The organism is Paenibacillus sp. PAMC21692 (genome assembly GCF_014303795.1).
Classification (GTDB): Bacteria; Bacillota; Bacilli; order Paenibacillales; family Paenibacillaceae; genus Pristimantibacillus; species Pristimantibacillus agaridevorans.
Window position 1 is genome coordinate 5,406,575 of record NZ_CP060293.1, and the last position, 230,686, is coordinate 5,637,260.

Genomic DNA, 230,686 nt, shown 5'->3' on the forward strand with positions numbered 1-230,686 from the left:
ATACAATCCGTCATCCGCCTGCGCCACAATATACGTGCCATGATGCTGCCCGATCCAGTGCAGCTCCGGGAAATTCAGCGCGCCTTGGGATCGGCGGTTATCATCGTTTGATGCCACTGTCAATCCGGACTCCCTTTCGGAAGGGGATTCGACAGCTGCAGCTGCTTCTCTCAGAGCGGACGTTTCTGCTAACGAGTCTTGTGATGCTTGAGGAAGCGCGCTTGCCATTGCTGTTGATCCATGCATTTCGTTTGACACGGTCGCCTCCGCATCGTTTCTATCTGTAACATCGTCAGACTCTTGCGCTGGAGCGCTGCCAAGTCGCCCTTCGCGTACTGCGAAAGTCTCCATGGCACTCTCCGGCCTCGCGTAGAGCCTCTCCGCGGCGTCTCTGGGCACATACGCCGACTCGCGATCGTTCCAACTGCGCTCCTTCTGACCTCGACCGTCAGAACCTGCTTGCGAATAGGCAGAGCGGCCGGAGCCGCCCCAGGTTCTCTGCTCGGGTGACCACTCGCTCCTCCCCTTTGAACTGCCGGGTTTCTCTTCCGAACGGCCAATGGATGGCGATTCATAACCAGTTGACGAAGATGATGTCGATGGTCGGTCCTCTTGGGAGCCATTCGATGGCGATTCAATACCAGTTAAAGATGATGGCGATTGTTGCCTGTCTTGAGATTCAGTCGATGACAACACCTCAGCGCTTCCTGAGAGCTCTCTGACATCTTCCGCCGATAAACTCCCGCTATTGCGAGCAGGCCCTTCAGCAGGAGGCTCTGGCAGCGGAGCTTTCGCAGGATCGCCCTCCTCCAACCGATCTCCAATATGGAAGGAGATCGTATCCTGCACATATAGCGGACCTGTTCGGTCGCGCTTGCCTACAGAGGCAGGTCCGGGAATATGCCGCAAACCGTCCAATACAGACTTGACGGAGCGTTCTATTAACGAACGCAGCTCGGCTTCCTTGCTGAAGCGAACCTCCATCTTCGAAGGATGAACGTTGACATCCAGCAGACCAGGATGCATGCCAAGCTCAACAACGACGAGCGGGAATCTGTTAATCGGCAGCAGCGTATGATAAGCCTGGATCAACGATTGATTGACCGCATGGCTGCGAATATATCTCCCGTTAACGATCACTGTGATGCTTCCGCGGTTGGCGCGAGTTAACTCTGGCTTGGAGATGTAGCCGTTCAGCTCATAATCGGCATCCGACGCGGCCACCGGAAGCATCGCCTTGGCCGTGCTGGTTCCGTAAACAGCGGCGATAACCTGCAGCCGGTCACCTGTCCCGAGCGTGCGCAGCAACACGCTGCCGTTATGCTTGAGCGTTATGGCGATGCCCGGATGTCCCAGCGCGATGCGGTTCACATAATCGGAGATATGTCCCAGCTCCGTCTGGATCGACTTCATATATTTCAGCCTTGCAGGCGTATTGTAGAATAAATCCCGTACCGACATATCGGTGCCTTGAGGCGCATTTGCAGCCTCGAATGCAGTCGTCGTTCCGCCTTCGATAACAAGTCTCCTTGCAAGTCCCGATCCATCTGTCGCGGAGATGCAAGTCATCCTGGAGACGGCCGCGATACTGGGTAGCGCTTCTCCGCGGAATCCGAGACTGGCAATGCGGAACAGATCGCTTCCCGTATATATTTTGCTCGTAGCATGGCGCTGGAAAGCGGCAGGCAGATCATCTCCTTCAATGCCGCTTCCGTTGTCGCTCACTCGAACCAGCGACAAGCCGCCTTCTTCAATCGTAACATCGATGACCGTTGCCCCGGCGTCTACCGCGTTTTCCACCAACTCTTTGACGACGGAAGAAGGACGCTCTACCACTTCCCCTGCCGCTATCTGGTTCGCCAGCTGCTCGTCAAGCACTTTGATTCTGGCCATGCTCAATCCCTCCCCTCTTCTCCTGGTATTCCAAGCTCAGCTTGTCCTTTAATCTCTCAGCTTGCCCTTCATATCGTTAAGCCATTGCATCGCTTGCATCGGCGTCATATTAAACAGATCCAGCTTGCGCAGCTCGTCGGCAAGCTGCTCCGCTTTCGGAGAAGCTTTGCGTTTGCCGGTGTCAAGCGCAGGCGTCGCGTCTTCGAACATAGACAACTGGACGACAGGGCCTTGCGCTTTCTCTGCATGAGGGGGCGCTTCAACCTTCGAAGTGCTTCTGGACACGACTCCCGCACTCGACTCATGCAGCAGCACGGATTCCACAGCGGCAGCCGATTCCTGGTATCCTTGTGCAGCCTGTCCGCGCACATCCGATCGCACGCTATCCATTGCCGTGATTGGGGCCGGATGCGCGGATTGCTTCGTTTGGCCGATGTCGGATCCCGCTTTGGCAGCCGATGTTCCTCCACCTGCTGCACGTTCGGAACTATCATCCGTATCGGCAAGCAATTCATAGGCTCGCCCGATAATGGATTGAGGCAATCCCGCCAGTTGGGCGCAATAAATGCCATAACTCGTGCTTGCCGCTCCTGCAATGAGCTTACGAAGAAAGGTGACATCGTCGCCGCTCTCCTCGACGGCCATCCGAGCATTGCCAAGCGAGGGCAGAGACTCCTCCAGATGGGCCAGCTCGTGAAAGTGCGTAGATACAAGCGCCTTGCTGCCGATATGATGATGGACGTATTCGATAACGGCCTGAGCGATTGCCATCCCCTCTGCCGTCGAAGTACCTCGGCCCAGTTCGTCGATAATGACCAGACTGCTCGCAGTAGCTTTCTCCGTCATGACTTGAATATCTTTCATCTCTACCATAAAGGTGCTCTGGCCGCCGATCAGGTCGTCCGCGGCGCCGATCCGCGTAAAGATGCGGTCGATCAGCGGAATTCCGGCCGCTTTGGCGGGGACGAAGCAGCCGATCTGCGCCATAATGCAAATAAGGGCAGCCTGGCGCATGTAGGTGCTTTTGCCCGCCATGTTGGGTCCCGTAATCAGCATGATCCAATCCTCGTCACGGCGCAAATGCGTATCATTGCTGATGAACGGAGTGCCATCCATCATCGCCTCCACTACGGGATGGCGACCGTCCACGATGTCCAGATCGTAACCTTCCGATACGGTCGGACGAGTGTATCTACGCTCCGCGCTTACTGTCGCCAGGGACTGGTACACATCCAGCTCCGCAATCATCTCGGCAGCCCTCTGAAGCCGATGCAGATGAAGCGCCAGATGATCCCTGAGCTCGATAAAGCGGGCATATTCGAGATCGACCATTTTGTCCTCGGCCTCGAGGATCAGACGTTCCTTCTCCTTTAGCTCCGGCGTCACAAACCGTTCGGCATTCGCAAGCGTCTGCTTGCGCTCGTAGCGGCCTTCCGGCAGCGACGTCAGATTGGCTTTGGATACTTCCAAGAAGTAGCCGAACACCTTGTTGTAGCCAATCTTGAGCGACTTGATGCCTGTTGCCTCGCGTTCTTGACGCTCCAGCTCGGCCAACCAGCGTTTGCCATTTGTGCTCGCTTCGCGCAAGCTGTCCAAATAATCATCGTAACCCGCCCGAATAAGTCCGCCTTCGCGAATGGATACTGGCGGCTCGTCCACCAGCACCGTCTCGATCATATCGGCGAGATCCGCGCAATCATCCGCTCCCGCGACTAGCTCCTCCAGCACCGGCGAACCGGAAGCCAGGCAGAGCGAAGTCAAATTCGGTATGCGGCGCAAGGAAGACTTAAGCGCTATAAGATCGCGGCCGCCTGCATTGCCGTAAGCGACCCGGCCCACAAGCCGCTCGAGGTCGTAGATCGGCTGGAGCTCCGAGCGGATGTCCTCGCGCAAAATAAGATTGCGATACAGCGTCTCCACCGCGTCGAGCCTCTTGCCAATCGCCGAGCTGCTCAGCAGCGGCTTGTCGATCCACCTGCGAAGCAATCGGGCCCCCATCGACGTGCCTGTGCGGTCGAGCAGCCAGAGCAACGAGCCGCGTTTGCTGCGGTCGCGCACCGTCTCTGTCAGCTCCAGATTGCGGCGGGTATAATGGTCCAAAATCATATATTGATTCGGCTCGTAAGAGCGGATATGTCTGACGTGGGATAAAGAACGCTTCTGCGTCTCGCCCAAGTACCCCGTCATTATGCCAAGCGCCGCCATACGAGCCGCAGAGCTCGACAATGCAGCGACCTCTGCTTCGCCGAATTGCTCGTTTAACTGCTTCACGCCGATGGGATCCCGATCGGTAAGCGGCACCTTCCTGCTCCAGGCTGGAGAGCCGTCCAACTGTTGGAGAAGGATGCCGTCTCCAACGACCTCTGCCGGAACGTACACGTTAAGCTCGTCCACGAGCGCTTCCAGATTGGCCGGGAAGGATGTGACGTACAGTTCGCCCGTAGACAAGTCGCACGCCGCAAGGCCAATAACGCCTCCCGCGTTCGCAACCGCGGCTATGAAGTTGTTGGTGGAGCCGTCAAGCTGCTTGGACTCCATTACCGTGCCGGGCGTCACGATCCTGACGATCTCGCGGCGCACGACGCCTTTGGCGGCCGCCGGGTCTTCCACTTGCTCGCAGATGGCGACTTTATACCCTTTTTCGATAAGCCTGTTAATATAGTTATCCGCGGAATGGTAGGGCACGCCGCACATCGGAATTTTCGCCGCGCCTCCGCCCTCCCGGCCTGTTAATGTAATCTCGAGCTCGCGCGATGCATTGATGGCGTCGTCGAAAAACATCTCGTAGAAATCGCCCAGACGGAAAAAAAGGAACGCGTCCTTCGCTTCCTCCTTGACCGACAAATATTGCTGTATCATCGGCGTATAACCGGACACCGTCTTCGCCCCCTGCTATGTATTAGATAAACGCGCCGCGTTTCTGCGGCTCATTCTCGTACAAATCGTCAAACACCAGAACTCTATTATACCAATGTGAGCTGTGGAGTGCTATAACCCAATGAAGAGACTTGAGATCCCCTGCAGACACGTTCGGAGGTTACGGGACGGGACATTTACGGAGGTGCATGTCACTTAATGCAACGGAACGCGCCACTTCTCGCGGATATCGGTGCTTTCGTCCCATGTCCGGCCGCGGCGCGCAGCGTCGAACAACGGCTCGATAAAACGAGCCAGTCCGGCGTAGCTTTCCGTCGCGGCGATTACGTCCGCGACCTCGTCGAGGCAAGCCGCCAGTTCGCTGCGGTCGCCGGAGTAATACGCCTCCGCGTAGCGCTCGCCGGATGCGGGCACGCGGGACATCGCCATCGCCTCGCGAGCGCATAACAGCGCAAGCGCGAAGGCGGCTTTGGCCGCTGCGGGCGATACGAGCCAGCTCGGCAGCGTGCGATATTCGAACCCGCCATGCTGCTGCAGCCGGAAGTCCCCGAGTACGCCGTATCGGGGACGCCGGCCGCGCCCGGCGGGGTCCTCCACCAGCGCGAGCGGATACGCCGCGCAGCTGTCGAGCAAGCGGAGCAAGCGGCTGGTCAGCGCCGCTCCGCTAATATGGATGTGCCCGCCGAGCGCGAGCCCCGGCACGGGCATGGCCCCCGCGACCCAGCGCAGCTCGGGGTCGCCGACCTTGACAGCGGCGCGCGCGAGCAGGCGCCGCACATTCGCGGCAAGCGCGGCCGGGCTCTCAGCCGGCGCGGGCCGCAGTTCGGCGACGGGGTACAGCAGCCGTCGCCCCACAAGCATGGCGTCGGCGCCTGCTGCGCCCCCGACGCCGAAGCCAAAATACCGCGATGCCTGCGCGACCTTGCCGCTCGGCATCAACAGCACATACTCCGGATCGGCGCCAAGCAAGATGCGCCGATCCGGAGCGCTCGCGTTCGCCGCGTGCCATGCTGCGAACCGCGCCAAAGCTTCCGCTTGCCGGCGCTTGTCGCGCAGCAGCGGATACACCGCTCTAACGGCGAGCCTGCCGTTCGAGCCAAGAGCGATTTCCGCCTCGCCTATATCGAGGCGTAGTGCATACAGCGCACGCGTCGCAGCGCGAACGACCGCGCGCAGCGGCGACTCTGTGGGCCAGCGTAATGGAGCAAGCGGCCCGTCATCTCCCGGCGGCTTAAGCCTGCTACCGGCCAGTTCCTCGCCGCGAGCGTTCAGCCGGACGATGCCAATCGCCGTCAAATGAAACAGCTCAACGCGATAGATTCGTTCGTCAGGCAATGCAAACGCCACGCTTAAGCCAGCACGGCTTAGCCGCCGATTCCGATCTTCAGCGTCCAGCCGATTCATCGATCCCGCTCCGTTGTTCAACAGCCAGGCTCCTCCAACTTCGGATTGTTCCGCTGATAGTCCTTCTGACATCAAGAATACGGCGTCTCCCGGCCGAGGGCCCGTCTTCGAAGCCTGTCCTTTTGGCGGCTTGGCCGATGTCGCGGGCGCACTCTTAATGCCTGCCGCCTCCGAATCCAACCCTTCTGCCGACTTCTCCTTTGCTGGCAACCATTTATTCTGATGGATTGAACGCTTTACGGGATCGTGCAAGCGCGGGAATGCATCCCCTTTTTCCCATATCCAAGTATCCGCCATTCTCGCACCGCCCTTATCCATAGCGTTATTAACCTTCCTTATATTATCTAAGCTCTTTTCAACTGCCCTTCCTTGCCTGACTCCGCCTCATTCCAGAACCGCCCAAAAAAAATACGAGGGCTCTCGCCCTCGAATTTGCCGAATATCCGGCATATAATGCCTTATCCGCGTCGGAAGCGGATTAAACCTTAAAGCTCGTCGTCCAGTAAATCGGGATCCAGATCCTCGAAGTCGCCATCATCGTCTCCGAGGCTAAAGTCCAGATCCTTGTCGTCATCGTCGCTGCAGCCGCCAGGTACAACCGCTACGCATACTTTCGTCTCGGCAATCATCTCCACCGCGAATTCGCGTTCCACGCGAACGGTAACGCTGGAGCCGTTAGACGAAATATTCGCTTCGATGCAATTAGGCTCTTGCAGCACCTCCGCCGATACTTCCTCCGTCGCGACCCTGTGTTTAGGGTCTACATAAGAAAGAGGCACGTTTTCGACGAATTGTACGGATTCCTTGGCTACGTCAGTTTGCGAGTTTTTGTTATACGAATACCAAATGTTGATATCGTAAGTACCGATGACCTCAATACCGTCGCCCGAACGAACCGCTTCATACTGATGGTTGATGATCCATGCTCCCAGAATGCTGGTCGGATGGTGAGGCGGTGTAACGGTATGGGTTACAGTGGAAAACTTACGACCTTTGCCGCAGACAGCTTTTGTAATGATTTCTCTGCACTGAAGCTGTTTATCTGCAATAGTCATTCAATTAACCTCCTCCATACAATCATTCAATTAAAGTGTATGCAGTTCATAGGCGTTTGTTGATTAAACGAGTCTTAACAGACGAATTTATTTTGTCTGTCTCCCGCCAGGCGCCAATCCCCGCAGGAAACGAGATTAGCCGACCTTCAACCTTTTGTTTGGTTCAAATATATTCGGGGTGCCATGCAATTATGCTTGGCTGCTTTGACAAAGTCATCTGAACAGCCGGCGCTCGCATGCATGGACATAACTAATCGCACGTACATAGATTGATAATCAAAGATTTAAGAATCAAGCATAAGAGTCGATAATGCGGCAAGCCAAAGAAGTAGCATTGAACCATACTTTATGCCTCATTCACTTGCTAAGGCTCCGCTCGACTCTTTTAAGCTTACTTTTATGCTTCATTTACTCGAGCAGCCCCTGCAAACCCAGCCCTCTATACTAAAATAGCACGTCGGTGCCATAACAAAAAAAGCCGCCGGGCCTTTAAGCGGCCCGCAGCCAACCGTATCCAAGCCGTACATCAACGTCTCGGCTTTTTTTGTACTTCTCTCATGCGTTCCACGCAAAACCGCGCAGCTCTGCACACCGCAACTCGCTGCTTATACCGTCTCCAGCTTCGACTCTTCCGCCTCCGCCTTTTTTTTCTTCAGCCGCTTCGCGATAATCAAGTAACGATCCACCTCATGCAGCAGCTTCAGCAAAGATGCGCGGATCTCGAACTCCTCGCGCGTTCGCGGGAGATCCATCTGACGGAACGAGACCGTTAATTCGAAAACGCGCTGCTCCGACTTGCCGAGGTACACTTCCGCCTTTACATACTCGCTGAGTCCTTCCAGAAGCTCTGCAATATGCTCTCCCTGTGGCCACTTCTCATAGATTAGCGCCAGCTCCACCAGCATCTGCTGTATCGTATCGAGCTGCTGCCTTCGCATTTCGAAGTAAGTCGACCAATACGGCGCGTTGGCAATCATCAGACGATTCTCACGATGGCGCACCGCCAACGCTTCGCCGGCTTCGATAGCGCGCTGTGCAGTCAACAGTTGACTGCCATCCCATACATGAGATGGGTTTCTTAAGGTGAGCGACATTTCCCGAAAGATGGCGCTGAAGTTCTCTTCTACCTCGGCGCGCTTCGCGTACAGCTCTTCTTCTTCTTTGGGCATATAGATAAGATTAATAAACGTCGCCCAGCCCAGACCTACAAGCAGCAGCATAATTTCATTGCCGATAATATGGACGTCGACACCTTTGTGATCAAAGAGGTGAAATACGATAACAGAGCTTGTCAGCACGCCTTCCTTCAATTGTACGCGCGCAAGCACGGGAAATGTCGTCAGAATAAAAATCGCGAGCACCCAGTAATGGAAGCCCAGCACCGTGAAGATGAGCGAAGCGAAAAAAAGACCCAGCACCGAAGCCAGAAAACGGTTGAAAGCGCTCCGCAGCCCTTTCTTCCGCGTCACTTCGACGCCGAGTATGGCGAGAATGCCAGCCGACAACGGAGGCTGCAATCCCAAATAATAAGCTGTATAAATAGCCGCGATTGCCGCGACGGCAGTTTTGACAACGCGTATGCCCATGTGAGGTCCCTCAGATCCGATAAGTATGGTCATGTTCCATCACCATCCTACCGTTCCCGCCAGCCCTCAGTCAACCTCCGCTCGAGCGCAGCCACCAACTGGTACATTATAGTCGCGACTACGCCTATGACAACCAGACTCGATAAAACGAGCGTAAAGTTAAACACCTGGAAACCGTAAATAATCTGATAGCCTAGTCCGATCTTGGCAACAAGAAATTCGCCGACAATAACGCCAATCCATGCAAGCCCCACGTTTACCTTCAACGTCGCGATCATAACCGGGAAGGATCCCGGCAAAATGACCATTCGGAATAGCTGAGCTCGCGATGCGCCGAACAATCGGACTACTTTAATATATCCGCTGTCTATCTCCCGGAACCGGTTATAGATGTTAATCGTCGTTATTATGACCGTCACCATTAATGTAATGGCGACTATTGACAGGAGACCTGGCCCTAATGCAACGATAAAGATCGGACCCAAGGCGACCTTGGGCATACTGTTCAGGACGACAAGATAAGGATCCAATACGCGGGATACAAACGGGAACCACCAGAGCAAAGCGGCTAAAGCCGTTCCGAACAAGGTTCCGAGCAGGAAACCTGCTATAGTCTCTCCTACTGTCGCTCCGACATGGGGCCAGAGACTGCCGTCGCTCGCCATCGAGTAGATCAGCTCCATTATTTTGGACGGATAGCTAAATAACAGGGGATCGATCCACTTGCTCCGGCCGGCTATCTCCCACAAACCAAGGGACAACACCAAGATGGCAAGCTGCGTCAATGCAGCAAGACCCCTTACTCGCCGCGTCTTCGCCTTATATCGGCCATATAGACCGTCCATCAGAGCTTGCCGTTCCTCCTGCACCCCCGATATTGCAGCTACTTCACGTGATTCGGTGTCACGAGAGGGATGGAGCTCGCTTAATACACTGTCAGATTTCGACCATTTCTCCGCACCCGGGCTGCGATTATCCATGCTGATCGCCTCCCTTGCCGTCCCCGTCGTTGAACTCCGCCCATAATTGATCGAAGACGCTTTGGAACTGCGCCATTCTGCGTGCTTCTGTCGGCGGAGCCTGCCGTATCGGTTCCGCGATGCTCACTTCCCTCCGGATATGGCCGGGCCCCTTGCCAAGCACGATGACGCGATCGCTCATCGCCGCAGCCTCCGCCAAATCATGCGTCACCAAAACGGCCGTCTTGCCCAGCCTGGCCAGCGTATGCTGCACAAGGTCCTCGAGCTGCAGCTTGATATGGAGGTCTAGAGCCGAAAACGGTTCGTCAAGCAGGAGCACGTCGGGCTCGGTAACCAGCGTGCGGGCAAGAGCAACCCTCTGGCGCATGCCGCCGGACAGTTCATGGGGATACCGCCCTCCGTTTCCTTCCAATCCAAGCTCGCCCAGCCAGTGGTCCACGGCTGCCATCGTCTTTTCGTTTCGCCTTCCGGCGATCTCGAGTCCGATTGCCGCATTATCCCGTATCGTCCGCCACGGGAACAGGAAATCTTGTTGAAGCATGTAACCCACGGCGGGGGACGGTCCTTGTACGGACCTTCCGCCTACCGTGACGCTGCCGAGTGTAGGCGGGAACAATCCCGCCAGCAGGCTCAGCAGAGTCGTTTTCCCGCAGCCGCTAGGACCGACAAGACTGACAAATTCACCCGGGGCGATGTCCAGATGGATATTTTCCAATGCGAGCGAAGCGCCTTTATCGTTGACATACACATGTGACACATCTTTCAGCGACATAACAGGCTCGTTTATGGTCTTCGCCTCCTTCGCTTTAGAATCCGGACAGATCGCTTACTTTCCTCCGGCAACGGCAGTTTCGGCAAAGCTGGTATTGACTAGCGTCCCGTGCTCCGTTCGCTGCTGCAGCTCCCCGGCCGACGTAATAACGTCCAGCAAGTTGTTCCACTCCGCTTCATCCACAATGGGATCGACGGAGAAGGAGCCCTGCACCTTGTAACGTTCGATCGAACTGGTCAAAATATCCAGCTCTACGTTCTCGAAGTACGGTTTCACCGTCTCGGCAATTGTTGCCGCGTCGTTGTCCTGTACCCACTGCTGCGCCTTATAGACAGCGTTGGTGAAAGCCTGCACATGAGCTTTGTTTTTGTCGATAAAGCTGTTTTTCGCCATAAAGACCGTATAAGGCAATTCGCCGCTCTCGGTGCCGAAGGAAGCGACGACGTAACCCTGTCCCTCCTTCTCAAAGATCGATGCGGTAGGTTCGAACAGCTGGACATAGTCACCCGTTCCCGATGCGAAGGCAGGCGCGATGTTTGCAAAATCGACGTTCTGGATCATCTCCATGTCCGCATGGGGATCGATGCCATGTTTTTTCATTGCGAATTCGCCGGCCATCTGAGGCATTCCGCCTTTTCTTTGCCCAAGGAAAGTTGTTCCCTTTAGTACACTCCAATCAAAGTTTTCGACTTTTTCCCTGCCTACGAGAAACGTACCGTCCGTCTGTGTAAGCTGAGCGAAGTTAATAACGGGATCATCTGCGCCTTGCTGATAGACGTAGATTGAGGTTTCCGATCCCACCAGCGCGACATCAATGACGCCCGATAGCAGGGCAGTCATCGTTTTGTCGCCGCCCGGCGTCGTGGTCAATTCGATCTCAAGCCCTTCTTCGGCAAAAAAACCTTTTTCGATTGCCACATATTGCGGCGCATAAAACAATGAGCGCGTAACTTCTCCGATGCGGACCAGCTTCTTGCCCTCCGATTCCTTCCCGCAGCCCGCCAGCGCCGTTGCCGCCACGAGCACCGCAACGAGAAACACGGATGCGAGCCTTCCTTTCTTCATGCTACATTCCTCCCGCCTATAGGCATAATGTGATGTACACCAGCCTATGCGTTTCCCGCCCAGACGGTGATTAACGCAAGAAAAGGCTCTAGGCTTGCTGCCTAAAACCTTGCATTTGACCAAAAAAATGGCGGCTCCGGGAGTAAACTCCTGGCGCTGCCATTTCGTTTTTTTGACGATGTATTTTTTCATCCGTTGAGCTGTATTTTAAAGTGAGTAACCTGCTTGTGAATCAGCCTCTTTGGTTCTTCGGACGCCAAGCTTTACAGCTTGTAAATATCGGTATATTTTTTCATCAAGTATTGGACGAGATATTGCGGATTTAGCGATTCGCCGGTCACGTTTTTAATCAGCTCCGATGGCGTGCGGAGCTTGCCGTATTGATAGATTCTCTCCGTAAGCCAGTCCTTGATGGGATGCAACTCTCCAGCCCCGACTTTGGTCCACATTTCCGGTATCTCGCGCTCCATCGCAACCGCGAATTGGGCCGCATACATGTTGCCAAGCGAATAAGAAGGAAAGTATCCGAACGCGCCGCCGGACCAATGGACGTCCTGCATGACTCCATCCGCGTAAGAGGCAGGCTCTACGCCGAGATATTCCTTGTACTTCGCGTTCCACAGCTCCGGCAGTTCCGCCGCCTTCGCGCCTTCATTAAAAATCAGCTTCTCCATCTCGTAACGAATGATGATATGAAGATTGTAAGTCAGCTCATCGGCCTCGATCCGGATCAGGGATGGAGCTACGGTATTGTTGCCCCGGTAAAATCCATCGACGGATACGTCGAGCTGACCGGGAAAACGTGCTTGAAGCTCGCCGAAGTACCGATCCCAGAACGGGCGGCTCCGGCCGATGACATTTTCCCAGAAGCGGGATTGCGACTCGTGGATGCCCATCGATGTACCTGTGCACAGTGGCGTTCCGACGAGAGAACGGCTAATGTTCTGCTCGTAGAGCGCATGCCCGCCCTCGTGGATCGTCCCGAATAGAGCGCTAGTGACGTCATCCTCCAGATAACGAGTCGTGATGCGAACATCTCCGGGGTTTAGGCCGGTAGCAAATGGATGTGCGCTTTCATCCAATCGGCCTGCGTCGAAATCGTAGCCCATTTGCTTCAGAATGTAGAGGCTGAAATCCTTCTGCGCAGCCTTATCGTACTTCTGCCTAAGGAACGATGTATCCGGCTGATGGGGCGACGCCGCTATATTTGCCGATAAAGAGACCAACTCGGAACGCAAGCCGCCGAATACGCCATCCAGCTCTTTAACCGTCATCCCCGGCTCGTATTGATCGAGCAATGTATCATAGCGGGTCTCCTTGGCCCCCCATAAATCGATAAATTGATTCGTATATTGAATAACTTTCTCCAAATAAGGCTGAAAGCCGGCATAATCATTTTCCGCCTTTGCTTCCTCCCACTTCGACTCCGACTGCGAAGCCAGAACGACGTACTCCTCGTAGAGCTTGGGCGGAATCTTGACGCTGCGATCGTATTCCTTGCGCGTCTCGTCGACGAGCTTGCGGTCAATTTCGGACAACGACTCGTATGCGTCGACTTCCTCCAGCCGGGACAACCATTCGCCGAGCTCGGGCGATGTCGACAGTTTAAACATGTCGCCGGACAGTGCGCCGATGGCCTCGGACCGGGTATCCATTCCTTTGCGCGGCGCGCCTGTGCGCAGATCCCAGTAGAGTACGCCAAGCGCTTCGTTGTAGCTGGAAATCTTATGTAGGGTTTCTCTGAACTTGCCAAGTGTATCCTTTTGTTGATCGCTCATCGCGGATAACCGCCTTCCTTAGTCTTGTCATTGGAGTTTGATCTCCTTATAATCATCTTAAACCTGCAAGACCGGTGACCGCAACATCCAGAACCGACGGAAGGAGCAATATCATTATGTTTATTACATTCTCGGCTTCCGCCGCAAGAAAGCTGGAGCCCTATCTTGCGGACGGTTCCGCCAAGCTAAAGCTGCTGCACGATACGGACCGCGGCTGCGGAATGAGCGGAGTTCCCACCTTGCGCCTGATTGGCGAGCCGACCGGCAACGATCGTCAAGCTTCGGGAGACCCTTTCCCGTTCTATTACGAGCCGTGGCAAGAGGTGTTTTACGAGGACAATCTCAGAGTCGATTACAACGAAACCGAAGGCAGCTTCAGCCTTCGCGGCGACAGCCAAATCTATACATCGCATCTCCGGTTTATCGACCGGGATATGTAGTCTTAATTCCAATTTTGGGGGGCATTATTTTTGAGCAGAATCGACGATATTATGGACTTTAATTCCGCCTTCGTAACGACCAAGCAATATGAGCAATACGCGACCAGCAAATTTCCCGACAAGCGGATGGTCATTTTGACTTGCATGGATACACGGCTGACGGAGCTGCTGCCCAAATCCATGAACTTGAAAAACGGCGACGCCAAAATCATCAAGACGGCCGGAGGCATCATCACGCAGCCGTTCGGCAGCATCATGAGAAGCGTACTCGTTGCGTTATACGAGCTTCAAGCGGACGAGGTATTCGTCGTCGGTCATCATAACTGCGGGATGACGGGCCTTAATCCGGAACTCATCGTCGAACATATGATAGAACGAGGCGTACCGGAAGCAACGATCGAAATTCTGAAAAATTCCGGCGTCAATCTGATGCGCTGGCTGACGGGCTTCGATAATGTGCGGGACAGCGTTGTGAACAGCGTAAACATTATCCGCAATCATCCTTTGCTCCCTGCCGACATTCTCGTACATGGGCTCATTATCGATCCCGATACGGGCGAGCTGGAGCTCGTGGCCAAAGCCGGCGAGGCATAGTCTCACTCTTTCCGTGCACGAAGAGCTTCGCGCCTTGCGGCTATGACACCGCTTCGGTCCCGAAGCTTATGCCGATGGATAATGCTTTCATCTACCATGGTACTTTCCGTACCCCAGATTACGCCGAGTCTCGCGCATTCCTCTAGGCATAACGATTTCAATTTCTCATCTTGGACAACCAGGTTGATATCGCGGTAACCCTCTGCGTTCTCCGCTCCCGCAGCATCGGCTCGTTCCTCAAGCTTGCGGAGCAAGTCCGCCCGTGCCAGTCCGGCAGCTTCCACATCGACGCGCTCCAGCTTGCTAAGCGATTTTCTGTACAAGCTGCCCGCTCCGCGGAAGTTGCCTCTTCGTTCGTGATATTGGCCGACTGCCAATTGGATAAGTCCTACCCACAAGTCGGCTAGGCCGTCTCCCGGATGTTCCTTCCAATACTCTTCCAGCAGCTCATGGCATTCGAAATAATCCCTTGTTGCATGAAAATGGACCAAGTAGGCAATATAAGATACAGGATAAGGACGCACGTTCGCGAACCTCCCTTCGAAATGTACAAAAATATTAAAAAAAATTGAAACCCTCGTCCATCGTAACCGTATTCCATGATGATATCAATCTATGCGATGCAGAAAGGACAGAAAGACACATGAAAAAGGGATTTATCGTTATGATCGCTTTTACCTTGATTTTCGCGTTCGGTTTTGGACAAGTTGCCGATGCGAAACGAGGCGGATTCAAATCTCCAAAACAAAGCGTCACTCAGCCTAAGGACAGCGCAACTCAATCGAATCCGGGAACAAAAACCGGCGCGGCTGCAGGTACGGCCGGCACAGCCGCTAAGGGCGGATTGTTCGGCGGCAGCGGCTTGATGAAAGGTTTGATGATCGGCGGTTTGGCCGGCATGCTGTTCGGCGGAATGTTCGGAAGCATGGGTGCTTTCGGCGAAATCTTCGGATTGTTGATCAATCTGCTCGCGATCTTCGCGATCATCATGTTGATCCGCGTCGCATTTGTTTATCTTAAGAGCAAGAAAAAGAATGACCCGGATCCGCGGAGACCTTACTAATCGTGAGAATCTTGACAAACGAGATTATTAACGCGGTTTGTTATCATACTGCTCAGCGTCGCGGCTTGCAGCCTACCGACGTAGAAGTGCAGTTGTCGTGGGATGAGGAATACGGTTATACGGCAGAGATGTGGGTACAAGGCCGCAGCCAATATTTGATTGAAGCCAACCTGCTTGAAGCTATTGAACAATATGTATATTCGCAATACAATATTCGCGCATTCCGCTCCGACATCCAGCTTGGGCTGGACGAAGAGGCTGGCGAATTTTTCGCGGATATAGCCAGCTAATCCGAATTCATATTAGCTGTTGCAACCGGAAACGGCCTCCTCGGAGGCCGTTTTTCTCGTCTTCCTGTCACGCTCCTCCTTTTTCGCGATGCGAGCATTTCGCTCTTCCACAATTTTCAATCCAATTGCCGTGCAACTCCTCTCCCCCCCTTGCGTCTAATCTAGTAGATTGCAATGAGGAGAGTGATAGAATCTGTGGAAGAAACTTAGTCTGCTCGCAGTAACGCTGATGGCTGCCTCGACATTCCTGTCTCCCGCAGCGCCGACAGCCGATGCAGCGACGGCAAGCAAGACAACCATGTACCGCGTATATCAGAATGACAAGGCGCTCAAGGAATTCGCGACGGAAGCGCAAGCGCTTTATTATGCGAAGCATTACAGCTACAGTCACGTTGAGAAAATCGCGGATCGCAAATGGATCTGGGACAACTTCCCGCATTATAAGGTGTACCAAAACGGCAATTCCACGTCCAAGATGGAATTCCAGACGTACAACGAAGCGCTCGCCTATGCCAAGACGCTTAGCAACGCAAGCATACGCGATCTGGAGAACGTTGGCTGGATGTACGACTCCTATCCAAACTATCGGCTGTATCAAGGAGACAACACTTTGCCAGCCTGGAGCTTCCGCACATTGGAGGACGCCAAAAAAGAAGCCGCCAAATGGGGAAACGCCCATATTATCGATCTTGAAAACGGCAAGTGGGTTTGGGATAACTTAACTGCGGCGCAAGTCGAAGCTCAGAGCGCTGCTCCTGCATCTTACGAGATCGTCGTCGACGACCAGGCAGTCACGGGAGAGAAACGTTATTCGTTCCTTAAGAACGCAATCGTTGCAGCAGAGAAACATCCAGGCAGCAAGATCGTTAATGCCGCTGCCGGTAAAACCGTCCAATCGAACGAACTTACATACGAGCTCAGGCAAAGCGGACGCCTCGTTAAGACGTATTTGGGACTCAGAGATGCTGTCAAAGCCGGTACATGGCTGGCCAACGCCGAAGTGATCCGAGACGGCTCCGTTCTATGGTCCAGCAAACCTTATCTCGAGGTCTATCAAGGCGACAAGAAGATTAACGCTTACCATAAGCTGAGCTCGGCGCTTTATTACGCCAAACATTACGCGAACAGCTCCATCCGGACATTGGATGGACGCGTCCTGTGGAGCAACGTCAAAAATCTTCAAGTACTCGGCTGGAACGGCAGCAGCGCCGTCTCGACGATTATGAGCCATGTCTCGAACACGCAAGGATTGGACTTCGATTCTCCGACCTGGTTCGAGCTTGCCTCGGCGGACGGAACGATGTCGGATGCTTCCGATGCTTCCGTCGTGAAGACGCTCAAGGATCGCGGCATCAAGGTGACGCCTCTCGTACACAACGGCTTTAACCGCAAGCTGACATCCGAGTTTCTGAAAAGCAGCTCAGCTCAATCCAAATTCATCACTTCGCTCGTAAATCGGTTGTCCGCGCTTGGCGTATACGGCGTTAATCTCGATTTCGAAGAGGTGGCGGGGGCCGATCGCGCGTTGTACACGGCATTCGTCAAGAAGCTGACCGATGCCGCCCATGCCAAAAGTTTGAAGGTATCGATCGATCTCCCGCGAGGAGACGTGAGTTGGAATCACTTAACGGCATACGATCATGCCGCGCTTGCCGGCATCGTCGATATGATTATGATCATGGCCTACGACGAACACTGGAAGGGCAGCACGGAGCCGGGCTCCGTCGCAGGACTCAAGTGGGTGGAAGATGGCGTCAAGCAGTTCCTCGATTACGGCGTGCCAAGAAGCAAGCTGATGTTAGGCATTCCGTTCTACGTTCGCGAATGGCGGGTTGACGGAACCGGCAAGCTCGTCGATAATCGCGCCATCTTTATGAAGGAGCTGCCGAAGCTGATTGCCGAGACAAAAGCGACCGGCGTCTTCGATGCCAAGTCGGGACAAAACAAATATACGTACACTAAAGACGGCTACACGCATGTATTTTGGGCGGAGACGCATGATACCGTTTTAAAGCGCATCGAGATCGCCAAAAAATACGATTTGGCCGGCGTAGCCGCTTGGAGACTCGGCTACGAAGACGCCGAGCTGTGGACGAAAATCCTGCAATCGAAATAATAATCATATTTATACAACGACAAGGGCAGAACCGGCATTTCATGCGGGTTCTGCCCTTACCTTTTTCACTTAATCACTTAAAAACTGCCTGTCCTGCTGCTTCTTCTTCACGGGTATCCATATTTCGCTTCTGTACGTCTCGGACGACGTATCCTTCCCTTCATTCCAGAGCATCTCGGGACCGGGCGCGACCTCATAATCCGATGACGGAAACCATTCCGAATAAATTCGTCCCCAGATTTTCTGCAACGTCTCCGGGAAAGGACCCACGGACTCGAATACGGCCCAATGGGATGGTCCAACCTCTAGAACGGCAAGCTCTCCCGTCACCGGCTCCTTTGTAGCCGCTCCGATATAATGGTCCAGCTCCCCCTGTTCTTGCATGCGTCCTTCGTCAAAGTTGACGGAAGCGCTGATGATGCCTCGCGGCTCCATATTCGATAATCCTTTGATCGTTCCGATCAACTCCGGCGTCAGCTGCTTCCACATCTCGGCAATTTCCGGATTGACCCCGTTAAATACAATTGGCACTCGCTTGCGCAATCCTGCGATACGAAATGCTTCTTTCTCCACCAAACGGTATTGCATGGCATCTCCTCCTTGAATGGTCAGTTGAAACGACATTCGCGGGAAAGCTTTGAGCGTTGGGCTCCCGGCTCTTACATCCGAAGGATTTAAGCCATGAAGCTGCTGGAACGCTCTGGTAAACGCATCCGGTGATTGATACCCGTACTTGATGGCAACATCGATAATTCGCGTCGCCCCGGCGCTTAGCTCCTGTGCAGCCAGCGTTAAACGTCTTCGACGGATATATTCCGCGAGCGTGGTTCCCGACAAGAGAGAGAACATACGCATAAAGTGGTATTCGGAGCACCTGGCCCGTTTAGCCGCTTCCTTCATATCGATCTCATCCGTAAGCCTCTCTTCCAAGTACTGGATCGCATCATTCCATGGACCCAATCCGTTCATCCTCATCCCTCCCGCACATTTAGATTAACAGACCAGGAGAATCGACTTCCGACTTTGCTTGCCCGATGGTGTCGGATCAGCTCTTAGTAACCCATCTCCTTTAAAATTCGGGACAATGTGCGCAGCCGCTCGCCATACAATTCGCCATCGTCGCTCAGCGCCTGGCTAAACAACATGATATCCTCATTAATTCTCTCGTTGTCCGTGCAAACGGAGACCGTCATGGCATCTCCCTGCAATCCCACACGATCGATTACCGGGTTTTCCGTATCGTATAGCTCCTTATACCGGTACGCTTCGCGGAAGTGAACCATGCCGGTGCAAACAAGAATGGCCAGATCCAGCACGCGATGCAGCGGGAGCTCCTCGGATTGTCTGGACCACTTTCCTCCCGTATGTCTCCATACTTTAGCGGATATATCGACCTTTCCCCTGTCATTCCATTGCGCCAGCCCTAGCGACAAACCTTTGGCGTCCGAGTCGCTGGCATATCGGCCATCCACCTGATCGTAATTTTCCGAAACAATGACGGGTTTATGTTTTAACGTTGTTGGAATCTGCATAGTGGAATTCTCCTTTACCGTAAGGGATTTATTTTAGTAATTTACTAATTTACTGTACATGACATTAATCATACTCTACGAATTCAAGATCGTCAAAATTATTTTAAATATTCCTTGACGAGAATATTCTCGATCTGGTATATTCGAAATGTAACAACGGCAGGTCACTGAAAAGCGAAAGGATGGCGGCATATGGATATCGCAACCTTAAGCGCGCTCGCTGAGCCGAACCGGTTGCGCATCGTAGAGCTGCTTGCTTATGGGCCTCTGACCGTGGGAGAGATCGCGGAGCGGCTCCGGATTCGCCAACCGCAGGTTTCCAAACATCTTCGCGTATTGCTTGAGGCCGGACTCGTCGACGTTCAACCCGATGCGAACCGACGCCACTACAGGCTGCGATTCGACCCGCTCCAGCAGATGGATCATTGGCTGGGCCACTATCGCAAGTTGTGGAGCGAGCGTTATGACAACCTAGACGAATACTTAAAGAAGTTGCAAGACCATTAACTATTAGGAGGAATTATCAATGACGCAAGCTATGATGGTAAAAGCAGAAGGCAACGTATTAACTTTGGAGCGCGTATTTAACGCCCCTCCCTCCCTGGTTTTTCAGGCATTTTCGCAAGCCGAGCATCTGAAGCACTGGTGGGGCCCGCGCGGCTGGGCCATTACTCATTGCACTGTCGATTTCCGTCCAGGCGGCTCATGGCATTATTGCATGACTTGCCAGGACAAGGAACAAGGAGATTTCTACGGTATGGAATCGTGGGGAAAAAGCCTTTATAAAGAAATCGTGGAAAATGAGAAGATTGTGTACACCGATTACTTCTCCGACAAAGACGGCAATCTATCCGAAGAGATGCCGGCTACGGATGCGACGCTTCTATTCGAAAGTTATGAAGGCAAAACGAAACTAATTAACATTAGTATTTATGATACGGCGGAATCGCTGAAAACGGTTCTGGACATGGGCATGGAGCAAGGCGTCACGGAAACTTGGGATCGTCTGGACGAGCGGTTGGCAGAAATCCAAAAATAAATCGTTGCAATTACAATAGAGCCGGACAAGAAATCTTGTCCGGCTCTATTGCTGATTCAACATTCAAAGTGAACTAAAACTTTAAAATTCGTTCATGCCGAGGTTAAACTGCCATTGTACGCCGAACTTGTCCGTAAGACTGCCATAAAGCGGAGCCCAAAACGTTTCTTGCAGCTCCATTATGACGTTGCCGCCTTCTTGCAGCCGATTAAACGCGGATTGAAGCACTTCCCGATCCTCCGTAACGACAGAAAGCGAGAAGTTGTTGCCCATCGTAAACGGCATGCCGGGAAATACATCCGAAAACATGACAATGCTCCCCAGTATTTCCAACCGGGAATGCATGACCATGTTTTTCGCTACTTCTGGAAGCGGATGGTTCGGGTCGGCAGGCACTTCGCCGAAGGTCATGATTTTGGGAACTGCTTGTCCAAAGACCTCTGCGTAGAATTCGATGGCTTCGCGCGTGTTGCCATTGAAGTTCAAATAAACATTAATCGGCATCGTCGTCTCTCCTTTTTTGTCCTGATTCGAGACCAGTATAGCATGTTCGAGCAAATGAATGCCAGAACGTGTATGATAAGAAAAAGCAGCTAAATTGGACTTTTTGAACAACATCTTTAAGGAGGAGATATCATGACAACCGCAACCGGACAAGCTTTGCGACAATACATGGATCATTACATGGCCAAATGGCCGTTCAGCGGCACGATCCTCGTGGCGCGGAAAGGTGAAATATTGTTTCGCGAGGCCTATGGGCACGCTAACCTGGAGCACTACGTACCTAATCGGACGGATACGAAGTTCGGCGTCTGGTCCGTAACGAAATCTTTCACCGCGCTCGCAACGGCTATGCTTGCCGAAGAAGGACGGCTACATTTCGATGACTTGCTAAGTCGATTTGTTCCGGAGATGCAAGCCGCTCCTCCGATTACAATTCGTCAAGCTATAAACCACGTCTCCGGACTTCCTAATTTCACAGGTATTCCGGCATACAATGAAGGGCTTAACAAAAAACATGTTTCCCGAGAAGAGACATTGCGCCTGTTGCTGAGCCAGCCTATGGAATTTGCGCCTGGAGAGCGGTTTGCTTACAACAATTCGGGCTACTATTTACTTGGGCTCGTTATCGAAGCCGCTAGCGGAATGACGTTCGGCCAATTTATCTCGACCCGTATCTTGCAGCCGCTTGGACTCGGGAATTCGGGAGTAAATGATGGCAGAAGGCTCATACCAGGTCTTGCCTCCCCCTACCACGCTTCCGGCAATGGACCCATACCTGCGGAATTCGTGGAGATGGGGACGGTCTTCTCTGCGGGCGGGATGTATTCTACGATTGACGATTTGTACGCATGGGCGCAATCCTTCGACTCTGCGAAACTCGTGAGTCGATCTACACTGGAGCAAGCCTTTTATAGGGAAGGAGCAGTATACGGGCTCGGCTGGTTTATTGACGAGAAACATGATCGAAAACGAATTTACCACGGAGGAGCCTACCGCGGCTTCCGCTCCGAGCTTCACCGCTTTCCGGATGACGAAACGACCGTTATCGTGCTCACGAATTACGATTATGTACCGGCGACTAAGCTTGCAGATGCCTTGTCCTCGCTTGTTTTCGGCAAGGAAACAATCGTTCCCGAATTCCCCGCGCCTTACGCGTTGACGCAGGAACAATTCTCAGCTTATATCGGCGTCTACGAGGGTTTCGGCTGCAAATCGGTTGTTGGTCGGGATGAGGACGGTATGTTCTTTCAATGGAACGACAGAGAAATTCACCGCATATACCCGATATCCGAGGAGCGGTTTCATCATAACTGGATCCAGTGGGAATATGTTTTCAAACGCAATGACACGGGGGAGCTGTCTTTCCTGGGCATGAAACGAAAGTAACGCGCGGTCCTCTATTCGCGCTTGCCAATAAGCTTGAGCCGGTCTTTACATGGAATAAAAGCCGCTATGGATTATAATTGGGTTTACTTGTACATGCAATTGGAAATCATGTTATAATTATGTTTGCATTGTCTAGGAGAATACTACCATAATAGAAGGACAAGATATCGAAGATGAGTCTTGAGGGGGAGATGCCATGTTTGGTCAACGACTGAAGCAGCTGAGGAAAAAAAGGAAATTGACCATGCAGGAAGTCGCGGATTATGTAGGTGTCGCCAAAAGCACCTATGCGGGATACGAGTCCGGTTATAGACAACCCACAATTGAGTCCATCCAAACGATATCCCGGAAACTGCGCACATCGGCCGACTATTTGTTAGGCCTTACGGATTACGCGGAGCTGCCTGCAGAGATTAATCACAATGCCAAGGAATATTTGAATATTGGCAAGCTCCATTGGGACGGGGTTCCCTTGGAGAAGGGCGATCTGGAGCTGATCCGCAGCTTGATGGAGCGGGTTCTTCGCGATCGGTCCCTCCCCGAGGAAGATTGACTTACATGCCGAGCATCTGCTGCAGCTTCAATTCTGCTTCTGCCCGCAGTTGTTCCATAACTTCATCGTATGTTTTCCCCCACTCGGCTATTTTTTCGGCAGACACGCCGTCTTGGCCAGCCTTTGCCGCAACCTCGTTAAATTGCGTTTCGCAAACTACGCTTGCCGCTTCCAGACTAGCGGCTGCTTCGGCTCCAATGCGCTGAAGCGCCACTAGATCTGTCGCTTCCACGTTCTCTACTTGAGTCTCCGTCTCCTTAAGCACCGACTTCACATCCATAATGCAGCCTGCCTGAAGACCTAGCAATTCCAGCTCATATTGGTGTTCCAGCCCGTTATCGGATTCTTCGGGCGTAGGTGCAGTGGTAGGAGACGGCACTGGCGAGGCGGCCGGTTTCTCCGTAGACGCGGGAGTCGAACTCGGCTTGTCCGTAACGATCGGTCCGAGTCCAGGTTTTTGTGTCGGCTTGGTTGGCGGAGCAGGAGTGGGTGTTACAGTCGGCTTCGCCGTTGTACCGCCGGAATGTTGCTCCGCATCATCGTCGCTGCCATTCGTGGTCGGCTCCGTTCCCGTAGTCGGCAGCGAAACATCGTCATCGTTGCCTTCTGCCTCTTGCTCGGAACTTGGAAGGTTCGGCCAGCCTTCCTCCAAGCCAAGAAGTCCTCCCGGGGAATTCTTCAATTCCTCTAGCAGACCTCCAGCCTCTCCGCCCCCTCCTTTTCCTTCCTGATCCTCCGGCACTGCGCCTTGCTCTCCTTCTTGCGGCTGCTCCTGACCTGCGTCCAAGTCCAACATGATAACAGGCAGATCATTTTCATTGTTCCCTTGCGCGACTGCCGTGCCGCCCGATTGATCCTGCCAATACAGTGCGCCCCAAGCGAGCAATAAAATGACCGTCAGCGTGGCAAGCGCCATAACGGCAATATTGGGCTTACGGATTCGTCTTATTCTTTTTCCGAACCTGTTCCTCTTTAACATCGCTTGCATTCACCGCCTTCGGAAATCCATAAAGAATGACGTTCCGGCGAAGCCGCTTGCAGCGGTTCGCCGGTCATCCAGCTTCTAAAATTCTAGAAGCGACTTTATGATTTTTGTTATCGTGGCATTGACCTTGGTTTTGATTTGAGCCAATGCTTCTTCCTTCTGCTGCGCACCCGCATTCAGCTTAAGAAGTTCTCTTGCGGCATGATTGCCTTCGCGTGCCGTATCCAGCAACAAGCTCACTTTCTGAATATCGGTCTTGGAAGATGCAAGCCTTCCTTCGATCTTGGCCAACTTTCCATCCAACTCTTGAATCAATGCCGCGATTTTCTGAGCCGTCTCGTCCTCCTCTTGTTCGTTGACCAGCGTCACTTCCTGCTGGAATACGACCTTGCCTCCTTTGCCGCTCGGATTCGAAACAGCGGCTTGAATGAGCGCCGTCGCAGATGCCGTCCCCTTCGGAATCGTCACTCTGCCGTTTGAGCCCACCGACACCTCTTTGTCACCCGATACCTTGCTCCACTGCAACGCATTATCCGGAAGCTCGATGCCTTGGAAAGACAACGAATACTGATGCTGTCTGCCGTAATCCGTCACCTTGACGGCCGCCTCGGCCTCCGAGCGGATATACGCAATCGCCATGGCCAGCGCCGCTTCATCGTCATGCTTGAATTTGGATTGGAAGCTCTTGGCCGTTTGCCGCATATCGACAGGTCGGACGCCAAGATCGGCAAGAGCCTCGGCTAGCGGATACTCCTCTGCTTCTTCCATTATTCCTGCAAGCGAGTCCGCGACAAGCGCGCTCAGCTTATTCTTATTGCGCAGTAAAAGGGCAAGCTCGGATGGTTTCATTTTGGATACATGCTCCAGTATTTCGCCTTCCAATCCGCCGCGTTCTTCCCCATCGCCGAACAACAGGATAAGGAAGTCGTCCATCGTTACGTTCGGAACGCCTCCCGCCGCCGCGAGAGTCTTTAAGGCTGCGCGGAATTCTGGATTGCTGCGGATTTCCTCAAGATCGGAAGCTTTGGGATCGTAACGGAACGAACCGACGGCGACAAGAATATCGAACAGATCCCTTTTTAGCTTCGCTTCGTCAACCGTATTCGGCAAATTCGGTTTTACCCTTTTCCATAGCGAATCCAGTAGCTTGCCGTCTTTTGAGAAAGTAAGCTTTGTCCATTCATCCCTGAAGCTGCGAACCGCGTTTACGTCAGCGGGATCACCTGCAAGCAGGGCATCTCTGAGCTTATTCATCCGTTCAAGGAAAGCCTCGACCGGGAACGCTTCGCCTTCCTCGCCATCGTCGACTGCCTTCAAGGTGACCTCCTGTTCGAATATAACTTTCGGGGATCCGCCATACGGGTTCTGAAGACTTGCCCGAATGACAGCCGAAGCTTTTTCGGCACTGGACGGAATCGTCACCACGCCTTTAGAGCTGACGGTGACAATAGAATCGCCGGATACTTTCGACCATACGAGCGCAATTTGCGGTACGGTTACACCTGCGACATGCAGCGTATACCGATGTTCACGCCCATCGGCGCTCACTGCCGCTACAGCCTCGGAAGCCGTTTGGAGGTAAGCAACCGTCATCGCGCGAATGGCCGGAACGTCTTTCTGAAGCTTGACCTGGAAGTTCAGCACAAGCGATCTAATATCTTTAGCCGTAACGCCGAGTCCTTTCAGTATGTCGACAAACGCATAGTCACCCTTCTTGGCAAGCAGCTTATCCGTTGCTTGCAGCAGTACATTGGTAATCCCTTCGTCGCTTCCGAGCAAACCGAGCAATTCCATGGATGACATCCCCGCAAGCTCCGATGCGATCGTTCCTTCTACGCCCTTTCTTCCCGCACCGTCACCGAATAGGAAGACCAAGAAATCGTCCATCACAATATCGGGATTTCCTCCGGCCGCCGCAATCGTCTTTAAGGCCGCCCGGAATTCCGGATTCGTGCGGATTTCCTCCAAATCCGACGCTTCAGGGTCGTAGCGGAAGGAACCGACGGCTTTTACAATTCGGAACAGCGTACGTTTTAGCTCCGATTCGTCGACGTGATCCGGAAGCTTCGTCGATATTTTGTTCCAAACGGGATCCAGCAGCTTGAGATTGGCATCCACATCCAGAGCGGCTATCTCGTCTCGCAGATTTCTGACATCCTGCACATCGACGGGATCTCCTGCGGCGAGCGCCTTATGAAGCTCGTTCATTCTCTCCAGAAACACTCGAGATGGGAGCTTTGCCCCCGAATCGCCTGCGGCGCTCGCGTACTCGGGGCCGCCAGACAGCCCTCCCATGCCAGACGGCAATCCGGTTAAAGACGTACCCAACAAGGCTGCCGCAAGCATGGAAGCCGTCAAACTTTTTTTCATCCTCATCATCCGTTCTCCTCTCCATGTGTATGATTATTTAAAATTGCAGCGCGGGCATAGGCTGCTTCACGCCCTTGTTTAAGCTCGGACGGCCGACCGAATAATAAACGAAACCGGTGCCGAGCAATTCCTTCTCCTGAAACACGTTGCGTCCATCAATTAGGACGGGCCGGGCCATTGCGGCTTGAAGACGGCTTAAGTCGACTCCGGCAAATTCGGGCCAATCGGTAAGCAGACATAACGCGTCCGTCCCCTGCGCAGCTTCCATGGCGTCTCCGCACCAGGTTACGCCTTCTCTGCCCAGCAACGTTCGGAAGTTGTCCAAGGCGACGGGGTCATAGGCCCGCACCTTCGCGCCCGCATCCAGAAGACGCCCAATGATCTCTAGCGCCGGCGTATCCCTTACGTCATCGGTATTGGGCTTAAACGCAAGCCCCCATACCGCAACGTTCAACCCTTCAAGCTCTCCGCCGAAGATGGCGTTAAGCTTGCGAATGACGCTGAATCGCTGATCCTGGTTCACCTCGACGACGGATCGAAGCAGCTTGAATTCGTAATTCACATGCCCGGCAATTTGTATGAGAGCGTTCGTATCCTTCGGAAAGCAGGAACCTCCGTAGCCGATGCCCGCTTGCAGAAACGAGGGGCCGATCCTTCTGTCGCAGCCCATCCCCTCCGCCACCTGGGAAACATCTGCGCCAACCTTCTCGCAAATATTAGCAATTTCGTTAATAAACGAAATTTTTGTTGCCAGAAAGGCATTGGAGGCATATTTGATCATCTCCGCGCTTCGTATGTCCGTCACGATGATTCGATCGGTAAGCGGCTTGTGCAGCCCGATCATCTTGCTCGCCGCCTCATCGGAATCCGCGCCAATGATGATACGATCCGGATGAAGCGTATCGTGGATCGCGGACCCTTCTCGCAGAAATTCGGGCAAGGAAATGCTGTCGAAAGCAACTGCCGACCGGGATCGCATCAAACTTGCCAGCCGTTCATTCGTGCCGACGGGTACGGTGCTTTTGACCGCTATGATTTTGCGGTCGTTCATTGCCTCCGCTACTTCCAACGCCGCATGATCGATATAAGCCAGGTTGGCTTCGCCGCTTGGCAAAGGCGGCGTGCCCACGGCCAGAATAATCAGCTCCGACCGACGGACGGCATCCGGCAAATCCGTGCCGAACGATAATGATCCCGCCTGACGCACCTCGGCTATCAGCTCCCTCAGACCTGGCTCGTAAATGGGGACGCCTCCCTCGTTAAGAATCCGGATCTTGCCAGGATCCTTGTCGACGCACATCACGTCATGTCCCAGCTTCGCGTAGCATACGCCCGATACGAGACCTACATATCCGGTACCGACTACCGTGATTCTCATTCGTATATCCCCTTTCAGTGAGGAGTGCGAGCTCCGCATATGGTAACGATCTCTTCCCAGTCATACGCCAATCTGACAATGTCTTCCTCCACCAGCTCGCTGCCCGTCTGGACTTCGATGATCTCCATTTCCGTCCGCGCGCGAAGACTGTGTCTGCAGCCCTGCTTGATCGTCAGCACATCGCCCGAGCGTACCTGAAAAACTTGCCCGTTCATCGCCATATCGCCTTCGCCGGCGATCACTGTCCACACCTCGCTGCGAAGCTCATGATATTGGTAGCTTAAATTATGATCCGGCGATATGCAGAGCCGTTTGGTCAGCACCTCGCTGCCGTCCGGATATTTTAAATAATCGAGCACTCTGTAGCGCCCCCATCTCCGTTCTTCGTACATGGGCCGTTGAGTAGAATGTTTCATAATCTCTTTGATCATCGGGCTTGAAGGTTTATCCGATACGAGAATGCCGTCCGGGCTCGCGGCCACCACGACGTTGGACAAACCCAGCAGCGTAATGGGAATGTCCAGCTCGTTGATGACATGCGTGCCGCTGGAATTGCCCGCTATAATGCCTTTTCCGATGATAGAAGCATTCATCTCCTCCGTAAGCGTGTTCCATGTCCCGAGATCCTTCCACTCGCCGTCGTACGGGAGCGCGACGATATGATTCGAACGCTCCACAATCTCGTAATCGAAGCTGATCTTGGGCAGCTTGCCGTATTGCTTCTGCATCTCGTCGTATTGGATGGGGTAGCCGCACGCGATGAGCACATTAATGAGATAATCCAGCTTAAATGCGAACACTCCGCAGTTCCAAAGCGCATCTCTGCCGATTAGCTCGGCCGCTTCCGATTCCGTCGGTTTTTCTTTAAAGCTGCCGACATGGATATAGCCTCCGGCGTCCGGTTCTCGGCCAGGCCCGGCTGGTACGATATAGCCGTATTTTTCGGAAGGATAGGTTGGTTTGACGCCCATCAGCGCCAGATTGGCTCCGGACTCGTTCAACACTTTCTCAAGCTCCTTGCTAACTTCGAAGAAAGACTCCTCCACATACGGATCGACCGGCATGACCACGATCGTCTCGTCCATACTGACTCCTTGCACCGAATAGAGATACGTAGCGGCAAGCGCGATGGCGGGGAAAGTATCTCTTCGCTCGGGCTCGACAACCAGCTCGATCTCGCTGCCCAATTGACTCTGAATCATTTCCACCTGGGATTTGCTGGTTGCGATATAAGCATGCTCCCGCATGCCGGCGCGTTCGATCTGCCCCCATACCCGCTTCACCATGGATTCCAACATACCGTCAGCGCCTGGGAGTACCTTTAGAAATTGTTTGGATCTGGAATCATTAGACAAAGGCCAAAGCCGTTTGCCGGAACCACCGGACAATAATAAAATTTTCATTCTGGCCACGCTCCCTTTTGCTGGATTCGATCATGCTTGTCCATGCAGTCGAGCCGTCTGCACGGCGCTTGTCCATGTGTGAAAATAACCCGAATTTTTGCCGTAAGAATTATCCAGCAGCGTGTTGGGCTTGTCCATCAGGCACGATAGTATATGGCCGTGTAGCCGGGAGGTCTGGACGGAACGGTATTCGCTAAACCTGCGTATAGCCTTGTCTACCAGGTAATCGCTGTATTTGTTCCATATCGTGCCCATCGGGAGGATGCCGCTTCGCCGCCGCATCGCGCTTCCGATCATGCTGATCGACTTCCGCTCGACGCGGTTGTAGAGCGAATTCCAGTCCAGATAATCACCATCGCGCGCGGACTCCAGCTGTTCCTGCCCGCTCGCCTTCTCGATGTCCGTGCGCAGAAACCGGAGAAGCTCCTTGGCCGGAGTTGCCTTGGAGGCAATCGGCCATAGCTGATGCGCCATATCCGGCGCCAACTGAACGGAGCAGCGCACGAACTTCTTTGACGCAGCATCATGGGACTGCGGGTCGCGGACGAAGAGATGCAAATCGGGATGCCGATTAAAGATCTCCGCCGTACGGTCGAACTCGGACTCGTTCCGGTAGTAAACCGTCTGAGGCAGGATCACCACTCGATTGCCGGTGTACTCCGATACGATCCTCTCGCGGAGCTGCTGATGCACGGGGTACAAATCCCCGAAGTTGCCGCCGCCTTGAAGGACGATAATATGTTCCGGCGGCATGCTCAGCCGATCAGGGAAATCCAGGACGCTGTACCGGGCGTAAACACGAATGCCATAGTCCTTAAAGAAAGCCTCAGTCCCTTTCATGATGAGCAGATCGCCGCCGTTGTTGTACACCGGGTAATCCACGTATTGAACCGTAGAACCCGGCGGTATGACTTTCAGGATCGGTTTGAGCCGACGTTTGAGCTCGTCCATGGGATGGGTGGCATGAACCGTCAACATGATCTTCATTCACTCCTTACGTTTCATTTTTGCCGTAATGGCTTCCGTGAGAAAACGGAAATCTTCCCGTTGGAAGAGTAAAGCTCCAAGCTTGACGCGAAAAACGAGCCGCATCGACAGGAGCGTTACCGCAAGCCTGACCCAGGCGCCGATCAGCAAGGCGGCTGCGATGCCGTTAAGCCCAAATGTCGGGACAAGCGCGAAAAACAGTCCGACCGTCACAGCCAGCGCGATCATTTGCCGGATGAGCACAAGTCCCGGTCTGCCCATCGCGTTAAAGGCGGACGCCAATATCCATGCTCCGCCGCCAACGATGCACTCCGCGGATAAAATATAGAAGGCCGTGCTTGCATCCAGAAACGGCTCTCCGAACAACATACCCATCAGCGTTCGGCCGATTAGCATGCAGGGCACGGCGACAAGCGTCATCAACAGCATGGTCAGCCTGAAAGCGCGTCCGACGGTTGAAATAATGATCCCGTTGTCCTGCCCCGTAACCTTGGGGAACACGACGCTTGTAATTGCGGTCTGCACAACGTTGAACACGCGGGACAACGCGTATACGACAGTGTAGAGCCCAAGCTCTCTGGCCGACAGCATCGACAGAATAACCAGCTTGTCGAATTGGGCGTACACGGTTCCCAGCAGCTCCACCCCAAACACCTTGCTGCCGTAACCCAGCAACGCTTTGGCCGCCATTCGGTCCCGCAGTCCCCTCAGCCAGCCGACCACAAGATTTTCGCGGAGCTTGTAAGCGGCCGCCGCTGCAACGGCTACCGTCGTTAATAGGAATACGGCGGCCGCGGATGTCAACGACAGGTTGCCCGCAGCCCAGAGAGCGAGCAGTCCGGCGAGATTGAGGAGCGGCACGTATAGCCGCACGCCGTTGTACACTTGAAATCGCCCCATGCTCTGGGCAAGCGCGGAGAGCAGGTTGATGGCGAGCAGAACGGGCAGCATGCCGGCGGCGTACCATCTGGCGGCAGCCACCACCGGCTCGGGATATCCGGCAAGCCAGGCCGGCATAAAGATCCACGCGATGCCGCCAGTCACCGCCGCGACGGGCAGCTGAAACAGGAATCCCGTTCGGATCAGCTGCGATTCCTTCCCGGGATGCCGCTTGACGTTGTAGATAAGCGAAGTCGGGAGACCGAAGGACACGATGCCCGCGAGCAGCGTCGGCCATAACAGGATGGCCGAAAACTCTCCTTTGCCGACGACTCCGAACATGCGAGCCGTTGCGATTGATGTCAGCGTGCTAAGCGCCATCACGAGAAGATTCGTCGCGCTTGTGCGAAAGATCGTTCCGGCAAGCCCGCTTCCTTTCCAAACTTTACGAATGGCCAATTGCGAAATCGTCATTGTCAGCTCCTGCCGCCGCCGTAGCGAAGGATGCCGATCAGCGATCCGTTGCGGTAACAAATATGGACCAGCTGCCTGATAAACGCTTTGGGGCGGAAGACGGCCGGCAGCATGGAAACGACGGCCTGCAGCAGTCTGACGATGTGTTTCGCGACGGCGAATACGCTCCTGTCCTCTCGCCTGACGGCATCGCTTACGCCTTGCCAGAACATGCGCTTTAGGAACCACTTCCTGGTGGCGCGTTCCTTAGAGATTTTATGCCGGACGCCGCCATCCGGCGTATAATAAACTTTGTGGCTCCGCCTCAGCCGTCCAATAAGCTCGCTCTCTTCGCTGGATAACAGCTTGCCGCCTCTTCTGCCGAGATCTTCCCGGAAATGGCCGATATCGAGAAAAAGCTCCCGCCGGAACGCGACATTCGCGCCATAGGGAATCGAAGGAGCCTCCATCTCCGTGACCGTTGAAGCGAAATCCAGAATGGTGAATACCGAACGATGTTCCTCCGGTATCCAATCGGGTTCGGCGCTTTCCCAGACGGGGTCAATCCGCCCCCCGACGCAGCCGATGGCGGCATCGCTCTCGAATACGTCCACAATCGCCTCCATCCATCCCGGCATGGCCAACGCGTCGTCATCCAGAAAGAGGATGTATTTTCCCTTAGCCTCCCGAATGGCCCGATTGCGCGCAACCGATAGTCCAAGCTCCCCTTCGAATACATACCTCAGCCTCTCGCCGTATCGTTCTTGCAGAGCTTTCATGACAGCAGCCGTATCGTCGGTCGACCGATTGTCCACGACGATCACTTCATAATCGTCAGGATCCGCCAAGCCGGACATGACGCTCTCCACCGCTTCCCTGGTATCTTTGGATCTGTTATGCGTACAGATCGCGACCGTTGCCTTCATCGTTCATCCCCTCCCCGCGTACACGAGCTCCGTCTTGCGCGCGATGACATCCCAATCCAGCTCCCGAAGCGCTTCTTCGTAATCGGGAGCTTTGCGCTGCCTCTTCAGCATCCTTGCTTCTTCCAGAGCGCTTGCCAAACCGCCTGCGAAGCTCGGATCGTATCGAATAGCCATATGCTCCTGGAAATAATCATCGATAAACTCGTTATCCGGCATGACGACAAGCTTCTTAAAGGTCAGACCGAGAATCGCGGAACCCGATGTCGTAATTTCTTTATATGGCAGAACCAGGGCGTCCGCGGCGTTAAGCAAATCCGCGACCTCTTCGTTCGGGATGAACCCGGGCATCAGGATAACGCCCTCTTCCCGCCTAAGCCCCTGCAAATAGAGCTCCAGCTCCGCATCCGCTTTGCCGGCAATTATGAGATGCGTTCGTTCCGTCCTGACCATGCGGAACGCTTCGACCAAATCATCAACGCCCTTATAAGGCTTAATGGTGCCCATAAACAGGAACACGTCGTCGTCGTCGCCGATGCCGTACAGCTCTCGAACTCGCAGTCCTTGAGGTTTATAGACATCCAGATAATGGCCGTGCTTTACCACATGGAGCTTGCGCTCCGGAACGCCGAATTCCTCCTTGACCTTACGTTTAATCGACTCCGAGGCTACAATCAGTCCCGTACTGAACCGGCAGATCAGCCTTCTCATCAAGCGCTCGGCCCCGCCGCGTCCGGAGTCATGGGGGTACAAATTATGGATCGTCCAGACGAGATTGATCCCCCGCAAGCGCATATAAGTCAAGGTAAGGATCAGGATGGTCGACTTTAGCGCGGAAACGACAGGATTCCTGTGCCAATAGGCATGGTGGAACCAGTGGACATGTACGACATCCCCTCTTCTCGCCTTGCCGATCTTGAGCATCAACTTGCCATGGCTCAGATCCCTGACGTCTAGACCGGCGTCCATGAGCGCCTCCGTCAACAAATTATTGTATACGTTTAGTCCGCTTGTTCTCGGCCACATCCATACTCTCTTCGGCCTTCTCTCCCCGGCGTCGGCCATTCGCACATCATTCATTCCTTCCCTGTCAGTTGTATCTGCGAATCCAATCCGGCGGCACCTCGATCTCCTTCAACGTTTTGGCGGGCGTCCCCCCGGACAGTACGGCGGATGGGATGTCTCTCGTTACGACACTGCCCGCCGCTATGACCGAACCGCTTCCGATATGGACGCCAGGCAAAATGATGGCGCCTCTGCCGATCCATACATTGTCGCCGATGACGATCGGCTTCGCGGCCGAACGGTCCTGCGCGTCGACAGGATGAAAGTTCGAATCGATCATGTTGACCATAGGTCCGATTATCGAATGGCGGCCGATCGTGATGGACGAGGTGCAGCCAATATCAAGTCCGTAATTAAAAAACACGTTGTCGCCAATCGTCAAGCGAGCACCCTTGCCAACCGTGACGGACGAGGGGAACGGCTTGGCGTGGAAGGAGACGTTGCGGCCAATAATGAGCTCGCCCTTGTTCTTGAGAAAAAGCTTGCCCGCAATACGGGATAATCTGCCCGCAGAACTTGCCTTGAACGGCAGCACCGCCGCACCTTTCAGCACGGCCAGCGCCTTCTCGAAACTAAATGCCGCACGGGATACGCTCATATCTCCGTCACCCCGCCGTTCCCGGCAGCCGTATCGCGGCAGGTTCGAGCATGCCTTGATAAACATGCTCCACCTTCCGCGCGATAGCGCTCATATGAAATGCGTCCATCACGCCGTCGTATCCTCTGACGGCCAGCTCCTCGTAGTTAACCTCTCCGTCGTAGAAGCCCCGAATCGCTTCGAACAACGCCTCGGAGTCGCCGTCGCGAACGACGAGCCCCCCTTTTGTCTGTTCGATGATCTCCGGCGCTCCCCCCGAATCCGCCACAATAGGCGGAGTGCCGACCAGCATGGATTCGATAATGACGCGGCCGAACGGTTCGTTAAGAGAGAAGTTAACAGTCAGATCGCACTCTTGCATCATGTCCAGCGGCTTGCTTGTATGTCCGCAAAACTCGACATGGCGCTCTAGACCGTATTCGATCACCTTGCGGATCAACACGTCATAGTAACGGTCCGAGCCGTCGATGGAAGCATCCCCGACAATGAGCAGCTTCCAGTCGTGGCGGCCGCTTGCAGGCAATTTGGCGACCGCGTCGATAACCAGATCGTACCGTTTCCACTCCACGATTCGCCCAAAGGTCCCGATAACCAATTGCCCGTCGTCCATAAAGCCCCTTCTTCTGCGGCCAATCGACAGTCTGGGGTCCACGCCGTTGTAGATTACATTTTTGTTGCTCCCTTCAATGGAGCCTGCCACGAATTTCGAGATACAGATCACTTGATCGAAGAAGCGCGGCAGCACGCGATTGAACATCCGAAGATGCGTATGATCGCGGTGATGCCATACCCGCTTGCATGGCGACATAAACTTTAGCGGACCAATGTACCAAGGCGCCCTCCAGCCATTGGCATGGACGATATCAATCCCAAGCTTCTTGACGAGCGACCGGATTCGGAGCACGGTCTCCGCGTATCCGAAGCCGAGCCTTTTTTTGATGCTGCCCAGACTGAGCGGGATGTGGGTGAAACTTGCAGTGATCTCTCCCAAATATGACGCATTGCCGGGACAGATCAAATAGATGCGGTACAGGGAAGTATCGATGTAGTTGATCAGATGGACCAAGCTCTGCTCGGCCCCTCCCTTCTTATCCGCGTGCGTCACGAACAGAATGTTGATGAGCGGACTTGACATCAGAGATCCCCCTTTCCGGACTGTATGTGCGTTCAAGATATCGAAAATACGTTTTGAGTGTTTCCTTATGGTTATAACGTTCTCGGATAAATTGCTGAGACGCTTGAAGCAGCGAGTCTGCCGCGGCAGGCTCCGACAACAGTTCTCTCACAGCACGGCAGAATGCGGCCGGTTCATCCTCCACCCGAATATGCAAGCCGTTCCTTAGCCCCGTGCCTTCGCTGCCTACCGTAGTCGAGACAACCGGCAATCCGTTCTGGATCGCTTCGATCGTCTTCAGCTTAACGCCCGCGCCATTGCGCATCGGATTGACAAATAGATAACCTTTCGCGTATATCTCGTCCAAATTCGCAGGTGTATCGTGTACATACACCCCTTCCAGACGTTGGCTATTTAACCACTCCACTCCCATTCCCCTGCTGTTGCCCGCGATGACGAACCGATAACCCGGTATATCCAGCAGTTTGGGATGAACTTGATCGAGATACCAGCGAATGGCCTCCCTGTTGTTAGGCATAAACAACGAGCCGATAAATACAACATGTTTGGTGTCAAAACGGCTCCTGGCGAAGGACTCCCTCGTAAGCGGCGGGGGCAGGAACAGGCTCTCGGCTTGCGGATGTCGCGTGACGAAGCTATCGTACTCCTTGCTGGAGATAAACAAATATTTGGTCACCCGCTTTTGCAGCTTTTTCTGCAATCCGGCGAACTTTAAACTTTCCATCGCATAATACAGCTTGTGCAGGATTTGGCCCGTGCTTCTGGCCAGCGACTTAAAATAAGCGGACTCGTCGTTATGAACCCGCAAAATCGCCTGCTCCGCCCGTATGCCCGGATTATCAAGAACGGGGTAAACGTAATCACCTTCCAGCAGCACGTAGTCGTAATCGCCGTCGATCGGAACGGTCCGGAGCGCGTTTCTGGAGCGGACTTGCAGCGGCTCCGGCATCAAAATGTCGAGCGGCGAGCTTTTTCGGTCGCAGAGCTTGATATCGTTTACCCATGCCCGCGCCGCCCGGAGGTCCGACCCGGCAGGCTCGTGTTTGCCGCAGACGAGCAGGTCGATCCCCCAGCCCAGCCCCGCAAGCGCCCGAATTCGTCCCCACGTATCTACTCTTCCGCCATGGTCGGCCGGATACGGGAAATCGCTGCATACTACGAGAATATTCATTTCAGCGCCTCCGGTTTGTTGTAAAATGCACTTCGTTGCTCATCCTTGCCTGGCAGCAAGCCGATAAACGCGAACAACAGCCAGATTTCGTATTTGATCTCCAGCGATACGAGCAGCAGGGAGAGCAAAGTGAATACGAGCGCAAGGAACAGGATCGAGCTTGTTTTTACCTTCAAGAGCATATGGCGTCCCACCAAATAAAAAAACGCGACCGAAAGCAGACCGCCGAACATAAACCACTGGAAAAAACCCGATTTAACGCCAAGGTTTTTGGTGCTGACCGAATATTGAATCAGCTCGCTTACATTGATCTGACTGACGCCGAACCATTTGTAATACACGCTTGACATCAGATTGACGGATTGCTCCAGATAATGGTTGAAGTAGACGGGATATGCCCCCGTGCCAACGCCAAAGGGATGGTTAAGCACCGTAAGCAAAGCGATTACGATCGTCCCCATCCGCGTATAGGACGACGTATAATTCTCGATATCGTTTTGGAAGGACTGGATAATGCCTACCGAGAAATTCGCAATAAACAGATACATGATCAGCAAGGCCGCAACAAGAAGCACGAAATTCCTTTTTTTGCGAAAATCAAGAAATTTCACCATGGTAACGGCAGCCGTGAGCAACACAATGATCATAAATCCCTTCGAGCCCGTCACGAACAAATAGAACAGAAAGAAGCTTGTTGCATAAACGATCGTCAATGTTCGGGCAAGCTTGTTCCAATATCGGCTCAGGTAAGCCAATATCGCGACATACACCACAACGATTGTGCCGGTCGTGCTGCTCTCCGAAGTAAGCAGCCGGACGCGCCAATACGGTGCGTCGCCGGAATGCAGAAACGTCAACGCGTTCGGCATGCTCGCCAGCTCCACAGACATTATGAGCAGAAGCGACGTTACGGCGGCTAGAAAGCATCCGCATACGGTCCCGAGCTTTCCGATCTTGGCGACGACAAGCTGAATATGGCGAACATACAGCAGGATGAGCAGAAAGTAGATGAGCACCTTGACGCCTTTGCCCAGCAAATTTTCCGAACCGAAGCTATACGCTCCACCCATATACTGAATCAGAATATAGACCAGGCTCACCATTGCCAAATACAGAATGAAACCGAACATATACGTATGAAACCTCGTCCAGTTCGTTATCCGCTTATGCTTTGCCAGCATCGCGATCTCGCACAACAGGAATACGGGAAACAGCAGCACGATCGGAGTCCTTCCGATTTCTCCGATGATTTTGACAAGCGGAAAGTCCTGATAGACGGTCAATAGCAGCAGCACGAAGAGATAGCCCGCTAGAAAAGCATGCCTGAGTCCATCCCTGCGGCTGTCCAGACTAGACATATTCCCTCACGGCGGGCGAGTCCCGCCGCCTTCCGTCTCCCTCGACGAACGCTTCGTACAGCATCTGGATTTGGATATTCATCTCATCGGAATGAAATCGGCTTCTGTAAATGCGCTCCCCGGCCTCCCCCATCTCCTTAAGCCTCGCTTTATCAAGGCCGCGAATAATGGTTGCAAGCTCTTCCTTGTCGTCGAAATTAAAGATATAACCATTGATGCCATGCGCAACGATTTCCGGAAGCGCCCCGCGGTTGCTTGCAATGACGGGTTTCCTGCCGCGAAGCGCTTCAATCGCGACGATGCCGAAGCCTTCCCACCTGGAAGGAACGATAACGGCGTCACAAACCTCTATGTAGCTGGCAATCTCGTTATTATCGATCCACCCGAGCTTGACGGCATCCGCTGGAATGTCGAAATGCCGGTCTTGGAGCACGGTCCCTCCCGCGAGATAAAGCGTGACATTGCGGAACCGTCCTTCCGAAAACGTCTCCAGCAGAAGATCAAAACCCTTCTGCGGGTCGAAGCGTCCGATAAACAGCAGATTGATCCGATCCGGATCCGGCTCGAACGGCGGATCCGTCGATACTTGGACATCGGAGACGCCGTTGTACACGATGACCGACTTCTCTTTGGGAAGTCCGTAGCGCACTGCCATGTCGTGTTCGTGCCGGGAAATATGAATAATGACATCCGTGCGAACAGCCAGCAGCTTCTCGATTCCCGCGTACAGCCTCTTCTTCCAAGGGGACGTGTCCATCAGGAACGACCATCCATGGGCGCAGTAGATGATGGCGGGCCGCCGTCTCTTGAGCAGCAACGCGGATCTAAGAAACAGCCCGGCGAAGGTACCATGGATATGGACGATATCCGGCTCGAGCTCCTTAACCGCGCGTGCCATCGTTCGAATCGCCTTTAGCATAAAAAGCGGCTTTCTCTTATAGGGATACAAGTGCAATCGGCCTGCGCCGATGTTTAGCGAATCCCGATTGGAATTTTGCTCCGACACAAGGAGATGGACGTCATGCAAAGCCAGCTGGTATCGAAGAATTTCATTTAAATACGTCTCGATGCCGCCTTTCGTAAATTCCGAAACGTGAAGAATTTTAGCCATGCTGCAGACCTCCTTCCGGCTGCTAAAAAGCATCCTGAGGGGCAATGATCGCTTTCACCGTTCTCAGCATGATCTTGATGTCCAGCCAAATGCATTTTTTTTGAATGTACTTGATGTCCAGCTCCACCATCTCATGAAAGCTGAGACTGTTCCTGCCGCTTACTTGCCATAGCCCTGTACAACCGGGCGTTACCATCAAACGCTGCTTATCATAGTCGGAATATTCCGTCACTTCACGCTCCAAAGGGGGTCTTGGGCCGACAAGCGACATATTTCCTTTCAGCACGTTCAGCAATTGCGGCAGCTCGTCAATGCTGGTCTTGCGGATGAACTTGCCGACTTTCGTAATTCGCGGGTCGTCCTTCATCTTGAACATAGCCCCGTTAATTTCGTTCTTATCCAAAAGTTCCTTCAGCTTCTCTTCCGCGTTGACCGACATGGACCGGAGCTTGTACATCCGAAAAGGCTTTCCGTCCTTGCCGATTCGTGTCTGCTGGAAGAAGACGGGTCCCTTCGGATCCTCCAGCTTGATCAACAAGGCGACCATCGTAATCAATGGGCTGAGCGCAAGCAGCCCGGCCAGCGAACCGCCGATATCCATGGTCCGCTTCATGACGCCGTAAGCCGTAAAGCTCCTTTTCTCCTTTGCGGGAGCGAACCCTCTATAAGGGGAGGAAGCACTGCTCCAGACCGCTTCGTCTCTTAATGGCGACGGATTCATCGTTACTCGCTCCTTCCTGTAATGAGATGGTTACGCAGTTCTCTCTCCATCAGTCCTTCAAGTTCTGTCATAAGCGGATAGCGGAGCTCCCGATTTCTAAGCGCAAAGTCGATGGTGGTCAATATAAATCCGAGCTGCTCCCCGACGTCATACCGAACGCCTTGAAAATCGAATGCGTATACGCCCTGCGACATGTTCAGCTCCTGTATCGCGTCCGTCAATTGGATTTCGCCTCCGGCGCCGATCCGCTGCTCGCCCAGGAAGTCGAATATTTCCGGAGTCAACACGTATCTGCCCATAATGGCCAGGTTAGACGGCGCTTGTCCTTGAGGCGGCTTCTCGACGAACCGGCTCACCTCGTACAGGTTGTCAACGCGATTGCCGGGATCGACAATACCATAGCGGTGCGTCTGATCGACGCCAACCATCTGTACGCCGATGACGGACCGTCCCGTACGCTCGTATTGTTCGATCAATTGTCTCGTGCAAGGCGTTTGAGATTCCACAATGTCGTCGCCGAGCAAGACCGCGAACGGTTCGTTGCCGATGAAGTTTCGGGCGCACCATACGGCATGTCCGAGACCTTTTGCTTCCTTCTGGCGAATATAATGCAAGTTGACATTGGACGACTTCCGCACCTTCTCCAAAATATCCAGCTTGCCTCTCATCTCAAGCGTATGCTCCAGCTCGAACGCGATGTCGAAGTGATCCTCGATCGCCCGCTTGCCCTTGCCGGTAACGACAATAATGTCTTCAACTCCGGACTCGATAGCCTCCTCGACAATGTATTGAATGGTTGGCTTGTCGACGATCGGGAGCATCTCTTTCGGCATTGCCTTAGTCGCAGGCAGGAAACGCGTACCAAGTCCGGCAGCGGGAATAATGGCTTTTGTCACTTTTTTCATGAAATCACACCCCGTTCTCGATTATTTTCAATACACGTTGCAATATATCAGGGCATTTAACCCCCCCTCACTCCACACCAGCGACGATTAACGTCTAAGGAATATTTCCCACAGCATGGTCGAGTGCCTCCAGTGATAAAGGTTCAGGAGACATTACCTTCCTACCTTGCGTCCTCGTCTTGCAAGCACAATCGCTTTGCGGGCTAACCTTCGGATTCGCCGTAGTAGTAGGAATAAGAATCTGCATGAGAGCTGTTGACATTATTTAAGACGACTCCGAGCAGCTTGGCTTTGACATGATCGAGCAAAGACTTCGCCTTTAGAACATGTTCCTTGCTGACTTGCCCGGATTGAACAATAAGCACGACACCGTCGCTCATAACGGCTACGACCTGAGCGTCCGTCACCGTAACGATCGGCGGCGTATCCAGCACGATGACGTCATAGCTTTTCCTCGCTTCGTCCAGTAACTCCGCCATCTGAGGCGAAGACAACAGCTCGGAAGGATTGGGCGGCGTTGGGCCTGCATGCACGATGAACAAATTGTCAACGGCCGTATGCTGGACGATTTCCTTAAGCGGCTTTTGATTGAACAGCGCCGTCGTCAGGCCGTTTCGATTGGACGTGCCGAACAAGTAATGCTGCGTGGGCTTGCGCAGATCGGCGTCGATGAGCAACACCCGCTTGTTCGCTTGCGCAAAGGCGACCGCCATATTCGCGCATGTCGTGCTTTTGCCCTCACCCGGCTTGGAGGAGGTGACCATAATTATCTGCAGCTTCTGGTTTATGGTGGAATGGTCGATGTTCGTTCGAAGAGTCCGGTAGCTCTCCGATATAGGCGACTTCGGATTAAGATGGGTAATCAAATTCCATTTAGGCGTCAAGCGTAGCATTGTTTCCCCTCCCTGCTTTAAGAGCTGTCTCCGGCTTATCTCCGCGCTCCTTCGAATCCTTTTCCCTGAATGTAGGAATGGCGCTTAACACCGGAACTTGCAGAAGCATGTCGATGTCCTCCTCCGACTTGACGGTATCGTCCAAATACTCCAGCAAGAATGCAATGCCTACGCCCAGCATCAACGCCAGAAGAAAGGCAACGGTCACATTCAGCTTGATGTTAGGCGATACCGCCCCCCGATTTTCGAGCGGGTTGGCTTGATCCAGGATCGAGACGTTATCGACTTTCATAAGTTCGGGGACCGACTGTTGAAATACGATCGCGATTGCGTTTGCCATATTCGCCGCTTCCTGGTACGAGCTTCCTTTGACGGTAATCGACATGACCTGCGTCTCGTTGACCGAACTCACGCTTACTCTCCCGATCAGCTCGCTATGCGTGACGCCCAGCTCCGGGTACTGCTGAACGACCTTTTTCATCATGCGCGGCGTCTTTATAATTTCTTTGTAGGTTTTGATTAGACCGATTGTGCTATTGATGGCCCCTACGTCGATGCTGGGCAGCAGCGAACCGCTGTCCTTGTACTGATTGACGATCAGCTTGGCGGATGCCTGGTATTGAGGCTGAAGAAAATAACCGGAATACAAGCCGATCCCCAAGCAGCTTACGGTAACCAAAAGCAGAATCATGACTAACCTTTTTTTCAAAATGAGACCATATTGTTTTAATTCCAAACTGCCTCCTCCTTCGACGATAACGAGAGTCTATTATAGGATTCGTAACGACTTTTCATTTTTGTTATTCAATTAGAATTTTTAATTATATCAGTTATTCAAAACGCGACCTTTTGCTTCAAAAAAGAACCACATTCAATCATTTACGATAGCATGAGGTTCACGATTTGCATTCATTTGTTAAAAAAAATCCTTCGATCGATCCGCCGTTTAATACATGCTCGACCATTTGTTCGGAGCAACCTTCCAACCCTTGCGTACGAAGCAGTAATGTCACCAGTCTCGCCATATCGATAGCTTCCCCATTGGGGTTGTATCCGGCGAACAACAGAAGTTCGGACAGCGAGTGGGTCGGTTTGACCGCTCCCCTGCCTACGTCCTTGTCTTCCGACAGCCGTTGCAGAAATTGTTTGAATCTGGCTTGTTTATCATTTTTGCATGGAACACTCATCTTCATAATCCTCCGTCCATTCCTTGCCGGACAGTTGCCGGCAAGATTAGATTGCCATCCTTCAACAACGAATCCAGATCTGTTGAGGAGGTTCCAAACTTACGGATTGACTAATCGATTTTTGCATTATGTACGCCTGACTTACACTTCGCTTCTAAGTATGCCATAGATTTCCTAAATCCATGAGGGATTAAAGACATGTGTGGATTAGTCATTCCCGCTCATTTTCAACTCGGTCTATATGAGCAATGAAGACTAAATTTTATAATTTCAGGCAAAAATGATACCGTTTTCATGACGTGAGTAACCCCCAATGTCAAATCGAAGCGTTTTGTGTCGGTCTGCATATATCCCCCTCTTGGGAACCATATCATTTTTTTCCTGGTCGGCAGTTTTTCTCGCTGTATAAAGCGTTGCTCGGTAATCTATCAGAAATAGCCGGACCAGGATGGCCTGCTATTTATGCATACGCCATCCTAGAAAGAAACGGGACTATTGTCTGAAAGAGGAACATCCCGCCTATTCCGATGCTAAATGTTCGGATTGAAAACGTTTTTTCGATCCCTTTGAACCATAAAAAAAGGTTTTTTTGATCCGCATAACTGGATAATGGAATATTAAAAAACCAATATATGGTCCGAAAATGACATGCCTTTGTATAAGCGACATTTTGTAACCCTTGATTATGCACAACAGTGTCAGAGGCTACCTATTGATAAATAGGATAAATTAACCAGAGACCTGCTACCTGGTTATGGAATTAATCTGCGTAAAAACCTGCTAAATGAAGTGCTTTTCACATGAGCCTCCCCCCTCATAAGTTCCAGAGGCGAGTCGGATACTATTCGGCTGGCATTGGATTGATAATAGTCGACATAGGATTCGCCAAGCCGTTTGCCTACAACTTGATAAGCTTCTTTTAGCCTGAATCCCCTTCGATTCGTATCATGGGCGTCGGACGATACCATATGGATCAAACCGCTTCTGCATAACGTCCAAGCCGTCCTCTCCACGCTTCTGCCGAACCCTCCGAGCAAAGAATGAGACGTAACTTGCGCGAAGGCTCCTCGCATCACCATCTCTTCGAGGAGCCGTGGATCACGCGCGATTGCCGAATTGCGCTCCGGATGCGCGATGATCGGAACCAGCCCAAGCACCGCAAGCTCATGCATTAGTTCGCCCATGCTCTTTGGAATATGTGAAGATGGAAGCTCGATCAGCATATATCTGGATCCGGACAACGAAAGCAGTTCTCCGCGTTCCCACGCTTCCGGAAGGCCGTCGTGAATCCGAATTTCTTGTCCGTGCAGTACGCGCAGCGGAATGCCCTCTTCGTTAAGCCGCTTGTCCACGCGCTCCGCAAGCTGCTTGACTTCATGGGCGGCATTTATATATTTGCCGTTGGCATGATGAGGCGTGGCTATAATTGCCGTAATGCCGTCTTTTACAGCCGCGTTCGCCAGTCGCAATGTTTCCTCCCAATCCGATGCGCCATCATCAATCCCGGGCAATATGTGTGTATGAATATCTATCATAGTAGAGAGCACCTCCCGTCTTGGCCTAAATCGTTTACCCGATTTATTGTAACATGGCAGGATGGTTGCTTGCAGGTCCGCACAAGGCGAGCCGATTTTCTCCACTAAGCGTTGGTTGTGATTTCAAGGATAAAAGAAGGCTCCCTCCAATTATACGATTGGAAAGGAGCCTATTGCGTTGCGGTGTTATGATCCGATCTCGTCCAGCCGAACAGGCCGGTTTTCTTCTATGGAGCGGTATGAAGCAAAGAGCATCTGCAGCGTCAGCAGGTTGTCCTGAACGCTGTTCTCCGCCTCACGCCCCTCTTCGATCGCGCGCATGAGCTCACCCATCGTACCGAGAAACGCATGCGGAAACCATCGTCCTTCGAGCTTCGGAGAAAACCAATAGCCTGGATCGATCCTCTGCGACAGAAATTGGAGTGTATCTTCCCGTCCATCGGGATAATTGTAAAGCGCTCCGTTTGTGCCTTTAATGATCCCCTCTGTTCCTTCGAATCGAAAGGTGGCATACCAGTCGTCCTGCCCCGCAATATTGTTATGATTATCATGAATAAGACCCCTGCATTCGCCGGGAAACTTCATGAAGATCATGGACCTTGTTTCCCCCCTGGAGACTTGACCGGGGAATTTCGAGCCGTCCGCATAAATATATTCCGGCGTGCCGAAAACCGAACGAATAGAGTCCATGTAATGGATGCTGTGATACATCAGCTCCAGCCGCTCGATCTGCGTAATCCATGGCCACTGCGACCAATCGGTAAAAATATTGACCTGGATCGAAGCCTGGGTCGGCATGCCAATCCAGCCGCGCTCCGTTATCGTACGACTCGCCCGAATACCCGGCGACCAACGCATCTGTTGATTGACAGCGCCCTTGACGCGAAATCGCTCGCAGGACTTAACGATATGCAGAGCATCCTCGTACGACTCGCCAAGCGGCTTCTGACACAGCACGTTCTTGCCCGCGGCTGCCGCCTTCTCGACAATCGACGGTTGAAATTTAGCGGGGATGGCAATATCGATAATCGTTATATCAGGATGCTCCAGCATTCGCTCCACCGTATCGAAGACATGGGGGATGCCGAACTGTCGGGCAATCGCTTCCGCTTTGTCCCGATCCACATCGTAAATTCCGATTATATTTAACCCGCCCATCCGATAAGCAGGCAAATGGCATGCCTGGACGATGGCCCCTGCGCCTACGATGCCGATCCCGCAGGACAAATCTTTGGGCAGCTTTGGCTTATAGTCCAGGTCCAACCATCCGGCCTGATTGTTTACATCCATTGCGGCTCCTCCTGCCCCGTTTATCCTGATTGCTTAACCTCCATATCCTAATCGGACTTTTTCTTAACCAGCAGTAAATGCTCGCAGACGAGCACAAGCTGATTATGTTGATTGTACACTTCCACCTGTTCGGCTACGATGCCGTATTCTGCACGCTTCGGATACTCCCGCTTCTCCTTGATCGTAATTTGCACGCGGATGGTATCCCCAATGAACACCGGCTTTACGAACCGAAGCTTATCATAGCCGTAGGAGAAGGCCTCTGGATTGATAGCCCCCGCAGACATGCCGACTCCGATGCTAAAGATGAGTGTTCCATGCGCGATCCGCTGCTTAAATTCCTGCGTTTTGCACCATTCCGCATCCATATGATGGGGATAAAAGTCCCCGGTTTGTCCGGCATGCATAACGATATCCGTTTCCGTAATGGTCCGCCCTAATGTTTCGCGAGACGCTCCCAGCACGTAATCCTCAAAATACATCGAACGAAACATGCTCTTCTCCTCCATTCGTTAATTTCCTATCTTCGAATTATAACTTATAAAATGAAATTGCCGTTCCGCCAAGCACCGCGTCCAGCTCCGCCTGAGTTCGACCTTCCATCGCTTTCTTTGTTTCTGTCCAAACCTTGGCGTAATCTCCTGCCAAATTCGACACCGGCCAATCGCTCCCAAACATCATCCGATCCGCGCCGAAAACGTCAAACGCGAAATCGATATACGGCTTAATGTCCGCTGCAGTCCAGCTATCCCAATCCGCCGCGGTGTTAAGTCCCGACACTTTGACATGCACTTGCGGATATGCGGCTGCCAACTTCATTTGCTCCGTCCATCGCCCCATTTCTCTATCCTTGATTGGAGGTTTTGCCAAATGGTCGACCACAAGCTTTAGCCCCGGAATTGTTTCTGCGATTGTCGGAACATGCTTCAGGTGGTTCGGATATACGGCGACAACGTCGAAAGCAAGATCGAAGGAAGCCAGTACTTTCAACCCTTCGAGTACTTCGTCGCGAACGACCCAATCCGGATCCTGCTCTTCGTGAATGAGATGGCGAATGCCTTTGAAGTACTTATTTTTCGAATACAACTCCAGCTTCTTAGCGGCTTCTTCCGGTCTGTCCAGCGGAACCCAGCCGACAACCCCTGCGATCCACTCGTATTGCGCTGCCGTCTCCAGCATGTAGTCGGTATCCTCGTACGAATTCATCGCCTGCACGATAACCGTCTTGTCGATCCCGGCTGCTTTTATCAGCGGTCCAAGCTCCTGTGCCTCAATCGTCCGATAGATTGGGCCATAGGAAGGCACAAGCCAAGGGTAGCTCACCTTCTCCAAATTCCAAAAATGCTGGTGCGAGTCCACCTTCATAAGAATCGCCCTTCTTTCAAAATAGTTTCATTGTCCTCACCTATTTTCGGAGCGCCTTTGGCAGATGCAAGCAGCTCGCCGTCAATACGAATCGGACACCGTGTCGTAACCAGGCTGATTCCGCTGCCTCTGGTGACCGTTTGGGTCATATTCAACGCTTTGAAACCATCATGCTCAAGCAGCTGCTCCCATGTCAATACCTCCGAACAACAGTATTCGGCGGGTTCGAGCAGAGCCAGCCATCGCCCGGTCGTATCCGTAAGCAGATGACCGGCTATAAGCCGCTTGATTTCATCACGCTGCGTCATCCAAACCTGCGGATCCGTAAACCCCGTTAGCGACTGGCAGCCCAACAACTCGCCTAAACGCACGACAGAGCCCATCCCCAAGGCGATGTATCCGTCCAATGTTTGATAAATCCCGCTGGGAGCCCCAAAATAAACGTTGACGTTATTTATATTGCTTCTCGATGGCGGCAATCCTCCATCATTCAAATACGTCGTCAGAACCTCAAACTGAATATCCAGCGTTGCTTCCAAAAGACTTGTCTGGACATAGGCTCCTTCGCCTGTCATTCCCCTCCTCACGAGACAAGCGAGAATGCCTTGAGCTAGCTGCGCTCCTGCCGCCATGTCGGCGATTGCCAGTCCAAACGGCATTGGCGGCTGGTCCGCGTTCCCGTTGAGCCAGGCAAGTCCGGATAGCGACTGAACGAGCAAATCCTGTCCCGGCTTGCCGCGCCAAGGTCCAATTTGTCCATATCCCGTTATTTCGCCATAGACGATTGCCGGATTCAGCTTTTTAACAACATCATAGTTTAATCCCAGTCGTTGCATCACGCCTGGCCGAAAATTTTCAATCATAACGTCGGCGTTCGCAATCAACTTTCGAACGATATGCAGATCATGAGCATCCTTGAGATCGACGGCGAAGCTTTCCTTGTTGCGGTTGATCGAATGAAACAGCGTGCTGTCCCCATCGAGCTCCATGTTGGAGATATACAACGTCCGGCAAATGTCCCCCGTGCCGGACCGTTCGATCTTAATGACTCTTGCTCCCAGATCCGCAAGTCTGAGCGCCGCCGAAGGCCCGGATAGAAACTGGCTGAATTCCAGCACGACGATCCCCTCGAGCGGCCGATCAAGCGGAGGCTTCTCGGAGGCCACGTTCGATCGCATGTCCATAGCAGTTCCCTCCCGATGCCCGAAATTACGTCACGTCAATTTCTCGAGCAGCTTAAATTCCGTGTCCAGTTGCTCGTTGTTTTCTCCGAGCCTCGGCGCTCCTTTATCGCTCTTAAGCATCTCGCCGTTAAGTCGAATCGGACAGCGCGTCGTCATGACGTCAGCTCCCGTTCGCGAAACCGATTGCACCATATCGAGCGCCTGGAACGCCTCATGCGCGAACAGCCGTTTCCAATCGTAAACATCCGCGCACCAATAATCCGCAGGTTCAAGGGCATCCAACCATTGCTGCGTCGTACGGCCTCGGAGATGATGGGCCAAAATGCGTTTTATTTCGTCACGACTGGTAAACCAGGTTTTCGAATCCCCGAAACTCCCCAATTTCCCGCATTCCAGCAGTTCTCCCAATCGCGTCACGGAGCCCATCGCCAGCGCAATGTAGCCGTCTTTCGTCGCGTATATGCCATAAGGCGCTCCAAGATAAGCATGCGCATTGTTGACGGAACTGCGAAGCGGCGCTTGACCGCCATCGTTTAAGTACGTTGACAATACCTCGAACTGAAAATCGAGCGTCGACTCCAGCAAGCTAGCTTCGACAAGCCCGCCTTCCCCCGTTCGTCCGCGACGTACGAGACATGCGAGGATGCCTTGCACGAGATGCGCGCCTGTCATCATATCCGCAATGGCCAGCGCAAACGGCATCGGCGGCTGCTCTGCGTTACCGTTTAACCAGGCAAGTCCTGATAACGATTGTACAAGCAAATCCTGTCCCGGCTTGTCGCGCCAAGGCCCTTCCTTGCCATAACCGGTAATGCTGCCGTACACGATGCGCTTATTGATTTGCTTGACGCGCTCATAATCCAGCCCCAGCTTCTCCATCGTCCCTGGACGGAAGTTTTCGATCATAACGTCTGCTGACGCAATCAGTTTTTTTACTTTAGCCAGATCGCCGGCATCCTTTAAATTAGCCGCATAACTTTCCTTATTCCGATTGATCGTATGGAATAATACGCTGTCGCCGTCAAGCTCCAGATTGTTTAATTGCAACTGACGGCAAGCATCTCCGACACTCGGCCTTTCGATCTTGATAACCCGCGCGCCTAAATCAGCAAGCCGCAGCGCAGCCGACGGTCCAGACAGAAACTGCGAGAAATCAAGCACAAGCAATCCTTCCAATGGCTTCATTTGCGTTCCTCCAACGATTCCCGATATAGACGATCCAATTGCTGCAATACCTGCAACGGGTTTCCGCCATGCATGATGTAGTCGCGTACGACATCGCCGGCACGATCCTGGAAGTGGAAATATCCGCTGTACCTGGGGCGCATGTAAGCACGATCCAATGCGGGAAGCGTATTTATAAAATACTGATTCGTTCGACGATTTACTTCTTCGTCCAGCCATGCTGCCCGATGTCCTGGCTGGCCTCCGCTTTCGACGTAAATGGTTTTTTGAACCTCCGGACTCGCTGTAAATTTCGCATATTCGAGCGCGATATCCAAATGCTTGGACTTCGACGAAACCGCAATCCCGGTCCCGCCTAAAGTGGAGCGTAATGGACCATGTTCGCCAATCGAGACCATATCGGTCGATAACAGCAAACGGGCAGCGTATCCTTTGCGGGTATAATTGGAATATCCATAGGCGAACGGACAGTAATACAGGCTATCGCGAGTACACATCTCCTCGTATACGCGGATGGGATTCCACCCGAACATTTCTTTTGTGCAGTAACCGGAGAGCTCGCGTAGCTGCTCCAGCACGTGCAGACCCATATTTTCACTCGCGACCTGCTCCGTCCCGGCAAACGGTTCTTCGCCTTGCGTGGCGCATAACATATAAAATTGCATAAGCAAATCGATGGGTATGCCGGCGAAAGCGACTTTGCCCGTACGCGCAAGCGCAAGCAGCTCTTCCCATGTCGTTGGCAACTCCAAGCCATCTCTCTCGAACAGATCCGGGCGGTACGTGGCAATCGGTGTTGCCGCATCAACGGCAAGCGCGTACTGACGGCCGTCGAACTGATAGCTAACATGCGACAAACCGACGGAATTGGCGGCTTGGTCGGCCATAAACTCGGTCGGTAAAAATTTCTCCAGCGGGACAAGAATGCCTTTATCTGCAGCAAATCCAGCCCAAGGATGGTCGATGATCAACAAATCGTATTGATCTGCAAGAACATGAATCGGGTAATCCGCAAACGCTTGCAAAGAACGTTTTTCCCAGATGATGTCTACGCCTGGATGCAGCTCCATAAATCGTTGGGCAGTCGCTGCGACCGATACGTATCCTCTGGAATGATTCCAGGTAATGCCGCGAAGTTGAATATTCATAAAAAACCTCCCTCTATCGTGGTACTACCACGATACCATAAATAGACTTTAGCATATGTTCTTGTTTCGTTCAATCATCTTTTGTATAGTAAAGCTACCTTAATGTTGCGTTTACTCTATTTCACTAGGAGGATTTCTGTGTTAGAAATAAAAGCGGTTAAGAGAGTAACCGTCACCGAGCAGATCATGGAGCAGATCGCCGGACTCATAACCTCCGGACAGATCCTTCCAGGCGATAAGCTGCCGAACGAAAGAGACTTGGCGGAGCAATTTCAAGTCACCCGCGGTCGCGTTCGAGAAGCCCTGCGCGCGTTATCCCTTGTCGGATTGATTACGATAAAAGCTGGAGAAGGCAGCTTTGTCAACGAAAGGCAAGTACCGATTCCATCCGAAACGATCATCTGGATGTTCCATAGCGAAATCCATAACTTGGACGAAGTATATGCTGCACGCAAGCTCATCGAGTCGGAGGTTTACATGTCTGCGACTGCACATGCGACGGAGGAGGGCATCGATCGCTTGCAGCAATTTTTAACGCAAATGGGAGAAGCCTTGAACAATCATACATCGGAGCATTTTCTTGATTTATTAGATCAGTTCGATCTTTGTATGGGAGAAATATGCGGCAATCGGATCTATGGAAAGCTCATGCAGACAATCGTCCATCTGCGCAGAGAAACGAGTCTGAAGCTGCTCAATGTACCAGGGGCAATGGAGAGCAGCGCACAGATGCGCTCCGCTTTGCTTCAAGCCCTTATTGCGAAAGATGAAAAAAAAGCTAGACAAGCTGTTAATGCCTTTTTTAGAGATTCGCAAAAGTTTTATGATCGTCTCGTTACATAATTGAATGAAAAGATGGCGGCCGAGAGTGAACTCCTCTAACCGCCATCTTTTCGTTAATGGGATATTTTATCCATGTTTGTTTTCGGAATATATTTTCGTTTACATCTATTCATTTCCCATGTTAAATTCTTTATTAAGAACATCTGTTGTTCTTTATATATTTCAAGAAGGAGGGATTCACTCATGGCCATATGGAAGAGAGTCGTCGGATTAACCTTGTTGCTGACGTTTCTAGCATTCCCGGCTTCTGCCTTCGCCTCCAGTTATTCGAGCAGTTATGACAACAATGGGAGTAAAGGCTTCCTATCCAGCCTGTTCTCCGTCTTCGGCGGTTCTTCCGGGAGCGGAAGCAGCGATAGCGGAGGTTATGGCGGCGGAGACAAGTATGAGAAAGGCAAAGCATCGGACAAAAAGAACAGCGGCGGCTTCTGGGATTGGTGGGACGATGATTGGTGGGATGACGATTGGTGGGATGATTTCTGCTGGTGGGAAGACAACCGGGATGATTCGAAGAAAATTTGGGAGAAGTACTATTGCTATTGATGCTTATAGTCTTTGACAATGCGAAACGCTCAAGGTAACACGGCTTCGCCATCCTTGAGCTGAGCGAAAAAAGACAACCGGACAGCGTCTCTTGCTAACATTCGCCAGAGAAGCCGCCCGGTTGTTTTATTCGAATGGAGCATATTGCTTTAACCTGTACTTATATCCGCAGAACGAGCATCGAAAGACAACGCTGTCCTCACCGATTTCGAAGCCGAACCGGTCATCATCCTCCAGCTCAATAAATTCCCTTCCATGTTCGTCACGGTCTCCCGTTGCAAACAATCCCGTACGATTGCCGCATTCGCATTCCAGCACCATCATGATAGCCGCCTCCTTCCTTTCCGTTCCTGTATATGGCCGCCCTCACGGAATAGCAGCATAACCGCCGCTACAATAATCAATCCCCCAGCATAACCAGCCGCAATATCGGACAAATAGTGGACGTGGAAATATAAGCGGCTAAGTCCTAGTAAAAGGATGATGACCCCGCATAGTGCCGCGATCATCCCTCTCTGCCATCCTATAACGTTACGTCTGCTTATGATGAAGAGCCCGGTCAGGCCAAACAGGATCAATCCCATCATTGCATTCCCGCTCGGGAAACTGGAGCCGTCTACCTCAATACCCCAAGCTTGAACCGGGCGCGCACGGTCTACGCCTGCTTTGATGGCCGTATTAAGAGCATAGCCGGCTGCCATCGCTCCGATCAGATACCACGATTGTCTCAATCCCCGTCTCCAGCCTATGATGGCGGCTATCAGAATTGTCAATGCGACAAGTCCGGCTGTCGAGCCCACTTTGTCCAGCGCCTTCATGAACGTCGTCCAGCCATCGCTCGCCCATCTTGCCATATAGGTATGGAAGTCGACATCAATGGCGTAACCTCCTTGCACGGGCAGTGTAGTCCAGAGAATGGCCAGTCCTGCGGCTCCCGTCAATAATAGAATAAACCATACCGTCTTGTTCGCGACCAATAATAACGCCTCCAAACGTCTCCATTCGTTGCTTCCTCTTCCTTGCTTCGTTATAATAAGCGATGATATGTTTACTTTACAAGACTTTCAATAGATAAGGAATGGTTGATTTGATGTATGTAGCTGATCAGTGGTCCGATTACGAGGTAATCGATACGGGAGACGGAGATAAGCTGGAGCGTTGGGGCCAATATGTGCTCCGCCGTCCCGATCCTCAAATCATTTGGCCCATCGCCGATGAGAACGGTGATTGGAAGCGTGCCGACGGGCATTATCACAGAAGCGCTTCCGGAGGAGGCAAGTGGGAGATGCGCCCTAGCTTGCCCGAACGTTGGACGATTGCTTACGGCGATCTTAAGTTCCATATCAAGCCGACGAACTTCAAGCATACCGGCTTATTCCCTGAGCAAGCGGTCAATTGGAGCTGGATGATGGACAAAATTCGCAAAGCTGGGCGTCCCATCCGCGTGTTGAATCTGTTCGCTTATTCCGGAGGAGCGACTGTTGCAGCCGCATCCGCCGGCGCCGAGGTCTGCCATGTCGACGCCGCCAAAGGGATGGTCCAATGGGCCAAGGACAATGCCGTCTTGTCCGGACTGGAGTCTGCGCCCATCCGATATATTACGGATGATGTATTTAAGTTCGTTCAGCGCGAGCAGCGCCGCGGCCGCACGTACGACGCCATTATTATGGATCCGCCGTCTTACGGCCGGGGTCCTAACGGAGAGACCTGGAAGCTGGAAGAGAATTTGTACCCGTTCCTGCAAACATGCACGACGATTTTATCCGACCAGCCGCTTTTCCTGCTCATTAATTCTTATACGACCGGCTTGTCGCCGACGGTTCTGCATAACATGCTTCATATGTCGATGAAGAGCAAATACGGCGGAGCCATCCATTGCGGCGAGATCGGCTTGCCTATCACCCGTTCCGGCCTTCAGCTGCCTTGCGGCATTTTGGGGCGCTGGGAGTCCGAATAATGGCCATTGACATCTTATTCGAAGACAATCATGTGCTGGCGGTCGTGAAGCCGCCGGGCATCCCTTCCCAGGAGGATGAGACGAGGGATCCGGATATGCTGACGCTACTGAAGGATGACCTGAAGCTCCGATATGGCAAGCCAGGCAATGTTTTTCTTGGTCTTGTCCACCGCCTGGACCGTCCTGTTGGCGGCGCCATGGTGTTCGCCAAAACGTCCAAGGCGGCGTCGCGATTGTCCGAAGCGGTTCGAAGCCGGAATTTCGGCAAAACCTATATGTGCATCGTTCAAGGCACTCCGGCAAAACAGACTGCGACTTTGAAGCACTATATCCGCAAGGATGCGAAGCGCAATCTGGCAGTTGTCTTCGATTCGCCTGCTGCAGAAGCAAAAGAGGCCATTTTGGACTATACCGTTATGGCATCCGTTCATGGCTTCAGCTTGCTTGCCGTCAAGCTCCATACCGGCCGGACGCATCAGATCCGCGCCCAACTGGCGCATATCGGCTGCCCGCTAGTCGGAGATTCGAAATATGGAGCCGCCAAACGAAAGGACATCGCCGATGTCCAGCTTTGGTCCACCTCCGTATCGTTCCCGCATCCCGTCACGAAGGAAACTTTGACGTTCCGCTCGCTGCCTGAGAGAAATGCCGCATGGGGCTGGTGGACGAGTGAGGAGCTGGAAGCGGCCTCGACGGTCTTTATAGCCGATAGTCCAAAGAGAGGACGTTAATGACATTGAGAAGAAGATCATCCCGTAAAGCAAGGCCTTATGTTTTGTTTTCTATATTAACCGTACTCGCATTGGCCGTGGCAGTCGTATGGCTATACCCAACCATAACCGGCGACTCCGGAAATCAAGTTCCAGGTTCGTCGGGAACAACAGCTAATGCTACGCCAACCATGGAAGCGACCATCCCTGCCTCGCCTACGCCAGAGCCTACGCCCCCGCCTCCTGTTTTTGCCGAAGCCGTTTGGTTGGGCGTCGGCGACATTATGAGTCACTCGCCCCAATTGCCCGGGGCTTACAATTCGGCTACCGGAGTATACGACTTCACCCCTTTCTTCGAGAACGTTAAGCCCATCCTGAGCGAAGGGGATTGGGTGATGGCAAATCTGGAGACGCCTATTGCGGGCGCAGACTTCGGTTATAGCGGGTATCCGACCTTCAATGCTCCCACCGAGCTTGCCGAAGCGTTGAAGAACGCCGGCTTTAACTTGTTGTCAACGGCCAACAATCACTCGCTCGACAAGGGGGAGAAAGGACTGTTGCGCACCTTGGAAAACCTGAAGGAGATCGGACTGCAAGCGTTTGGCACGGCCTCGTCGCAGGAAGAAGCCGATGCGCTTGTCATCTCGGAGAAAAACGGCATTACGATGGGACTGCTCTCCTACACTTATGGAACCAATGGCATACCGATCCCGCAAGGAAAGCCCTATCTCGTCAATCTGATCGATGAAGCAAAGATCAAAAACGACATAGCCCGGCTCCGCGAAGCAGGTGCGGATCTGGTTACCGTAGCCCTGCACTTCGGCTCGGAGTACCAGACCGTTCCTAACGACTCTCAGAAGACGCTGGCACGCTCCCTTGCCGCAGCAGGCGCCGATATCATTGCAGGCTCTCATCCCCATGTCCTCCAGCCTTACGAGATGGTAGATTCATTTGACGATCAAGGCCGGCCGAAGCAATCCCTTATCATCTATTCCATGGGCAACTTCATCTCCAATCAGCGGGGCGAATCCAAGGATTACGGCGCGATCTTTAAGGTAAACATCAAGAAGAACGTCACCGAGGGAACGATAGAACTGACGGAAGTCGAAGCTATTCCGACATGGGTTCATCGGTATCGTCCGGACAAGTCTTACCGTTATCGCGTGCTGCCGGTCGAGGCGACAATTGCGGCCAGCAACGATCCCTTGCTTGCTGCCGGCGACTACGCGATGTTGAAACAAGATTTGGCCATGTTGACCGAGCGGCTGGACTCCATGAAGTAACATAAGGAATGGCTGTCAGCGACTTAAATTCGCTGTCCCTCGGTTCGTTCCAAATCGGCATAATAACCTGGCGCCGTGCCAAAAAGCCGAAGATCGCCCATTGTGGCGGATCTTCGGCTTTTCTGCATGCTGTATTTGGAATGAGAAAAACGTCAGAGCAATTCACCCTGACATTCCTTTCTGTGCTAGCGTCAAAAAGGTCGCCCATGTCGACGGTGTTCGAATGGCTTTCGCTCGAATAAAAGGAAAGATGCCCTCTATTGTCCCCGTCTTCGCCCTTGCTTGCGCTTTAGAGGGAAATCCTCCCTCTAATCCCAACCGGCTCGTTGTATTCGGGCATAATCACACCGATTAGAAGGAGCTTTTCCCTTTATGCCGAGCCTTTCGCCTGATTTACTCAGATTAAGGGGAGCTTTTCCATCTATATTCCCCCAGCATGGGCAAACAAGGGGCGAATCGTACAAACTGTCGAACTTGCAGACAAACTCGCCCGATTTACCTGACATACTGAAATCCTTCATTCTTAACAGCTTGACCTATTTTCTGCTCTATCGGCAGTATAGTTGCATCATTTCGTATACAAAAACAAACTAATGATTGGCTACCTTGCCTAATAACAACACCAGCAGCTGTTGATTATGGGCAGAGATGCGATCTAGCGATTCCGCGATCAGATTGCTGCGAACGCCTCTTCCCCGCTCCGCTTCCGACTTGCCTTGCTCAGAAACCGTAATCCATACGATACGCCTGTCCTGATCATCCCGCGAACGGACGATTAAACCGTTTCGCTCCATCCGATCGAGCAAAGTCGTTACGGCCGCCGGAGTCGTGGACAAATACGGGATCAGGTCGGAGGGTTTCATGCGGTCCGACTCGAGCAGCAGCTCCAATACGTTCAACTGTCCTTCGGTGAGCGGAGCCAGCCCCTGCTCCAAATTCATCTTCCAATCGCGCGACAGCTTCGTCCACACCTTCGTAAAGTCTTCGGCAATCATTCCTCCTCCTGCTCCCTTCCCAATCCATTCTCTTAACTCTATTATACCGATCGTCCATGTCGAATAAAAGGTTAACCCGATTAATAGTTTACGCCTCTTATCGCCATCATTTCGAACCGTTTGACAGAAGCAGACATATAATGAGGCGACAGCTGGGCGCATCGTGCGGATAACGAAGCAGCAACCAGCCGGCGAGGAGCGTGATTCGGTTGGATGAGCGGAAATCGGAAGTGTTGCGCAAAATAAAAGCTTACGGCATCATCAAAGACCCGCAGTGGCTGGACCGCCCTGACGAGCTGGTGCCACTGTGGGTCATGCTGGAAGTGATGCTGGAGCTGATCGAAAGATTTAACCCGCCCGGCCAGCCTTACGATTGATGGAAGGCGGACGCGGACCGGATAAATGTCGTCGTAATGACATCCGGCTTCTCTATCTGGAACAACGACTTGCCGATAGACTTGCGCTCTTCGATCGGCGCTTTCTCGGAATCGGCAATGTGACGGGCGCCCGAAGAAGTAAGCGCCACAATCTCGAGCGGCTTCGTGCAATAATAAGCGGCAATCAGCGAAGAGCCGTTAGGACGGACCCGCTTGCCTTCCTTGAACTCGAAGGTTTGCACGCCTTTGCCGCCTCTGGCTTGAATCGGATAATCCAGCAGGAGCGAACGTTTCGCATAACCCAGATCGGAGATGACAAGCACTTCGCCTTCATCATCGGCAACCCATAACGCTGCCGTAATCTCATCGTCGTCCTTCAGTGCGATGCCCCTCACGCCGCTTGAAACACGGCCTATCGGGTTGACCTCGGATTCCTCGAAGCGAATGCTCATGCCGTTTTTCGTTACAAGCACGATGTGCTTGGAATTGTCGGATTGGGTGACATGAATGACTTCGTCGCCGTCGGCAACCTTGCAAGCCGCTACGGCAGTGGATCGGGTCGTTGCATATTCCTTCAGCTCGGTACGTTTTACTTGTCCACGTTTTGTAACGAATACAAGTGATTGGCCGGCTTCGTTAAGATCCTTGACGGGAAGGACGCTGACGATGCCGTCGTCCTTAGGCAGCTGAATAATGTTAACGATCGCGGTTCCCGTATCCTTCCACTTGAATTCCGGAATCTGATGGACAGGCAGCAGGTAGAATTGCCCCTTGCGCGTGAACAACAGCAGGCTGTCGATCGTATTGACGAGCAGCATGTCGCGAATGACGTCCCCGTCCTTCACCCCGGAATTGTCGAGCTCGCCGCCCGAACGCGTGAAGGACAGCATGCTGGTCCGTTTCATGTAACCGTCCTTGCTGAGCGTAACAAGCACATCCTCGGGGGTTACCATGACTTCCAGATTCACCTTCAGCTCTTCGACTTCTCCTTGAATATCGGACCGGCGATCGATGCCGTATTTGTCGCGGATCTCCTTCAATTCGTCCCGAATGACGCCGATCAGCTTCTTTTCGCTCTCCAGGATGGAACGAAGATAAGCGATCTTTTTCTGCGCTTCCTTAAGCTCCTTCTCGAGCGATGTAATTTCCAGATTCGTCAGCCGGTACAATTGCAAGGTCAAAATCGCGTCCGCTTGGCGCTCCGTGAAGCCGAATTTCGCGACCAGGTTATCCTGCGCGTCGCCACGGTTCTTGGAAGCCTTGATAGTCGCGATCACTTCGTCCAGCAGATTTAATGCTTTAACGAGTCCTTCGACGACATGAGCGCGGTCCTCCGCCTTCTCCAGCTCGAACTGGGTCCGATGAGTGACAACTTCCTTCTGATGGTCCACGTAGGCCGACAGCATCGGCAACAAGCCCAGTTGTTGAGGCGCCTTGTTCACGATCGCGACCATATTAAAGTTGTAGGTCACCTGCAGGTCCGTCTTTTTGAGCAAATAGGCCAGAATGCCGCCCGCATCCGCATCCTTCTTAAGCTCTACGACGATGCGCAGCCCGTTCCGGCCGCTTTCGTCGCGAACCTCGGCAATTCCCTCCACCTTTTTCTCCAGGCGGATGTTTTCCATCGCGGTGACCAGTCTGGATTTGACGACCTGGTAAGGGATTTCGGTAATGACGATCTGCTGCTTGCCGCCGCGCATATCCTCAATGGCCGTCTTGGAACGAATGTAGATGCGTCCTTTGCCGGTTGTATACGCTTCCCGTATCCCCTCCTCGCCCATGATAAGACCGCCGGTCGGAAAGTCCGGACCTTTAACGATTCCCATCAGCTCTTCCAGAGGCAGCTTGGGATTGTTCATATAAGCAATGCAAGCGTCGATAACCTCCCGCAAATTATGCGGCGGAATCTCTGTCGCAAAGCCGGAGGAAATGCCGCTGACACCGTTCACCAACAGATTCGGGTAACGCGAGGGCAGTACGACGGGCTCCTTCGTTGTATTGTCGAAGTTGTCCTTGAACTGTACCGTTCGCTTATCGATGTCTCGCAGCAGTTCCATAGCGATCTTGGACAGCCGCGCTTCCGTATATCGCATCGCCGCGGCGGGATCGTCGTCCTGAGATCCCCAGTTGCCATGGCCGTCGACAAGCGGATGGCCCATCTTCCAAGGCTGCGCCATTCTCACCATGCCTTCGTAGATAGAGGAGTCGCCGTGGGGATGGTAATTGCCCATGACGTCGCCGACGGTCTTGGCCGACTTGCGATACGGCTTGTCCGGCGTATTGCCCGCGTCGTACATGGCATATAAGATACGCCGCTGCACGGGCTTGAGACCGTCGCGGACGTCGGGTATAGCGCGGTCCTGAATAATATATTTCGAATACCGTCCGAAGCGGTCTCCCACGACCTCCTCCAGGAACGCGGGCAGAAATTGTTCCAGGCTGCTCATGCGGATCCTCCTCTACTCTTCATATTCGGTAAAGTCTACGTTTTCGATGATCCATCGCTTGCGAGGGTCGACTTTGTCGCCCATCAGCGTCGATACGCGACGCTCTGCTTTTGCCGCGTCTTCGATCTGTACCTGGAGCAGCGTACGAGATTCCGGATTCATCGTCGTCTCCCACAGCTGGTCCGGGTTCATCTCTCCGAGACCCTTGTAGCGCTGAAGCTCGTAACCTTTGCCGTATTCCTTTAGATAATTCTGCAGCTGTTCGTCTGTCCAAGCGTAACGCACGGTCTCCAGCTTGCCGGATTTGCGCGTAATTTTGTACAGGGGAGGCTGCGCAATATAGATGCGCCCCGAATCGATGAGCGGCTTCATATACCGGTAGAAGAACGTCAGCAGCAGCACCTGGATATGGGCGCCGTCCGTATCCGCGTCCGTCATGATGATGATTTTGCTGTAGTTGCTCTCATCCGCTTCGAATTCGGGACCTACGCCTGCGCCGATGGCGGATATGATAGCTTTGTATTCGTCGTTTTTCAGGATATCGACAAGCTTGGCCTTCTCGGGATTCATCGGCTTGCCCTTGAGCGGCAGGATGGCCTGATGCTTGGAATCGCGTCCTTGCTTCGCCGACCCGCCTGCGGAATCGCCCTCCACGATAAAGAGCTCGTTGCGCGTGTAGTCCTTCGACTGCGCAGGCGTCAGCTTGCCGCCCAGATTGGAGCTCTCGCTTTTCTTCTTGCCGCTTCGGATCTCTTCTCGCGCCTTGCGCGCCGCCTCGCGCGCCTTGGACGCCTGCACGGCCTTCTTGAGCAGCGATTGGGCTACCTGCGGATTTTCCTCCAGGAATACCTGCATTTTCTCGGCTACGACGGCATCTACCGCGCTGCGGGCAGAGGCGCTGCCGAGCTGGTCCTTCGTCTGACCGACGAATTCCACCTCCGACATTTTGATGTTGACGACGGCCATCATCCCTTCGCGCAGATCGTTGCCCTCCAGGTTCTTGTCCTTCTCCTTCAGCAATGCGGCCTTGCGGGCGTAATCATTCATGACGCGCGTGTAGGCCGTCTTAAAGCCCGTCTCGTGCGTGCCGCCGCCTCGGGTTGGGATAGAATTCACGAAAGACGCAATCGTCTCCGTGTACCCGTCGTTGTACTGGAGCGCCACCTCCACTTCAATGTCGTCGCGGTCGCCGGCAAAGTGGACGACGTCATGCAGCGCCGTCTTCCCCTCGTTCAAAAATTGTACGAACTCGCTTGCGCCGCCTTCGTAATGAAAGACGTCGTCCTTGCCGCTGCGATCATCCTTGATCGTCACTTTAAGCCCGGAGTTCAGGAAAGCAATTTCTTGCAGCCGCTCTGCCAGCGTATCGTAGTTGAACGACGTTCCGTTCTGGAATACCCTGCTATCGGGTTTAAACGTTACTTTCGTACCGGTGCGGTTGCTGTTGCCGATAATCTCCAAACCCGTGACGGGTTCGCCGACGTGCTCCTTGCCTTTGTCATCGATCCAATATTCGAATCTCATCCTATGTATCTTGCCGTCGCGGTAGATTTCTACTTCCAGCCACTCCGACAGCGCGTTTGTCACTGATGCGCCAACGCCGTGCAGACCGCCGGACTTCTTGTATCCGCCGCCGCCGAACTTTCCGCCTGCATGCAGGATCGTAAATACGACTTGCGGCGTAGGTATACCTGTCTTATGAATCCCGGTAGGGATGCCCCTCCCGTTGTCGTACACCGTAATGGAGCCGTTTTTATGCAGCGTCACATCGATCGCGGAGCAAAATTTAGCGAGATGTTCGTCCACTGCGTTATCCACGATCTCCCAAACGAGATGATGCAAGCCGGATAAGCTTGTACTGCCAATGTACATCCCCGGACGTTTCCTGACAGCTGTCAATCCTTCGAGCACTTGTATATCATCGGCCCCATAATTGCCTTCCGCGGCCGTTCCGTTCGCGATTACATCCATTTGCTCACTCATGAGCTTCCCCCAGTCCGTGATACTCGTAATATCTCCAAGCTATTTTAAAGCAAGACTATCCATTCGTAAAGTCAATCTGCAATTTACCCATTATATAAAAACAAACGAACGTTCGCAAAAGTGAAATTTTGACGTCTAAAATCGTCTGTTCTTGACGAGTATGAACGAGTCTATGACAGATGTTCCTGGCGCAATGAAGTTGTTACCATAGTGCGCAATTCCGCGCCTCCTTATGCCGAATCCGCGAAAAAAGGATGCCGCCTGGGCATCCCCGACTTAAAAATATTTGAAAACCTCTCTGTCGAGGTCTTTTCGGGTTGAGCGAATTGGCCGTGATTTATATGCATGCTTTCAAATTTACGCGGGTTACATATACAAGGCTGCAAGCATAATACTCAGAGCGGAATCGTAGATCTCGCCGAATTGTTCGATCGGAAGCGGATTAACGCCGCTGCCCAGCTCCACGGTAAATCCGGGAAGCCGGAAGTCCTGGATAAACCAGTCTTTGTAGCCGGCTGTGCTGTCCGCATTACGCACCGCTTCGTATCCGCTGACAGCCGCGAATTCGTTCGCTAACACCTCGGATTGAGGCGGCTCCAGTCCCTCGAAACCCCAGAATATGACTTTGCCTTGCGTATGAAACGCCAAGGCGCGCTGAAACCCGCTGGCGCGCGTGAATTCGGCTAGACTCCGCGCCTCCGGCTCCGTAAGCGGCGCTGTGCCGGAGTAATCTCGCGGAGCAGGGACCTGAGGACCTTGAACGGCATCGCGCTCCCACAGCGCGGGAAACTGCTTGTTGAGATCCACGCCGCGTATATTCGCCTTCCATCCGGAGAAGTCGTTGCTCCCGCCGTTGATCGCGATCGCTTCGCTTCTATGCGGCTCACCATCCGGCGGACCGCTTACCACGAGATTGACGCCATCGGGATTGACCATCGGAACAATGGACAAAGACGTCGTCAAGTACTGCGGATACATCGCCAGTCCGCCGAGATCCATACTATTTGTCAAAGACAGCAAATAATCATTCAGGAACTGCATGAGTACGGGCGTCGTAATCCATTCGTTGGCGTGCATGCTTCCATTAAAATGAATTTTTTTGTTGCCGTTCCCTATACCTAGCGCGGGGATTGGCTTGCCCATGACCGAAGTGCCGATGTCCGATCGGACGAGGAAGGGATAAATATCCGTCAGCCTGTTCATATCCTCGAGCAAGGAACCGTAGCCATAAAGACGCCTGGCTTCCACGACGCGCCGCGTAACGCGTCTAGGAACCGCTATTTTGGAGCCGATGGACAACATCTCGCCCTGCAGCTCGGGATTGCTCTGGAGCAGCAAGTCCACAGATACGCCGTTCATCGTCGCGATCCGCCAGAGCGAGTCTCCCGCAATAACCGTATGTTCTGCCCATATATATCCCGGAATCTGAACGGTATCGCCTACAGCCAGCACGCCTGCGGCGACTTCGCGGTTGGAGTCCAGAATGAGCTGATACGGGATGCCGAACCATACGCTGTACTTCCACAACGTGTCGCCCGGCCTAACCTTCACTTGCATGTCTTCGCCTCCCCATGCTCGGAGCGCCGCTGCTTAAGCTTTCGACGCACGTATCCTTACATCATCGTATGGCGAAGATTGGCTGGAGGTTCGGCTTTAGCAACATGGCGAACAGCCTTACTTGTATTTGTTCCAGTTTGGGTCGCTGTTGTTCAGCAAATAAGAGAAGTCGTTCTCCTTCAGCTTTTGCTCGCGTTTCTTGGCTTCTTCCGCTTCCTTGCGTTCGCGTTCCTTGCGGTCCGCATCCTCCTGCGTAAGCCGATCCGCTTGCGCCTTCAGCTTATTAAGCACATCCGCGCCAAGCAGCTCCTTAAGCGTCGCGCCTTGCTGCTCAGGCTCCGAAGTCGGAGCGGCTGGCCGCCGCTGCCCTTGCGGTTTTCCTTTTTTGCCCATTGTCGTAATTCACCTACTTGTTCTTATAGTATGTGTTCAAAAAGTTCGGTTTCCAGCACATGAGCTTATGCTTCCGATGCTGCGTTTTTTTCAAAAACGCTGTAGAAGATGGAACGAAAGTAGAAACTGAGGAGCGGAGCGTAGTGGTAGCTACGTGAGCACCTGCAATGTTTCCGGAGGAAACATACTTCGAAAGCATCCGCTTAGTTTCGCTAACCTCGGGCCCCGCGAAAGTAATCGGAATAAGCATCAAAGCATCCCTTCACTTTCGTGGGTATCGGGATATATTCGAAGTCGAGTAGGCTTCTTGGCATACTTCGTGATCAAAAGCGGACTTTTTGAACTACCTTTTAAAGAAGTTGAAGTTTCACTTATAGTCGAAATGGAGACATTCCGCCGCCGTGCGCGCAAGATCGCGAGCCGCTTCAACATCGACGGCGCTTGACAATACCACTGCCATTCGTCTGCCCTCTTTCGTCTCCGGCTTGCCGAATAGACGGACTTGAGTGTTAGGTACGGAGAGAGCTTCTTCGATACCGCCGATGCGGAACTCCGCTGATTCGCGATCTGCTTTGAGCGTATGCGATGCGCCAGGCGTCAGCAATCTGATTGCAGGGATCGGGAAACCCAGAATTGCGCGTACATGCAGCGCGAATTCGGACAGATCCTGCGTCGCCATCGTTACCATGCCGGTATCATGCGGACGAGGAGATACCTCGCTAAAGAGTACGCCCTCCGGCGTTAGAAACAGCTCTACGCCGTAAATACCGTAGCCTCCCAGCTCCTCTGTAATTCGAAGCGCAATCTCTTCCGCTTCTCGAATGTGAGCTTCGCTCATCTCATGGGGCTGCCATGATTCGATATAGTCCCCGTCTTTCTGAACGTGACCGATCGGCGGACAATAACTTGTGCCGGAAACGGAGCGTACCGTAAGCAGCGTGATCTCGGAGTCGAACGTAACGAAACCTTCGACTATAATACGCGCTTTTTTCGCTCGGCCGCCCTCCATGGCGTAGTTCCAGCAGCTCTCAAGCTCGGCCTCGGAGCGGCAGACGCTTTGTCCTTTGCCCGAGGAGCTCATAATCGGTTTGATCACGCAAGGGAACCCGAGCTCCGCAGCAGCAGCGCGCAGCTCGTCTAGAGAGTCCGCGAACCGATACGGCGCCGTCGGGAGGCCAAGCGTCTCCGAAGCCAGCCTGCGGATGCCTTCGCGATCCATAGTCAGTCGCGCTGCACGGGCAGTCGGAATGACATGATGTCCCTCGGCCTCCAGTGCAACCAGCGTCTCCGTCGCAATCGCTTCGATCTCGGGTACGATTAGATCGGGCCGTTCCTCTTCGATAATGCGGCGAATAGCGTCACCGTCCAGCATGTCCGTTACGTATTTGCGATGTGCCACCTGCATGGCCGGGGCGTTGTCATAACGGTCCACGGCAATCGTTTCGACGCCGAGGCGCTGAGCCTCCAGCACAACTTCTTTCCCGAGCTCTCCGGAGCCGAGGATCATCATTTTGCGTGCCTGCCGGGATAACGGTGATCCATACATAAAAAAAGAACCCTCCTGGAAACTTTGATAGTCTCCATTCTGAAGGTTCTCCCACCAAAAATCAATATAAGGAGGTTCAAAAGACCACTTTCCATTACGAAGAATTTTCTAGAAGAAGCTTATTCGGCGTCGAATATTGAACTCAGCCGAATCTAAGGCATATGCTTACGAAGTATGTTTCCTCCGGAAACATTGCAGGTGCTCACATAGCGCTGCTATGCTCCGCTCCTCAGATTCTAGCTTCGTCCAATCTTCTCGGTACTGAAAAGCGATCTTTTGAACATTATTTATATTTTAAACCTTTAAACCCTCAAACCTTAACCTCAACCTTCAGCACTTTAAACAAACTTGAACTGAGCTTCGATAAGGCCGTTGTAGACGCCTTGTTTTTTGACCAGCGCCGCATGATCGCCTTGTTCGACGATGACGCCGTGATCCAGCACGATGATATCGTCCGCATGGCGGATCGTGGACAGCCTGTGCGCGATCATGAACGAGGTGCGACCCTGGAGCAGCGTCTTGAGCGCTTCCTGGATCTTTAGCTCCGTCTCGGTATCGATGCTCGCCGTTGCTTCGTCTAGGATCAGAATCTTCGGATCGGCCAGCAAAGCACGGGCAAAGGATAGAAGCTGTCTTTGGCCCATAGACAAGACGTTGCCGCGTTCTTCGACCTGAGTGTCGTACCCGTCTGGCAGATTCATGATAAAATCATGCGCGTGAACCGATTGCGCCGCCTTGACGATCTCGGCGTCCGTCGCGTCCAGACGTCCGTAACGGATGTTGTCGCGGATCGTGCCGGAAAAGATAAACGTATCCTGCAGCACGATGCCGACCTGCGAGCGAAGGCTTTCGATAGAGACGTCGCGGATGTCTATTCCGTCGATAAGAACGCGTCCCTGTACGGGATCATAAAAACGGCACAGCAGGTTGATGATCGTACTTTTGCCGGAACCCGTATGGCCGACTAAAGCGATGGATTGACCCGCTTTGACGTTGATGCTGACATTTTTGAGCGCAGGCCTGTTCTTCTCGTATTCGAAGACAAGATTCTCAAATGTTACGTCCCCGCGGATCGCGGGCAGTTCCTTGGCGTTGCCGGCTTCTGCTACCGTCGGCTCTTCATCGATGAATTCGAAGATCCGCTCCGACGAGGCCATAGCGATCAAAAGCTGCGAGTACATTTGACCCAGCCGGTTGATGGGATCCCAGAAGTTGCCGATATAATTGGCGAACGCCACGAGCAAACCGACTGTTATGACTTCATTCTGAATCAGCGTCGCACCGTACCAGAACAGAATGCATGTGCCGATTGCTGCCGTTACCTCAATGATGGGACCGAACATTTGGTTAAGCGCGGATGCCTTATTCCAAGATTTAATATTGTCGGTGTTCATATGGTCGAAGAAGCTCATATTATCCTTCTCTTGCACGTACGCTTGCGTGACCTTCATTCCCTGAATGCTTTCGTTCAAGTGGGCGTTAATACGGGATTGCTTCATCCGTACCGACTGCCAGGCGAATCGAATCCGCTTCCGCAAGGATGACGATACAACAAACATGATCGGTACCGTAATCATAACCGCAAGACCCAGCTTCACGTTTAGCCCCAGCAAAATGATGACGATGCCGAAGAGCTGGATGCAGTCCATCAGCAAGTTGACGACGCCGTTCGTGAACAGCTCCTGCAGCGCGTTGACGTCGTTCGTGACGCGCACAAGCACGGATCCCGCAGGACGTTTGTCATAGAAGCGGAACGACAGCTTCTGAATATGCTGAAACAGATGCTTGCGAAGGTCATAGATAACCTTCTGGCCGATGATGTTCGTATATTTGATCCGATACGTGTTGGAAATCCATTGAATGACATACAGCGCCAGCATTCCCGCCGCAACCGCCACCAGTTCGCCGACGTTCTTAGAGCCCGTATCGGCCATCAGGATATTGTCGATCGCGTATAACATCAGAAGCGGATTCGTCAACCGCGTCAGCGTACCGATCACCATCATGATGATGACTGGCATCAGCTGCCGATTGTACGGCTTCATGTAATTGTACAGCCGCCTCAGCTGCGCCCAGTTAAACGGCTTTTCGATTTCTTCGTCGTCCTGGTATACGAATCTTTCGTTTCTGTTTCTAGCTTTCATCTGCGATTTTGCGCTCATTGTACCGAACTCCTCCGAGCTTCGTAAACTCCCGGTATCGGCGACCGACCGGCTTCTGCTTGTTGTTTCTCAATATAATCCGCATATTGGATGCGGTACGTATCCAGATAAGGACCTTTTTGAGCGATCAACTGCTCGTGTGTTCCCCGTTGCACGACATGTCCTTCGTCCAGGACGATAATTTCGTCGGCATGGCGCAATGAGGAAATACGGTGTGCGATAATAAAAGTCGTTCTGCCAGCCATCAACTCCTTGAAGCCCGCCTGAATTTCATGTTCCGTCTCCATATCGACAGCGCTCGTCGCGTCGTCGAGGATGAGGATACGCGGATTTTTGATCAATGCGCGGGCGATGGCGATCCGCTGCTTCTGGCCGCCAGACAACCCCATCCCTCTCTCGCCTACGACTGTATCGTAACCAAGCGGCATTTCCATAATAAAGTCATGGGCTTTGGCCAGCTTCGCCGCCTTAATTATCTCTTCGTCCGTTACGCCGCCAACGCCATAAGCGATATTGTCGCGTATGGAAGCCGAGAACAGGAAGGTTTCCTGGAATACAGGAGCGATCTGCCTTCTGAGCGATTGTACGTCCAGGTTTCGAATATCGATGCCGTCGAGCGTAATGCTGCCCTGCTTCACATTGTAGGCACGCATCAGCAGCTGGATAACCGTAGATTTGCCAGAGCCCGTTCCTCCCAGGAAACCAATGACCGTACCAGCCGGGGCATCCAGACTGAGAGAGGTGATCGCCGGAGCTTTGTCTGGATAGTTAAACGTCACGTTTTCAAAGCGGACATGCCCCTTTACTTGTTTGTCGCTCGCCACGATGGCATCCTTCACGTTTTTCACGTGAACATGTTCATTAAGCAATGTCAGGACGCGCTCGCCGGAAGCTTTGAATTGCGTATAAGCATTAATATGAAAGCCGAGACCCCACATCGGGCCGATAATGTACCAGATCAAGCTGAAAAAGGCAATGAATTCACCTAGCATCATAGATTGGTTAATGACCATAATGCCGCCTGCGACCAGCAGGATGACCGCGCACAAGTTCGCCGTAAGCTCCATCACCGGGAAAAACCGCGCCCATATGGAAGACGCTCTTACCTGATTCTGCTGGTACGCGTCGCTCCGAATTGAAAACTTGGATACCTCATGGGTTTCGCGCGCGAATGATTTGACGGTACGAACGCCCGTAATATTCTCTTGCACCGCTGTTGTCAGATCACTCATCGCCTGACGCATTTCGCGGAATGCGGGATGGATCTTCCGTTCGAACTTAAGCGCCAGGAAAATCAAGAGCGGAATCGGCAGCAAAATAATGAGCGTCAATTGCCAGTTGAAATACATCATCATCGCTCCGCCGAATACGACCATCAGCACCATGTTGAGAATTTGCGCGAAGCCGAATCCGATAAATTGACGGATCCCCTCCAGATCGGCCGTCAATCGGGACATCAGGTCTCCCGTTTTCGCTTTGTCGTAATATTGAAAGGATAAGGTCTGCAGCTTGTCGTACAATGCGTTTCGAAGGTTATAGGCAATTTTGTTGCCCAGTCTTCCTCCCAGAAATCCATGTAAAAATTGATTAATCGCTTTCAGTGTAATGACGCCAACGACCAGCATTGCGAGACCAGGCACGAGTTCAAATCGCTCCGGTGTGATTACATCGTCAATCAGATAACGCAGCAGGTTCGGATACACCAGCCCCAGCGCAGTCGCGATCATCAAGAACAGGATCGAGCCGAACAACAACTTTTTATCCGGCCAATAAAAGGCTTTTAACTGCCTCAGTACGTCCAAGAAAATCCATCTCCCCATCTGTTTTCTTAAGTATGAGTGCATATTACCAGCATCGTTATATAGGAGCAAATTCGATAATTTTGCGAATTATTGAGTGTATCCGCTTATTATGGCGATTGGGGGTAAGGAATGCTCGATACCTCCCAAATAATCTCGTTTGATTGCCATAATGTACGTATTGCTCCGTTTTTGCACGTTTGCACACAAAAACAATAAAAGCTTTTGCCGGGCGGAACCGCACCGGCAAAAGCATTAAGCGAATCGTGATATGGAAGGCGGACTGGATCAGACTTTTTGGATATCGATTAATTTTTTTCTAAGCGTCGTCAGCTCCATCACGGCTGAGCCGCCGGCAAGCGATTGACGCTTGCCCTCGGCATAGGCCAATACATCCGTCATTAGACTTTTACCTACTTGCTCCGAAGCTTTATCCCACTCGCGGCCGTAATGTGTATGCCACTGAGTCGCGGATGCGGATGTCCACGCTTGAATGGAAGGAACCAGGATGCCTTCAAGCTCCTTGCGCAACTGTCCCTTGCCTTCTCCTTCGAAAAATTGTCGCGGCGACTTAAATCGGCTCCACAACCATTTGGCTTCGATGGAGGTTTCTTGCCACATCGCGCTTTCCTCCGGTACGACAAGCGATTGCGGCGCATATGGAGCCGCCTCGTAGCCAGGCAGCAACTCGCCAAGCCCCAGCGAGCATGCAGCGTGCTCTTTATTCAACTCGCCGTTCAGTGCCCGCTCAACGCGCAGCGAAGTCGCCAGGAGCTCCTGGGACAGCTCATGTTGAATAAGGCGCTGAAGCTCCAGCCAGGACGTCCAGACGACCCGCTTTAAGTCTCGGCCGTCATCTTGCAAGGACGCAGGGTTAAAGGCTAGGTGGAAGAAGTCCCCAAGCCTGAATTGCAACCGTTGAGCCACATAATATAGCAGCTCCGACATCTCTTGCTTCAGCCCTTCCGGCAAAAGCGCGTCACGCAGACGCTCCATCGGTTCATTAACGCGGCCCATGGAGGCTTCCAGCTTGACGCGTTCGGCCTCGCGAGCCGACTCGTCGCCTTGCGCTCCTGCAATCCAACCCTCCAACTGCCCGATTGTCCGCTTGAGCTCTTGGTCAGCGGAATCGATGGCGAGAGCGCCGAGATCCGTTGCTATAAAGGAGAGGAAGTCCCCTTCGAAAGCAGTGATGCGCGAGCGAATAAGAAGCGCCTCATTGCGCTCCGTCTTGCCGTCCAGCGCTTCGATGCTGGATACGGGATACAGCCGGGGATGCCGGATGGAATGCTGGAGCAAATTATGCTCCACATGCATCAGAACATGTTGCAGCTCTTCCTCGTCGGCAGCCAGATCCGCGGCGTTGACGATAAAGAACATTTTGTCCAGCTCGAACTGGTCCTTCACGCGGCCAAGCTGATCCAGGAACTGCCGGTCCGCTTGGGAGAAGGCGTGATTGTAATAAGTAACAAACAGAACGGCATCGGCGTTTTTAATGTAGTTGAAAGAAACGCCCGTATGCCTTGCATTAACAGAATCGGCGCCAGGCGTATCGACCAAGACGATGCCTTCCGCCGTCAGCGGACAATCGTAGTGGAAGTCGATCTCGCTTACAAAGCAGGAGCGCGACTCGTCGGCAACAAACTTTGCATATTCTTCGCGATCGACATGCAGCTCCATGCCCAACTGTTTTTCGTGCTCGTGCCACCCGTTCCTTGCCGCGCGCAGGAAGCTGTAATGCGGTCTGCCGCCGGCGCCGATGGAATCCGGCGATAGTTTATCAATAATTGCAAGAATCGACGCTCCATCAGGCAATGTCTCCTTGGTCGCGCGTTCGCCAAGCAAGGACAAGGAGTACCGCAGATCGTCCAGGATGGCTTCCTTAGACTTCATAGCGACCCGTGCAGTGCCATGCCCGAATTGCCCGGTAGGCGGCATTAGACGATTGATCGCCGCGGTAGTAGGATTCGGAGATACCGGCAATACGGCTTCTCCGATCAAGGCGTTTGCTAGCGAGGATTTGCCCGCGCTAAACGCTCCGAACAACGCGATCGTAAATCGGCTGTCTCCTAGACGACGCGCCTTCTCCGCAAGTGCCGCCGCAGCAGCTTGCAGCATGGCATGCGGCTCCAGCAGGTCGGCAGCTTGCCTCATTCGCTTCGAAGCAGCCAACTGCTTCGAGCGGATGGACGAAGAACGGTCAATCGTCCGTTCATCCGCCGTCTCCGACTTAGCGATGGCTATGGCAGCTGCGGCAACTTCCTGCTTCATACGGCCTGCATCATCTTCTCTGCCGCTTGCCGAGCGCAATGGCGGCGAGGAAGAGCCCGCATACGACTGCGTCTGCCCGCTCGCTCCCGCAAGCGCCATCTCCGCAGGGTTCGGCAGCTGCGGTCTCATTAACGCGCCAGGCTGCATCTGGCGGAGCTCTTCCTCCCTGCGCTTGATAGCCAGCTCCAGGTCATGAAGCGCATCGACCGCAGCCGTCTTGCCGCCGAGGACGGCAAGCTCTCCTTTCGCAGCCCCAATATCGGCGTCTACGGAAGCTGCCGCATGAACCGCAAGCACATCGATCACTTCCATCGCGCGCCGCCGGTATTCGCTCTTGACATCCCCGGCCATATCCTTGCTGTAAGTCATCGTGTATTCGTTGCCGAATACGGCGCCTTGCTTTACTCTCGAAACCAACCAGTCGTCGTCCGGCGTCCAGCCCAGACGTTCTGCCAACATAGATTCCAATTGCTCGCCGGCGTAACCTCCGGCAGATGCCGCTTGCCTCAGCAACTGCTTTACATGCCAATCCATGCTCGCAATGATCAAGCCGCCAAGCTCCGTGCGGAACACGGCAAGGCGCCGCTCCTGCTCCGCGGCCGTCTTGGCGCCGGCAAATAGAAGTCCGGCTTTAAAGCCTGGCTTGCGGCTGTCCAGAAACGAATGAGCCAGATCCCTTAGAGCGGCCGGCGTAATATTGGCGTTATCCAGTATCGATTGGAGCTCCGTACGAAGCCGCGTACGATATTGTTCCTTTTCTGCCTCCAACGATCGGATATTGTCTCTCAGCCGCGCAGCTTCCAATTTGACGGAGCTCAGCGCCTCTTCCCCGCCCGCTTCATCCGTAAGTCTTTCGCGTTCCGGCTCGCGGCTTTCGTTCTCCCATTTGACATGACCATTAACCAGATGGCGCAGCGAAGCATCCACGCTGTATGCGCAGAGCTCCTCCCGCTTCTCCTTAAGCTGCTCGATCAGAGTCAGAAGGGTATCCCATTGATGGTGGGGATGGTCCGGCTGACGCAGGGAGAGGTACAAAATGCCTGCCGGCTCCAAGTGCCAGGCGTGAAACGCATCTTCTACGCTGCTCTTGTAGGCCTCGAAGCTAAGCTCGCGGTCCCGGTGCTTATCAATCTGATTGACGATAAAATAAAGCGGCTTGCCCCAGTCCTTCAGGCTTTTCGCAAAAGCGAAGTTGATCTCGGACTGAACGTGATTGTAATCCATGACGTAGAAAACAACATCCGCCAGATGGAGAGCGGATTCCGTTGCCATCCGGTGAGCATCGTCCGTCGAATCGATTCCCGGCGTATCAAGCAAAGTCATCTCCGATCCCAGCAGGTCGCTAGGGTATCGAATCGATACAGACAGGAATTTCTCCCCGTCCTTGCAATAAGTGTCCAGATCGTCGATCGGCACCTCCGCGTGGGAAGCGACGCCTCCGGCTTCCGTCTCTACAAAGGCTATCGCCCGGTCGCCGCCTCGGATCGAAACGACGTTCGCGCTTGTAGGGATCGGACTGGAGGGAAGCAGCTTCGCGCCGCACAACGCGTTGACGAGCGTAGACTTGCCTGCCGAGAAATGTCCGCATAAAGCAACAGTAAGCCGACCTTCGGTCAGCTTACTGTTCAGCTCCTGCGCTTGTACGGCACGGGTATGGTCGCCAGCGGCTTCCAATTCGGCGCCGATCTTGTATAACGCTTCAGCTAGGTTCTGCACGTTCATTACTTTCGTCATCTCCATACTATTGTACTCGCTCTTATACCGCTTCTTCTTCTTCTGTCGACGGCAGGCAAATCTCGAATACATTGCCATGCTGAAGAATCATAATGTTGCGCTCTTTCTCTTTCATCACGACAACCTCCGGCTTGACGCGCATACGATCAATATATTGATCCGGCACGTCGCCTGATCCGCTCACCGTAATGCCATCGATGACGATATCTTCATTCTCCTTGGGAGGAGATTCAAGGACTTGCTCGTAAATATCCGAGAATAGTTCAAAATTGTTTGTGTACACGGAGATACATTTCATATTCATCATCCTTCGACTCTTGATTTGGTATTCTTACCTTTATGTTTGGTCTTGGCCGCCGGCTTCATACGTGCTTTGCCTTCCTTGCACAAATCTAGCAGCGGACAAATCGGACATTGCGGACTTTGAGCCTTGCAATGGTAACGTCCGAAGAAGATGAGTCGATGATGCGTCAAGATCCATTCGTCTCTAGGCACCAGCTTCATCAATTTATGCTCTACTTCCAATACGGTGTCATCCGACTTCGCGATGGCGAGGCGCTTAGACACCCTCTCCACATGCGTATCGACTGCAATGGCGGGTTCGCCGAATGCATTTGACATAACTACGTTGGCTGTCTTCCTGCCCACTCCGGGAAGCTCTATCAATCCTTCGTGCGTCCGAGGCACATCTCCTTCGTACTTGTCGATCAAGATGCGGCTGAGCTTCTGTATATTCGAAGCCTTGCTTCGGAACAAGCCGATTCGCCTGATGTCCTGCTCCAGCTCTTCGAGCGGAACGCTCAGATAATCTTCGGGACGCTTATACTTTCGGAACAGGTCTGCCGTCACCTTGTTCACCGTCTCGTCCGTGCATTGAGCCGATAGCAGCACGGCAATCGTCAACTCGAACGGATTGTCGTGATTCAGCTCGCAATGCGCGTCAGGGAACATGTCGGCGATGATATCCAATATATGACGCATCTTCTGCTTCGCATTCATCGCTGTCCTCCAGAGTAACAACACTATCGTTCAAAGTGTAGCGAAATTTGACACGCTTCGCAACTACCAATCCCATGATTTCCAAAAAAAAACCGCCCATAAGGGCAGTTTTTTCACAAAATGTTCCCGCATTGACCTACTGCAAGAGTCATACTATGCTTTTAACCGTTGGAACCGCTATTCGCGTTTACTTCTTGTACTTGCATGACAGTATTGCCAATGTAAGATACTTCTACTTTGTCTCCTGCTCTGTATGTGGAAATAAGTGCATTCGTTCCGTCTGGCTTCAACATCTTAACATTCGTTAATGTTAACGTAACGGAATCATTGACCGCGTTTTTAATAACCATTTTTTTGTTGGCAACGTCCACGGATACGACGTCATATGCAATGGTGCGATGAACTCGAATAGAGGCCGCTTCAACCTTGTCCATCTTCATGGCCACCGTAACGGAATCGCCAGTCTTCAAATCGGCTAGAGTGGCCGTAGGACGGCTGTACCATTCCACTCCGGTAACGGTATAAGGAATTTTGACCGTGTATCCTTCCGATGTCAGAACCGTTACCGATTTGGCTGTAGTATCGATTTCCGTAATCGTTCCTGCATAATTCAATACAAAATTAACCGAGACGACATTTGCGCCCGTATGTTTGATTACAACGTTTACGTTGCTATTGATGAGAGCCATTGCCGCCTCTCTATCCATTGTCGTTCCCAAGTAGTTATAAATCGTTTTGTCGGTCAAACTCAGAGATAGCGGCTGTTTGTCGCTTCCGAGCACGGTCACGAATTTATCCGCTTTGTCGTAGTACACGATTCTCGCTCCCGCAAGCACCTTAACGTCGCGATTCAGAACCTTGATCTTTGTTACTTGGCCTTCATCGTTCAAGCTGACCTCGACCTTATCGCTGCCGGGGATCAGATCGCCAATCGCGGCATTGGCCAATCCGCTAATTTCAACCGTTGCGCCGACAGCCAGAAACTTCGATACCAGATCTCCATCCTTGGTGATCGTTACCGTTTTGGAATCTGCCGAATAAAAATCACCCGTCATAAGCGTCACTGCCTGCTCAGCCGCGACAACGAGACTAATGGCTTGCGGGGATTCGCCGAATGCTTCCCGCACGACGGTCACAGCAGCGTTGGCTTTAATATCGGCGAGTGTCAATACTTTGCCGTCCGTATCTTCAATCCTCATGGCATCGCTATATTGGATTTCAACCGGCTTATCGTCAATCCATAGATAAAAGATTTTCGAAGTTTCGTTATAACGCGCGAACGTACCCGAGATCGAATCCGTATGTTGCACATCGCCCAGAACTTCAACGTATAAAGCTTTGCCGTCTTTGGCGATGACGGAGACGTCGCCGTATTCCAGCAATTGATCCTTAGTGATCGCTTTCTCCGAATTGTAATGATAATAGAGCGTGTTCGCATCAAGCGCAAACGTCAATTCTTCTCCGACATCATAGATCGTAATGGAGTCTTCGCCCAAATCGGAAACAACGCCGCTTATTTGTCCGGGATAGTCCATAGGGAAGCTGGTTTGCGCACGGCTAAACAAGGTGGCCAAGCTTGCGCGATTTATGGCGTTTTTAGGCGCAAATTCCGTATCGGTTAAACCTTTGATAAGTCCCAACTGATAGGCTGCGTTCACAAAACCCTTATAACGAGCCTGCACGTCGTTTGCATCGGTGAAATGCGAAGGCGCGTTCTCAAGCTGCGAAGCCGCCGCCTCCTGCCCGATGGCCTTCACGATGAGCTTCGTAACCCATTCGCGGCTGGCAGGCTTCGAGCCCCATTCGGTATCGGGATCGGCCGCGGCCAACTGATACTCCTCATCGCGATCAAGGAGCCCTTCGGAAAAAGCAAGCTCGATATATTTTTTATAGAACTCGCCGACCGTAAACTTTTCTCCGAATACGATTAGCGAATCCTCATCCGCCAGGTCATCCAAACCGGCAAATCGAAGAGCAAGGAGCACGGCCTCCTGCTGACTGATGCTCTTCTCTGGTCTGAACGTATACGTATCGGTATTCTTGTCATAATATCCCGTAATAACGCCTTGAAACGACAGTTTGGCCACATGTTTTTCTGCCCAATGGCCGTTAGGCATATCCGTGAACGGCAATGCTTTAGTTGAGACTGCTTCCTCCGCGGATACCGGGACCGGAGTCGACAACAGGGCCGTTCCGCTGCCCGTTACCAGCGTGAAGGCAAGCGCGCCCGTCATAATTTTTTTCCAAGTTTCATGCAATAACATTAGGCATATCTCCTTCGCATTAGAGCTTTATGTATAAAAATAAATTCCACGTTTACTTATTCGTCATTGAGCGACAAAGTTCCTCCCGCTTCCATGCAGAACGGCCATTACCGTCACTTGGCGGCAACGGCCGTTCATTAAACCAATGAACGCGCGCTTGCGCTAATCTCTTTGAAGAGGATGCTCCAGATCGACATGCCCCATCAGACTTTCCACTTGTTCGCCTTGAACGAGCAGCTCTATGCCATCAATGAACTCGAATTGAAACAACGTTTTCTTTAAGGAATCGATCAACATCATCTCGCCTGGAGCGCCTAACCTCGACTCGTCAGGGATTTGGATATCTATAGTCGCGATACCTTCATTTAGCGTTGCGGAGAGAATTTCGATACCGTTCCACAGAGACTGGTTCGGCTCCTCGTTTTCCTGCAGCGCCTCGATCGTCTTGTTTAGAAGTTCCTCTTCGCTGCCGAATTCGATCGTCACTTTTCTTTCGATCATCTCAAGCAGTTGTTCGTCGGTTAGATAAACGGACACTTCCTGCGTAAGAAGTTCCGGCGTCGGTGCGGGACTAGCCGTTGGCACCGGCGACTCTGAAGGAGCACCGCTTGGCGAGGGCGATACGACGCTGCCTCCTGCGACGTTGCCGTGCTCATTGACGCCACATCCGGCAAGTAATAACGTACATGCGGCAATGCCGAGGATCACTCGAAGTTTTCCAGCTTTCATAATCTTGGATCAACCTCGCTTTCTATTTCAGCTTCAAATAATCTTTAATTCCTTTGGCCACTTCGACTGCAAGTTTATCCTGTGTTTTAGTATTAAACAAAGCGCTTGCGTCCGAAGCATTGCTCAAATATCCGGCTTCGATCAAAATCGCAGGCATCGTCGTTTCTTTGATTACCTTAAATGCCGCTTTTTTGACGCCTCTATCGCGTATTCCCATACCCGCCAGTACGTATTTGTGCATCGTCTCCGCAAATGCCTTGCTGTTCGCCCGTTCATAATAGGTCTCGACGCCGCTCACGCTCGTATTATCGTAGCTGTTGGCGTGAACCGAGATAAAGAGATCAGCCTTGACGTCCTCGGCGAATTTCACTCGATCCAGCAGCTCAAGGAACGTATCGTCCTTGCGCGTCAAATGAACGCGGAAACGTTTGTCCTTTTCGAGCTCCGCCTTGATCTTGAGCACGGCAGACAAGTTGAATTCCTTCTCCCAGCGGTTCAAAGACTTGCTGTAAGCCCCTGGATCCTTGGCGCCATGGCCGGCATCGAGCACGATGTCGTACACGTCCGCAGAATTGTCGGGCGGAGTGGACGGCTCTGGAGTGGACGGTTCTTCCGGCTCCGTTGGCGTTTCGGGATCAACAGGTTGAGCCGGCACTTCCGATAAAGGCATGAGCGCGATCGCGAACTCATTTTCTCCGGAGGTCAGCACGTATCCCGTATCTTCGCCCACATCGATAACCAATCGAGCTGTTAGCGGACTCGCTGAGAACTGCGAGTATCTGTAGGATGTCAGAAGCGGATTGTTTTCGACTGTTATCTTGGCTTGTCCGTCTGTACCTATCGTATTTGCTAACTGCGGAATATAGGTCGTATAAGGGAAATCTATGACCAGTCTGCGAGGACTATCCAGCAGTTTCGGTTTCCCTGGCGCATTCGCTCCGGCATGGGAGATGCGGATGACGGATTGCTCGTCCATGCTAACAGCCGTTATGTAACCGACCGCGGGCGTCTCCGGCGTTTCCGTTCCCGGCTTCGGTTCTTCCGCCTTCTCGAACATATGTACTTCTCTTACATCTTCCTTCCATTCGAACGATATTCCCAATAGTTCGCCAACTAATCGAACGGGAACCATCGTCCTCCAGTTCACAAGCTTCGGCGGCGTGACGTCGATTTCCTTCACTTCGCCATTGACGCGTATCGAAGTCTGATTAATAATCAGCTCGATGACGGTCGAATCGTTTTTGACGGTAACCTTCTTCGGTCCGCCTTCCCATTCGACCTCGTACCCTAGTCCTTCGGAAAGAATGGCCAGCGGCACTAATGTAGAACCTTTTTCGATTCGGGGTTCCACATCCGACAGCAGCTCCTTGCCGTTCAGGAACAGCTTGGGCGGAGTGCTTGCAGCATGCCCTACGGACGCAAACAACGTGAACAATAACGACATGAGCAGCAGAATGGATACAAACTTTTTCATTTCCCACCTCGATGACTGATTTGTCCGATACGCCCTGTCACTCTCGACAGATCGGACAATCATTAGACGCGTTCCACCATAAAAAGTTGCGATTAGAGGAAAAAAGAGGACATCCGACTTTGGGCCGGAATGTCCTCTTCTTTTAACTGAAAGTAATTAGCCCAGACGAGCGGCGTGCTTCTGCTCGTATGCGGTAATTTTGTCCTCGTGTTGAAGCGTAAGTCCGATATCGTCCAAACCTTGAAGCAAAAATTGACGACGGTGTTCGTCCAGATCGAATTCGATGCGAAGTCCGTATTCGTCCGACAACACCTTGTTCTCCAGATCTACGGACAGCTTGTAGCCGTCATGCTTCGCCGTGCGCTGGAACAGATCCTCCACTTGCTCCTCGCTCAGCTTGATCGGCAGGATGCCGTTCTTGAAGCAGTTGTTGTAGAAAATATCGGCGTAAGAAGGCGCGATAATGACTTGGTAGCCATAGTCGAGAATCGCCCAAGGCGCATGCTCGCGGGAGGAGCCGCAGCCGAAGTTGGCGCGCGAGATCAGAACGGAAGCGCCCTCGTAGCGTGGTTTGTTCGGCTCGAAATCGGCGTTAACCTCGCCGTTTTCGTGGAAGCGCCACTCGAAGAACAAGAATTGGCCGAAGCCGCTGCGCTCGATGCGCTTCAAGAATTGTTTCGGGATGATCGCATCCGTATCGACGTTAACCCGGTCAACGGGAGCTACGATTCCTGTTAGTTGTTTAAATGGTTCCATATCTGTTAATCCCCTCTCTCGTTTCCTCAGGTTAGTTCAAAACCGGTGCTTTAACTTCCCAATCGCGCACGTCTGTAAAGCGTCCGTTAACCGCCGCGGCTACCGCCATTGCCGGCGATACCAGATGCGTTCTGCCGCCGCGGCCTTGACGTCCTTCGAAGTTGCGGTTGGACGTCGATGCGCAGCGCTGACCTGGCTTCAGAACGTCCGGGTTCATCGCAAGGCACATGGAGCAGCCTGCATCGCGCCATTCGAAACCGGCGTCGATAAACACCTGGTCCAAACCTTCCTTCTCCGCCTGCAGCTTGACGCGGCCGGAGCCCGGTACGACGATTGCCGTTACTTTCTCGCTTACTTTGTAGCCGCGGGCGATCTCTGCCGCGGCGCGCAGATCCTCGATCCGGCCGTTCGTGCAGGAGCCGATAAACACGTAGTCGATCTCGATCTCGGTCATAGGCGTGCCTGGCTTCAGATCCATGTATTCAAGCGCCTTCTCGGCGGCTTTGCGTTCGTTTTCCGTTGGCAGGTCGGCCGGATTCGGCACCTTGGAAGTGATGTCCGTACCCATGCCCGGGCTTGTTCCCCAGGTTACTTGCGGGATCAAGGCGTCGACGTCAAATTCGACGACCGTATCATAGGTCGCGCCTTCGTCCGTCGTCAGCTTTTTCCACTCTTCAACGGCTTCGTCATAGTTCTTAGGCGCGTACTCGCGTCCGCGCAGATAGTTGAAAGTCGTCTCGTCTGGCGCGATCAGACCAGCGCGCGCGCCGGCTTCGATGGACATGTTGCATACCGTCATACGCTCTTCCATCGTCAGGCTGGTAATGGCGTCGCCCGTGTATTCGATAACGTAGCCCGTTGCGAAGTCCGTGCCGTATTGGGCGATAACGCCAAGGATAAGGTCCTTCGCCGTTACGCCGGGCTTGCGGGAGCCGTTAAAGCGGACTTCCATCGTCTTTGCTTTGGATTGCTGGAGACATTGCGTCGCCATGACGTGCTCCACTTCGCTTGTACCGATGCCGAACGCCAATGCGCCGAAGGCGCCGTGCGTGGATGTGTGGCTGTCGCCGCAAACGATCGTCTTGCCCGGATGCGTCAGGCCGATCTCCGGACCCATAACGTGAACTACGCCTTGATCGATGTTATCGAGATCGAACAGCTTCACGCCGAAGTCCTTGCAGTTCTGCGTCAGCGTATCGATCTGCTGCTTGGAGATCGGATCGGTAATATTGAAGCGATCCTTCGTCGGCACGTTATGGTCCATCGTGGCGAAAGTCAGATCCGGACGGCGAACCTTGCGGCCCGTCATGCGAAGACCTTCGAAAGCTTGCGGCGAAGTTACTTCGTGCACCAGCTGCAGGTCGATGTAGATAACGCTTGGCTTGCCTTCTTCCTGATGAATAACATGATTATCCCAAATTTTTTCGAACATTGTTTTTTTCGACATTATGCTCACCCCATGAGTTCGTAATTGCTTTCCACTTTCACAAACTAATAATTTGTTATCATGATAACATGTCTTTCTTCATTGATCTAAGATATAATATCTATAACCACTATAGGTAACGACTATAAATGCGTGTTCAAAGGTTCGGTAACCCCTATTAGATGACGAAAGGCTGGTTTCGCGCCATGGAACTTAGACAATTGAACTATGTCATTCAGATCGCCAGCGAAAAAAATTTCTCCCGCGCCGCCGACAAGCTGCACATCGCCCAGCCTTCGTTAAGCCAGCAATTGTCCAAGCTGGAACAGGAACTGGGCTTGCTTCTGTTTAGGCGTACGACGAACTCCGTGGAGCTGACTCAAGCGGGACAAGTGTTTGTCGAGAAGTCCCAGAGTATATTGGACGCCGTCGAACAGCTCAAGCAGGAGATGGACGACATGGCGCAGATGCGTCGCGGACGGCTCGTGGTCGGCACGCTGCCCATTACGGGTTCTCATGTCCTCCCCCTCGTTCTCCCCGTCTTCGGAGCTCTGTATCCCCAAATCGAAGTTGTGCTCGTTGAGGAGACAACCGCCCGATTGGAACAGTTGACGGCCAGCGGCGGCACGGATATCAGCTTATTGTCGCTTCCGCTCATCGACAACTCCCTCTCCTGGGAGCCCTATCTGGAAGAAGAAATTTGCCTGGCCGTACCGCAGCAGCATCCGCTGGCGAAACGCGGCGGAGAAGTAGATATCGCCGACCTTAAGCAAGAGCCGTTTATCGGACTGAAACGCGGTCAGGGCTTCCGTCAAATTACGGTGGAGCTATGCGAAGTATCCGGCTTTACCCCGCGGATTGTGTTCGAGAGCAGCAATATCGAGACCGTTCAGTCGCTTGTGGCGGGCGGCATGGGCATCGCCTTCGTCCCGCAGATGCTAACGCGGCCGACAGGAGGAGAATTCTCCCCCGCCTATTTGCAGCTCGGCGCCAGACCGACACGGACGCTTGTCATTGCCAGCCGCAAGGGACGTTACTTGTCGAAGGCAGCCCGCTCCTTTATATCCACATTAAACGAGACGATCGGCCATTATCAGAACCGAAGGAGCTAGGGCGATACGCCCAGCTCCTTCTCCGCTTCGATCCGCTCCGTCATCGTCATTTGTACAGCTGCGGTCTCCGGTCTTCGAATACGGGTATGCGAGTCCGCACATCGTCTACAAGCTTGAGATCAATGTCTCCGAACAGGATCTCTTCTTCTTCGCCGGCTTCCGCGACGATCTCTCCCCAAGGATCGATGATCATGGAATGACCGAAAAAAGAGGTCTCTCCGCTTTGCCCCATCCGATTGCACGCGATCACGTACATCTGGTTTTCGATGGCGCGCGCCGTCAGCAAGGTGCGCCAGTGGTGCAGACGCGGGTTAGGCCACTCCGCCGGCACAAAGAGCAGCTTCGCCCCGTCAAGCGCAAGCTTCCTCGCGAGCTCCGGGAACCGGATATCGTAGCAGATCATCATTCCCGCTTCCGCTTTTTCGATTTCCAGACGCCCCGTACGGCTGCCGGCCTTGAGGTATTTTTCCTCCGACATAAGACGAAACAGATGCATCTTGGAATATTCCGCGATCCTGTTCCCTTCCCGATCGAAAGCGAGCGTCGTATTATATACGCCGTCCTCACGCTTCTCGGCAATGGAACCGCCGACGATATAGACGCCATGTTTCTTGCCGAAAGCCGACAGCAGTTCGGTCGATTGTTTGCCATATGGGTCGGCAAGATCCTCGATCTGCTCCAAAGCATAGCCGGTATTCCACATTTCGGGAAACATCAGCACATCCGGCTTGCGCTTATCCTCCATTGCTTTCTCCATCATCTCTTGAAGCTTGGCGAAATTCCTCTCGGGAAACCCTGCTTCGATGTTCATCTGAAGCAATGCGATCCGAATCGTCGTCGTGTTGGCCATAGATGACTCTCCTCCCGTGCAAGTCGATTTTCCCTAATGATACCCTCTCATGGAACCGTGTCAAGATGGGCAACTTAAGCGGAGCGCAACGACAAGCCTCATCCAAAAAGTGCGTGTTCAAAAAGTTCGGTTATCAGTACCGAGAAGATTGGATGAAGCTAGGATCTGAGGAGCGGAGCGTAGTGGAAGCTACGTGAGCACCTGCAATGTTTCCGGAGGAAACATACTTCGAAAACATATGCTTAGATTCGGCTGAATTCAATATTCGACGTCGAGTAAGCTTCCAGGATCACATCGTAATGAGAAGCGGACTTTTTGAACAACCTCATAAAGGAGATTAGGAAAAGATGACAATTTTGTTCAATCGAGTCACGGTGATCATGGCTGCCTTGCTTATTTTGGCGGCACTTGCGAGTCCTTCCGCTTTGGCGGCGCCCCAGTCTGTCCAGCCTGAACCGCAGAAAGCGGCCGCCCCTGACGAAGCAACCGAAACGGGACTGAAGCCCGTCCAGGCATTCGATGTTGCGCAAGGCAAAGTCGTACGATCCGTTCCAAACGACAAGTCCTTTCAGAAGATGGCCAAAAAATGGTTGAAGTCCGTTACGGGCCTTGCGCCTCAGATGACGGCGGACAACAGCTGCACCTTCGTCTACCGTATCCCTTTGGCAAAGCCCGCCGTTGTAAAGGCGGACGCCATATCCATAACCACAAACGATGTATTTTTGTTTTATTGCGGAAACAATCCGCCGCTCCTGCTGGTGTTCGACGGCGAACGCAAGCCTTACCTCCTACTGTTCAAAGAAGACATAAAACCGTTTATCCGCAAGGTTGGGATCCCTGCGCTTGCGGATTGAGCACCGCGTTTGAAATCGACGTCACCCTTCCGAAATTTCGGCGGGATGGCGTCTTCTATTCTCCGCTTATTCATGCTACATTATTGCTAATGTTCAAGCGTTTAACGCGCAAGGACCGCAGCATGCCATGTGGAGAGTGAGTTGAGAGAGATGAAGAACAGTCCGAACGGAATGAAGATTGAACCCGCAGATCGGATGTCGGCGCTGCCGACGCAATTTTTCGCCAAGCTGGCGGGCAAGGCAAATGCCCAGATCGCGGAGGGCAGAGACGTAATCAACCTGGGACAAGGCAATCCGGACCAGCCGACGCCTCCCCATATTGTAATAAAATTGCAGGATTCCGCAAGCAATCCTCTCTATCATAAGTATCCTCCATTCAGCGGTTATTCCTTCCTTAAAGAAGCCGTCGCCGAGCGTTACATGGAAGATTACGGCGTCGAGTTGGATCCTGCGACGGAGGTTGCCATTTTATTCGGCGGCAAAACGGGTTTGGTGGAAATCAGCCAATGTCTGCTTAATCCAGGCGACGTCTGCCTTGTACCCGATCCCGGTTATCCCGATTATTGGTCCGGCGTTGCGTTGGCCGGAGCCGAGATGGCGTTTATGCCTCTTACGAAGGAAAACGGCTTCTTGCCCGATTTCTCCGCGATAAGCGACGAGACTGCCGCTAAAGCAAAGCTGATTTTCATGAATTATCCCAATAATCCGACGGGTGCAATTGCAAACGAAATTTTTTATGCGGAGGCCGTCCAATTCGCCAAACGTAACGGAATTGTTGCGGCTAGCGACTTCGCTTACGGAGCCATCGGCTTCGATGGACGGAAGCAGGTCAGCTTTCTGCAGACGCCAGGCGCGAAGGAAGTCGGCATCGAGTTTTATACCTTATCCAAGTCGTATAACATGGCTGGCTGGCGGGTTGGCTTCGCGCTTGGCAATGCCGACGTCATTTCCCTTATTAATCTGATCCAGGATCATTATTATTGCAGTCTGTTCGGCGGCATTCAAGAGGCCGCCGCATTGGCGCTGACGGGGCCTCAGCAATGTGTGGCGGATTTGTCCGCAACCTATGAGCGCCGCCGTGATGTGTTATTCGAATCGCTGGATGCCATCGGCTGGAAAGCCGAAAAGCCCGGCGGCTCCTTCTTCTGCTGGCTGCCGGTGCCGGAAGGATACACATCCGAGCAATTCGCCGATAAACTGTTGTACGAGGCGGATGTTGTCGTTGCCCCTGGCGTTGGCTTCGGCAGTCACGGAGAAGGTTATGTTCGCCTTGGCCTGCTAACGTCGGAGGAGCGGCTCCGGGAAGCCGTTGCACGCATAGGGAAACTAGGGCTGTTTGAGCCATGACAGGCTTGAAACGCTGCAATTGCCTTGCTTTACAGGTTCCGTCTATCATGCTATTCTTAATCTAATTGAACATGCAACGTGATGACGGGACCAGTACGCAGGCCAGGCCGCGACCAGAGAGTAAATTCCTTAGGCTGTAAGAATTTACCGAGGGCTACTTGCAGAACCTACCTCCGAACGGCCGGCGACAAACCGGACAGCGCCTTCTGTTACGAGGCATCGAAGATGGATGGCTGCGCTTGCCTAGCAAGCCGCCGTCAATGAAGGTGGTACCGCGGAAGCTTGTGACTTTCGTCCTTTTTACAGGACGGAAGTCTTTTTTGCGTATTCATGGAGATAACGAACAGGAAGTGATCTAAATGCCGGATAGAATTGTAGTAAAAATCGGAAGCAGCTCCCTTACCTCCGAGGAAGGCGGGCTTAACAAGGAAAGAATCGCCTACTTCGCCCGGGAGCTAGCCTTTCAACATGCCGAGGGTCATGCGGTTATGCTGGTTACCTCCGGCGCCGTAGCCGCCGGTTTCCGCCGAATCGGCTACGTTTCCCGACCAAAGCTCGTTCACGAAAAGCAAGCGGCCGCGGCTGTCGGTCAAGCGCTGCTCATGCAGGCCTACCAGGAGGAGCTCAGCAAGTACGGCATTGTCGCTGCGCAAATTCTGCTGACAAGAGCGGATTTTTCCAATCGCAGACGGATCCAGAACGCGCTGATGACGATCGAAGAGCTGTTGAAGCAGCGGATCATTCCTATCATTAACGAAAACGACACGGTTGCCACTGATGAGCTTGTCCTTAAGTTCGGCGATAACGATAATCTGTCAGCCCTGGTTGCAGCGTTGACGAAGGCTTCCAAGCTCGTCATTATTACCGATATGGATGGTTTGTACACCGAAGATCCACGCATTAATCCGGAAGCGGTCAAAATTGGACGCGTGGAGCAAATCTCCGATGATATTTTAAAGCTTGCAGGCGGCGCCGGTTCGTCCGTCGGCACCGGAGGCATGCGCTCCAAGATTGAAGCGGCACGCGTGGCGATGCGCGGCGGTGTGGGAGCCTTCATCGGCAAAGTGACGAACGAGGGCGATCTCGCTGCGGCCGTAAACGGCGTCGGAAGCGGTACGTATTTTGATACGAAGCTGCACAGCCTGTCCATGAAGAAGCAGTGGCTTGGCTTCCATTCGCTGCCCCAGGGACGGATCGCCGTCGATGACGGTGCCGCCCATGCGCTTTTGGCTGGCGGCAAGAGCCTGCTGCCGGCTGGCGTTGTGGACAGTACAGGCGACTTCCACCCCGGCGACGTCGTCGAAGTTGTGGATCGTCATGGCGCAACGCTGGGCCGCGGCGTCGTTAATTATGCCGCATGGCAATTGCAAGCGGCTGCCGGACTCGGCAGCGAGGAAGTAGCGCGAAGAGTCGAGGTAACAAGGATTGAAGTCATCCATCGCGATGAATGGATATCGTTGAAATAAGAGGATGACAAAGGAGGATGACAGGCATGATAAGTGAAGTTAGAAAAAAAGCCACTCTTGCTCAAGAGGCGGCGGTTGCTGCGGGCAGACTGTCTACTGCTCAGAAAAACGATGCTTTGCTCGCCATTGCAAATGCGCTCCTGACGCGTCAGGAGGAAATTTTGGAGGCAAATGCCGTAGATTTAAAGAACGGACGTGAGAATGGCACATCCACCTCCCTGCTGGATCGGCTGGCGTTAAATTCGGAGCGGATCGCAGGCATCGCCGAAGGGCTTCGTCAAATCGTGGAGCTTCCAGACCCGGTCGGAGAAGAGCTGCAATCGATTCAGCGACCAAACGGACTTGATATTGTGCAGATTCGCGTGCCGCTTGGCGTTATCGGAATGATCTACGAAGCACGTCCTAACGTAACCGTAGATGCCGCGGGACTATGCCTCAAAACCGGCAATTGCGTCGTCTTGCGCGGCGGTTCCGCCGCGCTGGAATCGAATCGCAAAATTGTCGAGATCATGCGGGACGCCCTAAGCGGAACTGCCTTGCCGCAAGATGCCGTTCAACTGATCGAGGATTCCGACCGTGCATCGGTTAACGAGATGCTAAAGCTGAACGGATTGCTGGATGTTGTTATCCCAAGGGGCGGAGCATCCCTGATTCGCAACGTAGTCGAGAATGCGACAGTTCCCGTCATCGAGACCGGCGCCGGGATTTGTCATGTGTTTGTCGATGCTTCCGCCGATCTCGGCATGGCAGCGGAGATTGCCTTTAACGGCAAGGTGCAGCGCCCATCCGTCTGCAATTCCATCGAGACGCTGCTTGTCGATGCCTCTTACTCCAGCGAGCAGCTTCAGGCATTGATAGCCCGCATGGCCGAAGCAAACGTCGAGTTCCGCGGCTGCGAGCGTACGTTAGCTCTCCTTCCTGGCACAAGGGCTGCGACGGAGGAGGATTACGCTACGGAATACAACGACTATATCTTGAATGTTCGAATCGTTGATGGTTTGGATGAAGCATTAAGACATATCCGCCGCTATGGCACAAAACATTCGGAGTGCATCGTAACGGAGAACGCTGACAACGCCGAACGATTCCTTCACGAGGTTGATGCTGCCGCCGTCTACCATAACGCCTCCACCCGCTTTACGGACGGCTTCGAATTCGGCTTCGGCGCGGAGATCGGCATTAGTACACAGAAGCTGCATGCCCGCGGCCCCATGGGTCTGCCCGCTCTCACGTCGACGAAGTTCAGAATTATCGGCAACGGACAAGTGCGAGGTTAACGATTACCGCATCACTACAGATCGTAAAACTACGGATACAGGAGGAATGATACGATGACTTTAGTCACTCATACAAGCATCGCTGCCTTGAATATATGCTTCTACGGCGCCGGCTCCATGGCCGAAGCCATCGCGCGTGGACTCATCGGTCAGGAATTGATTGCTGCCGATCGTATCTCCATGTTAAATCGCAGCAATGCGGAACGTCTGACAGAGCTCAGCAGCAAATATGGCGTTCGGACCGTACTGCAAGGCGAAAACAACGAACATTTTTTACGTAACGCCGATATTATTTTCCTGGCGATGAAGCCGAAGGATGCTGCAGAAGCGATCGCCTCCATTCGACCTCTCATTTCCTCCGGACAGCTTATTGTGTCGGTCATTGCGGGTCTCTCCATCGGATCGATCGAGCTTCTGTTAGGAGCCAAGCTGCCCATCGTTCGTTCGATGCCGAACACGTCCAGCACGATCGGACTTGGCGCGACGGGCATCAGTTATTCGGAAGCCGTCACCTCCGAGCAGCGCGCCATTGCGGAAGCGATCTTTCAATCCATCGGCATTAATGCCGTCGTGGACGAACCGCTCCAGGAATCCGTGACGGGCATCTCGGGCAGCGGCCCCGCTTATGTCTACTTCTTTATGGAGGCGATGATGAAAGCGGCGACTGAGCTGGGCCTTGATGATAACGTAGCGCGCGATTTAGTCGTTCAGACCGTGTTGGGCGCAGCAGAGATGGTCCGTACGACAGGCGAGGATCCCGCCGAGCTGAGACGCAAGGTCACCTCTCCAAACGGTACGACGCAAGCGGCCATCGAGCTGATGACGGAACGCGGACTTCAAGACAGCATTATTGCCGGCGCCAAACGTTCTGCGGAAAGGGCTGGAGAGATCGGAGCTGCTATCGAGAGGAACATTTCAGAATGAGTGCCGCTCATTATTCGCGACTTCGGCAAGCAGCATGAATTAGACCGCATTTGATATTTACCTAATGCGCCCAGTATAATAGGATATAAACTTAAAAACTTCAACTGACAAGGAGCTTTCCTATGAGTCAAGTAAAACAAATCAAACCTGAACAACCGATTGTTACAGACAAAGAATTCGAACTAGCCATAAAAGAAAAAACATTGGTCAATATCTTCCAGAATGACATGCAGATTCGTCCAGTCGCTACGATTTCCGGTTATAGCCCGGATACGATTCGCATGAGCGACGGCAGTGTCATTCATCGTAACGCCAATTCATTTTTTGCAGCTGCTAACAAAGCTCGCTAATATGTGCTGCAGAACAAATGACGCTAATCTTCGATTTTTTAGGTATCCTAAAATCTAACGGAAATACTGAGGCTGTCGATTCATTGTGAGTAACGGAGCTGCGTTCTGCTTTCGCTAACGGACCTCAGAACCTCTATTTGCAGCATTTTCGCGATATTGAAAATCTAACGGACTCAGATGACGCTATTTGTTGCATTTCCGCCCATTCTATGTGGTTTTGACGGAAATAAGGTCGTCTGTGTCCGTTACAATTTGAACAGGCCCCATTTTTGCGAAATAGCGACTGTGGTGTCCGTTACGATCAGCGTTTACTTAACTGCGCTGCCGTCCACAATGAATCGACAGCCTCATACATGACTTTATTGCATCATCATCGTGCAATTTGGCTCCAACTTCGACCCAATAGCGTTTTTCCTGTCCGTTAGATTTATTTAAGGTTAAAAATCGAACAAATAACGTTGCTGGTGTCTGTTAGATTTTTTAACCCTTTGTTCACAAGCCTTGGAGTTGCATATATTCCTAAAAAGCAAAAAAATCGGTCGAACAGACCGATTTTTTTTTGTGTCGTAAATGTTAAAATCAATTCCTTTTGCTGCGATTTTGCTTAAATCCCTTATCTCTATCCCTTATAGCTGTCTCTTATATCTATCGCTTAAAGTTTCAGCTCCGCCCGCCGTAAAACTTCTCCGAATGCGCGCGCGCTTCGTCTACATTCGTTACCCGATTACGAGCCCATTCCAGCAAAATCCGGTCAATGTACTTCAGGCTGAGCTTGCCCGCGAACACCGCTTCCTTGAGCGCGAATAATATAATCTCTTCGGTATAACGGTCTTCGTCCAGCCAAGCGCCGATCGACTCGCATTCGTAGGGGGACAGCAAACGTCCAAATTCCTGCTCGAATACCGAAAACAAATCGGATGCGGGCTTTCTTTTGCTTTTAATTGGAATCGCCTGATTCCGCTCGGAAGGCGTAGACCTCTTTGCGGATCGGCGATCCTCCGCGGCACGTTCTGCGGCTCTCATCATCCAGCCGCTCCAATTGTAGCGTTCTGCCTGCATCCCCGTATGGCTGTCCACGTAATCGTCTATGGACAGATAGCCGTCCTTTACGAGGCGGCTGATTCGTTCGCCGACCACGCGGGGCGAACTCCCCAGCCGCTCCGCAAGCTGCTCCATCGTAGGAAATTCCGTTCCCTCTGCCGCCGAGTATGACATAAGCTGCAGCATGATCATCACATCCGAATCGCTTAGCCCCAGACTGCTTGCTGTACGTAGAAGCACATGCGGCACGAAAGTGCCTCCTTCCGACATGGCGGCCGACCATCCATGGGCATACGCTTTCCATAGATCATCGCTCATCTTGGACTTCCCCCTTTCTTCCTCTATACAAAAAGGACCGAGCCGCCCCTAAGGACGGCATCGGCAGGATCAAATCGTTAAGTTGCCGCTATACATTAGTCAGCTTGTATGTATCGCGGGCAATCAACAATTCCTCGTTCGTCGGAACCACAAGCACCTTGACGCGAGAATCCGGCTTCGAAATTTCGCGAACCGTCTTCTTCCGTTCGGTGTTGAGCGCATCATCCAGTTCTAATCCGAGAAATGTAATGCCTTCGCATACCGCTCGGCGAACCGATACCGAGTTCTCGCCTATACCGGCTGTAAACAGCAGCACATCGATCCCGTTCATTGCGGCAGCATAAGCTCCGATATACTTGCGCAGTCGGTAGACGAACATATCGAAGGCCAGCTTCGCATTTGCATCCCCTGCGTTCATGGCTTCGTCGATCTCGCGCATGTCGCTGCTTAGGCCGGATATCGCCTGCATGCCGCTGTGCTTGTTCAGCATGGAATTGACCTCGCTCAGCGTGAGCTCTTCTTTGTTGATGACGAACGGCACGATGGCGGGATCGATATCGCCGCTTCGCGTTCCCATCATAAGTCCTTCCAGCGGAGTCATGCCCATGCTCGTATCCAGCGTCTTCCCGCCTACGATAGCGGCACAGCTTGCGCCGTTGCCGATATGGCAGCTCACCATCTTGAGCGACTCGATCGGCTTGCCCAAGAAACGTGCGGCCTCATCGCTCACGTAGGCATGAGATGTGCCGTGGAAGCCGTATCGACGAATTTTGTGACGGCGGTACAACACCTTTGGAATCGGGTACAGGTACGACGTCTCCGGCATAGTCTGATGGAACGCCGTGTCAAACACGACAACCTGCGGAACATTGGGCATATTGGTCTCTACGGCGTTAATCCCCATCATATGAGCAGGATTGTGCAACGGAGCGAGATCGAAAAGTCGCTTAATCTCCGCCTTGACTTCTTGCGTTACGATTACGGAATGTTTAAACGCTTCGCCGCCATGTACGACTCGATGTCCAACCGCGTCAATCTCCGACATAGAGGTTATGACGCCGAAATCAGGATGAACCAGAATGTCTATAACGCGCTTTACCGCAGTTACGTGATCCAGAATTTCTCTAACGTCGCGAACCTCGGGCTTATTTGCGGATTCATGGGTAACAATAGAAGAATCCATCCCGATTCTCTCCACTCGTCCGCTGGCGAGCACGGACTCGTCCATCATATTGTAGAGCTGGTATTTCAACGAGGAGCTGCCAGCATTAATGACTAATACTTTCATGAAATTCGGTCTCCATCCTTATCGTATTGGAAAAATCCGACGCCAGATTTCACGCCGAGATGTCCGCCGCGTACCATCTTTTTGAGCACGATTGACGGACGATACTTAAGCTCGCCGTATTCCCGGAACATTCGCTCCAGAGCGGCAAGCACGGAATCCAAACCGAAGCGGTCCGCCATCTCGAATGGACCATGCGAAAAAGAATACCCGATCCGCATCGCGTTGTCGATATCCTCCGCCGAAGCGACGCCTTCCTCGAGAACGTGCAGAGCTTCGTTTATAAAGAGGCAAATGAGGCGAGTCGTCACGAACCCCGGAGATTCGAATACCATGACACTCTTTTTCATGATGATCTCGTCCACGAAATGTTTGGTCCGCGCAAACGTCTCCTCCGACGTCTTAAGACCTCGCACGATCTCGACAAGATCAACCTTAAGTACGGGATATATAAAATGAATTCCGATCACACGATCTGGCGAAGCGGTAACGCTTGCCAGCTCGGTCAAACTAAGCGTGGATGTGTTGCTGGCCAATATCGTGCTTTCGCTGCAGATCGCATCCAGCTTGCGGAATACTTCCTTCTTCGCTTCAAGCTCCTCCGTTATCGTCTCGATAACCAACTCGCATGACGCCAGTTCTTCGTAATAAGAGACGGAGTCGATTCGTGACAGAATAAGTTTCTTCTCCGAGTTGGTAAGCGCCCACTTTTCGATCTGTTTGTCCAGACTAATCTCGATCATTTGAAGCCCGTATCTCAGACGTTCCTCCGATTGCTCCAAGATGAAGACATCAAGACCCTTGGAAGCCAACATCTCAGCTATGCCTTGTCCCATCGTTCCGATCCCTATAACGCCAACTTTCTTTATCATGCGATGCATTTGCTCCTTCTAGGTTGATAGTTCCTCTTTATTATAACGTTTTTTGGGCAAAAGAGAAGGCGAACCATAGGTTCGCCTTGAATTTGTAATAAATACGGTTAAGCAACGGCGGAATTGTGAAGTAAGTCTCTAAACCGTTCTCCATCCACGTTTTCCTCATCCAGAAGCGTCTGCAATGCCTGCCCAAACACCTCTTGACGCGAATTCAGCAGCTCCTTCGTTCGACCCATGAGATCATCCAAAATCCCGTTCGTCACGGCCGACCACTTGTCCGGCGTCATCATGGATGCATCGATTATGCCTGCATCCGTCAAACCTGATTCCACCAGCGTCTTTACAATGCCAACAGCCTGGTCGAAGTCGCCCCTCGAGCCCGTGCTGCGTTCGCCATAAAAAATCTCCTCGGCGGCAGCTCCGCCAAGCGCAATCATGATTTGTTCGTGCAGAAACTTCGTCGTATACAAATACTGATCCTGCAAGGGCTGATGACGCACGTAACCCAGAGCGCCGCCGCGAGGCGACAATGCTACCTGAGATACGCTCCCGGGACGAACAAGCTCCGCCATAATGGCGTGTCCCAGCTCATGCAGCGCAACCCGCTTTCGTTCCTCCAGGGATGTCTCCTTGTCGCTTTTCTCTCCCAGCATCACCTTGTCGATTGCCATATGAAGATGACCGGAGGTGATGGAATCCGCATTGTCGCGCAAGGCATAGATGGCCGCCTCATTCATGACAGATTCCAGCTGTGCGCCGGAGAAGCTATAGGTCTGCTCTGCAATGCCTGTCAAATCGACACCCTCATCAATCGGTTTATTGGACGCATGAATGCGAAGAATTTGAAGTCTGCCCTTTTTATCGGGCAGATCGACGCCGATATGCCTGTCGAAACGCCCAGGGCGAACGAGCGCGCTGTCCAGCATCTCCTTGCGGTTCGTAGCGGCGATGATGAGAATGCGCGGAGATTCGTTGCCATGAATTCCATCCATCTCTGTCAACAGCTGATTCAGCGTCTGATCGTATTCACGATGCTGTCCGCCGTCCCGCTTCCCGCCTATAACCTCGATTTCGTCGATAAAGATAACAGCGCTGGATTTGCCTGCTTTTTTGGCTTTGGCCCGAGCTTCTTTAAACAAATCGCGGATGCGCCCGGCTCCGACGCCGACATACATCTCAACGAATTCGCTGCCCGATGCCGCCATGTAGACGGAATCCGTATATTGCGCAGCCGCCTTAGCTAGCAATGTTTTGCCAGTACCCGGAGGTCCTGCCAGCAGTATGCCCTTAAGCGGACGAATCCCCAGCTTCTCGATCTGATCCCGTTTGACCAAAAAGTCAAGCGCCTCTATCAGCTCCTGCTTTGCGCGGTTTTGTCCGCCAATCTGTTCGAAGGTAAATGATGTCGACTTAACTTCCTTCCGTCCTTCGCCGCCAGATAATGCAGCGAGCTTGCCTTTGCCTCGCGCCATAAACAAGAGTACGCCGGCAATTGCAGCCATCAAGACGAATGGAAGCACGTTATAGCCTTGCATCTGCAAGAATACAAGGCCGACTATGACGACTCCGATCCCGATCTCCATTCCGTATTTGCGCATTACCACACCTCCATCGTATTAGGCGTTCGCGGCAACACCACGTATTTGGCCGTACCTTCTTGCTCTGACCGGATCGTAATATATACGTTGTTCTCATCCATCTCCGTCACCGTCGTTACGCCATCCATGCCGGCGACGGCTTTCTCCATAGCCGCCGGAATCGTGGAGTAGGCCTTCGTCTCCATCGCTTCCGCGATTTCGAACATCGCTCCGTACCAGAGCTGTTCCAGCTGTTCATTGGGATCGCTCTCAACCTGTACCATTACCTTTTTGCCCCCGGCGACGCCAGCCGTTTGTTTCACCGCGTTGCCGTAAGTTTCCCGAAGGCTGGCATCAGCGGACAATTTCAGCTTCACCTTTAATTCTTTTTGTCCAATCTCAGGCTTTGATGCTTCCGCTACTCCGTTCATCTCTTCCAGCTTATCGGCAAGAGGCGCGGCGACGACCATCTGCTTGTACAAGGCGAAACCTCCGAACAATAGTACGGCAGTGACAACAACGGTAATCGCTAGCGGCAATACGCGTGGTTTTCTCATCTCCTAACCCCTCCAATGTATATTGTTTATATATAATTTATATATCAACTCGTCTATACGATAGTATATCACATTTTACAGCTGATTTCGGGGTGTAAAAACAGGAAACGGGACCATGGAAGGTCCCGCCTAATTTTATGATATGGCATAAAGTTGAAGTTCAAAAAATTCGGTTTTCAGTACCGAGAAGATTGAAGGCAAGCGGATTTTTTGAACAACCTCTTTAAGAGGAAGGCAGCCGATAGGAATCGATTAGCTTACCATCTTTGTCGAAGGTATAAAAATCATAGAAATATTGAACGCCTCCATCGGAAGCTGCGGAGTAATAGATCTCCCATGCCGGAGCTCCCCGGAATAATCCGGCTTGGACCCGAACGATATTCGACCCAGGTTTGCTTGAACGGAACTGAGCTTTAAGCTCATCCTCGCCGAGCACGTCGGAAGCGTCGACGGTAAGCGTCGTTTCGTCGCCGCGCAGGAATACGTAATGATAATCATCCTGTTCCCCTGCGCCGAAGCCGACCCATACGGTCTCGTCCCAGATATGTTTGTTCAGCCGCTCTACATTCGATATTTCACCCGTGGCGACGATTCGCTGCTTCGCTTCGGCTTCTGCCGACCAGTGCGGCAGCTGTATATCCCGATAATAAAGCCCTAACCAGATCAAGAAAGTCAACAGGGCGGCGCTAACCATCCAGATCCACTTGGCCGGTGTCATAAACGGACGTCGTTTTCTTTCCGTGGCGCGCATTAGCCGTTAAGCAGCCGCTCGAATGCGGCTTGCGCTTCCTTGCGAATTTTTTCTTCGTCCAGCAAGGTGCATTGTGCATCCTTCACGACTTGTTTGCCCCCAACCCACACATGGCGAACATCCTTGCCCGATCCCGCATAGACAAGATGCGAGACGATGTCAGTGAGCGGGAAGTACTGAGGCTGGTCGATGTTGACGGCAGCCATATCAGCCTTCATCCCCGCCTTGAGCATGCCGATCTCCTTCTCCTTCCAGATGGAAGCCGCGCCGAGCGATGTCCCAAGCTTAAGCGCCTCTATAGCCGGTATGGCAGTGGGATCTCCGGATACGCCTTTGTGCAACAGGGCTGCCATTGTAATTTCCTGGAACAGATCCAGATTATTGTTGCTGGCCGCGCTATCCGTTCCGAGACCGACCTTAACGCCGGCACGAAGCAATTCCGGAAGCCTGGCGATGCCGCTGGCCAGCTTCAGATTGCTCACAGGATTATGCGCTACGGAGACGCCGTTCTCTGCTAGCATTGCAATCTCCTCGTCGTTCAGATGAACGGCGTGCGCGACCAACGCAGGGCGCGAAAAGAAACCCAGCCGATGAAGATGCTCAACAGGCCGAACGCCGTAATCCCTAACGTTCTGCTCCACCTCTGCACGAGACTCGGACATATGCGTATGAAGCGCCAAAGAATGATCATGGGCGGCCTGTACAAATTTTTCGATATATGCGGAAGGGCAAGTATATGGCGCATGCGGGGACAGCATGGTCGTAATTCGGCCGTCTGCCCTGCCGTTCCACTCCAGGGCGAATGCAATCGCTTCCTCTAGCTTCGCTTTCTGCTCCTCTTCCGAGCATAGGCCGATAACGCCGCGCATCAAAACGCCGCGGATGCCGGATTGTTCCGTCACCTTGGCGACTTCATCCATTCGATCATACATATCGAGGAAGGTCGTTGTTCCCGTACGAAGCATCTCGACGATGGCCAGAGCTGTGCCGGCTCTCGTATCCGCCGCAACATAACGGCCCTCCATCGGCCACATTTTCTGTTCCAGCCATACCTGCAGATTTTGATCGTCCGAATACCCGCGAAGGAGCGACATCGCCGCATGACCATGCGTATTAATAAGTCCGGGCAGGAAGGCCAGTCCTTTGCCATCCAGCTTCTCAACGCTTTCAGACAAGCTTTGCGGCTCAGGCTCCTGCTCGCCGATATATGTAATGGTATCGTTCGTGATGACCATATGACCTTTAATGACCGGGGTCGAGTCGTCCATCGTCACGAACAGGCCATTTCTAATCCATAGCTGTTTCATCCGAATCTTCTCCTTCATGGTTCAAATAATACGCGAGGCTAAGCAGTTCCCTTGTGAAATCGGCATTGTGAATGCGTACTTCATCCGGTACGCGCAAAATCGCTGGAGCGAAGTTCAAAATGCCTTCTATCCCTGCCGAGACGAATTGATTTACGACGTTTTGAGCTTCGAACGCAGGGACAGTGATGATTCCGATCCGAATTTTTTGCTCCGCAATCGTTGCGACCAGCTCGCTCATGGGTTGAACGACCAGATTGTTGATATTCGTTCCGATCTTGGCAGGATGATCGTCGAACACAGCCGTTATTTTCATATTGTCCTTGGAATATTTGTTGTAATTGCATAAGGCATGACCCAGATTGCCGGCGCCAACCAGCGCGACCTTGATCGTCTGGTTCACCTTGAGTATTTGACGAATGATTTCGATCAAATAGACAACGTCGTAGCCAATACCTTTGCGTCCGAATTCGCCGAAATACGCGAGATCCTTGCGAATTTGAGCCGGGTTAAGATCAAGCTTAACCCCAAGCTCCTGCGAGGATACCGTCTGGATCTCGCGGCTGTCCAGCTCGTTAAGCACCTGCAAGTAGATAGGGAGTCGGCGCACGACCGCTTCGGATATTTTGGTCTGCTTCAAGTTGTTGCCTCCTTCGTAGCTTCTGGTTCGCTCGCCGCAGCGCTGTTTTTTCCCAGCCATTCTCTAATTCTTGGCACCATCTGATCCGTAAACATCGTTTCGATCTTGGGACCTGGCAGCGAATAGAGAAAATGTTTGCCGTAATAGGCATCGATAACGCGCGTATCGTAGATGATGACAATGCCTTTGTCCTGCGAGGTTCGGACAAGTCGGCCGAATCCTTGTTTGAACCGGATGACGGCCTGCGGGATGGACAGCTTCATAAACGGATTCTGCTTTTGTCGCTGCAGTTGCTCCGCCTTTGCTTCTTGGAGCGGATGATTAGGAGGCTGGAACGGAAGTCTTACAATGGCAAGACAGGTAAGCGCTTCGCCTGGAATATCGACGCCTTCCCAGAAGCTGCTCGTTCCCAAAAGCACGGATTCCGGCTGTTGAAGGAAACGTCTCGTCAGCTTGGTTCGATTGCTGCTGTCGATCCCTTGTCCCAGCAAGCCGATGCCTGCCGCGGCCAGACCTATTTTCATAAGCTCGTGAACTTGCTTCAGCATCTTATAAGAAGTAAAGAGCACCAGCATTCGTCCTTTTGTCTCTAGAGCGGCGTCGACCAGCGAAGCCGCCAGCTTATCCAGATACGCGTCGTTTACATATGCGCCCTTAACAACCGGGAAGTCGCGAGGGACCATCACCAGCGCCTGTTCCCTGTAACGGAAAGGAGACGGCAACTGCACGGTTTTGAGCTTGCCCTGCGTCTCATAGCCGAGGAGTCCGAGTTGTTCCTCTGCGTACTGGAAGGTTTTCTGCACCGTTAATGTCGCGGAGGTCATAATGATGCTGTCTTTGGCGTCAAAAAAGTACTTTTGAAGCTGTTCGCTAACATCGACGGGTGCCGCGTACATGTGCAGCGATCGGTAGCGGTATACCGCGCTGGCTTCCATCCAGAAAACAAAACCGGACTGCTCCAGTTTCATAAAGATTCGAAGCTCGTCTTTTAATCTCGTCAAATCCCGGATGGAACCGTTAAGATCGGTAATCGTTCCCTGAACGGAGAGATCATCGATCCGCTCCTTGATGTCGTTGATCATTTTTTCCATCGTCTTGATAACCCGCGCAAGCTCGACATAAATATTATTCTCGACGCCGCTCGCTTCATCCCAGCTTGCAGGAAGCTCGGAATGATGGAGTCTAAGAACCGAAGACGAAACCGCGCCATTATCAGTGGCGCCTTCAGCTCCTTCGCCCATCATTGCATACAGCATCTCGAATAATTTGTCCCAATGCTCCCTGATCTCCTGGAAGATCGGGATGATTTCATCAATCGTCTCCGTCCATGCTTGTACATGGTCATCGCCTTCATTCTGCAGCTTGGAACGCAGTAAAGGCAATAACCCCGTTCGATTGTCCTTAAACAACCGGGTCGCAATATGTACGAGTGAGAAATAATTCACGTTCATCCCCAGATGTTTGCCTGCCACTTCTTCCACGTGATGAGCCTCGTCAATAATAAGATGAGAATACGCGGGCAGCAGGCGATGATCGGCCTGCACATCGGTAAATAACAAGGAATGATTCGTAATACAGACGTCGGCGACGTTCGCTTCATGTTTGGCGCGATGGTAATAACAGCGCTTAAACCATGGACAAGCACGATTAAGACATGAGTCCGCATCGCTGGATACCGTAGACCAAAAGTCAGAACCTCGGCTGCCGAGGTTCAACTCCTCCTGATCCCCTGTCTCCGTTTCTCCTAACCAGACGACCATCTGGGATGCCGTAATCGCATCTTCTACAGGAGAAACCAAGTCCCGGGCGTTGACCTTGCCCTCGAATTTGCGCAAACATAAGTAGTTCCCTCTCCCCTTAAAAATGGAGGCTTTTACGGGAAACGGAAGCACGTCGGACAGCAGCGGCAAATCCCTGCTTCTCAGTTGCTCCTGAAGATTGATCGTATGCGTGCTGACGACGATCTTGCTGTCGCTCTGAACGCCGTAATACAGGGCGGGGATCAAATACCCCAGCGACTTGCCCGTGCCCGTTCCAGCCTCAATCAAGAGGTGCTGATCGGCTGCGAGCGCTTCGTATACGTGATGAAACATCAGCTTTTGCGGCTCGCGCTCTTCGTAATCCGGAAAACGTTCTTGAAACTTGGCACGAACGGCTTCGAGATAAGCCTCGAAGCTCATGTCCTTCGGTATTGCCGAGCCCGCTCCATTAGTCCTGGCAGGCTGTTCTTCATTCCATTCTCGCGCCTTAAGAGCAAATTGCCGGTAATAATCCACTTCATTGGACTCGAACACGACGGTTCGCTCCATAAGATTAAGATTGACGTTAAGGAACCAATGCAGGTCCCTGGATTCGTCGATCAACGCAACGAGCCGCTGCAAAGTAAGCAGCGGCAAGGTGCGAAGCTTGCCCACAGCCTCGATAAAAATATGGGCAGTCGCAAGCGCGTCGCTATCCGCGCGATGATGATGATCATGCGTAATGCCAAACGATGCCGCTACAACGCCTAATTGATAAGATGTAATCGTCGGATATAATACTCGCAGGAGTTCGATCGTATCCAGCCTGCGGCCGGTGAAAGGCAAATATCCGCATTTCTCCAGCGCGCCGTTCAAGAAACCGGCATCGAATCCTACATTATGGGCGACAAGAACGGCATCATCCAAGAGAGGAATAAGCTTTAGCAGCACGTCGTGCAGCTCAGGCGCGTCCGCAACGGTCTCTTCCTCGATGCCGGTTAATTGCGTAATGAACGGGGGAATAGGTACCGTAGGCTTTACAAACGAGCTGAACGTATCGACGATCGCCATCTCTTCCGATACAATGACGATGCCGACTTGAATAATGTCGTCTTCTGCACTATGACCCGTCGTCTCCAAATCCAGCACTGCGTATTTCATCCATCTTCGTCCCTCTCACAAACAGCACAACTCCGTGCTTCCGAAATATAACGATAATTGCCCAGGCGATTCCTGGCAGGATCGCAAGTTATTTAATGGATCCGTAAAGCTCGGATAAACTTCGTAAGCTTTGCGGAACAGCCTCTCCGCATGTGCCATGTTCATCCGAACTGCGTGAATACACCCAAGGGCATTATATCCTAAAGCGACCCACTTCGGAAAGTCCGACATCACAACAAGCAGTTGGAAGTGACGCTGCGCTTCGTTCCAATTCTGCAGATGCATCTGGCTCATTGCCAGATGAAGTCTCGCCAGATTGCATTCGGGGGCCATGGCAATGACGGTCTGGAATAAAGAAGCTGCTTCGGCGAACATAAATAATTTATAATAGCCTTGTCCTTTGCTCATGAAGGGCTCCGCAGCTTCGGGAATTTCCAGATCGCCATAGGCGCATGGTTGTTTCTCGCTGATTGTGATTGGATAATTTGCGCCAGCAGCTGCATATCCCGAATTCGGGATTTTGTTTGCTGGATGATCCTTATCCTTACCCGCCGGTAGCTCGGGAAGTTTTGGCAGCGCCGCTCCTCCAACCGGACCGCTTAAGTCGAACGGACCGCACTCGTCTTGAAAATCGGTGAATTTTTCCTCGAATTGAAGCCATTCCTCGATAAAGGCGTCGCTTGTTTTTTTGAGCTGCCGAATCTGCTCCAGGTACTGACCGCGCTCCTGGTCCGTGGCCGAGTTGTAACGCTCTTTAATCCCGTCAAGCCATTCGTTCATCGAAGAGAACATATGCTGTATCATACCGCATCCCGCCTTCGCTTTGGATTAAGGAGTGATACGGTCATTCTTTGTTCCAACGCGGTTTTTCATACGGCATCCCAGACGTTACATAAACGAACCACTTCCAAAGACCAGTTCGTTACAGGATCGTTGCGTGAAGCTCTTCGGTGAGCACCTTGACCGGCTTGTTTTCATCATTTAGAATCGTCACGATCGGCTTATGGACGCGCGCTTCTTCCGTGGACATGGACGCATAAGAAATAATGATAACCTTGTCGCCCGGCTGAACCTGTCTTGCCGCCGCTCCGTTTAAGCAGATAACGCCCGACCCTCTCGGCCCCGTAATTACGTAGGTTTCGAATCTGGCTCCATTGTTATTGTTTACAATCTGAACCTTCTCGTTCTCCAGCAAATCCGCTGCTTCCATCAGATCCTCGTCAATCGTAATACTGCCTACATAATTCAGATTCGCTTCCGTCACCGTCGCCCTGTGAAGCTTGGATTTCATCATCGTTCTGAACATAATCATTCACCTCCGCCAATCTTGGATGTTTCGAATAAACGATTGTCGATTAATCGCGTAGTCCCGAACTTTACAGCAAGTGCCAGTATAACGGTACCGTTATTGGAAGATAACTGCGCCTCTTCGTCAATCAACGATAGCCCGGGATAGGCTAGCAGCTCCACATAATCGATAATTGCCTGATCCGCCTCGCGAATATGCGATTCCACGCGCTGCTTGAGCCCGCTTGCCGTCATGCCTGGCTCCTTCAGCCACTCCTTTGCGAGGTTTAACGCTTGGGACAGCCTTACGGCTTGACTGCGATGCTCTGCCGACAAGTATACATTGCGGGAGCTTAACGCAAGACCATCGGGCTCGCGCACAGTCTCGCATCGTACAATCTCGATATCAAAATTCAGGTCGTGCACCATCTGTTCAATAACGGCGACCTGCTGAGCATCCTTCATCCCGAAGTAGGCGCGCGAAGGCTTAAGGAGATGGAACAGCTTGCTGACAACCGTTCCTACGCCGTCAAAGTGGCCAGGCCGGGAAGCGCCGCACATCCTGTCCGTTACTTCGTCCACAATCACCTTAGTTAAGGGACGCCCGGGGTACATCTCTTGCACAGTCGGCAGAAAGACGACATCGACTCCGCACTCCGCCGCAATAGCAAGATCTCTTTCTTCATCCCGCGGGTAACGATCCAGGTCTTCCTTGGGGCCGAATTGAAGCGGATTGACGAAGATGCTTAGCGCGGCCACGTCGTTCTCTTCTCTCGCCTTTCTGAGCAGACTGGCATGCCCCTCGTGGAGGTAACCCATCGTAGGCACGAATCCGAGCGACTTGCCGTCCGATGCCCGTTCACCCAGTGCAGACTTCAGTTCCTGGATGGTTCGGCATACAATCATGAGTATTGGACCCCTTTCCTTACATCTGCGGGTGGTTGTTCCGAAGAGTCGGAAGTTCCACCGTACAGCGTTTCCGATGTCTTTGCTTCAGCCTGCGGCTGGAAGGTATGCTCCTCCGCCGGGAATGCGCCGCTCTTTACATCCTGCGAGAAAGCTTCTATCGCCTGTCTAACCGTGGTGCCGAGATCCGCGTAGGTTTTCACGAATTTTTTCTCGAAATACGGAGAAGCGTATTGCAGCAAATCATGGTAGACCAGTACTTGCCCGTCGCAAGCCCGTCCAGCGCCGATTCCGATCGTCGGAATCGATAAGGCTTTGGTAATCGCCGCGGCCAGTGGCTCCGTCAAAAGCTCTAGCACAATAGCGAAAGCGCCTGCTTTCTCCAGCGCCAAAGCATCCTTCATAAGCCGTTCCGCATCCTTCTCCAGCTTGCCTTGCACTTTGTACCCGCTAAGTTGATGAACGGATTGGGGTGTCAGCCCGATATGGCCCATTACAGGAATCCCGGCCTTTACCAATGCTTCTACATCGCCCGTAATTTCCGAACCGCCCTCCAGCTTGACGGCTTGGGCGCCGCCCTGCTGCATGATGCGCGCAGCATTGGTCAAAGTAGCCTCCCGGCTCGCCCCGTAAGTCATGAAGGGCATGTCGGCTATAATAAACGTATGGGTTGCCGCTCGCGCGACAGCTCTCGTATGATACACGATATCTTCAATTGTGACCGGAATGGTCGTTTCATATCCAAGTACTACATTACCTAGCGAGTCGCCTACCAATAAGGTGTCGATCCCCGCTTCCTCCGCCAGCTTGGCCGACGGATAGTCATAAGCTGTCACCATGGAAATCGCATTGCGTTCCTGCTTCATCTTCTGAAGACCGGATATTGTCAGTCGTTTCCTCATCAGCTCACTCCCTCTCTTCTTCGCTTTTTGTTCGTGCTCTCACTTGACCTTGTTGTTGCCTATTCTAAACACAAAAAAACCTTTTAGCCGCTGTGCTAAAGGTTGCCGAATCAAAAAGGAAATACATGCTTGTCGTGCTTCCTTCTGTCTCGGTCCTTGGCGGCTCAGAGCAGAATGCGCATCCCAATCATTGTCACTAGCAAATTATTGGAAAAATGCCGACCATCCTAACGGTGCAGCTCCAAAAACGAATGCCGCCCGCTTGACTACAGTGTATCAAAAAAAATGCGCTCCGTAAACGGCGCCTCCGTCAATTGCATGCAAGAGGCGCTCGATTTTCTGTTGAATGATTATCACTTTGTTAAAGGTTCGCCCATCTCCGCCGAAAATAAAGTAACGAGAGTTCCGTCCTCGCGGCGAACCCGGATGGCTCCGCTATCGTGGAGCGATTCCGGCACTCCCGATATCTCTCCTTGCGGCGTTGTCAGCAACACCTTTTGGCCAAGCGAGACCGCCAACGACTCCCATAAATCGGCGATCGGCCGAAAGCCTTGCTGCAGGAACAGCTCGTACAGCTCTTCCCACTCCTTCAAAAAAGCCGCGATCAATCCCGTTCTGTCGAACGGTCGGCCGGCAGCAATACGTAGAGACACGGCCTTCTCAAGCACTTCCTCGGGATAATCGTTAGCAGCAAGATTTACGCTGATGCCGATACCTGCGACTATGTGTTTGAGACGTTCGTCTTCGGCAGCCGACTCCAGCAATATGCCGCTTATTTTGCGGCCTTCGATGAGGAGATCATTCGGCCATTTAATGCCGACATTAAGCTCCGTCACTCGTCTAAGGCTTCGGCACAACGCAACTGCCGTTAAAAGCGTAAGCTGCGGAGCGCAGTGGATCGGTACGGATGGCCTTAACACCATGCTCATCCAGATTCCTTTGCCATAAGGCGAAACCCAGCTGCGGCCCATTCGTCCCCTGCCGTTTTTTTGCTGCTCCGCAATGACGAGATAACCTTCGGCTTCCCCTTGCTCCGCCGCGTTTCGAGCCAGGTCCTGCGTGGACGTCACTTCGCCTTCAACACGCAGAATTTTTCCGAACGTCCTCGTGTCCAATGCTCTGGCAATCGTCTCGGTATCCAGTCGATCCGGCTGGTAAATCAGCTTGTAGCCCAGCCTGGTCGAAGCCTCGAATTCGTAGCCCGCTCCTTCCAGCTTCTTGATGGATTTCCAGATCGCCGTGCGGCTGACGTTAAGCTCCTCGCTGAGCCTCTCGCCCGACAAGTACTGACCGGGATGATCGCGGAACAATTGCGAGAGTCTATCCATACTCATCTTCTAACCCCCTATTCCTCTTCTCTGGCGATGGCAGCAGCTAACAACCGAGGTTTGACGTTATCCAAACGTCCGAGAGCGGTTTGGAGCATGAGATGGTCCAGGCTTTCCTTAAGCCACGGACCCGGCTTCTTGCCTATCGCTTTGGCAAGCTCAGCTCCATTTATGTCTAGATCCTTGACGGACCGCACCGGAGCATCCTGCAATTGTTTATTCAGAGCCCCTAGCGACGAAGGTGATAGGATCAACAGAGCGGAATTCATGGGTATGCACGCTTGGATAATAAGCCAGTCAGCAGCCGCAGCCGCGCCGTGATGCAGGAATAATCCGGCGAATCTCTCCATCATCTTCTCCAGCAAGGAACGGTCGGCTAGATCTTGCAATCCTGCGCGCATGGATTCGTGAAATCGAATTATGGGCAGGATCCGCTTTGATTTTTTGTTGGACATATGAAGCGACTCCAATGCAGCTTCGGTTTCCTGCAGCGTCCAAGACCCCGCAAGGAAAACCGACGCCCAACGGACATCTAAGTCGTTAATGCCGTCCAGGAAGCTCAGATCGACTTGCCGAAGCGCTGGATCGCCGAGCTTGTCCGCATTGCCCAAAGGCAGCTTCGTCCTCGACAACAGCCCGCTCGCAAGCAGCCAGGTCAAACATCTTGCCGGACGGCTGCTTGCCATCATTTTGTCCAGCTCGGCTAGAATGCGCTCCATCGCTACATGCCGAAGCAGCTCTCGATGACGTTGCAGCGCCCGCCAGACGGACGCTGATGGGTGAAAGCCATAGACGCCGATAAATCGGATTGCCCGCACCATCCGAAGCGCATCTTCCATTAATCGATCGTCTGCATTGCCTACACAGCGCAATACGCCACGGCGCAAATCGCGCAATCCGCCATATGGATCATGGATAACTCCTAGACCGCTTAAGGCCATGGCGTTAACTGTGAAATCCCGTCTTAGCAAGTCCTCATCCAGATCGGTCACATAGGTGACGGCGCTTGGCTTACGGTAATTCTCGTATTGTTCTTCCTTCCGGTAGGTCGTTACCTCGTATGGCGTACCTTCCAGCATGACCGTCACCGTACCATGGGCAAGCCCTGTCGGAATGCAGCGCGGGAACAGCTCCATTACTTCTTCCGGCTTCGCCGCGGTCGCGATATCGATGTCCTTAACGGGTATGCCCAGGATGGCGTCCCGAACCGCCCCTCCCACGAACACAGCCTGATAACCCGCTTGCTCCAGCTGCCTTATGATCGGCAAACCCGCCTTCATGGCAGGCGTTAGTTCAATTGTATTCATTCGCAGACAGGTTCGGGCAAGTTCGCCTCGATGCCCAGCACCCGATAATAAATTTGTTCGTATTGCGTGGTCACTTTATCGTTGCAGAACTCGAATCGGGCTCTATGCAGACATGCCTCGCGGAACCTGGCAGCCAACACCGGATCTGTTAGAATAGCCTCCGCATTACGCGCCATCTCTTCTACATCGCCTATGTTGGACAGGTAGCCAGTCTCGCCGTGCGTGACAAGCTCCGGAATGCCCCCCGCATTTGAGCCGACTGTCGGCACGCCGCAAGCCATCGCCTCAAGCGCCACAAGACCGAAACTTTCCTTTTCCGATGGCAGAAGCAGCACGTCGGCAAGCGAGATGACCTGCGCGACATCCTCTTGTTTCCCTAGAAACTGCACCCGATCCTCAAGTCCCAGATTACGAATCATGCACTGAATCTTGGACTGCTCCGGTCCTTCGCCTACAAGCAGCAGCCGCGATTTCACTTTTTTGGAGACGCGCGCGAAAATATCCACGACGTCACTGACTCGTTTAACCGGACGGAAATTGGATATATGCATTAGAATCTTTTCGTCCGGCGCCGCGAAATCACGCCGCAGGCTTTCCACTTCGCGAGGATAATAAACCCGTTTGTCAACGAAGTTGTACGTCAGATCGATCGGCGTCGTTATATCGAGAAGTTTGCGGGTTTCCTGGATGAGATCATCCGATACCGCCGTCACGGCATCGCTTTGGTGAATGGCGAGCCGGATTAGATCCTTAAGCGATTCGTCCTGCGCGAGCACCGTAATATCCGTTCCATGCAGCGTCGTTACCGTTTTTAAGCCATCGCAGCTCATTTGCTTCGCCAGATAGGCACAGACGGCATGCGGAATCGCATAATGGACATGCAAGACATCGAGTTTCTGCATCTTGACTACTTGAGCCATCTTGCTTGCCAGCGACAGATCATATGGTGGATATTTAAACACGTAATAATCGTTAACTTCCACTTCGTGGAAAAAAATATTTTTATGAAATTTCCCCAATCGGAACGGAATGCTGTGCGTAATAAAATGAATTTCATGCCCTCGTTCCGCGAGCAGCTTGCCGAGTTCCGTCGCTACGACGCCGGAACCGCCCAATGTGGGATAACAGGTAATGCCGATTTTGAGTTTCCTGGTCATGATTGCCGCACCTCCTGCTGTTGAACCGCTATTCATATGTATTCCGGATTGGTTGTACGTTAGTTCTTTACATTACGCACTTCGTCAAAAGGTTGTTATGCCGTATGGTCGTTTGATCGCGAAACCTTCGGCGTACTGCCAGCCCCGTCCTTGCGCGAGCAAGTAGTCTCTTGCCTCAACCCGCTCCAAATATCCATTAGTGAGCGGAGTTGCAACAGAATCCGTTGTGGCGGACAGCTGGAATTGCGAACGATAGGCCTTAAGCGCTGCGCGCTTCTGCTCGTACACGCTCGAAACGTCTATCGCCAGCGATACCTGATCCATATCGTTAATAAAATAATAAATGAGCTGCTCCACCTGTACGGGAGGCAGATGCGACAAATAATGGCGAAGCTTGGCATTAAATACGGCCTCTTCGATCAGTTTGCTGGCTTGCACATGATCGGGGTGACGATCAACCCAATACGGAGCGAAAACGAGCCTTGGACGCCATCTGCGAATCTCTTCGACTACGCGTTCGATGTGAGCGCCGCTTAGCGAAAGGCCTCTGTCAGGCAGAGACAGATTGGTCCGTGCAAATAAACCAAGCACCGCGGCCGCTGCGTCGGCTTCTTGCCGACGCAGCTCCACGGTGCCGTTGGATGACATTTCTGCTTGTGTCAGATCGCATATGACGATGCGCCGGCCGTCTTTTGCATGCTTCGCGATCGTGCCGCCCATGCCGATCTCCGCATCGTCGGCATGGGCGCCGAATACGAGAATATCGACGGACTCCATTATTCGCCCACTCCGGGCTTGTATTTGTGGACAAGCTCTCGCCATGCAAAGTCGCCGCGTTCTACGGCCTTAACAAGCACCTCGGCTGTGGCGATATTTGTGGCTACCGGAATGCCCTGCACGTCGCAGAGTCGGAGCAATGCGATAATATCCGGCTCGTGCGGCTGGGCCATCAACGGGTCGCGAAGGAAGATAATGAGATCCATCTCGTTCTGCGCAACCATGGCGCCTATCTGCTGATCTCCTCCCAAAGGCCCCGACATAAACCGGTGAATGGACAAGTCTGTTTGTTCCATAATGCGGGCGCCCGTCGTGCCGGTAGAATATAATTGGTGTGGAACGAAAACATGTTCGTATGCCGTAACGAAATTGACGATCTCGTCCTTCTTTCTGTCGTGGGCAATAAAGGCGATATTAAGCATGACGTACCCCTCTCTAGCTGAACAATGATAGGTTAGAAACGTTATGAATCCATGATGTTTCGATAACTAAGGTTAATCCATGATGTGCTCAAAGCCGTAGATGAGCCCGGCATACGTCATTACTTTCTTGACCGCCACGTTCACGCCAGGCATATAACCTGCACGATCGTAAGAATCATGGCGAATCTTGAGTGTTTGGCCGTAGCCGCCGAAGATGACTTCCTGTTGAGCGAATACCCCCGGCAATCTGACGCTATGTATCCGGAAGCCATTATAATAGCCGCCCCGTGATCCTTCAATTGTCTCTTCTTCCTTTGGGTTGCCTTGACGAAGCTCTTCGCGAACCTGCGAGATCAGCTCCGCGGTTTTGATCGACGTGCCGGAAGGCGCATCCAGCTTCTGATCGCCATGATATTCGATAATTTCGACATGAGGCATATATTTGGAGGCCTGCGCGGCGAATTTCATCATAAGAATGGCGCCAATCGAGAAGTTCGGCGCGATCAGTCCGCCGATTCCCTTCGACTTGCAGAGCTCGTCCAGCTCCACAATTTGTTCAGGCGTAAAACCCGTCGTTCCGATGATTGGACGAACACCGTATTCGATTGCGGTCTTCGTATTGCCATAGGCCGCCTGCGGCACTGTAAAGTCGACGAGAACATCGGCCTTGGCCGAACTGAGCGCTTCGTCCAGCGTCGCGCTGACGATTACGCCGCAATTGGGCTTGCCCGCGAAAATGGCGGCATCAACAGGTCCTGACGAAGGACTGACTGCAGCTACAAGCTGAAGCGTTTCATCCTCCAGCACCATTTTTACGACCTCGCGCCCCATTCGGCCGGCTGCTCCGATTACCGCTACTTTTATAAGATCAGTTGACATGACGATCACCCTATCCTTTGCTATTCTTCCTTTTCTTCCGCCTCGTGTCGGCGTACAGCCGTCGTGCCGCTGCATGCTGAGGGTCCAGCTTCAAAGCTTCCTTGACAAGCTTGCCGGCACGTTCGTAATCGCCTTCCGTATAGCGCACCATCGCAAGCGTATAAAAACCGTCAAAGCTTAACGGATCAAGCGAGATCGCTTCCGCAAGCTTATCTCCCGCTTCCAGAAGCCGCGGCGGTACCGATGCGAGCAGTACGTCGACCTCCTCAAGCAGCAGCTTGGAGCGAATCAACTCCGAATAATAAATATATTCGTCGTTGTCCGGCTCAAGCGCGATAGCCGTGTCCGAGTAATGTTTTGCCTTGGTCCACTTATTGCTTCTGGCGCAGGAAACCGCGCATTTATGATAATAGCCGGCATTGTCCGGCTCCGCCTTGATCGCGAGCTCGAACCAATGAATCGCGCTTTCGAAATCGCCGTGAAGAATGTAGTCGTACGCCTTGCGTATGCAGCTTTCCCCGTCCATATCCGTCCCTTCCTCCTTGTACAGGATTGATGGTACAGCATATGTCGGGAGCTTGCTTACAGTTCGTTTTTATTTCTTCGTCCAGCGGTTCGCATCACGCGTGTTGAACTTGTGCATCACTTTATTATGGGCTTCTGTCAGATCGATGTCGAGTGAATTTGCGAAACATGATAAAATAAACAGGATGTCCCCAAGCTCCATCTCGACACTGTTGTCCGCTTCGTCTGCTTTTTTTGGTTTTTCGCCATATTTATGGTTAATTTCCCTGGCCAGCTCCCCGACTTCTTCCGACAAGCGGGCCATTAATGACAGCGGGCTAAAGTATCCTTCCTTAAATTGCGAGATATAATCGTCAACTTCGCGTTGAATATCCGCCAATGACTTTTCACTCATGACTGCGCTTCCTTTCCTGTCAATCGCTATTCTTTTCTATGTTACCGTATTGCTCGGGCGAAAATCAATGTTTTTTCAAGGCTGTAAATTAGCCATACTAAGAGCAACAACCGCTTACAAACCGAAGGGGGTTTTCTGTTCCGTGAACCGCATCATGTCCCAAGCCAGAATCATATTGCCCATCCTCGTCGGTACAGCCGTCTACGCATTCGGCCTTCAATATTTCCTGCTGCCCAATTCCTTAATGGAAGGCGGGGTAACCGGTATCGGAGTTCTGTTGAACTATGCAGCGGGATGGCCTCTCTCCGTTACGACACTGGTATTGAACATTCCCCTGTTCCTGCTTGGCTGGAAGGCTCTCGGCAAGCTGCAGATGCTTTATACGATTATCGGCACTGTCTCCCTGTCGTTGTTCCTGGCGTTGTTCGAATTACTCATCCGGAACCATTGGATCATTCCGTTCCACAGTTCCAACGATAACATGCTTATTGCGCTATACGCGGGAGCCACCTTAGGAGCGGGTCTCGGCATCGTCTTCCGATTCGGCGGCACCACAGGCGGCATTGACATTATAGCCAGAATTTTGTCAAGGCGAGGCTTCAGCATGGGACAGATCATCCTTGTATTCGATGCGGTGATAATCGGCGTCTCCTTGATCTACATATCGCTAGAGAAGGTACTTTATACGTTAGTTGTTGTATTCATCGCATCCAAGATCATCGATTTTATCCAGGACGGCGCCTATTCCGCCAAATCAGCCTCCATTATTTCGGATCATAGCAAGGCAATCGCGGACCGCATCACGGTTGAACTGGAACGGGGGGTTACCCTGATGCCGGCTAAGGGGGCATTCTCCGGGCAAAGCAAAGAGATCGTCTATTGCGTCGTGGGACGGTACGAAACCCGCCGCCTCAAAAGCATTGTACGCAATATCGATCCCCGAGCGTTTATCGTTATTACCGATGTTCATGACGTTTTTGGTGAAGGCTTTAAGGAAGAATAGCAATTGAACTACTACCCTTTAAAATTATTTTATGGATTTGACTCCGTAAGGCATCTGGCGGTATTTTCTCCAGCCCACATAGGTCAGAACTGCCGATATCATCGTCCCCATAAAGAAAGCCCAACGCAGGGGATATACAGCAGTAGCCGGAGCTAAGGCTGGCATATCGCCGGTTTCTTTTCGGAAGATGTTATCCAACACGGCAACTGCCCCGTCCAGCGATTCCAGCGCGTTTCTGAGAGACGTCGCTGCGCTGGATCCCCTATCCGTTTTAAGCGCATTTATCCTCTTGTCCACGTAGTCCATTCGTTGTATCAGCTCTTGAGTACGCATGCTGTGGCCGCTGATGGCAGCTGCCGCGTCCATCCGAAACACATGCATCCGCATCGTCTCAAGCAGCGCGCCTGCTGCATTAGCTGCCGCTTTCGTATCGTTCGTGCTTCTCTTTAAGGCTTGTCCTATCAAGGCGACATCCTCTCGCAGCAAATAATCGTATTGCAGCCACAAGGAGCCATTGCCGCTGACGACGGCATCCAGAGACAATCGGACTTTGACGGCAAGCTCCCGCCATTCGTTGCCTGGCGCGCTCCTCGAAAGCGCCGTTTCAATGGCGGTCAGATCGGCTGCTACTGCATTCCAGCCCTCTGCATAACCATAGGAAAGCAACAGCTTATTGCTCATTCCTTTTTGCAGCTTCTGCACTTGCATATAAGCAGACTGACGATTATTATTTATGGCGGCATTATACAACGCAATCCCTATCTCGTCCATCCGATATAACGAATCGTAAGGCTTCCCCGAAAACAAAGACAGTGCCTGAGAAGTCGCTCCCGCTCCTCCCCAGACGACGCTCGCCGATCCGATTGTCATGAAGATACATATGATAAATGGAACTGCAACCCGTATTCTCACGAACATCTCCCCCCATAGACCATACTATGAGGAGTTGTCCAAGCTTATGACAGAGGGATCAGGATTTGCGGAATCGGCCCGCTAACCAGGCCGCGGCAAAACTCGCCAGCGAAAGCCCATACGTAAACAGCTCGACTGCGGCTCTGTCGTCTTCAAGCTCGTCCGGCAGCCAGGGATTGACGTTAAGCGTGTAATCCACGGTGTCGTTAATCAGCAGCCAACCTAACGCCACGGCAAACGCCGCCGTACCGGCTTTCATAAACCTGACATATAGCAGCGCTTCGACCGCCATTGCCAAATGAGAGACGATCAGCATGTAATGGGTCCAATTTAACACGTCTCCTTGCGCTGCCCCGGCTACGATCATCGAGACCGCCCAAATCCCGTATTTGACGGATGTGACGACAGCCAGCGCTTCGACAAGGACCCTTGCCATATTGGCGATGCGGGTAGGTTTCGTAATGGGGAATAGCAGATATAATAGTGACATAGTAAAGAATAAACTTGCAGTCGGTGAATCCGGTACAAACGGCAGCGTCCACAGCGGCTTGTTGGCAGCTGTCCACTGCAATTGGCTGTCATACCAAATGTACCCGTATATCGTACCGAGCAAGTTGCAAATAAACAACAGCCACAGAAATGATCGATTGAGCAGAAAACCTTTGCTCCAGAAGAAGGAGATCCCCATAACGTTCTTCCTTTCAAAAAGAACCTGACCGTATATTACCGATCAGGTTCTTGACGATTAATTATTGAGTCTGTTTGGTCAGCCAAACCGCAATGGAGTCAATTTCTTCAGTAGACAGTTGACCATTGTAAGCTGGCATTGCATTTCGACCGTTCGTAATCGTGTCCGCAATCTCTTCTTTGCTGAGACGATTACCGATACCGAGCAAAGCAGGTCCAGCACCGCCGTTAAGATCAGCTGCGTGACAGCCGATGCATTGCGCTTGAATAATCGCTACTGCAGGATCATCGGGTTCGATAAAGGCTGCAGCCTTCTTAAGCGGATTCGGTCTCGGTTCGCCGCGTTCGATCGCTTCTTTCGCTTTGTCCGCGCGAACGTGATGTTCCGGTGTTTGACCGTTCTGATCCAGCATATGCTGGTAGTGGTCCCATGATACGACTGTCAAGTATATGCATGCTGCCAAGGACAGCAACATAAGAGAAGAAGCAATCGGACGACGGTAGAAACGGCGTTCTTTGCCTGTATCCAGGAACGGAGCCAGTAGCAAAGCTCCAAACATGATAGCAGGTACGCCCATCGTACCGAGCAATACATAATCTTGCGATACGTACGGATATTTTAGAAATTGGTACAGGAACAAGAAGTACCAGTCCGGCATCGGGATAAACGCGGTGTTCGTTGGATCCGCGGGATAACCCAGCGGAGCCGGCTCCGCGATCGTCCATGCCAGGAATCCCACAAGCACGACGCAGCCGACCATCCATTCCTTAAGCAGGAAGTTCGGGATGAAGGCTTCCGACTTGCCCGGGAACGAAGTGTAGTCGGGAGGCGTCTGGATGCCTGCGCCTTTCTTGACACGAGAGTCGCCAACGTATACGACTTTCTCGTTCGATTTATGACCATGCGCCATAAGATAGCCCTCCTTCGCTTAAAGTGGTCCTGAAATGCCTTGCTTCCGGATCATCAGGAAATGCGCCGCCAGCATGGCGATCAGTGCGCCAGGCAGGAAGAATACGTGAATCGCGAAGAATCGAGTCAGCGTCTGCGCGCCTACGATGTCGCCCCCGTACAGGAAGTCGGCGATGTACGATCCGATGTACGGTACGGATGCAGCGATTTCAACCCCTACCTTAGTTGCGTAGTAAGCTTTGTTATCCCATGGAAGCAGGTAGCCCGTAAAGCCCAGGCCCAGCATAATGAAGAAAATCAGCATTCCGACTACCCAGTTCATCTCGCGCGGCGCCTTATAGGAGCCGGTAAAGAAGACGCGAAGTGTATGTAGGAACATCATTACAATAACCAAGCTTGCGCCGAAATGGTGCATGCCGCGAACAATTTGTCCGAAGGCAACCTGGTGTTGCAGGAAGTCAACGCTCGCGTAAGCGTTAATAATATCCGGCACATAATACATCGTCAGGAACATGCCCGACAGAATCTGAATAACCGTGATAAAAAACGTCAAGCCACCGAAGCAATAGACAAATGCGGAGAAGTGATGCGCCGGGTTAACATGCTCCGGAACTTCATGGTCCGCCACGTCTCTCCAAAGCGGCGTAATGTCAAGACGTTCGTCGATCCAGTTGTATACATTCTTAAACATCTGAAATACGCCCTCCTTAGACTCTAGTGTTCGGTTTGATGGCTCCTAGATAAATAAAGCCTTGGTCGATCATGACGTCATACTCGTCTAGCGGCGTATTCGCGACGGTAATGTTCTTGCCGTCCTTCGAGTAACGCGCGTCGTGACACGGACAGTCGTATTCGTTTTTCCCTTTCGCGTTCCAGGCTATCGTGCAGCCTAGATGCTTACAGATTGGAGACAGCGCGAAAACTTCTCCTTGCTCGTTCTTGGAGATCCAAGCAACCAGCTCCGGTTCGCTTTCGTACCATCCATCGACCTGGTGAATTTTAAATTTAAATTCCTGCGGTTCGTTCGTTATCTTGCTTTCTTCGATAACCTTTACGAACGTGCCTTCTCCCTTCTTCTTAAGAAGAGGATCTACCGCAAAGCGAACCATCGGCAGCACGGCACCGCCCATCATAAAAGCCGTTGTTCCGCCAAGCGTGTATGACAGGAATTGACGCCGGGACATTTCTTTACGCTGAACGGGACGATGCGACGTCTCGTGTTGTTCATGATTACTCATCTTCTGTTCTAACCCCCCTTTGCCAACCATATCTCGCGTCTTGCCGCACGGCAAAAACACATGACGAACTAGGACATTACTTATAATAGCCTAGGTGCTTGGGAGCGTCAAGAATATGGCCCGATATTTGCGTCATTCTGGAAATGGCGTTCAATAATTTGTTGTCAATTTGTCACATTTGACCTGCTATGGCATTTGTTTTCCCCATAATTCGATCATATTATACGGAAACCATGGCATTATGAAGGAGATCCGCCACCCCATAGCTCTCTAATTTGTGAACTCACGAATGCAGGCTGGAGTCCTTCGCCGTTATCATCCGTTTGCAAAATGAGATCAGCGCCGGATAGGGTCATGTCCAGCAGCGGGTTGGCGGTTGCGATGATAATGTATGCAAATCCCGCATCCCTAAGTTTATCGACGTACCCTGCCAAGAAGGCTCCTGCCGCCTCTGCTTTAGCTAAATAATGACAAGCCGGATAAGTTACGACCCTGCCCTTAAAAGGGATCTCGACAAGATCCAGCACGTCTCTGAGCTTCTCCAGCTTCTCAGTAGCTTCGTAAGGCGACTCTCCCCCCGTCAAGCCCGTTACGGGCAGCAGGCAGGTGTCCAGATAGGGCGACAGCTCGTCCCACTGCTCATTTTCGATTTCACTGAATTTCATTCCGAATTCCCCGTTTCTTTTTTCCTCTCCCATCCTGTCCTTACCATTCTACAAAAGAAAGCTTCCATACGCCAGTGCGGAATGTTCCGACCTGCCAGGAAGCTTCTTTGCTCTATTGTTTCAGCTCATTCAGTTGCTTGACTAGACGGTAGAACGTATCCTCATCGCCGTCTGCAAGCGCCTTATCGATGGCGTGGTGCAACTGCTTTGTTTGAAATTTGAGCACCGCTTCGTCCAGCACCATCTCTGCTGCCAAAGCTAGCATCGCCTCGTACGTTACTTTCATTTTGTCCATAGGATACACCTCCACATCGGCTCATGAGATCCTATATTCGATTCCTTTCGTTACGTAGCTTTCCATCGTCCTTCTCATTCGCTGCAAATCGTCATCTGTCAATTCTCTTACGACTCTGGCAGGCGTTCCGAGCGAAAGCGTATAGGATGGTACCTTCTTGTTCTCCGTAACAATCGAACCGGCCCCTATTAAAGCATATTCACCGATGTCGGCGCCGTTTAGTACGATTGCCCCCATTCCGATTAATGTGCCTCTGCCCACCTTGCATCCATGGATGATGGCGCTGTGGCCGACCGACACTTCATCTTCCAGTATAAGCGGCTGATCTGTATTGACATGCCCTACTACGTTATCCTGTATATTGCAGCGTTCACCGATGCGGATTGGCGCCAGATCGCCTCTTAGAACAGCATTGAACCATACGGTGCCGAAAGCTCCCATGGATACGTCGCCAATGATCCGCGCTCCCTCTGCCACATAGCAGTCTTTTTCAAACGCCGGAACGATTCCCTTGTAAGGTATGAACATATTGTATATACTCTCCCTTCTCTACCTCTATTGGTGGGAGAGATTTTACCAATTGGCGAAATCAAAGTCAATGGGCCAGCTTCAATCCCTTTCCCGAGACGATTGCTTCTCCTGCTTTCGTCATCCTTACAACCGTGCCGTACACGGGATGCTCCCCAAGTCTCAGCAACCCCAGATGCATCATAACCGTCAAGATCCTTCGCTCCATAATCGCGTCGGCATCATCGTAATAATAAGGTTTTACGAAAGGTAGCAGCACCTTTTTGATCGAATCCGCGCTGACCCATTCTCCAGCGAGCGCTCCTATCCAATGAACGAGCGACAAGAGATTCGCTACGGGCCCCTTGTACAGGCGGAGCCAATAAGCGTATAGTGCCTCTCGCTCCTCGGGCGGTACTCCCTTAAGACGCTCTAGTCCTTTGTCGGTGACGGAAAGGCATTCGTTTTTTTCGCTGAGATAGCCGTTGCTGGCACAGAAATCGTACAGCAGCGAGAAACGATCTGGATACACATTAAAGTGGCGGCCGTACCCGAAGCGCCATGCTCCTTTGCCAGGCAGTTCCTCCCGCACGCTCATTCGGTCCAGAAGCTGCAGTAAAAACCGCTTGTACATCGAGCCATCTGCTGTCAGCTGTATTTCATTATGGTGCACGTAGTGCAGCAGATGCTTGATATCTTCTGTCATGAGGTCCTGCTCGTCTCTGTACATCGGCGGATCATCCGTATAGACGAGCTCCTTCGCGAATCGGCGTTGAAGCGTCTCTTTAAATCTCGTCTTCAAATCGCGCGGCACTTGAAACAAGTAACGATTGGGTCCGCTGAAGCCATTGAATAACCAACCCTGATGCTTGAAGCGCGCAATCACGTCTCTAGGACTTGGCGGCGGCGCAGGCACTACATTTTTTTTGCCTCGCTTTGCTTTGGATGTTGGCTTCTCGGGAGCCGCAATCTGCTCGATGCCAAAACGTGATTGCTGAACTCTCGCGATCAAATCCTCCAGACTGTACGATTCGCGCGCTTCGAACAACAACGAGTTCAGAAATCGCATTTCCTCGAGCTTCATGACGTCGATCTGCTCCTCGAATACGTCATGACGGCTTACTCTTGCCAGAATGGACTGGATAAGCTCATTTTTGGAATTGCCGTTGCACTCGCACTTATACACATCCGCTATTCGACTGAGCTGGCCGATATCCGCGTATCCGAGCATATCCGATAGGTTCATGGGTTACTCCTTTCTTCGCGGATCGGTAGAAAATATTTTCATGGCGATCGCTCAAAGGTTTTATTCCCATTATTGGACAATTCCGAATTTTAATACCTCATAGGGAGAGAGAGTGTCCTTGGTCTTGTTTCAAGAACAGATTGGCCGCTATCTGGCAATTGTGACGAACGAAATAGGTTTTTTGCCTCATTTAGGCGCTCAACCCGATTTTTCACCTACTTTTTGGACCTATAAGCGTTACTAACGCTCATGGCTGCTAATTGGAGTTACTTTCCGATCCATCGGCGTTTTTAACGACTACAGCTGCTCGTTCGCACCGCCAACCAATTTCCCCCATTACAGCTAAAGCTCGTTAGCCGCAGTCTGGTATGCTGCGCAGTGAATTAAAGGCTGATTGTAACGGACGCCACAGTCGCTATTTCGCAATAATGGGGCCTGTTCAAATTGTTACGGACACAGACGACCTTATTTCCGTCAAAACCGCATAGAATGGGCGGAAATGCACCAAATAGCGTCATCTGAGTCCATTAGATTTTCAATATCGCGATAATGCTGCAAACAGAGGCTCTGAGGTCCGTTAGCGAAAGCAGAACGTTTCAGCTCCGTTACTCACAATGAATCGACAGCCTCTTACACGACCTTATTCGCATCATCATAACGCAAATTGGCTCCATTACGGCCCAATAGTGTTTTTCCTGTCCGTTAGACTGGGTTGACGTTAATAATCAGACAAATAGCGATGCTGGTGTCTGTTAGATTTTTTAACCTTTTGTTCACAAGTCTTGGAGTTGCATCATTTCCAAACAAAAAAACCGCTCATTCGTCCATGTGGACGAATAGCGGTTTTTTTATTGCTTCACGGTATCCAGGTGTTGCGTACAATTATGAAGGACCGGCTCCCACTTCTCTTCGTTCAACGACAGGATCGAGTAAGACAAATTGCCGAGGCGTTGATCTTGAAGCGTGGAGCACATCGCTTGCAGCAGATGGGCGATGAAGCTGCCGTGCGATACGATAAGAATGTTGCTCGCTTCTTCCGCTCGCGCCAGCTCAGTGATCAAGCTCATCCCTCTCGCCCGCATCTCCGTATCAGATTCCGCGCCTAACTTCAGACTGCGCCAGTCTGCTCCCCACTTTTCGACTCGCTGCGGCTCTGTCGTTCCTTCAACCTCGCCGAAATAACGTTCTCGCAGCCTTGTATCCGGCGCGAGCAACGGCACTTGCAGCCGGTCTGCAATAATTTCCGCTGTTTTCCGGGCACGGACCAAGTCGCTGGATAACACGACATCCCAGATTTTTTGCTCCGTACTCAGTCTTTCCGCAAGAGCAGCAGCTTGCTTCAAACCTCTCTCGTTGAGCGGAATATCCGTCTGACCTTGCAGTATGCCTGCGGCATTCCAATCTGTTTCTCCATGCCTAACCAATCCGATGAACAATGGATTTCACTCCTTCTGTCTGCGTGCGTCTTGCCGTAGGTTCGATCAGTGCCGCGTACGGGACAGCCAGTTCATAATGAGAAGCGCCATCACCAGGCCCAGAAGCGAGAGTGCGACGTAATATTGCGGGAATGTCGGCACTACCTGCAAGACGAATGGATCGCTGATACTGGCAACCGGTACTTCCGCGTAAAAGCCGGTAGCGCCGAACACATCGTCTCCCGAAGCTTTAGCCGTATCAATAAGCCCGGTCATTGCTTGCATTTGAGCCTGGGTGGGCGCATCCCTGTAATCGAATACGAATACAAAGAAAGCGACGGCAAACATCGCCATACATGCCGCGATCAATATCGACATGTTGCGCCGGAACGACTTGGAAAATTGATAGCTTTTGCTCGGAACCGGCATGAACCACGATTGTTCTGCATAAATGCGGTCCATCACGTTACGAGTCACATGCTCGGAAGGTCCTATGACGACTTCCTGCTCCGATAACTCCCGGATCAGACTGTCGCTCTCTTCCCATAAGCCGAACAACGTCGAACAATCCGGGCAGTCCAGCAGGTGCGCTTCCATCTCAATTCGAATCCCGTCGTTCTCGGACATGTCTCCGTACATCGGGAGTTTATCCTGAACTTCCGCACATCTCATCTTATATTCATCCCCTCGAATGGCTCCATCGATGTCATTCCTCCGAAATACGGCTCGAGCTGCGACTTCACGCTGGCTCTTGCACGGAACAGAAGCGACTTGACGGAGCTGACCGATTGTCCCAGAATGCTTGCGATCTCTTGGTAATCGAGTTGGTCATATTCTCGCAGAATGAGCGCGGAGCGCTGTTTCTCAGGCAGATTGTTAATGGCATCCCTCACCATGGTCATTCGCTCGTTGCGCAGCAATTGCTGCTCGGGCGCCAAATCCGGCGACGCCAGCGGCTCAAAGCCGGCTTCATCCAGCGAGACGTTAGCCGCCTTGCTTTTGCGCAGCTCGCTTAGCACCGTATTGCGCGCAATCGTATACAACCATGTCGAAAATGAAGCGTCCATCTCCCTGAAGGAATGCAAACTCCGATAGGCTTTATAGAATGTTTCTGAGCATAAATCCTCGGCAAGCAATTCCAGCTTCGAGCTCTTCAGCATATGGAAGATAAAGGCCATAATCTTACGCTGATACCGGCTCATTAGCTCGGAGTACAGGTCGACATTGCCATCCTTTATCTCACGTATAAGCTGGGAATCAGTCATGACAGGCGAACCTCCTCCACCTGCAGGTTATTCCCGGACCACCTGTAACATTGTACTGGTACGGGAGCCAAAAGTTGCGGTCGACTTCAGAAATTGTGAATCGAGGCCGCGGTAATTAAGTATTCGAGTTCCATTATCAAATTCCTGCTTCTTTCGACAAAAAGGATATTTATCCTTCATCCCCCTTTTGTTCCAATAACTAGCGATTGAGTTCCGATAACGAAAAAACGGCAAAAAAAAAACCACTCCGAGGAGTGGCCAGCATTCATGCCGAACGCTGAAGTATTGGATAGGAGTGGAGAGAAACCATACTGTACTTTTATTATATGTATACGCTTCCAGTTTGTCAATAAGCGCTTTCATTTTTCTTTCGGCATCTTATGGCATTTTGATTCTTTTGAAAAAACTCTCCGGTCTTCCCGATAGGGCAGCCGGAGAGTTCTCGTTGCAAGCTGGAAACGTTATTGATGGACAGCGTAACCCGTTCGATCCAGCAGCGCGATGGCCCCGTCCAAATCATCCTGCGTCCTGAAGGACAGCCGGAGCACGCCGGGCACATCCTCCCTGCTCTCTATGATCTGAAGATTGCTGAGGTTAATCCGATTGTTTCCTAGCTCCGTCGCGATTCTTCCGATGATGCCGGGATGATCGGGAACGTCGACATAACAATCATATACGGAATGTATCATGCCCTTCCGACGCTCTGGCATTCGGCTGCGGAAGTCGCCAGCCGTACGGAACGATTGTTCGATGCCGGCGCCGTCCATCTCTTCCAGCATCTTCGCAAAACCTTCCATCTCCGACTTCCAGTCGCCAAGCAGCTTCAAGAGCACTTGCCGATTATCGATCAGAATGTCTCGCCACAGAGCGGGATCGCCGGAAGCTATCCGCGTAATATCGCGGAAGCCTCCGGCCGCAAGCGATTCGTATAAGCCGTTGTGTTCATTATATCCTCGAACTTGATTGACAAGCGCTACAGCGATGATATGAGGAAGATGGCTGATAGCGCCCACAATATCATCATGGGACTCGGCATCCACCTTTACAATATTCGCTCTTGTGTGCGACAGCAGCTCAGTGAGCCGCTCTACCGACTCTGGCGTCGCAGAATCGCTAGGCGTTAGTACGTAGAAGGCATTCTCCAGGAGATGGTACGAGGCAGCCTCTACGCCTGTTCGTTCTGAGCCGGCCATTGGATGACCGCCGATGAACACGGCGTTGCTTAACTTGAGGGTTTCCGCATAAGTCGTCACAGAAGACTTCGTACTGCCAACATCCGTAACGATGCATCCCTTTTTGAGATTGAACGTGTTGATCTGATCCAGATACTCCTGCATCATGCCGACCGGCACACACAAGAAAATAAAGTCCGCAGCTTCTGCAGCTTCTTGCACAGAGGTCGTGCCTTCGTCTACAACGCCTCGTTGCAAATATTTTTCGACCGAAGCCGGACGATTGGAAAAGCCGATCACTTTTATGCCCGGCTTTCCCTTAAGGCATAACGCGATGGAGCCTCCGATAAGTCCGACGCCGAATATAGAAACAGTTATCATCCTGATTGGTCTACACCGTCACTTCCTGCAAGACTTGCCCCAGAGCCGAGATAAACTTCTCGTTCTCCGCCTGCGTACCTACGCTTACTCGGATATGGTTCGGGTAGTAGGTCCAGCGTGCTCTAACGATGATGCCGCGGCGCAGCAGCGCATCGAATACTTCCGATGAAGGACGTTTCACATCAACCATGATAAAGTTGCCGAATGCAGGAAAATGAACAAGTCCCATCTCGTCGAATTGCGCCTGCAAGTAGCGAATGCCTGCCAGGTTATTCTCGCGGCAAGTTTGCAGGAAGCCGTCATCCTCGAGAGATGCCTTTGCTGCAGCTTGCGCGGCTCGGCTTGTATTAAACGGTTCGCGTACTTGATTAATAAAGCGAACGACGTCGGGATGGCCGACACCGAAGCCGATACGAAGCGACGCAAGACCGTAAATTTTGGAGAAGGTACGCAGCACGAGAAGATTATGATGTTCATTTAGCATCGACACGCCGTTGCTATACGATTCGTCATATACAAATTCTCCGTATGCTTCGTCAAGTACGACCAATACATGCGTCGGCACCGACTTCAAGAAAGCGGACAGCTCTTCGTGCGAGACGATCGTCCCCGTCGGATTGTTAGGATTGCAGACCCACAACACTTTCGTGCGCGGCGTAACCTTCGCCAGCATCGCCGGCAAGTCATGACGGCCATCTCTGAGCGGCACTTCGACGATGCGCGCATTCTCTACCTCGGCATTATGTTTGTACTGAGAGAAAGTTTCGTCGGCCATTATCGTCTCGTCGCCAGGCGCCAGGAAGGCACGTGCGGTCATTAAAATAATATCGCTGGATCCCGCTCCGAAGATGATCTGATTCGGCTGTACGCCAAGTCTCTCGGCTAATACAGCCGTCAGCTCGACACTGGCTCCGTCTGGATATATATGCGTATTCGACACGCTCTCGATAATTGCCGCTTTGGCTTTCTCGGAGCAGCCATTCGGATTTTCATTGGAGGCAAGCTTGATCACTTCGCTTAAACCTAATTCTCTCTTCACGTCTTCAATCGGTTTCCCCGGTTGATACACGGGAAGATGGACGATATTGCTTTTGGGCTGCATTTCGTCATTCACCCCTTCAATTTGGATATCAGCTGTATATTTGCTAGTTTGTATTGTCTCATATCTCTTTATCGATTTAAAGAGGTTGTTCAAAAAGTAGTAGGGTTAAAACAAAAAAAATGGCGCTGCTCGGGAATATCTTCCCGATTAGCGCCACGAGAGCATAAAACATGGCTGTCAGCCTTTCAGTGAAGCAACGAATTGACCGACCAGACGCAGCCCTTGCTCCCTTGTATCTGAGTTTTGCAGCAGCGGCAGCTGCTCCTCAATCTGCCTGACGATTGCGCTGCCCACCACTACGCCGTCGCAGATCCGCTCGAACCGCGCAACCTGCTCGCGGCTGGAAATACCGAACCCGATGCAGATGGGCTGATCGGTTGCTTCCCGGACAGTGGCAAGGAATTGTTCAATGCCGCTATGGAAATCCGCCCGGACGCCCGTTACGCCCAACGAGGAAACGCAATAGACGAAGCCTCTCGCCTTGCTTGCAATCCGTTTCACGCGGTCCTGCGAAGTTGGCGCTACGAGCGGGATCAAATGGATATTCGCCCCTTCGGCCAGCTCGCGCACCTCTTGATCCTCTTCGATTGGCAGATCGGGAATAATAAGACCGCTGATTCCTTTCGCGACGACAAGCTCGAAGAATGCATCCAGACCGTATTGAAGCACAGGATTGAAGTAAGTAAACAGAATGAGAGGTATTTGTACGCCGGCTTCGCGCGCGCGCTCTGCAATGCCGATACAATCCGCCAGCGTCACCGTTCCTTTAAGCGCCCGCTCGGATGCTCGCTGTATAACCGGACCGTCCGCAAGCGGATCGGAATACGGCACCCCAAGCTCGATCATGTCCGCTCCGGCACGCTCCATCTCCTTTATAAGCTCAAGCGTCGTATCCAGATCGGGATCCCCGACCGTAATGAAAGGCATAAGCGCCGATCGGCCCTCGCGCTTCAAGCTAGCAAATTTCGCATCAATGAGATTCATCGTTGTTGCCTCCCAAATATCCCATAATCGATTCGACATCTTTGTCGCCGCGGCCCGATAAGCAGACCACGATTACTTTGTCCTTATCCAGCGTTGGAGCCAGTTTTAACGTCTGCGCGATGGCATGCGCCGATTCCAGCGCCGGAATGATGCCTTCCGTGCGAGACAGCAGCTGCAGCGCGTCCAGCGCTTCAGCATCCGTGATCGGCACATATTCGGCACGGCCCGAGTCCTTTAGATAAGCGTGCTCCGGTCCGATTCCGGGATAATCCAAGCCGGCGGAAATAGAATGCGCCGGAAGGACCTGGCCATGATCATCCTGCAGGACATAGCTTAAGGAGCCCTGGAATACGCCGTGGCGGCCCTTCGTCATGGTTGCGGCATGCTCATCTGTATCAACGCCGCGTCCAGCAGCCTCCACGCCGAGCAGACGAACGCCGTCGTCATTAACGAACGGATAGAAGATGCCCATGGCATTGCTTCCGCCGCCGACGGCAGCAACGACGTAATCCGGAAGACGGCCTTCGAGGCCAAGGATCTGCTCGCGGGACTCGTCGCCAATAATCCGCTGGAAGTCGCGAACCATCATGGGATACGGATGCGGGCCTGTAGCCGAGCCTAAAATGTAGTACGTATCGTCGACATGGCTGACCCAGTAGCGCAGCGTCTCGTTGCAGGCATCCTTTAGCGTTTTTGTGCCGGAAGTGACCGGTACGACCTCGGAGCCCAGCAGATTCATCCGGAAAACGTTAAGCTGCTGGCGCTTCATATCCTCTTCGCCCATAAACACCTTGCATTCCAGTCCAAGCAGTGCGGCGATCGTAGCCGAGGCAACGCCGTGCTGGCCCGCGCCTGTTTCCGCGATAATTTTCGTTTTGCCCATTCGTTTGGCAAGGACGCCCTGGCCTATCGTGTTGTTGATTTTGTGGGCGCCCGTATGGTTCAAGTCCTCCCGCTTCAAGTACACCTTGGCCCCGCCAAGCTGCTCGGTCAGCCGTTTTGCGTAATAAAGCGAAGTAGGGCGGCCGGAATAACGGTGCAGCAACTCGCGAACCTCGCGTTGAAATTCAGGGTCCTTGGAATAATGGGTATAAGCCTCTTCAAGCTCAAGCAGGGCGTTCATCAACGTCTCTGGCACATATCGGCCGCCGAACTTGCCGAATCTGCCGCTTGCATCTGGAATCTGTGTCATGATTCAATCACCTTTCTCACGAATGCTCTTATTTTGGTAATATCCTTCCGTCCATCGCTTTCTACGCCGCTCGAAACGTCAACGCCGCCCGGCGAATAGCCGCGGACGAGCTCTCCAACATTCTCTTCGCGCAAGCCGCCCGCCACGTACAAGGGCAGATCGAAACGCGCAGCCGCTTGTTTGTAGGCGTCAATGGCCTGCCAATCGAAAGGCTGCCCGGTACCGCCTCCCGGTGCGTCGATCAGCACAGCATGAAGCAAGCCGCGGTATTCCTCCAGTTGGCTAAAGGCGTATTCCCGCAACGAAGCGTGTTGTTCCCTTACCTGACCATCGCTTTTGCCTACGGAGAACACCCGCCAAATTCCGATGTCAGGATGTCTGTTCTTCAGCGCCCGGCAATAGTCCGGACTCTCGGAGCCATGCAATTGGACGACTTGCAGAGGCGCTGCCGCCAGCAGTTCATGCATCTCGGCAAGCGGCATATTGACAAATACGCCTACCGTGACCGGCGGCTTGCCTTCCGCAGCCCCAATACGTCCCGCAGCAGCAAGCAATGCAGGAGCCTCGTCGATTGACACTTGCCGCTTGCTTGGCGCAAATACAAAGCCCATCTCGTGGAAAGGAAGACCGTCCATCGACTCGATGGTTGGCACATCCCTTAATCCGCATATTTTGATCCGTGTTGGAGAATTCATCATCCCCGCACCGGCCCCATCAAATCCTCAACCGCGTCGCGCACAATGCTCTGACGCATAAAGTGTTCGCCGATCAATACGCCATGCGCTCCCGCGGACTGGAGATAGGCCATATCAGCCGGGCCTGCAATGCCGCTTTCACTAATGATCGTTACTCCGGCAGGCATCATGCCGATCAATCTCTCCGTTGTCCCGAGATCCGTTACGAATGTTTTAAGATTGCGGTTGTTAATGCCGATCAGTGTCGCTTTTTTCAGCGACAGCACCCGATCCAATTCCTCCTCGTCGTGTACCTCGACCAGCACATCCATCCCTAACGCGCGTGCCAGCTCGTAGAACTCCGACAATTGCTCCGTCGTCAGAATGGCTGCGATCAACAAAATGGCATCCGCGCCGATGAGACGCGCCTCGTAAATTTGTCGGTAGTCGATAATAAAGTCCTTGCGCAGTAAAGGAACGTTGACCGTATGTTTGACAAGCGTCAAGAAATCGTTATGACCCTGAAAGTAATCGCGATCCGTCAAAACGGATATGCAGTCGGTGCCTGCTTCTTCGTAAGCCCGTGCCAGACCGGCCGGCTCGAAGTCCTCCCGAATCAATCCCTTGGACGGCGATGCCTTTTTGACCTCGGCGATAAGTCCCATGCTTCTGCGGCGGCCATCGGGTCTAAGCGCTTGCTCAAAGCCACGGCAAGCTTCCATTTCGGCAATACGTCTTTCAATATCGGATAACCAGAATCGGCCCGCCAATTCTTCCACCTCGGCGCGTTTGGTTGTTACGATTCGCTCAAGAAACATGTGTCAACTCTCCTGTCGTTTGAATAAGCTCTTGCAGCTTGGCCATAGCCTTGCCTTGGTCGATCACCTCTGCCGCAAGCTCCACGCCGTCAGCAAGCGTAGAGGCGAGGCCGCCTACGTAGATGCAAGCTCCTGCATTGGCCAATACGATATCGCGATAAGCTCCGCGTTCTTTCCCATCGAAGATGGAACGAATAATGCCGGCGTTGACGGCTGGCTCTCCGCCCTTAACTTCGCCGATGGGATGACGGCGCAAGCCGAGCTCTTCGGGCGTAAGATCAAATGTTCTGACAACGCCGTCTCGCAGCTCCGATATTTGCGTTGGAGCGGAGATGCTGATCTCGTCCAGTCCATCGTGGCTGCTGACGACCAGCGCTCGCGACAGACCTAGCTCTCCCAGCACTTCCGCAATCGTTTCGGTTCGGGTTCGATCGTACAAACCCAACAACTGCCGATCAGCGCCTGCCGGATTCGTCAGCGGCCCCAGCATATTGAAGATCGTGCGAATGCCTAATTCGCGGCGCGGCGCAGCGGCATGCCGAAGCGATGGATGATACAATTGGGCGAACATGAAGCAGATGCCGATATCATGCAGACACGCGGATGCCTGTTCGGGCGTCAAGCTGATCTGAACGCCGAGAGCCTCCAATACATCGGCGCTGCCGGTCTTGCCGGACATGGCCCGGTTGCCGTGCTTCGCCACGCGTATGCCGGCTGCAGCAGCAATAATCGAGGAGGCCGTCGAAATGTTAAACTTATGAATGCCGGAGCCTCCCGTACCACATGTATCCAGCAGTTCGCCAGAGCCGGCTTGCACATGGTTGCCATGGCTGCGCATTGTTTCGGCGAAGCCTGTAATTTCGTCCTTCGTCTCGCCTTTCATGCGCAGCGCGGTAGCAATGGCGCCGATCTGGGCCGCCGTAGCTTCTCCCTGCATAATCGTTCCCATGACCTGCGAGGCTTCCGAACGCGTCAGATGCTGGTTACCCACGACTTTGGCCAGTGCTTCCTGGATCGTAAAGACCTTAGTCTCCATCCTAACCCCGCCCCTCTCTCGATGCAATCTCATAATCCGAATTCACGCGCGCGCCAGATTGCTCTTGCTTGGGTAATGGCTTAGGCGATTGGCCGAAGCTGGCTTCCGCTGCGCGAATGGCTTTAAGCATTCCTTTGGCTTTGTTGATGGTCTCCATATATTCACTCTCCGGAACGGAATCCCAAACGATGCCTGCTCCGCTCTGGACATATGCTTTGCCATGCTTAAAAATAATGGTGCGAATGGTAATGCAGGTGTCCATCGTGCCGCCAAAACCCAGATATCCGATCGCTCCGGCATAGGCGCCGCGGGCTTCGTTCTCAAGCTCCGCGATGATCTCCATGGCGCGCAGCTTGGGAGCGCCCGATACGGTGCCCGCCGGCAAGCAAGAGATAAAGGCATCAAAGAAGTCTTTGTCCGGATGCAGCTTGCCGGATACGTTGGACACGATGTGCATGACGTGGGAGTAACGTTCGATCTCCATAAAGGAATCGCAGCGGACGCTGCCGAACTCCGATACGCGTCCAATATCGTTGCGACCCAGATCCACCAGCATCAGATGCTCGGCTCTTTCCTTCTCGTCAGCAAGCAGCTCGGCCTCCAGCGCCAGATCCTCCTCCGGCGTAACGCCGCGAGGGCGCGTACCGGCAATAGGTCTTGTCTCTACGCGGCCGCCGGACACCTTCACCAGCGCTTCCGGCGAAGTGCCGACAATAACCTCATCGCCCATCTTTAAATAATACATATATGGAGACGGATTCATCGTACGGAGTACACGATACACATGCAGTGGATCGACATCCGTCTCGATGCTGAATCGCTGCGACAATACCACCTGGAAAATATCGCCGGCACGAATATATTCTTTCGCTTGCTCCACATTACCGATGAATTGTTCCTTCGTCAGATTCGACTGAACGTCTCCCAAGTCGGGATCCAACGGGTATGCTGCGGCGGGGGCCATAAATCCGATGGCCGGCGGTTGCTGCAGTCTGGCAACCAACGCGTCAAGCTTCTGGCTCGCCTGCTCGTAAGCCAATGCGATCTCGGAATCCGTCGCTCCTTCCGGAATATGAACGTTGCCTACCATCTGCAGCTGTTGCTTCAAGTGATCGAATACGACGACCTGATCGCAGAACATGAACTGCATATCGTTCATCTGCAGATCGTCGACCGGATGCGGCGGCAGCTTCTCGTAATATTGGAGCAGATCGTAGCCGAAGAATCCGATCGCGCCGCCTGTGAACGGGGGAAGCTCGGGCAGCGACGGACTGCGGAAGGAACGAAGTTTCGCCTTGAGCAGCTCGATCGGCTTCTCCTTGAGCACGGTGCTTCTGCCGTCGTGCTCCAGCACCATCTCGCCGTTCTTGCCGTACAGCTTTAGGAAGGGATCGGTTCCGATGAACGAGTACCGCGCCCATTTGGCCCCGCCCTCCACGCTCTCCAGCAGAAATGCGTGCTCCTCCTTCGCGAAATGCTGGAACAGGCGGATCGGAGTTTCTGTGTCCGCAAGTACATATCGAACGATGGGAATCAGATTGTAGGTACCGGCCAACTGGATCACTTTGTTCAATTCATTCGTCATGGCGATCGACCTCCGTCTATAATTAACTGCTCTCGCAGCTCTTTCTAAACATATAAAAAAGCTCCTGCCGGAAGCAGGAGCGCCTAATGTAACGATAACGAAGAGATCGGAAAGCCAGACATATCCATACGATCAACATAAAAGCAACCATTGCCGTAGTTGCGCAATGAAAGCGACAGGCATACCATGCCCCTCCGGACACCGGCTATGACCAGTAATCGTATATGATAATATGACTCTGCTAAGCTCTGCTAAGCTCTACTCTACTCGTCTCATCTAGGCTAACTAACTGCTTCTCAATACTCATCTATGGGTTCTAATATATAACATGTCGCGTAAGGCGTCAACCCGAAACTTCAGGCAATGGCTATTAGACTTTCGTCTTGGCCAGATCCGGCCGCAGCGCTTGCGCCCCGCCCAAGTAAACATGATGAATCTCCTTTTGGCTCTTCTCCGTGTTTACGAGCACCATGAGGCGTACGCAACGCTCAAGGCTTCCCTTTACAGGCACTTCCAGAGCGCACATCAACGGCACGAGCTCCCAGCCCGGCAGTTGTCTCACGGCTTGAGCCGGAAACGAATCGTCCAGATCCTGCGTCACCGTAATGAGCACGCTGCATATATCGGCGGGATCAATGTCGTTGCTTGACATGATCTCGCGTACCATCGTCAGCGTCGCCTCCGAGATCAGACTCGCTTCATTTGCTTCTACCGTTACAGCTCCGCGTATTCCCCGAACGCTCATCGCTGCACCTCCCATTTCAATTCTTCTACGATTTCGCGCACCCAATCTACAGGTACGTCCGACTTGATCTCTACCTTGCCAATCGCCGTCGGTACGATAAATACCATCGTTCCTTCCGCGAACTTCTTGTCATGCATCATCGCCGACATGACGGCATCCACGTCGAAGTGCTGAGGCAAGACGACGGGTAGTCCGCAACGTTCCAGCACTCGTTTCGTTACGGTATAGACCTCTTGCGGCGCGCCGTAACGGACGCCGAGCTTCGCGGAACCGATCATGCCGATCGAGATCGCTTCGCCGTGCTGCAACTCATTATACCCGGCAACAGCTTCCAGGGCATGACCAATCGTATGGCCGAGGTTAAGAATGGCCCGCAGGCTGTTCTCTTTTTCGTCCTGCGAGACGACATTTGCCTTGACGCCGCATCCTTTGTACAGCGCATATCCCAATGCCTCTGGATCCAGGGCCAACAGCTTGTTCGCATTGGCATCGCACCACTCCACGAACTCGGCGTCCCATATGAGGCCATGTTTAACAACTTCCGACAATCCGCCGGCAACGTCACGGGGCGGCAATGATTGCAGCGTCTTTAAATCGTACAATACGAATTCCGGCTGATGGAATGCGCCGATGATGTTTTTTGCAAGCGGATGGTTAACCGCCACCTTGCCTCCGACGCTGCTGTCATGCGCCAGAATAGTCGTTGGAATTTGAACGAATTTGACGCCGCGCATATAGGAAGCGGCCACGTAACCGGCCAAATCGCCGACAACTCCGCCTCCCAAAGCGACGATAGCCGACTTGCGGTCCAAACCGGCTTCCAGAGCCTTCGTGACCAGCCCTTCCAGCATCTGCAGCGACTTGGAGCTCTCGCCGGCAGGAACGACAGCCGAAGCAGCTTGAAAGCCGCCTGCGGATAAATTCTCGACAAGCGCATCCAAATAATGCGGAGCGACATGCTCGTCGGTAATGATCAGCAATGGAGACTTGGCGCTGATGCCATGCTTCGTGAAGTAGGACGACGCGTCATGTAATAGCCCTTCCCCAATGTAGATGGGGTAAGAGCGCTCACCGAGTTCTACCTTAAGCTCGCGCATCATTAATAGCTCTCCAATTGTTCTTGGTAGCTCTTAAGATTCGCGCGAATCTCCTCGATGGAATCGCCGCCGAATTTCTCCAGGAACGCTTTTGCCACTTCCCAGGCCACTACGTGTTCCATGACGACGCTGGCAGCCGGTACCGCACAGCTGTCCGAACGTTCGACCTGCGCCGTGAAAGGTTCCTTCGTATCGATATCTACGCTGCGAAGCGGCTTATACAACGTCGGGATCGGCTTCATGACGCCGCGCACGACGATCTGCTCGCCGTTGGTCATGCCGCCCTCGAAACCGCCGAGACGGTTCGTCGCGCGATGATAGCCCTTATCCGCCTCGTACATGATCTCGTCATGCACCTGCGAGCCGCGCAGCTTCGCCGCTTCGAAGCCGATGCCGATCTCGCAGCCCTTGAAAGCATTGATCGACATGACCGCGCCAGCGATTCTTCCATCCAGCTTGCGGTCCCATTGTACGTGACTGCCCAAGCCGATCGGCACGCCTTCGATAATACATTCCACGATGCCGCCGATGGAATCCCCTTCTGCCTTGATCTGATCAATATACGCCGTCATCTTGTCCTCCGTGTCCTTGTCCACGACGCGAACGGACGATTCTTCGGTCAATTTGATCAGCTCATCGATTGGCAAATTATTAGCCGGCGCCTCGATCTCGCCGATGCGGATAACTTGTCCTGCCACTTTGATGCCGAATTCCGCCAACAGCTGGCGTGCAATGGCGCCGACGCCGACGCGGGCGGCCGTTTCCCTTGCACTGGAGCGTTCCAGCACGTTGCGCAGATCCTTCAGATTATATTTGAGGCCGCCATTCAGGTCAGCATGACCTGGGCGCGGACGATGCACTCTGCGTTTTTCCTCGTCGCTGCCTTCGATCGGCTCGATATTCATGACTTTGGTCCAATGCTTCCAATCGTTGTTCTGGACGACGAGCGCTACCGGTGCGCCGGTCGTCTTGCCATGGCGAACGCCGCCGACGATCTCGGCCGTGTCCTTCTCGATCTGCATTCTCCGTCCGCGGCCATGACCTTTCTGACGACGCTGCAATTGGAAATTCAACTCTTCGAAATCAAGCTTCAGATTGCTTGGCAAACCCTCTATAATAGCGGTCAACTGGGGACCGTGGGTTTCTCCTGCTGTCAAATAACGTAAACTCAAGCTAAAGCTCCTCCTTCAGCGCTAGGCCCGACTGCGCCCGCTGTCTTCTCCCTTAACATCTTTGCTCATTATAGTACAGAGGTGTAGGTTTGACAAGAAATCACAGCCTATTCCTTTGACGCGTCAAAGCGTCTGTGGATTAAATTACATTTTTGTACAATAGTGGTGATTATGTTCGGCGTTATTCGGTCTTGCCTGCTTTATGCAGAACATACAAAAACCGCCCTTCCCACTAAAGGAAGAGCGGCTTCCGATTATATTGTTCGGACAACTGCCGTTAATCAGACAGAACGTCCCTCGAGTCGCGGCCTTTCGGGAGCAGGCAGGATCGACTCGTCTACCAGACGATTGATCTGCTTGCTGTCGACGCCGATTATTTGCGCGCATTCCTGTATCGTAATAATTCCGCGTCTATATGCGGCAATTACTATACGCTTGTCCATCCACGTTCACCCTCCAAGGAGATATCCTTATCACCTAGTATAGGAGAAGTTGGAAGCTCGTATACCCTCCGTCACGTGCGACGATAGAAAAAGGTATCCGCCGTCTCGAATCCGTACTGCGCAGGCGAGAAGATTTGCTCCGTGCTGCCCACGAACAGAATGCCGCCAGGCTTCAGCGCCCCCGCGAATTTATGATATAACTGATGTTTGGCTTCTTCGGTAAAATAGATCATGACGTTGCGGCATACGATGAGGTCGAAGCCGGATTCGAACTTGTCGTAGAGCAAATTGCCCTGCTTGAACGTAACAGCCTTCTTGAGCACATCGGAGACCGCATAAGCGCCTTCCGCAGTCTTGAAATATTTGTTCCTGCTGGTCTTCGGCACATCCCGTAGCGATCGTTCCAGATAAATGCCTTCCTGCGCCTTCTGCAACACGCCCATATCAAGATCCGTAGCAAGCAGCGTCGTGCGGTCAAGCAACCCCATCTCGGAAAGGATCATCGCGATCGTATAGGGCTCCTCGCCGGTAGAGCAAGCTGCGCTCCATATTCGCGGCCGCAGGCTGGCTGACGCGATCTCCGGCAGGAAAACTTTTTGCAGCACTTCCCAGCGCTGCGGATTACGCCAGAATTCCGATACGTTGATCGTCATTCGGTCCAGAAATTCATTAAGCAAGGCCCGGTTGCCTTCAATGGCTGAATAATAGTCCCCGAAAGTGGCGAAGCCGTGTTTCATTCGAAGCGTCGTCAGCCGGCGTTTCATCTGGGCTTCCTTATACTGGGACAGATCAATATCGGTTTTGCGCTTGATCTGGGATATAAATTGCGTGAAGTCTGGATCTTCGGACATGGGAGCCTCCCAATGATGTAAAGGTAATAATCAAATCCAGGCTTGAATATGGTGCTCGAAGCTTACAAGCTCCTCAGGCTGGAAGAAGTTGGCGATTTCCCTCGTTGCGCTTTCCGGGGAATCGGATCCATGAATCAGATTCAAGTTGGTATGTACCGAAAAATCCGAACGGATCGTGCCGGGCGCCGCATCGATTGCATTTGTTTTGCCAATCATGGCACGGGTAAGCGCAACAACATTATCGCCGCCCCATACCATGGCGAATACAGGACCGGAGGTAATAAATTCGAGAAGCGGTTCGTAAAACGGCTTGCCATGATGCTCCGCATAATGTATTTCCGCCAACTCGCGGGAAACGAGCATGAATTTGGCAGCGGTAAGCTGCAGTCCCTTTCTCTCAAAGCGCCCGACGATTTCACCGATCAAGCCGCGCTGCACGCCATCGGGTTTTATCATGAGAAACGTTTGTTCCATCTGCTACCATTCCTTTCTCCATCAAGCTCGTTTAATTGGTTGTTCACTTTAATAATTGCGTTTACCGACAAAATGCGCAATGTCGATTAAGTTCTTTTTCGCCGTAATGTTCGGCAATCCTTCTAAAGCTTGCAAAGACTTTGCGATATATCGATTCGCCATGGCGTCGGCAAGATCGCCGCCTTTGCTTCCGCGGATAAGCTCGATGGCTCGTCTGGCATCCCCTCTGCCCTCGCGCGAGCGGATCGAGGCGATCTCGCCAAGCAACGGCTCGCGAATGCGTTCGTCGCGCAACGCCAGTATAACGGGCAGCGTAATGTTGCCCTGTCTCATATCAGAGCCCGGCGGCTTGCCGATCTGCTTCTCTGTGCCGTATAGGTCAAGCAGATCGTCGCGAATCTGAAACGCCATCCCGACGTTGTAGCCGAACCGGTAAAGCGCATTCGAGACTTGCCGCTCGGCTCCTGCCGCAATCGCCCCCAGCTCGCAGCTAATCGCAATTAGCAAGGCCGTCTTCCGCCTGATACGGAGCAGGTAATTGCGAATGGATTGATCCGTGTTGAAGAAGTCGCGGATTTGCTCCATTTCGCCGATGCACATCTCGACAAGCGCTTTGGACAGCACCTGGTGAATAATAGGGTTCGGCAGTCTCGTCGCAATGGAGAGCGCCTTGCCGTGTATGTAGTCTCCGGTATACATCGCAATACGGTTATCCCATTTCGCCTTGACCGTGGGTTGCCCTCTGCGCGTCTCCGCATCATCGATGACATCGTCATGGACTAATGATGCCATATGGATCAGCTCAAGCGGCACTGCGATTTGTTTCATGACATCCAGCTTGTACTCGCCGAACTTGCCGGACAGCAATACGAATACGGGACGAATCCTTTTGCCGCCGGCCTTGAGCAGATGGGTCGAAGATTCCGACAGAAGGGCGTGGTCATCCGATACGCTTCGCTCCAGCTCCTGCTCGATCTGATTCAGATCGCCTTTCATCTTTGCATACAATTCTAATAGTTTCATTCATTCACCTTTTGGGGGATTTGATCTTCTAGAAAAGTAAAGCTGACTTCTCCCGGCAACAGACCAAGCTCGGTCGCGTATCGGAAGTACAACTGAAGCCCTCTCTGAAGCCTCTCGTCGAAATCGTAGCGCAATGCCTGGAAGTAGATGCGCCAGTAGGACTCGTCCCCTCCTAGCTGCGCGCATGCCTTCTCAACCAAATGCCCGGAATTGGCCACATTCGCCTCTCTGGTCCGAAGCATGGCGCGGTATAACGCATACACCTCTTCGCCGGCGGCTTCTATCGCTTGCCGTCTCGTGGCAACTACTGCATAGGTCATGCCGAGACCGGTCCACTCATTCCACAATTGTCCGAGATCCAACACCTGCATGCCCTGACAGTTACGAGAAGCGCGAATGGCTGGATCTCCGATCAGAAGCGCGGCATCGGCCGTCTCCAGCATGGTGTCCAAATCCGGCTCTGCGGGCAAGTATTCGGGTTCGCAGCCGTATCTCATTGTCATAATGATGCGGAGCAAGTTAACGGATGTAGCCGAAGTCGTCGTAACGGCTATGCTTGTCGGCCGCTTCTCTTCGATCGGCCGCTTTAGGAACAGCAGGATGGAATGGACGCGGCCTACCGAGCCGACGGACAGGCCGGGCAATAATATATAGTCTTGGGCGTTCGCTCCATACGAATACGATGATATGGCGGATACATCCAGCTCGCCTTGTTGCAGCATATGGTTTAGAGCGGCAGGGACTCTCGAGACCAGCTCGTAAGACAAGTCTCTGCTCTGCTCAGCCAACCCGTCGAACAAAGGCCATGCGTTCGCGTAATCAATCCTCCCGACGGCGATCCGGCGTCCCAGTGTCATGGTGTTCATCTCCCCATCTTCTGTACAAATCATGATCGATGTCTATGTTGTCCAGTACCTTGCCGACGAGGAAATCAATCATCTCTTCCATCGATTGCGGCTTGTAATAAAAGGCCGGCATCGCCGGCACGATCGTAACGCCCAGCCGTGCCAACGTTAACATGTTCTCCAAATGGATCGCATGCAGAGGCGTCTCCCGCGGCACAAGCAGCAGCTTGCGTCCTTCCTTAAGCATCACGTCTGCCGCGCGTGTCATAAGATCGTCCGAGATGCCATGCGCAATGGAGGACAGCGTTCCCATGGAGCATGGCATGATCAGCATGCCCTCCACCCGGAACGATCCGCTGGCGATCGCCGCGCCGATGTCGGCGTTAGGATAAAACACGAGCCGACCCTGGCTCAGCCAGTCGCCGAACCGACGTTCCAATGCGGCAGTTCGCTTGCTGGCTTCCCAGCCCAACTCTTCCTTGAGCACCCGCCAGCCCGCTTCCGTAATGACCAGATGAACCTCGTACTCATTTGCCAGAAGCTCTTCGATTAATCGAATGCCGTAGATGGCGCCGCTGGCGCCGGTAATGCCAACTACCCAGCGCCGGCGCCGCATGGCATCTTTGCTTGAACTTTTGCCTTTCTCCATTAGCCGAACACCACCAAATCGATAAAGGCAAATGCGAACAGCACAACGCTAAGCGTGCCGTTCATGCCAAAGAATGCTGTCTGTACGCGGGACAAGTCATGCGGTCGAACCATGTAATGCTGGTAAAATAACAGCGTTACGGACAAGAGCGCGCCAAACAGATAGAGCCAGCTGAGCTGCGTGCTGATGAACAGCAGGATAAAGCCGATCGCAGTAACGACGTGGAGACCGCGGGCAATCCATAGCGCGCGAGCAATGCCGAATCGAGCCGGAATGGAATGAATCCCCTCTCCCCTGTCGTATTCGAAATCTTGTGTCGCATAGATAATATCGAACCCGGCGATCCACAGCGCCACGGTGCCGTACAAGAGCCACGCCGATGCCGAGAACTCTCCCGTAACGGCTACCCAGCCCCCCAGCGGGGACAAAGCGATGGTCAAGCCCAGCACAATATGGCATAACCAAGTAAAACGTTTGGTATAAGAATAGATAACAAGGAAAAAGACGGCGATTGGCATCAGCTTCATCGCGATGGGCTCCAGATTGTAAGCCGCGATAAACAACAAAGCAAACGAGACGATAATGAACGCCACGACCTCAACCGACTTCAGCAGACCCGCCGGAATCGCGCGGTTGCTCGTGCGAGGATTTTTTTTGTCGATGGCGGCGTCGATGACCCTGTTTAGGCTCATCGCGGCGCTTCTTGCTCCGAACATAGCAAGCGTTACCCAGCCGATCTCGCTCCAGGACGGGAGGTGGCCGTTCATGGCGACTGATCCCAAAATAGCTCCAAGGAACGCGAACGGCAACGCGAACACCGTATGCTCGAATTTAATCATTTCCAAAATTATGCGCAGTTTGCGAATCATGACCCCTAATCAGTTCCCTTCGTTCCGATATGCAGCGCGGCAACTCCGCCGAAGAACAAATCAACCTTTGTCCTCTTCAATCCGGCTTGCTCATAAAGCGCAGTCAGGCCCTTGGAATCCGGGAATTGCTTAAGAGATTGGGGAAGCCACTGATATTCTTTGTGTTTGCCGGCCAACAGCTTGCCGAAAAGCGGCATGATTTTCTCGAAATAAAGATAATAAATGCCTTTAAAAGGCTGCCAAGTCGGCTTCGACATCTCCAGACAAACGACCAGGCCGCCCGGTTTGACGACGCGACGCATCTCCTTTAGCACCTGCAAATAATCGGGCACATTCCGAAGGCCGAAGCCAATCGTCGCGTAGTCGAAGGAATTGTCGGGGAACGGGAGCTCCATCGCGTTCCCCTTAACAAGCTTGATCGTATCCTGCAATTGAAGTTTCTTGATCTTCTCGGCGCCGACATCCAGCATATTCTGGCTGAAATCAAGACCTACGATGTTGCCATGGCCGCTTGCGCCAGCCAGATCAATCGTCCAATCGCATGTTCCGCAGCAAATATCAATCGCGCTTTGTCCGCGCTGCACGTTCATCTTCTTCATGGTGAACCTGCGCCAGGCTTTATGCCGGCGAAAGCTGATTACATCGTTCATGAAATCGTATTTCGGTGCGATCGTCTCGAACAAGGCGTGAACGTGACTTTTTGAAGAATTAGTATCCACGTGATCACCTCATCTCGTTAAGTGCCGGCATGTGACCGCCAGTGTTATTCGTAAGTCCGTTAGCGATTGCCGTCAACTCTCGTATCAGCTTGTCCGACTCCAGCCTGCCGATCGCTGTTTTCAGAGCGCTCAGGCCGCTCCCCAGCTTGGCGGCAAGAAGCTTGCGAACATCATACTTGTGTACAAGAGTAGCAATGTAATCCTGCTCATATACACCATCGGCAAGCCGATGACGTTCCTCCTCGTTCCCTACCTGAAGAAGATGCCAATACGCCCAGCTTCTGTCGAAGCGGTTGGCGTCTTCGCTGCGCTCCAGCTCTTCGATCGCTACCTCGCAGCGCGAGATGCCGCTCAGCAACTCCGGCCATACTCGCGACAGAGATCCTTCCAGCAAGCTGGCGAAGTGGCCGAACAGCTCGCTTTTGAGCTGCACGGCGTAGCCAAAATAATCGTCGGCGCCCAGCCTCATGCCGCGCATGCGGGAATATAAATTGACCTTCAAGCGATTGACCTCGCAGACGGCATCGCTCAGCTTTGTAATCATCCCGATCTGACCTGCCTTCGCCAGAAGCTGATAGAACCTCGCGCTGAAGTAATCGCCCGCCAGTACCTTCAGCTGCCTGGAGCGCATCTCTTTCTCCGTTTTTCTGCGCGTGTCCGTGTCGATCAGGTCATGCGTGTCCATCCCCATCTGAACAAGGGATACGACCGTCGTGTACAGCTCGCTATGCTCGCGGCTGTCATTCTCTTCGTTCAGAACGGCATAAAGAAGCCGCAGCCGAGGCTCGGCGGGCGGCGGCAGATCCGTATGTGTTTGTATCATATCATAATTGATGTAGCTTGATGTTAGTTCAGAAATACGGTATTTCGCCATAGATCGAAGCCTCCGGACAAGTGTAGCAGAATTGCCGCTCAATAATCTCACGCTATTATAGCACAACTTGCACCAAAGATCACATTATGCGCGCATAGCGTTCATCAATTTGCAACATCCTCCGGCTCGCCTGCTTCGGCAGGCGTTGGCAGCGCATCGGCCGAAAAACCGCTGACGGGTCCGAAGCGCGTCTCCCATGCTCGCGTAAAGCTAAGTCTGAGCCGCTGACGCCATACTTCGTCGTGCACGGGATCGGCATACGCCATGGATTGCAGCTCGTCTTCCAGCCAAGCATCGCTTCTGCGCAAGTCAATTGCCGCCAGCAATGTCTTGCGCTCTTCCCCGCGTTCGGAGATCCTGACGAGGAGACGTTCAATATTGGTTACTTCTCTGAACGCAAGCCCGGTCAGCTTCCCGATATCCGAAAACAGGGATTGCGGACGACTCTTCCCGGGAGACACAATCAGCTCCAGCGTCAGAACGTTTCCGTTCCATTCCGCGTGTCCCAGCTTCTCCCGCAGGGGCACCTCCGCCAAAATATCGACCAGATTAACATTCGTCAGTCTGTTGTTTTGTTCCGGGCGCATGACCGCCACTTCGCCTTTGGCGCGAGCTCCTTCATCGAACCATCCCATTACTACGGTCATCGCTAGCGTAATAAGCAGTGTCGCAAGGGCCGCAGTCAGCCATCCGTTCAACCTCTGCATCTTCATCCACCTTCCGGAGAGGATCTTCCTGTTCTACCCAGTCTGCACATGCAGGAAAGAGACCATACGCATATGCTTCTCCTCTCCATTGTACGAGCATGAAGGATGTAATATTCGACTCTGGGCGACGATCTCCGTTTCCAGGCAAAAAAAAAGAACCGAGGCACTGTAGGCGCTGCGATTCTTCCAGTCTAGCGTATTATGCTGCGGCGAGTCATCGCCGCCTTAGGAATCGGTTTCGACCGTGCCGTATTTGGTCATAACGGTCGCCTTTCCCCGGATCTTGATTGCCGAGGTATGATCGGTAAATTGGCAGATTAGCACTTCGTTGCGATCCAGCTTCTCCGTGTGGTGAAACTTCGTATCCTGGCCACGCGTCAGTCCGATGACCTGCACGCCTTGGTCCTTCGCCTTCACAACTATGTATTCCCCAACTGTCGGTTGCTCCATGATGATCTCCTCCGCCTTTCCCGTTATAAATGTAGTTCAAAAAGTCCGCTTTTGATCACGAAGTATGCCAGGAAGCGTACTCGACATCGAATATTGAATTCAGGCGAAACTTCCGGTGCTCACGTAGTTTCCACTACGCTCCGCTCCTCAGTTTCTACCTTCATCCAATCTTCTCGGTGCTGAAAACCGAACTTTTTGAACATGTACTTTTCAAATAAAAAAACGCTCAAACGATCCGTTCGAGCGTTCCGTATTGCTGAAACATTAATTGGATACAAGATCCTTGAGCGATTTGCCTGGTTTGAAAGCCGGCATTTTGCTGGCGGCAATATCGATCTCTTCGCCCGTTTGCGGGTTGCGGCCTTTACGGGCCTGACGTTCGCGAACCTCAAAGTTTCCGAAGCCGACGAGTTGCACCTTGTCGCCGCTTTGGAGAGCATCGGAAATCGCTTCGAACACGGCGTCAACCGCTTTCGTCGCATCCTTTTTGGACAGGTCGGACAATTCTGCTACTTTAGCGATCAAATCTGTTTTATTCATCTCTTCACCTCCTTAGGTATATAAAAACTTCTTATCCCTCTTATTCACCGAAAACTTCAAATATATACCTTTTGACCGAACAAACCTATAGTAATACAGCGGAAACACAATTTCAAGTGGGTAAACCCGTTTAAAGCCTATTCCGAGACAATTCTCATCTTCCTCATCCAAAAAAGACGAAAATCATGGTTTTTTTATGCAAAAGAGAGCCCTCTTTCAAGCTTCAACAGCTTGAGAGAGAGCTCTGCTTACATTCATGATGCGTGATTACAGGATGATGGCGATCAAGCCGCCCGAGCCTTCGTTAATAATGCGGCCCAGCGTTTCCTGCAGCTTGTAGCGGGCATTATCCGGCATAAGGGCGATTTTGCCCTGGATGCCTTCTCTGACGATGGAGTGCAGCGAACGGCCGAAAATATCGGACTCCCATATTTTGATCGGATCGTTTTCGAAGTCTTGCATCAAGTAGCGGACAAGCTCTTCGCTCTGCTTCTCCGTGCCGATGATCGGCGCGAACTCGGACTCCACGTCGACGCGGATCATATGGATCGAAGGCGCAGTCGCTTTGAGTCTCACCCCGAATCTCGATCCTTGGCGAATGAGCTCCGGCTCGTCGAGCGCCATCTCCGCCAGCGACGGCGCTGCGATGCCGTACCCCGTCGTTTTGACCATCTCCAGCGCTTCCGCAAAGCGGTCGTATTCCCGTTTCGCATGCGAGAAGTCCTGCATAAGCTGCAGCAGGTGATCCTTGCCGCGAATTTCGACGCCGACAACCTCCATGAGAATGCGGTCGTACAATTCATCCGGAGCATACAAATCGATCTCCGCGACCCCTTGGCCCATGTTCATGCCGCTGAGGCCGGCTCGCGCGATAAAGTCGTAGTCCATGAACTGCGCGACAACGCGCTCCACGTCCCTCAGCCTGCGAATATCCTTCACCGTGTCTCTTACGGAATTCTCGTAGTTGCTGCGAAGCCAGTGATTGTCGTTGAGCACCATGACCCAGCTTGGCAGATTGACGTTCACTTCATGCACGGGGAACTCGTAGAGCACCTCGCGCAGGACGGCCATGCCTTCCTCTTCGCCCATCGTGGCCACGCTTAAAGCCATAACGGGAATGTCGTATTTGGCTTGCAGCTCGCTTCGAAGCTGCTGCGTCTCATCCGACTTCGGTCTTGTTGAGTTAATAATCAGCACGAAAGGCTTGCCGACCTCTTTTAACTCCTCAATAACGCGCTCCTCGGCGACGACGTAAGAGTTTCTCGGAATTTCCGCGATGGAACCGTCCGTTGTAACAACGACTCCCAGCGTGGAATGCTCCTGAATGACCTTCCGCGTGCCGATCTCGGCAGCTTCCTGGAACGGGATCGGCTCCTCGAACCAAGGTGTTGTAATCATGCGAGGACCGTTCTCGTCCTCATATCCTTTTGCGCCTTCCACGGCATAGCCGACGCAATCGACAAGCCTGACGTTTACGTCGAGCCCTTCTGCGACCTTGAGCTGCACGGCCTGATTCGGCACGAATTTTGGCTCTGTCGTCATAATCGTTTTGCCCGCGGCGCTTTGCGGCAGTTCGTCGACGGCCCGAATACGGTCCGATTCGTTCACGATGTTGGGAAGCACGACCGTCTCCATGAACCGCTTAATGAAGGTTGATTTGCCCGTCCGGACCGCGCCTACCACACCGAGGTAAATATCCCCGCCGGTTCGTTCGGCTATGTCCTTGAAAATGTCTACTTTCTCCACTGAATATCCCCTCCCAATTGATTTTCCGGTTCGCCGCCTTCCACCGGACAAGAGGGCAGGCCAGCGACGCAACTCGTACATGCTTTCGGACTATTAACATCTTATGTTGGGACTGTCCAATTATGCCGTTTTCCTTCTACGAAATCTTTTTTCCCATTGTTGCCTGCGTCAGCTTCCCTTCCAAATGCGAGAACATCCTATCCAAGATTGAAATATATGAACCATGTAAGAAAACTATGACGGAAGGCAGCGGCAGCATGCAAAAAAAATTCCCTCGCAGGCATAAGCCCGCAAGGGAATTGATGTAAAGCGGTTAAGGTTGAATAGCGACAGGCTCGCCGTCAACAAGCTTGTAAGCCGGCGATTTGACGGGAACATAATCAGAAGAATCCACAAGCAGCGATCTCAAATCTATGTTTTCTTCGTAGGAAGCTTCGCCGTTTCTCTCCAAAAGCTGCATAATATCAATGCCGTAATCCGTAAATACGGTGCCGTCTTCATCCACGATTGCCCTCTGGGACGTACCGGAGTAAACGCTCGTAATGATCGGTTCTTTTTGCTTCATCTTGTCGTAATCGATCTCATAGAACCCGGGATAGATAGAATCGCCCTTAGGCACGGCGGTATTCTCTTTTATGTACGCATTCACCCAGTTCTGAATGTCGTTGATTCGCTGCGCCGTGACGATATCCATCAGCTTTACGCGCGGTTCCGTCTCTTCATCGAGAATCAGAAAATAATAATGACCTCCGCCTTCGAACGAAGCGGCGGGAACGTCGCTTATGTATCCTTTTGCCTGCAGCTTGCCGAAGTCGATCAAATATTTTTCGTAGACGGGTACGGACTGGGAGCTGTTCTTGATTGGAAGCAGTTGCAGCTCGTCATAATACTGATCAATGGCACCCTGCACGTTGCGGATGGCTTCTTTGGGCGCCACCTTCCCCTTCAAGCGCTCCTTGGGATACATGCATCCGCTTAGAGACAGAGCGACAAGCACGGTCGCCAAACAAACGAACGCCGCGCGGATCCAAAGTTTGCCGCGCATCGCTTGCGCGGCTTTTGTTGCCGTATCCATCGTTAAATGCTCCTCCTTGCTACCATAGCTCATCTTCTAATTCCTTCTGTCTGGCCAATTGCCTTGCTACGGCAGCTTTAAGCGGATCAAGCGGCAGATCAACCTCTACTCGGCCTGTTACCCTAGTCTGGCAGGACAGACGAATTCCTTTTTCGTCCAGCCCGGCCAGCTTGCGCCGCTCAACGTCGCCGATAGGCTGCAGCTCGCTGCCTGGTCGGACGGTTACCTTGCACATAAAGCATGCAGCCTTGCCGCCGCAACGGGTCGCGATAGCTATGCCGGCGCGCTTGGAAGCATCCAGCACGCTGGTTCCTCGCCTTACACGAACGGACTTGCCGCTGGGCCAGAAGACGACTTCAGCATCCATTGTTCTTCACCTGCTTCCGATTGACCTAACCAGCCATGTACCTCGTCGATCGCGAGCGGACTAAACGTGTTTCTGTCCTCGATCGCAGCCAATGCCCCCTGATGCCGGGTTGGGTTAGCGGCATAGGCTTCGGTAATCATCCTGACACGATCCGGCCGTCCTCTCAGCGCGTTGAACCATAGCTCATGCGCTAGCGGAACGACTACGGCGGCAGGGAGACTTTCCTCCACCATAACGGGAAAACCATTAGGTATCAGCACTTGCCGCACTTCCGTCCAATAAGAGCATTGGAAGGCCGAGACACGAAATCCGCTGACCAATTCCACGCGTACGCCTTCCAACTCATAATGACTAAGGGTGGATCGATAGATCGCCGTTTCGCTGTATGCCGCTTCGTCGACCGCGAACGGCCGCAACCGTTCATAAAGCTCCCGGCTGTCTTCTTCGTCGCAATACAGATCGAGGTCACGCGGTTTGGCGGGCAGCGACAGACCTCTGAGCAACAGCCCCGCACTGCCCCCTACGACCCACTTTTCGTTTCCCGCAAGCCTGATAATGGCAGCCAGCGCCTTCTTGATTTCTGCCTTCTCCGTCATAGCTGCACATCCTTCGAACTTGTTAATTCTGTATATCAGAAATACGTTTTGTTCATGGCCGCGATCCGGCCGGCTCCATCCTTTACTATGGCCTGGCAGCCCAGGCGGAATCCTTCCTCGAATTCCTCCGGCTCCAACCGGTCCCATTCTTCGTCGGTGACGTCTTCAAGATACTCCAATCCCTCCGTGACAAGGCAACGGCATCTTGCGCAAGTGCCCCGCGTACAAGAAAAACTGAAGTCAACGCCATGTTTCATCGCGTGATCCAGCAGCGACAGCCCGGATTCCGCTTCCACTTCTTTCGTTATCGTTCTACCCTTAAGTTCAATCATTACGTTACGCGTCCTTTCTCCCGCCAGCTCTTCATTCCTTATGTAATTGCCCCTAGATTATAGAGAAGAAACCATAAATAAATCCGAATACGAGCAATATAAAGGCGACAATCGACAGAACAAGCTTTACGACGCCTTTGGTCTTTACCCGGGCAAACGTAATCACGAACGCTGCCAGCGCCATCAAGCCGATGCCGATAAACGACACCCACATCTTTGTCATTGCATCCATTGTATGACCATTCTCCTAATCTGCTTCGATATCATCCTCATCCATTATAACACCCGTCATAAGTCGGCGCACATGTTACCCTGTCCGCAATTCTGACAAAAATGAGACAAAAAGCCATGGCAAGGCCCCTGTGACCCGAGAGACCGTCTCTCGCAGGAGCTTCCATGGCTTTGACCCACACTACTTTTTGAGCATCATCTTGACTAAAGATTCCATGCTCGACGGATTCATTCCGCTCGCTTTAACGGCTTTCACGATATCGTTCACGGTCGATTCCGGCACTTTGATCTTTGCCATGTCGGCGACTTGCTTTACCAGTTTGCGCAGCTCCGCTTCATTTTGGAGCGTGCTTGCATCTACGCCGCTTGCCAGCTTTTTGACCGCATTTTCCGAGATGTTTTTGCCCGCTTTTTTGTTGATGGCGCCGAGCACATCTTTGGGAATTCCTTTGGACAATGACTTCACCCTCCTCATGTGTTGCGCTCATGACATCATATGAGAAGGGTTAGCAAGTGGTGTAGGCGGCAAGCTACGCAAGCGGTTCGATCTCGTGAGTCTTTAGCCGTCCCATCAGCTCGCCGACGGCGTCCTCAGGCGATTTGCCCTGGAATAACACCGCGTAAAGCTGAGTAGAAATAGGCATCTCCACATGATATTGCTTGGACAATTCGTATGCGGCGCGTGTCGTACGAACGCCTTCGACGACCATGCCCATTCTCTGCAGCACATCCTCGAGCGGCGAACCATCGGCCAGCATGGAGCCCGCGCGCCAATTACGGCTATGCGTGCTTGTACAGGTTACGACCAGGTCGCCTACGCCTGCCAAGCCGGCGAATGTCAGAGGATTGGCCCCCATTGCAGCGCCCAGTCTTCCAATCTCCGCAAGGCCGCGCGTAAGAAGGGCGGCTTTTGCATTGTCCCCGAACCGGAGTCCGTCCGACAGTCCAGCTCCCAGAGCAATAATGTTCTTGATAGCTCCGGCGACCTCCACTCCCACAACGTCCGAGTTCGTATAGACGCGGAATGCATTGTTCATGAACGCATCCTGAGCCCGCTCTGCCTTATCCGTCTCTTCTGAAGCGACTACGACGGTTGTCGGTTGCTTTCGAATGACCTCTTCGGCGTGGCTCGGACCGGACAAGACGACGATAGACGATTGAGGACGTCCCAGTTCCTCCGCCAGCACGGAAGACATCCTCTTTAGCGTATCGGTCTCGAAACCTTTTGTCGCATGGACAATTAGCGTGTCCTTGCCTAGATAAGGAGACGCTTGCCCAGCCACCTGGCGCATTGCGCCGGAAGGAGCCACGAACAATGCAAGCTCCGCGCCCGCAAGCGCCGTTTCCATGTCGGTTGTTGCCTTAAGACCGGCAGGCAGCTCCGCATCAGACAAATATTTGGCGTTTCGTCTAGTAGCATTAATTTCTTTAGCCTGCTCCTCGTTTCGAGTCCACAAGCTGACCTTATATCCATTGGAAGCAAGCACGGACGCAAGCGCCGTACCCCAGCTTCCTGCAACCAGTACAGCGGCTTTACGCACTCCTGATGAGCTCTCGTTGATCGTCATGTCCTTCAAGCCTCCTTCTTAGCACCAAGCTTGTTCTCCGTCCCTTGCGCCAGCTTTACGATATTGGTCCGATGACGCAGGAAGGAGAATGCGCAAATCGCCAACGCTCCTGCAAGCAGAGGCCAGGAAAAGTCCAGCCAAATAATGAACAGCGGCGTCAGAGCCGCAAAAATAAGCGAGCCAAGCGACACGTAGCGGGTAATCGCTATGATGGCGATGGCCACGATGCCGGCATACAGCGCAGGGAAAAACGCCAGCGTCGCGATGACGCCGACTGCCGTCGCAATCCCTTTGCCTCCTTTAAAGCGGAACCAGATCGGCCAGTTGTGGCCGATAATGGCCGCAAGGCCGCATAGAACGGGCGTCCAGGCTCCATCGCTAAGCGCGTACCCGATGGCGATTGCCGCAATGCCTTTGGCAATGTCGAGCAAGAAGACAAGAATGCCAGGACCTTTGCCCAGCACGCGAAGCGTATTGGTCGCGCCGGCATTGCCGCTGCCATGCTGCCGGATGTCGATTCCCTTGACCAACCTGGCGATAACGATGCTAAATGATACCGAACCTAACAAATAGCTAAGTACAACCGCGATAATATCAAACACCGATTCCATTCTCCCCTAGTCTTCGTCGGATTTGCGACGCGTGTAGATACGCACCGGCGTTCCTTCGAAATCGAATGCTGCACGAATCTTGTTTTCCAGATAACGCTCGTACGAAAAGTGCATAAGCTCAGGATCGTTAACGAAACAGACGATCGTCGGAGGTTTCGTCGATACTTGCGTCACGTAATTAATACGCAAACGCTTGCCTTTGTCCGATGGCGGAGGATTAATCGCCACCGCGTCGGAAACAACATCGTTAAGCAAATGCGTCTGAATACGAAGCGCATGCTGCTCCGACACATGATTGACTACCGGCAAAAGCTTATGTAAACGCTGTTTCGTCAGTGCGGACAGAAAGACGACCGGCGCATAAGTCATAAACAGGAAGTGGTCGCGAATGCTCTGCGTGAAATGCTGCATCGTCTTGTCGCTTTTATCAACGATATCCCACTTGTTCACGACAAATACCGAGGCTTTTCCAGCCTCATGAGCGTAACCGGCAATATGCTTGTCCTGCTCGATAATGCCTTCTTCTCCATTGATAAGCACGAGCACTACATCCGCTCGCTCAATAGCTTTCATTGCGCGCATTACGCTGTACTTCTCCGTGGATTCGTACACTTTGCCGCGCTTGCGCATGCCTGCCGTATCGATCAGCACGTAACGCTGGCCATCATGCTCAAACGGCGTATCGATGGCGTCGCGGGTCGTGCCCGCCACGTTGCTTACGATAACGCGGTCTTCCCCGAGAAGCGCATTGACTAGCGAGGACTTGCCGACGTTAGGACGTCCGATCAACGCCACTCGTATTACATCCTCATCGTAGCCGTCGTCTTCCAGCTCGGGGAGCAGATCCGTTGCCGCATCCAGCAGATCGCCGATCCCGATGCCATGCGAACCGGAAATCGCAATGGGTTGACCGAAGCCCAAGCCATAAAATTCGTAAACGTCATCCATCCGATTTTCGTTGTCCACCTTGTTAACGGCAACAACGACGGGCTTGCGCGAACGGAACAGCATCTGCGAGACCTCTTCGTCCGAATGCGTAAGACCGGTCTTGGCATCCACCATGAAAATAATAACGTCCGCTTCCTCGATAGCCAGCTCGGCCTGCATGCGGACGGACTTCATAATTTCGTCTTCGCCATCTATCTCGATGCCGCCGGTGTCCACAATGCTGAACGGCTTGCCGTTCCATTCTCCCGTGCCGTACAGACGGTCGCGGGTTACTCCCGGCTTGTCCTCAACAATTGCCAGCCGATCGCCGATGACTCTGTTGAATATGGTCGACTTCCCCACATTCGGTCGTCCGACGATGGCAATAACGGGTCTAGCCATAGTAGGTTTTCAACTCCTTAAAAGTTTGCGAAGCAAACTTACTTCGTAAGCATCGTTTCACAAGTCAAAATTCTCACGTTACTCATCATAGCAAAAAAGTACGCTCTTGGCTAACATTTCATATTACCGATGGTTCACCAGGATGATGGAGCCGTTTTTTAAATCATGAGCGCTCGCATCCAAAATTTTTTCCAGCAAAAAGGACGTTGCCTGCAGTTCCGTCTCATCCCGTGCAATAAAGATCGGCGCTCCGCCCGCCACGGCATCGCTTCTGACCGATACTACGGCTATAATCTCAGCTATGGGAATCACCCTCCAACTGGTTGACTTGCGCTTCCGTCGGCATGCGTACTGCCGATTCCATAATTGGCACTCGTTTAATGATCTCGACACCTTTGCCCCGCTCTCGATCTTGCGGGATGAGGAATACCGCCAGTCTGCCGTCCTTCATATCCAGCTTCGCCATGGGAATGAGGGCCGGCTCGCCGTCATCCCGGTAGACGCCTAGTATAGTCGCCAGATCATACAGAATGGCTTGTCTTTGGCCGAGATTGGTCAACGTGACCTTGGCATTGGGATTACGGGGCGTCAGCACAAATCCGATACCCCGCTCCGCGATAATCTGCTGATTTTCCTTCAAGCCTACATTCATGATGTAGATATCGTCCACAAAGAGATCCGGACCGTCCATTTTAACCGCAGCGATCTTGACCCCTGCTATATGATCTATCGAGCGGCCCGACTTCAGTTTCATAACAATGATAAGCGACAGGACTCCGGCTCCCAATCCATACCAGAAACTAAGCAGGATCGCGAACAAGCTGGTGACGAGAGCCGACATAATGACCAAATAATTGCGTCCTTCAAAAACCATGGCTATTCCTTCTATATAAGTAGAACCTCTGCTGACCAGCTCCATGCTATCGATCTTCGTTAGCGTCTCACGTTCCATCTTGCGTACATCCCGAAATTGCTGTGCAGCAAGCGTCAGGAAAGTGATGGCCGTATAATCCTTGTTAAACAAGGCCGGGACGGCAACCGCTCCAAGCGCTGCAGCGATTACCCCTAAGGAGATATGGATAATTCTTCCATGAGGGTATGTTGGGTATTGCCGATAATCCGTCTTCAGCATGAGTAATCTGGCGATAATGCCGAATGCGATACCCAACAGCACACCCGTTAAATGGCGATTCTGTTCCATATAGTGAAGCATGCCTTTACTCTCCTCCTTTACCCAGCCTGCTCATCGTCCGGACCATAATGGCTGCCGATCGCTTGACGCCATAAACAGCAAGCGAGCATCCAAAAGCTGCGGTTGCGGCAATGCTCAATGAATCCCACCATTGGATAGAACCAACAGCCGCCTTATAAACTCCGTGATCCAGCCAAGCGCATATGATTTCGCCCAGAACGCTCCCCCATAACAATGCTCCGCATTGATATCGGATATTGAGTGTGAACAAAGGGCACAACAATCCGCAAAATAGCGAAGCATTCCAGGCCGGCTCCAGCCAGTACAATATGGGATCATGCGTGTACAGGCTTCGGATGCTGCCCCAAATAATCGACAGCATGAGTGCGCACAACATCAAATAACTTCTCTGTCCTTTATTGGCGTTATTCGCCAGCGCAAGCAGACTCCCTGCTAACAAGACAGCGACGATAACATGAATTCGCACCGTAGGCAATGACTCCGAAAATGGCGACCACCAGTACTCCGTATAAGCGGCAATCGCAACCGCTATCCCCAGCACAATAACGCCTAACGTTCCTAGTCTAGGCGCCAAGTAAGGTTTCCACCCTGTCGCAAATAAAATAACGATGATTATACTTAACCAGATGGTAACATAACCGGGAATCATAAGTTCTCACCTCTTATATTCCCTATTATGGCCTAAAGCAAAGAGGCTATTCCCGTTTGCAACGGGAATAGCCTTTTCTAGTGGTAACGTCATTGAACTGGAATGACGCCGCAATATTTACTTAAGTTTGCTGAGTTTGTCGCCGAAGCGCTCGCCCAGGGAGTAGCTCATGCTGGAGCTATTAAGGCTGACGTTAGGATTGTTGATCTCTTCCATCTTAGGAGCACGAGGTGCTCGCGGTCCGCGATCACGATCTTGTCTTGGAGCTGCTTCTGATTGTTCAGGAGCCTCTTCCGTTTCTTTGATGCTCAGGGATACGCGCTTCTCGGCAGGATTGAAGTCAAGAACCTTAGCCTTCACTTCTTGGCCTTCCTTAAGAACCTCGAATGGTGTCGCAACATGGCGGTGAGCGATCTGGGAAATATGAACCAGACCTTCTACGCCCGGAGCAATCTCAACGAATGCGCCGAATGTTACGATACGGCGAACCGTACCCGTTACAATATCGCCAATGTTGAATTGGCCTGCAGCGGAATCCCAAGGACCTGGTTGAGCCGCTTTGATGCTGAGGCTGATTTTGCCTGCGGACGGATCTACTTTAAGTACTTTGACACGTACCGATTGTCCTTCGGATACAACATCCTTAGGATGAGCGACATGCTGCCATGACAGCTCGGATACGTGAACAAGACCGTCGATGCCGCCGATATCTACAAATGCGCCGAACGGAGTCAGGCGTTGAACCGTACCCTCAAGCTCTTGGCCCACTTCAAGGTTGTTCATGATTTGCAGTTTGTTTTGTTCGAATTCCGCGTCCAATACTTCTTTCTGGGACAAAATCACTTTTTTGTTTTCAAGATCCAGCTCCTTCACTTTAACGCGAAGCGTACGACCTTTGTAGTCGCTGAAGTCTTCGACGAAGTGACGCTCAACCATGGATGCAGGAATAAATCCGCGAACGCCAACGTCCGCAACAAGTCCGCCTTTAACCACGTCGGCAACCGTTACTTCGAAGATCTCGCCGCTCTCGAAACGTGCTTGGATCTCTTCCCAGCCCTTAGCGGAATCCACAAGTTTCTTGGACAACACAAGGCTTTCTTTGTTGTCGTCGATGCTTACGACTTTCAGTTCAACTTCTTGACCGACTTGAACCGCATCGCCTGCGTTCTCAAGCTGTACGGAAGAAAGTTCGCGAAGCGGAATAACACCGTCATATTTATATCCAAGGCTTACGTAAGCTTGGTTATCTTCGATTTTGACGATTGTACCCTTGACGGAGTCGCCTTTCTTCAAAGAAACGAAATTATCCATTGCGTCCTGGCTCACTTCCTCCGCAACGGTTTCTTGCACATTGATCTCTTCTGACATTGAAATAACCTCCTCAGTTCTAACCCCAACTTTATTTAAACCCGGCGCCGATCTCTCAGGCAACCGGCATTTAAAACACCTTAACGATTCTGTGCTGCGAGCTGGCCGATGCGTTCCATGACAGCATCCGTTACCTGCTCGAGCATATCCGGAGAAGATTCGTGAATGATAGCTGTAAGATCAAGCGGCTCTCCGTAACAGACCCTTGTCTTGCGAAATAATCGATACCCGCCAACGATTGCAACCGGAACGATGGTCGCCCCGCTTCGAACGGCAATCATTGCCGCGCCTTTTTTGGCTGCGCCAGGCGTCTTGCGCGATCCCTCCGGAAATATCCCGAGGACGTTGCCTTCCTTTAGCAAGGTGATGGCGGACTTGATTGCATCCTTGCTGACGCCTCCTCGTTTTACCGGGAAAGCACCGAACGCACGGATTAAGGGGCCGAACACAGGCACCTTAAACAATTCTTCCTTCGCCATGAAGTTAACCTTGCGCGGCACCAATACGCCGATTGTAGGCGGATCCAGATTGCTGATATGATTGGATGCGAGAATGACGGGGCCATCCTTCGGGATATGATGCAATCCCCTGGCTTCCAATCGGAACAACAGCCGATACAGCACCCGGAGCATAAAGCGGAATAAGAGGTATAACATAGTTTACTTCGCCTCCGCCAATTTGGTTCTGCTCAATCGTACGATGGTTGCAACAACTTCGTCGATCGTCATTCCGCTGCTGTCCAGCTCGATAGCATCGGAGGCTTGGATCAATGGGGCAATCTCGCGGCTGGCATCCAGCCTGTCCCGCTCCGCGATCTCGGCTTCCAGTTGCTCTAACGGTACAACATCAACGCCGCTCAATTCCCTGTGCCTGCGGCTCGCACGTTCCCTTACCGATGCGGTTAGGAAAATTTTCAGCTCGGCATTAGGCAATACATGAGATCCGATATCCCGGCCATCCATGACGACTCCCTTGCGTTCCGCAAGTTCCCGCTGCATGCGACCCAGCACTTCCCTGACGATTCCGCTGGCTGCGAAATGCGATACCTGCCTCGTCACATCCATGGAACGAATCTTATCCGTCACTTCTTCGTCGTCTACAAAAACGGATTGCCCGCTCTCGCCGGGTTCCAGCCGAATTCGGATGTCTTTCATCAGCTTGCCCAGCTGCTCTTGCTCGTTCGCCGCAATCGCCAAGCGCTGCGCGCTGTACGTTACGGCCCGGTACATCGCGCCGGTATCGATGTACACATACCCTAATTGCCCGGCGACCAACCTGGCAACCGTGCTCTTGCCCGCGCCTGCCGGCCCGTCAATCGCAATGTTAATGCGGTCGCTGTCGCCATCTTGCTGCGCCACTTGCGGTCTACCTCCTTTGAATCAGGACGGCCTCTCCTCTCCGAGTCCGGCCAAGGCCGGCGTTCAAAGAAAAAGCAGGCATTGCCTGCGAACGTGAAAATTATACCACACTATGCCTCGATATGCAAAAGAGAAGCGCTAGTTCAGGCGGGTTCCTTCCCACCGATCAGCGCTTGACAGGACGAGTCTAATGTAGTCGTTTTGGATGGCCAGCTGAGCCAAAAGAAGGGTGACAAGCAAGATTACGATGACTTTAATCAGCCTCCGGCTGACTATGTCGAGCCAGTTGACGAGCCGCTTCCGGGTTACGGCGTTAACCTGTTTTTTTAGTGTCATGGGAACATCTCCAACTTTATGTGTTAAGGATATGTTCCCACGCAGTCCCTCTATTATTCATCGATTCCGATATTCCAGCTGCTTCTCGAAGCAGAAACGGATAATTTTTTGACGTTCTGAGTCGCTGATGCTGAGATACTTGATCATGACCTGCTTACGGCCGGATTCCAGCACGTTGACCCTGATGACCTCCGCTGTAAAGGAGACATGTTCAATCGTGCCATTTTTGTACGGCACAAGCAGCCAGCACTCCAGCACGTTCTCGCTTTGCAAACCCCGCTTTCCGTCGCATACAAAGGAGATTCCCCCGCCGCCAACATCGTCCGTCCTGCATAGGAAACGCTCGTGACTGCCGACCTTGACCGCAAGTTCCAGCTCCGCGGGAACCCGAAGGAAGCTTCTTCGCTGCACCTTCGTCATTTTGTCCGGATCGGGACGAAGAATTTTGACTAATCTCACTGAGCCGTCTTCCTTGAAACCGATGACATGCGAGTCAAAAAAATGTTTTACGCCCTCGGGCGACAGGAAATAAACCGACATCTCGTCCCCAAGGAACAATCTCTTCAACCGTCCCGACTTCTCATTAAGCGGATATTCGATCAGAAGCCCGCTCTCGTCCTCGTCGGCAATTCTAGAGCGGTATTCCTGCGCAGCCTCCGCCTCATCGGAAGAAGCGATCTGATAGTATAACATCCCGTTAACTTTTGGCAACAAATTGTTTCCCTCCCATATATCAGCCATTATAGCATGCCGATAAAAAGGGAGCTATAAGAGGTAATTCAAAAAGTCCGCTTTTGATCACGAAGTAAGCCATGAAGCCTACTCGACATCGAATATTAAATTCAGGCGAAACTAAGCGTATGCTTTCGAAGTATGTTTCCTCCGGAAACATTGCAGTTGCTCACGTAGCTTCCACTACGCTCCGCTACTCAGTTTCTACCTTCTTTTAATCTTCTCGGTGCTGAAAACCGAACTTTTTGAACTTTCATTATTACAAAATTTGCGCCGTTCGACTTACGATTCCGTCGTTTTTTCGTCTTCCATGGTCATTTGCTCGATCGTTTCCTCTATCCCGTTTAGAGCATTGATATAAATTTTGTACATGGAGCCGTTAATGGCGCCGGTGTACTCATAGCACAATACTTCCTCGCCCATCTCGTTCTCGATCAAAGCCAACTGCTCGCTTTTTACTTTCAAGTTGGGGTTGATCGCTTTTCGTGCTTCCTCTTTGGTCATAATGGGACTTGGAAGCTCGCGGGTATGATGCTCATATACATAATCGTTGGCTTGCAGCCCCAACGTCTCTCCATTGTCGAGCGCTACTTTCACCGTCACCTTCTCGGGATAGATCAAAACTCCGTTCTGAACGCCGACATACGTAAAGCTTCCGGAATTCCCATACATATCATAACTTACGGCCTTCATCCCTTTGAAGCCGAACTCATCGAGGAATTTGTCGGCAGATGCTTTCGCTTGCTCGAAGTTGATCGCTTTGGCACCAAGCTCGCGGTTTTTCATCAGCCATAACAGTTGGCCGCCCTTTTGCGTAAAATCCATTTGGACTTTTTTATCAGCATCAGCGGCATTCGCTACAGCGGAGAACGAAGCATACTCCGAGCCTTGCCCGTTTTCGCTCACCTCGACCGAAGCCTCGTCAACCTTCATGAACTTTGCAGCTTTGCGCTTCACATCCTCGGGCTTAACGAACTCCCCGCCTAACATCTTGATGGTCCGTTTCTCGTACATGTGGCTTACGGAAGGCCCCCAGTTCAGCTCTGGATAAGCTCCGACCTTCTCGTTCATGGACCTTAGACCGTCGACGATTACGTTAGCGCCGCTTCCCTGATCGGCCGCAATGGCTACCTCGACGTCCATCCAACGCAAATTGTTGGTTAGCACATCCGCTTGCATATGATCCAGATCTTTGGATATTTCATTCGATTTGTCATATAGCGCTTTTAGCGTTTTGAATTCCTCGTCCGTCAATGGATTTTTGGTCAAGTCGCGAACTGCCGTCTTATAGGCGAAGTTCGAAATATGCGACAGAAAATCCTCTGCTTCCGTAAACGGAAGATAGGATAGCGGCAACTGGCTGATCTCATTCTGTGCCTGGCTCGTCAATCTCCAAGCGTTGATCAAGCCTTTTCGATGATACCCCATTGAAGTAGAGTTGACAGCCAGCGTATTGCCGAGCTGCTCATGGAGCTTGTCCATATGGAACGCGAGATTGTGGAACGCCCGCTGATATTGATTCTCCGCTTTGATCAGAATTGAATTTTTCTCCTGATGCTCCTGATACCCCCAATACACCGCGCCGATCAATAAAATCGTAACAAAGGGGAACATAATGGAACTAAGTCTTCGATACATGCAAAAAGCTCCTTTCGGGTAGCCAAACTTGTCCATAGTTTGGATTACCAAAAGAAGCTTTATGCAAAGGTAATTAAAAAATTCACTTTTGATCACGAGGTTTTTCCTCTCGGTGCTGAAAAGCGATTTTTTTAACTTTCATTGAAATGACAATCCCTTAAAACCCCGGATGTTCTTCGATGTCGAGATCGTCGGCGTTGTTGCAGATGCATTGCTTAAAACCCGTATCGATGTAATCCTTGTCCCGTCTTCCCCGCAATACGAATTTCTCGCCGCATACATTGCAGCGAATCGTCACTTTCACTCTTGCTTCCATGCCTGCTTCCTCCTGCTAGCTTTTGAACTGCCTCATGTATAGGAACAGTATGGACGAATCTGTCAGGATTTAACCTCTTCTTCTCTGGTGACAAGCCTGAAAGGCGACTTCGCGTTGGCCGAATTCATCTTGTGCAGGCCCCATGCCCAGAGCCCGATCATAAACGGCACAATGACCCAAATCCAGTTCTGTTCCACGGACATGAGAATGAGATCATAAAACCCATGAAGCAGGAATGGCAGCGCGAACGAGATTGAAAGAAATAATCTCATCTTCTTGCGGGTTCCCGCGAATTTGGCTTTGCCCAAATAATAGCCCATCATGACGCCAAACAGAGCATGTCCCGATACCGGCAACATGGCACGGGCCAGCAAAGATCCGAATGATGACGGCGTATAAATCGCGTACAATACATTCTCCAGCGTGGCGAAACCAAGAGAGATGGATGCCGCGTACAAAATGCCATCGTATGGCTCGTCGAATTCGGTATGATTATAGATGACGTGGTATAGGATGAACCACTTCAGAAATTCCTCGACTGCTGCGGAATGGATAAATGAAGCAACAAACGTCCCGTTGCCAAGCCAAATTTCCAATCCACGCTGTACCACCATGATCGGCACAACGACCAGCACGCCGAGTACGAACATCCGTACGACAATATGAATCGGTTCCGCCTCGTATTTGTCCCTCAGGTACAAGTACGTAAGGAGAGAGATGCCCGGCGCGATCGCGGCAGCCAATATGGAGAATAACAGCATGACTTCCCTGCTTTCTTTACACCCACCCGCGGAAACGAACCGCTTCCGCCATCTTCCGGACGCCCGACATATAAGCAGCGAGCCGCATATCGACCTTGCGAGTCTGGTGGATTTCGTATACATTCTCAAATCCGCGAATCATCATCAGCTTAAGCTTGTTGTCGATCTCGGATTCATCCCAATAATAACCTTGATTGTTCTGGACCCACTCGAAGTAGGAAACAATTACACCGCCGGCGCTTGCCAACACGTCCGGAACAAGCAAAATGCCCCTTTCCGTTACAATCCTCGTAGCTTCCAGCGTCGTTGGGCCGTTGGCTGCTTCGACGATGATGGAGGCGCCGATTCGAGCTGCGTTCGCCTCCGTAATCTGATTTTCGATCGCAGCAGGTACGAGCACGTCGCATGGCAGCTCAAGCAGCTCCTCGTTCGAGATCGTCTTCGGAAACAGATTGGTAACATTGCCAAAGGAATCGCGCCGATCAAGCAGATGCGGAATATCCAGTCCTTCTTTATTATACAACGCTCCATTGACATCCGAAATACCAATTACTGACGCGCCGCTCTCATGCATGAATTTGGCAAGGTAGCTCCCCGCATTGCCGAACCCTTGAATGACGATCCTCGCGCCTTCCAGCGGAATCCCCTTGAGGCGCAATGCTTCGTGAATCATGATGACGACGCCCCGCGCGGTCGCAGTCTCCCTGCCTTTGGAGCCTCCCAACACGATAGGCTTGCCCGTAATAAAGCCAGGAGAATCGAATTCCCGAATCCGGCTGTATTCATCCAACATCCAGGCCATAATCTGAGAATTCGTCATGACATCAGGGGCTGGAATGTCCTTGGTTGGTCCTACAATCTGGCTGACGGCCCGCACATAACCCCGGCTAAGCCGTTCCAATTCGCGGAATGACATTTTCCGAGGATCGCAAATGACTCCCCCTTTACCGCCGCCATACGGCAAGTCGGCAATTCCGCATTTGAGACTCATCCAGATGGACAGCGCCTTGACTTCCTTCTCCGTAACAGCCGGATGGAAGCGGACGCCTCCTTTAGTGGGACCAACGGCATCATTATGCTGAGAACGGTACCCGGTAAACACCTTCGTCGTCCCATCATCCATGCGTACGGGAATTCGTACAGTCAACAGTCGAATGGGCTCCTTCAGCAGCTCAATCATATCATCGCCGTATCCGAGTCTGCGCAGAGCTTGCTCGATCACAACCTGAGTCGAATGCAATACATCGTTCATCATTATCCCATCCTGTTCTTCGGCCATAGTTTTCTTTAAGTATGAGCATGGCAACGCAGCCCTATTCTGCATCGTATGCTGGAACCTGCATTGTCAAGACGAAAAAAGAACATCCCGCCGAAATCGGATACGGATGCTCTTCAGGTTTTGGAATATCATGCTGGATGATACGTACTCGGCAGGAATTATGAAAGGAAATGACTGCATATTTCGCGAATGGCATTCTCGGGCATAATCGTCTTGCCGTATTCCTCCAAAACCGCAAATGTAACGGAAGTCGCTTCTCCGTATTCCGCCAGCAAGGCAATAACGGCGTGGAAACGATTCTGCTCCAACTCTGCAGGATCGATGGCCAGAATGTACTTTCCCTTGTAGGCGTACAACACGCCGCCTTCGCTTAGGCCAGAAGATTGAAGCTGTGCCGCAGCCGCAATGACATCTTCGAAATCGCGGAATGCGTACATAACCACATCCGTCTGCTCCATGGTCACTTCCATATCGTATATGTCATCTTCCAACTCATCTTCCTCTTCTGCAGCACCGCGCTGTTCGTTCACTTTCCCGCGGGTAATGATGATTACCATTCCCTGTGCGGGCATGGCCAACACCTCAACCGCCAGTGGACCGCTGGCATCGAAGCCTAGCTCGGTATACGCCTGTTCCATCATCTCCAAGAATAGCTCATGAAGCTTCGGAGGTTCCCGCCACATATCATCCTTATGGATCCCCCGTTCAAGCAAGTCGTCGAACGTCAAGAAAATCCGTATCTTGTCCTGACTAAGCCGTTCGATTTTCATGACAGGATCCTCCTCTGTAACGTCTGTCGTAATAGCTTATGAATCAATTTGTCAAGAGTGAATAAAATGGACTCATAAAGAGGTTGTTCATAATGCTATGCCTTTACTTTATCATGTCTGAGTGGCGTTTGCACTAATTATGGGCGAAAAAAAGAAGCCGATTCAGCATAAAGTTCCCTGCGGAACGGCTGTTTTCGGCTTCCCGGTTATTTTCTCTAAAGTATTAATGTGCTACAGCCGACTTTTCCGCCTTGATCTTGTCTACTTCCCGCTTGACCGAGGGATCGCTCTCAATAAACGATTCAATGCGTTCCCATGCGGCGGCGGAGGTTGCGGCGGTATCGGCGGAAGGCTTTGGGGCCGACTTCATCGCCTCGGAATTCATTCGCGCCCTTCCAGCCATCATGGAAAATGCTTTGCCGGCGGCGGAAGCGCACATATCCGCTACTGCGCCGGATGCCCGGGCTGCCATATCGGGCCTCTTGCGCGATACATACATCGTAGCTGCAGCGCCTACTATGCCGCCTAATATTAATCCGCTTAATTTCATAAGGACCGTTCACCTCTTTCGTCGTTCGTCGTTCAATTGTAGTGTGACCGCCAAGGATCGGGAACATTCGGTATAAATAAAGGAAATGCGTTCGGTCTCGAACCGCTAATTATGTTACAATGTTGTCGAATCGACAGAAATAGACACAATAATACAATGAAATGCAGGAGGTGTAACGGAAACAATGAACCTACGATGGACAGTGACAATAGCCCTGCTGCTCGCCGTTCAACTAACAGGATGCAGCAGCCCCGACGGCAGTCAGGCCCAAACGCCCGTTCAAACAGAAACCTCCGAGGCCGCATCGGCCCCCATACAGACGTCGACCTCTAAACCTCAACAGACTGCTGCGACTTCGCCCGAGCCAACCGCAACTCCGGAGGAAGCCAGCCAGATTCCTATGCAGTATCGCATGAATACAAAAACATATCGTTTCGAGCCTATTGATGACGGAGCAACCGACAAGGCTGTATTGCTAACCTTCGACGATGGACCAAAAGATTCGGAGGTGTTGACGAGTATGCTGGATTCGCTGGATCGTCACGGGGCGAAAGCGATCTTCTTTGTTAACGGGTATCGGGTAAAGCAAAACCCGGATCTGCTTGCGCTCATTCACGAGCGGGGACAGACGATCGGCAACCATTCCTATGATCATATTGATTTAAAGAAGGAGTCCGAGGAGGTTGTCGAGGAACAGCTCTCGTCGGTACAAAAGAACGTAGAAGCGCTTGTCGGCATCAAGCCGCGTTTCTTCCGCCCGCCCTACGGATCCGGAGGCGATTCCGTCAAGAACATAGCCAAAAACCACGGCATGCTCTACATGACGTGGTCTAACGGCTCATTGGATTGGGATAAGTCGGCCAAGAACAAACCGGAGGTTGTTATTGCAAATGTAATGGAACAACTGCATCCCGGAGCCAATATTCTTATGCACGAATTGCAATGGACGGCTGATGCGCTGGATAAGCTGTTAACGAAACTAAAGAACGAAGGTTACAGCTTCATCGATCCGGCGGCAATCGAGACTACGAACTGAATTTGTTTCCGTACCAGAAAAGAAAAATGACCAGTCCCAGGAACAAGACGAACAACAAATTATAATACCATTTGTTTACTTTATGGAGGCTGGAAGGAAACTTCTTGCGTCTGGGAGGCAGCTTTGCTCCTCCCTCTTCGTTGGCAGATCCCAAGCTGCCGGATGTTCCTTCCGATAGCCGGCCCTTCCTTGAGCCGGAGCTCCGGCTGTGGTGTTCTTTCCTACTCATGACTCCCTCCTGAAGCGAATAATAAGGCCCATGATGAAATCGATGGCGAAGTGAGCGATGATCGGCGCCCATAACGTTCCGCTCTCCTCATAGATAAAGCCGAGGCCGTAGCTGATGGAAAAAACGAGCCCTGTCGGAATCCAGTGTCGAAGGTAGCGTACATGTATGGCGGCGAATACGATGCTTGTCCAATAAGGACCGATTGCGTGCTGAATCGCGCCGCGGAACAGCAGTTCCTCGCAGATTGCGACGACCAGCGAGATGACGGCGATATGCCAGACGGCCCTTGAGCGGAATATACGGTCGTTGACGCCTCCGTCGTCGGAAGCGTCTTCCGGAACCCAGCGGGAGATAAGCAGGTCAATGGCCACAACGGCAGCTGCCAGCCCCAGCCCCCACCATACGGCGTCTAACGACCTTGGAGGAGCCATTACAGCCAATAAATTTTGATGCTGAAATAATAGCCATATGATTCCGATAATAAGAGTAAGCACTTGCGTCGCGTACAAATTAATAAGTAGCATACGGTCATCGATTTCGTCAACTTTGACCTTACGGATTTTGATGTTCCGGATATCAAATTTTTTCATGCAAACCCGCCTGTCCATTATACAAGGTTCAATTCTTCGGATTCGAACCCGCATTAATATCGTTTGTACTTACTTACATACATAGAAGGAGTCGTACCATGGAGAAACGATTAACGAACTCGGCAATGATTTTTAGCGTAGGATTTGTATTCATGCTTGTATGCGCGGTCGGAGCTTTCTTTTACGGCGTGCAAATCGGCATGGACAAAGTCGAAGCCGGCTATGAAGCCAAACGTCTGAAGGAAGCTCAAGCTTCCAGAACAGATGGCATTCCTTATCAGCAACAGGATCTGGTTTCCTTCTATCATACCGTATTTTCGCCCTACCGTGAATTTCAGAACGAATGGCTTAACGCTATGAGCAAGCTGTCGCAGGGTCAAAGCGATGACTTCGGCGACGTTATGAGCAATCTATCCAAGCTCGCAGAACGCAAATCCCAAGAAGCCAGCTCGTATGATATGGGCAAATCGATTCGACTGGGCGATGCGCAAGTAGCCTATATTCGCAGCTTGAAGCAGTTCGCCAAAGCTGCGTCCGCCGGGGCGAGCCTGGCCAAAAAAGAATCAGGCGATAAGCTTTATGCCGCGATTGCCAACGAGACCAGCTATAAGACCGCCGTCAAAGAAACACTTGAAGCGCAGTCCCATTATTATGCGGCCATGCAGCTGTGGGCCGCAACCATTGACAGCGACATCCCCGGCGAGCTCCCTAAGCAGCAAGTACTCAGCATGAAGGAATGGTCAGATTTACCTTTAACGGCGAAGAACGGTGTTGTCGCCCAATACTTGAAGGAATACAATCAGCTCAAGCCGTTTTACCCGCAAGACATGACGGCGCGAGTGGACGACTTCATCACTTCCGGACAAGCTTCCAAAATGAAACTTCAGACGGCATCGGCGGTTATCGACTTGCTGTTAAGCACGGATGCGGTACGAAGCGGAGACTTCACGAAAAGCTTTAATCGGCTTTACCCGAATCAGCTTTTGCCGCAGCTTCCTTTTTTCTTGCCATCGGCGCCATAATGTCGAATAACGCGGACTTTGCTTGAATCATATCGAAATTTTCATAAATGAGCAAGTTTGAGGATTGATTTTGTCCACTATGATGCTATAAAATAGTAAAGTCTGATTCGTTCGTAGATTGAACTCTCGACTCGCTGACGCATCGAAGCGGGACGAGGGTTTTTCTGTTCATACTTAAGCGAAGCTTTTATGCTTTGCACATTCTAGGAGGCATGTTTCACATGTACAAAGTGCTCGTATCCGATCCAATCAGCGATCTTGGGATCCAACAGCTGGTTGACGCGACTGACGTCGTCGTCGACAAGAATCCTGGTTTAAACGAAGATGAATTATGTGCGATTATCGGCGATTACGACGCTCTGCTCGTCAGAAGCCAGACACGCGTTACCGCCAAAATTATGGAAGCCGGCAAGAAGCTCAAAGTCGTCGGACGCGCTGGCGTAGGCGTCGACAATATCGATCTCGAAGCAGCTACACAACGCGGTATCATCGTTATTAACGCTCCAGACGGCAACACGATCACGACGTGCGAGCATACCTTCGCCATGATGATGGCAGTAGCCCGCCACATTCCGCAAGCCTACATGAAGACCGTTAACGGCACATGGGACCGCAAGTCGTTTCTCGGCGTCGAGCTCCGAGGCAAGACGCTTGGCGTGCTAGGCATGGGCCGTATCGGCAGCGAGGTTGCCAAACGCGCCAAAGCATTCGGCATGGAGATCATGGGTTATGACCCGTTCATGACTGAAGAACGCGCAGAGAAGCTTGGCATCAAGCTTGCCAGCGTAGACGAAATCGTACGCCACGCTGATTTTATGACCGTGCATACGCCTTTGACTGCGGAGACTCGCCATATGATCGGCAAAGCTCAATTCGCCGTTATGAAGCCCGGCATGCGTATCGTAAACTGCGCGCGCGGCGGCATCATCGACGAAATTGCTTTGGTAGATGCGATTGACGCAGGTATCGTAGCAGGCGCGGCATTTGACGTGTTCGAGGTCGAGCCTCCAGCAGAAGACCATCCGTTCCTTAAACATCCAAAGATCATCGTGACCCCGCATCTTGGCGCGTCTACTGTGGAAGCGCAAGAAAACGTGGCTATCGACGTATCCGAGCAGGTTCTTCATATCCTTAGAGACGAGCCGTTTATGAATGCCGTAAACATGCCTCCGATTCCGGCGAACCTTCAGAGCAAGCTGCAGCCTTACTTCACGCTTGGCGAGAAGCTGGGAAGCTTTATTGCACAATCCACTGAAGGCGGAGTGCAAGAGGTTGTTGTCAGCTACTCCGGCGAGCTTGCAGAGTTGGATACTCAACCGCTCACTCGTTACATTGTTCGCGGAGTGCTTGCCCACCATCTCGGCGCCGACCAGGTTAACGTCGTAAATTCCATGCATCTGGCTAAGCAACGCGATGTAAATATCGTGATTCAGAAGTCGCATGCGTCGAAAGACTTTACGAACCTTGTTACCGTTGCTCTACGCACAAAGAAGGAAGAACATGTCGTTGCCGGAACGCTGCTGACAGGATACGGACCGCGTATCGTTCAGATCGACAAATATCCGGTCGACGTTACGCCGGAAGGCAATCTGATTCTGATCTCGCACAACGACAAACCGGGCATTATCGGCCGCGTCGGCACGCTTCTGGGCAATAACGACGTAAACATCGCCACCATGCAGGTGGGTCGACAGCTCGTTGGCGGTTCGGCCATCATGGTCCTTCGCGTAGACAAAGAAACTCCGAAAGACGTATTAACACAGCTTACAAGCATGCCTGAGCTCAACACGGCAAAAGAGATCAAGCTTCCTTAAAAGCTATTTAAATGGAGCCCTACTCTCCATTGTTCCACGAACAACAAGATTTATCGGTTCCCTTCAACAAAATAAGCGCTCCCTCACGGGAGCGCTTTGTTGTTTTAATGCAAAATTTGATGGTTAGCGGCGTGTACGACGTTTCCCTCCTGCTGCTCCACCGGAAGCAGCAGCGTGAAGGTGGTACCGTTGCCCGCAAGGCTGTCAACGACGATTTGTCCATGATGCAGATCAATGAAGTTTTTGACGATGGCAAGCCCCAATCCAGTCCCGCCAGAGGAACCCCTTTTTCTTGCTTTGTCGGCTTTGTAGAACCGCTCGAATATAAAAGGCAAATCCTCTTGCGGTATGCCTTGCCCTTCATCCTTAATCTTAAGCTGGATATAGGCTTTGCCGTTTACGTTAAGACGTTCTCCGTCAATGGTAATCGACTTGCCAGCCGGCGTATGTCGGAGAGCATTATCCAACAGATTGGTCAACACTTGCTCCAGTCGGTCTTCGTCTCCTTGCATGATGACTAGTGGTTCTTCGGAAAAAGCAGCATGAAGAGCAACTTCCCTTTCCTTCGCATAGACCTGGAACTTGCGATGAACCCGGCGCAGCATGCCCTTCAAGTCAATCTTCTGATAGTTCATGTCGACATGTCCGGCTTCCATTCTCGCAATATCGAGGAAATCGTTCACTAGCCTGCCCATACGCAGCGACTCGTCGTAAATGACTTGCACAAGCTCCTTCCGCTCTTCTTCCTCCACCACGATATCATCCAGTAGCGCTTCGCTATAACCCTGCAGCATGGATAACGGGGTGCGGATTTCATGCGAAATGTTGGCGACAAAATCACGACGGAGCTTATCCAGTTTATGCTCTTCTGTTACGTTGCGAATAACGGCTACGGCTCCCCGTATGACGCCGTTGGATTGCAAAGGCGCCATCACGACGGACCAAACGGTGCTATGGACATGAATTTTGTCCGTCGCATCCCGTCCCTCCTTGACCACTTCATGGAATAATCCTCTAAGCGGTGCAGGTATGCCCTTAAACGACGCTTTCCCTTCCTGGCCGCCTTCATCATCCCAGCCTCTTTCAAGACTGGACCACTGACTCAGAAGCAGATGTCCGCTTGGGTTCGCCAGGATAACTTCGCCATCCGCATCGAAGGTGATGACGGAGTCTCCCATGCTTCGAAGTATGCTTGTCAAATGATTTTTTTCGTGATTGAGGTCGCCGATCAGCTTGTCGATCTGTTCCGTCATATGATTAAACGTGTTGGCGAGCTGTCCAATCTCATCTGACGAGTGAATATGGACGCGCGTCGTATAATCGCCTTGAGATACGGAATCGGCTGCGTTTTTCAATTGCAGAAGCGGCTGTTGAATCTTCGATGACAAAAAGAAAGCAAAGAACGTCGACAATAGAAAGCCGATGATTGCCGTTATGACAAACAGCACTTTAATATTGTGCGCATCCTTATCGAAGAAAATATCGATATACTGCAGCAGGAACACGCCCAGGATAATCAGAACGACCGCAACTAGCAGCATAATGGTCGCCCATAGCTTACCCACGACGCTATGCCATAAGAGTTGAGCGAGCTTGCGCCAGAGCTTCATTACTTGGGAACCTCTAGCTTGTAGCCGACTCCCCATACCGTCGTAATCATCGCCGCTGCATCGGGAGATACCTTATTCAGCTTCTCGCGGAGACGTTTCACATGGGTATCGACTGTCCGCAGATCGCCGAAAAACTCGTAGTTCCAAACATCCTTCAACAGCTCTTCGCGCGAGAACACCTTATCCGGAGATACGGCCAAATAGTGGAGCAGCTCATATTCCTTCGGCGTAAGACTGACTTCTTGCCCGCCCGCCGTTACGCGATGGGCATCATGCTCGATGACCAAATTGGGGAATACGATATTATTGCTCGTATTCAATTCCTTCGATAAGAAGGCCGTCGCGGAAGAACGGCGCAAGATGGCCTTTACGCGGTAAATGACCTCGCGCGGGCTAAATGGCTTCACGACATAGTCGTCTGCTCCCACCTCGAAGCCTTGCACGCGATTCATCTCTTCGCCCTTCGCCGTCAACATGATGACCGGCGTCGCCTTGATCTGACGAAGTCTGGCGCAAACCTCGACGCCATCAATGCCAGGAAGCATGACATCGAGCAAAATAAGCGCGTAATCAGAACTCGATGCAAGTCTCAGAGCGGTCTCGCCATCCTCCGCTTCATCGATGGAATACCCTTCTTTCTCGAGATACATCTTGAGAAGTCTGCGAATTCTCTCTTCATCGTCCACAACAAGTATACGATTTCCATAATCAGACATCGGTACAGCTCCTTATCTTAAGGCGTCTATACGCCAGAATACGAATGCAATCCCGCGATGATTAAGTTAACTCCGATGAGCGTAAATAATACAATTACGAAGCCGATAACCGCCAGCCACGAGGAACGCAGGCCTTGCCAGCCTCTCGATAACCGGAAGTGGAGATAAGCGCTGTAGAACAACCAAGTAATAAGCGCCCATACTTCCTTGGGATCCCAGCCCCAAAATCGGCCCCAGGCTATCTCCGCCCATATCATCGCAAAAATGAGCGCGCCAAGGGTGAATACAGGGAAACCGATAGCAATCGCGCGATAGCTGATCTCGTCAAGATCCTCCGGATCGATTCCTTCCATCATCGGATGAATGACGGCACCGAGCGGTTTGCGGAAAGCCAGTCTCAGCAATCCATAAATCAGGGTACCCGCGATGATTGACCATACGACCGTATTAAGCTTGCGGCCAGCATTAATGCCGTTCATCCAGGACGGAGCTTCGAACAACGGCTTATCTACGCCAAGGAACGGCTGCACGGATACAATCTCGCTGTTATACGGCTTAAAGATAGGCGGAAGCGTATAATGTACGTTCGACGTAGTCTCCGTCTGCACGCCTCTGCTGTCAATAATGACTTTCTCCTGTGTGAATTCGGCTTCGTAACCTGCGCCGCGGAACGCGAATACCGCTATTATAAAGCCGACGATTACGATGATGGAATACAAAGTGAATTCCAGCCAGAACTGAGCTCTGCGGCCGTTTTTCGTCTTGTCTTTATAATCGATAACGCGCAGCAGGTACATTAGACCCGCCGCAAAGCCTACTGCGAAAAAGGCTTCGCCAAGCGCGGCTGTCGTTACGTGCACCTTAAGCCAGATGGAATCAAGCGCCGGAATGAGCGGCTGCACTTCCTGGGGGAACACCGCCGCATACGCCACGATGATAATCGTTAGCGGAAGAGCGAAGACGCCCAGAAGCAGCTTTCGGTAAATCGCATATACAACGGTATAGGCGATCATGATGGACATTCCGAGGAATGTCATAAACTCGTACATATTACTGGTCGGTATTTGTCCGCTACCGATCCATCTTGTAAAGAAGAAAGCCAGATGCGCCGCTAATCCCGTGCTGGATACTATAAAACCAATGCGTCCCCAGCGCCTTTGATGCGCAATGGGATCGCGATTGCTCCACTTCTTACCCGCAAACGCAATAACAAAAAACAGAAATGCGAAGCAATATAAGAAAAAGGCAGCCAAAAAGGCGTCACTGCTAAACTCCACGTAACTCACGCGTTTTTCCCCCCGTTATCTAACGACTTGGGATCGACTTCGATTCCCGTTTTCTTCAAACCAAAAGCTACGTCCGAACGCATGCCGAACCAGTTCTTATTCGTGTGGGCGCCAAGCACAACCTCCGAGCCGTCCACTCGCAGCCAGATTCTGCGATGCTGCCAGTAAGAGCCCATAATGAGACCTAGCATGGAGAATACAGCTCCGACCCACAAATAAGGAACCGCGCGGTCTACCCGTACATTGAGAACCGTTGTTGCTTCGGAGAAGTCAACGTTTTCCATGCCATCCACCCGAATCTCGATCCGCTCCGCCAAGTCCCGGTTGATGGTATCCTGGGCGAAGCGCACCTTGTCCTTCTGCATCGGGAAATAGATGTAAGGCTCGCCGTCCGGATTGAGCCCGGGACCTTTAACTGTAAAGACAAACGCGGGAGCGTTGGGGTCCCTCGATAAAGTCGTTGGTTTGCCATCGCTCCCCAGCGCAAACTCCATGTAATTCGCATAAAGATCCAGCGTAAACGGACCAAGCTCGTGATGAAGCTCTGCATCCTTCATAGGAAGATAGAACGGTCCATAAATCTCTCCGGTCGTCTTGTCCTCCAGAACGGGATTTACCGCGTTAAGCCGCGGATTAAGATTGAAGTCGAATTGGAACAGCTTGATGCCGTCGTACGAGAGCGGACTGTTGACGATGATATCATGCCGCTTTACTTCCTCCAACACGGGTTCTTTGAGCGGATCTCCGCAATCGCTTACGCATTTGTACATAACCGCCTCAGTCAGATACTTCTTGGCGCGCGCTTTGCCTTGCAACTGCTCGGGAAGCTCGTCGTCCGCATAGAACTCTACGTTGAACTTCTCGTTTTTGACGTAATAGTTCGTATCCTTGATCTGAACCGTATCGCCGTCCGGAATCGTAACATAGGCGTCCATCTGCCAGCCTGGAATGGCTCTGGCAACGATAGCCAGCAGAAAGAGAATGAGTCCGATATGGTTGATGTACGGTCCCCAGCGGCTAAAACGGTTCTTTTCCGCAAGCAGCGCGGTGCCGGATTCCTCGCGGTGAATCCGGTAACCCTTCTTCTTAAGCGCATCGCCGTATTGCGATACCCACTCTGCCGCGTCCTGGTTCAAAGTGCCCTTGTAGACGGCCTTTTGCCGAAGCAGGAATTGATGATGTTTGCGAATCTGCTGCTTATTAAGCGCACGATACAGGGGCAATACACGATCCAGGCTGCAGATGACCAGAGATGTCCCGATCATTACGAGCAGACCGATGAACCACCAGCTCTCGTACGTATGGGACAAGCCCAGCACATAATAAAGATGACCCATCGTTCCATACGTTTCTCGATAGTAGGTAGATGGGTCGAAGTTGTTGATAAACGAGCTTTCCTGCGGATAGATCGTCCCCAGCATGGCAGTCAGAAATGTGATGACGATCAAATAGATCGCGATTTTGACTGACGAGAAGAAGTTCCAAACTCTGTCGATGTAAGAAGGATTGCTCTTCTGCGACCGTCTCGCCACACCGTCGTAGCGCATCTCGAGAGGTTCATCGGACTTCTGGAGATCCTGATGCAATGGCTTGCCGCAGTATTCGCACAATACGGTTCCGACAGAATTATGGTGTCCGCATTCGCATTTGGTATTTTCGGGTACTAACACTAAGGTGACCTCCTACAATTGCAGCAAACGCACGATGCGCTTGTCGATATCTTCTTCGGTCATGCCGCCGACCACTGCTTCCATCAATGTGCCGTCCGCCTTTACAAAGAACGTCGTCGGATATTGCCGCAGGGCAAAGTTCCGTTCCGTCTTCCGGGCTTCGTCCCTCAAGATGGGATAGGATAGATTGAAGCGGTTCAGGAAGTTTTTGACCGTAAGCGTATCTTCGCTAAGATTGATGGCGAGAATCGTCAAGTCCTTATCCTGCCACTTCTTGTATTGACGCTCGAACTCCGGCATCTCCTTTACGCAGGGCTCGCAAAATGTACCCCAGAAGTTGATGACGACGGGTTTGCCGGCATAATCCGACAGAGAGGTTACACCGCCTTCCATATTGGCAAGCGAGAATTCGGGAGGTCGTTCTCCCGGTTTCAGGAACCCGCTTCCCCGCTCCGCAAACAACGTCGTGCCGATTGCGTATCCTCCGACGATCAGAACGGCGGCGAGAATAACGACTTGCATCAATTTCCGCGATTTTTTTGTCTGTGCCATTATGTATAATCACCACCAATTGCGAGTTCTTGAGTCCAGGACTACATTTCATTATAACGAAAAGTCGACGGCAATTACCGCCGCCGTCGTTTACTTTTTATGAACTTTATGTGTCTTCATCGCCGCTGTTTTAAGTTCTTCGATCTCTTTCGGCGTTAAGTGCCTATACTTGCCTCGACCAAGCGTTTGGAGCGTCAACTCGCCGAAACGGACGCGTCTGAGCCGAATGACTTTATGATTGATAGCTTCAAACATCCTGCGCACCTGACGATTGCGTCCCTCATAGATCGTAATGGTGATCGTCGCTTCGTTCTTCTCCGTGTCGACATCGTGGTATTCGACTTCCGCCGGCGCAGTCATGCCGTCCTCCAGCTTAATTCCCTTCTGAAGCTGCTCCAATGCGGTACCGTGCGGCACGCCCTTAACTGTGGCATGATACGTCTTAGGCACATGATGCTTGGGGTGGGTCAGCAAATTCGCGAACTCGCCGTCGTTCGTAAGCAGCAGCAAACCTTCCGTATCGTAGTCCAGCCTGCCGACAGGGTAGACTCTTTCCTTGATGCCGGGCAGGAAATCGGTCACCGTCTTGCGGCCTTGAGGATCCTTGGCGCTTGTTATGACGCCTTTCATTTTGTTCATCATCAAATAAATCTTCTTTTCGCCTTTGATAGGCTTGCCGTTTACGACGATGCTATCAACGGCTGGATCGGCCTTGACGCCTAATGTCGTCACTTTTTCGCCGTTCACCTCAACCGCGCCGGATAATATGAGCTCCTCGCACTTTCTCCGGGAAGCAATGCCTGCTTGGGCCAATATTTTTTGTAAACGTTCCAATGCTTTCACCTCACTCCCCATCATAACGATTACGGGAGCAAAGTACAAGCTTCGTACTTAATTACGATTAACCGAACAGATACAGGCAGATTAGAATGGCCGCAAAAAAACCGACCGCATCTGAAAACAATCCCACCTTAAGCGCATATTTCGTGCGGCGAACCGCAACGGCTCCGAAATAAACCGTTAGGACATACAGAGTCGTGTCCGTGCTGCCTTGAATCGTAGACGCTATTCTGCCGATCATGGAGTCCGGACCATGGGTAGCAATGAGGTCTGCCGTAAACGCGAGCGAACCTGCTCCCGTAAGCGGGCGGAGCAAACCCAAAGGCAATACCTCGCTCGGTACTCCAGCCATATCGAATAATGGACGAACGGCGGAAAGCATAAGCTCCATCGCACCTGAAGCCCGAAACATACTGATCGCGACCATCATGCCGACAAGATGGGGAATGATGGCTATTGCCGTTCCGAAGCCGTCCTTGGCCCCATCGACAAATGTCTCATAGACAGGGATACGTTTGCGAAGCGCCGCATATAGCGGAATAAATACGATAATGGCGGGAATCATCCATATGGACAACTTGGAAAATACGTCATACAAATCCTCCACCTCCAATACCATCAGATACGGAGGCCGGTTTGGTTGCATTTTTTTGTTTTTTGTTATGTATGGCAGGATTAGCGGGCGGCGATGACGAACGGCTTCTGTACCAACGATCGGCGAGGATTGCCGCTCCCGTCGCAATTGCCGTTGCCACGAGCGTTGTGCCAATGATTTCCGCGGGATTAGCGGAATCGTAATTCATTCGAATGGCAATGATCGTCGTAGGAACAAGCGTAACACTTGATGTATTAAGCGCAAGCAACGTGCACATGGCCGGCGTTGCCGTATCCTTGTCGGGATTAAGCTTCTGCAGCTCCTGCATCGCCTTGATCCCCATTGGTGTAGCCGCATTGCCGAGGCCGAAAATATTAGCGCTCAGATTGCTCATAATATACCCGATTGCCGGGTGATCCTTTGGAACATCAGGGAATAACCAGCGTACGATTGGGCCCAGCATTCGCGCCAGCTTCTGCAGCAGTTTGGCGTCCTCGGCAATGCGCATCATCCCCATCCAGAACACCATAATGCTTATAAGGCCAAAGCTGACTGTCACGCCGGACTTAGCTCCGTCGAACGCTGCCGCCGTCACTTCGTCCATTCGTCCGTTAACCGCAGCAACCGCAACGCTAGCCACGATAAAGAACAACCAGATCCAATTCACCAAAGCGCAAAACCTCCCCATACTTCCTGATTCCGCCATGACATGCCGTCAAGCCGTTCTCCCTCCGGCCTGACAGGCAGTGACATAACTTTTCTGCATCTATTTTTTTGACCTCAATCGGATGTCTCCTGGTTCATATACCGGTACGGAGCCGATCGTATGTCCTCCCAACTGAAATTCGAGTAGCCCTCTTTCTCCGAGCGCATAATCCATGCTTGACGGATCTGCCAAAGTAAGTTTTGTACGAATGGAACCCCGCTCGTTCTCTTCAAGCGGAAATCGGAACGTCCCTCCAAGCTCATAGGGATATCCGGCAACGGCCTCACCTTGGCTTGCGATTGTCTGAAGCGGATAATATTGAAAGCCCCAGTCCAGCATATGGCTGTGATCGTTCCAGTCATCTCCGTCATTAATTGTCACAGCGGCGAGCTGCTGCCCGGCGCGTGTGGCGGAGCTGACAAGGCATCGGAACGATTTTTTGGTATACCCTGTTTTTACTCCGTCCGCCCCTTCATACAAATTGAGCATTTTGTTTTTGTTTTTCCAGGCATAATTCCAGCTGTCGTGAGGGTTTGGCACCTGCTTGACCTTCGTCCGGACGATCTCCGCGAAATACTCGTTTTTAATCGCGTAGGCCGTCAGCTTTGCAAGATCATTGGCCGAGGAATAATGGCCTTCTTCGTCCAATCCATGCGGATTTTTGTACGAACTGTTAGCCAGACCCAGCAATGCCGCCTTCTCGTTCATCAAATGCACGAATCCCTCTTCCGAGCCGCCGACATGCTCGGCAATCGCCGTAGCGGCGTCATTTCCCGATCGAAGCATGAGTCCGTACAGCATGTTGTGCAAGGTCATCTCTTCTCCAAGCTGCAGATAAATCGACGAACCCTCCTTGCCGACGGCACGTTGGGGCGTCTTCACCATATCATTCAAATTGCCGTGCTCGATTGCGACGATAGCCGTCATTATTTTCGTCAAGCTTGCAATTCGCATGGGCGTATCGCCATTGCTGCTGTACAGAATCCGGCCCGATGCGACGTCGATCAAGGCGGATGCTTTTGCATTCGTCTCGATGGACGGCACGGCCAGTGCTTGATTTGCGGGCATGATGACCATGGCAGTCAGCAGAGTACAGACTAACAGTACGACGGTATGCCGCATGTAACTTCGTATGCTTCCAATCATTGTTGTATGGACTCCTCCCGTTGCGAACGCTAAGATGCCGGAATGGACGAATTCCTTCCTCGGCATAGTATATGCTTGTACCCTCATGGGTAGACGGGCCATATGACGTCAAAAATAGAAAAACTGCCCTTTCGGGCAGTTCTCCGTTTAACCGTTATAGGTCGTCGTATCTTTTACATCATCGAGGATAGCCGCGGCGGTATCCGCAAAATCCACGCTCGCGTGCGACTGATGGTTGTTGCGCTTGACCATCGTCTGGATTTTGTCAAAAACGCCCGGCGCCGAATCGATAATACGTTCCATGAGATGGGTTTGGTTGTCGAGAGGCACGATTTTGACCCCGTGCGTACCGACTACGAGAAACGCGATCGGCGTAATCGATACGCCTCCGCCGCTCCCGCCGCCAAACGGCATCGCGACTTGCGCATTGTGCGCATCCTTGCCGGCATTGCTGTTGTTATGCTCGTTCGAATCCAAGCGAATATCGCTGCCGCCGGCAACGAAGCCGAAGCCTACTTTGCTGATCGGCATAATAATGCTGCCGTCCGGCGTCTGAACCGGATCCCCCACAATTGTATTGACGTCAACCATTTCCTTGATATTTTCCATAGCGGTTTGCATTAGGCCTTGGATAGGATGTTCTGCCATGCTTTGACGCCTCCTTTCGATTTCTTCATTCGATGCAGCAGTTGCAGTCCGGCAAGGATAGCATAACCGAACCGGATTTGGGCTATGCACGACCATTCGGTAGCGAATGCCGAACGATTGAAAAGCGGATTGACCGTCATGACGGGCTCCGCCTTCAATTGAAGGAATTGCGACAAGACGCCAAGCACCGAAGACTGCACAGACCAGACGACACCGGTAGCCATCGCCGTCCACATCGCGTCGCCTGTCCCGATTGACGTCGACCAATTCCATTTGGTCAGTTCGACCTTCGTCATCGTCTTTTTGAGCCAGCCTGTCAAATCTCTCGTTAATTGAAGCACCTGCTTCATCTTCTCGATGGAGCTAACGACCTTCTCCGGATTTATTTCGTCGTTATATTCCTTCCAAGTGCCGCGTCCAGCATGCTGGGTGCTGATTTCCTCCTGTAACTTGATGGCCAGTCCTTCCAGCTTCGCTGTTGGAATTTGATATTTGAATTTGATCAGGCCGAATAACGCTCGGATTCGCACTTCCGCATCGTCATTGCTTCCAATTCGTTTCGCATGCGCTATGATAATAACCCGGGAGGCGCACACCGTTATCGTCAGCAAAGAAATCAAAAAGCCGCCGGCCGCTATCCAGCCATAAGGGTGAGAAAACATGACGCCTTCCTCCGTTCCCATATACAGGCTTAAAATAGTATTGGCCTTAGCGGCTGATATTCATACTTTAATCTTTTAATTCCTCTATCGTCATCTGTCGTCCGTCCAGACGTTCGAACAACATTTGTGTCTGCTCGTCCAGCGCATCGTCGATATCGACATGTTTCGGCTCTGGAAGCTCTTTGATAGAAGGCAATCCGAAATAATCAAGAAACGACTTCGTTGTGCCGTACAGAATCGGCCTGCCGATTGCTTCCGCTCTTCCGACCTCTTCGATAAGATCCTTCGAGACAAGCGATTGAATGGCTCGATCCGTCTTAACGCCCCGGATTTCTTCAATATCGATCCGAGTAATCGGCTGGCGGTAAGCGACGATCGACAACGTCTCCAAAGCTGCTTGCGACAGCTGCGAGCGGGTTGGCGTATATGCCATACGTTCGAAATAAGGCGTATGCTCGGAGTTCGTCGTCATGCGAAAGGCGCCGGCAACCTCCGTTATTTGGATGCCGCGCTCTTCTCTCTCCAGATCTCGCTGCAGATCGTAGACAAGATCTGCGGAAAATTCCGCATCCAGCTCCATAATATCGGACAACTGGCGCTTCGTAAGTCCCTCGTCCCCTGCCATAAACAGCAATCCTTCAATAATCGACTTCAATTTCTGAAAATCCATCGTTGTCTGCTTCCCCTCTCCAATGAATAACAATATCGTCGAAGAGTCCATGCTGGAAGCAGCGAATATGCTTCATCTTCATGAGCTCCAATATCGCCAGGAAAGTGACGACGATCTCGTGTTTGTCCATATTCTCCCTGATCAGCTTGGAGAATCTTACCGTCTCGAATTGCCTAAGCACCTCGACGATATCACGAATGCGATCCTTGACGGATATCTCGTCCCGTTGAACAGTCGCAATGACATTGCGTCTTGCAGCCTTGCGCAGCGCTCTCTGGAACGCTGCGACAAGATCGGATACATGAAGGCCTTCCAGCGGATTCACCTTGACCTCGGTCAAGAACGGCGTCATATCCTCAGGCTCCCGGGAGAAGACAAGACTGCGCTCGAATTCCTTTTCGCGCAGCTGCTCCGCGATCTGCTTGAACTTCTTGTATTCGATCAGCTTTTGAATAAGATCATCCCTGGAATCGATGCCGTCGTCCTCATACCAGTCGCCATAATCCTCTTCAAAAACGGGAGGTTTCGGCAGGAGCTGCTTGCTTTTGATGGCCAGCAATGTTGCGGCCATGACCAGAAATTCGCTGGTCACCTCCAGCTCCAGCTCCTTCAAGGCGTGAAGATATTCCATATATTGCTCGGTAATCTCGCTGATGGAAATTTCGTGGATATCGATCTCCGACTTGTCGATGAGATGGAGGAGCAAATCAAGCGGTCCCTCAAACGATTCAAGCTTGTAAAGCACGGACACTTGCGTGACCTCCCCAACAATTGCAGCTGCCGCAGTTTTAGCCTTGCAGCTGTTTAGTCAAATTCGCCATCTCCACGGCCGATACTGCCGCTTCGTAGCCTTTGTTGCCGGCCTTCGTGCCCGCGCGTTCGATCGCCTGTTCGATGGAATCCACCGTCAGAACGCCGAAGATCGTCGGTATGCCGGTCTTAAGCGCAATGGACGCTACGCCTTTGGCTGCCTCATTGCACACGTAGTCGAAGTGCGGAGTGGACCCGCGGATAACCGCGCCAAGTGTAATGACGGCATCGTATTTCCCGCTCTCGGCCATCTTTTGAGCGATAAGCGGAATTTCGAAAGCTCCTGGCACCCAAGCCACTTCAACATCGTCTTCGCCAGCGCCGTGGCGTTTGAATCCATCGAGCGCTCCGCTTAGCAGCTTGCCGCTGATGAATTCATTAAATCTGCCTACGACTACTCCATATTTTAACCCTTGCGATACTAAATGTCCTTCATAAATTTTCGCCATTGTTTTTCGCTTCCTCTCGATTTCGATTAAGTGATGTTTCTGGACGAATCCTCGCCTTGTGTCCCAACCGCGTGCTGTTCCAGTCCTTCTGAACGCAACAGATGTCCCAGTTTCGCCTTTTTCGTCCGCAAATAATTAAGATTGTCCGCGCTCGCTTCCATCTGGATCGGCACTCGCTCCACGACTTCGATGCCGTAGCCCTCCAAGCCGGTAATCTTGCGCGGATTGTTTGTAAGGAGCCGCATCTTCGTAATGCCGAGATCTCTTAAAATCTGGGCGCCAATGCCATATTCACGCAAGTCTGGAGCAAATCCCAGCTTAATATTCGCCTCCACGGTATCGAACCCCTGCTCCTGCAACGCATAAGCTTTAAGTTTGTTAATAAGGCCAATGCCCCTGCCTTCCTGGCGCATGTACAGAAGCACGCCGCTGCCGGCAGCATCGATCTGCTTCAGTGCCGCCTCCAGCTGAGGTCCGCAGTCGCAGCGATGCGAATGGAAGACATCGCCCGTCAAACATTCCGAATGCACGCGTACAAGCAAAGGTTCGCCAGGCTCGATCTCGCCTTTTACAAGCGCGACATGTTCTTTGTCATCCAGTTGATTCGTATAAGCAATAGCCCGGAATTCGCCGAAGTCGGTTGGCATCCGAACATCCACAACCCGGTCTACCAGCTTCTCTTTCTCATTGCGGTAACGGATCAGCTCCTGGATCGTGACAAGCTTAAGTCCATGTTTGTTCTTGAATTCCTCCAGATCCGGCAGTCTGGCCATCGTTCCGTCTTCCTTAATAATTTCGCAAATAACGGCTGCCGGGCTTGAACCGCTGAGCGTTGCCAGGTCTATCGCCGCTTCGGTATGGCCGGCGCGGCGAAGTACGCCACCAGCCTTCGCAATCAGCGGGAAAATATGTCCCGGCCTGCGAAAGTCCGAAGCACGCACTCCAGGGTCAATCAGCGCCTTGACGGTCAAAGAGCGTTCATAAGCCGATATGCCCGTCGTCGTCGAGTTATAATCGACCGATACGGTAAAAGCCGTACCGTGATAATCTGTATTATGCGTGACCATTGGCGGGAGATCAAGCTCTTCCGCTCTTTCCGCCGTAATTGGCACGCAGACGAGACCGCGAGCTTCGCTAATCATAAAGTTGATAACTTCGGGAGTCGCCTTGTCGGCAAGCGCGATCAAGTCGCCTTCATTTTCCCTGTCTTCGTCATCGACCACGATGACGGGACGTCCTTGCATCAGATCGGCTACCGCTTCCTCAATGGTATTGAATATGCTATTCTCTCTATTCATCGGTTTCACTCCTTTTGGGATGAAGCTGAACTCTCACTTATATAAATCCATGGCGGCTTAAGTATTCAGTAGAAATTCCGGATGACGGAGCCGCTGCTGACTTCTCGGCGTTGCGATAATGAAGCAAATGATCCACGTACTTGCCGATAATGTCGGTCTCGAGATTGACGTTGTCACCAGGCTGCCGATGCGCGAGCGCCGTCTCGGCCAACGTGTGGGGAATAATCGAGACGGAGAATCCGTCGCCGTCCGCTTCCACAACCGTCAAGCTGATGCCGTCAATCGTAATGGAGCCTTTAGGAATAATGTATCTCGTCAAATCGCCCGATTTCGCTTCAATGCGGAACACGACGGCATTGGCATCGACTGTTCTGGAGGTTACCTTGCCCGTACCATCGATATGACCCTGAACAATGTGTCCTCCGAATCTTGAGCCGACGGTCATGGCCCGTTCCAGATTGATGGGATCTCCGGGCTTCAACATGTGCAAAGTCGACATTCTGTACGTCTCCGGCATCACATCCGCCGTAAACGAGGCCCTGTCGAACGACGTAACGGTTAAACATACGCCGTTAACCGAGATGCTGTCGCCCAGAGCTGCCCCTTGCGTCACGATTGAGGCGCCGATCGTCAGCATCATGGCTTCGCCCTGACGGTAGACGTTTTTCATTCGTCCCACTTCTTCAACCAATCCGGTAAACATAAAGCCACATCTCCTCTCCTACCGTTTGTACACGGGATAACCCTTAATCACGATATCGCCGCCCGCCATCTCGACCGACATTCGTTCCAGCTCGATGGCATCGCTCATATGTTCGCGGCCCTGGAATCGAAAGCTTTGCGGCGCTTCATCGCCGCCGATCAGTTTCGGAGCCATATATAAAATGATTTTATGAATCAGCTCCGCTTCCAGCATGGCGCCGTTAAGCTTGCCTCCGCCTTCCAGCAAAATCGAGCCGATGTCCTGCTCCGCCAGCTTGCGCATGCCGATACGCAGATCCACGAGAGGGCCTGTGCCGCAAGGAATAACCTCCACTCCTTCCGCCTCCAGAAGACGCCGCTTCTCCTCGTCGCAGCCTTCCGCCGCGAGCACGATCGTCCTAGCCGTTTTGTCGGCAACGACGCGGGCGTCCAGCGGCAACGTCAATCTGGAATCGACGATGATGCGGGCGGGATGCAGACCCGTCACCGCCGTTCGGGTAGTCAATAGCGGATCATCCGCAACAACCGTGCCAATGCCGACCATAATGCCTTGATGCTGATGCCGCAGCAAGTGTACCTGTTCTCTGGCGACGGAGCCCGTCACCCATTGACTGTGTCCCGTACGGCTGGCTACGCGTCCGTCCAATGTACTGGCGGTCTTAAGCGTCACAAACGGCATGCCTGTTGTAATAAAGGCATTAAACTTCTCGTTCATTAACGTCGACTCCGCTCCCAGAAGTCCGAAATCCACCCCAATGCCGTGCTCGCGAAGTCTTGTTATGCCTCTGCCTGCCACCTTGGGGTTTGGATCATTTGCCGCCACGACGACTCTTGCCGCCTTGGCCGCGATAATGCGGTCGCAGCACGGCGGCGTTTTGCCATGATGGCTGCATGGCTCCAGCGTGACATAGACGGTCGAACCCTCCGCCTCGCCGCCTGCCATCGATAGCGCATGCACCTCCGCATGGCCTTCTCCGCGGCGAAGATGGGCGCCAAGTCCGACAATGCGGCCGCCTTTTACAACGACGCATCCGACTACGGGATTAATTTCGGTCTGTCCCGCCGCCTTGGCGGCAAGGTCGAGAGCGAGACGCATATAATATTCATCGTTCAGAACATCCAGCATGTACGCAAAAAATCCCCCTTCCGGCATCGCTTGCCGACAGGAGGATGTGAGAACAGACAGAAAAACTACGACGAAATAAGGCCACGGACTATCGCATTTCAAGCCAATTTTGTACATGTGCGCAAGCGGACATGTGCAAAAAAGCCAATACGAATACATCCGTACCCTTAATGTTTATCTGCCTAATAGACACCTTTGTGAAATGATGCACAAAGGTGAGCATTTAAACAGACAACAAATGCCGAAGCTTCTCCTTCTCCCATCCAGACTATACTGTCGGTCCCGGATTTGCACCAGGTCCACCGTTCCGTTCTCTTGCGAGATTCGGCCCGGGTCACGGACTGACGGAGGCGGGAAACGAAGCCGCATAACGACTTGTTCCCTTCTCCCGATCACCGCCGGTTGGGAATTTCACCCTGCCCCGAAGGAAAGCTGATTACATTAAGTTAGTGACATCTTAACACTAATCGTTTAAAACTTCAACCTTTTCCATTTTGTCTCCGCCTTTAAGGGCGTCCACATGTTCCATGCCTTTGGTTACTTTGCCGAAAACCGTATGGCCGCCGTCCAGATGCGGCTGCGGCTGGTAGCAAATATAGAATTGGCTTCCGCCCGTGTTACGGCCTGCATGGGCCATGGCTAGCGTGCCGCGCTCGTGTTTGTTCGGGTTGATCTCGCAGTTGATTTGGTAGCCAGGGCCGCCAGTGCCGTTGCCTGTCGGGCAGCCGCCTTGCGCGACGAAACCAGGGATAACGCGATGGAACGAAAGACCGTTATAGAAACCTTCGTTTGCCAATTTCTCGAAGTTGGCTACCGTATTGGGTGCATCCTGGTCGAACAGCTCCAATTGGACCTCTCCGCCGCTTGCCAATTTGATTTTTGCTTGTTTTGCCATGATTGTCATCTACCTTTCTTATTCCGTATATGACTACGTTACCAATTCCGTCCTTATTTCGCAAGGGGGGATTTCTGCAGTCTTGCCGGAATAACGTCGTTGCATACGATATTATCAAGCGATTCGCGCTTTACGACGAGGTCCGCTTCGCCGTCTTTTACGAAGACAACGGCGGGACGACGAATTCGATTGTAGTTGCTTGCCATGGCGTAATTGTAGGCGCCCGTGCAGAATACCGCGAGCAAATCGCCGCTTTCCGCCTTCGGAAGCTCCAGATCCCAGATCAGCATATCGCCGCTCTCGCAGCACTTGCCCGCGATGGATACGGTCTCCTCTGCCGCTTCGTTGGCACGGTTTGCAAGAATCGCCTCGTAACGGGATTGGTACAGTGCGGGACGCGGGTTGTCCGTCATGCCGCCGTCAACGGCAATGTATTTGCGCACGCCCGGAATGTTTTTGCTTGTCCCAATCGTGTACAGCGTCGTGCCTGCATCGCCAACCATGCTGCGGCCTGGCTCTACCCAGATCTCTGGAAGCGGGAAGTCGGCTGCGGAGAAATTGGACTTGATCGCACCGGTAATGGCCTCGACGTATTCGCTGATCGGCAGAGGCGTGTCGCCTTCGACGTAACGGATGCCGAAACCTCCGCCCAGGTTAATCACCTTGAACGTCAGCCCCAGCTCGGAGCGAATGGATACCGCGAACCCGGCCACCTTGTCCACTGCCATGCGGAAACCTTCCACCTCGAAAATTTGGGAACCGATATGGGAATGTACGCCGAGCACTTCCAGGTTAGGAAGGGCGCTCGCTTGCTCGATGGCTTTCTTCGCCGCTCCGTTGCCAAGATCGAAGCCGAACTTGGAATCCTGTTGTCCCGTCGAAATATAATCATGCGTATGCGCTTCTACGCCCGGCGTAATGCGAAGCAGAATATTAACCTTTTTGCCCTTCTCGCCTGCTATGGCGTTAAGCAGAGCAAGCTCGTGGAAGTTGTCCACGACGAAGCAGCCGATCTCGGCGTCGAGAGCCATCTCGATTTCGTCCGGCGTTTTGTTGTTGCCATGGAAGTGAATGCGATGAGCCGGGAAGCCGGCTTGGAGCGCCGTATACAGCTCGCCGTCGGACACGACGTCCAGCGACAGGCCTTCCTGCTCGGCGATGGAGCACATGGCCATAACGCTAAACGCTTTGCTGGCGTAAGCGACCTGGAATTTCAGTCCCGATGCTTTAAATGCTTCTACGTATTCTCTTGCGCGCTGACGAACAAGCGTCTCATCAACGATATATAACGGCGTGCCGAACTCCTTTGCCAGATCGGCAACGTCACGCCCTCCGATTTCAAGATGGCCACTCGCGTTAATTGTGCTGGTACCATGCAGATACATATTGTTTTCCCCTCGTCTTTCTCCGCCGCCTTGTTTGCCAGCGGATATGATTTGCATCTTATGGCATCAGTATAACGCAAAACGTTGTTGTCCGAAATGGATAAATACGCATTTCATTTGTATTTTTTGGGCTTCTATTCCGTACTGGGCATTTTATTGATCTGCTTTGGCCTCAAAATATTGGGACGTTTGCGGTTATAGAGCAGCGGCTGACGGAAAATAATGCTGATCATCGCCCTTGCGTCAAAGGGAATGATCGGCCACATGTACGGACGGTTCATGGACCGCTCTACCGTCAGATAAATCAAAATGACTGTCGTGCTGACGACAAGCCCCGGCACGTTGAAAGCAGCCACGGCCGCCAGAAGCACGAGCCGCACGATCCGGTTAGCAAGTCCCAGCTCATAGCTCGGCGTGGCGAACATGCCTATTGCCGCGATCGCCATATATAGAATGACCTCGTTCACGAATACACCTGTCTGCACCGCGATGTCCCCGATCAGGATGGCGGCTACTAGCGACATCGCGGTGGCCAGGGAAGAAGGGGTGTGGACGGATGCCATCCGCATGAGATCAATACCGATTTCGGCTAACAAGAACTGGACGAACAGCGGTATTTTGCCCATCTCGCTCGGACCTAGAAACTCCAGCATGGCAGGCTTGTATTCGGGATGCATGACGAACAGCAGCCATAAAGGCAGCATGAACAACGACGCGAAAACGCCGGCGAACCTCACCCACCGTAGATAAGTGCCGATAAACGGCGTCTGGCGATTTTCTTCGGCATGCTGCATCAGATCCGTATACGTTGTGGGAAGGGTCATGACGGATGGCGACGTGTCGACGAACACGGCGACGGCTCCCTCGAGAAGATGCGCGGCGACGGTGTCCGGCCGTTCCGAGTAACGTACCAGCGGGAAGGGGCTCCAGCCCCGTTTGATGGTCGCCTCCTCCAACTGCTTGTCCGCCAACGGCAAGCCGTCCACCTTGACCTTGGAAATCTTATCCTTGATCGACTCCAGCAGCTGATTGTCCACGATGTCATCAATATAGGCAATGCAGACATCCGTTTTCGTTCGCTCGCCGATTTGGATCAGCTCGTAACGAAGCTTGGGATCGCGAAGCCTTCTCCGGACAAGCGAGATGTTGACCATCAACGTCTCGATAAAGCCGTCGCGGCTGCCCCTTACGACCTTCTCCAGCGAAGGCTCCTCCGGACCGCGAGCGGGAAGATTCTTCGCATCGATCTTAAGCGCTGTAGTCTCGCCGTCGATAAACAAAGCGGAGCCCCCGGCAAGAACGCTGTTGACCAGTTTGTCCCAATCCTCTTCCCTGTCTACCTGCGCGGCAGGGACATAGAGATCCACGAAGGCATGCACCGCATCGCTGCTTAGATCGTCGGGATGCAGGTAAGTGAGCCGCTTGAGCACTTCTGTCAGCAGATCATCCTTGGACAAACCATTTAGGCAAAATAATGCCGTCCGTCTCTCTCCGAAGGTCATTTCCCTTACGACGATATCAAAGCTTGTGCCGTAGCCGACATCCGTTTTAAGCTTCTCCAGCACATCGTCCAGATGTTCGGGGATGGGCTGGTTTGACGTTTCCTGCTCATTCCACTTGCGACCGCCCGCGCTGGTCACTTCGCCTTGTTCGGAAGTCTCATCATGGCTCCCATGGTCTCCGCCTGCTTGCCGATCCTCTTCACCCTCGTCCTGCTGTCGCGAACGAACTGCCGCATCTTCTCCTTTGTCATCCGACAAAAACGCCATGACTTCTTCAGAGCCTTTATCTTGACCGTCGAACTTTTCATTGTCCATATTCGCCACGTTTCTCACCTCGTCCTTATCCCTCTGAAATATTACCGCTTCAGCTGCTCTCGAATTACCATTGGAACACCAGCCAGTCGAACAACGAGCCAACGGTTTTGCCGAGCACCATGGCCATCACCAGGCCGAACATGTAGGCGGATAAACCAAGCCGTTTAGCCAGAATAGGCAGTACGTTTATGACCTCCGTTAGCGCGGCAGCAAGCATGCCTACGAACATCCCGTCAAGGAGTCCGGATCCCGCCAGAGCGAATGCGGACGGCAGACGGACCTTCCAATCCATAAAGTCGGCGAACGTCCAATACAGCGAGCCGCACACGATCGCCGTCTCGAACCAGATTGACATCCGGAACGCGCGGGACAGCTGCGCAAGCCGGGGCACAAGATCGAACACGATAAGCAAAGCCACGAGCCCGCTCCCTACCGCAAGCCCTCCCGCGACCCCCAGGACGGCGATAAATAGATTTTCCACTGCCCTAATCATTGCGAACACCGCCTCCGCCTTTGCGCATCTGGTCATAATCGGCCTGCTTGCGGATCTCGTCGGCAATGACATAAGCATTCATATTCTCCTGATACATGTACAGCTCTACTTCCAGCGGGTTTGGTTCCTCATTGAACCTCTTGCGGAAAATATGGTTGAAAAACAGCACCATCCCGAGGCCAATGCCTAGCGAATATGGGATTTGGAACCACAGCGGGTGCTCCACCCGTTCGCCCGTAATAAGCTCGACGATCCGGATATGTACCTCCCTCATGCTGACATCCGTGTGAAAGTTCATGATCGCAAGACCGGCGCCAAAAAAAAGCAGCAGCCAGGACAGCACCAGCATGACATATCTCGGCTTGACCGGTTTGTCCGCCACCATGATCAGCACCTGCGGGTCGCCATAGGCCTCCACCGTGACGTTCTCTATCTCGCCGCGTATTTTTTTGACGATCTGCAGGAGATCGATGACAACCCGGTTTCCGTCGCTTTTGCGATGATCGTAGAGCGGGAGCGCGGCCAGCCTTTGCGCCAGCTCATCTTCGTCCGTTAGAAGCCGGGCAACCTGCCCCAGCGTGACCATATGATGCGGCTTGATGTATATTCTTTTTTTCAATCGCAGATAGATAACGGATTGGACCTTCTCGCCCATCTCTGGATCATCCCTTCTGCATAAACAAAATCTTGTTATGCTGTTTTCAACGTTAGTATGGGACGCGAAGGATTAGGATACTCAACCAATTTCAAACAATATTGCAGGCATGCGCCTTCACACGAGAAAAAGAACCAAACCGCTATTGAGCGATTTGGTCCCTGATGGACTGCAATATTTTTTTCTCCAGCCGCGATACTTGCACTTGCGAGATGCCGAGCCTGCTTGCAACCTCGGATTGCGTCTTGTCCCTATAATACCGGAGGAACACGATTAGCCGTTCGCGTTCGCTAAGTCCTTCGATCGCTTCCTCGAGGGCAAGCTTATCGAACCAACGCTCTTGCGAATCGTCGGCGATTTGATCCATCAGCGTGATGGGATCGCCGTCGTTCTCGAACACCGTCTCGTGAATAGAAGTTGGCGGCTTGTTCGCCTCCTGCGCGAATACGACATCCTCCGGCGTAATGCCGAGCGCTTCCGCCACTTCGCCGATCGTCGGAAGCCTGCCCATCGTCTTCGACAGCTCATCCTTCATCTTGCGGACCTTGTTGGCCGTCTCCTTGAGCGAGCGGCTTACCTTCAGCGTGCCATCGTCCCGCAGGAATCGCTGGATCTCGCCGATAATCATCGGCACCGCATAGGTGGAGAACTTGACGTCGTACGACAGATCGAACTTGTCCACCGACTTCAGAAGTCCGATACATCCGATCTGGAACAGATCCTCCGGCTCGTAGCCGCGGTTCATGAAGCGTTGCACGACGGACCACACGAGGCGTATATTGCAGTTTACCAACGTGTCGCGGGCGACGGAGTCGCCGGATTGGCTTAGCGCGATCAGTCGTTTGACTTCGGCATCGTCAAGATAGGGCTGGGCTGATTGCTTCATATCTGCTTTCATGAGGCTGGGCCTCCCTATGCGCTAGTTATAGAGCGCTTTTTTTGATTCGATCCGCTTGACCATCGCCACCCGGGTTCCCCCGTCGACTCGGCTCGCTACTTCGAAGTGATCCATAAAATTTTCCATGATCGTAAAACCCATTCCGGAACGCTCGAGCTCCGGCTTTGATGTGTACAATGGTTGACGTGCCAGCTCTACGTCCTCAATGCCGTTTCCTTCGTCCGAGACGATAATGGAGACGGTATCCCGCTCGATGCTGGCTTCAATCGTGACTTCGCGCGACGAATCGTTGTCGTAGCCGTGAATGATCGCATTCGTGACGGCCTCGGACACGGCGGTCTTAAGATCGTTCAGCTCTTCAAGCGTCGGGTCCAGCTGGGAGACGAAGGCCGACACCGCGACGCGGGCGAACGCCTCATTCTCCGAGCGTGCGCTGAACGTCAGCTTCATTTGGTTGCTCCCTGTCATGACACCACCTCCAAAGACGATATCGCGTTCCTCTCGTTGTCGTGAACCGATATGATTTTGAACAACCCGGACAGCTCGAACAACCGCTTTACGCCGGGATTGATGTCGCAGACGACCATCTTGCCGCCCTTGCTCTTGACTTGCTTATAGCGTCCCAAGATGACGCCGAGTCCCGAGCTGTCCATAAATTGCAGCTCTTTGAGGCTAAGAATGACATGATTCACTTGGTCTTTCAGGAGAGCTTCCTCCATCTTGTACCGCACGACGTTAGCCGTATGATGGTCCAGCTCGCCGTATAGCCTTACAATCAACACGTTGCGGTAATGCTCCAACTCGATTTGCAGACTCATGTACGCTCCTCATCTCCCTCACAGTCAATCTTGCATAGATGCAATCGCCGAGATAGAACAAGGGATTCAACAGCAGCGCTTCGTATTCCTGCATGCCGACAAAACTAGAAGATTACCGCTACAAGCTGACAAATAGCGCGGAGTGCAGCTTCCACAATAAGATATTAATTGCTGAACAGACTGGAAGCGGATCGTTTCAGCATCTTCCACCAATTCGCCTTGCCCACATCCTCCGGCGAAGTGATGGCAAACTCCTTCAGCACTTGATCTCCATCGTAGACGACCAGCTTGCCGACAGAATCTCCTGCCGCAACAGGCGCCTTGACGACTTCGTTAAGCTTAAGCTCGTAACGTATGTTGGCCGTCGGGGTGCCCTTTTTCAATAACACGCTATAGGGCCGATCCGCCACAAGCGGGAGCTCGGACTGCATGCCCTTGGCTACACGAAGTTTGCCGATGCCGTCGCCTGCTTCGATGACGGGATAGTTCATATATTGCGCAAAGGAATAATCGAACATCTGGGAAACTTCAACGTTACGATGCTTCGTCGTCGGTTCGCCCATTACGACCGCGATAATCCGCATGTCGTCGCGCTTCGCGGTAGCGGAAAGACAATATTTCGCTTCGCTTGTATAACCCGTCTTAAGTCCGTCGGCGCCGCTATAGAATCGCACGAGCTTATTCGTGTTGACGAGCCAGAACGGCTTCTCGGAATCTTTTCTCAAGTAATCCTGGTAAAGACCCGTGTACTTTGTCACTTCCTGATGTTTGAGCAGCTCGCGCGACATGATGGCGATATCGTGAGCGGACGAATAATGTCCCTGTACAGGCAGCCCGTTCGGATTAACGAAATGGGTATCCTTCATGCCGAGCTCCTGAGCCTTCGCGTTCATCATCGCCACAAAGTTCATCTCGGTCCCCGCAAGCTTCTCGGCCATAGCGACAGACGCATCGTTGCCGGACGCAAGCGCGATTCCCTTAATCATGTCTTCGGCCGACATTTCCTCCCCTTGTTCCAGGAAAATCTGCGAGCCGCCCATCGAAGCCGCGTATTCGCTTGTGCTTACTTTGTCGGTCAGCTTAAGCTGACCGTTGTCGAGCGCCTCCATAACGAGGAGCAGCGTCATGATCTTCGTAATACTGGCCGGGGGAAGCTGGTCATGGCTGTTTTTCTCAAAGATGACCGTGCCGCTGTCGGCATCCATCAAAATCGCGGAGCGGGCGGATGGCGCCAAATCGATATGCGGAGCCCCTTCCTCCGCGGCGGCAAAGGTCGGCAGCGCAAGAGCCATCGCTACAGTTAGTGCAAGAATGGTGACGAATCTAATTTTCAACGTCAGGTCCCTCCTGGATGATTGTCGGTACTATTTTCCTTTTCAGTGTTAACCTTCTTGCAGGAAATTATTCCTATATGGGGCCGATGACGGAATTCAAAAAACCGCCAATCGGCAAATGCCGATCGGCGGTTCCATGTCCTTGATTTAGTTGCCTTCCGCGAGCCGCTTAACGCCGTCCTTCGTCACGACGGCTAACAGGAGCGGTTTTACATTCGGCCGCGCCGATTGGATGCTGTACGCGGCTTTCACCCTGTCTACGACGCTTGCCGTTTCGCCATTCTCCACACGGATGTGAAGAGTAGCAATCGGCTCGCCTTCCGTCACTTCATCGCCGACCTTCTTGACGATAACGAGACCCACCGCATAATCGATGGCCGCGTCCTTCGTCGCCCTGCCAGCGCCTAGCATCATCGCCGCAAGTCCAAGCTGCTCCGCATCGATAGCCGCCACATAACCGCCGATCGGCGCAAGCACTTGGATACGCGCCGGCGCAGCAGGCAGCCTATCCGGATGATCGACAACGGAGCCGTCTCCGCCTTGCGCTTCGATAAAAGCTTTGAATTTCGCCAGCGCTTCGCCGTTATTAAGGCGCTCCCGAAGAAGTCTCTTTCCCTCTTCGATAGAGGAAGCCGCGCCGCCAAGCACCACCATATGAGAGCCTAACGCAAGACAAAGCTCCGTCAAGTCCTCCGGTCCCTGACCGCGCAGCGTCTCGACCGCTTCCGCCACCTCAAGCGCATTGCCGATCGCGAAGCCCAGCGGCTGATCCATATCGCTGATGACGGCTGCCGTATCGCGTCCAACCTGATTCCCAATACCAACCATAGCTGCAGCCAGCTTCTCCGCATCCGCCTGCGTCTTCATAAACGCGCCGCTGCCCGTCTTTACGTCCAGCACGATCGCATCCGCGCCAGCCGCAATTTTTTTGCTCATGACGGAGCTTGCGATAAGCGGTATAGACTCTACCGTTGCCGTTACATCCCTAAGGGCATACAGCTTTTTGTCCGCGGGCGCCAAGTCGCCGCTCTGACCGATAACGGCCAGCCCAAGATCGTTCACTTGGGCGATAAACGTCTCCCGATCCAGCTCCGTGCGGAAGCCTGGTATGGATTCCAGCTTGTCGATCGTGCCGCCGGTGTGGCCAAGGCCCCTTCCCGACATCTTGGCAACGGGGACGCCCGCGGAAGCGACGAGGGGACCGATAATTAGCGTTGTCTTATCGCCGACGCCGCCTGTGCTGTGTTTGTCCACCTTGACGCCGCGAATTGGCGACAGGTTCACCATGTCGCCGGATTCAGCCATAGCCATCGTCAATGCCGCGGTCTCGTCTTCGGTCATGCCTTGATAGAATACGGCCATAGCCCATGCAGACATCTGATAATCGGGAATATCGCTGCTGCTATATCCTTTGATCAGAAAGGCAATCTCTGCGGAGCTCAGCTCCCCGCCATTCCTCTTTTTGTGTATACAATCCACTGCCCGCATAACGGCCTCCTCCAGTATCCATGCCCGTATGTTGCCTTGCGTCAGCTCGATCTGGAAAATACGCGGCTTTTGGATTGCGACAGCCTCTCCGATTGCACTTGGACGATAATTTCATCAAGCGTCTGGCTTAACACCAGCACGTCTTGATGAAGAAGGTCCTGTTCGATCAGCGCCGTCTCCACCATCTCTCCGCGAAGCCTCTCCAGCTCCAATAACAGCTTGTCCATGACGTTGTCCACTCCATCTTTCTGTAATCATGGACATTATACGACGAGCGCAACGAAAAACACTGTCATAATGAGTCGAGCAAATTATTACAATTATGTTACAATCCCGCTTACATTTTCGAAATCAACGATGTCACAAGTCCCAGGAACCGGGACTTGACTCGTTCCGCCGTCTCCATCACTTCCTCGTGGGACAGCGGCTGGTCCAGAATTCCGGACGCCATATTCGTAATGCAGGAAATACCGACCACTTCAATGCCGGAATGGCGAGCCGCAATCACTTCGGCGACCGTCGACATTCCGACGGCATCCGCGCCAAGCGCGCGAAGCATCCGGATCTCGGCCGGCGTCTCGTACGACGGACCCAGCAGTCCGGCATAGACACCTTCCTTCAGCGCAAAGCCTTGCATGGAAGCAATCTCCTTCGCAACCTCGCGCAGCCGCTTGCTGTACGCTTCCGACATGTCGGGAAAGCGCACGCCGAGCGAATCGTCATTTGGTCCGATAAGCGGATTGCGACCTGTCAGGTTAATATGGTCGGAGATCAGCATCAGGTTGCCCGAAGCGAAGTCCAGATTAATGCCTCCGGCCGCATTCGTTACGAGCAAAGCGCGGACGCCCAGCGCCTTCATCACGCGTACCGGAAAAGCCGTAAGTTCCGGACCGTAACCCTCGTACATATGGAACCGGCCGCGCATTAATACGACGATTCTGCCAGACAAGCGGCCGATCAACAGCTCGCCGGCATGTCCCTCCACGGTCGAGATCGGAAAGTGGGGAATGTCGTGGTACGGGATGACGACCGGCTCCTCCAAATGGTCGCCCAGCACGCCTAGACCGGAGCCCATAATAAGCCCGATTTCCGGCGACAGCGCCGTCTTTTCCCGGATAAAAGCCGCAGCTTCCACAATATGTGCGTTCATTAGTTGATTCAACATGTTTACTTCCCCTTCCAGTTCATAGTTGTCTCGTATAAAGAAGCCGGACGGCTTGTTTGCATTCCGCCTTCCAGCAGTTTATTCTGCGGCGGTTTCGGTCACTAGCTCGGACAAAAAGCTGCGCCCGCTAGGCGGAGCTAAAACACCAAAATTATCGGCGATTGTCGCACCGAGATCTGCAAAGGTTGTTCGTACCGGCATAGCGCCGGGCACTCGGAACGCCGGACTGTAAGCCAGTATCGGCACATACTCCCGCGTATGATCCGTGCCGGGATGAGTGGGATCATTCCCGTGATCCGCCGTAATGACGAGCAAGTCTCTTGGCCCGATCTTGCTCTTTAGCTCAGGCAGCGCAGCGTCAAATTCCTCCAACGCGGCCGCATAACCTTGAGGATCCCGACGATGCCCGAACAACGAATCGAAATCAACGAGATTCGTGAACAGCAGACCGCTAAAGGACTCGCCCAACGCGTCGATCGTTCGCCTAATGCCGTCCGCATTGCTTTTCGTCTGCTGAGAGGACGTTATGCCTTCACCGTCGAAAATATCGTTGATCTTGCCGATGGACCGCACCTCGAGTCCACCGTCCTTGAGCGCGTTCAGTACGGTTGGCTGAGGCGGCTTCACCGCATAGTCATGGCGGTTCGGAGTCCGCCTGAACTCGCCTGGCCGTCCCACGTATGGTCTTGCAATCACTCGCCCGACTGTGAACCGCTCGTCCATTGTCAGCTCCCTGGCGATCTCGCAAGCCCGGTACAGCTCCTCCAGAGGGATAACTTCCTCATGCGCGGCGATTTGGAATACGCTGTCCGCCGATGTATAGACGATCCATGCGCCCGTCTTCATCTGCTCCTCCCCCAGCTCGTCCAGTATCTCGGTACCGCTTGCGGATTTGTTCCCGATGACCTTCCGCCCCGTTCGCTCCTCGAACGGACCGATAAGCTCGGGAGGGAAACCGTCAGGGAATGTTTGAAAAGGCACGGTCAGTCTCAGCCCCATAAGCTCCCAATGTCCCGTCATCGTGTCCTTGCCGACGGATACCTCCGCCATCTTGCCATAATAAGCCTCGGCTGGCTTCCCGGCTGGCGACCAATCCGCGATAGGCGCGATCCGGTCGAGCCCCATAGCTCTTAAATTCGGCAATGAAATACCCGGCACGACGCTTGCGATATGACCGAGCGTATGGGAACCGGCATCGCCGAACAGTTCGGCATCCGGCAGCTCGCCGATCCCTACGCTGTCCAGGACAACAACGGCAATTCGATCAAACTTCATAGCTTATGTCCACCCTCTCTATGTTAGGCTCTTGGATGCGCTCCCTGATATACATCCTTAAGCCTGTTCTTGGCGCTTTGCGAATATTTTAATGTCGTGGCGATATCGGCATGTCCCAGCAGCTCCTGCACGGTCCTGACGTCCGCGCCGCCCTCCAGTAGATGGGAGGCGACGGAATGCCTTAACGTATGCGGCGTAATCTGCTCCTCGATTTGTGCTTCCTTGCCGTATTTTTTGACCATCTTCCAGAAGCCTTGTCTCGTCATTCTCGTCCCCAGATGATTCAGAAACAAGGCAGTGCCGTCGTCCCGCCCTGTCAACAGCGCATCCCGTCCTCCTTCGGCGAGATAGCTCCTAATGGCTGCGTCGGCATGACTGCCATATGGAATGACGCGCTCCTTCAACCCGCTCCCCGTACACTGAATGTACCCCAGTTGCAGATGGACATGCTCGATGTTAAGCGCCACCATCTCCGACACCCGGATACCTGTTGCATATAGAAGCTCTAACATAGCTTTATCGCGTTTGCCGGAGGCATTGTCCGTCTTGGGCGAATCCAATAAAGCGGTCGTTACATCAACAGACAGCACTTGGGGAGCCCGTTTCTCCAGCTTGGGAGACTCCAGATACAGCGACGGATCCCGCAGGATTTTGCCGTTTAGCAGCAAGTGATGAAAAAAAGCACGCACGGCAACAACGCGGCGAGAGATCGTAGCCGCCTTCAATCCCTTTTCTTTCAACCGGTGCATATACGAAGCCAGGTGCTGACGCTGCACGGATTCCCAGGCGCCAATGCCATTTTCCTCGCAATAAAGATAACAAGAGTGGAGATCCCGTTCGTAAGAGGCTACGGAGTTTTTGGACAATCCGCGTTCATCCTGCAAATAACGTATGTAATGTTCCAATTGAGCTTTCAAGTCGTGACTTCCTTTCGCGCTTACAGCTTCGTGCTGGCAACATAATGCTGCTATGACCTTCATGACATTCCACATCCGTCCTGCTTTTTCCTTCTTTTCGCTTCTTATTCGCCATACCAGTAGAACCAGCGAAGACGGTTTGCGGAATTGCCGTGCTCCGGCGAAGAGGGAACCTGCTGCAGCACCTTAAGGGCGTCGCCTTTGGGTTTTTGGTAAGGATGCAAAGGCGAGACGACATCCAGCAGCCAGCGGTATCCGCCAGAAACGATCACAAGCAGCACTGCGAACAGGACGACAAAGAGCAGCCGGCTAAACCAGCTTTTAAACGATATAACCACAGGATCGGCCTCCTTCGTACGAATGCCCCGTGCGCTGTTTCGGCGTCAGCCTGGCTCTATTTATGCAGGGGCTGTTCGTACCACCTTATGAGGAGGCTTATCCGATTATGCCGACCTCTGAAAGTGCGAGTTCAAAAAGTTCGGTTTTCAGCACAATAGCGTATGCTTCCGATGCTGCGTTTTTTTCAAAAACGCTGTAGAAGATGGGAAGCGGGCTTTTTGAACAACCTCTTAAGGATCGAGCCGGTCGTATGATATGCTATCCAGCCACTTGTCGATCTCCGTAAAAGGTAGGCCCGTGGCGCTCGCTACGGCTTCATTTAGCAGCTTCCCGGCATGGGTGTTAACGCCTTTCTGCAGCGGCACGCTTCGTCTGATGGCTTCCCAGCCGCTGTTAGCAAGCTCCAGAGCATATGGTATCGTCACGTTCGTAAGGGCGAATGTAGAGGTTCTGGGAACCGCTCCTGGGATATTGGCAACGGCATAATGAATAACGCCGTGCTTAACGTAAACAGGGTCGCGATGCGTGGTTGGACGGTCGACGGTTGCGATCGAGCCTCCCTGGTCTACGGCGACATCAACGATGACGGAACCCTTCTTCATGCGCTGAACCATCTCCTCCGTCACCAGATGCGGCGCTTTGGCGCCTGGGATCAGCACGGCGCCGATAACGAGATCCGCATGACTGACAGCATCCGCAATATGGAGCGGACTCGACATAAGCGTGCGGATTCGGCTGTCGAACACTTCGTCCAGGTAACGCATCCGCTCCGCGCTTCGTTCGATAATGACGACATTAGCTCCTAAACCCAGCGCCATCCGGGCCGCATTTGTGCCAACAATTCCGCCGCCTATGACAACAACCTCCGCTGGAGGGACACCCGGCACGCCGCCGAGCAGTACCCCACGGCCTCCATAAAAGGATTCCAGGAATTGAGCGCCGACTTGCACCGCCATGCGCCCCGCTACTTCGCTCATCGGCACAAGCAATGGCAGACTGCCGTTCGGCAACTGGATCGTTTCGTAAGCGATCGACGTAACGCCGCTATCGACAAGCGCCTTCGTCAGCTCCGGCGCCGCCGCCAGGTGCAGGTAAGTGAACAGCATCAGTCCCTCGCGGAAATACTTGAACTCTTCCTGCAGAGGTTCTTTTACCTTCATGACCATGTCCGCTGCCCAAACTTCTTGCGGCGAATCCATGATTAATGCGCCTTCCCGCACGTAATCCGCGTCCAGAAATCCGCTGCCCTCACCCGCATTCGTCTCGACGAGGACTTCATGGCCGGCTGCCTTTAGCATCGTCACTCCTGCAGGGGTCAGCGCTACGCGGCCTTCGCTTTGTTTGATTTCCTTCGGCACACCGATCTTCATCCCACATCGCCTCCTGTACATACTTCCTCAAGCGTACCATATCCAGCGCAGGCTTAAATTATGTAACTTTGCCAAGAATGACAGGTCAATTATGGAGAAATGGAGAAAAAACTAAATCTTTCCTGGAATTAAAAAAACCTCTATCAGGGCCATGGTCCATTTTGCTTTGCGCGGCCGCGTCCAGAGGTATAGTTGAAAAAAGACTCCTGCATCCATGGCTGGATGACGAAGCCTCCGTTATTCATTCGGTTGGTCGTTTTTCTCCTGGCAGCGTCTGCAGACACCCTGGAAGTCAAGTCGATGGTCGGCAACGGCGAACCCGTATTCGCGCTCCAGCCGTTCTTCAAGAGGCAGCAGCCAATCTTCCTTGATCTCTTCCATGCTTCCGCATTGTACGCAGATCAAATGATGATGGTGATGCTTGCTGTTGTCCGCCCTCAAGTCATAACGGGCTACGCCGTCGCCGAAGTTCAATTTCTCCACGACGTGCATTTCGCTCAGCAACTCCAGCGTCCGGTATACGGTAGCCAGACCAATCTCCGGCGCCTTATCCTTTACGAGCATGAAAACATCCTCTGCGCTCAGATGATCTTCTTCGTTCTCCAGCAATACTCTTACTGTCGCTTCGCGCTGCGGGGTTAGCTTGTAGCCCTGCGATTGTAATTGCTGCTTTATAGTCTCGATCCGGGCTTCCATGGTTTCCCCCCTGCCAACATGTCGCATCCAGTTTACGGAAACGTCAACTACAATTATAGGGGGAATACCGTCAGAAAGTCAAACGTTTCTCTGTCAAATGATGCCGTTTGGTGGAGGCAGGTAAACGGAAGCCCAGCCTATGATTAGGGGAGACAAATACGCCTCGAATAACGCGGAGCCGGCAAACAGAAATAACATGATCATAACGGTCGATGTAAGCATGCCAAGCTGGGGCAGAAGCTCGCCCTTCTGCTGCTGGAGCAGCAGCCTGTGCTTCACGACGTAGACGGCAAAGGTAATCGCCGCCGCGCTGGCAATCATCATGGCTGGCACGGCAATGACATTTTGCGGCGCTACGGATAAAACAAAAAATACAATTCCTTTCCAGCCGTATTGCTGTACCAGAACGCCTCCCGTGAAACCAATCAACATTCCCTTGAGGAAATTAAGCGCCAATATGCCCGGAACCCCTATAACGATGATGCCCAAAATCCAGATCAGCATAACCCACTTGAAGTGAAACCAGAATCGGTCCCAGAACAGCGTTTCGGCGCTTGCATGCGCCGTTCCGTCCACCGATAGCACATAACGGTTGATCTCTCCCGCCAGCTCTTGCTGCTGCTCCAGCGTCAAAGCCCCGACAATCAAGGCGCCGAATACGGCGCCGACTACAAATAACACCGCTACGAAAATATATAAGTTCGTCCTGTATTTCAAGGCCGCGCACCCCATTCTCCATAGGAAAGAATAAACCCTTCCGACTTCGAAAGGGTTGTCTCTTTATTCTTATGAAAACATTGGACAGCTTATGCCAGGCAATAGAACGAACCGTCATCATACTGACGATGGACATCCTCCATACAATCTAAATAGTGCCCGTCTGGAGATACAGCTTCCAGGCATAGACAGCAAGAATCGTCTTGGCATCGCTGATGCGTCCTTCCGAGATGTAGCGCTCCGCCTGCTCCAGCGTAATCGCCTCGACCAACAAATCTTCATCCTCGTCGGGGTTCTGCTCGCCTCTCTCAAGCTCATCGGCGAAATATAGATAAAGTTTCTCGTCGGCAAAGCCCGGCGACGTATAGAAGGACGAGATGAGCTTAAGTCCCTTTGGCCGATAGCCCGTCTCTTCTTCCAGTTCTCTTGCGGCCGCCAGTGCGGGATCCTCGTCGCCGTCCAGCTTTCCTGCCGGAATTTCCACTTGAAAGATATCCATCGGCTTGCGGTATTGCTCCACGACAAGAAGCTTGCCGTCCAGCAGCGCCATGACAGCCGAGGCTCCGGGATGCCTTACGATTTCCCTCGTTGCAGTGCGTCCGCCTGGCAGAGCCACCGTATCCACCTGCAGCGAAATAATACGTCCTTCGAATATTTGCTCCGAGCTAACCGTTTCCTCGCGCCAAAGTTCCGAACGCTCCGGCTCTTGCTTCTGCATCCCCTGCTTCTGAGAAAGCTTGTCGCTCATCTGTGCCCCCCCTTATAAGGTGATTAATAACCGATGTAATAAGGCATAACTTGTCCACTCCCGTCATATCCATCTTCTAGAGGCAGTATAGTGCGATCAACCATGAACGGGAGTGGATTGGGATGAAACAATACGTAACCGTCTATCATCTGCGAGTCATAGGCAAAGGCTGGGAAGTCCGGCGCGAATTGAATCGTTTGGCCGCCTCGGCAGTTGGAGAAGGATTGTTGTCCGATTATACAAGGTCGCTCCCGCCAATCCGCGCAACGCTTGGATCTTCGAATCCGGCCTTATCCGACTCCGACCTTGTTTGGCTTACGATCGGCGAGCCGTGCGAAGGGAAGCCTTTTTGATCAGCTCCACGACAAGCTCCGTCACCTTGAGCAGATCATCCGTTTTGATTTGCTCTTTTGTCGTATGGATATGCTCATAACCAACCGCCAGATTAACGGTCGGGATCCCCATGCCGTTAAAAATATTCGCGTCGCTGCCCCCGCCGGAATGGAAGGTTCGGGGAACGGCGCCGATTGCTTTTATCGCTTCTTTGGCCAGCTCTACAACATCGTCCCCATCGTCGTACTGGTAGGCGGGATAGATAACGTCGCTTTCGAACTCGCCTCGACCGCCGAACTCCTGAGCAGCCCACAAAACGGCTTCCTTCATCTTCTCCAGCTGAGCGTCCAGCTTATGCTGCACGATGCTCCGCGCCTCCGCGTAGAGCGTAACGAAATCGCAAACGATATTCGTTGCGCCGCCGCCTTCGAACTTGCCGATATTCGCCGTCGTCTCCGTGTCAATCCGTCCCAGCGGCATGCGAGAGATTGCTTTGCCGGCGATCTGGATCGCGCTGATGCCGTCCTCCGGATTAACGCCAGCGTGCGCAGATTTGCCATAGAGCTTGATCGTCACCTTCGCTTGCGTAGGAGCGGCTACGGCAATGTCTCCGATCGCGCCATTGGAGTCCAGAGCATATCCGAATTCCGCCTCCATCTTGCTGGCATCCAATGATCTTGCTCCCAGCAATCCCGATTCTTCGCCCACGGTAATGACGAATTGCACTCGGCCGTGAGGGATATTATTTTCTTTGAGCACGCGAATGGCTTCGAACATAGCAGAGATCCCCGCTTTGTCATCCGCGCCCAGAATCGTCGTGCCGTCACTGCGAATATAGCCGTCGGCGTCCAGTTGCGGCTTGATTCCGTTGCCCGGCGTTACCGTATCCATATGACTCGTGAAGAACAGGACTGGAGCGCCTTCGCAGCCTTTAGTCGCTTCCAGCATGGCGAAAAGATTTCCCGCCCCGTGTCCCGTCTTCGCGGCTGCGTCATCCTCCGACAGCGACAAACCCAAAGCCGTAAATTCCTGCTTCAATACTTTGCTGATCTCGCCTTCATGACCTGTCTCGCTGTCTACCCGGACTAGCTCCATAAACTGGTTAACCAGACGATCCTTTTTTATCATGCAGTTTCCTCCGTCCCGAATTTCGTTTACAATAGTTTTGATAGGTTGGTCCTTGCAGCTCATATAGCGATAAGAAAGGAGCGTCGTTTTCCACATGCAAAGGCAAAAAATGATCCGACTCGTAGCCATCATCGTCGCGGGCACACTGCTCATTACGACCGTACTCGCTGGTGTCGGCTCCTTATTCCTGGGTTAAAGCGCCATTGTCCGTCCGTTCGTATCGGAATTGCTTCAAGAAGTAAGGAAGCAGTTCCTCCGCGGCTTCCTCTACGGACAAGCTCCGGCCCGTCAAATCATTAAATGAAGTGACGCCGAATTGCTGGATGCCGCAGGGCACGATGCCGCCGAAACCTTCGCTCGCGATGCCGGACTTGATGTTAAGCGCGAAGCCGTGGCTTGTAATAAAGCCCCTGCGGTGACGCGCTTTATTAAACTTGATGCCGATTGCGGCAATCTTTTCGTCTCCGACCCATACACCCGTATATTCCGGCTTTCGGCCCGCTTCTATACCATGCCCGCCGAGCCAATCGATGATTACTTGTTCCAGAGATCTCAGATACGCATGAAGATCCAGTCCGACCGCATCCAGATACAGCAGCGGGTACCCTACAAGCTGTCCGGGGCCATGATAGGTAATATCGCCGCCTCGATCGATCTCGAACACGGATATGTCACGTGCCGCCAACTCCTCCTGATCCAGCAGCAAGTGCTCCGGATGCCGATCTGAGCCAAGCGTATATGTAGGCGGATGCTGAAGAAGGAGCAGCGTCTCGGCGCGCTCCCCCCCATCGATTTGTTTCACGTACGCCTTCTGCATATTCCATGCTTCGCCGTACGGAACTTGTCCGATATATCGGGCATCCAGCATTCCGGAGGCATAATGGTTTTCTCTCTCCGTCATCGCTATCCCCTCTTTAGTACAGTGTGCTTTCCATGTTGAAGCTTTCCAGATTGTCCTTTACTCGCTGCAGGAACCTGCCGCAGATGACGCCGTCCAGAATTCGATGGTCGAGCGACAGGCAAAGATTTGCCATGGAACGTACCGCGATCATGTCGTTGATGACGACTGGACGTTTTACGATCGACTCGAACGTAAGAATGGCCGCCTGCGGATAGTTAATGATGGGATAGGACAAGATGGATCCGAACGACCCCGTATTGTTGACGGTAAACGTTCCGCCTTGCATATCCGATAAGTTCAGCTTGCCTTCCCGCGTTTTCCGCGCCAGCTCGTCGATTTCTTTGGCAAGCCCGGCGACGTTCTTATGATCGGCATTCTTGATAACCGGCGTCAGTACGGAATCCTCCGTTCCCACCGCAAGCGAGATATTGATATCGCGTTTTACGATAATTTTGTCCACGGCCCAAGTCGAGTTCATGATGGGATAATCCTTGATGGCATTTACGACAGCCTTGAGCAGAAATGCCAGATAGGTCAGATTGATGCCTTCGCGCTTCATGAATTCGTTCTTAAGCTTATTGCGCAGCATCACGAGATTGGTCACATCCACCTCGATCATCGTCCAGGCATGCGGAATTTCGCTTACGCTCTGGCGCATGTTGCGCGCGATCGTATTTCGTATCGGCGTTACGTCGATAAAGGTCTCTCCCCGCCCGGGTAACGTCGTGCCCTCCACCTCGATCTTAGGGATACGAGGCGTCTCCGACAAGTGAATCCCCGAGGAACGGACCTGCGCCTTTGGATCAACCCCAGACGCCGAAGCGGCTGCAGCTGATGCGCCAGGTTTGCCGGACGCTACATAAGCGATCACATCCTTGCGGGTTACGCGTCCGCCGAGACCGGTTCCCGTCAGGTCAGAGAGACGTACGCCATGTTCGCTTGCAAGCTGCTGTACGGCAGGCGAGTAGCGGTTGCGCATTGGCGCCGAATCATCATCATCGGCCCTTTGGCCAGCTGATTCCACGGCAAAGCCCGGGGAAGAATGCAACGTTTGCGTATTTGCAGCCGATCCTTCGGTTTCAATGATGCACACCGGCGTCCCGACGGGCACGTTCTCCCCGTTGCCCACCAATATTTTCACCAGAGTACCCGCCACCGTGGACGGCAGCTCGGCATTTACTTTGTCCGTCAACAGCTCGCAGATAGGCTCGTACATATCGATTCTGTCGCCAGGCTGCTTCAGCCAACGGTCGACCGTCGCGGAGACGAGCGACTCCGCGAGCTGCGGCATGACGATTTCCGTCATTGTTTTCATCTCATTCCACTCCTTACGGTCCTAATACATAGCCAGCTTCTTCATAGCTTCCTTCACTTTGTCCTTATTCAGCAGGAAAAACTTCTCCGCTGGCGGGTTGATCGGCATCGCCGGGACATCGGGACCGCATATCCGCATAATGGGTGCATCCAGTTCGTACAGCAGCTCCTCCACGATAATCGCGGCCACTTCCGCGCCAACTCCGCCTGTTTTATTGTCCTCGTGAACAATCATCACTTTGCCTGTCTTGCGGACGGATTCCAATATAGCTTCCTTATCGAGCGGCTGAATCGTGCGCAGATCGAGAATATGAGTGCTGATCCCTTCCTGGGCAAGCTCTTCTGCGGCTTGCTCTACAAATCGAAGCGGCATGCTGTAGCCGATGACCGTAATGTCGTCGCCTTCGCGAAGCACATTCGCTTTGCCGATCGGCACAATATAATCGTCCTCCGGCACTTCGCCCGACAACAGCTTATACCCTTTCTTGTTCTCGAAAAAGAGAACGGGATCCGCATCGCGCACCGCAGCCTTTAGAAGCCCCTTGGCATCGTATGGACGGTAAGGCGCCACAATCTTAAGACCAGGCGTGCCGAAGAATACGGATTCCGGACATTGGGAGTGGTACAGCCCTCCGAAGATGCCTCCGCCAATCGGAGCTCGAATGACGATAGGACAGCTCCAGTCATTGTTGGAACGATACCGGATCTTGGCCGCTTCGCTGATGATCTGGTTTGTTGCCGGGAACATAAAGTCCGAATATTGCATCTCGGCGATCGGTTTCATGCCGACCATTGCGGCACCAATGGCAACGCCGGCAATTGCAGATTCGGCGAGCGGCGTATCCATCGCGCGAAGCTCTCCGAATTGCTCATGCAGCCCTTTTGTCGTCGTAAAGACGCCGCCCTTTACGCCAACATCCTCGCCTAACACGAATACATCTTCGTCGCGCTCCATTTCTTCTTTCATCGCCAGCCTTATTGCGTCGATATAATCCATAACCGGCATTAGTTCATCCCCCCCTGCCTGTCATCGCCTTCATAGACATGATGCAACGTAGATTCAGGCGTCGGAAAAGGCGCCTTATCGCCGTATTCTGTTGCTTCATCAAGCTGCTTCCTGAGCTCGGCAGCATATGCCGTATCCTGTTCCTCGCTCCACAAGCCGCAGTCGATCAAATATTGTTTGAACTTCGGAATGCCGTCCTTCATCCGATTTTCGTCTACTTCTTCCTTCGTCCGATAGGCAAGGTCGTTATCGGAGGTGGAGTGAGGAGACAGACGATACATCATCGCCTCGATCAATGTGGGCCCTTCGCCCGCTACGGCGCGCTGTCGCGCTTCCTTGACAACACGATACACTTCAAGCGCGTCGTTGCCGTCAACCTGAATGCCGGGGAACCCATAACCAATAGCTCGATCCGCAACCTTGCCCGCAAGCTGCTTGTGGATCGGCACGGAGATCGCATATTGATTATTCTCGCACATCAGAATGACCGGCAGCTTATGTACGCCGGCAAAGTTGCATCCTTCATGAAAGTCTCCCTGGTTGCTGGAGCCTTCTCCGAACGTAACAAAGCTGACCAAAGGCTTCTTTTTCATCTTGGCCGCCAACGCGATGCCTACCGCATGCGGTACTTGAGTCGTAACCGGGCTCGAGCCCGTAACGATTCGCAGCTTCTTGGATCCAAAGTGGCCCGGCATCTGCCGTCCGCCGCTGTTAGGGTCTTCCGCCTTGGCAAATACGGACAACATCAGATCTCTTAACGTCATCCCTACAGACAGCACGAAACCATAATCACGGTAATACGGCAAGTAATAATCCTGCTCTCGATCCAATGCGAAAGCGGCGGCTACTTGGGCAACCTCTTGTCCGATACCTGATACGTGGAAATTAATTTTGCCCGCGCGCTGCAGCAGCAGAACGCGTTCATCGAATTTTCTTGCCATGACCATCATTTTGTACATATCTACGGCTTGCTCGGAAGTAAGCCCAAGCTCCAGATGACGAAATTGCTGACCAGCGGAAGACAATTGGGTCATAACGACAGCCTCCTTATTTACCAACTCTTAAAACCTGGTACTAAGACCTCACTATAACCATTATAACTGCTTTTGCGGCAAAAAGAAATCCACCCTTGAGACGTAAGTCCTCGGTCCAATTGACAGCACTAATTAATAAACGATTGCCTTCCCGTCAATAGCGAGCATTGCTTCGCCCAGCGCCTCCGATAAAGTCGGATGAGGATGAATCATCGCGCCGACCTCCCATGGCGTCGCGTTTAGCCAGCCTGCTAATGCTGCCTCGGAGATGAGATCCGTCGCATGGGGGCCGATCAAATGTACGCCGAGAATATCGCCGCTCTTCCGATCTGCGATGACTTTGGCGAAACCTTCCGGTTCGCCTAACACAATCGCTTTGCCGATCGCTTGGAACGGAATTTTGCCAACCTTAATATCGTAACCCCTCGTTCTTGCCGCGTCCTCTGTGTATCCATAGGAAGCAACCTCCGGGCTGGAATAGATGCATTTCGGGATGAGGTGATGGTCGACAGCTGCTGGCTTGGCACCCATAATATGGTCAACGGCAACAAGGCCTTCATGGGCGGCGGCATGCGCCAGCTGAATGCCTCCGACAACGTCTCCGATCGCATAGATATGCGGCTCGGCCGTTTGACCGAATTCATTTGTTACGATGAACCCCTTATTTGTGCGAACATCGGTATTTTCCAGCCCGATGCCGTCGGCATTACCTTCTCGTCCAACACAAACTAGCATTTTTTCCGCGACAAGCGTAACGTCGCCGTCCGGCGTTACGCCTTTAACGGATACGCCGCCGCTCTCCTGAATTTCGCATGTATGGCTTTGAAGCTCGACGCTCGTCAATACTCGTACGCCTCTTCGCCCTAGACTGCGTGCCAATGCGGCTGACACTTCGGCATCTTCGCCAGGAATGAGTCTGGAGCCTGCTTCGATTAAGGTGACGTCTACACCGAAGTCTTGCAGAAGCGATGCCCACTCTACACCAATAACACCTCCGCCGACGATAAGGATAGATTCCGGCAGCTTATCCAATTCCAACGCATCGTCGCTGGTTAATATATGTATGCCATCACGTTTGAGCCCAGGAAGCAAACGAGGCCTGGAACCTGTAGCGATAATAAGATTCGTGGATACGACAGACTCCATCTCGCCATCTGCGAGCTCCACCGCTAACGACCCGCTTCTGGGCGAGAAAATGGAAGGTCCGATTACGCGGCCTTTGCCTTGAATGACGGTAATGCCATGTTTTTTCATCAAGCTTTGCAGTCCACGGTAAAGCTGGTCCACCGTTTCCCGTTTACGCTCTTGTACTCTGTCGAAGTCAAGCGACACTTCATCGGAATTTACGTTTACCCCGTACTGCGCGCTTGTCAAAATCGTTCTATATACTTCCGCGCTTCTAAGCAGCGATTTGCTAGGAATGCAGCCTTGATGCAGGCAGGTTCCGCCGAGCTTGTCCCGTTCGATAAGCGCTACCTTTTTTCCTGCTTGCGCTGCCCGAATAGCGGCCGTATAACCGCCAGGTCCGCCTCCAAGCACGGCTATGTCTACTTGTATTGCCATAATGGATGTCGCCTCCTTCTTAAATCGCAATAATTGCTATTCTATTGTACCTTTTTTTACGCATCATTTCACTGTTGTTAGCTTTAACAAATGGACACGATTACAGGAACCAGTTATGATATTAGAAATGAGTGTACACGATCAGAATTACGAATAAGGAGCTTTCACCGTTATGAAACTTGTTGTCGCCCGTATTATAGCCATTTTGTTTCTCGTTGTACCCGGCATTGTTGCGTGTTTTGGATTCCTACATATGAAGGACGCCACGTTCGATTATTTCTCGCAGTACGGTAACGATCAAGTAACGCCGGATTTTGCATGGCTTAAATTTTTGCTTGGTTTCGTTATGTTTTTTCTCGGAGCCGGTTTTATCGGCGGATGGATTTTTTTCCGTGACCGCAAGCGCAACTATGTAGCCCCCCGCTTCAAGAAGAAACGCCCACGTCCGCCAAGGCCGCAATCCGGTGCACCAGGGGGCGGACAATAGCGACTCATTAGAATCAGAAAAAAACCACTTCCTTATCGGACAAGCTATTCCCGATAAATAAGTGGTTTTTTGCGCAAATTTTGAACACGCACTTAAAGATAATTTTGCGAATATCAAGAAACCTTATGTTCGATTCGCAGCTTGTCCGCCACCATAGCGATGAACTCGGAATTGGTGGGTTTCGACTTGCTGATGTTGATCGTATAACCGAACAAATGCGAGATGCTGTCGATGTTGCCGCGGGTCCAAGCGACTTCGATCGCATGGCGAATGGCTCGTTCGACGCGGGACGGCGTCGTTTTGAACTTTTCGGCGATAGCCGGGTACAAGGTCTTCGTAATAGCGCCAAGAATTTCGATGTTGTTATAGACCATCGTAATCGCTTCGCGCAAATATTGATACCCTTTAATATGTGCAGGAACGCCAATCTCATGGATAATGCTCGTAATGTTCGCATCCAGATTCTTGCCTTTGGAAAGCGGAACTACATTCGACTTCAACGTCGTCGAGCTGAAGCTCGAGGATGCCGAATAAGACGTCGAGGAAGTTCCAACCAGTTGGCGAATCCGGTTCGCCAGAATATCCATATCGAATGGCTTCAATATGTAATAAGATGCGCCAAGTTGTACCGCTTTTTGCGTAATGTTTTCTTGGCCGAATGCCGTCAACATGATGATCTTGGGCATTGGGGACAAGTTCATTTCCTTCAGTCGCTCTAACACGCCCAGTCCATCCAGATGCGGCATAATAATATCCAATATAAGCACGTCAGGGACGTTGCGGGCTTGCTCAAGATGACGGATTACTTCTTCTCCGTTGTAAGCCACGCCACTTACATGCATATCACTTTGTTCGGATATGTATTCCGATAACAGGTTAGTAAATTCTCGGTTGTCATCTGCCAGCAAAACTTCGATCTTGTGCAAGGTAAGTATCCTCCCTTAAATGATAATTTGCTGCATCGCTCAGTTGTAACGATCATCAGTTGTCTAACATAGGTTTTCGACATGACGATTGGAATTCCTTCTGTCGAAAATCTTTTTTCTTTATTTTTTTTCAACTATTCGATATAATTAATAATTTACTTCAAAAATCCCTGTATTTCGTCTACTTTCGACAAAACTCACAAAAACAAACGCCTCGAGCGATAGCACTTCAGCTGCTCGAGACGTTCTCATTATGCTGCATCATCCGCATTCGTCTGTGATTCTTGATCCAGTACTCCAGCATCCTGCAGCATCCATTCGATAAAACATCCGTATCCAGACGTAGGATCATTGACGAATACATGAGTTACGGCGCCAACCATCTTGCCATCCTGAATAATGGGACTGCCAGACATGCCTTGAACGATACCGCCTGTTTTGTTTATAAGCCGCTTGTCGGTAATTTTGATGACCATCCCTTTGGTGGCAGGACCGGATTGTTTGGATACATGGACAATCTGAATGTCATACCGTTCTACCTTCTGGCCATTAACGACGGTCAAGATTTGTGCCGGCCCTTCCTTTACATCCTCTGAGAACGCGACGGGCAATGCCTTGCCGCTAAAGCTATGTCCCGGCTGCTCTGTCATTTTGCCAAAAATGCCGAATTGCGTGTTTCGTTCGATGTTGCCCAAAATTTTGCCTTCCTTCACGAACTGAGCTCTCTTTTCTCCGGGTTCACCCGTATGGCTCTTATTGATCGACATGACGCTGGACTCCAAAATTTGGCCTTCGCCAACTTCGATTGGCGTCTGCGTGTCCATATCCGAGATGACATGTCCCAATGCGCCGTACACGCCATGATCCGGGGCATAGAAAGTAAGCGTGCCTACGCCTGCTGCGGAATCGCGAATGTATAGTCCCAATCTCCAAGCTCGATCCTCTGCATCGAATATGGGATCCAAAACCGTACTGCTCAATTGGCCGCCACGCTTGTAAGTAATTTGAAGAGGGCGCTTGGTGTTGCCATATTCTTCGCATATTTTACCGATCCGATTCACTTCGTTAACAGGCTTGCCATTAATCTGTACGATAAGATCGCCTAATTTCAGTCCCGCGTCCTCGCCTGGCGAATGTTTGGCGCCGTCGCCGTCTACAACTGCATGATGACCGACGACCAGAACGCCTGCCGATTTCACTTTAACGCCAATCGTTTGTCCACCTGGAATGACTCTAATGTCCGGAACAACTTTTACTTTAACTGTCTTGAACGGAATTTTACCGAATAATTTCACTTGCATGTTCGTCTGGCCGCTATGGCTGGGCTTCAATGACAACGGCTTGCTCAAATTAACGGACAGGGAATGCTCGTTGGAACCATTTACATTCAGCATCTGTGGATCTACGGTAACTTCCGCTTGTACAGGAACCCCGTATTGCAGACGTTTCAGTTGGCCGGAGAACAAACGAAGTTCATTCGGGAATGCGGCGAATTGTTGAAACGGAGTGGAGAACCCGATCATGCAAACGAAGAAAACGAGAACCAGGCCAATCATACGTTTCCGCCTGTTGGAGTTCAATGTTTTACACGCTCCTGTCATTCCTTCACATGACGAAAAAGGATTTATCGCCAATGGCGTACCTTTAAGTTACCCCGCCTCCAATGTTTTATGTCCGCAAAAACATTCCCTGAATGCCTTCCATTACGCTCCCTTCAACCCATGGGCCAAATCAAGCATTTCTTGTGCGTGATGCCTTGTTTTATCAGTTACTTCTACGCCTCCCAGCATGCGGGCAAGCTCATTGATACGTGTTTCGTTCGCAAGCTTCGTAACAGAAGTCGCGGTTCTGCCTTCGTTTACGGACTTCATAATTTCGAAGTGATGATCCGCCATGCAAGCGACTTGAGGCAGATGAGTAATGGAGAATATTTGGCATCTGGCCGACAGCGCCGACATCTTTTCGGCGATGGCTTGAGCGGCTCTGCCGCTGACGCCCGTGTCTACCTCATCGAAAATAAGTACGGGTATTTGATCGATCTCGGCGAATATGCTCTTCATGGCAAGCATGATCCGTGACATCTCCCCGCCGGAAGCGATCTTATTGAGAGGTTTAAGTGGCTCCCCGGGGTTGGATGACAATAGAAATAGGGCATCATCAATACCACCGGCATGCAGCTTGACAGGTTTCTCCCCTCTCCCTCCTTCTGCACCGCCATCCAGCGATACGCGGAAACGCGCAGCGGGCATCAACAGTTCTGCAAGCTGGCTCTCAATGGAGCTGGACAATGTAACGGATGCATGGCGACGCAGGCTGGACAACTCCTCTGCAAGGCTATAGGCGTGGCGATAGGCCTCTTCCTCCTGCGCACGGAACCTGGCGACGAGCTCGTCTCGATTTTCGATCTTGTCACGTTCTGCGGTTATCTTCTTTAAATATTGCAATATATCAGGTATGCTTTCCCCATATTTGCGTTTCAATCCATGAATCAGATCTAATCTTTCTTCGACTGCAGCCAGGCTCTCCGGATCGGAGTCGATATTTTCGCGATAATCGCGCAATTGGAAAGCTACATCCTCCGCTTGATAAAATGCCGATTGGAGCTGTTCCATAAGTGGATCCAATACGGACTTGTCATAGCTCTGGATATCGGCAAGCTTGGAGATGGACTTGCTGATTGCGTCGAGTCCCTTCCCGCCATAGAGGAGCGTATACGCTTCGGTTACGGCATCCATCCGCTTCTCGGCATACAAAAGTGTTTTCCGCTGCTCCGAAAGAAGCTCGTCCTCTCCATGTTTCAGCGCTGCCGATGTAATCTCGTCGATCTGGAAGCGATACAAGTCCAGCATCTGTACATTATGCCGAGTCGTATCCTCCAATTCCTTTAGCGCTCCCCTTACTTCAAGAAGCGTAGCATAAGCCCTTTTGTATTGGGTCTTGCGCTCAATCAGCAGATCGCCGCCAAATAGATCCAGCCACTCCAGATGCTGCTCCGAACGAAGAAGGGATTGATGCTCATGTTGTCCATGAATATTAACCAGCGCCTCGCCGATCTCTCTCAGCATCGTCATCGTGACGAGTTGTCCGTTTACACGGCTGATGCTCTTGCCTTGCGCCGACAGCTCCCTGCGGATGACCAGCATCTCCTCCGGGGAGCATTGTACGCCAAGTCTGTTCAGGATGGTCCACACCGGATGTTGGACGGGCATATCGAACAATGCCTCCATCTCCGCCTTATCGCATCCGTAACGAATCATATCCGCGGAGCCCCGACCGCCGACCAGCAGGCTGAGCGCATCGATCAGAATCGACTTGCCCGCTCCCGTCTCTCCCGTCAGCACATGGAATCCCTGATGAAATGAAATATGAACTTCTTCAATAACAGCTAAATTCCGAATCGACAGCTCTCGCAGCATATTCGTTATCCTCCCTCAAACTTGTCTTTATTAGAGGTAATTCAAAAAGTCCGCTTTTGATCACGAAGTATGCCAAGAAGCTAACTCGACATCGAATATGGAACGCAAGCGAAACTAAGCGGATGCTTTCGAAGTATGTTTCCTCCGGAAACATTGCAGGTGCTCACGTAGCTTCCACTACGCTCTGCTCCTCAGTTTCTACTTGTATTCCATCTTCTCGGTGCTGAAAACCGAACTTTTTGAACTTCCATTTTTAATTTAGCATTTCCAGTAAACGTTCGGTTACGGTTGCGCTGTGCGGCTTCGTACGGCAAATAATAAGAATCGTGTCATCGCCGCAAATGGTGCCCATCACTTCGCTCCACTCCATGTTGTCGATCAGGCCGCCAATCGTGTTCGCCGTACCCGGCATACACTTTAACACGATAAGATTGTCCGTATAGTCGATTCCGGTAAAGTGGTCGACAATGGCACGTTTTAGCTTATGGATGGGATTCTGACGCCCGACGTCGGTAGGCAGCGAATATTTGTAGCGGCCTTCCTCGATAGGCACCTTGATGAGCATAAGCTCCTTGATGTCCCGCGAGATCGTCGCCTGCGTCACCTGCATGCCCGACTCCCTAAGAGCCTCAACAAGCTCCTCCTGCGTCTCGATAATGCCGTTCGTAATTATTTCTCTAATCCTGAATTGTCTGATTCCCTTCATACGTGACCTCCGTGATTGCTTATGTTGTTAGTCGGACAATTGAAATGCGATTTTACGGATCGTCCCGCTCTTCGCGTCGATGTATAGAATACCCGAGCAATCCTGAAGCAGCAAGGCATAGACGAGCAGTTGATCCCTGACGCCGCTAGCCGTCCAGTCCATCGGTTTTCGCTCCCTGGCCGTCTTTACGATATAGGTAAGATCATCCTTGGTTGCCATATAATCGATATATATGCGTGCTCCCGTGCCTAGCGGCGCGTCGTCCAGCTCTACCGGTATTGGCACGACATGCTTGGCCGACAATACCTTATAACCGTTGCGACTTAGCAGTTGGACGTTCTCGTCGCCGTCCGATACCGCCGCGCCCTTGCCTAACGTGATGCGGTTCATGTTGACCGGAGCGTGCAGCCAGCGATAGAAGGAACGATACAACCACGCCAGCAAAAGCGTGCCCGCTAGCGCCATTATAAACCAATCGCCATACTTCTCCATAGCGTATCACCTCATCAAGACCAATCAGATCACGGAAGCGAACGTTTGTTTGGTCTTAGTTTATCAAACCAAGGGACATTCTGTAAAGAAAAAAGATGCCAAATCAGTAAAACCGATCGGCATCCCTCTACGATGAGCATATGACTTATATGTTTCCAACCGTTATACCTTAACCTTGAACGTCCGATTCGCTTCCTCGACCAACGCCAGAATACGAGCTTCCTTGTCACCGAATTTTTCGTTGACAGCGGCATTTTCTGAAGCACCGGTCAACCAATAAGCGAGAAATTCGATATTGCCTTCTCCCCCGGTAATCGGGGAGAACGTCAGCTCCTGAAGGACGTATCCCGTCTCCGAAGCGTAACCCAATACTTGCCGAAGAACATCCGCATGAACCGATGGCTCCCTGACGACGCCGGATTTGCCCACCTTCTCTCTGCCAGCTTCGAATTGCGGCTTGATTAGCGCCACAACTCCCGAACCAGGAGGAAGCAGCGTCGCAAGAGTAGGCAGAATATGTTTGAGCGATATAAAGGATACGTCGATGCTCGCGAAGCTCGGCGGCGGTCCAGTCAGATGTTCCGGCAGCATGTATCTAAAATTGGTCCGTTCCATCACGCCGACTTGAGGATGCTGCCTTAGCGACCAATCCAACTGATTATAGCCGACATCGATCGCATAGACGTAGCTCGCCCCGTTCTGCAATGCGCAATCGGTAAACCCGCCCGTGGATGCTCCTATATCCAGCATAACCTTGTCAGTCAAATCGATGCCGAACAACTTTATCGCCTTCTCAAGCTTAAGACCGCCGCGGCTGACATAGGGATGAAGCACCCCTTTGACCTTAATGTCGGCGGATCTCGGCACCTTCATGCCGCTTTTGTCCACGGGTTCGTCATCCACTAGCACGAGACCGGCCATTAACGCTTTTTTGGCTTTCTCCCGGCTGTCGAAGTATCCCCGTTCAACTAATAAAACGTCAATCCGTTCTTTGGGTGTCGTGGTCATAACTCTCCTTGCCCTTATGCCTGACCTGTAACGCGTTTCATGCGTCTCGGATTCATGGCGCGGAGCTCAGCGGCGACGTGTTCGGCCGTCAAGCCGACTTCTTCGCGCTGCTGCTCGATGGAGCCGTGCTCCACAAATAGATCCGGCACGCCAATGATGCGAACAGGTACTTCGTATAGTCCCTTCCGGGAATAAAATTCGAGTACAGAACTGCCGAAACCGCCCAGCTCTGCTCCTTCTTCCAGCACGATGATTCGATTGCCTTGCTCCGCGATCGCAAGCAACATCTCTTCATCAAGCGGCTTGATGAATCTGGCATTCACGATACCGACCGCGGCGCCTTCGCGCTTCATCAGATCGGCCGCTTCCTCCGCCACTCCGATCATTGGACCGATAGCAAGAATAACATTGCCGTCTCCTTCGCGCAGCCATTCCCATTTGCCGATCGGCAGAGGTTCAGGATGAGCGTCAAGCTCTACGCCAACTCCGTTTATACGCGGATAACGGACAGCGATCGGACCATCGTTATAATCAATCGCCGTCTTCATCATTCGGCGAAGCTCATTTTCGTCTTTGGGCATCATAATTACGAGATTCGGCACATGGCGCAGGAACGAAATATCGTATACGCCTTGATGCGTCTCGCCGTCAGGCCCTACGAACCCGGCCCGGTCGATTGCGAAAACGACATTCAGGTTCTGGCGGCAAATATCATGAACGACTTGATCATAGGCCCTCTGAAGGAAGGTCGAATAAACGGCGAAAACCGGCTTAAGTCCTTCCAACGCTAGCGCGGCGGATAATGTTGCCGCATGCTGCTCGGCAATACCGACGTCTATCATGCGATTCGGGAATTTCTCCGCGAAATCAAGCAGGCCGGAGCCGCCAGGCATTGCCGGCGTTACAGCAACAACGCGCTCATCCTGCTCCGCAAGCTGAATAAGCATGTCGCCGAATACTTTCGTATACATTGGTGGTCCGACGGCTTTGACCATCTGCCCGGATTCAATCTTGTACGGAGAAGCTCCGTGCCACTTGTGCGAATCCGCTTCGGCAGGTGAATAACCTTTGCCCTTTACCGTGATAACATGCACAAGTACAGGCCCCGGCATGGAATCCGCTTGCTTTAGAATGTCCAGCAAGCCATCGATGTCATGTCCATCGACGGGTCCCAGGTAGGTCAGGCCGAATTGCTCGAACAAAATGCCGCTTACAAGCAAATACTTCAGGCTGTCCTTGAAACGCTCCGCCGTTTTGGCCAATTTCCCGCCGATTGCCGGAATTTTGTTCAGCAGATGCTGAAGCTCGTCCTTGGCCTTCTGGTAATGGCGATCCGTCCGGATTCTCCCCAAATAATGGTGCAGCGCGCCTACGTTCGGAGCGATGGACATTTCGTTGTCATTAAGAATAACAATCATATTCCGTTTCTCGTGACCGATATGGTTAAGCGCTTCTAGCGCCATGCCGCCAGTCAGCGCTCCGTCGCCGATTACGGCAACTACGCGGTTGTCATCGCCCTTAAGGTCGCGCGCGAGCGCCATGCCCATTGCGGCTGACAGGGAAGTACTGCTATGTCCCGCCTCCCAGACGTCATGCTCGCTCTCGGAGCGTTTCACGAAGCCGCACAGTCCTTTGTATTTGCGCAAAGTATCGAATTGTTCCATGCGGCCGGTCAATATTTTATGAACATAGGATTGATGTCCAACGTCGAAGATAAATTTATCGTCAGGGCTGTGGAATAAAAAATGCATGGCCAGCGTCAATTCGACGACACCGAGATTCGGAGCCAAATGGCCACCCGTAACGGACAGCTTCTCGATTAGAAACTGGCGGATTTCGCCAGCAAGCTCTTCCAGCTGCGCCACGTTCAATTCCTTTAAGTCCTTTGGTCCGCTAATTTGATCAAGCAGCACATGATTTCCTCGCTTTCGAGGACAGCACGATCGCCGTCCAATGAACGTCTACATTTTACCTATTATAACATAGTTGTCGAATGTGCCAAAACAGACCTCTAGCAGAGGTTGTTCAAAAAGTCCGCTTCCGAACTTTTTGAACTCGCACGTACGGAGCTCCATTAATGGTCGCGATGCACTAAATAATCGGCAATCTGCAGTAATCTGGAAGGATCAGCGAGCTCGGCCTCGATGATGGCGGTTTTCGCCTGTTCGGTGAGACTTGCGACGAGCGCCTTGCTTTCCTCCATTCCGATCAGGAACGGATAAGTCACTTTTCTCTGCTCTACGTCGCTGTTCGTCGGCTTGCCCAGCTTCTCGGCGTCGCCAACGAGATCCAAAATATCGTCCTGAATCTGGAATGCCAGCCCGATATTGCGGCCGTATATCTCCAGAAGCTCCAGTTGGCGGGCATTCGCCCCCCCTATCCTCGCGCCGGACTTTACTGCGAATATGATCAGATCGCTGGTCTTGTGGAGATGAATATACTCCAGCTCGCGTATCGCTGTTATGCCTTGCTCGCCCAACATGTCTGCGACTTGACCGCCAACCATGCCAGACGCCCCTGCCAGGACAGCTAGCTCGCCGGATATAGCCAGTGCCGTCTCTGCCGTTACGCCTCTCGCGGCCGCATCTGCCACCAACTTGAAAGCGTGGGTCAACAATGCGTCCCCGGCCAGGATGGCCATGGCTTCGCCGAACACCTTATGGTTCGTCGGCTTGCCCCGGCGGAAATCGTCGTTGTCCATAGCTGGCAAATCGTCATGGATCAGGGAATAAGTATGTATGTATTCTACCGCGCAGGCAACGGTCAAAGCCGCTTCCCTGTCGGAAGCGAATCCGCGAACGGCTTCGGCTGCTGTCAGAACCAACGCCGGACGAATCCGCTTGCCGCCGGCATCCAGAGAATAATTCATAGCTTCCCTCAGCCTGCCCGGAACATCCCAGCCGGCAGGAAGCGATCCGGCAAGCGCTGCTTGCGTCTCGCTGGCGCTATGCTGCAAATAATCGCGAATTGTAGCTGTTGCATCCCTTGCTTCCAAACGTTATTCTCCTTTATCCTCGCTTGCGGAAGCAAACGTTTTTTTCTGAAAGCCTTGCTCCGACTCAAGCAACAACTCGATTCGTTGCTCGACATGCTCCAGCTTCCCGCCGCAAAGCTGCGACAACCGCATACCTTCCTGGAACAATTCGATCGCCGTCTCAAGCGGTACATCTCCATTTTCCAAGCGGGCTACAATGGATTCCAGACGATCCATTGCGCCTTCAAAGCTTAGTTCTTCCTCATTTACTGCTGCCACGCGCCTCACTCCCCTTTCACCGATAATACGCGGCATTCCAGACTGCCATCCGACAGCTTGACGGTCACTTCATCGCCTTCTTGCGTGCCTTGAACAGTCTTAAGCAGCGTCTTGCCTTCGTTGTCATAGACAAGACCATAGCCGCGGGCCATTACCTTTAGCGGACTAAGCGCGTCCAGCTGCCGGACTCCTGCGCCGAGCCGCTGCTTCTTCTCTTTTATTAAACCGGAAGCTGCCAGTTCCAAACGGTGAGCCGCCGTCGCCAATCGCTTGGCCGAGAATGCGATGCGTTCGCCGGGGTGTCTGGCGACCAGTCCCTTGCCAAGCTTGTCGAGTCTGGCCCTCTCACGGACGACCACCCGCTCCGTCCGCGAGCGCAACTGCTCCTGCAGCCGGTCGAGACGCTGGGCCTGTTCCAGCAAATATTTGCGCGGATATCGGAAGAACGGCGATCTTCTTGCACGCTCCAGCCTCTCGGCATCTTTGCGAAGCCGGAGACGCATCGCCCCGTCCAGCCTCTGCTTCAACCGCTCCAGACCTTGTCCGAGCTCCGCCACATGCGGAACCGCCAGCTCCGCTGCAGCCGTTGGCGTGGCCGCTCGCAAATCGGAGACAAAGTCGGATATCGTATAATCCGTCTCATGGCCGACTGCGCTGATAACCGGAATAGCGGAGTCGGCGATCGCCCGCGCGACGGCTTCTTCGTTAAACGCCCACAGCTCCTCCAGCGATCCTCCGCCGCGACCAACAATTAATACGTCGCATTCGCCGAAACGATTCATCGCTTGTATGGCATTGACGATAGCAGGGGCCGCCCCCGCTCCTTGCACAAGCACGGGATAGACATAGACCGGGATGATCGGATATCTTCGCTTAAGAGTCGTCGTAATATCTCTGACCGCTGCGCCAGTAGGCGATGTAATGACTCCGATCGCTTTGGGAAAAGCAGGGAGAGAGCGCTTGCGGGAAGCTGCAAATAGACCTTCCTGATCCAGCTTCTCCTTCAACTGCTCAAAAGCCAGATACAAGCTCCCAATCCCGTCCGGCTGCATCGCCATGCAATAGAATTGGTAGTTGCCATCCCGTTCGAAGACGGAAATATTGCCCCTGGCCAGCACCTTGGCACCTTCTCTTGGGATGAAAGGAAGCCTCGCGTTATGCGAGGCGAACATGACGCATTTCAACCGGCTGCCTTCATCTTTGAGGGTGAAATACATATGACCGCTGGAATGATGGGTGAAATTGGAGATTTCGCCTCGCAGCCAAACGTCGCCCAGCACAATATCGTTTTCCAGCTTCATGCGAATATATTTATTGAGTTCCTTGACGGAGTAAACGCGTGGTTGTGCCGTCATGCGGACTACACCTCGATTCCGTTCGCCCTCTTAGCCGCCTTGATCGTATTGCCCATCAATAGCGTGATGGTCATGGGGCCAACGCCGCCTGGTACAGGCGTAATGTAGCCCGCCGTCTCCAGACAGTCCTCGTAGTCAACGTCGCCAGCCAGCTTGCCGTCAGGCAGTCTGTTAATGCCGACATCAATAACGACTGCGCCCGGTTTTACATATCGACTGTCAATCGCTTTGGCCTTGCCGATCGCGACAACGAGAATATCGGCTTGTTTCGCGATGCCCTCCATGTCCGCCGTACGGGAGTGGCATACCGTAACGGTCGCATTCTCGCGAAGAAGCAGCATGGCAACCGGCTTACCGACGATATTGCTGCGTCCGATGACGACGGCGTGTTTGCCGGCGATATCAACGCCGCTGCGTTTGATCAGCTCGATCACGCCTGCTGGCGTACATGGCAGCAGGCTGTCATCCCCGATCGTCAAGTTGCCGACGCTCTCCGGATGGAAACCGTCTACGTCCTTCGCTACGCTGATCGCGTCAATGACCGATTTCTCGTTAATATGCTTCGGCAGAGGCAACTGAACGAGAATGCCGTTAATCGAATCCTGGTTGTTAAGCTTACCGATCAGAGCGAGCAGAGCCTCCTCCGTCGTATCGCCCGGCAGACGGTGTACTTCGGAATAGATGCCCAGCTGAATGCAAGCCTTTTCCTTGGAACCGACATACACCTTGGATGCGGGATCATCGCCAACCAATACGACCGCAAGTCCGGGAACGATGTCTTTCTCCTTTAGTTCGGCGATTTGCTCCAGCCATTCTCCGCGAATTTGCTCCGAAATCTTTTTGCCATCAATGATATGCGCTCCCATGTCCGTCTCGTCTCCTTTTTCGTTAACCGCCTTAAGCGGACTTTATATAGTCTGCCGATTACAATCGCCATCAAGCCTTTAATTCGTCGATTCCGAGCAGAAGCTTGCCCAACACGCCGTTGACGAATTTTCCGGATTCCTCCGTGCCGAAATGTTTGGCGAGTTCGATCGCCTCGTTAATCGCCGCCTTGGGCGGCACATCATCCCTGAACACCATCTCGTAACAGGCCAGACGCAGCACCTGACGGTCTACGCGCGAGAGCCTGTCCACTTGCCAGCCTGTCAGGAACTGCTGAAGCATCCCGTCGATCTCCGACTTGCGGGCGATGACCCCGTTCACGATTTCCCTTGCGAAGTCGTCCGTCGAGCCGATCTCTTTGGGATCCGCGCCGAGCTCGTTATCCTGGCGCAGCTCCTCCATGATCATATCGACGGCCTCCGCAGCCGTTACCTCATTCATTTCCATCTGGTACAGGCTGGATACCGCGATTTCCCTAGCCAATCTCCGTTTCATGCCAATCCTCCGCATCTTATCTTCCTTAATTATTTGCTCCATGAAAACGATGATCTCCTCCCTTAACGGAAGGATTCGGATACCCGACTTCCGATGAACGGAGGAGACCACTCAATTATCGAAAGGGACGGAACCTGTCCATGATCGTCTCCCATATACGTTGCCATGGAATAACCGGGCCATTGCTCGATTCCTTCTGTTTGCCGAACCAATAACCCGCAAAAACGAGCAGCGCTACGAACAGCATGTCCCAGAACCCGAATGCCAAATACACAATACTGCAGAAAAGCCCCGCTGCCGCGCCTAGGATTCGTTTCCAATAGACGCTCCAGATCTCCCTCCACATCGGCCGTCCACCTCTATTCTACGCGACTCTTGAACGTGCTTGCCTGTACCACGTTGGCGATAAATACGGCCACGTTGGATACCGGTATGCCGGTAATGTCTTCGACGTGCTCCTTTACCGCCCGTTGAATGTCCTCCGTCAGAGCCGGAATGGAGCTCTCGCCGTCGATCACGGCGCGAAGCACGATCTCGAGACCCGAATCGGACGCTCTCACGCGCGCGCGCAATTCCTTTACGCCGCGCTGCTTGGACGCCGTCTTTAGCGCCAGGTTCTCGATCGTCTCGATCGAGATTCGAATATCGCCGAACTCCGTGCGCTGATCGATGGATTGCGCCGACATGGAGCCGCGATGCAGCGACAGAATAAAGAACCGGAAGCTCAGGAGCAGAATGACGATGCCGGCGATTCCGGTGCCGATCTGTATGCCGTTTGACCGATAGAACTCCGTTAACAGATCGCTCAGCATCCTGCTTGTCAGCCACCCGAAGCCGAGACTCATAAAGAATATGGATATAACGCCGACGATCAGACTGTAAAGAAACAACAATAGCTTGTCCACAACTTTGATCAATGCAGCCAATCCTCCCGTCAGAGCGAATGAAAACCCCCTGGCCGATCGGCATGCCCAATCACAAGGGGGTTGTACAAATGCATGTATGCTTTTTTTATTTGACCCGATTTTGGATATCCTCATCATCCGGTCTCTCTGCCGACTTGAAATGTACGTCATGAATATGTACGTTCACTTCTACAACGTTAAGGCCCGTCATCATCTCGATAGAACGCTTGACGTTGTTCTGGATGCCGGACGCGATCTCGGGAATCTTATGACCGTATTCCACGATGATGGACACGTCCACGGCCGCTTCGCGCTGACCAACCTCCACTTTGACGCCCTTGGACAGATTTTTGCGACCGAGAAGCTCCGCAATTCCTCCAGCGAAACCTCCGCTCATGCCGGCTACGCCTTTTACTTCGATGGCGGCTAGCCCTGCAATCACTTCAATGACTTCGGGGGCAATCTGAATCGTACCGATTTCTGTTTTCTCATAATCCGCGGCGATCGTACTCATGTTCGTTGTACACCTCCCTAAAGTTGCGCGCGGCCCGGCGAAAGCCAAGCCTTATGTCGCATCTTATTTCTATACTATAACATTAGGCAGTAATTATGACAAACGTTACCTGCTTGTATAATTATTCGCCTATCGCCGCTCCCGAAACGTTGATATCATGCTCCTCGAGAAACTTGATATCGAAATCGCCCTGGATGAATTTGGGATGGCTTAACAGCTTCATGTGGAAAGGAATCGTCGTCCGAATGCCTTCGATGGCGAATTCGGACAGCGCCCGCTTCATGCGCGCGATCGCTTCTTCCCGAGTCGCGCCCCATACGATCAGCTTGGCAATCATGGAATCGTAATGCGGCGAAATGGTGTAGCCCGGATATACCGCGCTGTCCACGCGCACGCCCGCACCGCCTGGAGGCAGATAGAACGGGATATGGCCGGCGGAAGGCATGAAGTTGCGTTCGGAATCCTCCGCGTTGATCCGGCACTCTATGGACCAGCCATTAATCTCAAGATCCTCTTGTCGGAACGATAACGGATTTCCTTCGGCAACATTGATCATTTCTTTAATGAGATCTACGTTCGTAATCATCTCCGTAACGGGATGCTCCACTTGAATGCGCGTATTCATCTCCATGAAGTAGAACTGGCCGTCCTGTCCCAGGAGAAACTCCAGGGTGCCGGCGCCGGAGTACTCAACGGCCAGTGCCGCGCGAACCGCGGCGGCTCCCATACGATCGCGCAGCTCAGGAGATAAAACCGGGCAAGGCGCTTCTTCGACGAGCTTTTGGCGTCTGCGCTGCACGGAGCAGTCACGCTCGAACAAATGAACCGCGTTGCCGTGTTTGTCCGCCATGATCTGAATCTCGACGTGCTTCATGCCCGTCAAATATTTCTCCAGGTAAACGCCGGCGTTGCCGAATGCCTTCTGCGCTTCTTGCTGAGCCGTCGTGATCTGGCTGATAAGCGATTCCTCGTTCTCCGCGATGCGAATCCCTTTGCCGCCGCCGCCCGCAGTAGCTTTAATAATGACGGGATAACCGATCGCGCGCGCTATCTCTACAGCTTCGTCGAGGTTGTCGATAAGGCCGTCGGAGCCCGGTATAACGGGTACGTCGGCGGATTTCATCGTCAGCTTTGCGACGGCTTTGTCCCCCATCTTGCTGATGGCATCCGCGGAAGGTCCGATAAACGTAATATTGCACGATTCGCAGATCTCCGCGAAGTCGGCATTTTCGGCAAGGAAACCGTATCCGGGATGAATGGCGTCGCATTCGGTTATCGTCGCTACGCTCATAATGCTCGTGAAATTTAAGTAGCTGTCCTTGGACAACGTCGGCCCAATGCAATAAGCTTCATCGGCAAGCTTGACATGGAGAGAGTCTCTGTCCGCTTCGGAGAACACGGCCACGGTAGAGATGCCGAGCTCGCGGCAGGCACGAATAATTCGAACCGCGATTTCTCCGCGGTTCGCGATCAATATTTTGTGGAATTTCACGTGGGAACCCCTTTCGAACGAGAAGTGTTAGTCCGCTTTCACAAGGAATAGCGGTTGGCCGTATTCGACGAGTTGTCCATTGGCGACGAGCACTTCGACGATCTCGCCCTTCACTTCCGCCTCCAGCTCGTTCATCAGCTTCATCGCTTCCAAAATGCAGACGACGGACTTCTCGGTCACGCGGTCGCCGGCTTTCACGAAGGCGGCAGCTTCCGGAGACGGCGCGCTGTAGAACGTGCCGACCATAGGCGACACGATCTGGTGCAGATCCGGCGCCGGGGCTTTGGGAGCCGCTGACTCAGCGGCAGCTGGCTGTGCTTCGGACTGTCCGGCCGCGGTATACGGCTGAGTGGCGGCAGGCGCTGCGGAGTATGTATGCGTAATTGGAGCCGCTTGCACATTCACCACTTCGGTTTTTCCCGGCTTGCGGATATGCAGACGTGCTCCTTCGTTTTCAATTTCCAGCTCTTGAACGGAAGTTTGGTCAATAAGTTTAACCAATTCTTTAATTTCGCTCAACTTGAACATGAACGTAATCACTCCTCTTCTTCACATAACGTTTTGTATTATAGCATAAATTGCCGCCAACACGAATTTTTTTTTGTCGGAATACGCTTTTCAACATGCAATGATTAGAATAATTCTCCGTTTACGGACAATTACCTTCTATATATGACCCTTTATTTTTGCATTGCAATAAAAACGAGTACAATGCGACGTTGGATAAGAATTTCACTTCTCCGACAAGATCGAAAACTTTCAAGTTCTAATGCGGCAAGGCGCAACGGCTGTCGCCGTCCTTCGCGACGAGGCGCGTTTCGTTCCGAGAAATATAGAGAAAGTACGGCGAAATCATATACTTTCCTGTATTTCAAAAAATCCGCGCATCAGCGGCCTGGTGCCGACGATGCGCGGATTGCGATTGGCAAGCCGTGATATTACGGCGCCGGTACGTATTGCACGGTGACTTGCTCCGGCTTGACTTCGAGCGTCTTCATGACTTGCTCGATAATGCCGGCCGCTTCCTTCTTCTCCAGCTTGTCGCTTGTTACCACGACTTTATAACGATCGTTCTCCGGCGAGATAAGCGCCATCTCGTATTTGTCCTGGAGCGCGATTTCCAGATTTGTAATTCGCGAATTTTTGTCTTCCAGCAATTCCATCTCCTTCGTCGCCGCCGCGAATTCCTCATCCGAGGATTCGACGTTCGCGATGACGGCATAGATGCGCGCTTCCTCTTCCGCGTATTGTCCCTCGCGCTTCGACATCAGATCTGCGAACAAACCGCTTGACGCCATGCCGTTACGCTCCATCTCGGCCAATACCGCTTTGTCCTTTTCGCTCATCTCGCCATTTCCTTGATCGACTTGATCGACTACGATGCCGCTTCCGCCGTTCACCTCGGAGACATTTTCCGTCTCCGCTCCGCTGCCCGAGAGTTTGTCGGCATCGTTAAGATCCTGCGTGAACAGGTAATATGCGGACAGGACGACCATCAGACTTAACATGGATACTAACCAAATCGTTTGTCTTTTTGTGTTCATAGAAACAGCCTCCCAAATATTATTTTCGTTCATATCTTTACTGCATTGTTATTGCTTGCGCGGCACGACTTCAATCCTGTTCACGGCGACGCTGACGCCTTTCTCTACCGCGCTCGTAATGAGCCTTCTGACCGTCGTATTCTCAGCGCCTTGAGCAACGATGAGAACGCCCCTTATCTTGGGATTGATTGTTTTGGTGACGATCGGCTTCTGATCGCCGGACACCTCGTATAACACGACCTGTCCATCCCGGCTGATAGATGTAATTTGGCGAGTTCCCCCGTTTTTGTCATTCTCGTCGGTGCTTGATTGCGTCTCTTGACTGTGCCTGCCCAAGACGATTTCCTCGGTCGAATCGACCGTTACCATAACGTCCACCGAGCCGACACCGACAATCTTGCCCAATATTTCCTCCAGCCTTGTCTCCAGTGCATGCTCGATCTGCTGGAAGGGTGAATTTAAAACCTGGCTTTGATTCCAAGCCTCCTCGGCAGCGGGGGGCGGATTAGGATCCTGCGCCGACGATTCCACGTCCTTATATGGCAGGAACGAATTGATAAGCATCAGCGCGGCGCCGATCCCGCCAACAATAAGCAGGATGCGAAGAGTTCGGACACGCTTCGGACCGCTGGGACCGCCGCCGACCGCCGCCTCCAAATTTTCCAGCCATTTTGCCACGTTTACCCAACCTCCCAAGGGGAATGCCTGCATGTATAGCGAGCTGTGCCTGAACTGTATTCCGTCGTCAAGCGCGCTGCCTGATCAGAATGAGGTCTCTATGCACCCCCCAGCCTTGATAAATGACTTCCCGGATCTCCGTTGCCGCGCGACCTTTCACTTCGGCGTATTCATCCCGGGTGCCAGGATAACCAGTGCCCGATTGCTCCTCTCGTTCGGGCGATGCTTCTACGGACACCTGCACCGACACCGACACCTGCTGCACTTCCTCAACTTCTTCCGCAACCGGCACTTCCTCTTCCCTCTCCGAACTCTGCATGGCTCTGAGCGTGATCGTAATGCCGCCGATGTCCGGAACGTCGTTCTCTCCCCGCTTCTCTCCCCAAACTAATGCGACATCCACAGACTCTACGGCGCTACCGGCATTCTTCCGCAGCTCGGCCAGCATCCCGCTCTCCAGCGTGCGTTCCACAAGCTTCGAGGTCTCCTGACCGCGCTGTTCCGAAAGTTCGGCCGCTTTGCGCTCAATTTCCGAAAGCGTTGGCATTTTCACGTTTCTCTCCATCGTGCGTTCATCCCAAATTTGGATGCTTGCGTCCAGCTTGGAACCGATATTCTCCTGGAAAAGCCGCAGCAAGGGAGACAGAATGGTCAGGAGGATGAACAGACCGACAACGAGTCTGGCATACCGCTGCATCGCCTTGTTTGGCAGCAGCAGCTCGACCAGCACAGCCAGCAGAATGACGGCAATAATGTCCCGCAGCCAGTCGCTGAGCCAAGTCATCACATTCCGCTCACCTCCTTTAATAATTCCGTCTTTATCTGGTCATTAACGCCGCATTGCCCGCCGTCAAAATGATCGTTACGGCAAGAAAGAACATCAGGCTTACTGCGGCAAGCGCGGCGAAAACGTAGATCATCGTTTTCCCGATTGTCTGTAGCGTATCCGCGATCGGCGAATCGCCGAGCGGCTGCATGACGGCAGCTGCCACATTGTAGATGAGCGCCAGCGTCAATATTTTCAGTGCAGGGAATGCGCTCAGAAACAGCAGGACGATGACGCCCGCGATGCCGATTGCGTTCTTTGCCAGCATGGAAGCGGAGATAACGGTATCCGCCGCATCCGAGAACATTCGGCCCACGACGGGAACGAAGTTGCCCGTGACAAATTTCGCTGTCCGCAGCGTCACCCCGTCCGTAACGGCGCCTGTCGCGCCCTGCACCGAGATGACGCCGAGGAAGATCGTCAACATGATGCCGAGAGCCCCGATAGCGACGTTTCGGAGCAGATTCGCCAGCTGAGTCACCTTGAACTTCTCGGACAACGCGCTTGCGATATGCAGCACGGCCGAGAAAAACAGAAGCGGGAAAACAAACGTGTAAATGACTGTACCTACGGCATGGATCATAAAAATAATAAGCGGATGCAGCACCGACACCGTCACGAGACTGCCCATAGATGCCAGGAGCGTCAAAAGCAGCGGCACCATGGCCAGCATAAATGTAATCATGCTTTCGATCGCATCTCTGGCGTAACCGATGGCGACATGAAAGCTGTTCACCGCGATGATGACGAGAACCATGAACGTAATGGCGTACGCGACCTTGCTGATCGCGCTTCTTTCGAATGCCGACTGCATCGTCTCCAGCACCATGCTGAATACGGTCAGCAGGACGATTGTAACAAGCAGCTTGCCGTTGTAGAGCACTTCATGCCACAGATAACGAACCAGGCCTTGCAGCACGTCCGTCAGTTTAAAGCCGCCTCCTGGAAGCAGCATCTCGCGGAATGTCGGCATCTTTCCTTCGGGGAAGAATCCTCCGTATTCGCTGCTCAGCTTGCTCCAGTACGCCTCAACGCCCTCCGTGTCGACTCCGGCAAGCTGATCCTTCGTCATCGCATCCGTTGCGGCAGTTGTCCCATCTTGTCTCCAGCCTTCTTTGCCTTCTTCGGTCAACGACACCGCGGAAGCGTCTGCCTGAAGGACGGCCGGCACCAGCTGGAAGGCCAGCGCAATCAGGAAAATCATAAGCAGCAGCTTGGCCCTTGCACGGGGTCCTGATCCTGTCATCTCTTCATTCAGCTCCCCGCCGGCAATAGTCCGATGACCGTCTCGACGATAACGTTAATGATGGGAACCGCCATTACGAGAATGAATATTTTGCCGGCAAATTCGATTTTTGAAGCGATGCTCTCCAGACCCGCGTCCCTTACGATCTGCGCTCCGAATTCCGCGATATACGCGATTCCGATAATTTTGAGCACCGTCTTCAGATAAATGGATGGGATGCCCGACTTGCTGGCCAAATCTTCAAGCACCGTGATGACCGCTTCGATCTTGCCGATGACGTACAGGAAGATGAACAATCCCGTGAACGCCGCCAGTAAGAAGGCGAACATGGGCTTCTGTTCCCGGATGACGAGAATCAGAACCGTTGCGATTAAGCCGAGACCGATGATTTGAATCATTTCCAACGCGTTCACCTACTGGAACAGAAAGATCGTCTTTATTTCCTGGAAAAGTTCGTTTAATAGGCGGACCACCATGAACAACACAACGACAAATCCGATAACCGTTACCCAATGCGCCATATCTTCCTTCCCCATCTGCTTCAGCACGGAGTGGATCATGGCGATAATAATGCCGATCCCCGCAATCTGGAATATGGCGCTCACATCGATATTCATAAGCAGCGCACCTCTTACACCATCAAAATGACGATCAGTACAGCCAGCAATACGCCAAGGCTCTTCCACATCTTCTCGTAACGGGCTTGATCGTCTCGCGCGGACTCTTCTTCCGCTTTCAGCTGGGACAGGGCGAGCCGAAGATGCTTCATCTGATCCTCCTTGTCGCTAATGCCAAGCGTCGTTCCCAATCGGATCAGAACGCCCATCTCCGTGGCCTTCATGGCCGTATCCCTCCAATGCTGCTTAACCGCGGCGCTCCAGCTCTCCTGAAACGTTGGCCCTTCCGCCTTCCATACCCCTTCGGCCGCGCTTCGCAAAATGGGGGAGATGGGAGGCGCAGTCGCCGATGCCGTTCTCTCCAGCGCCTCCGGCAAAGGCGTATGCCCGTAACCGATCTCGGTCTCAAGCCGCTGCAGGGCATGCGAGAGCTGTCTAAGCTGCTTCGGCCGCTCCGCGAATCGCGCCGCTTGCTGAAAGCCGATCAACGTGCCCGCCACGATAATCAAAATGGCGCCTAGCACCCCGAGCATGGCTCATCCCGCTGTCGGGAAGCGAAGCTAAGCAAGCTTCGCTCTCCCGTCTCCGAACCGACAGACGGCGAATTAGGCGAGTTGCCAAGTCTGACGACTCTGTGCATGACTCCTTCCTTCGTACGCTTAAGCTCGACGATCTGGGCGAATGTGCCGTCTTGAATCAGCTTGTTCAACTCCGGCCTGCCCTTAGCATCCTGCATGTCATAGGCATGGGCGGTTGCAATAATCGCCACCCCGGCATGGCTTGCTTCGCGTATGGCGTCTGCGTCCTCCGGCCGGCCAACCTCATCGACAACGAGCACCTCCGGCGACATCGACCGCAACAGCATCATAATCCCCTCAGCTTTGGGACAAGCGTCCATGACATCCGTTCGAGGGCCAATGTCGAAGGTAGGAATTCCTCGGACGCAGGCTGCAATCTCCGATCTTTCGTCTACGATGCCTACCTTCCTTCCCCGCCACTTCATCCCCGTCATGCCTGTCCAGGCGCCATAGCTGATTGCACGGGCCAGATCACGTATCAATGTCGTCTTCCCTTGCTGCGGCGGCGCCAGAATGAGCGTCGACCCGATCGACTGCCGAGTACGATCCAGCAGCTTGGGAAGCAGGTGGACGGAAGCGCCAATGACTTCCCTGGCAATCCGGATGTTGAAGCCGCCGATGTCTCGAATGCCCCGAACAATGCCTCCGTCCAGTATGGTTCTCCCAGCCAGTCCGATCCGATGACCGCCCGATACGGTAATGTAGCCTCTGCGAAGCTCTTCTTCCATGGCGTACAAGGAATAATTCGTTATTCTCTCCAGCAGCTTTCTGCATTGCTCGGCCGTTGGCTTCACCGCGCCTTCTGCATCTTGCAATATGCCCGAATCCGCGGTGATGAACCGGCTGTTACCTCCATAGGCGATCTCAAGCGGACGATTCTCGCGAATGCGAATTTCCTCGAGCTGCCCCTTAATATCCGCAGGCAATCCCTCGAGCAGACGCTTTAGCTCCAGCGGCAGCAGATGCGACACCTGTGCAAGCATTCTTCTCACTCCCGGATGTTTGTCCTTGATCGTTACATATGTATGCTTGTCTCTGGGACAATATGCAAAGCTTCTCTCTTATTGCTAGAGTTCGACTCTACTATTTCTTTAAAATTCCGATCATCAGACAACAGACGCCGACCGCCACCCAAATAAATTTGGACGGAGACAGCTTATCCGACAATCCGACCAAGCCGATCGTCGTCGTTGCGATTAGGACGAGCGGACCTACAAGGGCAAGCGACGAATTAACGACAAGAGCCTTGTCGATTTGATTGAGACGCAGCATCAGCAGCGCAGCGCATATTTCAATGGTGCCCGACATCAAGCGCAAAGACGCCATTGTCATCACGATTTTGTTTATCACAGCATGATTCCTCCTCAAAAGGTCTTGGATTCCTTGTCCCATTATATGCGCGCTTCTCTTCTTTTCATGCCGGACACCAGCCCAAGACCACCCGCATATAGTGAATCAATGTTGTACCGGAAATTCATCCTGCGAGAAGCACCGAAGGAGACGAACATGATGAGAACTGCTGTATCAGACAACTGGCATCAGCTATTAAAGGACCCTAGCGGCATTAGAGGAAGAGACCGCAGACTGCAGCTTGGCAAGACCATGGTGATTGACAAAGGACTTGGACTCCATAGCCTCACTGATTTTCTCCAAGTGTCAAGCCCATACGTCGACATGCTCAAGCTTGCATTCGGAACGTCGGTTCTTTATGATTCCGAGCTGCTCAGGCAAAAACTTCGAATGGCTAGCGAGCATGGCATCGTAACGTTGCCCGGAGGAACGTTGCTGGAAGCCGCCATCAAGCAGAACGTTACCCGCGAATTTCTGGATACCGTGCAGCATTTCGGCTTTACCGGGATCGAAATATCAGACGGTACAATCGATCTGAATCGCATTCGTCGCACCTCGCTAATAAAGGAATGCGTTCGCAGAGGTTTCATCGTTACTACCGAATACGGCAAAAAGGCCGAGGGATCCGTCATAGATCCGGAAGAGCTGGCCTTCACGGCGCATTGCGACTGGGAAGCAGGTGCGGAGCTCGTGACTGTAGAAGCACGGGAATCCGGCCTTAATGTCGGCCTGTTCGACGAGAAGGGGCAATGCAAGGAGGCTGTGCTGGAGAGCGTTCTTAAGAGAGTGGAACATGCCGGCAAGCTGATGTGGGAAGCTCCGCTCAAGAGCCAGCAGGTCGAACTGCTGCGGCAATTCGGGCCAGCGGTCCATCTGGGCAACATTGCGCCGGGAGATGCGCTTGCGCTTGAAGCGATGAGACGGGGACTTCGCTCCGACACCTTCCATCTGGGACGCCATGTCTATGAAATCGATTATATGATCTAAGAAAGAAGGACATCCGTCATGATGGTTCAAGTCATATCCAGTGTTAACGAAGCTTGCGCCGCGAAGTTCCATCACAAGACCGCTATCGTCATCGACGTGCTTAGAGCGACCAGCACCATTGCTGCCGCGCTGTCTGCCGGAGCGTCCAGCGTCTTGCCCGCGGAGACCGTCATGGACGCAAAGTCGTTGCACCGCCCCGGAGATCTGCTTGGCGGAGAGCGCTTTTGCCGCCGGATCGCCGGGTTCGACTTAGGCAATTCTCCGTCCGAGTACAACTCTGATACCGTAAAAGGACGAAAAGTCATTCTGACGACGACAAATGGGACCAGGGCCATTCATAAATCTACGAGAGCCGATCACGTCATTGCCGCCTCGCTCTTGAACGCTGAAACGTGCGCGGCATTCGCTCTGGAGCTTAAGCGCGACATCATCATCATGTGCGCGGGAAGCCATGACGAATTCGCGCTCGAGGATGGATTATGCGCCGGCTTGCTTCTGCATCATCTGCGCAAGCCGGGAGACGTCTCCTTAGAGACGGACGACTTCGGTACCGCAATGGAATCTTTGTATGCCGATAATCGCGATCGCATGGAGACGATCTTAATGAACAGCGCCTCCGGGAAACGTCTGTTAAAGTTAGGACAGAAGAGCGATATAGCCTATTGCGCGAGAGTAAATACGTTACAAGAGGTTCCGTACCTCGTCGGCGATGTGCTTGTGTCGCGGCGATAGAATCGCTGTGCACTTACAAGAGGATTGACATATTGATCTCAGCCCGTCCATATAATGATTGTAGGCGCTTAAGAGGTTGTTCAAAACCGTACTTTTTGAACTTATAGTTGTAGTGGCCGTTCAATCCGCTTGGGAATGGGAGCATATCAAGATGACAGGTCAAATCATATTGGTAGCTTTAATCATTGTAGGTGTCGTCGGCCGCTCGTCCATCATCGCGACAGCGGCCTGCATATTGCTGGCGATCAAGCTTGTTCATCTGGAGAGGTTCCTCCCCGGCATCGAACGCCGCGGCTTGGAGCTCGGCCTTCTTTTTCTGACGCTCAGCGTGCTTGTGCCGTTCGCGGCAGGGAAAATCGGATGGAAGGACTTCAGCAGCGTGCTCACTTCTTGGCAAGGCATTCTCGCCCTGATCGGCGGAGCTGCAGCGACCTATATTAATAGCAAGGGTCTTGATCTGCTTCGGATCGATCCTCAAATCATCGCAGGACTAGTGCTTGGTTCCATCGTCGGCATCGTCGTACTGCGAGGCATACCGGTGGGGCCGTTAATGGCGGCCGGCATTACCGCCATCTTGTATAAGCTGTTTCAAATGCTAAGCGGTGAATCCTGACCCTACATATACCGAATAAAACAACAAGGGCGCCGCCCAGGCTGATAACAGCCTGGATGACGCCCTCTTTTTGCAGCTATTGTTTATCTCCGTTCCGATGGACCGCCGACAAAAACTTGTTCAGTCGTGTCGAGGCCATATGCCGTGTGAAGCGCACGAACGACATCGGCAAGCGGCTCTGAGTTGATGACGCAGGATACTTTAATCTCCGATGTGCTGACCATCTTGATGCTGACTCCGATCGAGGAGATAGCCTTGAACATCGTAGCGGCAACTCCAGGGTTGCTGACCATACCTGCTCCAACGATGGATACCTTGACCAATCCGCTCTCCGAATTCGTTTCGCGGAACGGCACCTCGGCACGATTGTTTTCGATAACGGCAATAGCTCTCTCTCGATCATCGCCGGAGACGGTGAACGAGAAGTCGGCCTTGCCGTCCGCCACGCCGCTTTGCACGATAATATCAACATCGATGCTTTCGGCTGCAAGCGCGCCGAATACGTTAGCGAGCACGCCTGGTACGTCCTCAACGCCTAGAATGCTTATTCTTGCTACGTTTTTATCAAATGCGATGCCCCGCACGACCACGCCTTGCTCCATAACTGCTTCCTCCTTCACACTTGTCCCTTCGTTATAGGTAAAGCTGGAACGAACGACCAACCGCACGTTGTTATGTTTCGCATATTCCACCGCTCGCGGATGCAGAACCGCCGCGCCAAGATGAGCAAGCTCCAGCATTTCGTCGTACGAAATTTCTTCCAGCTTGCGCGCGTTCTTAACGACACGCGGATCCGTCGAGTAGACGCCGTCTACGTCGGTATAAATCTCGCATACATCGGCTTTAAGCGCGGCAGCCAGCGCCACGGCCGTCGTATCGGAGCCGCCTCTGCCAAGCGTCGTAATATCGCCTTCTTCGCTTGTGCCCTGGAATCCTGCGACGATGGCGACATTGCCTTCCTTAAGCGCCTTGAACACGCGACTTCCATCTATATCGATAATTTTGGCTTTGCCGTGAACCGCATCCGTCCGCATGCCGGCTTGCCAGCCTGTAAACGATACGGCCTTGCCGCCCAAACCATGAACAGTCATAGACAATAAAGCGATCGAAATCTGCTCGCCGACCGTCATCAGCATATCCATCTCGCGAGCAGGAGGATTCGGGTTCAAAGTCTTCGATTGATCAATCAGGTCGTCCGTCGTATCGCCCATGGCGGACACGACCACGACGACGTCGTTGCCTTCTTGCTGCTTCTCGATAATACGTTTAGCTACACGTTGCATTCTCTCTGGCGTCCCTACGGAACTGCCTCCAAACTTCATCACGACCAAAGACAAAGCTGATTCACTCCCCAACCTTGACATATACATACAAGATGATATTATAACACAGCCTGCTTGCCTATGAACATACTTTCCAGCATCAATTTTCGACAAACAAAAACCGTCCGACTAAGCCGGACGGTTCGCAAGCTTTTTAACTGCCATTTTATGCGCGGGAAATGTATTTGCCTTCGCGCGTATCGATAAGCAGAACGTCGCCTTCATTAATAAAGAGCGGCACTTGAACATTAAGGCCAGTCTCCACCTTCGCGGTTTTCGTTGCGCCTTGCGCCGTGTTGCCTTTTACGCCAGGCTCTGTTTCCGTAACGGCCAGCTCAACGCTGTTCGGCATTTGGATCCCAAGGATCTCGCCTTGGTAGCTGGAGATGTTAACGGTCATGTTTTCCTTCAGGAAGTTAAGCTCCCATTCCAACTGATCTTTCTCCAGATTGAACTGGTCGAATGTCTCGTTGTCCATGAACGTGTACTCGGAACCGGCGTTGTAGAGGTATTGCACGGCTCTGTTTTCGATTTGAGCGCGGCCGATCGTCTCGCCTGCGCGAAATGTCTTTTCAACGACGTTGCCATTGCGGAGGTTCTTCAGCTTGGAGCGTACGAAGGCCGCGCCTTTGCCAGGTTTCACGTGTTGGAAGTCAAGTACTGTAAAGATGTCGTTTTCCACTTGAACCGTAAGGCCTGTCTTAAAA

General features: G+C 52.6%; 240 protein-coding genes and 1 riboswitch (2 of these 241 cut by a window edge). Of the genes, 31 read left to right on the forward strand and 209 right to left on the reverse strand.

Annotated elements, in window-relative coordinates; translation table 11 throughout:
- From mutL to H7F31_RS21875, 9 genes are all read right to left on the reverse strand, one after another.
- Positions 1–1,893, reverse strand: partial view of a DNA mismatch repair endonuclease MutL gene (gene mutL, locus H7F31_RS21835; protein WP_187100523.1) — the 5' portion only. The gene continues 513 nt to the left of window position 1, outside the view; the window shows 1,893 of its 2,406 coding nt (coding positions 1–1,893); it begins with the start codon at positions 1,891–1,893; the stop codon falls past the left edge of the window.
- 48 nt (positions 1,894–1,941) lie between these two features.
- Positions 1,942–4,770: a DNA mismatch repair protein MutS gene (gene mutS, locus H7F31_RS21840; RefSeq protein WP_187100524.1), complete on the reverse strand. Its 2,829-nt coding sequence runs from the start codon at positions 4,768–4,770 to the stop codon at positions 1,942–1,944.
- 195 nt (positions 4,771–4,965) lie between these two features.
- The gene (locus H7F31_RS21845) at positions 4,966–6,492 is read right to left on the reverse strand and encodes a putative amidoligase domain-containing protein (RefSeq protein WP_187100525.1); all 1,527 of its coding nucleotides are present in this window, start codon (positions 6,490–6,492) and stop codon (positions 4,966–4,968) included.
- A 167-nt stretch (positions 6,493–6,659) separates the two neighbouring features.
- Positions 6,660–7,229 (reverse strand): outer spore coat protein CotE, encoded by a 570-nt coding sequence (locus H7F31_RS21850; protein ID WP_087569315.1) that lies wholly within the window; start codon positions 7,227–7,229, stop codon positions 6,660–6,662.
- A gap of 605 nt (positions 7,230–7,834) precedes the next feature.
- Entirely contained in the window at positions 7,835–8,848 is a 1,014-nt protein-coding gene (locus tag H7F31_RS21855; RefSeq protein ID WP_261800098.1) for an aromatic acid exporter family protein, read from the reverse strand.
- A 14-nt stretch (positions 8,849–8,862) separates the two neighbouring features.
- On the reverse strand, positions 8,863–9,660 hold the full coding sequence (locus H7F31_RS21860; protein ID WP_187105474.1) for an ABC transporter permease: 798 nt from the start codon (positions 9,658–9,660) through the stop codon (positions 8,863–8,865).
- 127 nt (positions 9,661–9,787) lie between these two features.
- Positions 9,788–10,567, reverse strand: coding sequence for an ABC transporter ATP-binding protein (locus tag H7F31_RS21865; RefSeq protein WP_187100526.1), 780 nt, complete (start codon positions 10,565–10,567; stop codon positions 9,788–9,790).
- A 54-nt stretch (positions 10,568–10,621) separates the two neighbouring features.
- Positions 10,622–11,632, reverse strand: coding sequence for an ABC transporter substrate-binding protein (locus H7F31_RS21870; protein WP_087569317.1), 1,011 nt, complete (start codon positions 11,630–11,632; stop codon positions 10,622–10,624).
- A gap of 263 nt (positions 11,633–11,895) precedes the next feature.
- Positions 11,896–13,410, reverse strand: coding sequence for a carboxypeptidase M32 (locus tag H7F31_RS21875; RefSeq protein WP_187100527.1), 1,515 nt, complete (start codon positions 13,408–13,410; stop codon positions 11,896–11,898).
- Positions 13,411–13,526: 116 nt separating this feature from the next.
- Here H7F31_RS21875 and H7F31_RS21880 point away from each other — a divergent pair, with 116 nt between their 5' ends.
- Together H7F31_RS21880 and H7F31_RS21885 are read left to right on the forward strand one after the other, a co-directional pair.
- Positions 13,527–13,850: an iron-sulfur cluster biosynthesis family protein gene (locus H7F31_RS21880; protein ID WP_187100528.1), complete on the forward strand. Its 324-nt coding sequence runs from the start codon at positions 13,527–13,529 to the stop codon at positions 13,848–13,850.
- Positions 13,851–13,880: 30 nt separating this feature from the next.
- On the forward strand, positions 13,881–14,444 hold the full coding sequence (locus H7F31_RS21885; protein WP_108996110.1) for a beta-class carbonic anhydrase: 564 nt from the start codon (positions 13,881–13,883) through the stop codon (positions 14,442–14,444).
- 2 nt (positions 14,445–14,446) lie between these two features.
- Here the strand turns inward: H7F31_RS21885 and H7F31_RS21890 are convergent, their stop codons facing one another.
- The gene (locus H7F31_RS21890) at positions 14,447–14,968 is read right to left on the reverse strand and encodes a DUF309 domain-containing protein (RefSeq protein WP_187100529.1); all 522 of its coding nucleotides are present in this window, start codon (positions 14,966–14,968) and stop codon (positions 14,447–14,449) included.
- Positions 14,969–15,087: 119 nt separating this feature from the next.
- Here H7F31_RS21890 and H7F31_RS21895 point away from each other — a divergent pair, with 119 nt between their 5' ends.
- From H7F31_RS21895 to H7F31_RS21905, 3 genes are all read left to right on the forward strand, one after another.
- A complete protein-coding gene (locus tag H7F31_RS21895) occupies positions 15,088–15,507 on the forward strand; it encodes a hypothetical protein (protein ID WP_187100530.1) in 420 nt (139 codons plus the stop codon).
- 2 nt (positions 15,508–15,509) lie between these two features.
- Positions 15,510–15,797, forward strand: a complete 288-nt coding sequence (locus H7F31_RS21900; protein ID WP_087569323.1) for a YxcD family protein — start codon at positions 15,510–15,512, stop codon at positions 15,795–15,797.
- A gap of 229 nt (positions 15,798–16,026) precedes the next feature.
- Entirely contained in the window at positions 16,027–17,913 is a 1,887-nt protein-coding gene (locus H7F31_RS21905) for a glycosyl hydrolase family 18 protein (RefSeq protein ID WP_187100531.1), read from the forward strand.
- Positions 17,914–17,982: 69 nt separating this feature from the next.
- Here the strand turns inward: H7F31_RS21905 and H7F31_RS21910 are convergent, their stop codons facing one another.
- Positions 17,983–18,882, reverse strand: a complete 900-nt coding sequence (locus tag H7F31_RS21910) for an AraC family transcriptional regulator (protein WP_187100532.1) — start codon at positions 18,880–18,882, stop codon at positions 17,983–17,985.
- Between the two features lie 83 nt (positions 18,883–18,965).
- Entirely contained in the window at positions 18,966–19,445 is a 480-nt protein-coding gene (locus H7F31_RS21915) for a DUF6530 family protein (protein WP_187100533.1), read from the reverse strand.
- Between the two features lie 192 nt (positions 19,446–19,637).
- Between H7F31_RS21915 and H7F31_RS21920 the strand changes: the two genes are divergently transcribed.
- Positions 19,638–19,952, forward strand: coding sequence for an ArsR/SmtB family transcription factor (locus H7F31_RS21920; RefSeq protein ID WP_187100534.1), 315 nt, complete (start codon positions 19,638–19,640; stop codon positions 19,950–19,952).
- A gap of 19 nt (positions 19,953–19,971) precedes the next feature.
- Positions 19,972–20,484 carry an SRPBCC domain-containing protein gene (locus H7F31_RS21925; RefSeq protein WP_108996115.1) on the forward strand — a complete coding sequence of 171 codons (513 nt, stop codon included), beginning with the start codon at positions 19,972–19,974 and terminating at the stop codon, positions 20,482–20,484.
- Positions 20,485–20,565: 81 nt separating this feature from the next.
- Here H7F31_RS21925 and H7F31_RS21930 read toward each other — a convergent pair whose 3' ends face one another.
- Positions 20,566–20,988, reverse strand: coding sequence for a VOC family protein (locus H7F31_RS21930; RefSeq protein WP_187100535.1), 423 nt, complete (start codon positions 20,986–20,988; stop codon positions 20,566–20,568).
- Between the two features lie 132 nt (positions 20,989–21,120).
- On the opposite strand from H7F31_RS21930, the gene H7F31_RS21935 reads away from it, so the two are divergent.
- Positions 21,121–22,374, forward strand: coding sequence for a serine hydrolase domain-containing protein (locus H7F31_RS21935; protein WP_187100536.1), 1,254 nt, complete (start codon positions 21,121–21,123; stop codon positions 22,372–22,374).
- 196 nt (positions 22,375–22,570) lie between these two features.
- Positions 22,571–22,927, forward strand: a complete 357-nt coding sequence (locus H7F31_RS21940) for a helix-turn-helix domain-containing protein (RefSeq protein ID WP_087569331.1) — start codon at positions 22,571–22,573, stop codon at positions 22,925–22,927.
- A 1-nt stretch (position 22,928) separates the two neighbouring features.
- Here the strand turns inward: H7F31_RS21940 and H7F31_RS21945 are convergent, their stop codons facing one another.
- From H7F31_RS21945 to H7F31_RS22065, 25 genes are all read right to left on the reverse strand, one after another.
- Positions 22,929–23,906: a hypothetical protein gene (locus H7F31_RS21945; RefSeq protein WP_187100537.1), complete on the reverse strand. Its 978-nt coding sequence runs from the start codon at positions 23,904–23,906 to the stop codon at positions 22,929–22,931.
- 84 nt (positions 23,907–23,990) lie between these two features.
- The gene (locus H7F31_RS21950) at positions 23,991–26,288 is read right to left on the reverse strand and encodes a hypothetical protein (protein ID WP_187100538.1); all 2,298 of its coding nucleotides are present in this window, start codon (positions 26,286–26,288) and stop codon (positions 23,991–23,993) included.
- A 31-nt stretch (positions 26,289–26,319) separates the two neighbouring features.
- The gene (locus H7F31_RS21955; protein WP_187100539.1) at positions 26,320–27,660 is read right to left on the reverse strand and encodes a UDP-glucose dehydrogenase family protein; all 1,341 of its coding nucleotides are present in this window, start codon (positions 27,658–27,660) and stop codon (positions 26,320–26,322) included.
- A 14-nt stretch (positions 27,661–27,674) separates the two neighbouring features.
- Positions 27,675–29,063: a sugar phosphate nucleotidyltransferase gene (locus H7F31_RS21960; protein WP_187100540.1), complete on the reverse strand. Its 1,389-nt coding sequence runs from the start codon at positions 29,061–29,063 to the stop codon at positions 27,675–27,677.
- 30 nt (positions 29,064–29,093) lie between these two features.
- The gene (locus H7F31_RS21965) at positions 29,094–30,041 is read right to left on the reverse strand and encodes a polysaccharide pyruvyl transferase family protein (protein ID WP_187100541.1); all 948 of its coding nucleotides are present in this window, start codon (positions 30,039–30,041) and stop codon (positions 29,094–29,096) included.
- 9 nt (positions 30,042–30,050) lie between these two features.
- Positions 30,051–31,403 carry an oligosaccharide flippase family protein gene (locus tag H7F31_RS21970; RefSeq protein ID WP_261800099.1) on the reverse strand — a complete coding sequence of 451 codons (1,353 nt, stop codon included), beginning with the start codon at positions 31,401–31,403 and terminating at the stop codon, positions 30,051–30,053.
- 2 nt (positions 31,404–31,405) lie between these two features.
- Positions 31,406–32,308, reverse strand: a complete 903-nt coding sequence (locus tag H7F31_RS21975; RefSeq protein ID WP_187100542.1) for a glycosyltransferase — start codon at positions 32,306–32,308, stop codon at positions 31,406–31,408.
- Positions 32,309–32,311: 3 nt separating this feature from the next.
- On the reverse strand, positions 32,312–33,331 hold the full coding sequence (locus H7F31_RS21980) for a glycosyltransferase family 4 protein (protein ID WP_261800100.1): 1,020 nt from the start codon (positions 33,329–33,331) through the stop codon (positions 32,312–32,314).
- 64 nt (positions 33,332–33,395) lie between these two features.
- On the reverse strand, positions 33,396–33,968 hold the full coding sequence (locus tag H7F31_RS21985) for a DapH/DapD/GlmU-related protein (protein ID WP_187100543.1): 573 nt from the start codon (positions 33,966–33,968) through the stop codon (positions 33,396–33,398).
- A 7-nt stretch (positions 33,969–33,975) separates the two neighbouring features.
- Complete coding sequence (locus tag H7F31_RS21990) at positions 33,976–35,103, reverse strand: glycosyltransferase family 4 protein (protein ID WP_187100544.1); 1,128 nt, start codon at positions 35,101–35,103, stop codon at positions 33,976–33,978.
- Positions 35,057–36,274 (reverse strand): glycosyltransferase family 4 protein, encoded by a 1,218-nt coding sequence (locus H7F31_RS21995; protein ID WP_187100545.1) that lies wholly within the window; start codon positions 36,272–36,274, stop codon positions 35,057–35,059. Before H7F31_RS21995 ends, H7F31_RS21990 begins: the two co-directional genes overlap by 47 nt.
- Positions 36,271–37,632, reverse strand: a complete 1,362-nt coding sequence (locus H7F31_RS22000; RefSeq protein ID WP_187100546.1) for an O-antigen ligase family protein — start codon at positions 37,630–37,632, stop codon at positions 36,271–36,273. Before H7F31_RS22000 ends, H7F31_RS21995 begins: the two co-directional genes overlap by 4 nt.
- Positions 37,625–38,743 carry a glycosyltransferase family 4 protein gene (locus H7F31_RS22005; RefSeq protein ID WP_187100547.1) on the reverse strand — a complete coding sequence of 373 codons (1,119 nt, stop codon included), beginning with the start codon at positions 38,741–38,743 and terminating at the stop codon, positions 37,625–37,627. The genes H7F31_RS22000 and H7F31_RS22005 overlap by 8 nt, the downstream gene beginning before the upstream one ends.
- A gap of 22 nt (positions 38,744–38,765) precedes the next feature.
- A complete protein-coding gene (locus H7F31_RS22010) occupies positions 38,766–39,464 on the reverse strand; it encodes a sugar transferase (RefSeq protein ID WP_187100548.1) in 699 nt (232 codons plus the stop codon).
- 2 nt (positions 39,465–39,466) lie between these two features.
- The gene (gene galU, locus H7F31_RS22015) at positions 39,467–40,369 is read right to left on the reverse strand and encodes a UTP--glucose-1-phosphate uridylyltransferase GalU (protein WP_087569344.1); all 903 of its coding nucleotides are present in this window, start codon (positions 40,367–40,369) and stop codon (positions 39,467–39,469) included.
- Positions 40,370–40,572: 203 nt separating this feature from the next.
- On the reverse strand, positions 40,573–41,262 hold the full coding sequence (locus tag H7F31_RS22020; protein WP_187100549.1) for a CpsD/CapB family tyrosine-protein kinase: 690 nt from the start codon (positions 41,260–41,262) through the stop codon (positions 40,573–40,575).
- A complete protein-coding gene (locus H7F31_RS22025) occupies positions 41,243–41,998 on the reverse strand; it encodes a YveK family protein (protein ID WP_187100550.1) in 756 nt (251 codons plus the stop codon). The genes H7F31_RS22020 and H7F31_RS22025 overlap by 20 nt, the downstream gene beginning before the upstream one ends.
- 160 nt (positions 41,999–42,158) lie before the next feature.
- The gene (locus H7F31_RS22030; protein WP_087569347.1) at positions 42,159–42,449 is read right to left on the reverse strand and encodes a hypothetical protein; all 291 of its coding nucleotides are present in this window, start codon (positions 42,447–42,449) and stop codon (positions 42,159–42,161) included.
- 752 nt (positions 42,450–43,201) lie between these two features.
- Positions 43,202–43,984, reverse strand: a complete 783-nt coding sequence (locus H7F31_RS22035; protein ID WP_187100551.1) for a tyrosine-protein phosphatase — start codon at positions 43,982–43,984, stop codon at positions 43,202–43,204.
- Between the two features lie 186 nt (positions 43,985–44,170).
- On the reverse strand, positions 44,171–45,274 hold the full coding sequence (locus H7F31_RS22040) for a Gfo/Idh/MocA family protein (protein ID WP_187100552.1): 1,104 nt from the start codon (positions 45,272–45,274) through the stop codon (positions 44,171–44,173).
- Positions 45,275–45,321: 47 nt separating this feature from the next.
- Entirely contained in the window at positions 45,322–45,768 is a 447-nt protein-coding gene (locus H7F31_RS22045; protein ID WP_187100553.1) for a MaoC family dehydratase, read from the reverse strand.
- A 37-nt stretch (positions 45,769–45,805) separates the two neighbouring features.
- Positions 45,806–46,639 (reverse strand): amidohydrolase family protein, encoded by an 834-nt coding sequence (locus tag H7F31_RS22050; protein ID WP_187100554.1) that lies wholly within the window; start codon positions 46,637–46,639, stop codon positions 45,806–45,808.
- Entirely contained in the window at positions 46,636–47,823 is a 1,188-nt protein-coding gene (locus H7F31_RS22055; RefSeq protein WP_261800101.1) for a CaiB/BaiF CoA transferase family protein, read from the reverse strand. The genes H7F31_RS22050 and H7F31_RS22055 overlap by 4 nt, the downstream gene beginning before the upstream one ends.
- 30 nt (positions 47,824–47,853) lie before the next feature.
- A complete protein-coding gene (locus H7F31_RS22060) occupies positions 47,854–49,008 on the reverse strand; it encodes a CaiB/BaiF CoA transferase family protein (RefSeq protein WP_187100555.1) in 1,155 nt (384 codons plus the stop codon).
- On the reverse strand, positions 49,005–50,156 hold the full coding sequence (locus H7F31_RS22065) for an ABC transporter substrate-binding protein (RefSeq protein WP_187100556.1): 1,152 nt from the start codon (positions 50,154–50,156) through the stop codon (positions 49,005–49,007). Before H7F31_RS22065 ends, H7F31_RS22060 begins: the two co-directional genes overlap by 4 nt.
- Before the next feature lie 138 nt (positions 50,157–50,294).
- Here H7F31_RS22065 and H7F31_RS22070 point away from each other — a divergent pair, with 138 nt between their 5' ends.
- Together H7F31_RS22070 and H7F31_RS22075 are read left to right on the forward strand one after the other, a co-directional pair.
- Entirely contained in the window at positions 50,295–50,999 is a 705-nt protein-coding gene (locus H7F31_RS22070) for a FadR/GntR family transcriptional regulator (protein ID WP_187100557.1), read from the forward strand.
- 183 nt (positions 51,000–51,182) lie between these two features.
- Positions 51,183–51,542 (forward strand): hypothetical protein, encoded by a 360-nt coding sequence (locus tag H7F31_RS22075; RefSeq protein ID WP_187100558.1) that lies wholly within the window; start codon positions 51,183–51,185, stop codon positions 51,540–51,542.
- Positions 51,543–51,668: 126 nt separating this feature from the next.
- Here the strand turns inward: H7F31_RS22075 and H7F31_RS22080 are convergent, their stop codons facing one another.
- Positions 51,669–51,866, reverse strand: coding sequence for a hypothetical protein (locus H7F31_RS22080; RefSeq protein ID WP_108996125.1), 198 nt, complete (start codon positions 51,864–51,866; stop codon positions 51,669–51,671).
- A complete protein-coding gene (locus tag H7F31_RS22085; RefSeq protein WP_187100559.1) occupies positions 51,863–52,519 on the reverse strand; it encodes a phosphatase PAP2 family protein in 657 nt (218 codons plus the stop codon). Before H7F31_RS22085 ends, H7F31_RS22080 begins: the two co-directional genes overlap by 4 nt.
- 113 nt (positions 52,520–52,632) lie before the next feature.
- Between H7F31_RS22085 and H7F31_RS22090 the strand changes: the two genes are divergently transcribed.
- Genes H7F31_RS22090 through H7F31_RS22100 form a run of 3 tightly spaced genes read left to right on the forward strand, consistent with a single transcriptional unit; the run spans position 52,633 to position 55,492 of the window.
- Positions 52,633–53,499 (forward strand): class I SAM-dependent methyltransferase, encoded by an 867-nt coding sequence (locus tag H7F31_RS22090; protein ID WP_187100560.1) that lies wholly within the window; start codon positions 52,633–52,635, stop codon positions 53,497–53,499.
- Positions 53,499–54,230: an RluA family pseudouridine synthase gene (locus H7F31_RS22095; RefSeq protein ID WP_187100561.1), complete on the forward strand. Its 732-nt coding sequence runs from the start codon at positions 53,499–53,501 to the stop codon at positions 54,228–54,230. The genes H7F31_RS22090 and H7F31_RS22095 overlap by 1 nt, the downstream gene beginning before the upstream one ends.
- Positions 54,230–55,492, forward strand: a complete 1,263-nt coding sequence (locus H7F31_RS22100; protein WP_187100562.1) for a CapA family protein — start codon at positions 54,230–54,232, stop codon at positions 55,490–55,492. Before H7F31_RS22095 ends, H7F31_RS22100 begins: the two co-directional genes overlap by 1 nt.
- A gap of 590 nt (positions 55,493–56,082) precedes the next feature.
- Here the strand turns inward: H7F31_RS22100 and H7F31_RS22105 are convergent.
- Positions 56,083–56,487 carry a MarR family winged helix-turn-helix transcriptional regulator gene (locus tag H7F31_RS22105; RefSeq protein WP_187100563.1) on the reverse strand — a complete coding sequence of 135 codons (405 nt, stop codon included), beginning with the start codon at positions 56,485–56,487 and terminating at the stop codon, positions 56,083–56,085.
- A 209-nt stretch (positions 56,488–56,696) separates the two neighbouring features.
- On the opposite strand from H7F31_RS22105, the gene H7F31_RS22110 reads away from it, so the two are divergent.
- On the forward strand, positions 56,697–56,864 hold the full coding sequence (locus H7F31_RS22110; protein ID WP_179215424.1) for a hypothetical protein: 168 nt from the start codon (positions 56,697–56,699) through the stop codon (positions 56,862–56,864).
- Here the strand turns inward: H7F31_RS22110 and gyrA are convergent.
- The 15 genes from gyrA to leuC all read right to left on the reverse strand — a co-directional run bounded on the left by gyrA (position 56,855) and on the right by leuC (position 80,425).
- On the reverse strand, positions 56,855–59,311 hold the full coding sequence (gyrA, locus tag H7F31_RS22115) for a DNA gyrase subunit A (protein ID WP_187100564.1): 2,457 nt from the start codon (positions 59,309–59,311) through the stop codon (positions 56,855–56,857). The genes H7F31_RS22110 and gyrA overlap by 10 nt on opposite strands.
- 12 nt (positions 59,312–59,323) lie before the next feature.
- On the reverse strand, positions 59,324–61,294 hold the full coding sequence (parE, locus tag H7F31_RS22120) for a DNA topoisomerase IV subunit B (RefSeq protein ID WP_187100565.1): 1,971 nt from the start codon (positions 61,292–61,294) through the stop codon (positions 59,324–59,326).
- A gap of 366 nt (positions 61,295–61,660) precedes the next feature.
- Positions 61,661–62,851, reverse strand: a complete 1,191-nt coding sequence (locus tag H7F31_RS22125; protein WP_187100566.1) for a M14 family metallopeptidase — start codon at positions 62,849–62,851, stop codon at positions 61,661–61,663.
- Between the two features lie 117 nt (positions 62,852–62,968).
- Positions 62,969–63,244: a YqkE family protein gene (locus tag H7F31_RS22130; protein WP_187100567.1), complete on the reverse strand. Its 276-nt coding sequence runs from the start codon at positions 63,242–63,244 to the stop codon at positions 62,969–62,971.
- Positions 63,245–63,611: 367 nt separating this feature from the next.
- Positions 63,612–64,790, reverse strand: a complete 1,179-nt coding sequence (purT, locus tag H7F31_RS22135) for a formate-dependent phosphoribosylglycinamide formyltransferase (RefSeq protein WP_187100568.1) — start codon at positions 64,788–64,790, stop codon at positions 63,612–63,614.
- Between the two features lie 338 nt (positions 64,791–65,128).
- Positions 65,129–66,952, reverse strand: coding sequence for an ABC transporter ATP-binding protein (locus H7F31_RS22140; protein WP_187100569.1), 1,824 nt, complete (start codon positions 66,950–66,952; stop codon positions 65,129–65,131).
- A complete protein-coding gene (locus H7F31_RS22145; RefSeq protein ID WP_187100570.1) occupies positions 66,949–68,754 on the reverse strand; it encodes an ABC transporter ATP-binding protein in 1,806 nt (601 codons plus the stop codon). Before H7F31_RS22145 ends, H7F31_RS22140 begins: the two co-directional genes overlap by 4 nt.
- Before the next feature lie 285 nt (positions 68,755–69,039).
- The gene (locus H7F31_RS22150; protein WP_187100571.1) at positions 69,040–72,744 is read right to left on the reverse strand and encodes a dynamin family protein; all 3,705 of its coding nucleotides are present in this window, start codon (positions 72,742–72,744) and stop codon (positions 69,040–69,042) included.
- A 34-nt stretch (positions 72,745–72,778) separates the two neighbouring features.
- Entirely contained in the window at positions 72,779–73,054 is a 276-nt protein-coding gene (locus H7F31_RS22155; RefSeq protein WP_087566949.1) for an NAD/NADP transhydrogenase alpha subunit, read from the reverse strand.
- A gap of 5 nt (positions 73,055–73,059) precedes the next feature.
- Positions 73,060–73,755: an endonuclease III gene (gene nth / locus H7F31_RS22160; protein WP_187100572.1), complete on the reverse strand. Its 696-nt coding sequence runs from the start codon at positions 73,753–73,755 to the stop codon at positions 73,060–73,062.
- A 161-nt stretch (positions 73,756–73,916) separates the two neighbouring features.
- Positions 73,917–76,019 carry an S-layer homology domain-containing protein gene (locus H7F31_RS22165; RefSeq protein WP_187100573.1) on the reverse strand — a complete coding sequence of 701 codons (2,103 nt, stop codon included), beginning with the start codon at positions 76,017–76,019 and terminating at the stop codon, positions 73,917–73,919.
- Between the two features lie 162 nt (positions 76,020–76,181).
- Positions 76,182–76,748, reverse strand: coding sequence for a GerMN domain-containing protein (locus H7F31_RS22170; RefSeq protein WP_187100574.1), 567 nt, complete (start codon positions 76,746–76,748; stop codon positions 76,182–76,184).
- A 22-nt stretch (positions 76,749–76,770) separates the two neighbouring features.
- Complete coding sequence (locus tag H7F31_RS22175) at positions 76,771–78,222, reverse strand: N-acetylmuramoyl-L-alanine amidase (RefSeq protein ID WP_187100575.1); 1,452 nt, start codon at positions 78,220–78,222, stop codon at positions 76,771–76,773.
- A 156-nt stretch (positions 78,223–78,378) separates the two neighbouring features.
- Positions 78,379–78,978 carry a 3-isopropylmalate dehydratase small subunit gene (gene leuD, locus H7F31_RS22180; protein ID WP_108996139.1) on the reverse strand — a complete coding sequence of 200 codons (600 nt, stop codon included), beginning with the start codon at positions 78,976–78,978 and terminating at the stop codon, positions 78,379–78,381.
- A 31-nt stretch (positions 78,979–79,009) separates the two neighbouring features.
- A complete protein-coding gene (leuC, locus tag H7F31_RS22185) occupies positions 79,010–80,425 on the reverse strand; it encodes a 3-isopropylmalate dehydratase large subunit (RefSeq protein WP_108996140.1) in 1,416 nt (471 codons plus the stop codon).
- A 185-nt stretch (positions 80,426–80,610) separates the two neighbouring features.
- Between leuC and H7F31_RS22190 the strand changes: the two genes are divergently transcribed.
- Positions 80,611–81,516, forward strand: coding sequence for a LysR family transcriptional regulator (locus tag H7F31_RS22190; protein WP_187100576.1), 906 nt, complete (start codon positions 80,611–80,613; stop codon positions 81,514–81,516).
- 46 nt (positions 81,517–81,562) lie between these two features.
- Here H7F31_RS22190 and H7F31_RS22195 read toward each other — a convergent pair whose 3' ends face one another.
- Entirely contained in the window at positions 81,563–82,366 is an 804-nt protein-coding gene (locus H7F31_RS22195) for a carbon-nitrogen family hydrolase (RefSeq protein ID WP_187100577.1), read from the reverse strand.
- A 347-nt stretch (positions 82,367–82,713) separates the two neighbouring features.
- Here H7F31_RS22195 and H7F31_RS22200 point away from each other — a divergent pair, with 347 nt between their 5' ends.
- The 6 genes from H7F31_RS22200 to H7F31_RS22225 all read left to right on the forward strand — a co-directional run bounded on the left by H7F31_RS22200 (position 82,714) and on the right by H7F31_RS22225 (position 88,584).
- Positions 82,714–83,220: a hypothetical protein gene (locus H7F31_RS22200; protein ID WP_187100578.1), complete on the forward strand. Its 507-nt coding sequence runs from the start codon at positions 82,714–82,716 to the stop codon at positions 83,218–83,220.
- Between the two features lie 150 nt (positions 83,221–83,370).
- Positions 83,371–84,567 (forward strand): pyridoxal phosphate-dependent aminotransferase, encoded by a 1,197-nt coding sequence (locus H7F31_RS22205; protein ID WP_315970579.1) that lies wholly within the window; start codon positions 83,371–83,373, stop codon positions 84,565–84,567.
- Positions 84,568–84,926: 359 nt separating this feature from the next.
- Positions 84,927–86,033: a glutamate 5-kinase gene (gene proB, locus H7F31_RS22210; RefSeq protein WP_187100579.1), complete on the forward strand. Its 1,107-nt coding sequence runs from the start codon at positions 84,927–84,929 to the stop codon at positions 86,031–86,033.
- Positions 86,034–86,059: 26 nt separating this feature from the next.
- Positions 86,060–87,310, forward strand: coding sequence for a glutamate-5-semialdehyde dehydrogenase (locus H7F31_RS22215; RefSeq protein WP_261800102.1), 1,251 nt, complete (start codon positions 86,060–86,062; stop codon positions 87,308–87,310).
- Positions 87,311–87,364: 54 nt separating this feature from the next.
- The gene (gene proC, locus H7F31_RS22220) at positions 87,365–88,234 is read left to right on the forward strand and encodes a pyrroline-5-carboxylate reductase (protein ID WP_187100581.1); all 870 of its coding nucleotides are present in this window, start codon (positions 87,365–87,367) and stop codon (positions 88,232–88,234) included.
- A 122-nt stretch (positions 88,235–88,356) separates the two neighbouring features.
- Positions 88,357–88,584 carry a hypothetical protein gene (locus tag H7F31_RS22225; RefSeq protein WP_187100582.1) on the forward strand — a complete coding sequence of 76 codons (228 nt, stop codon included), beginning with the start codon at positions 88,357–88,359 and terminating at the stop codon, positions 88,582–88,584.
- A gap of 660 nt (positions 88,585–89,244) precedes the next feature.
- Here H7F31_RS22225 and H7F31_RS22230 read toward each other — a convergent pair.
- From H7F31_RS22230 to H7F31_RS22330, 21 genes are all read right to left on the reverse strand, one after another.
- Positions 89,245–89,943: a DnaD domain protein gene (locus H7F31_RS22230; protein WP_187100583.1), complete on the reverse strand. Its 699-nt coding sequence runs from the start codon at positions 89,941–89,943 to the stop codon at positions 89,245–89,247.
- 88 nt (positions 89,944–90,031) lie between these two features.
- On the reverse strand, positions 90,032–91,231 hold the full coding sequence (locus H7F31_RS22235; protein ID WP_187100584.1) for an acetate kinase: 1,200 nt from the start codon (positions 91,229–91,231) through the stop codon (positions 90,032–90,034).
- A complete protein-coding gene (locus H7F31_RS22240) occupies positions 91,228–92,100 on the reverse strand; it encodes a 3-hydroxyacyl-CoA dehydrogenase family protein (protein WP_187100585.1) in 873 nt (290 codons plus the stop codon). Before H7F31_RS22240 ends, H7F31_RS22235 begins: the two co-directional genes overlap by 4 nt.
- A 107-nt stretch (positions 92,101–92,207) precedes the next feature.
- Entirely contained in the window at positions 92,208–93,701 is a 1,494-nt protein-coding gene (locus H7F31_RS22245; RefSeq protein WP_187100586.1) for an AAA family ATPase, read from the reverse strand.
- Complete coding sequence (locus H7F31_RS22250; RefSeq protein WP_187100587.1) at positions 93,701–94,237, reverse strand: hypothetical protein; 537 nt, start codon at positions 94,235–94,237, stop codon at positions 93,701–93,703. The genes H7F31_RS22245 and H7F31_RS22250 overlap by 1 nt, the downstream gene beginning before the upstream one ends.
- Positions 94,238–94,460: 223 nt before the next feature.
- Complete coding sequence (locus tag H7F31_RS22255) at positions 94,461–94,955, reverse strand: hypothetical protein (protein WP_187100588.1); 495 nt, start codon at positions 94,953–94,955, stop codon at positions 94,461–94,463.
- 32 nt (positions 94,956–94,987) lie between these two features.
- Positions 94,988–96,301, reverse strand: a complete 1,314-nt coding sequence (locus tag H7F31_RS22260) for an amidohydrolase (protein ID WP_397374735.1) — start codon at positions 96,299–96,301, stop codon at positions 94,988–94,990.
- The gene (locus H7F31_RS22265; RefSeq protein WP_087566961.1) at positions 96,276–96,932 is read right to left on the reverse strand and encodes a redox-sensing transcriptional repressor Rex; all 657 of its coding nucleotides are present in this window, start codon (positions 96,930–96,932) and stop codon (positions 96,276–96,278) included. Before H7F31_RS22265 ends, H7F31_RS22260 begins: the two co-directional genes overlap by 26 nt.
- A complete protein-coding gene (gene dinG / locus H7F31_RS22270; RefSeq protein ID WP_187100590.1) occupies positions 96,929–99,832 on the reverse strand; it encodes an ATP-dependent DNA helicase DinG in 2,904 nt (967 codons plus the stop codon). The genes H7F31_RS22265 and dinG overlap by 4 nt, the downstream gene beginning before the upstream one ends.
- A gap of 15 nt (positions 99,833–99,847) precedes the next feature.
- Entirely contained in the window at positions 99,848–100,636 is a 789-nt protein-coding gene (locus H7F31_RS22275) for a tetratricopeptide repeat protein (RefSeq protein ID WP_187100591.1), read from the reverse strand.
- A 118-nt stretch (positions 100,637–100,754) separates the two neighbouring features.
- Entirely contained in the window at positions 100,755–101,138 is a 384-nt protein-coding gene (gene panD, locus H7F31_RS22280; RefSeq protein ID WP_087566964.1) for an aspartate 1-decarboxylase, read from the reverse strand.
- Positions 101,139–101,140: 2 nt separating this feature from the next.
- Positions 101,141–102,025, reverse strand: a complete 885-nt coding sequence (gene panC / locus H7F31_RS22285) for a pantoate--beta-alanine ligase (RefSeq protein ID WP_187100592.1) — start codon at positions 102,023–102,025, stop codon at positions 101,141–101,143.
- A complete protein-coding gene (gene panB, locus H7F31_RS22290; protein ID WP_187100593.1) occupies positions 102,022–102,927 on the reverse strand; it encodes a 3-methyl-2-oxobutanoate hydroxymethyltransferase in 906 nt (301 codons plus the stop codon). The genes panC and panB overlap by 4 nt, the downstream gene beginning before the upstream one ends.
- A 353-nt stretch (positions 102,928–103,280) precedes the next feature.
- On the reverse strand, positions 103,281–104,261 hold the full coding sequence (locus H7F31_RS22295) for a biotin--[acetyl-CoA-carboxylase] ligase (protein ID WP_187100594.1): 981 nt from the start codon (positions 104,259–104,261) through the stop codon (positions 103,281–103,283).
- Between the two features lie 11 nt (positions 104,262–104,272).
- Complete coding sequence (locus H7F31_RS22300) at positions 104,273–105,562, reverse strand: CCA tRNA nucleotidyltransferase (RefSeq protein WP_187100595.1); 1,290 nt, start codon at positions 105,560–105,562, stop codon at positions 104,273–104,275.
- Positions 105,559–106,719, reverse strand: coding sequence for an N-acetyl-alpha-D-glucosaminyl L-malate synthase BshA (gene bshA / locus H7F31_RS22305; RefSeq protein ID WP_187100596.1), 1,161 nt, complete (start codon positions 106,717–106,719; stop codon positions 105,559–105,561). The genes H7F31_RS22300 and bshA overlap by 4 nt, the downstream gene beginning before the upstream one ends.
- Positions 106,720–106,803: 84 nt before the next feature.
- A complete protein-coding gene (gene bshB1, locus H7F31_RS22310; RefSeq protein ID WP_261800546.1) occupies positions 106,804–107,499 on the reverse strand; it encodes a bacillithiol biosynthesis deacetylase BshB1 in 696 nt (231 codons plus the stop codon).
- Positions 107,496–107,918 (reverse strand): methylglyoxal synthase, encoded by a 423-nt coding sequence (gene mgsA / locus H7F31_RS22315; RefSeq protein ID WP_087566970.1) that lies wholly within the window; start codon positions 107,916–107,918, stop codon positions 107,496–107,498. Before mgsA ends, bshB1 begins: the two co-directional genes overlap by 4 nt.
- A gap of 72 nt (positions 107,919–107,990) precedes the next feature.
- Positions 107,991–108,797, reverse strand: a complete 807-nt coding sequence (gene dapB / locus H7F31_RS22320; RefSeq protein ID WP_187100598.1) for a 4-hydroxy-tetrahydrodipicolinate reductase — start codon at positions 108,795–108,797, stop codon at positions 107,991–107,993.
- Positions 108,798–108,807: 10 nt separating this feature from the next.
- The gene (locus H7F31_RS22325; RefSeq protein WP_187105479.1) at positions 108,808–109,323 is read right to left on the reverse strand and encodes a tetratricopeptide repeat protein; all 516 of its coding nucleotides are present in this window, start codon (positions 109,321–109,323) and stop codon (positions 108,808–108,810) included.
- 69 nt (positions 109,324–109,392) lie between these two features.
- Complete coding sequence (locus H7F31_RS22330; protein WP_087566973.1) at positions 109,393–109,716, reverse strand: nucleotide pyrophosphohydrolase; 324 nt, start codon at positions 109,714–109,716, stop codon at positions 109,393–109,395.
- Positions 109,717–109,870: 154 nt separating this feature from the next.
- On the opposite strand from H7F31_RS22330, the gene H7F31_RS22335 reads away from it, so the two are divergent.
- On the forward strand, positions 109,871–110,719 hold the full coding sequence (locus H7F31_RS22335) for a YitT family protein (RefSeq protein WP_261800547.1): 849 nt from the start codon (positions 109,871–109,873) through the stop codon (positions 110,717–110,719).
- A gap of 24 nt (positions 110,720–110,743) precedes the next feature.
- Here H7F31_RS22335 and H7F31_RS22340 read toward each other — a convergent pair whose 3' ends face one another.
- The 59 genes from H7F31_RS22340 to H7F31_RS22630 form a co-directional block, all read right to left on the reverse strand.
- A complete protein-coding gene (locus tag H7F31_RS22340) occupies positions 110,744–111,631 on the reverse strand; it encodes a sporulation protein YpjB (RefSeq protein ID WP_187100600.1) in 888 nt (295 codons plus the stop codon).
- Positions 111,632–111,689: 58 nt separating this feature from the next.
- Positions 111,690–112,319, reverse strand: a complete 630-nt coding sequence (locus H7F31_RS22345) for a DUF1405 domain-containing protein (RefSeq protein WP_187100601.1) — start codon at positions 112,317–112,319, stop codon at positions 111,690–111,692.
- A 61-nt stretch (positions 112,320–112,380) separates the two neighbouring features.
- A complete protein-coding gene (locus H7F31_RS22350; RefSeq protein WP_187100602.1) occupies positions 112,381–113,229 on the reverse strand; it encodes a menaquinol-cytochrome c reductase cytochrome b/c subunit in 849 nt (282 codons plus the stop codon).
- 18 nt (positions 113,230–113,247) lie between these two features.
- Positions 113,248–113,919 carry a menaquinol-cytochrome c reductase cytochrome b subunit gene (gene qcrB / locus H7F31_RS22355; protein WP_087566978.1) on the reverse strand — a complete coding sequence of 224 codons (672 nt, stop codon included), beginning with the start codon at positions 113,917–113,919 and terminating at the stop codon, positions 113,248–113,250.
- Between the two features lie 16 nt (positions 113,920–113,935).
- Positions 113,936–114,466: a QcrA and Rieske domain-containing protein gene (locus tag H7F31_RS22360; RefSeq protein ID WP_187100603.1), complete on the reverse strand. Its 531-nt coding sequence runs from the start codon at positions 114,464–114,466 to the stop codon at positions 113,936–113,938.
- A 239-nt stretch (positions 114,467–114,705) separates the two neighbouring features.
- A complete protein-coding gene (locus tag H7F31_RS22365) occupies positions 114,706–115,131 on the reverse strand; it encodes a DUF2487 family protein (RefSeq protein WP_187100604.1) in 426 nt (141 codons plus the stop codon).
- Positions 115,132–115,243: 112 nt separating this feature from the next.
- A complete protein-coding gene (locus tag H7F31_RS22370; RefSeq protein ID WP_087566980.1) occupies positions 115,244–115,426 on the reverse strand; it encodes an IDEAL domain-containing protein in 183 nt (60 codons plus the stop codon).
- Between the two features lie 21 nt (positions 115,427–115,447).
- Complete coding sequence (locus tag H7F31_RS22375; protein WP_087566981.1) at positions 115,448–115,954, reverse strand: gamma carbonic anhydrase family protein; 507 nt, start codon at positions 115,952–115,954, stop codon at positions 115,448–115,450.
- Positions 115,955–116,021: 67 nt separating this feature from the next.
- On the reverse strand, positions 116,022–117,179 hold the full coding sequence (locus H7F31_RS22380; protein WP_187100605.1) for a hypothetical protein: 1,158 nt from the start codon (positions 117,177–117,179) through the stop codon (positions 116,022–116,024).
- 848 nt (positions 117,180–118,027) lie between these two features.
- Positions 118,028–118,615, reverse strand: a complete 588-nt coding sequence (locus H7F31_RS22385; protein WP_187100606.1) for a histidine phosphatase family protein — start codon at positions 118,613–118,615, stop codon at positions 118,028–118,030.
- A gap of 45 nt (positions 118,616–118,660) precedes the next feature.
- Positions 118,661–119,266 carry an anti-sigma factor family protein gene (locus tag H7F31_RS22390; RefSeq protein WP_087566984.1) on the reverse strand — a complete coding sequence of 202 codons (606 nt, stop codon included), beginning with the start codon at positions 119,264–119,266 and terminating at the stop codon, positions 118,661–118,663.
- The gene (locus tag H7F31_RS22395; protein WP_187100607.1) at positions 119,263–119,859 is read right to left on the reverse strand and encodes an RNA polymerase sigma factor; all 597 of its coding nucleotides are present in this window, start codon (positions 119,857–119,859) and stop codon (positions 119,263–119,265) included. The genes H7F31_RS22390 and H7F31_RS22395 overlap by 4 nt, the downstream gene beginning before the upstream one ends.
- Positions 119,860–120,320: 461 nt before the next feature.
- Complete coding sequence (locus tag H7F31_RS22400) at positions 120,321–121,412, reverse strand: prephenate dehydrogenase (protein ID WP_187100608.1); 1,092 nt, start codon at positions 121,410–121,412, stop codon at positions 120,321–120,323.
- A gap of 10 nt (positions 121,413–121,422) precedes the next feature.
- The gene (gene hisC, locus H7F31_RS22405; RefSeq protein ID WP_187100609.1) at positions 121,423–122,514 is read right to left on the reverse strand and encodes a histidinol-phosphate transaminase; all 1,092 of its coding nucleotides are present in this window, start codon (positions 122,512–122,514) and stop codon (positions 121,423–121,425) included.
- A 177-nt stretch (positions 122,515–122,691) separates the two neighbouring features.
- The gene (gene trpA, locus H7F31_RS22410) at positions 122,692–123,498 is read right to left on the reverse strand and encodes a tryptophan synthase subunit alpha (protein WP_187100610.1); all 807 of its coding nucleotides are present in this window, start codon (positions 123,496–123,498) and stop codon (positions 122,692–122,694) included.
- Complete coding sequence (gene trpB, locus H7F31_RS22415) at positions 123,485–124,690, reverse strand: tryptophan synthase subunit beta (RefSeq protein WP_187100611.1); 1,206 nt, start codon at positions 124,688–124,690, stop codon at positions 123,485–123,487. The genes trpA and trpB overlap by 14 nt, the downstream gene beginning before the upstream one ends.
- Positions 124,687–125,385 (reverse strand): phosphoribosylanthranilate isomerase, encoded by a 699-nt coding sequence (locus H7F31_RS22420; RefSeq protein ID WP_187100612.1) that lies wholly within the window; start codon positions 125,383–125,385, stop codon positions 124,687–124,689. Before H7F31_RS22420 ends, trpB begins: the two co-directional genes overlap by 4 nt.
- On the reverse strand, positions 125,385–126,182 hold the full coding sequence (gene trpC / locus H7F31_RS22425) for an indole-3-glycerol phosphate synthase TrpC (RefSeq protein ID WP_187100613.1): 798 nt from the start codon (positions 126,180–126,182) through the stop codon (positions 125,385–125,387). Before trpC ends, H7F31_RS22420 begins: the two co-directional genes overlap by 1 nt.
- Positions 126,172–127,218, reverse strand: a complete 1,047-nt coding sequence (gene trpD, locus H7F31_RS22430) for an anthranilate phosphoribosyltransferase (RefSeq protein WP_187100614.1) — start codon at positions 127,216–127,218, stop codon at positions 126,172–126,174. The genes trpC and trpD overlap by 11 nt, the downstream gene beginning before the upstream one ends.
- A 1-nt stretch (position 127,219) precedes the next feature.
- The gene (gene trpE / locus H7F31_RS22435; protein WP_187100615.1) at positions 127,220–128,803 is read right to left on the reverse strand and encodes an anthranilate synthase component I; all 1,584 of its coding nucleotides are present in this window, start codon (positions 128,801–128,803) and stop codon (positions 127,220–127,222) included.
- 370 nt (positions 128,804–129,173) lie between these two features.
- The gene (gene aroH, locus H7F31_RS22440) at positions 129,174–129,548 is read right to left on the reverse strand and encodes a chorismate mutase (protein ID WP_187100616.1); all 375 of its coding nucleotides are present in this window, start codon (positions 129,546–129,548) and stop codon (positions 129,174–129,176) included.
- On the reverse strand, positions 129,545–130,648 hold the full coding sequence (gene aroB / locus H7F31_RS22445; RefSeq protein WP_187100617.1) for a 3-dehydroquinate synthase: 1,104 nt from the start codon (positions 130,646–130,648) through the stop codon (positions 129,545–129,547). Before aroB ends, aroH begins: the two co-directional genes overlap by 4 nt.
- Positions 130,648–131,817, reverse strand: coding sequence for a chorismate synthase (gene aroC, locus H7F31_RS22450; protein ID WP_187100618.1), 1,170 nt, complete (start codon positions 131,815–131,817; stop codon positions 130,648–130,650). The genes aroB and aroC overlap by 1 nt, the downstream gene beginning before the upstream one ends.
- A gap of 281 nt (positions 131,818–132,098) precedes the next feature.
- Entirely contained in the window at positions 132,099–132,260 is a 162-nt protein-coding gene (locus tag H7F31_RS22455; RefSeq protein WP_179215429.1) for a hypothetical protein, read from the reverse strand.
- 71 nt (positions 132,261–132,331) lie between these two features.
- Positions 132,332–133,111: a CheR family methyltransferase gene (locus H7F31_RS22460; RefSeq protein ID WP_187100619.1), complete on the reverse strand. Its 780-nt coding sequence runs from the start codon at positions 133,109–133,111 to the stop codon at positions 132,332–132,334.
- A gap of 30 nt (positions 133,112–133,141) precedes the next feature.
- Positions 133,142–133,585, reverse strand: coding sequence for a nucleoside-diphosphate kinase (gene ndk, locus H7F31_RS22465; protein ID WP_187100620.1), 444 nt, complete (start codon positions 133,583–133,585; stop codon positions 133,142–133,144).
- Positions 133,586–133,633: 48 nt separating this feature from the next.
- The gene (locus H7F31_RS22470) at positions 133,634–134,608 is read right to left on the reverse strand and encodes a polyprenyl synthetase family protein (RefSeq protein ID WP_087566999.1); all 975 of its coding nucleotides are present in this window, start codon (positions 134,606–134,608) and stop codon (positions 133,634–133,636) included.
- Positions 134,605–135,465 carry a menaquinone biosynthesis protein gene (locus tag H7F31_RS22475; protein ID WP_187100621.1) on the reverse strand — a complete coding sequence of 287 codons (861 nt, stop codon included), beginning with the start codon at positions 135,463–135,465 and terminating at the stop codon, positions 134,605–134,607. The genes H7F31_RS22470 and H7F31_RS22475 overlap by 4 nt, the downstream gene beginning before the upstream one ends.
- Positions 135,428–136,102: a UbiX family flavin prenyltransferase gene (locus H7F31_RS22480; RefSeq protein WP_261800103.1), complete on the reverse strand. Its 675-nt coding sequence runs from the start codon at positions 136,100–136,102 to the stop codon at positions 135,428–135,430. Before H7F31_RS22480 ends, H7F31_RS22475 begins: the two co-directional genes overlap by 38 nt.
- Positions 136,102–136,971: a UbiA-like polyprenyltransferase gene (locus H7F31_RS22485; protein WP_187100622.1), complete on the reverse strand. Its 870-nt coding sequence runs from the start codon at positions 136,969–136,971 to the stop codon at positions 136,102–136,104. Before H7F31_RS22485 ends, H7F31_RS22480 begins: the two co-directional genes overlap by 1 nt.
- 5 nt (positions 136,972–136,976) lie before the next feature.
- Positions 136,977–137,690 (reverse strand): demethylmenaquinone methyltransferase, encoded by a 714-nt coding sequence (locus H7F31_RS22490; protein ID WP_187100623.1) that lies wholly within the window; start codon positions 137,688–137,690, stop codon positions 136,977–136,979.
- Positions 137,691–137,694: 4 nt separating this feature from the next.
- On the reverse strand, positions 137,695–138,564 hold the full coding sequence (locus tag H7F31_RS22495; RefSeq protein ID WP_187100624.1) for a heptaprenyl diphosphate synthase component 1: 870 nt from the start codon (positions 138,562–138,564) through the stop codon (positions 137,695–137,697).
- Between the two features lie 104 nt (positions 138,565–138,668).
- Positions 138,669–139,271: a hypothetical protein gene (locus tag H7F31_RS22500; RefSeq protein WP_187100625.1), complete on the reverse strand. Its 603-nt coding sequence runs from the start codon at positions 139,269–139,271 to the stop codon at positions 138,669–138,671.
- A gap of 225 nt (positions 139,272–139,496) precedes the next feature.
- Positions 139,497–139,721, reverse strand: a complete 225-nt coding sequence (gene mtrB, locus H7F31_RS22505; RefSeq protein WP_087567005.1) for a trp RNA-binding attenuation protein MtrB — start codon at positions 139,719–139,721, stop codon at positions 139,497–139,499.
- A 264-nt stretch (positions 139,722–139,985) separates the two neighbouring features.
- Positions 139,986–140,261 (reverse strand): HU family DNA-binding protein, encoded by a 276-nt coding sequence (locus tag H7F31_RS22510; protein WP_087567006.1) that lies wholly within the window; start codon positions 140,259–140,261, stop codon positions 139,986–139,988.
- A gap of 267 nt (positions 140,262–140,528) precedes the next feature.
- A complete protein-coding gene (gene spoIVA, locus H7F31_RS22515; protein ID WP_087567007.1) occupies positions 140,529–142,007 on the reverse strand; it encodes a stage IV sporulation protein A in 1,479 nt (492 codons plus the stop codon).
- Positions 142,008–142,320: 313 nt separating this feature from the next.
- On the reverse strand, positions 142,321–143,082 hold the full coding sequence (locus H7F31_RS22520) for a hypothetical protein (protein ID WP_187100626.1): 762 nt from the start codon (positions 143,080–143,082) through the stop codon (positions 142,321–142,323).
- A 19-nt stretch (positions 143,083–143,101) separates the two neighbouring features.
- Complete coding sequence (locus tag H7F31_RS22525; RefSeq protein ID WP_087567009.1) at positions 143,102–143,449, reverse strand: 2Fe-2S iron-sulfur cluster-binding protein; 348 nt, start codon at positions 143,447–143,449, stop codon at positions 143,102–143,104.
- Positions 143,401–144,045, reverse strand: coding sequence for a nucleotidyltransferase family protein (locus tag H7F31_RS22530; RefSeq protein ID WP_187100627.1), 645 nt, complete (start codon positions 144,043–144,045; stop codon positions 143,401–143,403). Before H7F31_RS22530 ends, H7F31_RS22525 begins: the two co-directional genes overlap by 49 nt.
- Positions 144,046–144,080: 35 nt before the next feature.
- Complete coding sequence (locus H7F31_RS22535; RefSeq protein ID WP_087567011.1) at positions 144,081–144,377, reverse strand: 2Fe-2S iron-sulfur cluster-binding protein; 297 nt, start codon at positions 144,375–144,377, stop codon at positions 144,081–144,083.
- A 52-nt stretch (positions 144,378–144,429) separates the two neighbouring features.
- Positions 144,430–144,609: a DUF2768 family protein gene (locus tag H7F31_RS22540; RefSeq protein WP_087567012.1), complete on the reverse strand. Its 180-nt coding sequence runs from the start codon at positions 144,607–144,609 to the stop codon at positions 144,430–144,432.
- A 180-nt stretch (positions 144,610–144,789) separates the two neighbouring features.
- Positions 144,790–145,065, reverse strand: a complete 276-nt coding sequence (locus H7F31_RS22545; RefSeq protein WP_187100628.1) for a stage VI sporulation protein F — start codon at positions 145,063–145,065, stop codon at positions 144,790–144,792.
- 73 nt (positions 145,066–145,138) lie between these two features.
- Positions 145,139–146,176: an NAD(P)H-dependent glycerol-3-phosphate dehydrogenase gene (locus H7F31_RS22550; protein ID WP_315970511.1), complete on the reverse strand. Its 1,038-nt coding sequence runs from the start codon at positions 146,174–146,176 to the stop codon at positions 145,139–145,141.
- 5 nt (positions 146,177–146,181) lie between these two features.
- Positions 146,182–146,778, reverse strand: a complete 597-nt coding sequence (gene plsY, locus H7F31_RS22555; RefSeq protein WP_246608691.1) for a glycerol-3-phosphate 1-O-acyltransferase PlsY — start codon at positions 146,776–146,778, stop codon at positions 146,182–146,184.
- Positions 146,779–146,793: 15 nt separating this feature from the next.
- A complete protein-coding gene (gene der, locus H7F31_RS22560) occupies positions 146,794–148,116 on the reverse strand; it encodes a ribosome biogenesis GTPase Der (protein WP_087567016.1) in 1,323 nt (440 codons plus the stop codon).
- Between the two features lie 123 nt (positions 148,117–148,239).
- Complete coding sequence (locus H7F31_RS22565) at positions 148,240–148,419, reverse strand: capping complex subunit for YIEGIA (protein ID WP_087567293.1); 180 nt, start codon at positions 148,417–148,419, stop codon at positions 148,240–148,242.
- The gene (locus tag H7F31_RS22570; RefSeq protein ID WP_187100629.1) at positions 148,412–149,329 is read right to left on the reverse strand and encodes a YIEGIA family protein; all 918 of its coding nucleotides are present in this window, start codon (positions 149,327–149,329) and stop codon (positions 148,412–148,414) included. Before H7F31_RS22570 ends, H7F31_RS22565 begins: the two co-directional genes overlap by 8 nt.
- Before the next feature lie 4 nt (positions 149,330–149,333).
- Complete coding sequence (locus H7F31_RS22575; protein WP_187100630.1) at positions 149,334–149,978, reverse strand: YphA family membrane protein; 645 nt, start codon at positions 149,976–149,978, stop codon at positions 149,334–149,336.
- Positions 149,979–150,095: 117 nt separating this feature from the next.
- Positions 150,096–151,346, reverse strand: coding sequence for a 30S ribosomal protein S1 (gene rpsA / locus H7F31_RS22580; RefSeq protein WP_087567019.1), 1,251 nt, complete (start codon positions 151,344–151,346; stop codon positions 150,096–150,098).
- A gap of 80 nt (positions 151,347–151,426) precedes the next feature.
- A complete protein-coding gene (locus tag H7F31_RS22585) occupies positions 151,427–152,002 on the reverse strand; it encodes a lysophospholipid acyltransferase family protein (protein WP_187100631.1) in 576 nt (191 codons plus the stop codon).
- A gap of 3 nt (positions 152,003–152,005) precedes the next feature.
- Positions 152,006–152,704 carry a (d)CMP kinase gene (gene cmk, locus H7F31_RS22590; RefSeq protein WP_087567021.1) on the reverse strand — a complete coding sequence of 233 codons (699 nt, stop codon included), beginning with the start codon at positions 152,702–152,704 and terminating at the stop codon, positions 152,006–152,008.
- Positions 152,705–152,842: 138 nt separating this feature from the next.
- Entirely contained in the window at positions 152,843–153,040 is a 198-nt protein-coding gene (locus tag H7F31_RS22595) for a hypothetical protein (RefSeq protein WP_187100632.1), read from the reverse strand.
- 57 nt (positions 153,041–153,097) lie between these two features.
- Entirely contained in the window at positions 153,098–153,754 is a 657-nt protein-coding gene (locus H7F31_RS22600; RefSeq protein ID WP_187100633.1) for a flagellar brake protein, read from the reverse strand.
- Between the two features lie 300 nt (positions 153,755–154,054).
- Entirely contained in the window at positions 154,055–155,410 is a 1,356-nt protein-coding gene (gene ypeB, locus H7F31_RS22605; protein WP_187100634.1) for a germination protein YpeB, read from the reverse strand.
- Positions 155,411–155,567: 157 nt separating this feature from the next.
- Entirely contained in the window at positions 155,568–155,726 is a 159-nt protein-coding gene (locus tag H7F31_RS22610) for a hypothetical protein (RefSeq protein ID WP_187100635.1), read from the reverse strand.
- Positions 155,727–155,788: 62 nt separating this feature from the next.
- Positions 155,789–156,487 carry a glutamic-type intramembrane protease PrsW gene (gene prsW / locus H7F31_RS22615; protein ID WP_187100636.1) on the reverse strand — a complete coding sequence of 233 codons (699 nt, stop codon included), beginning with the start codon at positions 156,485–156,487 and terminating at the stop codon, positions 155,789–155,791.
- 16 nt (positions 156,488–156,503) lie between these two features.
- Positions 156,504–157,739, reverse strand: coding sequence for a Glu/Leu/Phe/Val family dehydrogenase (locus H7F31_RS22620; protein ID WP_315970512.1), 1,236 nt, complete (start codon positions 157,737–157,739; stop codon positions 156,504–156,506).
- Between the two features lie 185 nt (positions 157,740–157,924).
- Positions 157,925–158,536 (reverse strand): genetic competence negative regulator, encoded by a 612-nt coding sequence (locus H7F31_RS22625; RefSeq protein ID WP_087567027.1) that lies wholly within the window; start codon positions 158,534–158,536, stop codon positions 157,925–157,927.
- Between the two features lie 223 nt (positions 158,537–158,759).
- Positions 158,760–159,086 (reverse strand): hypothetical protein, encoded by a 327-nt coding sequence (locus H7F31_RS22630; RefSeq protein ID WP_187100637.1) that lies wholly within the window; start codon positions 159,084–159,086, stop codon positions 158,760–158,762.
- 184 nt (positions 159,087–159,270) lie between these two features.
- On the opposite strand from H7F31_RS22630, the gene H7F31_RS22635 reads away from it, so the two are divergent.
- Positions 159,271–160,122, forward strand: a complete 852-nt coding sequence (locus tag H7F31_RS22635; protein WP_187100638.1) for a polysaccharide deacetylase family protein — start codon at positions 159,271–159,273, stop codon at positions 160,120–160,122.
- On the opposite strand, the gene H7F31_RS22640 is transcribed toward H7F31_RS22635, so the two are convergent.
- A complete protein-coding gene (locus H7F31_RS22640; protein ID WP_187100639.1) occupies positions 160,112–160,351 on the reverse strand; it encodes a hypothetical protein in 240 nt (79 codons plus the stop codon). The genes H7F31_RS22635 and H7F31_RS22640 overlap by 11 nt on opposite strands.
- Complete coding sequence (locus H7F31_RS22645) at positions 160,348–160,941, reverse strand: CPBP family intramembrane glutamic endopeptidase (RefSeq protein ID WP_187100640.1); 594 nt, start codon at positions 160,939–160,941, stop codon at positions 160,348–160,350. Before H7F31_RS22645 ends, H7F31_RS22640 begins: the two co-directional genes overlap by 4 nt.
- Positions 160,942–161,039: 98 nt before the next feature.
- Between H7F31_RS22645 and H7F31_RS22650 the strand changes: the two genes are divergently transcribed.
- Together H7F31_RS22650 and serA are read left to right on the forward strand one after the other, a co-directional pair.
- Positions 161,040–161,963, forward strand: a complete 924-nt coding sequence (locus H7F31_RS22650) for a hypothetical protein (RefSeq protein ID WP_187100641.1) — start codon at positions 161,040–161,042, stop codon at positions 161,961–161,963.
- Between the two features lie 221 nt (positions 161,964–162,184).
- The gene (serA, locus tag H7F31_RS22655; RefSeq protein ID WP_187100642.1) at positions 162,185–163,777 is read left to right on the forward strand and encodes a phosphoglycerate dehydrogenase; all 1,593 of its coding nucleotides are present in this window, start codon (positions 162,185–162,187) and stop codon (positions 163,775–163,777) included.
- A gap of 104 nt (positions 163,778–163,881) precedes the next feature.
- Here the strand turns inward: serA and H7F31_RS22660 are convergent, their stop codons facing one another.
- The 36 genes from H7F31_RS22660 to H7F31_RS22835 form a co-directional block, all read right to left on the reverse strand.
- Positions 163,882–165,387 (reverse strand): HAMP domain-containing sensor histidine kinase, encoded by a 1,506-nt coding sequence (locus tag H7F31_RS22660; protein ID WP_187100643.1) that lies wholly within the window; start codon positions 165,385–165,387, stop codon positions 163,882–163,884.
- Complete coding sequence (locus H7F31_RS22665) at positions 165,387–166,103, reverse strand: response regulator transcription factor (RefSeq protein ID WP_087567035.1); 717 nt, start codon at positions 166,101–166,103, stop codon at positions 165,387–165,389. Before H7F31_RS22665 ends, H7F31_RS22660 begins: the two co-directional genes overlap by 1 nt.
- 26 nt (positions 166,104–166,129) lie before the next feature.
- On the reverse strand, positions 166,130–167,389 hold the full coding sequence (ccsA, locus tag H7F31_RS22670; RefSeq protein ID WP_187100644.1) for a cytochrome c biogenesis protein CcsA: 1,260 nt from the start codon (positions 167,387–167,389) through the stop codon (positions 166,130–166,132).
- Positions 167,386–169,059 carry a cytochrome c biogenesis protein ResB gene (locus H7F31_RS22675; protein WP_187100645.1) on the reverse strand — a complete coding sequence of 558 codons (1,674 nt, stop codon included), beginning with the start codon at positions 169,057–169,059 and terminating at the stop codon, positions 167,386–167,388. The genes ccsA and H7F31_RS22675 overlap by 4 nt, the downstream gene beginning before the upstream one ends.
- A gap of 12 nt (positions 169,060–169,071) precedes the next feature.
- Positions 169,072–169,611, reverse strand: a complete 540-nt coding sequence (locus H7F31_RS22680) for a redoxin domain-containing protein (RefSeq protein ID WP_187100646.1) — start codon at positions 169,609–169,611, stop codon at positions 169,072–169,074.
- A gap of 90 nt (positions 169,612–169,701) precedes the next feature.
- Complete coding sequence (locus H7F31_RS22685; RefSeq protein ID WP_087567039.1) at positions 169,702–170,445, reverse strand: pseudouridine synthase; 744 nt, start codon at positions 170,443–170,445, stop codon at positions 169,702–169,704.
- A gap of 67 nt (positions 170,446–170,512) precedes the next feature.
- On the reverse strand, positions 170,513–171,016 hold the full coding sequence (locus H7F31_RS22690) for a spore maturation protein (RefSeq protein ID WP_373271262.1): 504 nt from the start codon (positions 171,014–171,016) through the stop codon (positions 170,513–170,515).
- Between the two features lie 25 nt (positions 171,017–171,041).
- Positions 171,042–171,716 (reverse strand): nucleoside recognition domain-containing protein, encoded by a 675-nt coding sequence (locus H7F31_RS22695; RefSeq protein ID WP_187100648.1) that lies wholly within the window; start codon positions 171,714–171,716, stop codon positions 171,042–171,044.
- A 96-nt stretch (positions 171,717–171,812) separates the two neighbouring features.
- Entirely contained in the window at positions 171,813–172,898 is a 1,086-nt protein-coding gene (locus tag H7F31_RS22700) for a D-alanyl-D-alanine carboxypeptidase family protein (protein WP_397372871.1), read from the reverse strand.
- A gap of 147 nt (positions 172,899–173,045) precedes the next feature.
- Positions 173,046–173,546: a GerW family sporulation protein gene (ytfJ, locus tag H7F31_RS22705; protein ID WP_187100649.1), complete on the reverse strand. Its 501-nt coding sequence runs from the start codon at positions 173,544–173,546 to the stop codon at positions 173,046–173,048.
- On the reverse strand, positions 173,519–174,208 hold the full coding sequence (locus H7F31_RS22710) for a DUF2953 domain-containing protein (RefSeq protein ID WP_187100650.1): 690 nt from the start codon (positions 174,206–174,208) through the stop codon (positions 173,519–173,521). Before H7F31_RS22710 ends, ytfJ begins: the two co-directional genes overlap by 28 nt.
- A 67-nt stretch (positions 174,209–174,275) precedes the next feature.
- Complete coding sequence (gene scpB, locus H7F31_RS22715; RefSeq protein WP_087567044.1) at positions 174,276–174,878, reverse strand: SMC-Scp complex subunit ScpB; 603 nt, start codon at positions 174,876–174,878, stop codon at positions 174,276–174,278.
- On the reverse strand, positions 174,847–175,629 hold the full coding sequence (locus tag H7F31_RS22720; RefSeq protein WP_187100651.1) for a segregation and condensation protein A: 783 nt from the start codon (positions 175,627–175,629) through the stop codon (positions 174,847–174,849). Before H7F31_RS22720 ends, scpB begins: the two co-directional genes overlap by 32 nt.
- 37 nt (positions 175,630–175,666) lie before the next feature.
- Positions 175,667–176,137 (reverse strand): 6,7-dimethyl-8-ribityllumazine synthase, encoded by a 471-nt coding sequence (ribE, locus tag H7F31_RS22725; RefSeq protein ID WP_187100652.1) that lies wholly within the window; start codon positions 176,135–176,137, stop codon positions 175,667–175,669.
- A 26-nt stretch (positions 176,138–176,163) separates the two neighbouring features.
- On the reverse strand, positions 176,164–177,435 hold the full coding sequence (locus H7F31_RS22730; protein WP_315970513.1) for a bifunctional 3,4-dihydroxy-2-butanone-4-phosphate synthase/GTP cyclohydrolase II: 1,272 nt from the start codon (positions 177,433–177,435) through the stop codon (positions 176,164–176,166).
- 37 nt (positions 177,436–177,472) lie between these two features.
- The gene (locus H7F31_RS22735) at positions 177,473–178,138 is read right to left on the reverse strand and encodes a riboflavin synthase (protein WP_187100653.1); all 666 of its coding nucleotides are present in this window, start codon (positions 178,136–178,138) and stop codon (positions 177,473–177,475) included.
- 18 nt (positions 178,139–178,156) lie between these two features.
- Complete coding sequence (ribD, locus tag H7F31_RS22740; RefSeq protein ID WP_187100654.1) at positions 178,157–179,263, reverse strand: bifunctional diaminohydroxyphosphoribosylaminopyrimidine deaminase/5-amino-6-(5-phosphoribosylamino)uracil reductase RibD; 1,107 nt, start codon at positions 179,261–179,263, stop codon at positions 178,157–178,159.
- Positions 179,264–179,510: 247 nt separating this feature from the next.
- A riboswitch (FMN riboswitch) is annotated at positions 179,511–179,696 on the reverse strand.
- A gap of 30 nt (positions 179,697–179,726) precedes the next feature.
- Positions 179,727–180,158, reverse strand: a complete 432-nt coding sequence (locus H7F31_RS22745; RefSeq protein WP_087567050.1) for a peptidylprolyl isomerase — start codon at positions 180,156–180,158, stop codon at positions 179,727–179,729.
- A gap of 53 nt (positions 180,159–180,211) precedes the next feature.
- The gene (gene lysA, locus H7F31_RS22750; protein ID WP_187100655.1) at positions 180,212–181,543 is read right to left on the reverse strand and encodes a diaminopimelate decarboxylase; all 1,332 of its coding nucleotides are present in this window, start codon (positions 181,541–181,543) and stop codon (positions 180,212–180,214) included.
- A gap of 134 nt (positions 181,544–181,677) precedes the next feature.
- Positions 181,678–183,360: a spore germination protein gene (locus H7F31_RS22755; RefSeq protein WP_261800549.1), complete on the reverse strand. Its 1,683-nt coding sequence runs from the start codon at positions 183,358–183,360 to the stop codon at positions 181,678–181,680.
- 64 nt (positions 183,361–183,424) lie between these two features.
- Positions 183,425–183,853 (reverse strand): stage V sporulation protein AB, encoded by a 429-nt coding sequence (locus H7F31_RS22760; RefSeq protein ID WP_187100656.1) that lies wholly within the window; start codon positions 183,851–183,853, stop codon positions 183,425–183,427.
- Positions 183,846–184,508: a stage V sporulation protein AA gene (locus H7F31_RS22765; RefSeq protein WP_187100657.1), complete on the reverse strand. Its 663-nt coding sequence runs from the start codon at positions 184,506–184,508 to the stop codon at positions 183,846–183,848. The genes H7F31_RS22760 and H7F31_RS22765 overlap by 8 nt, the downstream gene beginning before the upstream one ends.
- 142 nt (positions 184,509–184,650) lie before the next feature.
- A complete protein-coding gene (gene sigF, locus H7F31_RS22770; RefSeq protein ID WP_087567053.1) occupies positions 184,651–185,406 on the reverse strand; it encodes an RNA polymerase sporulation sigma factor SigF in 756 nt (251 codons plus the stop codon).
- A gap of 21 nt (positions 185,407–185,427) precedes the next feature.
- Entirely contained in the window at positions 185,428–185,874 is a 447-nt protein-coding gene (spoIIAB, locus tag H7F31_RS22775; RefSeq protein ID WP_087567054.1) for an anti-sigma F factor, read from the reverse strand.
- Positions 185,871–186,224 carry an anti-sigma F factor antagonist gene (gene spoIIAA / locus H7F31_RS22780; RefSeq protein WP_087567055.1) on the reverse strand — a complete coding sequence of 118 codons (354 nt, stop codon included), beginning with the start codon at positions 186,222–186,224 and terminating at the stop codon, positions 185,871–185,873. Before spoIIAA ends, spoIIAB begins: the two co-directional genes overlap by 4 nt.
- Before the next feature lie 164 nt (positions 186,225–186,388).
- The gene (locus H7F31_RS22785) at positions 186,389–187,516 is read right to left on the reverse strand and encodes a D-alanyl-D-alanine carboxypeptidase family protein (protein WP_187105486.1); all 1,128 of its coding nucleotides are present in this window, start codon (positions 187,514–187,516) and stop codon (positions 186,389–186,391) included.
- 189 nt (positions 187,517–187,705) lie between these two features.
- Complete coding sequence (locus tag H7F31_RS22790; protein ID WP_187100658.1) at positions 187,706–189,046, reverse strand: pyrimidine-nucleoside phosphorylase; 1,341 nt, start codon at positions 189,044–189,046, stop codon at positions 187,706–187,708.
- Positions 189,047–189,087: 41 nt separating this feature from the next.
- Positions 189,088–189,273: a Spo0E family sporulation regulatory protein-aspartic acid phosphatase gene (locus H7F31_RS22795; RefSeq protein ID WP_187100659.1), complete on the reverse strand. Its 186-nt coding sequence runs from the start codon at positions 189,271–189,273 to the stop codon at positions 189,088–189,090.
- 110 nt (positions 189,274–189,383) lie between these two features.
- Positions 189,384–190,211, reverse strand: coding sequence for a purine-nucleoside phosphorylase (locus tag H7F31_RS22800; RefSeq protein ID WP_261800104.1), 828 nt, complete (start codon positions 190,209–190,211; stop codon positions 189,384–189,386).
- Between the two features lie 78 nt (positions 190,212–190,289).
- Entirely contained in the window at positions 190,290–191,486 is a 1,197-nt protein-coding gene (gene deoB, locus H7F31_RS22805) for a phosphopentomutase (protein WP_187100660.1), read from the reverse strand.
- 23 nt (positions 191,487–191,509) lie between these two features.
- Positions 191,510–192,403 carry a site-specific tyrosine recombinase XerD gene (gene xerD / locus H7F31_RS22810; RefSeq protein ID WP_087567060.1) on the reverse strand — a complete coding sequence of 298 codons (894 nt, stop codon included), beginning with the start codon at positions 192,401–192,403 and terminating at the stop codon, positions 191,510–191,512.
- Positions 192,404–192,507: 104 nt separating this feature from the next.
- Positions 192,508–192,741, reverse strand: a complete 234-nt coding sequence (locus tag H7F31_RS22815; RefSeq protein WP_187100661.1) for a DUF4227 family protein — start codon at positions 192,739–192,741, stop codon at positions 192,508–192,510.
- A 231-nt stretch (positions 192,742–192,972) separates the two neighbouring features.
- A complete protein-coding gene (gene ald, locus H7F31_RS22820) occupies positions 192,973–194,112 on the reverse strand; it encodes an alanine dehydrogenase (RefSeq protein ID WP_187100662.1) in 1,140 nt (379 codons plus the stop codon).
- Positions 194,113–194,349: 237 nt separating this feature from the next.
- Entirely contained in the window at positions 194,350–194,808 is a 459-nt protein-coding gene (locus H7F31_RS22825; protein WP_108996210.1) for a ferric iron uptake transcriptional regulator, read from the reverse strand.
- Positions 194,809–194,901: 93 nt separating this feature from the next.
- Positions 194,902–195,525, reverse strand: coding sequence for a stage II sporulation protein M (spoIIM, locus tag H7F31_RS22830; protein ID WP_261800105.1), 624 nt, complete (start codon positions 195,523–195,525; stop codon positions 194,902–194,904).
- A gap of 148 nt (positions 195,526–195,673) precedes the next feature.
- Positions 195,674–196,243, reverse strand: coding sequence for an NUDIX hydrolase (locus H7F31_RS22835; protein WP_187105488.1), 570 nt, complete (start codon positions 196,241–196,243; stop codon positions 195,674–195,676).
- Positions 196,244–196,395: 152 nt separating this feature from the next.
- Between H7F31_RS22835 and H7F31_RS22840 the strand changes: the two genes are divergently transcribed.
- Entirely contained in the window at positions 196,396–196,626 is a 231-nt protein-coding gene (locus H7F31_RS22840) for a hypothetical protein (protein ID WP_187100664.1), read from the forward strand.
- Here the strand turns inward: H7F31_RS22840 and H7F31_RS22845 are convergent.
- From H7F31_RS22845 to lpdA, 6 genes are all read right to left on the reverse strand, one after another.
- Complete coding sequence (locus H7F31_RS22845; RefSeq protein WP_187100665.1) at positions 196,589–197,734, reverse strand: M20/M25/M40 family metallo-hydrolase; 1,146 nt, start codon at positions 197,732–197,734, stop codon at positions 196,589–196,591. The genes H7F31_RS22840 and H7F31_RS22845 overlap by 38 nt on opposite strands.
- A 181-nt stretch (positions 197,735–197,915) precedes the next feature.
- Positions 197,916–198,635 (reverse strand): lipoyl(octanoyl) transferase LipB, encoded by a 720-nt coding sequence (gene lipB / locus H7F31_RS22850; protein ID WP_187100666.1) that lies wholly within the window; start codon positions 198,633–198,635, stop codon positions 197,916–197,918.
- A 13-nt stretch (positions 198,636–198,648) separates the two neighbouring features.
- Positions 198,649–199,950 carry a dihydrolipoamide acetyltransferase family protein gene (locus H7F31_RS22855; protein ID WP_187100667.1) on the reverse strand — a complete coding sequence of 434 codons (1,302 nt, stop codon included), beginning with the start codon at positions 199,948–199,950 and terminating at the stop codon, positions 198,649–198,651.
- A 21-nt stretch (positions 199,951–199,971) separates the two neighbouring features.
- Complete coding sequence (locus H7F31_RS22860; RefSeq protein ID WP_187100668.1) at positions 199,972–200,955, reverse strand: alpha-ketoacid dehydrogenase subunit beta; 984 nt, start codon at positions 200,953–200,955, stop codon at positions 199,972–199,974.
- The gene (locus tag H7F31_RS22865) at positions 200,955–201,989 is read right to left on the reverse strand and encodes a thiamine pyrophosphate-dependent dehydrogenase E1 component subunit alpha (protein ID WP_187100669.1); all 1,035 of its coding nucleotides are present in this window, start codon (positions 201,987–201,989) and stop codon (positions 200,955–200,957) included. The genes H7F31_RS22860 and H7F31_RS22865 overlap by 1 nt, the downstream gene beginning before the upstream one ends.
- A gap of 132 nt (positions 201,990–202,121) precedes the next feature.
- Positions 202,122–203,552 (reverse strand): dihydrolipoyl dehydrogenase, encoded by a 1,431-nt coding sequence (gene lpdA / locus H7F31_RS22870; RefSeq protein ID WP_187100670.1) that lies wholly within the window; start codon positions 203,550–203,552, stop codon positions 202,122–202,124.
- A 172-nt stretch (positions 203,553–203,724) separates the two neighbouring features.
- On the opposite strand from lpdA, the gene H7F31_RS22875 reads away from it, so the two are divergent.
- Positions 203,725–204,039: a DUF2627 domain-containing protein gene (locus H7F31_RS22875; RefSeq protein WP_187100671.1), complete on the forward strand. Its 315-nt coding sequence runs from the start codon at positions 203,725–203,727 to the stop codon at positions 204,037–204,039.
- Positions 204,040–204,152: 113 nt separating this feature from the next.
- Here the strand turns inward: H7F31_RS22875 and spo0A are convergent, their stop codons facing one another.
- The 26 genes from spo0A to H7F31_RS23005 form a co-directional block, all read right to left on the reverse strand.
- On the reverse strand, positions 204,153–204,965 hold the full coding sequence (spo0A, locus tag H7F31_RS22880) for a sporulation transcription factor Spo0A (protein ID WP_087567073.1): 813 nt from the start codon (positions 204,963–204,965) through the stop codon (positions 204,153–204,155).
- A gap of 251 nt (positions 204,966–205,216) precedes the next feature.
- Complete coding sequence (spoIVB, locus tag H7F31_RS22885) at positions 205,217–206,545, reverse strand: SpoIVB peptidase (protein WP_187100672.1); 1,329 nt, start codon at positions 206,543–206,545, stop codon at positions 205,217–205,219.
- Positions 206,546–206,668: 123 nt separating this feature from the next.
- Positions 206,669–208,381, reverse strand: coding sequence for a DNA repair protein RecN (gene recN / locus H7F31_RS22890; RefSeq protein ID WP_187100673.1), 1,713 nt, complete (start codon positions 208,379–208,381; stop codon positions 206,669–206,671).
- Between the two features lie 253 nt (positions 208,382–208,634).
- A complete protein-coding gene (gene ahrC, locus H7F31_RS22895) occupies positions 208,635–209,087 on the reverse strand; it encodes a transcriptional regulator AhrC/ArgR (RefSeq protein WP_087567076.1) in 453 nt (150 codons plus the stop codon).
- A 27-nt stretch (positions 209,088–209,114) separates the two neighbouring features.
- Positions 209,115–209,579: a hypothetical protein gene (locus H7F31_RS22900; RefSeq protein WP_187100674.1), complete on the reverse strand. Its 465-nt coding sequence runs from the start codon at positions 209,577–209,579 to the stop codon at positions 209,115–209,117.
- A 162-nt stretch (positions 209,580–209,741) separates the two neighbouring features.
- The gene (locus H7F31_RS22905; protein ID WP_187100675.1) at positions 209,742–210,587 is read right to left on the reverse strand and encodes a TlyA family RNA methyltransferase; all 846 of its coding nucleotides are present in this window, start codon (positions 210,585–210,587) and stop codon (positions 209,742–209,744) included.
- 14 nt (positions 210,588–210,601) lie between these two features.
- Positions 210,602–212,500 (reverse strand): 1-deoxy-D-xylulose-5-phosphate synthase, encoded by a 1,899-nt coding sequence (gene dxs / locus H7F31_RS22910; protein WP_187100676.1) that lies wholly within the window; start codon positions 212,498–212,500, stop codon positions 210,602–210,604.
- A gap of 161 nt (positions 212,501–212,661) precedes the next feature.
- On the reverse strand, positions 212,662–213,582 hold the full coding sequence (locus H7F31_RS22915) for a polyprenyl synthetase family protein (RefSeq protein WP_397372886.1): 921 nt from the start codon (positions 213,580–213,582) through the stop codon (positions 212,662–212,664).
- 3 nt (positions 213,583–213,585) lie between these two features.
- On the reverse strand, positions 213,586–213,840 hold the full coding sequence (gene xseB, locus H7F31_RS22920; protein WP_397372889.1) for an exodeoxyribonuclease VII small subunit: 255 nt from the start codon (positions 213,838–213,840) through the stop codon (positions 213,586–213,588).
- Positions 213,841–213,845: 5 nt separating this feature from the next.
- Positions 213,846–215,195, reverse strand: a complete 1,350-nt coding sequence (xseA, locus tag H7F31_RS22925; protein ID WP_187100678.1) for an exodeoxyribonuclease VII large subunit — start codon at positions 215,193–215,195, stop codon at positions 213,846–213,848.
- Positions 215,196–215,200: 5 nt separating this feature from the next.
- On the reverse strand, positions 215,201–216,061 hold the full coding sequence (gene folD / locus H7F31_RS22930) for a bifunctional methylenetetrahydrofolate dehydrogenase/methenyltetrahydrofolate cyclohydrolase FolD (protein ID WP_187100679.1): 861 nt from the start codon (positions 216,059–216,061) through the stop codon (positions 215,201–215,203).
- A gap of 70 nt (positions 216,062–216,131) precedes the next feature.
- Positions 216,132–216,575 (reverse strand): transcription antitermination factor NusB, encoded by a 444-nt coding sequence (gene nusB, locus H7F31_RS22935; RefSeq protein ID WP_087567300.1) that lies wholly within the window; start codon positions 216,573–216,575, stop codon positions 216,132–216,134.
- Positions 216,576–216,690: 115 nt separating this feature from the next.
- A complete protein-coding gene (locus H7F31_RS22940; RefSeq protein WP_087567083.1) occupies positions 216,691–216,921 on the reverse strand; it encodes a DUF2273 domain-containing protein in 231 nt (76 codons plus the stop codon).
- Between the two features lie 13 nt (positions 216,922–216,934).
- Positions 216,935–217,492 carry an alkaline shock response membrane anchor protein AmaP gene (amaP, locus tag H7F31_RS22945; protein WP_187100680.1) on the reverse strand — a complete coding sequence of 186 codons (558 nt, stop codon included), beginning with the start codon at positions 217,490–217,492 and terminating at the stop codon, positions 216,935–216,937.
- A gap of 94 nt (positions 217,493–217,586) precedes the next feature.
- Entirely contained in the window at positions 217,587–217,994 is a 408-nt protein-coding gene (locus tag H7F31_RS22950; RefSeq protein ID WP_087567085.1) for an Asp23/Gls24 family envelope stress response protein, read from the reverse strand.
- Between the two features lie 121 nt (positions 217,995–218,115).
- Positions 218,116–219,486, reverse strand: a complete 1,371-nt coding sequence (gene accC / locus H7F31_RS22955) for an acetyl-CoA carboxylase biotin carboxylase subunit (RefSeq protein ID WP_187100681.1) — start codon at positions 219,484–219,486, stop codon at positions 218,116–218,118.
- 27 nt (positions 219,487–219,513) lie between these two features.
- Entirely contained in the window at positions 219,514–220,014 is a 501-nt protein-coding gene (accB, locus tag H7F31_RS22960; RefSeq protein WP_087567087.1) for an acetyl-CoA carboxylase biotin carboxyl carrier protein, read from the reverse strand.
- 410 nt (positions 220,015–220,424) lie between these two features.
- Positions 220,425–221,030, reverse strand: a complete 606-nt coding sequence (locus H7F31_RS22965) for a SpoIIIAH-like family protein (protein ID WP_187100682.1) — start codon at positions 221,028–221,030, stop codon at positions 220,425–220,427.
- A 48-nt stretch (positions 221,031–221,078) separates the two neighbouring features.
- Entirely contained in the window at positions 221,079–221,708 is a 630-nt protein-coding gene (gene spoIIIAG / locus H7F31_RS22970) for a stage III sporulation protein AG (RefSeq protein WP_187100683.1), read from the reverse strand.
- A 67-nt stretch (positions 221,709–221,775) separates the two neighbouring features.
- A complete protein-coding gene (gene spoIIIAF / locus H7F31_RS22975; protein WP_261800551.1) occupies positions 221,776–222,492 on the reverse strand; it encodes a stage III sporulation protein AF in 717 nt (238 codons plus the stop codon).
- 34 nt (positions 222,493–222,526) lie between these two features.
- The gene (gene spoIIIAE / locus H7F31_RS22980; protein WP_187100685.1) at positions 222,527–223,780 is read right to left on the reverse strand and encodes a stage III sporulation protein AE; all 1,254 of its coding nucleotides are present in this window, start codon (positions 223,778–223,780) and stop codon (positions 222,527–222,529) included.
- Between the two features lie 8 nt (positions 223,781–223,788).
- Positions 223,789–224,184 (reverse strand): stage III sporulation protein AD, encoded by a 396-nt coding sequence (spoIIIAD, locus tag H7F31_RS22985; protein WP_087567091.1) that lies wholly within the window; start codon positions 224,182–224,184, stop codon positions 223,789–223,791.
- 9 nt (positions 224,185–224,193) lie between these two features.
- The gene (gene spoIIIAC / locus H7F31_RS22990; RefSeq protein WP_068686620.1) at positions 224,194–224,397 is read right to left on the reverse strand and encodes a stage III sporulation protein AC; all 204 of its coding nucleotides are present in this window, start codon (positions 224,395–224,397) and stop codon (positions 224,194–224,196) included.
- Positions 224,398–224,411: 14 nt separating this feature from the next.
- Positions 224,412–224,930 (reverse strand): stage III sporulation protein SpoIIIAB, encoded by a 519-nt coding sequence (gene spoIIIAB / locus H7F31_RS22995; protein ID WP_187100686.1) that lies wholly within the window; start codon positions 224,928–224,930, stop codon positions 224,412–224,414.
- Positions 224,915–225,958, reverse strand: coding sequence for a stage III sporulation protein AA (spoIIIAA, locus tag H7F31_RS23000; protein WP_187100687.1), 1,044 nt, complete (start codon positions 225,956–225,958; stop codon positions 224,915–224,917). Before spoIIIAA ends, spoIIIAB begins: the two co-directional genes overlap by 16 nt.
- Positions 225,959–226,058: 100 nt before the next feature.
- Complete coding sequence (locus H7F31_RS23005) at positions 226,059–226,325, reverse strand: YqhV family protein (RefSeq protein ID WP_179215434.1); 267 nt, start codon at positions 226,323–226,325, stop codon at positions 226,059–226,061.
- A 159-nt stretch (positions 226,326–226,484) separates the two neighbouring features.
- On the opposite strand from H7F31_RS23005, the gene H7F31_RS23010 reads away from it, so the two are divergent.
- The 3 genes from H7F31_RS23010 (at position 226,485) to H7F31_RS23020 (ending at position 228,657) form a co-directional block, all read left to right on the forward strand.
- Complete coding sequence (locus H7F31_RS23010) at positions 226,485–227,312, forward strand: phosphosulfolactate synthase (RefSeq protein WP_261800106.1); 828 nt, start codon at positions 226,485–226,487, stop codon at positions 227,310–227,312.
- An 18-nt stretch (positions 227,313–227,330) separates the two neighbouring features.
- The gene (locus H7F31_RS23015; RefSeq protein WP_187100688.1) at positions 227,331–228,044 is read left to right on the forward strand and encodes a 2-phosphosulfolactate phosphatase; all 714 of its coding nucleotides are present in this window, start codon (positions 227,331–227,333) and stop codon (positions 228,042–228,044) included.
- A gap of 151 nt (positions 228,045–228,195) precedes the next feature.
- Entirely contained in the window at positions 228,196–228,657 is a 462-nt protein-coding gene (locus H7F31_RS23020) for a DUF441 domain-containing protein (RefSeq protein WP_187100689.1), read from the forward strand.
- Between the two features lie 83 nt (positions 228,658–228,740).
- Here H7F31_RS23020 and H7F31_RS23025 read toward each other — a convergent pair whose 3' ends face one another.
- Positions 228,741–229,994 carry an aspartate kinase gene (locus H7F31_RS23025; protein WP_087567097.1) on the reverse strand — a complete coding sequence of 418 codons (1,254 nt, stop codon included), beginning with the start codon at positions 229,992–229,994 and terminating at the stop codon, positions 228,741–228,743.
- Between the two features lie 151 nt (positions 229,995–230,145).
- Positions 230,146–230,686, reverse strand: partial view of an elongation factor P gene (efp, locus tag H7F31_RS23030; protein ID WP_187100690.1) — the 3' portion only. Its footprint extends 17 nt past the window's final position; the window shows 541 of its 558 coding nt (coding positions 18–558); its start codon lies beyond the right edge, outside the window; it ends in the stop codon at positions 230,146–230,148.

What these genes read in the sequence shown, in the direction of transcription:
- H7F31_RS22130 (WP_187100567.1), bottom strand. Translation starts at nt 63,244, where the DNA reads ATGGGCAAAAAAGGAAAACCGCAAGGGCAGCGGCGGCCAGCCGCTCCG.
- H7F31_RS22065 (WP_187100556.1), bottom strand. Translation starts at nt 50,156, where the DNA reads ATGAATATTCAACTTCGCGGCATTACCTGGAATCATTCCAGAGGATAC.
- H7F31_RS21985 (WP_187100543.1), bottom strand. Translation starts at nt 33,968, where the DNA reads ATGAGCGTATCCCGTGCGGCATTTAGTTTCGAGAAGGCGCTGGCCGTG.
- H7F31_RS21975 (WP_187100542.1), bottom strand. Translation starts at nt 32,308, where the DNA reads ATGAAGGCAACGGTCGCGATCTGTACGCATAACAGATCCAAAGATACC.
- H7F31_RS22860 (WP_187100668.1), bottom strand. Translation starts at nt 200,955, where the DNA reads ATGCCGGTTATGGATTATATCGACGCAATAAGGCTGGCGATGAAAGAA.
- H7F31_RS22950 (WP_087567085.1), bottom strand. Translation starts at nt 217,994, where the DNA reads ATGAGTACGATCGCCGCGGATTATGAGAAAACAGAAATCGGTACGATT.
- H7F31_RS21925 (WP_108996115.1), top strand. Translation starts at nt 19,972, where the DNA reads ATGACGCAAGCTATGATGGTAAAAGCAGAAGGCAACGTATTAACTTTG.
- purT (WP_187100568.1), bottom strand. Translation starts at nt 64,790, where the DNA reads ATGTATGGATCACCGTTATCCCGGCAGGCACGCAAAATGATGATCCTC.
- H7F31_RS22510 (WP_087567006.1), bottom strand. Translation starts at nt 140,261, where the DNA reads ATGAATAAAACAGATTTGATCGCTAAAGTAGCAGAATTGTCCGACCTG.
- spoIIAA (WP_087567055.1), bottom strand. Translation starts at nt 186,224, where the DNA reads ATGAGTCTGCAAATCGAGTTGGAGCATTACCGCAACGTGTTGATTGTA.
- H7F31_RS22665 (WP_087567035.1), bottom strand. Translation starts at nt 166,103, where the DNA reads ATGTCTGATTATGGAAATCGTATACTTGTTGTGGACGATGAAGAGAGA.
- H7F31_RS22865 (WP_187100669.1), bottom strand. Translation starts at nt 201,989, where the DNA reads ATGACCCAATTGTCTTCCGCTGGTCAGCAATTTCGTCATCTGGAGCTT.
- rpsA (WP_087567019.1), bottom strand. Translation starts at nt 151,346, where the DNA reads ATGTCAGAAGAGATCAATGTGCAAGAAACCGTTGCGGAGGAAGTGAGC.
- parE (WP_187100565.1), bottom strand. Translation starts at nt 61,294, where the DNA reads ATGAGTGAGCAAATGGATGTAATCGCGAACGGAACGGCCGCGGAAGGC.
- H7F31_RS22525 (WP_087567009.1), bottom strand. Translation starts at nt 143,449, where the DNA reads ATGGATGCTGAAGTCGTCTTCTGGCCCAGCGGCAAGTCCGTTCGTGTA.
- H7F31_RS21870 (WP_087569317.1), bottom strand. Translation starts at nt 11,632, where the DNA reads ATGAAGAAAGGAAGGCTCGCATCCGTGTTTCTCGTTGCGGTGCTCGTG.
- H7F31_RS22035 (WP_187100551.1), bottom strand. Translation starts at nt 43,984, where the DNA reads ATGATAGATATTCATACACACATATTGCCCGGGATTGATGATGGCGCA.
- H7F31_RS22905 (WP_187100675.1), bottom strand. Translation starts at nt 210,587, where the DNA reads ATGACCACGACACCCAAAGAACGGATTGACGTTTTATTAGTTGAACGG.
- H7F31_RS22710 (WP_187100650.1), bottom strand. Translation starts at nt 174,208, where the DNA reads ATGTTTTCTCACCCTTATGGCTGGATAGCGGCCGGCGGCTTTTTGATT.
- trpE (WP_187100615.1), bottom strand. Translation starts at nt 128,803, where the DNA reads ATGACGAATGAATTGAACAAAGTGATCCAGTTGGCCGGTACCTACAAT.
- H7F31_RS21990 (WP_187100544.1), bottom strand. Translation starts at nt 35,103, where the DNA reads ATGTCAAGTCCGCTCATCAACATTCTGTTCGTGACGCACGCGGATAAG.
- panD (WP_087566964.1), bottom strand. Translation starts at nt 101,138, where the DNA reads ATGTTCAGAACGATGATGAAATCCAAGCTTCACAGGGCGACGGTGACG.
- leuD (WP_108996139.1), bottom strand. Translation starts at nt 78,978, where the DNA reads ATGGAACCATTTAAACAACTAACAGGAATCGTAGCTCCCGTTGACCGG.
- H7F31_RS22760 (WP_187100656.1), bottom strand. Translation starts at nt 183,853, where the DNA reads ATGATTAGGGCAGTGGAAAATCTATTTATCGCCGTCCTGGGGGTCGCG.
- H7F31_RS22495 (WP_187100624.1), bottom strand. Translation starts at nt 138,564, where the DNA reads ATGGCGAAATACCGTATTTCTGAACTAACATCAAGCTACATCAATTAT.
- H7F31_RS22230 (WP_187100583.1), bottom strand. Translation starts at nt 89,943, where the DNA reads ATGAGCGATGATCTATGGAAAGCGTATGCCCATGGATGGTCGGCCGCC.
- H7F31_RS22010 (WP_187100548.1), bottom strand. Translation starts at nt 39,464, where the DNA reads ATGAATCCGTCGCCATTAAGAGACGAAGCGGTCTGGAGCAGTGCTTCC.
- ribE (WP_187100652.1), bottom strand. Translation starts at nt 176,137, where the DNA reads ATGGCGAAAATTTATGAAGGACATTTAGTATCGCAAGGGTTAAAATAT.
- der (WP_087567016.1), bottom strand. Translation starts at nt 148,116, where the DNA reads ATGGCTAGACCCGTTATTGCCATCGTCGGACGACCGAATGTGGGGAAG.
- H7F31_RS22100 (WP_187100562.1), top strand. Translation starts at nt 54,230, where the DNA reads ATGACATTGAGAAGAAGATCATCCCGTAAAGCAAGGCCTTATGTTTTG.
- H7F31_RS22800 (WP_261800104.1), bottom strand. Translation starts at nt 190,211, where the DNA reads ATGTTGAATCAACTAATGAACGCACATATTGTGGAAGCTGCGGCTTTT.
- xseA (WP_187100678.1), bottom strand. Translation starts at nt 215,195, where the DNA reads ATGACGGCACAACCACGCGTTTACTCCGTCAAGGAACTCAATAAATAT.
- H7F31_RS21965 (WP_187100541.1), bottom strand. Translation starts at nt 30,041, where the DNA reads ATGTTGACGGTTCATGCCACCCATCCCATGGACGAGCTCAAACGTCGG.
- H7F31_RS21895 (WP_187100530.1), top strand. Translation starts at nt 15,088, where the DNA reads ATGAAAAAGGGATTTATCGTTATGATCGCTTTTACCTTGATTTTCGCG.
- H7F31_RS21875 (WP_187100527.1), bottom strand. Translation starts at nt 13,410, where the DNA reads ATGAGCGATCAACAAAAGGATACACTTGGCAAGTTCAGAGAAACCCTA.
- ypeB (WP_187100634.1), bottom strand. Translation starts at nt 155,410, where the DNA reads ATGTATCGAAGACTTAGTTCCATTATGTTCCCCTTTGTTACGATTTTA.
- H7F31_RS22090 (WP_187100560.1), top strand. Translation starts at nt 52,633, where the DNA reads ATGTATGTAGCTGATCAGTGGTCCGATTACGAGGTAATCGATACGGGA.
- H7F31_RS22535 (WP_087567011.1), bottom strand. Translation starts at nt 144,377, where the DNA reads ATGATTGAACTTAAGGGTAGAACGATAACGAAAGAAGTGGAAGCGGAA.
- qcrB (WP_087566978.1), bottom strand. Translation starts at nt 113,919, where the DNA reads ATGTTTAAGAATGTATACAACTGGATCGACGAACGTCTTGACATTACG.
- H7F31_RS22350 (WP_187100602.1), bottom strand. Translation starts at nt 113,229, where the DNA reads ATGGCGCATGGTCATAAATCGAACGAGAAAGTCGTATACGTTGGCGAC.
- H7F31_RS22475 (WP_187100621.1), bottom strand. Translation starts at nt 135,465, where the DNA reads ATGACACTGGGACGCCGGATCGCCGTCGGGAGGATTGATTACGCGAAC.
- H7F31_RS22660 (WP_187100643.1), bottom strand. Translation starts at nt 165,387, where the DNA reads ATGAAGCTCTGGCGCAAGCTCGCTCAACTCTTATGGCATAGCGTCGTG.
- H7F31_RS22360 (WP_187100603.1), bottom strand. Translation starts at nt 114,466, where the DNA reads ATGAGTAATCATGAACAACACGAGACGTCGCATCGTCCCGTTCAGCGT.
- H7F31_RS22420 (WP_187100612.1), bottom strand. Translation starts at nt 125,385, where the DNA reads ATGAATTCTCCAACACGGATCAAAATATGCGGATTAAGGGATGTGCCA.
- H7F31_RS21850 (WP_087569315.1), bottom strand. Translation starts at nt 7,229, where the DNA reads ATGACTATTGCAGATAAACAGCTTCAGTGCAGAGAAATCATTACAAAA.
- H7F31_RS23020 (WP_187100689.1), top strand. Translation starts at nt 228,196, where the DNA reads ATGACAGGTCAAATCATATTGGTAGCTTTAATCATTGTAGGTGTCGTC.
- H7F31_RS22785 (WP_187105486.1), bottom strand. Translation starts at nt 187,516, where the DNA reads ATGGCTCTTGCGCTGCCGACCTTTGCCGCCGCGGAGGAAGGGGCTCCG.
- mtrB (WP_087567005.1), bottom strand. Translation starts at nt 139,721, where the DNA reads ATGGAGCAACCGACAGTTGGGGAATACATAGTTGTGAAGGCGAAGGAC.
- H7F31_RS22370 (WP_087566980.1), bottom strand. Translation starts at nt 115,426, where the DNA reads ATGGACAAAATGAAAGTAACGTACGAGGCGATGCTAGCTTTGGCAGCA.
- H7F31_RS22140 (WP_187100569.1), bottom strand. Translation starts at nt 66,952, where the DNA reads ATGAGCGCAAAATCGCAGATGAAAGCTAGAAACAGAAACGAAAGATTC.
- H7F31_RS22075 (WP_187100558.1), top strand. Translation starts at nt 51,183, where the DNA reads ATGGCCATATGGAAGAGAGTCGTCGGATTAACCTTGTTGCTGACGTTT.
- H7F31_RS21865 (WP_187100526.1), bottom strand. Translation starts at nt 10,567, where the DNA reads ATGTCGCTGAAAGATGTGTCACATGTGTATGTCAACGATAAAGGCGCT.
- H7F31_RS22835 (WP_187105488.1), bottom strand. Translation starts at nt 196,243, where the DNA reads ATGCAGAAGCAAGAGCCGGAGCGTTCGGAACTTTGGCGCGAGGAAACG.
- H7F31_RS22000 (WP_187100546.1), bottom strand. Translation starts at nt 37,632, where the DNA reads ATGTCTAGTCTGGACAGCCGCAGGGATGGACTCAGGCATGCTTTTCTA.
- H7F31_RS22255 (WP_187100588.1), bottom strand. Translation starts at nt 94,955, where the DNA reads ATGACACCGGCCAAGTGGATCTGGATGGTTAGCGCCGCCCTGTTGACT.
- dapB (WP_187100598.1), bottom strand. Translation starts at nt 108,797, where the DNA reads ATGTCAACTGATCTTATAAAAGTAGCGGTAATCGGAGCAGCCGGCCGA.
- H7F31_RS22390 (WP_087566984.1), bottom strand. Translation starts at nt 119,266, where the DNA reads ATGAGATGTGCGGAAGTTCAGGATAAACTCCCGATGTACGGAGACATG.
- trpB (WP_187100611.1), bottom strand. Translation starts at nt 124,690, where the DNA reads ATGACACAGATTCCAGATGCAAGCGGCAGATTCGGCAAGTTCGGCGGC.
- H7F31_RS21880 (WP_187100528.1), top strand. Translation starts at nt 13,527, where the DNA reads ATGTTTATTACATTCTCGGCTTCCGCCGCAAGAAAGCTGGAGCCCTAT.
- H7F31_RS22595 (WP_187100632.1), bottom strand. Translation starts at nt 153,040, where the DNA reads ATGACACTAAAAAAACAGGTTAACGCCGTAACCCGGAAGCGGCTCGTC.
- H7F31_RS21980 (WP_261800100.1), bottom strand. Translation starts at nt 33,331, where the DNA reads ATGTGGCCGAGAACAAGCGGACTAAACGTATACAATAATTTGTTGACG.
- H7F31_RS22610 (WP_187100635.1), bottom strand. Translation starts at nt 155,726, where the DNA reads ATGGAAGCAAGAGTGAAAGTGACGATTCGCTGCAATGTATGCGGCGAG.
- H7F31_RS21915 (WP_187100533.1), bottom strand. Translation starts at nt 19,445, where the DNA reads ATGCAGATTCCAACAACGTTAAAACATAAACCCGTCATTGTTTCGGAA.
- H7F31_RS21960 (WP_187100540.1), bottom strand. Translation starts at nt 29,063, where the DNA reads ATGAAAATTTTATTATTGTCCGGTGGTTCCGGCAAACGGCTTTGGCCT.
- ahrC (WP_087567076.1), bottom strand. Translation starts at nt 209,087, where the DNA reads ATGAAGGGAATCAGACAATTCAGGATTAGAGAAATAATTACGAACGGC.
- H7F31_RS22875 (WP_187100671.1), top strand. Translation starts at nt 203,725, where the DNA reads ATGAAACTTGTTGTCGCCCGTATTATAGCCATTTTGTTTCTCGTTGTA.
- H7F31_RS21945 (WP_187100537.1), bottom strand. Translation starts at nt 23,906, where the DNA reads ATGTTAAAGAGGAACAGGTTCGGAAAAAGAATAAGACGAATCCGTAAG.
- lpdA (WP_187100670.1), bottom strand. Translation starts at nt 203,552, where the DNA reads ATGGCAATACAAGTAGACATAGCCGTGCTTGGAGGCGGACCTGGCGGT.
- H7F31_RS22745 (WP_087567050.1), bottom strand. Translation starts at nt 180,158, where the DNA reads ATGGCAAAACAAGCAAAAATCAAATTGGCAAGCGGCGGAGAGGTCCAA.
- H7F31_RS21940 (WP_087569331.1), top strand. Translation starts at nt 22,571, where the DNA reads ATGTTTGGTCAACGACTGAAGCAGCTGAGGAAAAAAAGGAAATTGACC.
- H7F31_RS22625 (WP_087567027.1), bottom strand. Translation starts at nt 158,536, where the DNA reads ATGAAAATCGAACGGCTTAGTCAGGACAAGATACGGATTTTCTTGACG.
- H7F31_RS21905 (WP_187100531.1), top strand. Translation starts at nt 16,027, where the DNA reads ATGGCTGCCTCGACATTCCTGTCTCCCGCAGCGCCGACAGCCGATGCA.
- proC (WP_187100581.1), top strand. Translation starts at nt 87,365, where the DNA reads ATGACTTTAGTCACTCATACAAGCATCGCTGCCTTGAATATATGCTTC.
- H7F31_RS22170 (WP_187100574.1), bottom strand. Translation starts at nt 76,748, where the DNA reads ATGAAAGCTGGAAAACTTCGAGTGATCCTCGGCATTGCCGCATGTACG.
- H7F31_RS22690 (WP_373271262.1), bottom strand. Translation starts at nt 171,016, where the DNA reads ATGATTCCCGCCATTATCGTATTTATTCCGCTATATGCGGCGCTTCGC.
- spoIIIAB (WP_187100686.1), bottom strand. Translation starts at nt 224,930, where the DNA reads ATGCTCGGGGTGCTAGGCGCCATTTTGATTATCGTGGCGGGCACGTTG.
- spoIIIAE (WP_187100685.1), bottom strand. Translation starts at nt 223,780, where the DNA reads ATGACAGGATCAGGACCCCGTGCAAGGGCCAAGCTGCTGCTTATGATT.
- ndk (WP_187100620.1), bottom strand. Translation starts at nt 133,585, where the DNA reads ATGGAACAAACGTTTCTCATGATAAAACCCGATGGCGTGCAGCGCGGC.
- H7F31_RS22215 (WP_261800102.1), top strand. Translation starts at nt 86,060, where the DNA reads ATGATAAGTGAAGTTAGAAAAAAAGCCACTCTTGCTCAAGAGGCGGCG.
- H7F31_RS22530 (WP_187100627.1), bottom strand. Translation starts at nt 144,045, where the DNA reads ATGACGGAGAAGGCAGAAATCAAGAAGGCGCTGGCTGCCATTATCAGG.
- H7F31_RS22470 (WP_087566999.1), bottom strand. Translation starts at nt 134,608, where the DNA reads ATGAAACTATTAGAATTGTATGCAAAGATGAAAGGCGATCTGAATCAG.
- H7F31_RS22045 (WP_187100553.1), bottom strand. Translation starts at nt 45,768, where the DNA reads ATGTTTCGTTCGATGTATTTTGAGGATTACGTGCTGGGAGCGTCTCGC.
- scpB (WP_087567044.1), bottom strand. Translation starts at nt 174,878, where the DNA reads ATGGATTTTCAGAAATTGAAGTCGATTATTGAAGGATTGCTGTTTATG.
- H7F31_RS22400 (WP_187100608.1), bottom strand. Translation starts at nt 121,412, where the DNA reads ATGATAACTGTTTCTATATTCGGCGTCGGACTTATCGGAGGCTCCATC.
- H7F31_RS21855 (WP_261800098.1), bottom strand. Translation starts at nt 8,848, where the DNA reads ATGACCATACTTATCGGATCTGAGGGACCTCACATGGGCATACGCGTT.
- H7F31_RS21970 (WP_261800099.1), bottom strand. Translation starts at nt 31,403, where the DNA reads ATGACGATTTCGCAATTGGCCATTCGTAAAGTTTGGAAAGGAAGCGGG.
- H7F31_RS22630 (WP_187100637.1), bottom strand. Translation starts at nt 159,086, where the DNA reads ATGAAATTAAGCGGATTAATATTAGGCGGCATAGTAGGCGCTGCAGCT.
- H7F31_RS22050 (WP_187100554.1), bottom strand. Translation starts at nt 46,639, where the DNA reads ATGAAGGTGGACTCGCACCAGCATTTTTGGAATTTGGAGAAGGTGAGC.
- lysA (WP_187100655.1), bottom strand. Translation starts at nt 181,543, where the DNA reads ATGTATCTGCATGGTACCAGCACAATTAACGCGAGTGGCCATCTTGAA.
- galU (WP_087569344.1), bottom strand. Translation starts at nt 40,369, where the DNA reads ATGAAAAAAGTGACAAAAGCCATTATTCCCGCTGCCGGACTTGGTACG.
- H7F31_RS22080 (WP_108996125.1), bottom strand. Translation starts at nt 51,866, where the DNA reads ATGATGGTGCTGGAATGCGAATGCGGCAATCGTACGGGATTGTTTGCA.
- H7F31_RS22095 (WP_187100561.1), top strand. Translation starts at nt 53,499, where the DNA reads ATGGCCATTGACATCTTATTCGAAGACAATCATGTGCTGGCGGTCGTG.
- H7F31_RS22055 (WP_261800101.1), bottom strand. Translation starts at nt 47,823, where the DNA reads ATGGACATGCGATCGAACGTGGCCTCCGAGAAGCCTCCGCTTGATCGG.
- H7F31_RS22480 (WP_261800103.1), bottom strand. Translation starts at nt 136,102, where the DNA reads ATGGAGAAAGGCAAAAGTTCAAGCAAAGATGCCATGCGGCGCCGGCGC.
- H7F31_RS22275 (WP_187100591.1), bottom strand. Translation starts at nt 100,636, where the DNA reads ATGATACAGCATATGTTCTCTTCGATGAACGAATGGCTTGACGGGATT.
- H7F31_RS22005 (WP_187100547.1), bottom strand. Translation starts at nt 38,743, where the DNA reads ATGGCTAAAATTCTTCACGTTTCGGAATTTACGAAAGGCGGCATCGAG.
- H7F31_RS21950 (WP_187100538.1), bottom strand. Translation starts at nt 26,288, where the DNA reads ATGAGGATGAAAAAAAGTTTGACGGCTTCCATGCTTGCGGCAGCCTTG.
- aroB (WP_187100617.1), bottom strand. Translation starts at nt 130,648, where the DNA reads ATGATGCGCGAGCTTAAGGTAGAACTCGGTGAGCGCTCTTACCCCATC.
- H7F31_RS22200 (WP_187100578.1), top strand. Translation starts at nt 82,714, where the DNA reads ATGACAATTTTGTTCAATCGAGTCACGGTGATCATGGCTGCCTTGCTT.
- spoIIIAA (WP_187100687.1), bottom strand. Translation starts at nt 225,958, where the DNA reads ATGCTTGCACAGGTGTCGCATCTGCTGCCGCTGGAGCTAAAGCGTCTG.
- leuC (WP_108996140.1), bottom strand. Translation starts at nt 80,425, where the DNA reads ATGTCGAAAAAAACAATGTTCGAAAAAATTTGGGATAATCATGTTATT.
- H7F31_RS21935 (WP_187100536.1), top strand. Translation starts at nt 21,121, where the DNA reads ATGACAACCGCAACCGGACAAGCTTTGCGACAATACATGGATCATTAC.
- H7F31_RS22900 (WP_187100674.1), bottom strand. Translation starts at nt 209,579, where the DNA reads ATGGAGAAGTATGGCGATTGGTTTATAATGGCGCTAGCGGGCACGCTT.
- H7F31_RS22795 (WP_187100659.1), bottom strand. Translation starts at nt 189,273, where the DNA reads ATGGACAAGCTGTTATTGGAGCTGGAGAGGCTTCGCGGAGAGATGGTG.
- trpD (WP_187100614.1), bottom strand. Translation starts at nt 127,218, where the DNA reads ATGGAGACTAAGGTCTTTACGATCCAGGAAGCACTGGCCAAAGTCGTG.
- nusB (WP_087567300.1), bottom strand. Translation starts at nt 216,575, where the DNA reads ATGAAACGGAGATTGGCTAGGGAAATCGCGGTATCCAGCCTGTACCAG.
- folD (WP_187100679.1), bottom strand. Translation starts at nt 216,061, where the DNA reads ATGGGAGCGCATATCATTGATGGCAAAAAGATTTCGGAGCAAATTCGC.
- H7F31_RS22125 (WP_187100566.1), bottom strand. Translation starts at nt 62,851, where the DNA reads ATGCAAGTGAAGGTTAGGCCGGGCGACACGTTGTGGAAGTACAGCGTA.
- ribD (WP_187100654.1), bottom strand. Translation starts at nt 179,263, where the DNA reads ATGCTGGATGTTCTGAACGATGAATATTATATGCGTCTCGCTCTCGAC.
- H7F31_RS22235 (WP_187100584.1), bottom strand. Translation starts at nt 91,231, where the DNA reads ATGAAAGTATTAGTCATTAATGCTGGCAGCTCCTCGTTGAAATACCAG.
- hisC (WP_187100609.1), bottom strand. Translation starts at nt 122,514, where the DNA reads ATGCAGCCCAAAAGCAATATCGTCCATCTTCCCGTGTATCAACCGGGG.
- H7F31_RS21845 (WP_187100525.1), bottom strand. Translation starts at nt 6,492, where the DNA reads ATGGATAAGGGCGGTGCGAGAATGGCGGATACTTGGATATGGGAAAAA.
- H7F31_RS22485 (WP_187100622.1), bottom strand. Translation starts at nt 136,971, where the DNA reads ATGATTCGCAAACTGCGCATAATTTTGGAAATGATTAAATTCGAGCAT.
- H7F31_RS22585 (WP_187100631.1), bottom strand. Translation starts at nt 152,002, where the DNA reads ATGTTATACCTCTTATTCCGCTTTATGCTCCGGGTGCTGTATCGGCTG.
- H7F31_RS22650 (WP_187100641.1), top strand. Translation starts at nt 161,040, where the DNA reads ATGGAGAAACGATTAACGAACTCGGCAATGATTTTTAGCGTAGGATTT.
- aroH (WP_187100616.1), bottom strand. Translation starts at nt 129,548, where the DNA reads ATGAGCGTTCGGGGAATACGCGGAGCTGTAACGGTAGAAGCAAATGAA.
- panC (WP_187100592.1), bottom strand. Translation starts at nt 102,025, where the DNA reads ATGATTGTATGCCGAACCATCCAGGAACTGAAGTCTGCACTGGGTGAA.
- H7F31_RS22825 (WP_108996210.1), bottom strand. Translation starts at nt 194,808, where the DNA reads ATGGAAGCCCGGATCGAGACTATAAAGCAGCAATTACAATCGCAGGGC.
- H7F31_RS22345 (WP_187100601.1), bottom strand. Translation starts at nt 112,319, where the DNA reads ATGGGGATCTCCTTCTTCTGGAGCAAAGGTTTTCTGCTCAATCGATCA.
- H7F31_RS22240 (WP_187100585.1), bottom strand. Translation starts at nt 92,100, where the DNA reads ATGATAAAGAAAGTTGGCGTTATAGGGATCGGAACGATGGGACAAGGC.
- dinG (WP_187100590.1), bottom strand. Translation starts at nt 99,832, where the DNA reads ATGAAATACGCAGTGCTGGATTTGGAGACGACGGGTCATAGTGCAGAA.
- proB (WP_187100579.1), top strand. Translation starts at nt 84,927, where the DNA reads ATGCCGGATAGAATTGTAGTAAAAATCGGAAGCAGCTCCCTTACCTCC.
- H7F31_RS22205 (WP_315970579.1), top strand. Translation starts at nt 83,371, where the DNA reads ATGAAGAACAGTCCGAACGGAATGAAGATTGAACCCGCAGATCGGATG.
- H7F31_RS23015 (WP_187100688.1), top strand. Translation starts at nt 227,331, where the DNA reads ATGATGGTTCAAGTCATATCCAGTGTTAACGAAGCTTGCGCCGCGAAG.
- gyrA (WP_187100564.1), bottom strand. Translation starts at nt 59,311, where the DNA reads ATGAGCAGCCTGGAACAATTTCTGCCCGCGTTCCTGGAGGAGGTCGTG.
- spoIIAB (WP_087567054.1), bottom strand. Translation starts at nt 185,874, where the DNA reads ATGACAGGGAGCAACCAAATGAAGCTGACGTTCAGCGCACGCTCGGAG.
- panB (WP_187100593.1), bottom strand. Translation starts at nt 102,927, where the DNA reads ATGAGGAAACGACTGACAATATCCGGTCTTCAGAAGATGAAGCAGGAA.
- H7F31_RS22940 (WP_087567083.1), bottom strand. Translation starts at nt 216,921, where the DNA reads ATGTGGAGGGAGATCTGGAGCGTCTATTGGAAACGAATCCTAGGCGCG.
- H7F31_RS22620 (WP_315970512.1), bottom strand. Translation starts at nt 157,739, where the DNA reads ATGAACGATGTATTGCATTCGACTCAGGTTGTGATCGAGCAAGCTCTG.
- H7F31_RS22700 (WP_397372871.1), bottom strand. Translation starts at nt 172,898, where the DNA reads ATGATTGGAAGCATACGAAGTTACATGCGGCATACCGTCGTACTGTTA.
- H7F31_RS22635 (WP_187100638.1), top strand. Translation starts at nt 159,271, where the DNA reads ATGAACCTACGATGGACAGTGACAATAGCCCTGCTGCTCGCCGTTCAA.
- H7F31_RS22335 (WP_261800547.1), top strand. Translation starts at nt 109,871, where the DNA reads ATGTCCCAAGCCAGAATCATATTGCCCATCCTCGTCGGTACAGCCGTC.
- H7F31_RS21995 (WP_187100545.1), bottom strand. Translation starts at nt 36,274, where the DNA reads ATGAATATTCTCGTAGTATGCAGCGATTTCCCGTATCCGGCCGACCAT.
- lipB (WP_187100666.1), bottom strand. Translation starts at nt 198,635, where the DNA reads ATGACGGAGAGAGAAAACCATTATGCCTCCGGAATGCTGGATGCCCGA.
- H7F31_RS22575 (WP_187100630.1), bottom strand. Translation starts at nt 149,978, where the DNA reads ATGATTCCCGGTTATGTTACCATCTGGTTAAGTATAATCATCGTTATT.
- H7F31_RS22175 (WP_187100575.1), bottom strand. Translation starts at nt 78,222, where the DNA reads ATGAAAAAGTTTGTATCCATTCTGCTGCTCATGTCGTTATTGTTCACG.
- H7F31_RS22840 (WP_187100664.1), top strand. Translation starts at nt 196,396, where the DNA reads ATGAAACAATACGTAACCGTCTATCATCTGCGAGTCATAGGCAAAGGC.
- H7F31_RS22030 (WP_087569347.1), bottom strand. Translation starts at nt 42,449, where the DNA reads ATGAGTGTTCCATGCAAAAATGATAAACAAGCCAGATTCAAACAATTT.
- H7F31_RS23010 (WP_261800106.1), top strand. Translation starts at nt 226,485, where the DNA reads ATGAGAACTGCTGTATCAGACAACTGGCATCAGCTATTAAAGGACCCT.
- H7F31_RS22395 (WP_187100607.1), bottom strand. Translation starts at nt 119,859, where the DNA reads ATGACTGATTCCCAGCTTATACGTGAGATAAAGGATGGCAATGTCGAC.
- H7F31_RS22845 (WP_187100665.1), bottom strand. Translation starts at nt 197,734, where the DNA reads ATGATAAAAAAGGATCGTCTGGTTAACCAGTTTATGGAGCTAGTCCGG.
- ytfJ (WP_187100649.1), bottom strand. Translation starts at nt 173,546, where the DNA reads ATGGCAGAACATCCTATCCAAGGCCTAATGCAAACCGCTATGGAAAAT.
- H7F31_RS22330 (WP_087566973.1), bottom strand. Translation starts at nt 109,716, where the DNA reads ATGAGTGAAAAGTCATTGGCGGATATTCAACGCGAAGTTGACGATTAT.
- H7F31_RS22245 (WP_187100586.1), bottom strand. Translation starts at nt 93,701, where the DNA reads ATGCGCAAATACGGAATGGAGATCGGGATCGGAGTCGTCATAGTCGGC.
- nth (WP_187100572.1), bottom strand. Translation starts at nt 73,755, where the DNA reads ATGAATGCGAAGCAGAAGATGCGTCATATATTGGATATCATCGCCGAC.
- H7F31_RS22295 (WP_187100594.1), bottom strand. Translation starts at nt 104,261, where the DNA reads ATGAGTATGGATAGACTCTCGCAATTGTTCCGCGATCATCCCGGTCAG.
- H7F31_RS22020 (WP_187100549.1), bottom strand. Translation starts at nt 41,262, where the DNA reads ATGCTACGCTTGACGCCTAAATGGAATTTGATTACCCATCTTAATCCG.
- H7F31_RS22640 (WP_187100639.1), bottom strand. Translation starts at nt 160,351, where the DNA reads ATGAGTAGGAAAGAACACCACAGCCGGAGCTCCGGCTCAAGGAAGGGC.
- H7F31_RS22040 (WP_187100552.1), bottom strand. Translation starts at nt 45,274, where the DNA reads ATGGATGTAAACAATCAGGCCGGATGGTTGGACCTGGACTATAAGCCA.
- H7F31_RS21910 (WP_187100532.1), bottom strand. Translation starts at nt 18,882, where the DNA reads ATGAACGGATTGGGTCCATGGAATGATGCGATCCAGTACTTGGAAGAG.
- H7F31_RS22165 (WP_187100573.1), bottom strand. Translation starts at nt 76,019, where the DNA reads ATGTTATTGCATGAAACTTGGAAAAAAATTATGACGGGCGCGCTTGCC.
- accB (WP_087567087.1), bottom strand. Translation starts at nt 220,014, where the DNA reads ATGTTCAAGTTGAGCGAAATTAAAGAATTGGTTAAACTTATTGACCAA.
- recN (WP_187100673.1), bottom strand. Translation starts at nt 208,381, where the DNA reads ATGCTGCGAGAGCTGTCGATTCGGAATTTAGCTGTTATTGAAGAAGTT.
- H7F31_RS22190 (WP_187100576.1), top strand. Translation starts at nt 80,611, where the DNA reads ATGGAACTTAGACAATTGAACTATGTCATTCAGATCGCCAGCGAAAAA.
- H7F31_RS22520 (WP_187100626.1), bottom strand. Translation starts at nt 143,082, where the DNA reads ATGGATACGGCAACAAAAGCCGCGCAAGCGATGCGCGGCAAACTTTGG.
- trpC (WP_187100613.1), bottom strand. Translation starts at nt 126,182, where the DNA reads ATGTTTCTTGAGCGAATCGTAACAACCAAACGCGCCGAGGTGGAAGAA.
- H7F31_RS22460 (WP_187100619.1), bottom strand. Translation starts at nt 133,111, where the DNA reads ATGTCCGAAGATCCAGACTTCACGCAATTTATATCCCAGATCAAGCGC.
- trpA (WP_187100610.1), bottom strand. Translation starts at nt 123,498, where the DNA reads ATGAATCTCATTGATGCGAAATTTGCTAGCTTGAAGCGCGAGGGCCGA.
- H7F31_RS22855 (WP_187100667.1), bottom strand. Translation starts at nt 199,950, where the DNA reads ATGAAAACAATGACGGAAATCGTCATGCCGCAGCTCGCGGAGTCGCTC.
- H7F31_RS22735 (WP_187100653.1), bottom strand. Translation starts at nt 178,138, where the DNA reads ATGTTTACCGGATTGGTTGAAGAAGTGGGACGAATGAAAAACGTCTAC.
- H7F31_RS22755 (WP_261800549.1), bottom strand. Translation starts at nt 183,360, where the DNA reads ATGGACAATGAAAAGTTCGACGGTCAAGATAAAGGCTCTGAAGAAGTC.
- H7F31_RS22540 (WP_087567012.1), bottom strand. Translation starts at nt 144,609, where the DNA reads ATGGATGCAATGACAAAGATGTGGGTGTCGTTTATCGGCATCGGCTTG.
- H7F31_RS22225 (WP_187100582.1), top strand. Translation starts at nt 88,357, where the DNA reads ATGAGTCAAGTAAAACAAATCAAACCTGAACAACCGATTGTTACAGAC.
- H7F31_RS22455 (WP_179215429.1), bottom strand. Translation starts at nt 132,260, where the DNA reads ATGGACAAGCGTATAGTAATTGCCGCATATAGACGCGGAATTATTACG.
- H7F31_RS22195 (WP_187100577.1), bottom strand. Translation starts at nt 82,366, where the DNA reads ATGGCCAACACGACGACGATTCGGATCGCATTGCTTCAGATGAACATC.
- H7F31_RS21955 (WP_187100539.1), bottom strand. Translation starts at nt 27,660, where the DNA reads ATGAGAATCACGGTAGTCGGTACCGGATATGTAGGTCTCGTATCGGGC.
- serA (WP_187100642.1), top strand. Translation starts at nt 162,185, where the DNA reads ATGTACAAAGTGCTCGTATCCGATCCAATCAGCGATCTTGGGATCCAA.
- H7F31_RS22790 (WP_187100658.1), bottom strand. Translation starts at nt 189,046, where the DNA reads ATGCGGGCAGTGGATTGTATACACAAAAAGAGGAATGGCGGGGAGCTG.
- H7F31_RS22300 (WP_187100595.1), bottom strand. Translation starts at nt 105,562, where the DNA reads ATGAATACAATTGAACTAACGCCTGCCATGAAGGCGGGTTTGCCGATC.
- H7F31_RS21930 (WP_187100535.1), bottom strand. Translation starts at nt 20,988, where the DNA reads ATGCCGATTAATGTTTATTTGAACTTCAATGGCAACACGCGCGAAGCC.
- H7F31_RS22550 (WP_315970511.1), bottom strand. Translation starts at nt 146,176, where the DNA reads ATGACGATCAACGAGAGCTCATCAGGAGTGCGTAAAGCCGCTGTACTG.
- H7F31_RS22645 (WP_187100640.1), bottom strand. Translation starts at nt 160,941, where the DNA reads ATGAAAAAATTTGATATCCGGAACATCAAAATCCGTAAGGTCAAAGTT.
- H7F31_RS22325 (WP_187105479.1), bottom strand. Translation starts at nt 109,323, where the DNA reads ATGGACGGGGAAAGCTGCATACGCAAGGCGTACGACTACATTCTTCAC.
- spoIIIAF (WP_261800551.1), bottom strand. Translation starts at nt 222,492, where the DNA reads ATGACTTGGCTCAGCGACTGGCTGCGGGACATTATTGCCGTCATTCTG.
- H7F31_RS21920 (WP_187100534.1), top strand. Translation starts at nt 19,638, where the DNA reads ATGGATATCGCAACCTTAAGCGCGCTCGCTGAGCCGAACCGGTTGCGC.
- H7F31_RS22060 (WP_187100555.1), bottom strand. Translation starts at nt 49,008, where the DNA reads ATGAAGCCATTGGAAGGATTGCTTGTGCTTGATTTCTCGCAGTTTCTG.
- H7F31_RS22150 (WP_187100571.1), bottom strand. Translation starts at nt 72,744, where the DNA reads ATGAACGTGCAGAACCTAGCTGAAGCGTTATACAAGATCGGCGCCGAA.
- H7F31_RS22365 (WP_187100604.1), bottom strand. Translation starts at nt 115,131, where the DNA reads ATGAAATTCAGTGAAATCGAAAATGAGCAGTGGGACGAGCTGTCGCCC.
- H7F31_RS22500 (WP_187100625.1), bottom strand. Translation starts at nt 139,271, where the DNA reads ATGCAGAGGTTGAACGGATGGCTGACTGCGGCCCTTGCGACACTGCTT.
- prsW (WP_187100636.1), bottom strand. Translation starts at nt 156,487, where the DNA reads ATGCTGTTATTCTCCATATTGGCTGCCGCGATCGCGCCGGGCATCTCT.
- ald (WP_187100662.1), bottom strand. Translation starts at nt 194,112, where the DNA reads ATGAAGATCGGTGTGCCGAAGGAAATCAAACAAAGCGAAGGCCGCGTA.
- H7F31_RS22765 (WP_187100657.1), bottom strand. Translation starts at nt 184,508, where the DNA reads ATGGGCGAGAAGGTCCAATCCGTTATCTATCTGCGATTGAAAAAAAGA.
- deoB (WP_187100660.1), bottom strand. Translation starts at nt 191,486, where the DNA reads ATGAAGTTTGATCGAATTGCCGTTGTTGTCCTGGACAGCGTAGGGATC.
- H7F31_RS22680 (WP_187100646.1), bottom strand. Translation starts at nt 169,611, where the DNA reads ATGGCACAGACAAAAAAATCGCGGAAATTGATGCAAGTCGTTATTCTC.
- H7F31_RS22250 (WP_187100587.1), bottom strand. Translation starts at nt 94,237, where the DNA reads ATGAGAAAACCACGCGTATTGCCGCTAGCGATTACCGTTGTTGTCACT.
- H7F31_RS22380 (WP_187100605.1), bottom strand. Translation starts at nt 117,179, where the DNA reads ATGAACCTATCGGATATGCTCGGATACGCGGATATCGGCCAGCTCAGT.
- bshA (WP_187100596.1), bottom strand. Translation starts at nt 106,719, where the DNA reads ATGACCAGGAAACTCAAAATCGGCATTACCTGTTATCCCACATTGGGC.
- H7F31_RS22965 (WP_187100682.1), bottom strand. Translation starts at nt 221,030, where the DNA reads ATGAACACAAAAAGACAAACGATTTGGTTAGTATCCATGTTAAGTCTG.
- H7F31_RS22155 (WP_087566949.1), bottom strand. Translation starts at nt 73,054, where the DNA reads ATGAAATGTATCTCCGTGTACACAAACAATTTTGAACTATTCTCGGAT.
- H7F31_RS22105 (WP_187100563.1), bottom strand. Translation starts at nt 56,487, where the DNA reads ATGATTGCCGAAGACTTTACGAAGGTGTGGACGAAGCTGTCGCGCGAT.
- H7F31_RS22375 (WP_087566981.1), bottom strand. Translation starts at nt 115,954, where the DNA reads ATGTTCATACCTTACAAGGGAATCGTTCCGGCGTTTGAAAAAGACTGC.
- H7F31_RS21860 (WP_187105474.1), bottom strand. Translation starts at nt 9,660, where the DNA reads ATGGACGGTCTATATGGCCGATATAAGGCGAAGACGCGGCGAGTAAGG.
- H7F31_RS22570 (WP_187100629.1), bottom strand. Translation starts at nt 149,329, where the DNA reads ATGCTTCACTATATGGAACAGAATCGCCATTTAACGGGTGTGCTGTTG.
- sigF (WP_087567053.1), bottom strand. Translation starts at nt 185,406, where the DNA reads ATGAAAGCAGATATGAAGCAATCAGCCCAGCCCTATCTTGACGATGCC.
- mgsA (WP_087566970.1), bottom strand. Translation starts at nt 107,918, where the DNA reads ATGCTTAATATCGCCTTTATTGCCCACGACAGAAAGAAGGACGAGATC.
- H7F31_RS22730 (WP_315970513.1), bottom strand. Translation starts at nt 177,435, where the DNA reads ATGAATAGAGAGAATAGCATATTCAATACCATTGAGGAAGCGGTAGCC.
- spoIIIAC (WP_068686620.1), bottom strand. Translation starts at nt 224,397, where the DNA reads ATGAATATCGATGTGAGCGCCATATTCCAGATTGCGGGGATCGGCATT.